A 226,905-nucleotide genomic window follows, 5' to 3' on the forward strand; every position below is an offset into this window, starting at 1 on the left:
CCATCGGCCCGTGGATCGTGACCTCCGATGCCCTCGATCCGAAACAGCAATTCACGCTCACCACCCGCGTCAATGGCGAGGTGCGCCAGCACGACACGACCGAACGCCTGATGTTCCCGTTCGACTACCTGCTGGCCTATCTCTCGACTTTCGCCACGCTGAAGCCCGGCGACATGATCGTCACCGGCACGCCGACGGGTGCCGGCGTCCGCTTCGACCCGCCGAAATGGCTGGCACCGGGCGATATCGTCGAGGTCGAGGTGCCGGGCATCGGCACACTCGCCAACGGCGTCGCCGACGAAGCCTGATCAAGCCCTTTGCCTTTTTCTCCGGAGACAGCCCGATGCTGACCGAAGCCCAGATCGCCGACGCCGCACGCCGCCTCGAGGAAGCCGAGCGGACGACGAAGCAGATCCCGCAGCTCAGCCTGCAATATCCCGGCATGACCATCGACGACGCCTATGCTGTCCAGAGCGCCTGGATCAAGCTGAAGGTGGCGGGCGGCCGCACGATCAAGGGCCACAAGATCGGCCTGACCTCGAAGGCCATGCAGAACGCCGTCAACATCAACGAGCCGGATTTCGGCGTCCTGCTCGACGACATGTTCTTCCGCGATGGCGGCGACATTCCGAGCGACAAGTTCGTCCAGCTGCGCGCCGAGGCGGAGCTCGCCTTCGTCCTGAAGAGCCGGCTCTCCGGCCCGGACTGCACGATCTTCGACGTGCTCAACGCCACCGACTACGTGATCCCGGCGATCGAGATTCTCGATGCCCGCATCCAGCGTGTCGACCCCGCCACCAAGGCCACCCGCAAGGTGCTCGACACGATCGCCGACAATGCCGCCAATTGCGGGATCATCATCGGCGGACGTCCGTTCCGGCCGATGGATGCCGACATGCGCTGGATCTCGGTCATCTGCTCGAAGAACGGCCAGGTCGAGGAGACCGGTGTCGCGGCCGGCGTCCTCAACAATCCCGCCAACGGCATCGTCTGGCTCGCCAACAAGCTCAGCCAGCATGGCGTGGCGCTGGAGCCTGGCCAGGTCATCCTGTCCGGATCGTTCATCCGGCCGGTCGATTGCGCCAAGGGCGATACCGTCACCTGCGATTACGGGCCCTACGGCACCGTCTCGTGCCATTTCGCGTGATCGGAACCGCACAATGACCAAGCGCCAGAGCATCTATGTCGAGGGGTTCGGCCACAAGAACCCGATCCCCGCCGCGTGCCGTCTCGGGCAATTCGTGACGTCCGGCATCGTCTTCGGGCTGGACCCGGCCACCGGCACGCCGGCGCCGACGCTCGAGGAGCAATGTGCCCTGATGTTCCGGCACATCCGCACCATCATGGAGGCCGCCGGCGGCTCCACCGACGACATCATCAAGCTGACAGTCTGGATGGTCGACCGCACCCAGCGTCCGGCCGTCAACAAGGAATGGCTGGAGATGTTCCCCGACCCCGCGACCCGCCCCGCGCGCCAGACCATGATGGCGGAACTCGACGGCGGCAAGCTCGTCCAGTGCGACTTCATGGCGGTCATCGGCGCATGAGCGGACCGACCGTCGATATCGAACCGAAGGATCTCGGCGCCGAGGCCTGCTACCGGCTGCTGACCGGCCTCGTCGTCCCCCGGCCGATCGCCTGGGTGACAACGCTGTCTGCGGACGGCGTCGTCAATCTCGCCCCGTTCAGCCACTTCACCTTCGTCTCGCCGAAGCCGCCCATGCTGGCGATCAGCGTCGGACAGAAGGCGGGCGTCTACAAGGACACTGCCCGCAACATCATGGCGTCGGAGGAATTCGTCGTGCACATCGCCGACCGTCCTCTGATTGAGGCGGTTCACGAGAGCGCGGTCGAATATCCGCCCGATGTCAGTGAGGTCGAGGTCCTGGGGTTGGAGACGGTCCCGAGCAGCCATGTCAGGACACCCCGGCTGACGGTGGCCCCGGTCGCGATGGAATGCCGCCTGCGCCATTGCATCGAGTTCGGCGAAACCCGCTCGCGGCTGCTGGTTGGCGAGGTCCTGGTCTTCCACCTGCGCGATGGCCTGATGGTCGATGGCAAGGTCGACACCCGCGCGCTGGATCCGATCTGCCGCATCGCCGGTCCGAACTACGCGACGCTCGGCGACATCGTGACGATGAACGCTATCCACCAGACCTCCAAATCCTGACCGAAGCGACATCAGCGAGATAGCAAGATGGCCACCTACCTGCCCTTCGATCCGGCCCCCCGCTCGCCGGTCCATCCGCTGCCGGCCGGTGCCTGCGACAGCCAGTTCCACGTGCTGGGCCCGCGCGAGCGCTATCCGGTCCGCGAAGGCGCGGTCTACGAGATGCCGACGGCGACCGTCGAGACCGCGATGAAGCTGCACAAGACGCTGGGCGTCACGCGCGGCGTGATCGTGCAGCCCACCACCTATGGCGCCGACCACACGGTCACGTTGGACGGCCTCGCCTTCGCCGGCCCCAATTATCGGGGCTGCGCCAATGCCGCCGTCTTCACCGAGCGCGACGACGCCTATCTGGCCAAGCTCGATGCAGCCGGCATCAAGGGCGCGCGCTTCACCCGCCAAGGTCTCGGCATCGCCTTCACTGAGGCCGAGTTCGACCGCATCATCGCGCGTGTTCGCGAACTCGGCTGGTACATCAAGGTCCAGCCGGAGATCGATGGCATCATTGGCAATATCGCCCAGTTCGAACGCCTGGACGTGCCGCTGGTGATCGACCATATGGGCCGGCCCGACCCGACAGGCGGAGCATCGGAGCCCAGCCTTGCCAAGACGCTGGAACTCCTCAAGCGCGGCAATGTCTGGGTCATGCTGTCGCTGACCGAGAAGATCTCGAAGGCCGGCCCGCCCTGGGCCGACGTCATCCCGGTGGCCCGCGCGCTGATCGAGGCCGCCCCCGACCGCGTGATCTGGGGCAGCGACTGGCCACACCCGGTCTCCGTCAAGCAGCCGCCGAACGAGGGCGCCCTGCTCGATTTCATCCATGCCGCCACCGCCGACGACGCGGAGCGCAAGGCCATCCTGGTCGACAATCCGGCCCGGCTGTTCGGCTTCTGATCCCCCCAAAACAACAAGAACGGCCCGAAAGCGGCCTTCACAGGAGAGCCCCATGAAGAAGATCATCCTGGCGCTGGCGGCAGCCTTGGCCACAGCCCTGTCGATCCCGGCCGAAGCCCAGACCTGGCCGAACCGCGCCGTTCGCCTCGTCGTGCCCTATGCCGCAGGCGGCAATGTCGATGTCGCCGCCCGCATTCTCGCGGAAAAGCTCCAGCAGGAGCTGGGCCAGCCCTTCATCGTCGAGAACAAGCCCGGCGCCGGCGGCCTGCTCGGCAGCGAGATGGTCGCTCGCGCCGAACCCGACGGTTACACGCTGCTGATCGGCGCCAACGGTCCTATCCTGTTCGCCCCGGAAATGGGGGCGCGCCGGGCCTATGAATGGCGGCGCGACTTCATCGCCGTCACCACCGTGACGCTGACGCCGCTCGTGCTGCAGGTCCATCCCGGCGTCCAGGCGCAGACCCTGAAGGACTTCTTCGAGCTCGCCCGCCGAAGCCAGCCGCCGCTCACCATGGCCTCGCCCGGCCCCGGCACGACCAACCACCTGATGAGCGAACTGATCCAGTCCAAGCTCGGCATCAAGTGGGTGACCGTGCAATATCGCGGCAATGCCCCCGCCACCAACGATCTGATCGGCGGCCATGTGCAGTTCAATCTCGATCAGGTCTCGGTCGCGCTGCCCTTCATCCGCGACGGCAAGTCACGCGCGCTGGCCATTACCGGCCCGGCGCGGCTGGCCGATCTGCCGAATGTGCCGACCTTCACCGAACTCGGCTTCCCGGAGATCGACGGCCAGACCTTCACCGGCCTGATGGCGCCGGCCAACACGCCGGAACCGGTCATTGCCCGGCTGCATGCGGCGACGATCAAGGTGCTGGAAGACCCGGCAGTGAAGGCGCGGTTCGCAAGCCTTGGCGCGCTCTCGGCACCGATCTCGCGCGAGGCGTTCCGCGCCTATCTCGAGCGCGAGGACCAGACCTGGATCCCGATCATCCGGGCGCTTGGCATCAAGTCGGAATAAGCCGGCAATCCATAGCCGGCTTCAGGGCTCAGCTGTTGCCGGCCACGACCACGAGGCGGCGAACCTCACCCCTCAGGAAGGCCTGAAGGAAGCGGTTGTAGTCCTTGAAGGAAATGCAGCCGTTGGAATCGCCATTCGGGCCCAGCATGTAGGTGTGGGCCAGCAGGCCCGCGCGGCCATGAATGGCGCCGCTGCCGCCCACCGGATTGAGCCGGATCGCCCGCACGCCGTGGAACAGGGCTTCGCGCTCGGTCAGGGTGTAGGTATGCGGCGGGGTGGCGCCATGCATCCGAACGTGGACGTGGCGCGGATCGTCCCGCTTCGGTCCGAGGCCCGAATGAGCCTCCAGCCGCTCGCCATTGGGCAGGTAGACCGTGCGCGCGCTGATGTCATAGATCGCGGTGCCCGGCTGCGGTACCGGCACGGCCATGGTCGGGCCGCCGATACGCATGCGCGGCGGGCCTTCGGTGAGGTCCTCCCGCGCCGATGCGTAGCCGAGCGCGGCGGCGGGCGTGGACGGCTGCGGTGCGCCGAACAGCCGCTCGAGGAAGTTGCGGCCGTCCGTGGGGGCGGGCTGGGTCGCGGCAATCTGCGACCGGCTGGGTGTCCGACGCGCGGCAATTTCCGGCCGCTCGGAGGCCGGCGGGGCCACCAGCAGAGATGGACGCGGCAGCGGAACGGGTGCGGTCAGGGCGAGTTCGCGCCGCGGCGCGGGCATCAGCAGCGGCGACTCGACGGACTCATCCTCGGGTACGGCCGCCTCGGAGGGCAGGCTGGCCACGGCTCCCGGGGGCGAGGGCAGAGGCGCCTCGACCGGCCCCAGGACGATGGTGGTGGCGGGCGGCGGAGAGGCCGGCTGGAACGCGGCCGACATCGGCTGGCTTTGCCCGAGCGGACGCGGGGCCATCCCAAGCGAGAAGCCGGGGTCCATCAGCGGATCGTGACGGCGCGACGGTGTTGCGGCGACCTGCAAGGGAGCTTGAACGTCGATCGCAGCAACGGACGTGGTCAGCGCGCGGTCGTTGCCGAGCAGCATCACATCGGCAAGCGGGACCATGCCCGTCGTGACGAGCAGAAGCGCGACCCAGGGAAGGCGTACCCTGTGCCTGCGGATGAACAGCGATAGAGCAGATCCGCGCGGCAGACGGGTCGTGTAACGCATACGCCAAACTCTCGGGATACTCTGGTACTCCTCCCCTGCCGGCCCAAGCCGGCACCTGCTCCGCCAGTCCCGCCGAAACGGACCGCGAGACAACGCGATGCAGAAACCATCTGCAGCACGGGGAAGCCCTCACGTCATTGAGGTCCAATAAGGCGCTTTTCTGGTTAATTGGCGGTGAACTCGGAGCGCACTTTTTTCACCATGCGGTCCTCAGCCGCCCATGGCCGCATCCGGAGGCCGGCACCGCCGCGCAGGTCTGATGCCGGCGACCAGCGTGTCCTTACGTCAGCCTATAGCATCCGTAACGTCAGCATGGCGAGCGCTGACATCTTCTCAAAACGCGCCGGAAACTCCTTATGTTTCATCGGTTGCAAAATGAGTATCAGCAATCATGAGTCACGGCCAGCTTTTCGAGCTGCACAAAAACTCAACCATTGCGCTCATAAACAAGGCAACCCACAAGAATTAATCCGGCAAACAACAATCTTGCGGCAAAATTACTGAAGATTAGGAGAGAATTTACTTCCGTCATCAAATTCTCCCTCCGAACGGCGGCCTCAGCGACGGCCGCGGCGATGCGATGGCGAGACCACTGGACATGATGACATTCCGTATTGGCACCAAGCTCATGGCCATCTCGGCGCTGGGCGTATTCCTTGTGGCTGGCCTCATCGTTAACCAGCGCATCAGCAACAGCACCGTCGACCGGCTGCAGAGCGCCAGCGACCGACAGCAGGCCATTGCCATGGCTGCCATGGAGATCAACACCAGCGTCCGGCGCTCCCAGGTCGCCGTGCGTGATATCCGCCTGAGCCGGAATGCCGACGAGCTGAACAATGCCGTCCAGGCGCTGGAACCGATCGTCGCCGCGACCAAGGCGCAGATCGCCACCACCATCCGCAATGCGGCGGGGCTCGACAGCGAGCGCGCCATGACCGAGGTCGGCAAGCTCTATCAGACCTACAGCGCCGGTATCAGTGACCTCGTCACCCAGCAGAAGGCCAACCTCGCCGAACTGGTCCAGCGCAATGAGGCGACGGCCGTCTGGCAGAAGGCCTATGCCGCTCTCCTGATTTCTCCGGCCTTCACCGGCATGCCTGACAGTGCCGAGGCCGAGATCGACCTGCGTGCCGCCAACGCGGCCTTTGACGCGGCCCGCGCCGCCTCATGGCGCTTCATTGCCACGGGAGAAGTCCAGCAGCAGATGGCGGTGACCCGCTCCACGCTGCTCATTGTCGCCTCCGCGCGGGAGGCCGCCAACCGCTCCACCGCCAAGCCGGTGCAGGACGCCATCGAGGTTCTCATTGGCGCCGCCGAGAAATTCATTGGCCACACGGCACTGGCGACCAAGCTGGAGGACGCCAAGAACAAGCTCATCCGCGAGCAGGTGACGCCGGCCGGCATAGCCGCCGCCGAACTGATCGCCAAGACGGTCCAGACGCTCAGTCAGGCGGCGGCGCTTGCCAAGCAGGAGGCGGAAGCGGAAGCCGCCCAGGCCGCCACTATCAGCCTCGGCCTCGGCCTGTTCGTCGTGCTCGTCCTAATCGGCTCCACGGTCTATTCGATGGTCGGCGTCATCCGCCCGATCAACACCATGACCGGCGCGATGGCGACACTCGCGAGCGGCGATACCTCGGTGGACATCCCCGGTGTCGGTCGCTCCGATGAAATCGGTCGCATGGCGTCTGCCGTCCAGGTGTTCAAGGACAATGCGCTGGCCAAGGTGGCGCTGGAGCACGAGCAGGAAGTCGCCAAGCTGCGCGCGGAAGCCGACAAGACCGCCATGATGAACGCCACCGCCGACAGCTTCGAGCAGGCCGTGGGCGGCATCGTCGCGGCGGTCTCTGCCTCCGCCATCCAGCTGCAATCGGCAGCGCAGACCATGTCGGCCGCCGCGGAGGAAACCTCCAACCAGTCGACCGTCGTGGCCAATGCCTCGGAGGAAGCCTCGACCAATGTTCAGTCGGTCTCGGCTGCGACCGACCAGCTGACCGGCTCGGTCGAGGAAATCAGCCGCCAGGTCGCCAATTCCGCCCGCATCGCCGCAGAGGCCGAGGCAAGCGCCACGGCCACCACCGCCAAGGTGGAGCGCCTCGCCCATGCCGCCACCAAGATCGGCGCCATCGTCGAGCTGATCAGCAACATTGCCGGCCAGACCAATCTGCTGGCCCTCAACGCCACCATCGAGGCAGCGCGGGCCGGCGAGGCCGGCAAGGGCTTCGCCGTCGTCGCCTCGGAGGTGAAGAACCTCGCCGAACAGACCGGCAAGGCTACCAGCGAGATCAGCGCCCAGATCAACGAGATCCAGGCGTCCACCAGCGATTCGGCAACCGCTATCAGCGAGATCACCGGCATCATCCAGAAGCTGAACGGCATTGCATCCGGCATCGCCTCAGCGGTGGAGGAGCAGGGCGCGGCCACCCGCGAGATCGCCCGCAACGTGCAGCAGGCGGCTCAGGGGACGCAGGAAGTGTCGGCGAATATCGCAGGCGTCACCCGCGCGGCCGAGGAATCGAGCGCCGCCTCCGCGCAGGTTCTGGGGGCTGCCGGCGGCCTCTCCCAGCAGAGCGACGTTCTGCGCGCCGAGGTCGACCGGTTCTTGGCCGGCATCCGCGCCGCCTGAGGCGACACGGCCAGACGATCAGCTGCGCGCCGGCGGGACAATCCTGCCGGCGACCGCGCGCACCTTGCGCGGCGCTGCCATCCAGATCGCGATGGCCGACATCACGCTGAGCGCCATCCCGATCACGAAGGCCATCTGGTAATTGCCATGGATGTCGTGGAGCAGGCCGGTCACCCACGGACCTGCAGCACCTCCGGCCAGAGCGCCGAACATGACCGTGCCGAAGATCGTGCCGAAATGCCGGCCCTGGAAGATCTCGGCGACGACGGCGCCCATGATCGAGGTGAAGCCGTAGCCAAGAAAGCCCTGCACGGCGATCATCAGATAGAGCAGCGGGAAACTCGGCGTCGACTGCAGCAGCATGAGCACGCCATAGCAGATCGCGAAGCCCAGCCCTGACGCGGTCCACACCCACTCGCGGCCAATCCGGTCGGAGAGATGGCCGAGCGCGATCTGGCCGGGAATGCCAAACAGACTGACGAAGCCAAGGGCCCAGGCCGCGGCGCTGGAATTGAAGCCGATCTCCACCAGATACTTGGTCTGGTGAATCTGCACGGCATACCAGACATAGAGCCCGCAGAAATAGCCGAGCACGATCCACCAGAATCGGGCGGTGCGCAGCGCCCGGCCAAGCGTCCAGTCGGTCGCCGCCCAGGCGGCATCGACGATGTTGCTGGGTGCCGCGACCGAATTGGCTGTCGGCGCCGCGTCTCCGTCAGGCTGCAGGCCGAGATCCTGCGGCCGCTTGCGCAGCAAGAGGTTGAGCGGCGCCAGCACGATGATGACCAGGAGCCCCATGGCGAAACTTGCGGTCCGCCAGCCCGCCTGGTCGATGGCGGTCTGGACAGCCGGCAACAGCGTGATCGAACCGATGCCAACGCCTGCAAAGGCCAGCCCCACCGCCAGGCCCCGGCGGCGGACGAACCAGTTGGGCAGGAACAGCGACTGGCCGGAATAGCCGAGACAGACGCTGCCGCTGCCAACCAGCAGGCCGATCGTGGCATAGAGGTGCCAGGGCTGGGATGTCAGCGGCGCGAGCAGCAGGCCCGCCCCCATCAGCACGACGCCGAGCTCCATGACCGTGCGCGGACCCGTGCGATCCATCAGCTTGCCCATCAGCGGACTGAGGATCGCCGAGATCAGGAACCCGAACGAGAAGGCGCCTGCGGTGACGCCACGATCCCAGCCGAACTCGTCGATGATGGGCGAGAACAGCAGCGAGAACGAGGTGCGCGCATTCACCCCGATGCCCATGGTCACGAAGGTGACGGCGACGATGACCCAGCCGTAATAGAAAGGCAGGCGGCGCATGGCATGTCCTGGTGCTGGGGCGGCGGGACCGGACCCGCACTCTATGCGCATCGGCAGGGCGAAGCCTACGCCATCCCGACCGGCCAATCGGAGGAGATCAGGCGCACGGCGCCATTGGTCTCGTCCGAACCCAGTTCACGCCGCATCAATTTCCGGCTAATCAGGCAATCCACAACACGCGAACCGGGGTTACCCGGTCGTCTTCCGGGAGGATTGCATGATGAAGAAGTGGCTCATGGGGCTGGGTCTTGCCGCAGCGCTCGTAGCGCCTGCCAGCGCCCAGCAGACGGTCAAGCTGATCGACGTCGCCGAACTGTCGGGCGCGGGCGCGACCGCCGGCACCAACTGGCGCAATGGCATCGATCTCGCCGTCCAGCACATCAATGCCCGCGGTGGCATTCTGGGCCGGCAGATCCAGATCACCCATTACGACAGCCAGACCAATCCGGGCGCCACACGCGCGGCCGTCCAGCGCGCCATCGACGAGGACACCTATGCCGTGCTCGGCCCGGTCTTCTCCGGCCCGATCGGCGCCTCGATGCAGATCGCGCAGCGCGCCGAGATCGCCCAGTTCGTCGGTGGCGAGGCGGCCAATCTCACCCGCCAGGGCAATCAGTTCCTGTTCCGCACCTCGCTGAGCCAGGCAGCGGCCATGCCGAAGATCGCGGCCTATCTGAAGGACACCGTGAAGGCGACCAAGATCGCGGTCATCTTCGTCAACAACGATTTCGGCAAGGGCGGCCGCGACGCGATCATCCCGGAACTCACCAGCCGCGGCATGCAGGTGGTGGCCGATGTCTCGACCGAGCAGGGCCAGACCGATTTCGCCGCCGACGCGATCCGCATCCGCAACTCCGGCGCGGATGCCGTCTTCGTCTATCTCAACGAGGACGAGAGCGCCCGCTTCCTGCGCGCCGCCCGCCAGCAGGGCATCACCGCGCCGCTGGTCGGCGAGACCACGCTGCTCGGCCAGAAGGTGATCGAGCTCGCCGGCGATGCCGCCAACGGCGCGCGCGGCCATGTCGGTCTCTCCATCGATGCGCCGGTGCCGGCCTTCCAGGAATTCGGCCGCCAGTTCCGCGAGCGCTTCGGCTCGACGCCCGACCATAACGGCCTTAAGGGCTATATGGCCGTGTTCATGATCAAATGGGCGACCGAGAAGATGGGCCGCTTCGACAAGAAGGGCGTGGCCGAGACCCTGCGCGGCGCAACCATCACACCGGCCATGGAGCCCGGCATCCTGATCACCACCCGCATCGAGCCGAACGGCGACATCGACCGCGAGAGCTTCCTCGGCGAGGTGATCAATGGCCGCCAGGTGATCAACGTCACCCTGCCGATGATCAACCCGACCGCCCGTCCCGGCGGCTGAGGCCTCGAACGGCGCGCCCGCCACGCTCGGCGCGCCGCTTCGCTCTCCCAATAGCGATCCACCGCCCTGCCACCGGCTGGGCGGTCAAGACAGGGGCTGCCCCCGGCCATGGCCGAACTGATTCAAATCCTGATCGCCGGACTGGCGACCGGCGCCATCTACGCGCTGGCCGCCATCGGTTTCACGCTGGTCTGGCAGACCTCGCAGACGATCAATTTCGCCCAAGGCGAATTCGTCATGCTGCCGGCAATCTTCGTGCTGGTCGGCACCATGACCTTCGGCCTGCCGCTCTGGCTTGCGCTGATCATCGGCACGGCCATGTTCGTCCTGCTGTTCGGCTTCGGCTTCAAGCGGCTGCTGGTTGATCAGATGATCTCCCAGGGTGTCCTTCCGCTCGCCTTCGCCACCATGGCGCTGTCGATCCTGATGAAGGAAGGCGCCAAGGACTTCTTCTCCGCTGAGGCCCAGGTCTTCCCGACACTGGCGCCCGCCGGCAATCTCGATCTGCTCGGCACGGCGGTGTCCTGGCAGAATGTCGTGGTGATCGGCGTCGCCTTCGCAGCCATCGGCCTGCTCCAGTTTTTCGTCAATCACACGCGCACCGGCCGGCAGATGCAGGCGACCGCCCAGAACCCCTATGTCGCGCAGTTGCTCGGCATCCCGGTCGACCGCATGATCCTCTACACGTTCCTGATCAATGCCGGCCTTGCCGCCATGGCGAGCTTCCTCGTCTCGCCGATCTATCTCGCCAAGTTCTCCAACGGCGACGTCATCGGCCTCTCCGCCTTCATCGCGGCCATCGTTGGCGGCTTCAACCAGGTGCGCGGTGCGCTCTGGGGCGGGCTGCTGGTCGGCATGGTCGATGCGCTCGCCGCCTCCTATGTCTCCACCAGCTACCGGTCCGCCGTACCGCTGGTCCTGCTGGTGGCAATCATCCTGTTCAGGCCCGAAGGCCTGTTCGGCTCCAAGGAAGAGCGGCGGGTATGAGCGCGCTCGACACCCCGGATAAGGCACCGTCCCGGCTCGGCGGCCTCATCGCGGCCACCGACTGGTCCCTGGTCACGCTCGTCGTCGGTGCCATCGTGCTCTGGTTCGTGCCGGTCAATATGGGCCGCTACGGCACCTATGTGCTCTCGCTCTGGCTGGTCATGGCGGTCGCCGCCATGGGGCTCAATCTCATCCTCGGCTATGCCGGACTGAAGGCACTCTGCCAGGCCGCTTTTCTTGGGATCGGCGCCTATGCCACCGCCCTCCTCACCAAGGCGGGCGTGCCCTGGGTCGCCGCCTTCGGCCTGTCCGGCCTCCTCTGCTTCGTCGTCGGCATCCTCATCGGCTTTCCGGCCCTGCGCGTCCGCGCGCATTATCTGGGCTTCGTCACGCTCGCCTTCGCCACTGTCGTCTGGCTGGTCATGCGCAACGAGCAATGGCTGACCGGCGGCACGTTCGGCCTGTCCAACATTCCCCGCCCCGCTATCCTCGGCTGGAAGACCGATGGCGCGCTCGCCTTCCACCGCTTCGTTGTCGGCGTCACGCTGATCCTGGCGCTCGGCCTCTGGTGGCTGGTCAAAAGCCCCTGGGGCCGCGCCTTTCTGGCCTTGCGCGAAAACCCGGTGCGGGCGGCGAGCCTCGGCGTCGATACCCGCCTCTATACGCTGATGGCCTTTGCCATCGGCTCGGCCTATGGCGGCTTTGCCGGCGCCCTCTATGCGCCGCTGGTCGAGTTCATCGACCCCTCGCCCTTCTCGCTCGGCGCCTCGTTCTTCCTCGTGCTGATGGTCATCTGCGGCGGCGCCGGCTTCATGATGGGCCCCTTCGTCGGGGCCCTGCTGGCGGTGGCCCTGCCCGAATGGCTGCGCTTCACCGGCGGGCTCTACCTGCTGATCTTCGCCGCGACCGTTCTCGTCCTGCTCATCCTCTGTCCCGGCGGCATCCTCGGCCTCGGCGAAAAGGCGATCGCCTGGATGCGGAGGCGCTTATGAGCCCGGTCCTCAAGGTCTCCAATCTCACGCGCCATTTCGGCGGCATCACCGCCGTCTCGGACGTCTCCTTCGAGGTCCATGCCGGCGAGATCCTGGGGCTCATCGGCCCCAACGGGTCGGGCAAGTCGACCCTGTTCAACTGCATCCTCGGCCAGATCCCGCCAAGCGAGGGCGAGGTTGCGCTCGACGGCCAGTCCATCACCGGCCTGCGGCCATCGGCGCTCAACCGGCGTGGCGTCAGCCGCACCTTCCAGCTCCTGCAGGTCTTTCCTGACCTGACCGTGCGCGAGAACCTGATCCTCGCGGGCCAGGAACATGTCGGCTCCATGCTGACCCGGTTGATCGGCCCGCGCGATGCCGGCCTCGGCGCCAAGGCCGACCAGATGATCGGCTTCTTCCGTCTCGGCCATCTGTCGGGCGAGAAGGCCGGCCGCCTCAGCTATGGCCAGCAGAAGCTGCTCGACGCCGCCATGGCCCTGATGGCGGGCCCACGCCTCGTTCTGCTCGACGAGCCGGCGGGCGGCGTCAATCCGACCATGCTGGAAGGCCTGAAGGAGCGGCTCGCCGCCTATAACCGCGAGGTCGGCACCACCTTCGTGGTCATCGAACACAATATGGAATTCGTCATGAGCCTGTGCACCCGCGTGCTGGTGCTGGCCGAAGGCCGGATCATCGCCGAGGGCACGCCGCAAGAGGTGCGGAGCAACCAGCGCGTCATCGACGCCTATCTCGGAGGCTGAGCCATGAGCGACACTCGCACGGCGCCCATCCTCACGCTCGACAATGTGGTCGGCGGCTATGGCGCCATCACCATCCTCAATGGCACCAGCTTCGCGGTCCGACCCGGCACGATCACAACGGTGATCGGCCCGAATGGCGCCGGCAAGTCCACCGTGTTCAAGGCGATCTTCGGCCTTCTGAAGCTCTCCTCCGGCCGCATCCATTTCGACGGCGCCGAGATCACTCGGCATCCGCCGCGCGATCTGATCGCGCGTGGCATCGTCTATGTGCCGCAGGGCCGCAACGTCTTCGCCGAACTCTCGGTGCGCCACAATCTGGAGCTTGGCGCCGTCGCCATTCCCGGCGTCACCGATCTCGGCCAGCGGATCGAAGCGGCGATGGACCGCTTCCCCATGCTGCGCACCAAGGCCGATGCCCAGGCCTCCACACTCTCCGGCGGTCAGCAGAAGATCCTGGAGGTCGCCCGCGGCCTGCTGCTCGAGCCGAAGCTGATGCTGATCGACGAACCCTCGATCGGCCTTTCGCCGCTCATGGTGCAGGAGGTGTTCGCCATTCTGAAGGACCTGCGGGCCAAGGGCGTCACCATCCTGCTGATCGAACAGAACGCCAAGGCGGCGCTGTCGATCTCCGACGAGGCCATCGTGCTGGAACAAGGCCAGACCCGGATGCACGACACAGCTGCCGCGATCCTCGCCGACCCACGCGTCGGCCAGCTCTTCCTCGGCGGCGCCCTGACACCGGCCGCCTGACCTCAGCTCTCGCCAAGGCGTGCGATATCATCGGTGATCTGGCGGACAAGCTGGCGCGCCGGCGCATTCAGCGGGCGACCTGTCGCGGTGAGCAGCCCGATGCCCACCTTGTTGATCGCCTCCGAGGCAAATGGCCGCCAGACCAACTCGCCGCGCTCGATCTCCTCCAGGAAGCCGAGTCTTGTGAAGAAGGCGATGCCCATGCCGAGGCGGATCGCCCGCTTCAGCATCTGGATCGAATTCGACGTGATGCGCGGCACCGAGTGCGCGCGGAACGCCGAGAAGTCCGGGTCGATATCGGCCGAGCGCGGCAAGGGCCCGGCCTGCGCCAGGAACGGATAGGCCCGCGCCTCCTCGAAACTGACGATCCGCTTGCCGGCGAGCGGATGGTCCACCGGCATGATGACGCCGAGCGGCGCCGGGATCTCCGCCAGCAGCTGGACGCTCCGCACCATCTGGCCAACGAAGGTGAAGCCGATATCGGCGCGGCCATCGGCGAGTTGCTCCGGCACCTCGCTCGGCTGCACGGCCAAAACCGTCAGCGTCACCGCCGGAAAGTCGGCGCGGAACCGGTCGATCACGCGCGGCAGGAAATCGACCAGCAGCGAATCCACCGCCACGATCGTCACGTGGCCGGACTTTGCCTCGCGGAGATCGTCGATCTCGGCGCGCACGCGATCATAGTCGTGGAAGGTCGTGGTGACATGGCGGAGCAGCAAGTCGCCCGCTGCCGTCAGCCGCATGCCGCCGGGCAGCCGGTCGAACAGCGGCGTGCCGAATTCGCTCTCGAGCTTCAGGATCTGGCGGTTGAGCGCGCTCGCCGCAACATTGAGATGCCCGGCCGCCTTGCGGATCGAGCCGAGCCGGGCCGTCTCGCGGAAATAGGCAAGGGCAGCCGCATGCATCGGCTCTAGCCGGCCCTGGCGGGCCAGGCCGCGACGACCGGATGGTCGACCGCGCGGGTGGTCTTGGCGTCGGCACCGCGAGGCGAGCCGAGACCGGTCACCTCAGGGCCGAAATAGGCGCGATTGACCTCGACCCACATGGTCAGTTCCTCCGGCAGGCGGTCGTCGGCGTGAATGGCTGCCACCGGGCAGACCGTCTCGCAGAGACCACAATCGATGCACTCGTCCGGATGGATGTAGAGCGTGCGGCCACCCTCGTAAATGCAGTCGACCGGGCAAGCGTCGAGACAGCCCCGGTCCTTCACGTCGATGCAGGCATCGGTGATGACGAAGGGCATGGGCTCAGCGACCCTTCCAGACAGGCTTCCGCTTCTCCACGAAGGCCTGGACGCCCTCGCGCGAATCCTCGGAATTCAGCGCCTCCACCAGCGCCGGCAGACGCTGCGCCTGGGCTTCCGCCGCGGTCAGATGGGCGGTGCGCCGGACCACCTGCTTGATGGCGCGCACCGACAGCGGCGCGCAGGCGAGGATTTCGGCGAGCCAGCGATCGACCGCCGCATCGAGCTCGGCCATCGGCACGACCTCGTTGACGAGCCCGAAGGCGAGCGCTTCCGGCGCCTTGATCCGCCGCCCCGTGAGCAGCATGCCCATGGCGGCGCGATGCGGAATCTGCCGCTGCAAGAGCGTCATGCCACCATCGAGCGGCAGGCGCCCGACGCGCGCCTCCGGCAGGCCGAAGGTCGCGTGATCAGCCGCCACGATCAGGTCGCAGCCGAGCACCATCTCAAAGCCACCGCCGACCGCATGGCCGTTGACGCGAGCAATCACCGGCACGTCCAGCGTCTCGCGCAGCGCGATGCCGCCGAACCCGCCCGGACGCGGCATGGCCCAGTATTCAAGGCCGGACGCACCGCTGCCGCCCTTCATGTCGGCGCCGGTGGAAAAGGCGCGCTCGCCCGATCCCGTCAGCACCACGGCGCGGATCGCACGGTCGCGCTCGATCGTGCCCCAGATCGCCTGCAATTCCTGCTCGGCCCCCTGGTCGATGGCGTTCATCACCTCGGGCCGATCAATCGTGACCCAGGCGACGTGATCCTTCGTCTCGAAGCGGATCGCCATCACTCGGCCGCGCGCATGGTGGAAGCGGCGACTTCGGCGCGCACCGCGTCCGTATCCCGACCAAGCGACGGCGGCGCGACGCGGATCGAGACCGGCGCATCCGACATGTGGATCGGCGAGCCGACCACCCGGATGCGCTCGATGTCGCCATCGGCCTCGATGATCATCTCGTTGATCGCCGTCTGCTCGTCGGCCAGCGCCTCGGCAAGCGAGCGCACCGGCGCGCAGAGCAGGTCCTGCTCCTCGAGCCGTCCGAGCCAATAGGCTGTGGTGTTGGAGGCGAAGCGGGCGCGGAAAATGTCCTGCAGCGCCTTCTTGTTCGTCACCTGGTCGGCGAAGGTGGCGAAGCGCGGATCCTTGCCGAGATGGTCGATCTCCAGCGCCTTCGAGATGTCGCCAAGCGGATCGGCCTTGAAGGCCCCGACCATCACTAGCGCGCCATCCGAGGTCGGGAACACGCCAGACAGCGGCATGGCGCCCCAGTTCACCTCACGCCCGCGCATCAGCTGGGCGGCGGCTTCCTGTGTCTGGGCGGCGAGCATGGAATCGAGCAGCGAGACGGCGATCCGCTGGCCGCGGCCGGTCTTCTGACGCTGCAGGATTGCCAGCAGCACGCCCTGGACGAGATGCATGCCGGCGGAATAGTCGGCAAAGGTGGTGGCGTGGACGGCCAGTGGCTGGTCGTCGTTGGAGCGGCGATGCATGACGCCGCTCATCGCCTGGGCCAGCACGTCCTGCCCGCCCTTGTGGGCATAGGGGCCTTCAAGGCCATAGCCGGTGCCGACCGCGTAGATCAGCTTCGGATTGACCTTTGCGAGGTCCTCATAGCCGAAGCCGAGACGCTCCATCACGCCGGCACGGAAATTGTTGACCACCACGTCGGAGCGGCGCGCGAGATCCAGCACGAAGTCGCGGTCCTCGGTCTTGCGCAGGTCGAGCACGATCGACCGCTTGTTGCGGTTGAGCGAGCAGAAGACCGGCCCGAGCAGGCCCGCCGGATCGTTCGGGAAGGCGGTGCGCGACAGGTCGCCGGTGCCCGGCTTCTCGATCTTGATGACGTCGGCGCCGTAATCGGCGAGCATCTGGGTCGCCACCGGCCCCATCATCACCTGGGTGAAGTCGATGACCTTGATGCCGGCGAGCGGCAGGGTGTCGGGGGCGCTCATGCGGCCTTCTCCATGATTTTCGCATTGGCTGAGGGAATGTCGCCGGGATCGCCACCCTGGGCGCGCACCCGTGCGCAGATCGCCGCCGGCTGGACCTGGCGGGGCTGGATGTTCGAAGCAACCGCAAGTGCCGCCGCGACGCCGGCCGACTGGCCCATCGACATGCAGGGCGGAATCTCGCGCGACTGCTTCTGCGCCGCTTCGGTCGCAGCATAGTGACGGCCGGCCACCACCATGCCGTCAATGCCCTTGGGCAGCATGGCGCGATAGGGCGTGTAATAGTCGCGGCCGCGCGCCACCGTATCGGCGAAATGGACCCGGTCCATCACGTCGTCCTTGGTCACGACATAGTCGCCCTCGAGCAGCCGCGTCTGGCGAACGCCGAGCTGCGGCGCGACATCCACCACGAAGCACGAACCGAAGCCCGGCATGTTGGCGCGGACGAAATCGACCAGCGCATAGATGCGCTTGCGGCCCTCGAAATCGGCTTTGGTGATGTCTTCCACCGACAGGCCGTCGAGGCCGGTCATATGCGGGCAATTGCACCAGACGATGCCCGGCAGCGGCGTCTTCAGCCACCAGAGATCCCACGAGCCGCCCATCAGGCGCTTCGCCTGCCGGTCGATCTTGGCATAGGTCTCCGGGTCCTCATGGCGGAAGCGCTCGGCTTCTTCCGTATCCACGCCGCCGAGGCGGAACACCGTGGTGAGAATGTAGGACCCGTGGACGAAGCCGGCGCCGGCGGCGGAGGCGACATCGAGATCGCCGGTCGCGTCGATCACCACATCGCCCATGATCGCCTGGCGGCCGGCCTTGGTCTCGCAGATCACGCCCTTGATGCGGTTGCCGTCCATGACGGCACGCGAGAACCACGAGTGCAGTCGCACATCGACGCCGGCCTCCGCGATCATGTCATTGGAGATGCGCTTCCAGCCATCGGGATCGAAGGCGGCGGCCATGACGATCGGCGCGGGCTTGGTCTGCGCACGGAAATCGAAGGCGCCCCATCGGCCCCATTTGCGCAGAAGTTCCCAGCTCTGGCCGCGCTCTTCCGGCGGCGGGAACACGCAGGCGCCGACCTTGGCCATCCGGTCGATCATCTCGGTGCAGATGCCGGTCGTGGTGACCTCATCACCGTTGTGCATGTCGTCGAGCACCAGCACCATGCCGCCGGCGGCAAGACCGCCGAGATAGGGATAGCGCTCGATCAGCGTGACGGAGGCGCCTTCGCGCCGCGCAGCGATGGCCGCCGAGAAGCCGGCGGGGCCACCGCCCACAACCACCACGTCGGAGCGGGCAACAATTGTCGCCTCGCCGGGAGAGTCGGTGATCCGTTCGGAAGTCATGTCCGCGCTCATGATCGTCTCCGGGGAAAGTCAGTGAGAATTGGCAGGCTGCCAGCGCACGACGAAGCGCTCGACGGTGAGGATCGCCACGAAGAACAGCACCGAGAAGGCCGAACCGACCAGGACGGTGGCGTAGAGCATGGCGGAATCGAAATTGTAGGTGGACTGGATGATCAGGGCGCCGATGCCGGTGGTGGAGCCGATCCACTCGCCGACGATGGCGCCGATGACCGCTGTCGAGGCCGCGATCTTCAGGGCCGAGAACAGATAGGGCAGCGAGTTGCGCAGGCGGAGCTTGAAGAACACCTCGCTCTTCGAGGCCGAGAGCACCCGCATGAGCTCCATCGCCTGCGGGTTCACTGCCTCAAGGCCGCGCACCATGTTCACCAGCGTCGGGAAGAAGCAGATCAGCGCCGCGATCGCGATCTTCGGCTCCATGCCATTGCCGAGCAGCAGGACCAGGATCGGCGCCTTGGCGACCACCGGGATCGTGTTGATCAGCACGACGACGGGGAAGAAGGCTTCCTCCATCGACTTGGAGTGGACGAACAGGGTCGCGAGCAGGATCGCCGCGATGTTGCCGATCAGGAAGCCCGAGAAGGCTTCGATGGCGGTCGGCAGCAGATTGATCAGCAGGATGTCGAGTTTGGTCCAGAGCGTCATCAGCACCAGCTGCGGTGACGGCGCGACGAAGACCGGTACCTTGAAGAACCAGACGACGAATGCCCAGAGCCCGAGCGCCGCGACAATGCCGGCGGCCGGCAGCAGGCGGCGGCGCCAGAGGAGAAGCGTCTGCGCGTCGCGATAGGCCTTTTCAGCGGCGGCAACGCCTTGATCGATGCCGAGGTCGACGGCGGTCATTGTCCCCTCCCGAGCGCATCGCGCAGCTTGCTGGCCGCGGCCACGAATTCCGGTGTCTCGCGAATACGCAGATCGCGGTCGCGCGGCATGTCGACATGGGTCATCGAGGCGACGCGGCCGGGATTGGCGGCCAGCACCAGCACCTGTTCGCCGAGATAGAGCGCCTCGTAGACCGAGTGGGTGACGAACAGGATGGTGGTCGCCGTCTCCTGCCAGATGCGGCGCAACTCCTCGTTCAACCGATCGCGGGTGATCTCGTCCAGCGCACCGAACGGCTCGTCCATCAGGAGCAGCTTCGGCCCGCCGAGCAGGGCGCGGGCGATCGACACGCGCTGGCGCATGCCGCCGGAGAGTTCATGCGGGAAACTGCCCTCCCAACCCTCGAGACCGACGAGCTTCAGAAGCTCGCGCGGCGTCGGCGAATTGGCCGGCAGCGCGCGCCTGCCGCCGACTTCAAGGGGCAGCTCAACATTCTCCAGCGCCGTGCGCCAGGGCAGCAGCGCTGCGTCCTGGAACACGAAGCCGAAATTGCGCTGCCTTCGCGCCTCTTCCGGGCTCATGCCGAAGACCGAGACATCACCGCTTGATGGCTGAACGAGATCGGCCACCACCCGGAGCAGGGTCGACTTGCCGCAGCCGGACGGTCCGAGGAGGCTGAGGAAACCGCCGGCCGCCACGTCGAACGACACGTTCTCCAGCGCCGTCACCGTCCGGCGATCGGTGACGAAGCGAACAGTGACGTTCTGGCAGGCGACAGCGTGCGACGGCGCGCGCATCATCCGGACCTTTCCGGTGCGAGGACGAAATCAGTCAGGCGATAAGGCGATCAGCCGATCTTCACCCGGCCATCAGCCGTGGCCTTGAGGATGTCGAAGGTGACGACTTCTTCAAGCTTGGGCGTCTTGCGCGAGAACTGGCCCAGCTGGGAATAGAGATCGATCTGGTCCTGCCAGACCTTCGGGTCCATGGCGCCCCAGCCACCCGTCTTGGTGCTGTCGGAAAAGGCATATTGCAGCATCACATCGAGGGCGACGCGCTCGTCGGCCTTGTTGAGGTTGGGGAATTCCTTGACCAGCATGTCGGTCGCGGCATCGCGGTTGGCATGGGCATAGGCCCAGCCCTTCGAGGTCGCGCGCAGGAACTTGGCGAGCTGGTCCGACTTCTTCTGGATCGTGTCGACGGTCGCGTAATAGGGCAGCGCATAGAGCTTGACGCCGGCATCCCACAGCCGAAGGTCGACCCGGTCCGGCCCCAGAACCTTGAGCGCGGTCGTGTTGGTGAGCCAGCCGGTGACGACATCGACCTGGCCGGTCAGCAGCGGCGCCATGTCGGCGCCGATCGGGATGATGGTCACGTCCTTCTCGGGGATGTTGTTCTTGGCGAGCAGGGCGCGCAGCAGGATGACGCCGGTGGCCTGGATGCCGACCTTCTTGCCGACCAGATCGGAAGCCTTGGCGACCGGGTTCTTCTTCAGCGAGAAGAATGTGTAGGGGTGCACCTGCGCGCCGGTGGCGAAGCAGCGGATCGGCAGGTCCTGCGAGGCGGCCAGCATCAGCGACGGACTGGACGACACCTGGCCAACCTCGAACCGGCCAGAGGCCACCACCGCCACGCCGTCAATGTTCGGGCCACCGGCCTGGAACCGGAGCTCGATACCCTCGGCATCGTAATAGCCGAGCTGCTTGGCGCAGACCTCGCCGATCTGGTTGCCCGAGAGCAGCCAGCCAAGCTGCAGATTGATGACCGGCTTGCCCTGGGCATTGGCATCGACGCCGACAAGAGCGGTCGCCGCGGTGGTGGCTGCCAAGAATGTCCTGCGATCCATCGTCATAGTCGCCCCCTGCGCTGTGGCGTGATGGCCGTTGCCGGCTCGATGGACAGACAGGAAATCACAGGTGCCCTTTGCCACAAAGCGCAAAGAATCGCTCCACCTGTCCTAAATTTGCGCACACTCGGAGAAGGATTGACGCTCCGCGCCGGACGGTGCTCCGTAGCCGCGGGGAGGCATCGCCATGGCACTGGTACTGACACACGCAACTGTCGCGACCGTCGACGGCCAGGACCGGGTGCTCCACGATCACGACATCCGCATCGCGGGCGACAGCATCACGGCGATGGGGGCCGGCGGCACACTGGCCGAGCCGGGCGACACCGTGATCGACTGCGCCGACGGCCTCGTCATGCCGGGCTTCGTCAACACCCATACCCATGCCACCCTCGGCCTGTTCCGCGGCCTTGCCGACGACAAGCCGCGCGCCTTCTGGCCAGAGGGCGGCTACCGGGTGGACGGACAGGATCGTTTCACCCGCGCCGACTATGAGCGCTCCCTCAGCGAGGCCTGTTCGGAATTTCTGCTCAACGGCGTCACCACCATTGCCGACCGCGTTGCAGACATGGACCTCTTCGCGCCCATCATCGAGGCGAGCGGGCTGCGCGCCAGCGTCGGCTCGACCCTGGTCGACGTATCGGGACCCGCCAACTGGGGCCCGACCGAGCGATTGATCGAGCGCTACGGCACCGATCCCGCCCGCTCGCGGCTCACCGCCGGCATCGCGCCTCATGCGCTCGACACCTGTTCGGATGCCCTGCTGAAGGAATGCGCTACCCGCGCCCGCCACATCGGCGCCAGGATCTATCTCCACGTCGCCCAATGCGAGGCCGAGGTGGCGGCCGTGCGCCGTCGCGGCCATGCCGGCGCGCTTGCCTGCCTGCGCTGCGCCGGCCTCACCGGTCCCGACGTGATCGCCGCCCACGCGATCTATCTCGACGAGAGCGAGCACGAGGGCTGGTGTGCCGATGGCACCGCCATCTGCCATTGCCCGGCGAGCAATCTGAAGATCGAGGCCCGCACCATCCCGCTCGCCCGTTTCGTCGACCGCGTGCCGGTCGGGCTCGGCACCGACTGGACTGCCTCCAACAACAGCATGGACATGTTCTGGGAGATGCGGCTCGCCGCCCTCGTCGCCAAGATGAAGGCCGACGACCCGGAAGTGCTGCCGGCAAAGCGCATGCTGCGGCTGGCCACGATCGATGGCGCCCGCGTCATGGGCATCGATCACATCACCGGATCGGTGGAGGTCGGAAAACGCGCGGATCTCGTGGTCCTCGATCTCACCCAGCGCGAGATGCAGCCGCTGCACGACCCCGTCTCGAACATCGTCTATTCCGCGACGCCGCGCAGCGTTCGCGATGTACTCGTCGACGGGGCGATCCGCGTGCGGAACGGCCGGCTGACGGCCGCCTGATCCTTCGCACCCGGCACCGACTGGATCAAAGACAAGGACGCGCCTGTCGCGTCTAGTCAGGCTCCGTTTGGCACTCAGACAGGACCGGCATCCTGCCGATGCGGCGCCGCAAGGAGCAAGACCATGGCAAGCGACACGATCGCGGGGGGTGAGCCTCGCCGCCTCGTCCGCCGGCTGACGCTGACCCATTCCGTGCTCTATGGGCTGGGCGTCACCATCGGCGCTGGCATCTATGTGCTGGTGGGCGTTGCCGCCGGCCGCAGCGGCATGCATGCGCCGCTCGCCTTCGTGGCGGCTGCCCTGATGATGAGCTTCAGCGCGGCGACCTTTGCCGAACTCGCCACCCGCATGCCGGTCAGCGCCAGCGAGGCGGCCTATGTGAAGGCGGCCTTCAACCGCGAAGGCCTGAGCCTTGCCATGGGCCTCCTGGTGGTCGTCACCGCCACGATCTCGGCCGCCACCATCACCGTTGGCAGCGCCGGCTATATCGGCGTCTTCATCGGACTGCCGCCGGGCTGGATCATCACGTTCACCGTGCTGGCCATGGCGGGCGTCGCCTGCCTCGCAACCGTCCATTCGGTGTCCTTCGCCGGCATCATGACGGTGGTCGAGGTCGGCGGCCTCGTGCTGATCATCGCAGCAGGCCTCGGTCAGGGTGCCGAGATCGTGACGCGGCTGCCCGAAATGTGGCCGGCGCCCGGTGAAGCCGGCGCCTGGAGCGGCATCGCCGGTACCGCCCTGATCGCCGTCTTCGCCTTCATCGGCTTCGAGCACCTGGTCAATGTCGCCGAGGAGATCAAGGATCCGCAGCGCACCCTGCCCCGCGCCCTGTTCCTGACCCTTGGCCTGACCGCCCTGCTCTACGTCCTCGTGACTTGGGTGGCGGTGACCGCTGTGCCCCCCGCCGAGCTTGCCCGTTCAGCAGCGCCGCTGGCCCTGGTCTTCGAGCGGCTGACCGGCATGCCGCTGGTCACGATGAGCGCGATTGCGGTGGTCGCCACGCTCAATGGCGTGATCGTCCACATGATCATGATCGCCCGCGTGCTCTATGGCCTCGCCGACCAGGGAAGCCTGCCGCGCGGCCTCGCCGTGCTCAATCCGCTGACCAACACCCCGCTTTTGGCAACCGCGCTCGGGGCCGCAGCCATCCTCTTCCTGGCGCTCGCCGTGCGGCTCGAAGGCTTGGCCAATCTCACGTCCCAGTGCACGCTGGTCATCTTCGCAGCCGTGAATCTCTCGCTGCTGGCGATCAAGTGGCGCGAGGACGCGCCGCCGCCCGGCATCTTCCAATGCCCGGCCTGGGTGCCGGTGGCGGGCTTCGTTGCCAGCCTGCTCCTGCTCGGCATCGACCTCGTCCTCCGCTGATTGCGCAGCAAGGCCCGCCGGCTTTGACTTTGCTGGCAACCGGCGGCATCCAGTGCCGGCGCTGCCGCAATCGGCGCGCTGTCTGGACCCCGCCATGCCCCATTCCGCTGTTCTCACCCTCTCCTGCCCCGACCGCCCCGGGATCGTCGCGGCCGTCTCCGGCCACCTGTTCCAGGCCGGCTACAACATCCTGGACGCCAACCAGTTCGATGACACCGAAAGCGGCCGCTTTTTCATGCGGGTGGTGTTTTCTCCCGTTGAGGGCAGCCCGCCGGTCGAGGCGCTGCGCATCGGCTTCGCGCCCATCGCGGAGCGCTACGCCATGACCTTCGCCATCCGCCCGCGCGCGGAGCGCCAGCGCGTCATGCTGCTGGTCTCGAAATTCGACCATTGCCTGGCCGACCTGCTCTATCGCTGGCGGATCGGCGAACTGCCGATGGACCTTGCCGGCATCATCTCGAACCATCCGCGCGAGACCTTCGCCCACCACGATTTCGGCGACGTGCCGTTCCACCATGTCCAGATCACCCGCGAGACCAAGCTGGAAAAGGAAGAGGAACTCTGGCGGATCATCGAGGGCGCCCGCACCGATGTCGTGGTGCTCGCCCGCTACATGCAGGTGCTGTCCGACAGTCTCGCGGCGAGGTTGTCCGGGCGCTGCATCAACATCCACCACTCGTTCCTGCCGGGCTTCAAGGGCGCCAAGCCCTATCACCAGGCCCATGAGCGCGGCGTCAAGCTGATCGGAGCGACAGCGCACTACGTTACCGCCGATCTGGACGAGGGACCGATCATCGAACAGGACGTCGAGCGCATCAGCCACCACGACACGCCCGACGATCTGGTGCGCAAGGGCCGCGACATCGAGCGCCGCGTTCTGGCGCGCGCGCTGGCTTTTCACCTCGACGGACGGGTGCTCGTCAACGGCTCGCGCACCGTCGTCTTCCGCGATTGAGAGCGGCCCCACAAATACTTCGCCACCTATCTAATTGTGGTATCGAGTTTCGATAGTCGAACCCTTCTGCGATCTTTGTGAATACAATTGACGCGTGTGTCAGAGTCGCCTCTTCTATGGGAAACGAGTGTTCGCACTCACATCCGTATTGAGGGACTACGATGGCACGGGGAGAGAAATTCGCGGTCGATCACTATGCGCTCGACCTGATCGACGACTGGCGAAAGATCAAGGAACCCACCACGGTGTTCAAGGATCTGACACGCGTCATGTCGGATTTCGGCTTCTCGTCGGTCATCGTCACCGGCCTGCCCGTTCCGCACGAGAGCCTTGAGCCGATGGTACTGGCTCACCATTGGCCGGAGGGCTGGTGGGAGCGCTACCACCAGCAGAACTATATCGACATCGACCCGACGGTCGCCCGCGTGCGGTCCAGCGAGGACGCCTTCCGCTGGGGCTCGACGCGCAGCCCCCTCCTCAAGCCGAAGCAGGTGCGGGTGCTGGACGAGGCTTCGGAATTCGGCCTGGGCGACGGTTTTTGCGTGCCGATCCCACTTCTGAACGGCTTTGAGGCCGTCGTGAGCTTCGGTTGTGACAAATACATGCTCACCGAGCGCGAGGAAGCGGCCCTCCAGGTGATCGGCATTTCCGCCTATCACGCCATCCGCAGGCGGCGTAACCCAACCCCTGAAAGCGAGGGGCGCAGCATCCTCAGCAAGCGAGAGGTGGAGTGCGTGAAGTGGACGGCGGCGGGCAAGAGCGCCTGGGAAATCGGTGAGATTCTCAACCTGACGGAATATACGGTGAACACGTATCTGCACACCGCACAGCGCAAGATGAATGCCCGCGGCAAGGCCTATCTTGTCGCTCAGTGCCTGCGCGCCGGTATTATCCATTAGACAATTTTGTTCCGTCAATATCAAAGAGTTGAGATATTGATCGCGGCCGTCACCAATCGAATGCTGTCCCCGCAGGTTGTAACAACCTGCCGGGAGGGGACATGCAATTTCTGGTCATAGACGGCAAGGATACGGGCCGGCACTCACAACTTCTGGACGCAGCCTTCGTGCTCAGGCACCAGGTTTTCGTCGAGGAAAACGGCTGGGATACGCTCGCCAAGCCGGACGGGCGCGAGCGTGACCAATTCGACAACGAGCACGCGCTCCATCTCTTGATGATGGAGGGCAGCGAGATCGCGGTCTATTCGCGCCTCCTGCCCACCGAGCATCCCCACCTCTTGTCGGACGTCTATCCGCACCTCGCCACCCGTGGCGTGCCTCGCGGTCCCGACATCTACGAGTGGACGCGCATGTGCGTCTCCAGGCCTTGGCGCGGCGACGGCCGCTGGTCGTTCGGCGCCGGCGAGATGGTGCGCGCAGTCGTCGAGTTCTGCCTCGACAGCGGCATCACCGCGACCACCTGGGAGGGCCATCCGGTCTGGCTGTCACGTTTCACCGAGCTCGGCTTCGACGTGCGCCCGCTGGGCCTGCCGCAACGCTACGACCACGGGCCCGTCCTGCCCGCCATCATGGACATGACCTCGACAGTACTCGACGGCCTGATCGACCGGGGTATCCCCCAGGTCGACCGTGCGAACCGGCTGGCCGCGTGAAGGAGATGACGATGCACGGACTGAAGCTCTACCCCCAGGACGGGACCGACGACTATCTGGCGACGATGATCGTGCAGATGGAGCAGATGGCGCGGAAGGCCGACTACCGCTTCCTGTCCTATCTGCTCAGCCTGGCGGCCCAGGAGGCCATCAACATCACCGAGGGGACCCGGCCCATGGAGACCGAGCCGGAGATGGGAGGGGTCGAGATGCTCGACATCCTCGAGCGGATGCTGGCCCTCTCCAAGCAGCCGAAGGCCCGGGCCAATTCAGGGCGCCACAACGCCATGATCGGCAAGGCCAACGATCTCCTGTTCGGCTATCAGAAGCGGCTGGCCACCCAGATGGCACGGCGCCGCCCCAGCGACGGCGCGCGCGGCAGCGCCAATGGTGCAGGCGGCGGCAGCTGATGACACGTTGCGCCAGGCGGCCCCGATCTGGGGTCGCCGGCGATCAGCGGCCCATGATCAGCTTCGGCAGCCAGGTGGTGAGCGGCGGCCAGAGCGTGATCGCCACCAGCACCGCCAGCAAGGGCGCGAGCCACGGCACGATTGCCCGCGACATCGCCTCGAACGTGATGTTGGCGACCTTCGCGGTGACGAACAGCACCACGCCGACCGGTGGCGTGATCGTGCCGATCATCAGATTGAGCACGAAGATCAGTCCGAACTGTACGGGATCGATGCCGAACTGGGCTGCCGCCGGCACCAGGATCGGGATCAGGATCAGCATGGCGGCCATGGCCTCCATGAAGCAGCCGACGATCAGCAAGAGCACGTTCACCGCCAGCAGAAACACCAGCGGATTGCCGGCGAGATCGACGATCATCGGCCCGACCGTCTGGGGAATGCGCGAGATCGACAGGCACCACGCAAACGCCGATGCCGTCATCACCAGCGCCAGCACCACGCCGGTCGTCTCCACCGTCTGGACGATCAGGTCCGGCAGGTCTCGGAGCGCGAAATCGCGATAGACGAACAGGCCGAGGATCAGCGCATAGACGGTCGCGACCCCTGCCGCCTCGGTCGGTGTGAAGATGCCGGCGGTCATGCCGCCGAACAGGATCACCGGCGTCATCAGCGCCCAATGTGCCCGCTTGTAGGCAAGCCAGAGGTCCTTCAGGCCCGGGAACGGATGGCGCGGCAGATTCCGCCGACGAGCCAAGGCCGTCACCATCGCCATCAGCGCGCCGGCCATCAACAGGCCCGGAATGACGCCGGCGAGGAACAGGCCGCCGATCGAGACATCGGCAGAGACGCCATAGATGACCATCGGCAGCGAGGGCGGGATGATCGGCCCGATCGTGGCCGAGGCCGCAGTGATCGCCGCCGCGGTCTCGGGATCATAGCCCTCGTCGCGCATCGCCTTGATCTCGAGCGTGCCGACGCCGCCGGCATCCGCCACCGCCGAGCCCGACATGCCCGCGAAGATCACGCTGGCCAGGATATTGGCGTGGCAGAGTCCGCCGCGCAGCCAGCCGACACAAGCTGTCGCGAAGCCGAAGATTCGGTCAGTGACGCCGGCCGAATTCATGATGTTGCCCATCAGGATGAACAGCGGCGCGGCCAGCAGCGGGAAGGAATTGGCCGCCTGCGCGATGCGCTGCGGCACGATGCCCGCCGGGATCCCCGTCAGCCAGACGAAGGCGAAGGCGGCAAGCCCCATCGAGGCGAACAGGGGCACGCCAAGCAGAAGGGCCACGAACCAGACGCCGATGATCTCGGCCATGATGAGGGTCATAGCGGCTGGGTCCCGGGCTCTGGGTCGGCGGCGATACGCCCCTGGCAGGCGAGCGCGATCTCGATCAGCGCCTGAATGATGAGGGTCGCGGCCGCGATCGGGATCGGCACATAGAGCAGTCCGGCCGACAAAGGCAGCGTCACCCAGTCGACGTCCCAGTTGCGGCCGATCAGCGCCACGCCGTAGCGCAGCATGGCCAGCGCGAAGACGATCATCGCGACCTGGATGAGGATCTCCCATCCAAGCCGAAGCCTGCGTGGCAGGCGGTTGATGAACACGTCGATGCGGATGTGGCTGCGCCGCCTGGAGGCGATGATCAGCCCCAGAAAGCCGGTCCAGACGAGCAGATATTGCGCCAGCTCCTCCGACCAGATCACCGGGCGGTTGAACAGGCGCGACACCACGCCCGCCACCACCGCGCCGAGCAGCCCCATGACCAGGATCACCGCGGCAATGCGGATCAGTCGCTCGGAAAGCGCATGCAACATGGTCAGGTTTCCTTAGGCCCCCGGCGCGCCGCTCAGAGCGCCTTGAGCGTATCGAAGGCGCCCTTGCCCCAGCGCTCCTCGAACTTCGCCGGCACGGTGGCGAGCACGGGCTTGCGCCAGGCCTCCACATCGGGCTGGACGACCGTCATTCCCGCAGTCTTCAGCGTCGCGACGAGACCCGCCTCCTGCGCCAGCAATTCCTTGTCCTGCCAGGCGGCGGCCTCGTCCAACGCGCCCTGCAGCAGGGTGCGGTCGGCGGCCGGCAGGCCCTTCCAGAAGGCGTCATTGACGATCATCATGCGCGGCGTCAGCACGTGCTCGGTCAGGATCAGGAACTTCTGCACCTCGTAGAGCTTGGCACTCTGGATCGTCGGCAGCGGATTCTCCTGCCCGTCCACGGCGCCCTGGCTGAGCGACAGATAGAGTTCCGGGAAGGCGATCGGTGTCGGCCGGGCACCCCAGGCTTCCGCCATGGCGCGGAAAACGTCCACCGGCGGCACGCGCAGCTTGAAGCCAACCATGTCGCCGGGACCGTTGATCGGCTTCGAGCCCGAGGTCAGGTGCCGCTTGCCGTAATAGGTGACGTTGAGCATGCGCATGCCGCGCTTGGCGGCGAGCTCGTCGTTCATCCGCGTGAAGATCGGCGAGGTCGCGACCTTGGCGAGATGGGCGGCGTCGCGCCACAGATAGGGCGCCTCGACCAGGGTGAGTTGCGGCAGGAAGGCGCCGAGCGCGCCCGCGCCATCGGTGGTGAACTGCAGCGCGCCGGCGGCCACCGCTTCCATCATGTCCTTGCCCGAGCCGAGCTGGCCATTGGCAAAGGTCTGGATGTCGATGCGTCCGCCCGACTTCTCCTTCACCGCCTTGGCGGCGCGCTCGACCATCTGCACCTGCGGATGGCTGGCGGCGAGCAATTCGCCCCAGCGGATGACGGTCGCCTGTGCGCGCAGCACGGTGGGGCTGGCCAGTGTCACACCGGCGATGGCTGCGCCCTGCATCAGGTGGCGCCTGGTGATGGTGATCGTCATGTCGTCCTCCCTTGTGATCGGCGGTTTGCCCGCCTCATTGTTCGATGTCGAGCGCCCTCGTGCGCGACTGGTTGATGTGAAAGCTCATGGCTTCGACCGCCGCCGCCTCGTCGCGCCGCTCCAGCGCCGCGATGACCGCAAGATGATCGCGCATGACGGGGATGACCAGCTCGGAATAGAGACTGGTTTCGTTCCGCCGGATCAGCTTGATCTTGATCCAGTTGACCCGGTAGGCGTTCGAGATGATCTCATTGCCGAGATGGTCGACGATCGTCTCGTGCAGCAGCCGGTCGGTCGCCTCGGCATCGGCAATCAGGGTCTGGGATTCGCCGGCTTCCGCCCGCCGGATGATGTCCTCATGCGCCGCCCTGAGCTGGGCGATGGTCTCGTCGCTCGCGGCCCTCACGAACAGCGCGGTCGCCTGCGTCTCCAGGAACAGCCGGAACTGATAGGCATTGCGGATCAGCGTCAGGTCGACATGGGCGACCTGCATGCCGCGCTGCGGCACGGTGGTGATCAGCCCTTCGGCCTCCAGCCGCGGGATCAACTCGCGGATGGCGCCGAGCGGCATGCCGGTGATCTCCGTCAGCTCGCGCTGCGACACAAACTGGCCCGGCTTGATCTCGCGCGACAGCAGCCGCTCGGTGAAGCTCTCATAGGCCCTGTCGCGCGCTTTCGACGGGTTGGTGGACATCAGCCGGCCTTGGCCGACTGGATTGTGCCAAGCGCTGCCGCCAGAGCCTTGGCCTCTTTCGCCCCCAACGCTGCGAGCGGCGCGCGCATGACGCTCCAGCCTGCATCGCCGGTGCGCGCGGCGATCATCGCCTTGATGGCCGACATGAAGGAATAGGCGAGCAGGGCATCGACCATGGCGATGACGCGCGGATCCTCGCGGCCCTCGATCGCCAGCGGACGGAGAATGTCGGGCGCGATATTGGCCATGCCGCAAATGCTTCCCGAGCCACCCATGCGCACCGCGCGGGCAAGCTGCCGCTCATCGCCGACCAGGATCTGCATGTCCTTCAGCTCGGTCAACCGGCGCTCGGTATCCTCCCACTTGCCGTTGGAATCCTTCACCCCGATCACCGCGCCGGGAAAGGCCGCGGCCAGCCGCTTCACCAGCCCGATCGAGATGTCGACCCGGGTCATGCCGGGGATATGGTAGAGGATCACGTCGCGCAGCTGGGCACCGAGCCGCGTGAACAGGTCGGAGAAGAAGGCGAACAGCCCGTCATCGCCGACGCCAGCGAAATAATAGGGTGGCGCCAGCAGGATCGCCCGGCAATCCGCGTCATAGGCTGCCCGCATCTGGGCGAGCAGGTCCTCCAGCGCCGAGGCCGATGCGCCCGCGATCACCTGTTTGCGCATGTCGAAACCGTTGGCGGCGAGGGCCCCGAACACCCGGTTGCGCTCGGACACTCCGATGGACGCGCCCTCACCCGTCGTGCCGAACACGGTGATGCCGTCGCAGCCATTGGCGAGCACCCATTTGGCATGGGCGACGAGCCGGACGAGATCGATCTCACCGCCTTTGCCGAACGGCGTCGAGAGCGCGCAGTTCAGTCCGATCCGGTCCTTCGTCGCAGCTGTCTTGGCCATGCTGTTTCCTCCTGATTTTTGTCGAGACTTGCATCGCCGGACGAGCTGCGTCAAGACTAACATGTTAGTCGCGAATGCTCGAAACCAGGGAACCAGGAAAGCATGATGTCCGTGGCGCGGATGAGGACAGGCCCGATGACCGGCCGGAAGGCCCTGGAGTCATGACACTCGCCAAGCGCCCGCTTGGCCGCACCGGCCTTGCCGTCTCCGTACTCGGCTTCGGGGGAGCGCCGCTCGGCGATCTCTATGCACGGCTGAGCGAGACGATAGCCATCCAGGCCGTCGAGAGCGCTCTGCGCGCTGGCGTGACCCTCATCGACACATCGCCGCTCTATGGCCACGGCCTGTCCGAGCACCGGATCGGCGCAGCCCTCCGCCGGGTGCCCCCGCAACCGATCCTGCTGTCCACCAAGGTCGGCCGCGTCATGGATCCCTTCGCGCCACGCGGTGACGGATCCGGCTATCTCGGCGGCCTGCCCCACGGCGCACGCTTCGACTATTCGCGAGACGGCGCGCTTCGCTCCCTTGAGCAATCGCTGCTGCGTCTCGGCACCGACCATGTCGACATCGCGCTAATCCACGATGTCGACGCCTGGACCCATGGCGAGGCCGAGGCCGACCGGCGCTTCGGCGAGGCGATGGACGGCGCCTATCGCGCGCTCGACGATCTGCGTGGACAGGGCGTCGTCAAGGCGATCGGCGTCGGCATCAACGATGCCGACATGTGCGTGCGCTTCGCCGAGGCCGGCGACTTCGACACCATGCTGCTGGCCGGCCGCTATTCCCTGCTGGAACAGCCGGCGCTCGCCCGCTTCCTGCCGCTGGCGCTCGAGAAAGGCATCGGCGTGATGCTCGGCGGCGTGTTCAATTCCGGCATTCTCGCCACCGGTGCCGTGCCGGGCGCCAAGTACAATTATCGCGGCGCGCCGCCGGAGATCATGATGCGGGTCGCAGCCATCGATGCGGTGTGCCGGCGCCATGGCGTGCCGTTGATGCGCGCGGCGCTGCATTTCGCGCTAGGCCATCCGGCGGTCGCGAGCCTGGTCCTGGGCGCGGTCCGCCCGCTGGAGGTCGAGCAGCAGGTGGCGGCTCTGACGTCGCCGGTACCCACAGCTCTGTGGGACGACCTTCGGCACGAGGGCCTTATCGCGCCCGACGTGCCGACGCCGGGACAGGCTCCATGAGGCAAGCCCCATGAGGATCGACGCCCATCAGCATGTCTGGACGCTCGCCCGCGGCGACTATGGCTGGCTGACCCCGGCGCTCGGCGCGATCCATCGCGACTTCGGGCCCGCCGACCTGAAGCCCCTTCTGGATGCCGCCCGCATCGACCGCACGATCCTGGTCCAGGCCGCCCCGACGCTCGCCGAGACCGAATTCATGCTGGGTGTCGCGGCCGCGACACCCTTCGTCGCTGGCGTCGTCGGCTGGGTCGACATGGAGAGCGCCGACGCATCGGCCAGGATCGCGCGCCTTGCCCGCAATCCGCTGCTGGTTGGCCTCCGCCCGATGATCCACGACATCGCCGATCCCGACTGGATGCTCAGCGCAAGCCTCGCCCCGGCCATCGCGGCGATGCAGCGCCATGACCTCGTCTTCGATGCGCTGGTCCGTCCGGTCCACCTCTCGCGGCTGCTGACCTTCGCCGACCGGCACCCGGGCCTCTCCATCGTCATCGACCACGGTGCCAAGCCCGACATTGCCGGCCGGACCCTCGATCCCTGGCGCGCCGACATGGCGGCAATGGCGGCACGGCCGAATGTGGCGTGCAAGCTCTCCGGTCTCGTCACCGAAGCCGGCATCGATTGGACGGACGACGACCTCCGACCGGTCGTCAGCCATCTCATTGCCTGTTTCGGTGCCTCCCGGCTGATCTTCGGATCCGACTGGCCGGTGGTGACCCTGGCTGCCCCTTATCAGCGCTGGATCAACACCGCCGAGGTCCTGACCGGCCACCTCAACGCGGACGAGCGCGCCGCAATCTTCGGCGGCACGGCCGAGCGAATCTATCTCTCCAGACCTGGAAGGCTCTGACATGCTGAAAGGGATCGATCCCGTCCTGTCGCCCGACCTGCTGCACCTGCTGGCTTCCATGGGCCATGGCGACGACCTCGCCCTCGTCGATGGCAACCACCCGGCGGAGACCATCGCGCGGGCGACCGCCAGCGGCCGGCTGGTGCGTCTGCCGGGCCTCACGATGGAGCGGGCGGCGCGGGCGATCCTGTCGGTGCTGCCGATCGACGATTTTGTCGGAGATCCGGTCCGGCGCATGGAGGTTGTCGGCGATGCCGCCGCGATCCCCGAGGTGCAGAAGCTGGTGCAGACTGAGATCGACACTGCCGCCGGCAAGGCACAGCCGCTCATCGGAATCGAGCGCCACGCCTTCTATGCCGCCGCGCGCCAGGCCTTCGGCGTGGTGCAGGTGGGCGATATCAGGCCCTATGGCTGCTTTCTGATCCGCAAGGGTGTGATCGCGGGGTGAGGAGACGCAAGCGCTCGTCCCCGCCGATCCATCCACCCTCACATCGCCCTGTTGAAATGCGCGCCCTTTCACCTCTCCCCGACGGGGAGAGGTCGGACGCTGAAAGCGGCCGGGTGAGGGGGCGAGCTGTCGTCGGTGAGATCGACGACCCCTCACCCGCCCTCGGCTGCGCCTCGGTCGACCTCTCCCCCACGGGGAGAGGTGAAGATGCGCCAGGCCACAGGCTTGGGCAGAAGGCACTGGCACCAGCCAGCTCCCCCTCACATCCCCCTTATATTGACAAACAGCTAATAGAGCGAGGTCTGCCGCCAGGGGCGAGAGCAGCCGGTCCGGCGCGCACCCTTCACCTCTCCCCGACGGGGAGAGGTCGATCGCTGAAAGCGGCCGGGTGAGGGGGCGAGCTGTCATCGGTGAGATCGAAGACCCCTCACCCGATCCTCGCTTGGCTCGGATCGACCTCTCCCCCACGGGGAGAGGTGAAGATGCGCCAGGCCACAGGCTTGGGCAGAAGGCACTGGCACCAGCCAGCTCCCCCTCACATCCCCCTGATATTGACGAACAGCGAATAGAGCGACGTCTGCCCGCAGATATAGAGGCGGTTCCGCTTCGGCCCGCCGAAGCAGAGATTGCCGACGATCTCGCCGATATGGATCGTCATCCCCAACGTCCCGTCCGGCGCATAGGCGTTCACGCCGAGTCCGGCCGAGGTCCAGACATTGCCGGCCACATCCACCCTCAAGCCGTCGAAATAGCCGTTCTCGCAGGTCGCAAACAGCCGCCCTGCCCCCACCGAGCGCCGGTCGGCCGCCACCGGATAGACCGTGATCGTCACCGGCAGACCCGGCTGATGCGACTGGCCGGTATCCACCACATAGAGCAGGCTCTCGTCGGGCGAGAAGGCGAGCCCGTTCGGCTTGACCCGGTCGGTGATGACGGCGTCCACCGCGCCCGTCGCCGGGTCGATCCGGTAGACGTTGGAGGCGCCAATCTCGCTTTGCGCCGCATCGCCCTCGTAATCGCCGTCAATCCCATAGGTCGGATCGGTGAACCAGATCGCGCCGTCGCTCGCCACCACCACATCATTCGGCGAATTCAGCCGCCGGCCCTGCCAGTGGGAGGCCAACACGGTGCGAGAGCCGTCATGCTCGATGCGCGACACGCAGCGGCCGCGATGCTCGCAGGCGACAAGCCGCCCCTCGCGGTCGACACTATGGCCGTTCTGGTTGTTGCAGGGCTGCATGAACACCGAGACCGAGCCATCGGTCTCGTCGAACCGCATCAGCCGATCGTTCGGGATGTCCGACCAGACGAGGTAGCGCCCGGCAGGAAAATAGGCAGGACCCTCGGCCCAGCGGCAGCCGGTCCACAGCTTTTCGATCCTGGCATGGCCGATCCGGATCGATGCGAAACGCGGGTCGTGGACGACGATGTCGGACATGGGGCTGGCCTCCATAGATCCCACCACCTTGTGATCCGGCGGCTTGCTGATTGGGGCCACAGCCTTGCATGCCATCCCGCCCCGGTCGAGATTGGCGGGTCAGCAGACCCGAGCCAGAAAGCCTGTCCATGCGCCGCGAGATCATCGAAGTCCCCGTCATTTCCGAGGCGATCCGCCGGCTCGGCGCGCCGACCTCAGCCCTCGTGCGCGCCGGCGACATGCTCTACACCTGCGGCATGCCGCCGGTGGACCTCGTGACCGGCGACATCATCCAAGGAGACATCGAGAAGCAAACCGAGGCTGCCATCGACGCGCTGGACGCGACGCTGCGCTTTGCCGGTTCCTCGCTCGAGCAGGTGGTCAAGACGATCGTCTTCGTCACCGATCCCGCCCTGCTCGCCGGAATGAACGCCGTTTATCGCCGGCGCTTCGCGGCCGGCTTTCCCGCCCGGACCAGCGCGGTCATCAACCCCTGGCCCGCCCCGTTCGACATCGAGATCGAATGCGTCGCGGTGATCGGCTGAGGCCTGCGCCGGAAAGAGAACGCCTCTTCTTCGGCGGCACTCGCCTGTGGAACTTTTCCGCGCTAGGGTCCCGCGATCTTGGCACAAAGCCGCTCACCGCGGCGCCGGATGACAGGCCATCAGACAAGGCCTGGTGCCGGCAAACGATGACATGAGGAGCCTCTCCATGAGCCTGACCCATTTCCGCAATTTCCGGCTTCTCGACCCCGCCATTTCCGACGAGCTGGTCGACGGCTACGAGCTGCTGGTCGAGGGCGACCGGATCAAGGAGCTCTCCGACAAGCCGATCAAGGCGCGCGAGGCGCGCACCATCAATTGCGGCAAGCGCACGCTGATGCCGGGCCTGATCGACTGCCACGTCCATGTCATCGCCACTCAGGTCAATATCGGCCAGAACGCCCTGACCCCCGACGCGCTGATTGCCTATCGCTCGGCCCGCATCATGAAGGGCATGCTCGACCGCGGCTTCACCACCGTGCGCGATCTCGGCGGCGCCACCTACCCGCTGGTCCAGGCCCAGCAGGAAGGCCTGATCGAGGCGCCCCGTCTGATCATCCCCGGCAAGGCCCTGTCGCAGACCGGCGGCCATGGCGACTCGCGCTCGCGCTATGACAACCGCGATCCCGCCACCTGGACCCAGACGCTCGGCTCGCTCGGCCGCATCGCCGATGGCGTCGATGCCGTGCGCATCGCCTGCCGCGAAGAGATCAAGCGCGGCGCCCACTTCATCAAGATCATGGCCAATGGCGGCGTCGCCTCGCCGAATGATCCGATCCACTTCCTCGGCTATTCCCGCGAGGAGATCCTGGCCTCCGTCGAGGAAGCCCAGAATGCCGGCACCTATGTCGCCGCCCATCTCTATACCGACGAGGCGATCCGCCGCGCGGTCGAATGCGGCGTCCACTCGCTCGAGCACTGCAACCTGATCACATCGAAGACCGCCAAGTTCGCCGCCGAGAACAAGGCGATCGCCTGCCCGACGCTGGTGACCTACGAATATCTCGGCGTCGAGGGCCCTGCCCTCGGCCTCGATCCGATCTCGGTCTCCAAGGTCGATACCGTCCGTCTTGCCGGCATGAAGTCGCTGGAGATCATGCACAAGGCCAAGCTGACCATGGCCTTCGGCTCGGATCTGCTCGGCGAGATGCACCGCCACCAGTCGGAAGAGTTCGTCATCCGCGGCCGTGTCCTGCCGGCCATCGAGGTCATCCGCTCAACCTCGATGCACGCTGCCAAATTGCTGCGCAAGGAAGGCGAGCTCGGCACGGTCCGCGCCGGCGCCTATGCCGATATCGTGCTGGTTGACGGCAATCCGCTGAAGGATCTGGCCCTCCTCACCCAGCAGGGCGCCAATCTGGCCCTGATCATGCAAGGCGGCCGCGTCCACAAGGACGCGCTCAACTGAGGGCGCCAAGAGGCAGACGACACAAGGGATCAGGGGCGTCATGAGTTTGGACAGCCGGACGATGGGACGCGTGGCGCTGAACGGCGTCGCGTCGCTGACGCTCGGCTTCATCCTGCTGCCCTTGATCTTCGTCACCTGGCTTGCCTTCTTCGCCCAGGAAATCCCGTCCTTCCCGCCGGAAGGCTATTCACTGAAATGGTTCGGCGAGATTGCCGGCAACCGCAACTTCACCACCGGCTTCTTCACCAGCCTGCAGGTGGGCGTGGCTGCAACCCTCCTTGGCCTCGCGCTCGGCGTGCCCGCCAGCCTCATGCTGGCGCGCCGCTCGTTCAAGGGGTCGGGCGCGCTCAACCAATTGCTGCTGCTGCCGCTGGTGGTGCCCGGCGTCGTCATGGGCACCTCGATCTATGTCTTCCAGATCGAGGCCGAGATCGCCACCGAGCTTCCGATCCTCGGCTCCATCGGCGGCCTCGTCGCCGGCCATACGCTGGTCGTCATCCCCTGGGTCATCCGCCTCGTCACAGCGAGCCTTGACGGCCTTGACCGCTCGGCAGAGGAGGCAGCCCAGAGCCTCGGCGCCGACCAGCTCACCACCTTCTTCCGCGTGACCCTGCCGTCGATCCGCCCCGGCGTGGTGGCCGCCGCCCTGTTCGGCTTCGTCATGTCCTTCGGCAATCTGGAAATGAGCCTGTTCCTGGTCGGACCTGGCCGCATCACCCTGCCGATTGCCATCCTCCAATATCTCGAATGGAAGATCGATCCGACGGTTGCCGCCGTCTCGGTCCTCCAGATCCTGCTCATCGGTACGGCCATGCTGATCACCGATCGCTACGTCAAACTGTCCCGGGTTGTCTGATTCATGGCCTCCATCAATCTCGATCGGCTGACCAAGCGCTACGGCGACAATGCCGTGGTGAAGTCCGTCTCGCTCGACATTGCCGACGGGGAGTTCCTCGTCCTGCTCGGGCCCTCCGGCTGCGGCAAGACCACGACGCTGCGCATGATCGCCGGCTTCATCCCGCCGAGCGACGGCGCCATCCGCATCGGCGAGCGCGAGGTGACGCAATTGCCGCCGTGGAAGCGCAATTGCGGGCTGGTGTTCCAGAACTACGCGCTCTTTCCCCATCTCACCGTCGCCGAGAACGTCGCCTTCGGCCTGGAAATGCGCAAGGTCGACAAGGCCGAGATGGGCCCGCGCGTCGCCGAGGCGCTGCGCCTCGTCCGTCTCGACGGCTATGGCGAACGCTATCCGCGCCAGCTCTCCGGCGGCCAGCAGCAGCGCGTGGCACTCGCCCGTGCTCTCGTCATCCGCCCCGACGTGCTGCTGCTCGACGAGCCCCTGTCCAATCTCGACGCCAAGCTGCGCCTTGAGGTGCGCCTCGAAATCCGCGCCCTGCAGCAGCAACTCGGCCTCACCACAGTCATGGTCACCCATGACCAGGAGGAGGCCCTCACCATGGCCGACCGCCTGGTTGTGATGTCGGATGGCGAGGTGCGCCAGGTCGGCAGCCAGGCCGATCTCTACGAACGGCCGCATGACCGCTTCGTCGCTGATTTCGTCGGACGCTCCACCATGATCGAGGGCGAGGTCACCGGCCCCGGCCAGTTCCGCTCGGAAGGCGGCATCGCGCTTCATTGCCAGGACGGCCTGCCGCCGGGGCCGGCCACGCTGGCGCTCCGGCCCGAGCGGCTGAGTCTTGGAGCCGACTCAACATCCCACGAAAACCACGTGACAGGCACCGTGACCTTCGTGTCCTATCTCGGCGCCATGCTCGACGTGCATGTCCGCCTGAACGACCGCGACCATGTCGTGGTGCAGATCGCCAACCGCCGGGACGCCACCGTGCCGGCTGTCGGCGACCAGGTTTCGGTCGGCTGGCCGGGTGAGGCCGGCCAGACCTTCAGTCGCATGGCCGTCTGATCGGCCCTGATAATCTCGAAAACGAGGGGAGACTTCACATGACGAAGCACATCGACCGGCGCACCGCGCTGAAGGGCATGGGCCTTGCCGCCGCAAGCGGCGCTCTGGCCTCCGTCTCAACCCGCCGGGCGGACGCCCAGGCCGCCGGCCGCGTCGTGGTCGGCACCTGGGGCGGCGACTATGGCCGCCTGCTCGCCAAGAATGTCGAGGAGCCCTTCCTCAAGCCCAAGGGCTTCGAGGTCATCCAGGACCAGGCTTCCGACGCGCCGCGCCGCGCCAAGATGGTCGCCGAGCGCCGGCTGCCGCGTGGCACCACCGACATCCAAGGCCTGTCGGCGGCCCAGATGTTCGAGATGAACGAGGCCGGCCTTGCCGAGCCGATCGATTATTCCAAGCTGAAGAACGCCGCCAACATCCTGCCGATCGCCAAGTACCCCTTCGGCATTGGCCACATCATTTCCGGCAAGGTCGTCGTCTACAATCCGAAGACCATCACCCCGGCACCGACCGCCTACAAGGACGCCTTCGATCCGAAATACGGCAACAAGCTCGGCTTCATCGACATCCAGTATCAGTATGTGATGCTGGCGGCCGGCCTCGCCGCGGCCGGTGACATGACGCAGATCGAGAAGGGCAAGGAACTGCTGATGGCCGCCAAGCGCGGCGGCGCCCGCATCTACCCGACCAACGAGGCCTTTGCCCAGGCGCTCAAGACCGACGAGATCGCCATCGGCCTGATGTGGAAGGCCCGCGCCGTGCAGTGGCAGAATGCCGGCATATCCGTCGATTCCATCGCGCCGTCGGAAGGCATCATGGCCTATGTCTCGGGCTTCATGATCCCGAAGAACGCCCCCAACAAGGCCGGCTCCTACGCCTATATGGACGCCATGCTGGAAAAGGGTGCGCAGGAGAACTTCGCGATCGACATGGGCTATGCGCCCACCGTCAGCAACGCGACCGTTGCTCCCGACCTGATGAAGCGCATCGGCTTCACCGACGAGGAGAACAAGCGGATGAAGGATCTCGACTACGGCTTCCTCGCCAAGAACGACGCCGCCATGAAGGAGTGGTGGGACAAGGTCTTCAAGGCCTGATCGCCGCCATGGCTGCAGCCACGGAACGTCCGGTCGGAGAGCCCGGAAATCTCACCGCCGCGGGGCTACTCCTCCCCGCGGCGATCTTTGTCGCGATCGGCCTCCTTGTGCCGATCGCGATCCTGTTCCGCTACAGCCTGAATGCCTTCGTGCCGGGCCGGCTGATGGTCGATGCCCTGACCATCGAGAGCTACGTCAAGTTCTTCACCGACCCGTTCTACCTCGCCGTCCTCTGGCGCACGATCCGCGTCGCCGTGGTCTCGACGCTGGTCTGCCTGCTGTTCGGCTTTCCGCTGGCCTATGTGCTGGCGCGCACCCAGTCGCGCTTCAAGAACCTGATGATCATGGCGGTAGTCCTGCCGCTGTTCGTCGGCAATGCGGTCCGCGCCGCCGGCTGGATGGTGGCCTTCGGCTCCAAGGGCTTCGTCAATGCCTCGCTCATGGGCATGGGCGTGATCTCGGTGCCCCTTGAGATCATGTATACCGAGACCGCCGTGATGATCGGCATCATCGCGGTCAACCTGCCCTTCATGGTGCTGACGCTGCAGAGCGTCATCGAGGGCATCAACCGCAATGTCGAAGAGGCCGCCTTCTCGCTTGGCGCCCCGCCGCTCACCATGACCGGCCGCGTGCTGTTGCCGCTCGCCATGCCCGGCATCCTCGCCGGCTCGATCCTCACCTTCATCCTGGCGATGAACGCCTATGCGACGCCGGTCCTGCTCGGCGGGCCGAAGTTCCAGACCATGGGGCCGCTGGTCTTCTCCACCTTCGCCCAGCAGAACAACTGGCCGTTCGGCGGCGCAGTCTCGTTCATCCTGATGACCGCGACGATCATCCTGACGGTGACATCGACGCTGATGTTGAAGAAGCGGTATGGGTGAGGGGAAAGAGGGCTCCCGCTCGCGTGGTGCGGTCCCCCCTATCCTCGCCTTCGCGCCCAATCCCGTTCCTGATCCTGAGGCCAAGTCCCTCCGCTCCTCATCCTGAGGTGCGAGCCCTTGGGCGAGCCTCGAAGGACCTCTTTCCTGCCGACTGAAAGCCGATCCTTCGAGGCTCGTTTCACTCGCACCTCAGGATGAGGAACGGAGGGATTGCGAGGGAGACTGGCGCACACGCCGCGCGCAGACACCCCAACCCTCCCCTCCAGAGGGGAGGGAGTTGCGCGCGCAATCGGCACGGACACGACACAGGTTGAGATGCAGCGCAAGACCGATACCAACAGGCAGCGCGATAGGGCAGGCGGCGCAATGTGCCCCCTCCCCTCATCGAGGGGAGGGTTGGGGTGGGGTGACAGGCCCTCTCTCCTCGTGCTCCTACCGCGCGAACAGCCGGAACGACCGCGGTCTCAGTCTCAGACGATCGCCAACCGCAACGGGCCTGTCCTGCTCCAGCGTGATGTCGATCCGAGGCAGATCGTCCGCCAGTGCGATCTCCACTCGTCGCCCGGCTCCGGTGCGCCGCACGGCCACCACCTGCGCCTCCAGCGCGGGCTCTGCCCCATCCGCCACCTGGAAATCGCCCGGCCGGACGAACCAGTCGGCCGCGCCCCGGATCAGGACCTCCGGCGCGTCCAGCGTCTGGCCGCCCACAATCACGCCATCCTCGCCCACCTCCACCGGAATGCGCACTGCCTCGCCGATGAAGCTCGCGACGAAGGCAGTGGCGGGGTGGTCGTAGATCTCGTCGGGCGTGCCGACCTGCTCGATCCGCCCCTTGTTGAGGATCGCCACACGGTCGGCGAGTTCCAGCGCCTCGTCCTGGTCATGGGTGACGAACAGCGTGGTATGGCCGGTGCGATCGTGAATTTCGCGGAGCCAGCGCCTCAGATCGCGCCGGACCTGGGCATCCAGCGCACCGAACGGCTCGTCCAGCAGCAGGACGCGCGGATCGACGGCCAGCGCGCGGGCGAGCGCCACACGCTGCCGCTGGCCACCGGACAGCTGGCCGGGAAAGCGCCGGCCAAGACCGGTCAATTGCACGAGATCGATGAGATTGGACACGCGCTCGCGGATCTCGGCCGTGCTTGGCCGCGACGCGCGCGGGCGGACCTTCAGCCCATAGGCAATGTTGTCGGCCACCCGCATGTGGCGGAACAGGGCGTAGTGCTGGAACACGAAGCCGACGCGCCGCTCCTGCACCGACAATTCGGTCGCGTCCTGGGCGTCGAACAGCACACGGCCGGAGCTGATCGGCTCGAGCCCCGCGACCACGCGCAGCAGCGTCGTCTTGCCGGAGCCGGACGGACCGAGCAGGGCGAGAAGCTCGCCTGGCCGCACGTCGAGATCGATCCCGTCGAGCGCCGGCGCGCCGCCGTTGAAGCTCTTGGTCAGCCCCTCGACATGGATCGCAACCGCTTCGCCCGCCTCAATGCCGGCGCGCGCCTGCGAGAGCATCGCCGTATCGCCATTCGAGGATCGATTTGGCCAGAAGCGTGACAAGGGCGAGACCTGCGAGAAGCGATGCGACGGCGAAGGCGGCAACGAAATTATACTCATTGTAGAGAATCTCCACGTGCAGCGGCATGGTGTTGGTCAGGCCCCTGATATGGCCGGAGACCACAGAGACTGCGCCGAACTCGCCCATGGCGCGGGCGTTGCAGAGCAGGACGCCATAGAGCAGCGCCCATTTGACGTTGGGCAGCGTCACCGTGAAGAAGGTGCGAAGCCCCGAGGCGCCGAGCGTCAGCGCCGCCTCCTCTTCCGCCGTGCCCTGCTCCTCCATCAGCGGGATCAGCTCCCGCGCGATGAAGGGGAAGGTGACGAAGATCGTCGCCAGCACGATGCCGGGAATGGCGAAGATGATCTTGAACTCGTTCGCCGACAGCCATGGGCCGAACAGGCCCTGCGCGCCGAACAGCAGGACATAGACGAGACCCGAGACCACCGGCGAGACCGAGAACGGCAGGTCGATCAGCGTCACCAGCAGGCTCTTGCCCGGAAACTCGAACTTCGCCACCGCCCAGGCTGCGGCAACGCCGAACACCAGATTGGCCGGCACCGCGATGGCGGCAATCGTCAGCGTCAGCCAGATCGCCGACAGCGTGTCCTCGTCGGCGAAGGCCGCGAAGAACGCGTCCGGGCCGCGCCGGAACGCCTCGACGAACACCGAGACCAGCGGCAGCACGATGAAGAGAGCGATGAAGACGGTGGCGAGCCCGATCAGCGCGATACGAGCCGGCAGTGCCTCCATCGTCGCGGATCGCGTTGTGCGGGGTTCAGCCATGACCAAACCTCCGCCGGCTCCAGGCCTGGATCAGGTTGATGGTCAGCAGCGACAGGAACGAGATCGCCAGCATGATCGTGGCGATCGCGGTCGCGCCGGCATAGTTGAACTCCTCGAGCTGCACGATGATCAGCAGCGGCGCGATTTCCGAGAGGAACGGCATGTTCCCGGCGATGAAGATCACCGAGCCGTATTCGCCCACCGCCCGGCCGAAGGCGAGCGCGAAGCCGGTCATCACCGCCGGCACCAGCGCCGGCAGGACCACCCGCAACAAGGTCTGCATGCGACTGGCGCCGAGCGTCGCCGAGGCCTCCTCGATCTCCCGGTCGAGATCGGCCAGCACCGGCTGCACGGTGCGCACCACGAAGGGCAGGCCGATGAAGGTCAGCGCGATGAAGATGCCGAGCGGCGTGTAGGCAACCTTGATGTCGGCCAGCGCGAACCAGGAGCCGATCCAGCCATTCGGCGCGTAGAGCGCGGCAAGCGCGATACCGGCAACCGCGGTCGGCAGCGCGAAGGGCAGGTCGACCAGCGCGTCGAGCGCCGTGCGGCCGGGGAAGCGGTAGCGCGTCAGCACCCAGGCCGTGATCAGACCGAAAACCGCGTTCACCGCCGCCGCCGCGAAGGAGATATAAAAGCTGGTCTTCAGCGCCGCCAGCACCCGGGGCGTGGTCGCGACATGCCAGATGCCCGAGAGCCCCAGTCCGCTCGCCCGCCAGACCAGCACCGAAAGCGGGATCAGCACGATCAGGGAGAGATAGGCGATCGTGAAGCCGAAGGTGATGCCGAAACCCGGCAAGGCGCTTGGACGCGCGATGCCGAAGGATCGGGATCCAAGCGCAATTGCACTCATCGCGACGGCGCGCCGGAGGGCCGGTAGATCTGGTCGAAGCTCGCGCCATCGGCGAAATGATCGGCATGGGCCTTGGCCCAGCCGCCGAAGGCGTTGTCGATGGTCACGAGCCGGATCTGGGGAAAGCGCGCGATGTCGGCGGGGGCCGCGTGCTGCGGCGCGACCGGGCGATAGAAGTGCTTCGCGATGATCGCCTGCGCCGCCGGCGTGTAGAGGAATTCGAGATAGGCCTGCGCCACGGCGCGGGTGCCGCGGCGATCGACGACATGGTCGACCAGCGAGACCGGCGGCTCGGCGAGGATCGAGAGGCTCGGATTGACGATGTCGAACTTGTCGGTACCGAATTCGGCCAGCGCCAGATAGGCCTCGTTCTCCCAGGCCAGCAGCACGTCGCCGAGGCCACGCTGGACGAAGGTGGTGGTCGAGCCGCGCGCGCCGGTGTCGAGCACAGGCACATTCTTGAACAGCGCCTCGACGAAGCGCCTGGCGGCGGCCTCGTCGCCACCGGTGCGGTCGCGCTCATAGGCCCAGGCGGCGAGATAGTTCCAGCGCGCGCCGCCCGAGGTCTTGGGGTTCGGCGTGATGACCGAAATGCCGGGACGGATCAGATCATTCCAGTCGCGGATGCCCTTCGGATTGCCCTTGCGCACCAGGAACACGATGGTCGAGGTGTAGGGCGAGGCATTGTTGGGCAAGCGGGACTGCCAGTTGTCCGGCAGCCGCTTCGATTCACGCGCGATGGCATCGATGTCGCCAGCCAGCGCCAGCGTCACCACATCGGCCTCCAGGCCATCGATCACCGAACGCGCCTGCCGGCCGGACCCGCCATGCGACACCCGGACCGTCACGCGCTGGCGGTGGGTTGCCAGCCATTCCCTGGCGAAAGCCTCGTTGATCGCACGATAGAGTTCGCGGGTCGGGTCGTAGGAGACGTTGACCAAGGTCACGGGCGGCGGCGTCTGCGCCCGCCCATAGACGGTGGTTGCCAGCACCAGGCCGAAGGCCAGGGCCAATGCCGACAGATCGCGCAAGTGAACCGAACGGGAACCGATCCGCATATCGATCTCCTTCATGCCAGGGGATTATGTGGGCCGGAACGACCCGGCGTCGAGCCCCGAGCAGGCGCGAAGCTGCAGTGCGGATCAACCCCTGGAGAAAAATAAGATCGCGGCCTCCCCGCAGAACGCCTCAGAGAGATAAATTGTTCCCCATACCCGGACCAAACGGGCCAAAAATCGGATGTGGACGCCGAGGACTCGGTCTGCGGCAGGAGGACCGGCCTGTCCTGTGTGAGCACAGGCGCAGGCCGGTCGCCGTCCTCAATGGGAGAAGAAGGTCGGCAGCGTCATGCTCTTCATGATGGTGCGCGTCGTGCCGCCCAGCACCATTTCGCGCAGCTTGGAATGGCCGTAGCCGCCCATCACCAGCAGATCCGCGCCGCTGTCGGAGGCATGGGAGAGGATGGTGTTGGCGATATCCATGGTGGTGACCAGTTTCTGCAGCTCGACATTGATGCCATGGCGGGCCAGATGCCGGGCGATGTTGAAGCCTGGCAGCTCGACCCCGGTGTCGCCGGCCCGCTGGACGCTGATGAGCTCCACCTTCTCGGCCTTGCTCAGAAGCGGCATGGCGTCGCCCAGAGCCCGTGCAGAAGCCCGCCCGCCATCCCAGGCGACCAGCACCTTGCCGAGCACCGGACGCGCCCGCTGGATATAGGGCACCATCAGGATGGGACGGCCCGAGCCGAACAGCACCGCCTCGGCGAAGCGGTTGCCACTGGCCATGCTGTCGGGATCGGCCTGTTCCACCACCATCAGGTCGAAATGGCCGGCGAGCCGGGCAAGCTCGCCCTCGGGATTGAGCGAACCGGCAATCGCCAGCGTCTCGGCCGGCACACCGGCGAGCTTCGCCGCGGCTTCGAAATCGGCGAGATGCTGCGCGGCCAGATCGCGGGCGCGCCCATCGGCCGCCTCGATCACGTCCTTGGGCAGGCCAAGACCGGCATAGCGGGCGAGATTGGGTTCGGCGACCATGAACGCGCCAGTGGCGCTGGCACCGGCCGCCGCCGCAAGCGCCAGGCCATAGGGGCCGGCTGCCTTGGTTTCGGCATCGATGAGAACAAGAATGTCGCGCAGTGCCACGTTGGTCTCCTTGGTGTTCGGTCCCGGCTCTCCGCAGGTCTCGCCGGGCTCGGGCTGCCCGTCCGGCGCGCAGGACCCATGTCCTGTGCAGCGCTTGGGCAAGTCCCTCCCGGCGGCCGTGATGACGACGCCGTGCGCCGGACTAAACGCGCGTTTTGCGTGAAGACCATTGATCCTGCGCAAGGTGAGACAGGTGAAACGGGCGCCGAGTACAAACATCGTCGATCCACGCCGATGGAGCCTGCAATGAGTGCCATGGAATCATCGCGCACCGACCTGGCCAAGACATCGCCCGGCACACCGGCCACAGGTGAACCGCCTTCCTGGATGCGCAGCCATTGGGGGCTTCTGCTGGCGGCCGCAGCCCTGATCATCGTGCTTCTGCTGCCGACACCGGCGGGCCTGTCGGTGGCCGGCCATCGCATGCTGGCGATCCTCGCCTTTTCGGTCGTCATCTGGATGACGGAGGCGCTCGACTATGCCGTGTCGGCCGTGGTCATCGCAGCGCTCATGGCCTTCCTGCTGGGCTTGTCGCCCAATCCGGCCAATCCACGGGTCCTGATGGGCACCAGTGCCGGCCTTGGCCTGGCCTTTTCAGGCTTTGCCAATACCGCGCTGGCGCTGGTCGCCTCGGCCCTGTTCATCGCCGCCGCCATGACGATCACCGGCCTCGACCGGCGGATCGCGCTGGTCATCCTGGCGCGCGTCGGCGCGGAAACCCGTCATGTCGTCGTCGGAGCCATCCTGGTCGGCATCGTCATGGCCTTTCTGGTGCCCTCCACCACGGCGCGCGTCGCCTGCCTGGTGCCGATCATGCTCGGCATCATCTCCGCCTTCGGCGTCAACAGGAAGGGCGCCTTTGCCGGCATGCTGATGATCACCACCGTCCAGACCGCATCGATCTGGAATGTCGGAATCAAGACGGCGGCGGCACAGAACATGGTCGCCATCGGCTTCATCGAGCGCACCCTGCAGGCCAGCATCACCTGGCTCGAATGGTTCATCGCGGCGGCGCCCTTCGCCATGCTGATGACCATCGCGCTCTACTTTGTCATGACCCGGATGATGCCGCCGGAAGTGCGCGACATTCCTGGCGGCCGCGAGGCGATCGCCAAGTCGCTTGCGGAACTCGGCCCGATGACATTTGCCGAGAAGAAGCTCATGGCGCTGTCGCTGACGCTACTCGGCTTCTGGTCCACCGAGGGTGTCCTGCACCGGTTCGACACCTCGTCCACCACCATTGCCGCTGTCGCCCTGATGTTCCTGCCGGGCATCGGCATCATGACCTGGAAGGACGCCCAGCCCCGGATCCCGTGGGGCACGATCGTGCTGTTCGGCATCGGCATCAGCCTGGGCACGGCCCTGCTGCAGACCAAGGCCGCCGTCTGGCTGGCCGAGATCGTGGTGGCCCAGTTCGGGCTGCAACAGGCCACCGCCCTGTTCATTCTGGGCGTGATGAGCCTGTTCCTCGTCATCATCCATCTCGGCTTCGCCAGCGCCACCGCGCTCGCCTCCGCCATGATCCCGATCGTCATCGCCGTGCTGCAGCATGTGGCGACGCCCGGCATGAACATTGTCGGCATGACCATGCTGCTGCAATTCGTGGTGAGCTTCGGCTTCATCCTGGTGGTGAACGCGCCGCAGAACATGGTCGCCTATGGCACCGAGACGTTCGAGGCCCGCGATTTCGTGCGCACAGGCCTCGTGCTCACCTTGATCGCCTGCGCACTGGTCATGCTGCTTGGCGCCACCTACTGGCACTGGCTGGGCTACACCTGAGGCAGGGGAAGCGGCCGCTTACTCTGCGGCGGGCCGCGCCGCCTGGACGAGATCGACCGGGCCGTTGGGATCGCCCGGCGCGGTCTCGCAGCCGAGATCGGGCGAGGCGACGATGCGCCGCCCGCGGAAGTCGAGCCGCGTGACGAACAGGCCGCGCTCCTCGCAATAGGCGATCAGCCGGCGAGCGCGGCTCGGCGAATGGCTGCCATAGATCCGCGCGATCGTGGCATCCGACGGACAGGGCGCGCCGGCAAGGGCTGCCTGCGCGATCACCAGGAACACGCCCTGGATGTCGTCCGGCAAGGTCGCCGAGAGATCGAGTGCCTGCTGCCAGACATCGCTGCCCGCCGTCGTCATGTCGACACCCGCGCGCGCCACGGCGAAGCGGCGGCGGAAGGCGGCAAGCGTCAGCGGCTCACCCGGCACCCGGCGGATGCGGCAGCGCACCAGAAAATCCTGATAGAGCACGGCGACCGACCGGAAGGCGGCGTCGGGATCGGCCAGGATCTCGCGCATCACCTCGTCGATCATCTGCGCGTGCTCGGCCTCCGCGATCAGCGGCAGCAGAGGCTCGGCCGGCTGCGGCGGTTCGGGGCGATGCTGGGCAAGTTGGGCCAGGATATCGGCCGTGGAGGTCGGCGGCGGCGGTGGCGGCCGGCGCACCATGATCGGCTGACGCGCTTCCTCCGGGCTGGGGGTGAAGATCAGGTCGCGGGCATCGTCCGGCGCGTCGGGCAGCGGCGTCAGCTTCGGACTGGTCGAGCGGGCATTGGTCTCCACGGCGCCAATGGTCACCGGCAGCGGCCGGCGCGACATGGCGGGGCCCAGCGCCACGAAATGGCCGCGGGCGAGATCGCGGAACATTTCCGACTGCCGCCGGTCCATGCCGAGAAGGTCTGCGGCGCGCGCCATGTCGATATCGAGGAAGGTGCGGCCCATCAGGAAGTTCGAGGCTTCCGCGGCGACATTCTTGGCGAGCTTGGCAAGGCGCTGGGTGGCTATGACGCCGGCAAGGCCGCGCTTGCGGCCGCGGCACATCAGGTTGGTCATCGCGCCGAGCGAGAGCTTGCGCGCCTCGTCGGAGACCTCGCCGGCAACGGCCGGGGCAAAGAGCTGCGCCTCGTCCACCACGACGAGCACCGGATACCAATGGTCGCGCTCGGCATCGAACAGACCGCCGAGGAAGGCCGCCGCGCAGCGCATCTGCTGCTCGACATCGAGGCCTTCGAGATTGAGCACGACGGAGACGCGATGCTGGCGGATGCGCGCGGCGATGCGGGTGAGTTCGGCCTCGGTGCGCTCGGCATCGACGACGACATGACCGTATTTCTCGGCCAGCGTGACGAAATCGCCCTCGGGATCAATGACGCATTGCTGCACCCAGGGGGCGCTCTGCTCCAGCAGGCGGCGCAGCAGGTGGGACTTGCCGGAGCCAGAATTGCCCTGGACCAGCAGGCGGGTGGCCAGAAGCTCCTCGAGATCGAGCATGGCCGCTTTCCCGCCGGATTGCGTCCCCATGTCGATATCGACCTTCATTCCGACTCAGTGCCTCTCCGGTTTCAGCCGCCCTTCCTAGCATCCCGGATGCGCCCGTCACCATGTGGCGCACCGCATAACCCACAGGCGGGGGATGGGCGCGGATCAGGCCCCGTCGTGGTAGCCGACTTTGCGCAGCGCGCGCGTGCCGTCCTTCGCGACGTCACCCCCGGCGAGCCCGAAGGGCGAGGGAAGGGGGTCCAGGAGCCCCACAGCGGACTTTGACGCCCCTGGATCCCCTTCCCTCGGCGCCTTGCGCCTCGCCGTGGATGACGTTGGAGCGAGACGGCGGGATCGCGACAATGGCCAAGCCTCGAAGGACCAGGAATCCCTACCGGATGCCGGCCCGCATGAAGCTCTGCACGAATTGGCGCTGGAACAGGAGGAACCCGAGCAGCAGCGGCGCAGACGTCATCAGCGTCGCCGCGCAGATGATCGACCAGTCGATGCCCTGGTCGGTCGAGGAGAAGACTTGCAGCCCCACCGTCAGCGGCCGCGATTCCACCGAATTGGTGACGATCAGCGGCCAGAGGAAATTGTTCCAGTGATAGCTGACCGAGACCAGCGCATAGGCGACATAGACGGGACGCCCGAGCGGCACATAGACCCGCCAGAGCACCTGCAACGGGCTTGCGCCCTCGACCTTCGCGGCATCGTCCAGCTCCTTCGGCACGGTCTTGAAGGTCTGGCGCAACAGGAAGATGCCGAAGGCGGAGGCAACATAGGGCAGGCCGATCGCCGGAATCGTGTCGAGAATGCCGAGCCGGCCCATGGTCTTGTAGTTCTCGACGATCAGCACGTCGGGCATGATCATCAACTGGGCCAGCACCACCGCGAAGGCGAGCGTCGCGCCGGGAAACTCGTAGCGGGCGAAGGCATAGGCAGCCAGCGTGCAGAGCACGATCTGGGCGACCAGGATGCCGGTGACCAGCACGAAGGTGTTGAGGAAATAGCGCGCGAAAGGCGCCGCCTCCCAGGCCCGGGCGAAATTGTCCAGCGTCAGCGGCGCGAACAGCGAGAAGCGCGTGGCGAACTCGGATGGATGAAACGCCGTCCAGGTCGCATAGACCAGCGGCGCGATCCACAGCACGGCCAGAAGCCAGGCGCCGGCGGTCTCGATCACGCGGGCCGTGCCGCGGGGCGCGTAGACATCGCTCATTAAAGCTGGCTCATCGATAGTGGATCCGCCGTTCGAGCACGCCGTACTGGATGATCGCGATCAGCCCGAGGGTGGCGAGCAGCACCACGGTGAGCGCCGCTGCATAGCCGGTGTCCCAGAACGAAAAGCCCACCTGATAGATGTAGTAGAGCAGCAGGAGGGTCGCATTGTCCGGCCCGCCCTTGGTCAGCACCACGATATGGTCGATGGTGCGGAAGGCACCGATAACAGCATTGACCAGCACGAACAGCGTGGTCGGCATCAAGAGCGGAAACTGCACGCGCCGGAAATAGGTCCAGCGCGACGCGCCCTCCAAAGCGGCTGCCTCGGCGAGCGTCGGCGAGATCGTCTGCAGCGCCGCCAGATAGAAGATCATGAAGAAGCCGGCTTCCTTCCACACCGCCACCAGAGTGACGGCGGCGAGCGCGGTATCCTTCGACCCCAGCCAGTTCGGCGACTGCACGCCGAAGACACCCAGCACCTGGGCCAGCAGGCCATATTGCGGCGTGTAGAAGAACAGCCAGATATTGGCGACCGCGATCATCGGCAGCACGGTCGGCGTGAAATAGGCCATGCGCACCAGCGTGCGCCCGGCAATCCGGTCATTGACCCAGATCGCCATCAGGAGCGCCAGCGCGATCGACACCGGGATCGTGCCGAGCGCGAACCAGAGATTGTTCCACACCGCCTGCCAGAACACGGGATCGGCGGTCATCTGCTCGAAATTCTCAAAGCCCACCATCCGCGAGGGGCGGCGCGGGCGCGGCGTCGAATAGAAGCTGTCGATGATCGTGGCGACCGCCGGCCAATGGGTGAACAGCGCCAGCAGGGCGAGCGACGGCCCCAGCATCAGCCAGGCATGGATCCAGGAGCGGTCGAAGCGGCGGGTCATGGGAAAGTCCCGACTAGGACGGAGGCGATCCTCGCAGCCGACGCGCGCGCGGCTGCGACCTCAAGCACCGACGTCACCCCCGGCGAGATGCCGGAGGCATCGAGGGAAGGGGGTCCAGGAGTCCAGGGCGTTGACATCATGGCCCCTGGATCCCCTTCCCTCGCCCTTCGGGCTCGCCGGGGATGACGATGGAGTACGCGGCCGGCAGACGACACGAGCCCCAAGCCCACGCCGACTGCCCATCTGCTCGCCCCCACCATCCCCGACGCCCCCATTCCCGTCAGCCGTCAGCGCCGATACGGACGCAGGATGCGCTCGGCTTCCGCCTGCGAATCCTTCATCGCCGCTTCCGGCGTCTTGCCGCCGGTCAGCGCCGCCTGCAGGCCGTCGTTCAGCGCCTTGGTGACGCGCTGGTTCTCATGGGTCGAGAGCTCGGCCACCGCGAATTTCAGCTGGTCACGGGCAACCGCCGCCGCCGGGAAGCCGGCCACATAGTCCTTCATCGCCGGGGTTTCCCAGGCATCGCCACGCACCGCCACATAGCCGGTGTCGATGCCCCACTTGGCGGCCCGCTCCGGCGTGGTGATCCACTGGATGAACTTGAAGGCGGCTTCCTGCTCGGCCTTGGACGACTTCTTCGAGAGATAGAAATTGCCGCCGCCCGTCGGGCTGCCCGCACGCTTGCCGGCCGGCAGCATGCCGACGCCGAACGGGAACTTGGCATTGGTGCGCACATTGGTGAGGTTGCCGGTGGTGGTCCACATCATCGCGCATTTCCGCTCGAAGAAGTCGCGCGGCGTGGTGCCCCATTCGACGATCCCGGTCGGATGCACCTTGTGCTTGCGCGACAGGTCCACCCAGTACTGCAGCGCCTCGACGACGGCGGGCGCGTCATAGGCGGTCTTGTTGCCTTCCGGGTTCATCAGGATGGCACCGGCCTGGGTGGTCAGGCCCTGGAACAGCCAGTAGGGGAAGCCCGAGGACGGGATCTGGATGCCCCATTGCGTGGTGTTGGCGCCGTCGCGCTTGGTCAGCTTCTCGGCGAAGGCGATCTGCTCCGCCCAGGTCGTCGGGGGCTTCTCCGGATCGAGGCCGGCTTCCTTGAACAGCTCCTTGTTCCAGTAGAGCACGACGGTCGAGCGCTGGAACGGAATGCCCCAGGTCTTGCCCTCGGTCTGGCTGTTTTCCATGAAGCTCGGGAAGAAGCTGGCAAGCCACTTCTTGTCGGCATCGGTGCGGATGAAATCGTCGAAGGGCACGATCGCCTCTTCGTCGATGAGGGTGAACATGTCGGTCGACAAGAGAACCGAGGTCACCGGCGGCGTGCCGCTCTTGTGGGCGGTCAGCGCCTTGACGATCGTTTCCTGATAGGTGCCCGAATAGATCGGCTTGATCGAGATGGAGGGATTCTCCTTCTCGAAATCGGCGGCGAAGCTGTCGATCAGCTTGGTGATCGGGCCGCCGACGGCGACCGGATAGAAGAACGACACTTCCGTCTTGCCCTGGGCAAGCGCGGGGGCTGCCAGCGGCAGCGTCAGAGCGGCGGCGCCGGTCTTCAGGATCGTGCGGCGATCGATTGCATGGGTCATGGTCAGTCCCTCCCGCTTCGGATTGATTGTCTCGGTCATTGGATGCGGCGTCCCGTCTCGCTGTCGAAATGGTGGACGGCCGATGCATCGAAGGCGAGCCTCACGGTCTCGCCGGCCCCGGCCGTGAACTTGCCGGGAATGCGGGCGACGATCGCATGATCGCCGATGCGCGCTTCCAGAAGGCAGTCGGCGCCGAGGTATTCCACCGCTGTGACACTTGCGTGAATGCCGTCATCAGACAGTCGCACAGCTTCCGGACGGACGCCGAGCGAGACTTTAGCCAGCTCCAGGCCGCGCGATCCATAATGCGCAGCCGCCTCGCCCAGAGCCGTAACCGGCAGGACGTTCATGGGCGGCGTGCCGACGAAGCGGGCGGTGAAGATGGTCGCCGGGCGATCGTAGAGTTCCTCCGGCGTGCCATATTGCTCGATCCGGCCAGCATTCATCAGCACGATGCGGTCGGCCATGGTCATGGCCTCCACCTGGTCGTGGGTCACATAGATCAGCGTCAGCCCGAGCCGGCGCTGCAGCGCGCGGATCTCGCGGCGCATCTCGAGGCGGAGCTGCGCGTCGAGGTTCGACAGCGGTTCGTCCATCAGGCAGACCGGCGTCTCGGCGACAATGGCGCGGCCCAGCGCAACGCGCTGCTGCTGGCCACCCGAGAGCTGCGAGGGCTTGCGATCGAGATAGGGGCCAAGGCCGAGGATCTCGACAGCCCGCTCCAGGCGGCGGGCCCGCTCCTGCTTCTCGACGCCGCGCACCTCCAGCCCGAACACGATGTTCTGCCTGACCGACAGATGGGGAAACAGCGCATAGCTCTGGAACACCATGGAGATGCCGCGCTCGGCGGGGGCAGCGCCCGTCACGTCGCGCCCGCCGATGCGGATGACACCGCCGGTCGAGGTCTCGAGGCCCGCGATCAGCCTGAGCGTCGTCGACTTGCCGCAGCCGGAGGGTCCGAGGAGAGCCACGAAATCGCCGGCGCCGGCCGTGAAGGAGACGTCATTGACGGCCGCGGCCTGCTCGCCGAAGGCCTTGGTGACGTGAGACAGTTCGACCTCGGCCACGATATCCTCAAAGCGCGCATGCGGCAGGTTGGGCGCAGACCCTAAGGGCGAAGTGTGACAAGCGGCACTCCGGTAATGCCCTTATGCACAAGGAAGGTGGCGGGGGCGGGAGTGAGGATTGGGCTCTGACCCGTTGTCAGGCGGCAAGGATCATCTGGCTGGGATGGCCCCTCACCCTTGCCCTCTCCCCGCAGGCGGGGAGAGGGAATGTCTCCGCTCAAGCTCCCAATTCCTGCTCAGGCGCGGAGCGTCATATGCGCGCTTGATATTCCGATAGAGCGCGCCGGCTGAGACAGCGCACACGGATTCCCTCTCCCCGCCTGCGGGGAGAGGGTTAGGGTGAGGGGCCAGAACGGCCAGAACCGCCAGAACGCCGGCCACGTTCACGCGGCAGCAACACTGTCCCTCCCCCTCGCCCACGATTTGGGCTGGCGTCCTCGCCCCCCATGCGCTATTCCCCGCGGCCCTCCCGAGCCTCCAAGGTCCAGCCCTTGTCCCGCCCCGTTCCCCCCGTGTCGATCGGCATCGATTTCGGCACCTCGAACACCGTCGTGGCGCTCGCGGCCGATGACGGCCGCGCCGAAGCCATCACCTTCCACCACAACGGGCAGGACCTGAAGGGCTTCGTCACGGCGCTCTGCTATTGGCAGGATCGCGTGGCCGGCAAGATCCGCTCGCGCGTCGATGGCGGCCCCTGGGCCATGGACCAGTTGATGGAAGGCGGCACCGCCCACCGCTTCATCCAGTCGTTCAAGACCTTCGCGGCCAGCGCCAGCTTCCAGGAAACCCGCATCTTCGGCCAGCGCTACGGCTTCGAGGACCTGCTGGTCTCCTTCATCCAGACGCTGACCCGCCACGCCGGTGGCGCGCTCGATTTCGCCGGCGCCCGCGTGCAGATCGGCCGCCCGGTTCACTTTGCCGGCTCAAATCCCGATGATGCGCTCGCGATGCAGCGCTACCGCACCGCCTTCGGCAAGCTGGGCCTGGACCAGGCCTCCTATGTCTATGAGCCGGTGGGCGCCGCCTTCTTCTATGCCCGCGAACTGACCCATGACGCGACCGTGCTGGTGGCCGATTTCGGCGGCGGCACCAGCGATTTCTCGGTCATGCGCTTCGAGCGCCGCGGCGGCCGGCTGCATGCCGAGCCGCTGGCCCATTCCGGCATCGGCATTGCCGGCGATGCCTTCGACTACCGGATCGTCGATCATGTCGTCTCGCCGGTGCTCGGCAAGGGCTCGGACTACCAGTCGCTCGGCAAGCGGCTGACCATCCCCAACCGCTATTATGCCAATCTCGCCAAATGGCATCAGCTCGCCATGATGAAGTCGAACGGCGATCTCGCCGGTCTGCGCGACCTCGAGAAGGTGGCGATCGAGCCGGCCATGCTGGCGAAATTCATCGACATCATCGACTACGATCTGGGTCTCGCGCTCTACCGCGCGGTGTCGGAAGCGAAGGTCGCGCTGTCGTCGGCGGATGCCACCGACTTCCGCTTCGCCGCCGAGGGCGTGGAGATTGCCGGGCGGATCACCCGCAAGGATTTCGAAAGCTGGATCGCTCCCGACGTCGAACGGATCGCCACGACCATCGACGAGGCGCTGGCCAAGGCCGGCGTCGGCGACCGCGACATCGAGCAGGTCTTCCTCACCGGCGGAACCTCCTTCGTGCCGGCGATCCGCAATCTGTTCACCAGCCGCTTCGACGAGACCAAACTCACCAACACCGACCAGTTCGAATCCATCGCCTATGGCCTGGCCCTGATCGGCCGGGAGGCCGAGGCGGCGCGCTGGGCGGCGTGACACGGCCTGATCGAGATCATGGCGCTGGCCTCCTGCACCATGACAGAATGGTCTTACCCTTTGTATTCGGAGGCAGGACCATGGCTCTGAGACACGATATCGAAAGCCTGCGGGCCGAGGTCGAGGCGCTGCGCCGTGAGACGGCAGCCGTCCGCGCGCCGGCAGACGCCGCACCCGCTCCAGCGCCCCCGCCTGCCACCGATGAGGGCGACATCGCCTCGGTCATGCAGAAACTGCTGAGCCAGTTCGGCGAAACGGTTGAGACCGTGGGCAGCGAGATCGAGGATCACCCCCAGGCCTCGGTCGCCGCCGCCTTCGGCCTCGGCATCGTCGTCGGCATGCTGATCGCGCGCTAGAGGTGAGACCCATGACCCTCGTTCCCCGCTCCGCCAAGCTCTACCTGAAGATCGCCACGCTGCGCCGCCAGATCATCGCCCGGGATATCGCCCGGCGCGTGCTGTTCGGCGGGATCGCACTCGGCTCGGCGCTGATCGGCCTCGCACTGCTGTCGGTCGCGCTCTATCTCTGGCTCGAGACCCTGATCGGCCAGATCGGCGCGGTCCTCGTGCTGGCGGGCCTGCATGGGCTGGTAGCCCTGGTCCTCGCGATCATCGCCACACGGCAGGCGGATTCACCTGAGATGATCGCGCTGTCGGAAGCGGAGGAAGCGGCCTTCGACACCATGTCGCATGAGGCTTCCGGCCTGACCGACCTGCCCGGCAGCGTCGCGCGGCTGATGGGTGGCGGGCAGGGAAATTTTGGCCTGGCACTGTCCGCCGCGACCGCCTTGATGGGCATTGTCCAGAAAATGCGTTCAAAACCAACGGCTTGAGCGACAGGCCCACTAGGAGCGACAGCTCGCTCCTGTTCCAGGACCGCTCCGCCTAGCTGACCGTCTGGCTGGCCAGGTCCTTGGGCGCCTTGGTGAGGACCTCTGGGCGCTTGCCGACCACCACCGTGTCGTCGTGGCGGAAGCCGCCGAGACCCCATTCGTAGAGGCCCGGCTCGGCCGAGTAGACCTCGTTCGCCTCCAGTGGCCGGGTGTTGAACGCCATGTCCTCGGGGAACTCGTGGCCAAGCGTGCCCATGCCATGGCCGGTGCGGTGGAGGATGAGGTCAGCCACACCCTCGCTCTCCAGTACCGCCTGCGCTGCCGCATCGATGCCGCAGACGGGCTCGCCGGTGATGGCGGCCGCGCAGGCCGCCTCGTTGGCGGCGCGCGAGGCCTCGTAGAGCTTGACCTGGCGGGGCGAGGGCTTGCCGCAGAACCAGGTCCGCTCGTTCTCCACCACCAGCCCGTTGACCCTGGGGATGACGATGTTGACCAGTCCGTGGCCGGTCTCGATCCGCGCGCCCGACGAGCGGCCATCACCATGGGGGGCCGCGCTCGCCGGTCCCGACAGGGTCCAGCAGCGCAGGATCTCGAGGGCTTCGCCGGGGAAGCGCCTGGCCGATTCCTCGGCCATCAGAGCGGCCATGGCCATGTCGAGCTCCTGCACCAGGCGACCCGGCCGGATGTTCTCGCGGTAGCGGTCCTGCACCCAGTCGGTCAGCCCGGCGATCTCGCGCATCAGCTGGATCTCGTCTTCATGCTTGACCCAGCGCAGCCGCCGGCACTCGGCGGTCGCTGCCTCGATCTTCAGATGTGGCAAGAGACCCGCCACCTTGCCGAAGGCGCCGCCGCCGGCATCGACGCCGATGCGGGAGCGCCCGAGGCCGCGGGCCTTCAAGAGCCCGGCGACCAGATCGGCCCATTGGGTGGCAAGCGGCAGGCGCGCGCCGATCCGCGGATGCTCGGCATAGAAGCTGGCATCGGTGACCCACAGCCGCTGGCCCTCGGCGGTGAACCGCCAGTGGTTGGTGGAGAGCTCATTGAGCACCGCGAAGGGCTCGCCATTGCGCGGCACGACGCAGACGATCGGCCGCTCCCAGGGCTGCACATCGGTCTGGAAGTTGGTGACGAACTGGAAGAAGTCGCCGGTGGTGAAGGCCAGCGCGTCATAGCCCTCGCGATCCATCAGATCGCGCATCAGGCCATAGCGATAGTCGCGGACCGGGGCGCCAAGGAAGGCCATGACCGTCAATCTCCATGAGCGCGGTCCAGGCCGGCCCGCGGGCGTCCAACCTGTCGCCGCAGGACCGCCGAGACAAGCGCCCGGCGGACGCCCCAGCCCTGCTGCTCAGGCAATGCGAGCTCGGACGAAGTCGAGCATCGTGCCGCCGGTTTGAGACAGCGCCATCTGCCCGAGCCTGGCCGACCATAGCCGCTCGGACCCGTAGCGCAGCCGGCCCTGCCGCAGCCGCTCGACGAACAGGTGCAGGTTGAGTTCCTGCGTCATGCCGATGGCGCCATGCACAGCATGGGCGATGCCGGCGGCCTGCGCCGCGGCCTCACCGATCCGGATCTTGGCGGTGGCGATGCGCGCGAGATCGGCCGATCCCGTGATATCCGCGTCCTCGGGGAAGGCGAGGTCGGCCGCCGCGCGGGCGGCATGCACCAGTTCGGTCATGACGGCGAGCTGCTGCTGCACCGCCTGGAACTTGCCGATCGGCCGGCCGAACTGGCTGCGGTCATTTGCATAGGTCAGCGTCATGGCGAAGATGGTCTCGATCGCGCCGGCCATCTCGGCGGCCTCAAGCCGCGCACCGATGGTCATCAGGTCGACACCGGCAAGCAGGGGTGCCTCGGCCACCGCATCTGCGCGCCACGCCATCCGGTGGAAGGTGCCCTCCCCGCTGGCTGACGCGGTCGCGTGGACTGAGTGCAGCAACCTGAAACGATCTCCGTCGGCGACCAGCACGGCGTCGGCGAAGGCACCGCCCGGCACGTCGGCGCTGAGTACGGCATCAGAGCGCACCGAGCCCGATGCGATGGCGATCGGCCCCTCGGGGCAGTTGATGCCGGCACGCACGGCCAGCGCCCGCGCCACGATGGTGGCACCCACCGGCAGCGGCACGGCATGGCGCCCGGCTTCCAGCAGGATCGGGAGCACGGCCGGCAGGCTGAGCCCGGCACCGCCCTGGTCTTCCGGCACCAGGGCATCGAGGAAGCCGGATTGCTGGATGTCGGCCCAGAGCGCGGATGCGGAGCCATGATCCGTCAGCCGACGGATGACCTCGGGCGATGCTGCCTCGGCGAACAGCCGGGCGGCGGAGGAGGCGATCAGGTCATCCATCTCATGCTCCTCAGCGCAGGCCGATGCCGCGGGCGATCATGCCGCGCAGGATCTCGCGAGTTCCGCCCCTCAGCGAGAACGACGGCGCCATGCGGCTGGTATAGGCGAGGGTCTTCAGAAGCTCCGGCGAAGCCGCGCTGGTCCCGTCCGGATCGCTCGCCAGCGCATTGGCGACAGCCACCGGGATCATCTGCTCGAACTCAGTGCCGAGATCCTTGACGAGGGCCGCCTCCACCACCGGGCTCTCCCCCAGCTGAAGCTGTGCCGTGACGGCGAGCGACAGCGCCCTGAGCGTGGCGAGATGGGCGACAAGTCGCCCGACCAGCACCGCATCGTCGGTCGACACGGTCGCGCGGGAGCGCAGGAGGTCGATCCACAGATCGACCAGCACCATGCTCGACAGGATGCGCTCGGGTCCGCTCCGCTCGAAGGCAAGCTCGGCATTGACCTGTTCCCAGCCGGCGCCTTCCTGGCCGATCAGCGCGTCGGCGCCAAGCTGGACATTATCGAAGGACACCTCGGCGAAGTGCTCGTCGCCTGAGAGGTCGCGGATCGGCCGGATCTGCACGCCCGGCAGGCTGAGGTCGATGATCACTTGCGACAGGCCCTTGTGCCGGTCCTCCGGCACGCCCGAGGTGCGCACCAGCGCGATCATGTACTGGCAGTGCGGCGCGTTGCTGGTCCAGATCTTCCGGCCATTCAGCACGAAGCCGCCGCCATCCGTGGCCTGCGCGCGGGTGCGCACGCTGGCCAGGTCCGAGCCCGAGTTCGGCTCGCTCATGCCGATGCAGAAGAAGATGTCGCCGCGACAGATCGGCGGCAGGTAGAACTGGCGCTGCGCCTCGGTGCCATAGCGCAGGATCAGCGGGCCGGACTGGCGGTCGGTGATCCAGTGCGCCGCGACCGGCGCACCGGCGGCGAGCAGTTCCTCGACCACCACGAAGCGGGCGAAATGGCTGCGCTCGGCGCCGCCATAGCGCTTCGGGATCGAGAAACCGAGCCAGCCCTGGCGGCCCATGGCGCGGCTGAAGGCGGCATCATGGCCCATCCACGAGCGTGCGCGGCGATGCGCCGGCATGGGCATGACATGCTCGGCGATGAAGGCCTTGACCTCCGCGCGCAGGGCCTCGTCTTCCGGCGGAATGGCGGCAGGCGGCAGGGGGGCGAGCATGGTCACTCGATCCGCACACCGCTCGCCTTGACCACCTCGGCCCAGCGCACGATCTCGTCGCGCACGTAAGTGCCATAGGCGGCGGGCGTCGAACCCAGCGGCTCCGCGCCCTGCACGGCGAGCTTGGCCTTGACGGCCGGGTCCGCGAGGGCGGCCAGCGCCGCCGCATTGAGCTTGGCGACGAGGTCGGCCGGGGTGCGGGCCGGCACCATGATGCCCTGCCAGGCACCGATGTCCTTCGAGTCGATCCCGGCCTCGGTCAGCGACGGGACATTGGGCAATACCGGCGTCCGCCGCGTGCCCAGGATCGCCAGCGCACGCAGATGGCCGCTGGTGATGAGCGGGTGCGCCGAGTTGACCGTATCGGCGATGAACTGCACATGGCCACCGGCCAGCGCGTTGAGCGCCGGCGCACTGCCGCGGAACGGCACATGCACCGCCTCGATGCCCTGCGACTTGAGGAACAGGGCTGCCCCCAGATGGGTGACATTGCCGGCCCCCGCCGAGCCGTAGTTCAGCTTGCCCGGATTGGCCTTGGCATAGGCGACGAACTCGGCAACCGTCTGGGCCGGAACCGAGGGATGCACCGCCAGAACCAGCGGCACGACGGCGGTGAGGCAGACCGGCTCCAGGTCGCTGACCACGTCATAGTTCAGTCGGGCATAGAGCGACGGGCTGAGCGCGATGGCGGACGTGTTGTAGAGCACCGTGTAACCGTCCGGATCGGCCTTGGCCGCGCCTTCGGACGCAATGTTGCCATTGGCACCGGGACGGTTGTCGATGACGAAGGCCTGGCCCAGCAGCTCGCCCATCTTCTCGGCCAGCACGCGCGCGACCAGATCGGTCGGGCCGCCCGGCGGGAAGGGCACGAGAAGGCGGATCGGCCGCGACGGATAGGCCTGCGCCCGTGCCGGGACACCCGTGGCGATCAGGCCAAGGGCGGCGGCGGTCAGGCTGCGGCGTGAGATGGTGGCGGTCATCGTGGCCTCCCCGGCGCTCAGGCCGGACGGCCGGCGAGCAGCCGGCGGGCCGTATAGGTCATCACCACCTCGCCGCGCTGGTTCGACACGCTCATGGTCGAGTCCACCACAGCGCGGCCGCTCTTCGACGTCGGCCGGATGCCGGTGACCTCGACCGTCGCCCAGATCGTGTCGCCGACCTTGACCGGGCCATGGATCTTCTGGGTGAGCTCAAGCATGGCAAGGCCCGTGCCCTGGATCATCGACTGCAGGATGAACCCCTCGATCAGCGCATAGGTCAGCGCCGCCGGGACCAGACGGCCCTTCACGGCGGCATGCTCGTATTCGGCATCGATGAAGATCGCTTCGGTCATGCCCGTGACCGAGATGAAGTTGACGAGATCGGTCTCTGTGACGGTCCGCCGGAACGTCTTGAAGGTCTGGCCGACATGAATGTCCTGCCAGTAGAAGCCATGGCCAAGCGTCGGCAGGGCGTCGGTCGCGGAAGCGGTCGTCATGGGAATGTCCTTGTCTCGGTCCCTCTCGCCGCTGGCCTCCCTCGGCCTGCACGAAAGGCACGCGCTTTCATCTGGTGAAAGCGCCTTTCACTGGAGCGAGAGAGAACCACCGCCTAAGGCGCAGCGTCAAGGCGACCCGACCGGGCCGTTGGACAGAGCCTAGCGGCGAAAGCGCAGGTCGAGCCCCTGGGCGATCCAGGCGGCCTCGATCGCATCCATGTCGGCGGCGCCGGACGGATTGGCGCGGCTCGGCGCCCAGCCACGTCTCGCGGGCCAGCTGCCTTGCCAGATCGCCAGAAGGCGACGGAGTTCGGCGAGCGGATCGGCATGGTCATCGACCCGGATGTTGAGGTCCGGAAAGTCCTCGGTCGTGGTCACCAGCATGGCGGCGGACTGACGGCCGCGCTTGTCGCCTCCTGCCGCCTGACCGGCATCGAGCGCCGCCATCATCCGCACCGGCAGGTCGAGCGTGGCGCCTGCGGCATAGGTCGCGAAGGTCGTCTCGACCACCGGCGCGCCGGCCAGCATGTTCCCGGCGACCGAGACATGCGGCCCGGTCATCTCGCCGCACCATTCCACGCAATTGCGGCCGGTCCACACAGCCGTTCGGCCCTTTGCGTCCACCGCATGAACCTGGCGCAGATGACGCCCTTCGTCAGGGTCCAGGGCTTTGGCGATGGCATCTGCCGGCGCCATGCCGGCCTCCAACCCGTCGAGGATGGCAGGCCCCAGATAGCGGTTGGTCATCGACTGAGTGGAGACCGCCCCCACGCCCGAGCGGACGAAGGGACAGCTCGCCCCGACCGCGAAGGCGCAGGTGGTAACGGCGACGCCAAAGGCGCCGCTCGCCGGATCATGGGCGACGATCGACCAGGTCACGCCGGCTCACTTCTTCTCGAGGTTCCACAGCGCCAGATTGCCGGCTGCCAGCAGGCCGGTGATCGAGGTGCGATAGGCGGTCGGCTGGAGATACTGACCCAGCTGGATATGGGTCGGATACTCGGCGACCCGCCGCTGAACGGCCTCTGCGATGGCGCGCTGTTTCGCAGCATCGGTCTCGCGGGCGAAGGCATCACGCAGGCGCTCGATCTCGGCATCGCAGGGCCAGCCGAAACCCGCCTTGTCGCAGCTCGCATTCAGGAAGCTGGTGGAGGCGGGATCGAGCACGTCGATCGAGCCCCAGGACGTGAGGAAGGCGCTCCAGCCACCGGCAGTCGGCGCGTCGCGCCGCGTGCGACGGGCGACCAGCGTCTGCCAGTCCATGGCTTGCAGATCGACCTTGAGGCCGGCCCGCTCCATGATCGCCTTGGCGACGGGCGCGAGGTTGGAGAGCGACGGATTGTCGGTCGACTGCATGAGCACCACCGGCGATCCGTCATAGCCGGCCTGCTGGATCAGCGCACGGGCACGGGCAATGTTGCCCTCAAGGCGGTCGGTGAAGCCCGCATCCATGGCGAGCGGCGAACCGCAGGGAAACAGCGACTTGCACAACACGTAGTAGGCGGGATCACCGATCGTCGACTTGACGAAGTCCTCCTGATTGAAGGCAATCGCCACTGCCTGACGGATCAGCGGATTGTCGAAGGGCTTGTGCAGGACGTTGAACCGGAAGGCATATTGCCGGCCCATCGGCGCCAGCACCTTGAGCGCGATGTTGGAATCGGCCTTGAGCAGCGGCAGGAGATCGTGGGGCGGCGCCTCGATCAGGTCGATCTCGCCGCGCAACAGGGCGCTCACCTGCGTCTGCGCATCGGGGATCCAGATCCACTCGACACGATCGACCTTGACGACCTTGCCGCCGGCCGAGCCTGACGGCGGCTCGGCACGCGGCCGGTAGCGCGGATTGCGCAGATAGACGGCCCGCTCGCCGGGCTTCCACAGATCGCGTGCGAAGATGAACGGACCCGACCCGATGGAATCGGTGATCTGGGTATTCGGATCGGTCTCGGCGACCCGCTTCGGCATGATGAAGAGGATATTCGCCGACGGCTTGCCGAGCGACGACAGCACGAGGCCATAGGGCTCCTTCAGCTTCAGCACGAAGGTCTTGGGACCCGTTGCGGTCAGCTCGGCGGTGACGGCCAGCAGCTTCTGCCCCATGCCGTCACGGGCGCCCCAGCGGCGGATCGAGGCGACGCAGTCCTCGGCCGTCACCGGTTGGCCGTCGTGGAACTCCAGCCCATCGCGCAGCGTGAAGGTCCAGGTGAGCTTGTCCTCGCTGACGGTCCAGGTGTCGACCATCTGCGGTTTCACCTCGAGCTTCTCGTCGACCGCGAACAGCGTGTCGTAGACCATGAAGCCGTGATGGGTGCTGATCAGCGCGGTCGTCCAGATCGGATCGAGAATGCGCAGGTCGGAATGCATGGCCGTACGCAGAACCGTCTCGGCGCGGACAGGCGCGACAGCACCAAATCCCGCCATGACCGCAACGACCGCAGCAATGCGGCCGAGCCGCCCGAACCTGTCCGACCAGCCCATCGTCAACCCTCCACCCATCGCATCAAGTGGCGATTAGGTGATGGGAATGCCCATGCGTCAATCCCGCGCGTGAGCGCCCCCGCCCCCCGCCATGCACATGGGCTAATAGCCGCGGGCGCGATCGACCAGACCCGGAAGGTCCTCGCCAGCCCTGTGGCGACGGATCGTGTCGAGCACGAAGTCGACGGCCGTCGAGGGATGGGTGAAGGCCGCGATATGCGGCGTCAGCAGGATGCGCGGATCGGCCCAGAACGGGTGGTCCGGCCGCGGCGGCTCCGGCTCCATCACGTCGAGCATGGCCGCCTGGAGCTGGCCGCTGTCGAGGGCCGAGATCAGGTCGGCATCGACCAGATGACCGCCCCGGCCGACATTGAGCAGCATGGCGCCGCGGGGCAACTGCGCAAAGAGCTTGGCATTCAGCACGCCGCGCGTGCTGTCCGTCAGCGGCAGGAGGCAGACGAGAATGTCGCAGCCAGCAAGGAAAGCCGGTAGCTCTGCGTCGCCAGCGTAGGTCGTGACGCCCGGAAGGACGCGCGGCGAGCGGTTCCAGCCGGAGAGCTGGAAGGTGAAATGGCGGAGCCGGTCGAGCACGGCCTGGCCGAGTTGCCCGAGGCCGAGCACGCCGACGCGCCGCTCGGCCGTTGGCCGCTGCGACAGGATCTCCCATCTGGCCTGGCGCTGCTGGCCGACATAGCCGATCAGGTCACGATGCAGACCGAGCACCGCCATGGTGACGTACTCGACCATGCCTTCGGCAATGCCCGGCTCGAGCATCCGCACGAGCGGGATGTGATCAGGCACGATCGACAGGTCGAACTGGTCGACGCCGGCGCCGACCGAGAACACCAGTTCCAGGTTCGGCATGGTGGTCGCAAGATCCGGCGGAGGCTCCCAGACCGCGAGATAGCGCACGTCGGCGGGATCGAACGGCTCACCCCACAGATGGAACGGAATGGCCGGTGCGCGCTTGCCAAAATGGACGGCCCATTCGCGGCCGCGCGCGACATTGCCCTTGTAGACGAAGGTCATCGTTCTGCCCCGCTCAGAGCGTTTCGGCCATCTTGATCGGGCGGCCGTCGACCAGCCGCTCATGCTCGTAGAAGGTGGGATCCATGAACGGCGTATCGCCGCGCACCAGCTCCGCTGCCAACCGGCCGGAGCCCGGCCCGATGCCGAAGCCATGGCCGGAAAATCCGGTCGCGATGAAGAAGCCCGGCAGCGACTTGACGCCGGAGATCACCGGGATCGTGTCGGGGGACGTATCGATCGCCCCGCCCCAGGCCTCGGCAATGCCAATGCCGCTGAGCCCCGGATTGGCCGCGACGAACTTGGCCAGCGCCTCGTTGACCAGGCTCATGTCGGGAGCGGGATCGAGGACACGCGTCTTCTCGAACGGCGAGACCTCGTCGAACGACCAGTTGGTGCCGCGCAGCAATTGCTCGATGAACGACATGCCGATGCGGATCTTCAGGCCTTCGCGGCGCTTGCGGTAGGTCGGCAGGAAGGCGAAGGCATAGCGCAACAGATCGGGCGTGATGTCGACCGTGCCTCGCTGGCGCAGCGCCACCGTGAAAGAGCCATCGAGACGCCGGCGCACGCAATAGTTCGGTGTGCCGACCGCCCCGAACTCCGAGATCTCGGGAGCCGGCGTGGTGCGGCAGGCGGTGGCCTTGACGATGCCTTGCGGCATGTCGACGCCATGGCGACGGCAGAACAGCGACGACCAGGCGCCGCCCGCCAGCACCACGGCATTGGTGCGGATGCGGCCCTTCTCGGTGACCACAGCACTGACGCGGCCGGCGGATGTCTCCATGCCACGCGCGGCGCAGCCCTGATGGATCGTCGCCCCCAGCCTGCGCGCGCCACCGGCCAGCGCCGGCACGGCCATGGACGGCTCGGCGCGTCCGTCGCTTGGGGTCAGCAGTCCCGCGATATAGCCCTCGGTATTCCCGGGAACCTTCTCGGCGACCTCGGCCTGCGAGAGAACGGTCGTGTGGATCTGGCTCTCGCGGGCCATGTCCGCCCACTTCTCCCAGCGCTGGACCTCGGCCGGGTCCTTGGTGAGAAACAGGACGCCGGTGCGGCGGAAGCCGGCATCGGCCCCGCTCTCGGTCTGCATCTCCTCCCACAGGCGAAGCGATTCCCGCGCCAGCGGAAGCTCCTCGCGCGCCCTGCCCTGCTGCCGGCACCAGCCCCAGTTGCGGCTCGACTGCTCCGCGCCGACATGGCCCTTCTCGATCAGGGCAACCGAACTGCCCTTCTTGGCAAGCTGGTAGGCGGTCGACACGCCGATGATGCCGCCGCCGATCACCACGACGTCAGCGGCTTCGGGAAGGCGCTCATCGCTGTCGATGCGATTGAGGGGCGGTGACATCGGATGCTCCTAGGCGAACGGGTCGAACGGGCGGGGAAACAGGACGGACGTGACCGGGCGCTGCTGACGGATGGCCGGAGCGGACGGCATTGTCACTTGATGTCCATGCGAGGATCCAGCGCATCACGCAGGCCGTCGCCCATGAAGTTGAAGCTGGTCACGGCCAGCGTGATGGCGAGACCTGGAATGATGGCGAGCCATGGCGCGCTGGTCAGATAGATCTGCGCGTTGTTCAGCATGTTGCCCCAGCTCGCCGCTGGCGGCTGGATGCCGTAGCCGAGGTAACTGACATAGGATTCGAGCAGGATCGCCTTGGCGACGTTGAGTGTCGCGGCCACCACGATCGGCGCCATGGCGTTGGGCACCAGCTCGCGAAACATGATGCGAAGATCCGATGATCCGAAGGCCTTGGCGGCGACCGCGAAGTCGCGCTCGCGCAGCGACCGGATCTGCGCCTCCACGATGCGGGCCACGTTCATCCAGGCGGTCGCGGCAATAAGCAGGGTCGTCGACAGGATGCCGGGCTCGACCAGGGCGGCGAGCGCCAAGAGCAGGAAGATCGCCGGGAAGCACAAGACTGCATCGACGAAGCGCATCAGGAGTGCGCCCAGCCAGCCGCCATAGAATCCGGCAATCGTGCCGACGAGAATGCCGATAGCCATGGCGATCGCCATGGCGACGATACCGATGGACAAGGAGATCCGACCACCCATCATGAGCCGGGCCAGGATGTCGCGGCCGAGCTCGTCGGTCCCGAGCACGTGGGCGCCCGAGAAGGGCGGCGCGAAACGCTGCATGATGTCGATATGGGTATCGTCGAATGGCAGCAGGAACGGCCCGAACACCGAACCCAGCAGAAGGACTACGATGGTCGCAAGCCCGCCCATGGCGAGGCGATGCCGCCGGAACCGACGCCAGGCCGCGTGTCCATGCCCGGGCGGCGGGACGGCATCGGCGGTGATGGGAACGCCAGTGCTCATGATCAGCCGACCCGGATGCGCGGATCGACCGCGGCATAGAGCATGTCGGCAAGGAACGAGCCGATCAGCACCATGACGGCCGAGAACATCAGAATGCCCATCACGACGGGATAGTCGCGATAGCCGATGGAATCGAGGAACAGCCGGCCCATTCCGGGCCAGGTGAAGACCGTCTCCGCCACCAGCGCACCGCCCAGCAGCGTCGGGAATTGCAGGCCGGCCACCGTGATCATCGGGAGGAGCGCATTGCGCAGAGCGTGCACGCTCAGCACCCGCCAAGCGGGCAATCCCTTGGCGTTTGCCGTCCGGATATAGTCCTGACTGATCACGTCGAGCATGGACGAGCGCATGAAGCGCGCCCAGATGGCGGTCTCGACCAATGCCAGGACGATGGCCGGCGCGATCAGATGGTGGAGAAGATCGAGCAGCGAGCCGTCGCCGACGGTATGCCGGTTGCCGGCCGGCAGCCAGCCGAGTTCCACCGAGAAGATGTAGATCGCGACGAGGCCGAACCAGAAGGTCGGGATGGAGAGCGCGATCATCGCGCCGACGGTCGCCAGCGTATCGAACAGGGAATAGCGCCGGATGGCGCCGAGAATGCCGATCCAGCAGCCGAGGATGATGGCGATCAGGGTGGCGGTCGCCATCAGCTCGAAAGTGGCCCCGAGGTGCGACCCGATGATCTTCAGCACCGGCTCGCCGTCGCGGAACGAGGTTCCCCAGTCGCCTGACAGCATGCGCCAGAGCCAGTCGAGATACTGGACTGGCAGGGGCCGGTCGAGACCCAGCTGATGGGCAATGCGATCGAGATCCTCCTGGCTCATCTGCGACGACAGGGCAAACTGCGAGAGCGGCCCCCCTGGCGCCAGATGCAGGATCGCGAAGCCGAGCATCGACACAAGCAGCAGCAGGATTGCTGCCTGGATCAGCCGCTCGAACGCATAGCGCGCCATGTCAGACTGCCCCTCGCCCGGCGAACCTCACGCCCAGAACCACTCGCGCACGTTCCAGAGATTGGACGAGGCGTTGATATTGGGCTGGAAGCCCTGCAGACCGTCCTTGATGCCTTCCGACAGAGCGGCCTGGAACAGCGGCAGGATGGCAAGATCGTTGCGGATGATCTTCTGCAGCTCGCCATAGGTGGCCTTGCGCGACGGCTGATCGAACTGGCGGGCGCCCTGGGTCAGCAGGCGATCCGCCTCGGGGTTCTGGTACTGGTAGGTGTTGAAGCCGCGGCCGCCCTTGGCGGGGATCGAGCCCGAGCCGAAGCGCGGTGTCACGTCCGGGTCGCTGCCCAGCATGAAGTTCACGCCGACGATCACCGAGTTGAACTTGGACTGCTGCCAATACTCGCCCCAGATGACGGCAGCCGGCATGTTCTGGATGCGCATGGTTGCGCCGATGGCGCGCCAGTCCTGGATCAGCAATTGCTGGCTCTGCTCGCGCACCGCATTGCCCGATGTGGTCGAGTTGGTGAATTCGAGCTTCACGCCGCCCTTTTCGCGCACACCACCGGCACCGCGCGCCCAACCGGCCGCGTCGAGCAGGGTATTGGCCTTGGCCGGATCGTAGCTGTGGGTCGGCAGGCCCGACTGATAGGCCCATCCCTGCTGCGGCACGAAGCTCTCGGTCGGCGTCGGCAGGCCATAGTTCAGCGCATCGATCAGCGCCTTCTTGTTGATGGCCATGTAGAGCGCCTCGCGCACCGCCTTGTCGGCGAGCGGACCGAATTCGAGGTTCGGCGCGATATGCTCGACCGAGGCGGTCGACGACACCACGACCTTGCGGCCGCGCAGCGCCTGCGCCTCCTTGACGAAATTCGGCAGGATGCCCTGGATGCCCGTGTAGTCGACCTGGCCGGTGCGGAACTGCGTGTAGAGAACCGTCAGGTCCGGAATGTACTTGTAGACCAGCCGCTCCAGATAGGGGCCTTTGCCGTGATAGGCGGTATGGGCATTGAGCAGGATGTGGTCGCCGGCGACCCGCGAGCCCCAGCGGAACGGACCGGTCCCGACCGGCGCATTGTTGAACGGCGAGGTGTTGGGGTCGGTCGCCTTCTCCAGGATGTGCTTCGGCACCATGAAGGTCAGCGCCAGGATCGACAGATAGGGCGAATAGGCGCTCTCCATCCGCCAGTGGATCTCGTCGGGCGCGACGACCTTGATGTCCTTGACCAGGCTGTGGCCGACACGGTTGCGGACCCGGAAATTCGGCGTGTTGATGAGGTCGAGGCTGAACTTCACATCCTCGGCGGTGAAGGCGGTGCCGTCGTGCCATTTGGCGTTCGGACGGAGCTTCACCTTCCAGGTCAGCCCATCGGCAGACAGGCCGCCATTCTCGATCGAGGGCACCTCGCGGGCGAGGTCCGGCACGAAATTGCCCTGCGGATCGATGTACCAGAGCGGGCTGAACAGGGCCCACCAGACGCCCTGGTCCACCTCGATGCCCGGCATCAGGGGATGGAACACGGTCGGCTCCTGCGACAGCGCCGCGATGACCTGGCCGCGCGGCTTGTCAGGCGGGTTCGCCGCACGCGCCGCCTGCGCGAATGCGGACACCGGCACCATCACGCCGGCCGCTGCGGCCGCGCTGAACACCATCACGCTGCGGCGGTTGGGATTGCCGATATTCGAGCTGTCAGCCATCGTGTTGTCTCCACCGATCCGCAAGTTGCACCAAGTCTGCCCCGGACCGCGCATGGCGCATTCCGGGCGGCTTTGGGCTGCAAGGATTTTCAGCTGTCATGAATTCTACGGTTGGAAGTTCAACACGGCTGAAATACACTGTCAATGCCGCGGTCGACATCCCACGTCTGGCTGGGGGTTGATATTCTCAGAACGCAGCCGACAAGACTGGCACCGCCGCGCGGTCGCCCCGACTGGGAGAATGGCATGACGGCCCGCAGCGCCCGCCAGCGCGACACCATCAAGGCGGACGAGCCCTCGGAAGTCGGCAGCGATCAGCGCCTCGGCGAAACGGTGCGCCTGCTGCGCCAGCGCGCCGGTCTGTCGATCCAGGAGGTTGCCAAGCGCACCGGGCTATCGACCGGCATGATCAGCCAGCTTGAACGCGCGCTGGCGACGCCGTCGGTGCGCACGCTCCGCCAGCTGAGCATCGCGCTGGATGTCCCGATCTCCTATTTCTTCGAGGAGCACGCCCAGCCGGACCCAAAGAGCTACATCGTCCGCAAGGCCAGCCGGCGACTGTTGCGGCTGACTGCCAGCGGCGTGGTCAAGGAAGCGCTGACGCCGAACGGCAACGGCGAGATGGAGCTCTATGAGCTGACCCTCAATCCCGGCGGCTCATCGGGCACCGACTTCCTCAAGCACACCGGCGAAAAGGCCGGCTATGTGCTGGCCGGGAGCCTCAGGCTCTGGCTCGACCACGAGGCGCATATCCTCGAAACCGGCGACAGCTTCCGGTTCCCGAGCCTCGTGCCGCACATGTTCGACAATCCGACCCAACAGGTGGCCCGCGTCATCTGGGTGACGACGCTGACGCCTCAGGTTTGAGCGTCACGCCGGATCGATTGCTACGATCTCGACATCCTGGCCGGCAACCGGCGCCGTGTCGCCAACCACCTTGCCCATCAGCGCGCGGGCAACCGGCGAGACATGGGACACGCTGCCCGATGACGGGTTGGCCTCGTCCTCTCCGACGATGCGGAACGTCTGCCGCCGGCCGTCATCGCGGTCGAACGTGACGCGCGATCCGAACTGCACCTTGCCCGATCCCACCGGCAGAGGCATCAGCTGGGCGCTGGCCCGGCGCGCGAGGTAATAGCGGAGATCGCGCTCGGCGCGGGCAAGAGCGACATTGTAGGCGCGCACCTCGCCACTCGCTTGCGCCGCATCACTCTCGGCTCGCGCCTTGGCGACCGCTTCGTCGAGAAGCGCCAGCCCTGCCTCCGTCACGAGGTTCGGATGCGGCGAGATGGCCCGCTCCGGCAGGTCCGGCTCGGTCCCGTCGCGGTCGCTTTCCTTGGTGAATGCAACGCTCATGCGGCTCTCCTGCACGCGGGTCGGACAAAGGCGAGCCGCCCACCCTATAGCGGCGCGCCCGTCGCGAACAGCCGGACGATCCTCGGCCCCGTGGGACCCTTGCCATTGCGCCGCCCCGAGACATCGGTGACGTTTCTGGCCCCGACCTTGCCTGCACGATGCCACATGCCTCCGGAGTTGCCTGATGTCTGCTGCGCCTTCCGCCTTGCCGCCCCTCTTCACCTATCCCCTCGATCCCCTGAACGAGCGCGAGATCAAGCGGGCAACCGACATCCTGATGGCCGAGAAGGGCCTGCCGGCCACCACGCGCTTCGCCGATTTCCGGCTCGATGAACCGGCAAAGGCCGACGTGCTCGCCTGGACGCCCGGCGCGAAGGTGGCGCGGCGTGCCTTCATCATCACCGTCGATACCCGCAGCGGCGACATCCACGAGGCCGTCGTCGACATCACCGCCAAGCGGGTCGTGAGCTTCGCGAAGCGGGAGGCCCGCAGCGCGCCCTACGGTCAGCCACCCATCATCATCGAGGAGTTCTTCAAGACCGGCGCCATCGTCAAGGCCGACCCCGGCTGGCGCCACGCCATGACGCGCCGCGGACTGACCGACGACGAGATCGAGCTGGTGCAGATCGATCCCTTCTCGGCCGGCTATTTCGCGCGCGAGGTGGAGACCGGACGCCGCCTGGTCAGCGCGGTCTCCTATTACCGCGCTGACATCAAGGACAATGGCTATGCCTCGCCGATCGAGGGCGTCGTCGCTCTCGTCGATCTGATCGAGGAGCGGGTCGTCCAATTGGTCGACGACGAGGAGATCATCCCCATCCCGAAGAAGAAGCGGAACTACAACCGCGAGTCGCTCGGCACGCCGCGCCAGGACGTGCGCCCGCTCGACATCGTGCAGAAAGAGGGGCCGAGCTTTTCCGTCGACGGCTGGAAGGTTGATTGGCAGAACTGGTCGTTCCGCCTCGGCTTCACGCCGCGCGAGGGCCTGGTCCTGCACCAGCTCTCCTACCGTGACGGCGGTCGCGACCGGCCGATCATCTACCGGGCCAGCGTCACCGAAATGGTCGTGCCCTATGCCGACCCGACCACCAACCATTTCTGGAAAAGCGCCTTCGATGCCGGCGAGTATGGCCTCGGCAAGCTGGCCAATGCGCTGGAACTCGGCTGCGACTGCCTCGGTCTGATCCGCTATTTCGACATTCCCGCGGCTGACGATCTCGGCCAGCCCATGGTGATGAAGAACGCCATCTGCATGCACGAGGAGGATTACGGCATCCTCTGGAAGCACTACGAATTCCGCAATGACACCTACGAGGTCCGGCGCTCCCGGCGGCTGGTGATCTCGTTCTTCGCCACCGTCGGCAATTACGATTACGGCTTCTACTGGTACCTTTACCAGGACGGCACCATCCAGCTGGAGGCCAAGCTCACCGGTATCATCCAGACAGCGGCCGTCGCGCCCGGCAAGTCCTATCCCTGGGGCGGCATGGTCGATGAGGGCCTCGGCGGCCCGACCCACCAGCACTTCTTCAACGTCCGCATGCACATGATGGTCGACGGCGAGAAGAACACGGTCACCGAGCACGAGTTCCACCCGCGGCCCTGGGGCACCGACAACCCCCACGGCAATGTCTTCGACACGACCTCGCGGGTTCTCGCCCGCGAGCGCGATGCGGCCAGAGAGGCTGATGGGCGCACAGGCCGGTACTGGAAGATCAGCAATCCCAACGCCCGGAACAGCGTCGGCAATCCACCGGGCTACAAGCTGATCGTCCAGCCGAGCCCGCTCATGCTGGCGCAGGAGGGATCCTATGTGAGGCAGCGCGGCGGCTTCGCCACCAAACATGTCTGGGTGACGCACTATGATCCCGCCGAGCGCTATGCCAGCGGCGACTATCCCAACCAGCATGCCGGCGGGGACGGGCTCCCACGCTATGTCGCGCAGAACCGCCCGATCGAGAACGAGGACATCGTGGTCTGGCACTCCTTCGGCCACACCCACGTCTGCAAGCCCGAGGATTTCCCGATCATGCCGGTGGAATATGCGGGCTTCATGCTGAAGCCCAACGGCTTCTTCGCGGGCAACCCGGCGATGGATCTGCCGCCCGATCGCAACGGGGCGAGCATCGACGGTCGCGACGGTTCCTGCTGCGCCTGAGCGTCAGGACAGGGGCCGCCGCATCTGGCGGCGGCCGCCAGCCGCTTAGAGCGGCTTCTTCAGCCACTTGCTGATGACGCCGACAATACCTTCGCGGAACACCAGCACGCAGACGACGAAGATGATGCCCTGGACGATGGTGACCCAGGCGCCAAGCGAGGCGAGGAAGTTCTGCATCGAGATGATCACGGCGGCGCCGATGATCGGCCCGAACACGGTTCCCATGCCGCCGACCAGCGTCATCAGTACGACCTCGCCGGACATCGACCAGTGCACATCGGTCAAGGATGCCAGCTGGACGGCGATCGCCTTGGTGGCGCCCGCAAGACCCGCGAGCGAGGCTGACAGGACGAAGACCAGGAGCTTGTACTGGCTGGCCCGGTAGCCGAGCGAAATGGCGCGGGGCTCGTTGTCGCGAATGGCCTTCAGTACCTGCCCAAATGGCGAGTGGATGACCCGGTAGATCAGCAGAATGCCACCGATGAAGATCGTCGCGACGAGATAATAGACCGCGAGATCGGAGCCGAGCGGAATGATGCCGAACAGGGCGTTGCGCGGTACCGCCTGGATGCCGTCCTCGCCGCCGGTGAACTTCGGTGTCTGCAGCGAGAAGAAGAAGACCATCTGCGCAAGGGCCAGCGTGATCATCGCGAAATAGATGCCCTGCCGACGGATTGCCAGGGCGCCGAAGGCAAGTCCGAGAACGGCCGCCGACGCGGTGCCGAGCAGGATGGACAGTTCGGGGGGCAGGCCCCAGGCCTTGGCCGTATAGGCCGAGACGTAGCTCGCGAGCCCGAAATAGGCGGCATGGCCGAAGGACAGGAGCCCGCCATAGCCGAGCATCAGGTTGAAGGCGCAGGCAAACAGCGCGAAGCACAGCACCTTCATCAGGAAGAACGGGTAGCCGATCACCGGAATGAACGGCAGCACGGCCAGAACGGCAATGAGCCCCAGGAACACCGCCCGGTGGAAGGCGCCGGTGGAAGCCGGTGCCTCGTGAAGCTTGACGCCGCCCGCGGCTGAGATCTCGGCCATCAGACAGTCCTCCCGAACAGGCCGGCCGGCTTAACCAGCAGCACGATCGCCATGATGATGAAAATGACGGTGGCGGAAGCCTCGGGATAGAAGACCTTGGTCAGGCCCTCGATGATGCCGAGGCCGAAGCCGGTGACGATCGCGCCCATGATCGATCCCATGCCACCGATCACCACGACCGCGAACACCACGATGATGAGATTGGAGCCCATGGTCGGATTGACCGAGTAGATCGGGGCGGCCAGCACGCCGGCAAAGGCGGCGAGACCCACGCCGAAGCCGTAGGTGACCGTGATCAGGAGCGGCACGTTGACGCCGAAGGCCTGGGTCAGGGTCGGATTCTCGGTCGCGGCGCGCAGATAGGCGCCAAGCCGCGTCTTTTCGATGACGAACCAGGTTGCAAGGCAAACGACCAGCGAGGCCACCACCACCCAGGCGCGGTAATTGGGCAGGAACATGAAGCCGAGATTCTGGCCGCCGCGCAGGGCGTCCGGGATCTGGTAGGGCAGGCCCGACGATCCGAACTCGTTGCGAAACAGACCCTCGATGATCAGGGCGATGCCGAAGGTCAGCAGCAGGCCATAGAGATGGTCGAGCTGGTAAAGCCTTGCGAGGAACAGCCGCTCGATGATGACGCCGGTCACACCGGCGATCACGGGCGCGAGGATCAGGGCCCACCAATAGCCGATCCCCAGCCAGTTGAGCAGGATCCACGCGATGAAGGCTCCCATCATGTACTGGGCGCCATGGGTGAAATTGATGATGTTGAGCAGCCCGAAGATGACAGCCAGGCCCAGACTGAGAATGGCGTAAAACGAGCCATTGATCAGCCCGAGCAGCAATTGCCCGAACAGGGCCTGTGGCGGAATGCCGAGTAGCTCGAACATGACGTCTTAATCCTGCAGGAAAAAGCGGGACGCCCCTCGTCGAGGCGTCCCGCGGACTATCGGATCAGGCGCGGACGAGCGAGCAGCCGCCGGCATTCATCGGACGGAAGGCCTCTTCCGCCGACAGCGTGGCGATCTGCTTGTAATAGTCCCACGGCCCCTTCGATTCCGAAGGCTTCTTCACCTCGAACAGGAAGACCGGATGCATCTTGCGGCCGTCCTGGCGGATCGTGCCCTTGCCGAACAGCGGATCGTCGGTGCCATTGCCCTTCATCCAGGCCATGTTGCCCGCGGCATCCTTCGACTTGGTCGCAGCCGCAGCCTTCAGATAGTGCAGCACGCTGGAATAGACGCCAGCCTGCACCATGGTGGGCATGAAGCCGTTCCGCTGGGCGGCGAAGCGGCGCGAGAACGCCCGCGTGCCGTCATTGAGATCCCAGTAGAACGATTCCGTCAGGATCAGGCCCTGGGCCGTCTGCAGGCCGAGCGCATGCACGTCGGTTGCGAAGACCAGCAGGCCAGCGAGCTTCTGGCCGCCGGACGTGATGCCGAACTCGGCGGCCTGCTTGATCGAGTTGATCGTGTCGCCGCCGGCATTGGCGAGACCGATCACCTTGGCCTTGGACGCCTGGGCCTGCAGCAGGAACGACGAGAAGTCCGTGCCCGGGAACGGCGTGCGCACTGCGCCGAGAACTCGCCCGCCGGCCTTCTGCACCACCGCCGTCGTGTCGCGCTCGAGCGCATGACCGAAGGCATAGTCGGCAGTCAGGAAGAACCAGGTGTCGCCGCCAGCCTTCACCATGGCGCCGCCAGTTCCCTGGGCGAGCGCATAGGTGTCGTAGGTCCAGTGGACGGTGTTGGGCGAGCACTGCGCACCCGTGAGGTCCGACGTTGCGGCGCCCGAGTTCAGGAAGACGCGGTTCTTCTCGCGGGTGATCTGGTTGACGGCGAGCGCCACCGACGACGTGGGCACGTCGGCGATCACGTCGACAGCGTCGTTGTCATACCACTGGCGCGCGATATTGGCGCCGACATCGGGCTTGTTCTGGTGGTCGGCCGAGACGACCTGGACATTCAGGCCCTTGGCGGCGGCGCCGAAATCCTCGACCGCCATGCGTGCGGCAAGGGCCGAGCCCTCGCCGGTCAGGTCGGCATAGAGGCCGGAACGGTCGTTAAGCACGCCGATCTTGAGGGAGAGGGGCTGCTGGGCACGCGCCATTGAACTGGCGGTGAAGGCTGTTGCTGCGGCGCCGGCCATCAGGTGGCGGCGGTTCATTCGGAAAGTGGACATGGCGTTGTTCCTCCAATGGGTCCGGGTGTGCGGATTTTCTTGTTTTTGCGAGCTCAGACGCCCAGATGGGCGTGCAGCTTGTCGATGTTCTTGTCGAGATCTTCATTGCGGAGCATGTCGACGACGCGCCCCTGCTCGACGAGGTAGTGCCGGTCGGCGACAGTTTGCGCGAACCGGAAATTCTGCTCGACCAGAATGATCGTGAAGCCTTCGCGCTTCAACCGCGCGATGGTCCGGCCGATCTGCTCGATGATGACGGGGGCAAGGCCCTCGGTCGGCTCGTCGAGCAGCAGGAACTTGGCGCCCGTACGCAGGATGCGCCCGATCGCCAGCATCTGCTGCTCGCCGCCGGAGAGCTTGGTGCCCTGGCTGGTCAGCCGCTCCTTGATGTTCGGGAACAGCTCGAAGATCTGCTCGACGCTCATGCCGCCGGGCCTGACCTGCGGCGGCAGCAGCAGGTTCTCCTCGACCGACAGGGTCGCGAAGATGCCACGCTCCTCGGGCACGTAGCCGATGCCCATCTTGGCGATCACCCGCGACGACTTGGAGATCGTCTCCTCGCCCTCGAAGCGGATCGACCCCTGGCGCTTCGACATGATGCCGATGATCGATTTCAGGGTGGTTGTCTTGCCCGCGCCATTGCGGCCGAGCAGCGTCACCACCTCGCCCGGCGCGACATCGAGGTTGATGCCGTGAAGGACATGGGACTCGCCATACCACGCATGAAGATCGCGAATGGCGAGCATCGGCTCGGCAGTGCCGGCCTTGGTGTCGAGAATGGCGGCCTCAGCCATGACCCACGCCTCCGATATAGGCTTCGACCACGCGCGGGTCCTTTGAGACGGTGGCATAGTCGCCCTCGGCCAGAATCTTGCCGCGCGCCAGCACCGTGATCCGGTCCGATAGCGCCGCCACGACTGACAGATTGTGCTCCACCATCAGGATCGTGCGATTGGCCGAAACCGTGCGGATCAGGTCGGCGACGCGATCGACATCCTCATGGCCCATGCCGGCCATCGGCTCATCGAGCAGCAGCATTTCCGGATCGAGCGCCAGCGTCGTGGCAATCTCCAGCGCGCGCTTGCGCCCGTAGGACAGTTCGACAGCCTCGATCCTGGCGAAGTCGGCAAGCCCGACTGCCTCGACAAGGCGCAATGCTTCGCCGTTGAGAGCTTCAAGGGTGCGCTGCGATGTCCAGAAATCGAATGAGCCGCCGCGCTTGCGCTGAAGCGCGATGCGGACATTTTCCATCACGCTCAAGTGCGGGAAGACTGCTGAAATCTGGAAGGAGCGCACCAGTCCGAGCCGGGCAATATCCGCCGGCTTCAGCGCCGTGATGTCGCGGCCATTATAGATGATGCGTCCCTGCGACGGTGACAGGAACTTGGTCAGCAGGTTGAAGCAGGTCGTCTTGCCGGCACCGTTCGGACCGATCAGGGCATGGATGCTGCCACGTCGCACGCTCAGGTTCACGTCGCTGACCGCCGTGAACCCGCCAAAGTCCTTTCTCAGGCCATCTGTCGCCAGAATGACGTCGTCGGTCGTTCCCACCATGTTTATTTCTTTGTTGATGAATTGACCCCATTGGCGCATGGCAGCCCTGCCTAGTCAACGGCAAAATATGAGCCATTCGTCATGTTTGACGCACAAGGATTTTGCTGTTCCCACCCCCAAAAGGGAACGGAATTTGCTCGCTGCGTCGGCTAAGGGTCCGGAAAGGGCAGGAAATCATGACGGTATCGATCATTCGCGCCCGGACGCTTGTCACCGGGGTCGCCGACCGCTTCACCTGCGACACAATCGACGATGGAGCCCTGATCCAGGAAGACGGGGTCATCACCGAGGTCGGAACCTATGCGGCACTCAGCGCCCGCCATCCCACCTTGCCGGTGGTGGGTAGCGGCAATGAGGTGGTCGTTCCGGGCTTCGTCAATGCCCATCACCATGTCGGCCTGACCCCCGTCCAGCTCGGTTCGCCGGACATGCCGCTGGAGCTCTGGTTCATCACCCGGTTGGTGATCCGCAACCTCGATCTCTATCTCGATACGCTCTATTCCGCCTTCGAGATGGTCGCCTCCGGCGTCACGACCGTCCAGCACATCCAGAGTTCGCTGCCCGGCACCGCGACCGAGATCGAGGCGCGCATCGACCAGGTCATCCGCGCCTATGACGATATCGGCATGCGGGTGTCCTACTGCTACGGCGTTCGCGACCAGAACCGCCTCGTCTACCAGGCCGATGAGGATTTCGTCGCGAGCCTGCCAGCGGAACTCCAGGATCCGATGAAGCGCTTCTTCGGGCGCTTCAAGGCGGGTCTTGATGATCTCATGGGCCTGTTCGAGAGCCTGCACGCCCGCCACAACCACAAACGGCGCGTGAGAATCCAGCTGGCGCCAGCCAATCTGCACTGGTGCTCCGACCGAGCCTTGGGGCTGCTCGCTGACGCCTCGGCGAAGCACGATGTGCCCATGCACATGCATCTGGTCGAAACGGCCTACCAGAAGGAATATGCCCGCCGGCTGAGCGGTTCGACGGCGCTTGCCCATATCGAACGGTTCGGGCTGGTGAACGAGCGGCTGACCATCGGCCACGGGGTCTGGCTGAACGAGCCCGACATCGAGCGTCTCGCTGAAGCGGGCTCCTGCATCTGCCACAATTGTTCGTCGAATTTCCGCCTGCGCTCGGGCGTCGCACCACTCAACCGGTTCGAGGCCGCCGGTATTCCGACCGCCCTCGGCATCGACGAGGCCGGCCTCAACGATGACCGCGACATGCTGCAGGAAATGCGGCTCGCGCTGCGCGCCCATCGGGTCCCCGGTCTCGTCGAGGCCGACGTGCCGACCATCCCGCAGATCCTGCGCATGGCGACCTCAGGCGGGGCCCGCACGACGCCCTATGGCGACGCGATCGGCCGCCTGGAGGCGGGCAAAGCCGCCGACCTGTCCATGCACGACTGGAACGGCTTCGCCTGGCCCTATCTCGACCCGGAAACGCCGGTCATCGATGCCCTCGTCCAGCGCGGCAAGGCCCAGGGCGTGAAGACAGTGATGTGCGACGGCGAGGTGGTCTATGCCGAGGGCCGGTTCACGCGCGTCGATCGCGACAGTGCCTTGAAGGCGCTGCATGACGACCTTGCCAAGGCGCTGTCCCACGACGAGATGGAGCGGCGGCACCTGTCGAAGGCGCTGCTGCCCCATGTTCGCCGCTTCTATGCCGACTATATCGATCCGGCCCGCCACGACCCGTTCTATCGGCCGAGCTCGCGGGCCTGATCGACGTTCCTCAGGTCCGCTTCAAGCCCCACGGATAGGGTGCCGACCCCGGCAGCATGCCGGTCAACGTCTTGCGATAGGCGGTCTTGAGCGTGAACTGGCCGAGCGGCACAGTCGCCACATCCTCCAGCGCCAGGCGGCCAAGCTCGACCGCCGCCTTCTTCTGGCCGGCCTCGTCGGGCGCGAACAGCCATTCGTCGGCAAGTGCCTCGGCCTTGGCGCTCTCATACCAGCCGAACCAGCCGCGGGCTCCCTGCCCGCGGACCAGGAGCGACAGGGCTGGATTTCCCCAGCCGGGCGCCGGGCCAGTCGTGTGGAAAATGCTCCAGCCTCCCTTGTCCACGGGTTCGCGGCTGCCGCGACGCTGGATGACCGTGCCCCAGTCGGTCTCGGCAAGATCGATATTCATGCCGATCTTGCCGAGGATGTCGGCGGAGACCTGGCCGAGCGGTCCGATATCGGGGAAATCCGTCGGGTTGATGATGACGACCTTCTCGCCCGCGTAGCCAGACGCCTTGAGCGCCTCCTTGGCCTTGGCGATGCTCTGCGGCATCAGGTCTTCCTGCTCGCCGCTGTAATAGGGCGTGCCGTGCGGCCAGAGGCTGCGGCAAACTTTCCAGGCGGTCGGGTCGTCGCCCTGCGACGCGCGCATATAGTCTTCCTGCGCGACGGCCATGCGGACGGCCTGGCGCACCTTCACATTGTTGAATGGCGCCTGCAGATGATTGAGCCGCATGATGGCGATGCGGCCTGATGAGTCCGTCACTTCGCGGACGATGTCGCGATTGCGCGCGAGCAGCGGCTGGAGATCGGCCGGCGGGCGCTCCCACCAGTCCATCTCGCCGCGCATGATGGCGCTCGCAGCCGTCGCGGGATCAGGCATGATGTGCCACTCGATCCGCTGGAAATTCGCGACCTTTGCGCCGGCGCCACGGCTCGGCGCATCGCTGCGCGGAACATAGCCGTCGAATTTCTCATAGACCACGCGGCTTCCGGAATTGAACTCCGGGGCAACGAACTTGTAGGGGCCGGAGCCCACCACTTCGCTCACCTGGCGGGTCGCCTCGGTCTGGGCGAGCCGCTCCGGCATGATGAAGGCCGGCGTATCGGCCTTGCCGAGTGCTTCCAGCAGCAGGGTGAAGGGCCGTGTCAGCTTCACCTCGAAGGTCCGGTCGTCGATCGCCTGCCAGCTCTCGGTGACCTTGCCGACCAGCTGGCCGAAGGGATCGCGCTGCGACCAGCGCTTGATGCTGGCGATGCAATCGGCGGAGCGGACCGGCGAGCCGTCGTGGAATTTCAGGCCCTCGCGCAGCTTGAAGCGCCAGCGCTTGCCCCCATCGAGCACCTCGTGGCCCTCGGCCATCTGCGGCTGCGGCTTGAAATTCATGTCGACCGCATAGAGCGTGTCGAAGACGTAATAGCCGTGATTGTTGGTGACCGTCGCGGTCGTCCAGATCGGATCAAGCGACGACAGGTTGGCCTGCGGGATGAAGCGCAGGGTCGAAGCGCGCCAGTCCTGGCCGAGTGCCGGCGCGGCAATCAGCGAGACGGCGGCGCCCTTCAATAGAGTGCGGCGATGCATGGAATGAGTCTCCTTGGTCAGGAATGTGACAGCGCGGGGGACAATCAGTCAAAGCCCAGGAAGCCCGGACTGTCGCGAAGCGGGCGCGCCGCCGCAAGAGCGGCAATGTCCGGAACCGGCCGCGCCGTGCGCGGATCGCCGGCGAGCAGGGCTTCCAGCGCCGCCGCCACCGCCAGCACCTTGGCGTCGCCGCCGCGCGGGCCGACGATCTGCAGGCCGAACGGCATGCCGTTGCGATCCAAGCCGACCGGGATCGAGATCGCGGGATGCCCGACATTGGTCACCGCATAGGCCATGGCGAGCCAATGGAAATAGGTGCGGGTCGCCTTGCCGTCGATCTCGGCCGGGAACAGTTCCGACCACGGCCTCGGGCTCAGCGTCACCGCGGGTGTCAGAATGACGTCGTAGGTGCCGAAGAACCGCTGCCAGTTGTTGTAGATGACCGTCTGTTGCTTCAGAGCGCGGGTGGCATCGAGCGCGGAATAGCGCAGCCCCTCTTCCACATTCGCCCGCACATTGGGGCCGACCTTCTCCGGCGTGTCGCGGACGCGCTCGTACATCCCCGCCATGAACGACATGGAGCGGAGCACCTCGAAGGTCTCGTCCGCCCCTTCGCAACCCGGCGTCGCCTGATCAGCCCGGGCGAAGACGTGGGAGAACAGCCCGCATTTGTCGGCAAATACCTCGCGGATGTGCTTCTCCGTCGGCGCGAAGCCGAAATCCGGTGTCATCGCAACCTTGAGACTGGCGAGGTCGCAGGTGCCCGGCACAGCGAAATCCTCGGGGCGGCGCACCGTCTTGCCGTGGATCGTCGTTGCCAGCGGATCGCAGGCATCGTCGGACACCATGGTGGACAGGAGCAGGCAGAGATCGGGAACGTTGCGGGCCATGGGGCCGAGCACGCTCAAGGGATTCCAGCCGAGCGGCCGCTTGTCCGACGGCACCAGTCCAGGCGATGGACGGAAGCCGACAATGCCGTTGAAGGCTGCGGGGTTGCGCAGCGATCCGCCGGTATCCGAACCGGTGGCAATCGGCACCATACCGGTCGCCAGAACCACGCCTGACCCACCCGACGAGCCTGCTGCGGACCTGCTGGGATCGAACGGATTGCCGGTCGCGCCATAGACGGCATTGCGGGTATTGGCGCCCGCGCCCCATTCCGGCGTGTTGGTCTTGCCGAGCACGATGGCGCCGGCGGCGCGCGTCATGGCGACGATCAGCTGATCCTTGTCCGGAACATGATCGGCAAAAAGCTGACTGCCATAGGTGGTCCGCAGCCCCGCGACATTCTCCAGGTCCTTCACGCCGATGGGCAGCCCGTGGAGGGGGCCGAGCGCATCGCCGCGCATGGTCGCGGCATCGGCGGCCTTGGCGCTCGCTCGCGCACGCTCGAAGTCGCGAGCGACCATGGCATTCACCGCATGGTCGACCGCCTCGACCCGACCGATGCAGCTCTCCATCAGCTCCGAGGCGGAGAGCTTTTTGGCACCGATCAGCGCGCGCGCATCACGCGCAGAGAGGTCGCATGCGTCCATGTCCAACTCCAGATGTCCGGTCACCCCGGAATGGTCGGGACATTAGGCACGAAACGCCCTGACGAAAACCCGCGATGGACTGTATTTCGGTGCCGGGACAGGAAAGGCTGCCCTGCGCCCGAAGCCTCAGCGCGACAGGCGAAGCTGGTTCAGCACGATGGCGATGTTGTCGAACGCCGCGATCAACGCGGAAGAGCTTGTTGCATCGAAGTAATTCGCCGCACTGCTCGCGCAATTCTGCAACATGGTCTTTGCAGTGGTATCGGTGACCGCAAAGGCAATGGTGAACACCTCGATACCCTGGCTCTTGGCATAGGTGCAGATCGCCGCCGTGTCCGCGTTGGATTGTCCGAGTTGCGACTGCTGATTGGTTGCGGAGCCATTGAAGGCGACGTGACGCCCTGTCGACTGATCCATACGCAAGGTATTCGCCCCATCCGTCATCAGCACCAGCGCCTTGCGCGGGCGACGGTTGGCAGGGTCATAAGCCCGGCCCTCGGCAAACGGCTCGGTCGGAGAGAGCGTGTTGACGCCCCAGATCAAGCCACCGGGAATATAGGTCGCCGGCTTGTACGATCCCACATTGATGACCAGGTTGTTGATGGCCGTCAGCAGGGAAGCCTTGTTGGACGTGAGCGTCAGGATCGGGTTGAGGCAGTTCTGGCTGGTGGCCAGGAAGCCCGGATAGGGAACGCTCGGGGAGGCATCGCTGCGCCAGAGATTGGCGGAGGTGCGCGATCCCACGCAGCCGTACCATTTGTAGTTCGTTGTCGATCCACCGCTGCACACCTCATAGGGCGCCACCGTGGTGGTGGTGCAGACCTGTGTTGCCGGCGTGCAGATATTCGGCGTGCAGTCATAGGTGGAGGTCACGCCATCGGTCACCGAGGTGCAAGTCTTGGGAGTGCCGCGCACGCAGGTCCGGGGCTCGCATGTGGTGCGCGTCGTCTGGGTTGTGCATGTCCTGGGCGTCGTCGTGGAATAGTCGGCGGGCACCGAGAGCCATGACATGTTGCGATTGGCAACACCGACATTGACGTAATCCGCGAACGGCACCAGGGCGATCTTCACGTCTGCCCGGCTGTCGCGCATCAAGGTGTTGACCAGATTGGTCGCGGCCGTCTTGAGCGCCTGGATCTTGGTTTGACCGCTCCCTGCGGTTTCCGACATCGACCAGGTGTTGTCGAGGACGAGGGCGAGTTCCACCGCACCGCTCACTTCGCGGAGTGCCGATGAATTGACGACGAAACTCAAGGAACTGTAGCCAGCCAGCACAAGGAACGAGGTCTGGACGGTTCCCCCGCCCTTGATGCTGACTTCGCCGGTCGTCGCATCGAAGGTGAAGGTCTGGATATCCAGCGACTTGGTGACATTGGTCGACGTGTTGGCTTGCAGATATTTGGCTGCGAGCGCCTTGAGCTGGACGGGGTCGGTCACCCCGGATCGGGCTGCCACGAGTGCGGCTGAATCAAGCGCCGCCTGAGCGGCAGCCTGCGCCTTGGAAACCTGCGCGAAATCAACCGCAACCCCGATCAGCAGCATGATCGGCGCAATGGCGACCGCAAAGATCATCGCGATCGCACCCCTGCGGTCCATATGGAAACGGTGCAGCAGATTTCCAAACAGGCTACGCATCGCTGGACTCCCTCGGCACTCGAACCGCGCGCCCCGCACCTTGTGTGGGAACGATCCCATTCAGGTCGGTCATGAGGCCGCGGCAAACTCGCTCATCGCTGTTGGCAGCCATAGGCCTGAAAGTTTGAGGATTGATTGCGCATGACCAGGCGTAAGCGCTGATGGAGATTAGAGTTAATGCAAATTCAAGCGAGCCAATCGGTAAACATTTCGTCAATGCAGGCAAAAATTGAAGGATAATTTTGGTTAACGGCTTCCATTGATGCGTAAAAAGCCACAACGAAGACCGAACTCGCCGATATAAATCTATAAGCTTCAAAAATTGGACAAGACCAGGCGGCGGATTGCCGCCTGGAATCAAAACATGTATTGACTGTTATTATCAGTGAATTTCCGGCTCCTTGATTTTCGCCGTCCCCTCCAGGAAGTCGAAGTCGCAGCCCTGGTCGGCCTGTCGGATATGCGCCGCCGACATCTTGCCGTAACCGCGCGGATAGTCGCGGTCGGGCGGCGTCCAGGCGGCGATCCGCTCGGCAATCTGCGCATCGGTCAGGTTCACCGAGATCGAGCGCTTCTCGACATCCACCGTGATCAGGTCTCCGGTCTTGAGCGCTGCGAACGGACCGCGGACATAGCTCTCAGGCGCCACATGCAGCACGCATGCGCCATAGCTTGTGCCCGACATACGCGCATCGGAGACGCGGAGCATGTCGCGGACACCCTGCTTCAGGAGCTTCTTCGGGATGGGCAGCATGCCCCATTCCGGCATGCCGGGCCCGCCGACCGGGCCGGAATTCTTGAGCACCATCACATGGTCGGGCGTGACATCGAGATTCTCGTCGTTCACCGCCGCGCTCATCTCGTCATAGGTCTCGAAGACCAGAGCCGGGCCTGTATGCTTCAGGAGCCGCGGCTCGGCGGCCGATGGCTTGATGACGCAGCCGCCGGGGGCAAGGTTGCCCTTCAGCACGGCAAGACCGTTTTCGCTCGACACCGGCCGGTCCAACGGCCGGATCACGTCGTCGTTGTAGACCTGGGCGAGCCCGATCGTGTGGCTGAGCGGCTTGCCGGAGACGGTCATGGCGTCGGTGTGCAGCTTGCTCTCCAACTGCTTCAAAAGCGCCGGCAGGCCGCCCGCATAGAAGAAGTCCTCCATCAGGAAAGCGCCCGACGGCCTCAGATTGGCGATCACCGGCACCTTGTGGGAGAATTCGTCGAAATCAGCCGGCGTCAGCGGCACGCCCGCGCGTCCCGCCATCGCGATCAGATGGATGATCGCATTGGTCGATCCGGCCACGGCCATATGGACGATCAGCGCATTCTCGAAGCTCTTGCGGGTCAGGATCTTGTCCGGCGTCAGGTCGTCCCAGACCATGTCGACGATCCGCTTGCCCGACATCGCGGCCATCCGCGGATGGGCGGAATCGGCCGCCGGAATGGCGGAGGCACCGGGCAGCGTCAGGCCGAGCACTTCGGCATGGCTCATCATGGTGGCGGCAGTACCCATCACCATGCAGGTGCCATAGCTGCGGGCGATGCCGTTCTCCATGTCCTTCCACTGGCCCTCGGTGATGTTGCCAGCTTCCTTCTCGGCCCAGTATTTCCAGACATCCGCGCCGGAGCCCAGCACCTTGCCGGCCCAGTTACCGCGCAGCATCGGGCCTGCCGGCACGAAGATGAACGGCAGGCCGGCGCTGGTCGCGCCCATCACCATGGCGGGGGTCGACTTGTCGCAGCCGCCGAGCAGCACGACGCCGTCGAGCGGGTGCGAGCGGATCGATTCCTCCGTCTCCATGGCCAGGAAGTTGCGATAGAGCATGGTCGTCGGCTTCTGGTACTGCTCCGACACCGACATGACGGGGATCTCGACCGGGAACCCGCCTGCGGCCCACACGCCGCGCTTCACCGCATCAGCGCGGTCGCGCAGATGGGTGTGGCAGGGATTCACGTCCGACCAGGTGTTGATGATGCCGATGACCGGCTTGCCCATGAACTCCTCGTGGGCATAGCCCATCTGGAGCGTGCGCGAGCGATGGCCGAACGAGCGAATGTCGGTGGTGCCGAACCAGCGAAAGCTGCGCAGGTCTTCGGGCTTCTTCCGGGTGGACATGATGGCGTTTCCCTATGCGATCGCTTGTTCTGGTTATTCGGCGGCGGCGGCTGACAGCACGCCCCAATTGGTCATGACCCGCCTGAGCTCAGCGCGTTCGGCGGCGTTGAGCGCCGGCAGGCCGGGCAGCCGGACCGGACCGACCTGGATACCGAGCAATTCCATCGACTCCTTGACCACGGTCACATTGGAGCCATTGCCATATTTGGCGCGCATGGTCTCAAAAGGTGCGATCTCGCTGACCAGCGCACGCGCCTTGGCGAAGGCCCCGCTTTCCAGGGCTTGCCAGATGGCGAGCGAGCGCTCCGGCACGACATTGACGAGACCCGAGGTGAAGCCGCGGGCGCCCAGTGCATAGAAGGGCGCCGCCCAGCCCTCGGCGAGGCCGCAGACCCAGACAGCCGACGTGCCCTCGGTCGCGCGCACGCATTCGGAAAACAGCATCATGTTGGTCGAGGCGAACTTGACGCCGGCGACATTGGGATGGGTCGCGACCCGTGTCAGGTCGGCGACGCCGATGGCATCGGAACGGATATAGGCGACCACCGGCACGGTCATCGCCTCGGCAATGGCGATGATGTAGTCGGCCTGCGAGGCAGGCGCCGCGAAGGGATCGAGCGGATGATGCACCATCACCGCGTCGCAGCCCGCCTTCGCCGCGAGCTTGCCCGTTTCCACGGCCTCCTTCAGCGACCGGCCGATGCCCGCCGTCACCAGCGTCTTGCCGGCCACCGCCTCGGCGGCCACAGCATGGGTCTTGACGATCTCGGCCGTCGTCATCGGATAGAACTCGCCGGTATTGCCGGCAGACACGATGTTGTGGATGCCGCCATCGGCGATCCGCTTCACGATCTTCGCCATGGTCGGCCAATGGGCCTCGCCATTTGCGTCCCACGGCGTCACATGAACTCCGGAAATGCCCCCGAGGGCCGCCTTCACCTTATCGATCGCCATAATCGAGTTCCTCCAGGCTTTCGCCGAATGCCAGTTGAACGTGTTCGCGCGCCGAGCGCAGGATGTGCCGCTTCATCCGCGCTTCCGCGAGCGCGGAGTCGCGCGCGGCCAGCGCGTCGAAAATGCCCTTGTGCTCGACGAAGCCGGCATCGCGTTGGCCCGGCTCGCCGAGCAGGGCGAGACGCTGGGCGTGATCGTACATGCGCTGTCCATCGAGCCGCCGCTCCAGATAGCGGCAGCCGGAAATCCGGTGGATCGCACCGTGATAGGCCTCGTTCAGCCGAACGATCTCCTCGAGCGCGCCATGCTCGGTGGCCTCCGCCATGGCATCGATCAGCGCCGACAATTCGGCAATTGTCGCCGGCGTCATCCGCTTGGCCGCGATATGGGCCATGACGCTTTCCAGCGCCGCGCGGCCGAGCGCCATCTCGAAGGCCTGCCGACCCGAGAATTCGACGAAGACACCACGCCGCGCTTCCGTGCGAACCAGGCCTTCGCTCTCCAGCATCCGGATCGCGTCCTTCACCGGTGTGGTCGAGACGCCGAGCATCTCGGCCACCTGGCGCTCGTTGATCCGCTCTCCGCTCTTGAACCGCCCGGCGACGATCGACCGCCGGAGACGCTCGTGCACGTGCTCGCGCAAGCTCTTCAAGAGGCTCGGATCGACGCGATCGATATCGGGCATCAGGGACATGAGGGTTCCGGCGACAGGACGAATTGCCCGGCTGGGCAAGGTCTCGATCTCGGCCCGACTCACCACAGAATGCAAGGGCCTGCAATCTGAAATTTCAGATTTCAAATCTGAAATGCTATGCTAAGGAAACCGCAACGACCGACCACGGTCCGGCGCCACGGGCGCGACAGACGAGCGGAGGACTTCCATGATGAGACTGACAAGGCGCGGAATCCTCGCAGGCGCAGCGAGCCTCGTGGCAAGCCCGGCGGTACGTGCCCAGGCCGGCTATCCCGACCGGCTGGTGACCATCGTCGTGCCATTCGCGGCGGGCGGAACCACCGACCTGCTGGGCCGCGTGGTGGCCGAGCGACTGGCGAGCCGCACCGGCGGAACCTTCATCGTCGAGAACAAGGCAGGCGCCGGCGGCAATCTCGGAGTGGCCGCGGTCGCGCGTGCACCGGCCGACGGTTACACCCTCACCATGGGCACCGTCTCCACCCACGCCATCAACCCCAGCGTCTACCGCAAGATGCCCTATGACCACGTCAAGGACTTCACGCCCCTGTCGCTGATCGCCTCGGTGCCCAATCTGCTGATGGTCAATGTCGGCCTGCCGGTGCGGACAGTTGCCGAACTGATCACGCTTCTGAAGCGCGAGCCGGGCAAATACTCGTTCGCGTCATCCGGCGCGGGAACATCGACCCACATGGCCGGCGAATTGTTCAAGCTCAACACCGGCACCGACATCATCCATGTGCCCTATCGCTCGAGCGGTCAGGTCACCCAGGACCTGCTGGCCGGACAGGTCCACATGACATTCGACAACATCACGGTCGCCTGGCCGCATGTGGAGGCCGGACGCATCCGCGCGCTCGCCACGGCCACGCCGGAGCGCCTGCCCTTCGCGCCCGACCTTCCGGCACTCTCCGAGTTCATTCCAGGTTTCGCCGCGACCTCCTGGCATGGTCTCTTCGCGCCGGCCGCAACCCCACCCGCCATCGTCGAGCGCATCTCGACCGAGGTTCAGGCGCTCCTGCGCGAGCCCGATGTGGTCGAGAAGCTGAAGAAGGTGGGCGTGACGCCAGTCGGCTCGACGCGCACCGAATTTGCGAGCCATATCGCCGCCGAGACCGCACGCTGGAAAGAAGTCGCGACCCGCGCCGGCGTCCATATCGATTGATCGAGGAGCACGAGATGACCACAGAGGCCCTGACGCCCGAGAACCGCGAGAAGCTGAAGCGCGTCTCGACCGCAACCCTCACCACCGCCCTGTTCAAGCGCGGCTTCCGCAACCAGTTTATCCAGGACGTGCGACCGGTGAACCCCGCCGCGCCGCGCATGGTCGGCGAAGCCTACACACTGCGCTACATTCCAGCGCGCGAGGATCTCGACCATCTCGGCGTGTTCGAGGATTGGGAACATCCGCAGCGCAAGGCCGTCGAGGAATGCCCGCCCGGCCATGTCATGGTGATCGACAGCCGCAAGGACCCGCGGGCAGCCTCGGCCGGCGGCATCCTGATTTCCCGCCTGCACCAGCGGGGCGTTGCCGGCATCGTCACCGATGGCGGCTTTCGCGACAGCCCTGACATCGCGGGGATGAGCTTTCCGGTCTATCACAACCGCCCCAGCGCCCCGACCAACCTGATCCGCCACCACGCCGCCGACATCAACCTGCCGATCGGCTGCGGCGATGTGCCGGTTTTCCCAGGCGACATCGTGGTGGGCGATGGCGAAGGCGTGGTGATCATACCGGCCAAGCTCGCCAACGAAGTGGCCGCTGAGGCCTATGAGCAGACGGCCTACGAGGATTTCGTCGAGGAGAAGGTGCGCGAGGGCCGAAAGATCTTCGGGCTCTATCCGGCCAATGCCGCGACCAAGGAAGAGTTCAAGGCCTGGCGCGCGTCCTGGAAATAGCGCTCAGCCTCGCCTGAAACGACAAGGGCCGCGCCTCCCTCGGGAGACGCGGCCCTTTTTCATGCAGCGCGCAGCCTTACTGCTGCGGCTGGGTGGGAGCTGGGGCCTGGCCCTGCTGCTGTTGCTGCTGCTGGGCCAGCAGATCGGTGATCCGGCGCGCCGTGACGCGACGGTTCTCGACCGAGGCGCCTGCCGTCTGCACCCGCGGATATTGCGAGCCATAGCCCTGCGTCGTCAGGTTCTCCGGCGGAATGTTGAAGTTCCGCGTCAAGACCTCGGCGACAGCCTGCGCACGCCGATCCGACAACGACATGTTGTCGGTGTCGTTGCCGACCGCGTCGGTATGTCCCTCGATCAGGAACACCTCGTTCGGATTGGCCTGGATCGCCTGCCCCATCGCCTGGGCGAGGGTTGCGAGACGACGCGACTGTTCCGGCGAGATCTCCCATGAGCCCGTGGCGAAGTTGATCGTGTTGACGTCGACCGAGCGCGTGTAGGCGCGCAACGACGGACTGCGACGAACTTCATCCAGGGTGTAGCGGCGCGGGATACGCGCCACCGGCGGGGCCGACAGGGCCTCGTAGATGCCACGCTCGTCGGATTCGTCGGCGTCGACGATATAGGTCTTCTGCGGCATCTCCATCTGGGGCGGCGGCAGGATGACCACTTCGGAATAGGCCGACGGCGGACCGCGGAACGAGTTGTCGATCAGGATCACCTCGCGGCCATCCGGATAGCGGCGCACGCGCCGAACCAACTGGCCGTACTGATCGGTGACCGTGATGACCCGCACGCCGCCGGGGCGATCATAGAAGGTCATCACCTCGTCGCCGCGACGCTCCGAACGCATCGGCCCGCCAAGATCGCGGAACCGGGCATTCTCGTCATAGCGGATATAGGCGCCGTTATCGTCGCGCACGATGGTGCGACCCGGCTCCTGGATGACCATGACGCCATCGCGGCTGAACTCCTGCCGACGCTGGCGCACGTCGTCGTAGCGCCTGAGACCATCCGCCGCGATGAACCCGCCGACCAGACCTGCCGCGCCGCCAATGGCGATCGCAGCTGCCGGGCTGATCCGCGGACCCGTGCGCGGGGGAGGAGCGGGCGGCATGCCACCTGGAGGCCCTGCGAAGCCGGGCTGGCCCGGCTGGAATCCAGGTTGCCCCGGCTGGGCCTGGAAGCCCGGCTGGCCTGGGATCGGAGGCTGCCCCTGACCGGGCGGACGTTGGCCGAACTGGCCAGGCTGGCTCGGCTGGCCAGGCTGACCCGGCTGTGCCTGGAAGCCCGGCTGGCCTGGGATCGGCGGCTGCCCCTGACCGGGCGGACGTTGGCCGAACTGGCCAGGCTGGCCCGGCTGACCCGGGATCGGGGGCTGACCCGCCTGACCCGGAATGTTCGGCTGGCCTGGAACGATGCCCGGACGACCCGGAATCGGCGGCTGCCCGGCTTGACCAGGAATCGGCGGCTGGCCGGCCTGTCCCGGAATGTTCGGCTGGCCTGGAACGATGCCCGGACGGCCCGGAATCGGTGGCTGCCCGGCCTGACCGGGGATCGGCGGCTGCCCGGCCTGTCCCGGAATGTTCGGCTGGCCCGGAACGATGCCCGGACGGCCCGGGATCGGCGGCTGTCCAGCCTGACCCGGAACATTGGGCTGGCCGGGAATCGGCGGTTGGCCGGCCTGACCAGGAATATTCTGCTGGCCGGGGACACCCGCCGGCCGGCCGATCTGGCCGGGAGCACCGGGCGTACCCGGCGGCAGGTTCGGCTGACCGACATTCGGCTGGCGCTGGATCTGCCCCGGCTGACCCGGAATCGGCGGAACCGACCCTTGCGGGACACCACCGGGCTGGCCAGGCTGGCCCACCACCGGGCGACCGCCGCCGGGCGGGATCGGAGGTTGACCCGGCGTGTTCGGCTGACCGAAAGCCGGACGACCTCCCTGGCCACCCTGGGCTGGATTAGGCTGGCCCTGCTGCGGCGGATTGCCCGGGGCGACCGGACGCGGAGCGCCCTGCTGCTGTCCGAACGCGCCGGGCGGCGGAGACTGTCGGCCCGGTGTGCCCTGCTGCTGGCCGAAGGCACCAGGCGGCGGAGCCTGACGGATCGGCGCAACCTGCTGGACAGGCGGAGCCTGGCGGGTCGGTGCGACCTGCTGCACGGACGGAGCCTGACGGATCGGTGCAACCTGCTGGACGCTCGGCGGCCGCGGCTGCTGCACCGGCGGCGCCTGGCGCTGCGGGAACGCCTGCTGCGGTGGCATCTGTCGTTGAAACGGCTGTCCGCCCCCCTGAGGCTGGCGCGGCTGCACGAAGCCTGAACCTGCCGGAGCCCGCGGCGGGATCGGCTGCGCGATCGGTGCCTGCCGCTGCGGCGGCGGGGCCTGACGCTGCGGCTGGCTCATCATCGGCGGCGGAGCCTGGCGCTGAGGTGCCTGTTGCGGCGGGGCCTGGCGCTGCGGCGCGGCCTGCTGGGGTGCAGCCGGACGTTGCTGACCCTGCGGGGGACGCTGGCCGGGCCGTGGATTGTTGGGATCGAACGCCTGCGCGAGAACGATGGGCTCGGCCAGCGTCTGGGCATGGCCCAGGCCGGGTGCTCCGGCAAGCAGGACGGGCAAGATGGTACCGGCAAGCAAGAAATCGCGGGTTTTCGTCATGGCCTCAACCTTCTGCGCCGACGCCGCACCGAGGGGTACACGTCGCGACATGGCGTCGATCACGAGGCACAATATGGACCGAATGACGACGCGCGCGGGTAAAGGTTGTGACACGCCGGAGAATTCGACGCCATATGGATGAACGGCCGTACAGGAACGGACCGGCGCATGGCCGGTCCTTTTCTGTGGGTACGGAACCTTGCCGCGTCTAGATAGTTGCTGACACCCCACGCTCCACTTCGGGTGGGGTCGGAGCCGGCTTGGCCGCCACCATGCTCTCGGAGCGCGAGCACGCATAGAGCAGACCGGCGACAATCGCATAGGCAAGCGCGACCGACGGCGTCCGGGCAAACCCGACCGCCTCCCCATGCATGAAGCCGAAGAAGGTCAGCACTGCTCCCGCACCCGCGAAGGCCGCGGCATTGACGAATTTCCGCTCGACGATGAACACGCCGATCGCGCCGAGGACCAGTCCGGTGATGATCGCGCCGCCCGCCATGATCTCCAGGCCATGATAGAGCACGCCGACCTGGCCGAGCTTGTCGAGGCCGACCTGCGCGGCGCTGGTTCCGGCGGCGCCCAACGACCCGTCGATCAGGACCTTGGCCCAGGCGGCCAGATGTGGCGTCAGTGCCAGCACGACGGCGGGCGCATGGCTCTGCGGCGTGGTCTGGAAGGCCTGCGCGCCGATCAGCATGCCGATATAGAGCAGGATCGGCGAGATCGCGACGACAGGCACAAGCGCCGTCAGCAGCGCGATGATGCCGAACCAGGCCATCACCAGCACGCTCGCCCCGGTCAGGGCTGAATAGCCGATCCGCCCGCCCATCGCCTTCCAGCCGGGGTGGCCGATATAGACCGCGTTGATGAAGGGGTTGCCCATCAGGCAGCCGATCATCGAGACGACGCCGTCGGCGGACAGAACCTGCGTGGTCGGGAAATGGTCGCCTGCCGCTTCCGCGCTCTCCACATTGTCCATCGCCTCGACGAGGTCATAGATGCCGAAGGGAATGGCGGTGACCAGGATGATGCCGAGGAACTGGAAGCCGGAGAACGTGTGTCCTATGGCCGGAATCGGCAAGGAGAAGCCGAAGCTTGAGAAGGCCTGTGCGAGCTTGTCGAAGCCGACGCCGCCCATCGGATAGCCGATGATGGTCGAGCCCCAGGCGATCAGCATGCCGACCGCGATCGCGATGAGGCCAGCCGGGATGCCGCGCGGATAGCGCACGCCGCCGAACCACGAAACCATGATGATCGCGAAACAGGTGAGCCCGATCACCGGCGTCATGAACATTTCCATGGCGGGGCGCATGGAGATGAAGGCGATGGACACGCCGGCGAGTGTGCCGAGCAGGGCCGCGCGCGGTGTCACCTTGCGGATATAGGGGGCGATGAAGCCGCCGAGCATCAGGATGATCGACTGGATGAACACCCAGGCGAGGCCTGCCTCCCAGCCCTTCACGGGATCGCCGGTGGAGAGCGAGATCGGCAGCATGATCACGAAGGTGACGATGAACATGTGCGGCACGCTCACCCCGGATGGTAGCGCGCAGACATCGCTGCGACCGGTCTTCTGGGCGAGACGATAGGCGAGCCACGCATAGTAGAAAGTGGACAAGGCCATCATCAGGCCGAGCGCCGGCAGGATCCGGCCGAATACCAGCGCGTCAGGCATCTTCAGCACAAACCGCAGCAGGCCGGTCAGAACCAGCATGTTGACCAGAATATTGGTGCCGAAGCCGAAGAAGGCGTTCCAGTCGCCGGGCGTCCAGAGTGCCGGCTTCGATGCGGTATCGACGGATGCCATGGAACTCTCCTGCGTGTCAGGGTTGGGGTCTGGTTCAGGCGGCTGGGGGAAGCGTCTCGATGAGGCTGGCTGTGGTGGTGACGAAGCCGAAAATCCCGCCCTGGGCAGCGATCATCTTCAGGCCGACCTCGTGGAACTCGTCGAAATAGGAGGCACAGCCATCGCCGGGCACGAGGCAGCGGAAGCCCCGGTCATTGGCTTCGCGCACGGTCGTGTGGACGCAGACCTCGGTGGTGACGCCGCAGACGACCAGTGTCTCGACCCGCCGGTTGCGCAGGATCAGTTCGAGATCGGTCTCGTAGAAGGCGCCCTTGCCCGGCTTGTCGATGACGGGCTCGCCGGCAGCCGGCACGAGGGCTGGAACGATGTCATGGCCCGGCTCGCCGCGCACCAGGATGCGGCCCATCGGGCCCGGCGCGCCGATCCGCATGGCGGGATCGCCGCGTTCCACCTTGTAGGGCGGTGCGTCGGCGAGATCAGGGCGATGGCCTTCACGGGTGTGGATCACGAGGACGCCATTGGCGCGGGCGGCCTTGAGCAGCGCGGCAATCGGACCGACCGCGCGGCCAAGCTTGGAGACATCATTGCCGAGCGCCGCACCGAAACCGCCGGGCTCCAGGAAGTCGCGCTGCATGTCGATGACGATGACCGCCGTGCGGTCCCAGTCGATGACGACCGGTGCTGGATCGGCTGAAATGCGGGCTTCGCGCATGACGGACCTCGGGGCTGTCCTGTCGCAGCAAGGACCAGGCCAATCCGAAGCACGTTCAAATCACAGCGAAATCTTGGCTTGTCAGTCGATGAAGGGGTAAATTTGCGGCATTATGACGCGATTGTATGCAACATATTCCGCTAGGACGGATCGACGAAGCGGGGCGCACGTTTGGCAAGATTGGCCGCGACCGCTTCCATCTGGTTGGGGCTGCCGATCAGGGCCTGCTGCTCGCGGGATTCATCGAGCAGCCCCTCCTCCGCCCCCACCTCCACGGCACGGTTGAGCAGGCGCTTGGAAGCTCGCATCGCCGTCGGGCTCTTGCCTGCGATGTCGCGAGCGAGAACGAGAGCAGCGCCCCGCGCATCCGCCTCGACGCGGGTGACGAAGCCGAGCCGCTGGGCCTCCTCCGCACCGAAGACGCGCCCAGTATAGGTCAGCTCGCGCACCACATCCTCGCGGGCGAGATGCCGCATCAATTGAGTGCCCGCCAGATCCGGCACCAGGCCCCACTTGATCTCCATCACCGAGAAGCGCGCATCGGGCGCAGCGATCCGGATATCGGCGCCGAGCGCGATCTGGAAGCCGCCGCCATAGGCGACCCCGTGGACTGCTGCGATCACCGGCACCGGCAGTGCGCGCCAGGTCCAGGCGGTCTGCTGTGGCCGGTTGGCGATGCCATGGGTGCGCGGCACGAGATCGCCGACCCCCGCGGCCTGCCCGCCCGGCGCCATCATCGCCTGGAAACTCTCGAAATCGAGCCCTGCACAGAAGGCTTTGCCCTCGCCGGACAGGACCACGGCCCTCAGGCCAGCCATCGTGGCGAGCTGCTCGCCAGCCTCGATCAGCGCGTCGAACATCGCGCCATCCAGCGCATTCATCTTGGCGGCGCGGATCATGCGGACATCGGCGACGCCGTCGGCAATATCGATCGCAATCCGGTCCTTGATCATCATGGCCAGCGCCCTGTCCGCGTCAGTTGAAGGTTCGCTCTCCATCCTAAGCAGGTCGGGGATTGTGTCGACACCGCGCCGCCACCGCCATTCGGACGGGACCGGTCCATGTGCCGGCTTCAACAATCCACGCGCATCTCTCATTTGCCTCGGCAGCCGCGCTCGCGCACGGTTGCGTCAAAAGCGGCGCGGACGCGCCGAAAGGGCATTGAGGAGACGACCATGACCATCGCACGAACCCGAAAAGTGGCGCTTGCCCTCGCGTTGGCCGCAGGCATGGCGCTTACAGTGGCGCCGGTCGCGGCCCAGACATTCCCGCAGCGGCCGGTACAGGTCATTGTGCCTTTTGCGGCCGGAGGCGCGGTGGATGTCGTTGCCCGCTCGCTGGCAGACGTTCTGTTCCGGACCTGGGGCCAGCAACCCGTGATCGACAATCGGCCAGGCGCGGGCGGCATCGTCGCCTCCCAGGCCCTGGTGCGCGCGGCTGCGGATGGCCACACGATCATGGTGGTCGCCAATGGCCATCCGCTGAACCAGTTTTTCTATCCGAGCCTGCCCTACGACACCTATCGCGACTTCACGCCCATTACCCAGATCGCCAGTTCGCCACTGGTGATTTCGGTTGCGAAGAACCAGACCGCAGCGACCCTTGCTGCGCTCGTCGAGACCGGACAGGGCAAGCCCGGTGGCGTCAATTACGGCGTCTCCGGCTTCGGGACGTCCGCTCATCTCGCCGGTGTGCTGATCGGCGCCGTGATGAAGCGCGACATGACACCGATCCCGCATCGCTCCGGAACGCAGGCGCTGCAATCGGTGATCACCGGCGACCTGCCCATGTCGATCAATCCCCTGCTTGAGGCTCTGCCGCAGGTGCGCGCCGGTAATGTCCGCGCGATCGCCGTGACGACGGCCACTCGATCACCGCTGCTGCCGGATGTTGCAACCGCCGTCGAACAGGGCCTGCCCGGCTTCGACACCGGCGTGTGGTGGGGCATCGTCGCACCGGCAGGTCTCCCTGCGCCGATCCTGGAGAAGCTCTCGCGCGACATCGCCGCGGCCATCGCATCGCCGGACCTGCGGCAACGCCTCGACATGCTGGGCGCGACAGCCGTTGCGTCGAGCCCCCAGGACTTCCAGGCCTTCATCCGCGCCGAAGCGGACAAGTGGGGCCCGGTGATCCGCGCCGCCAATGTCAAATTGGAGTGATCGACAGAACATCGCCTCGCAAAATCTTCAACCATTGATAACGTGCCGCAACGGAAACCCTAGGGAGGTAGACATGTTGAACAATTCTCGCCGCGACGTCCTCGCTCTCGGAACGGCCGCCGCCGCTGCCGCCCTGCTGGCGCCAGGCGAGGTCGCGGCCCAGGCCCCGGCAGCGGCCCCCTCGCGCCAGGCTCCCGCCTTCTACCGGTTCAAGGTGGGCGACGCCGAAGTCACCGTGCTCAATGACGGTTTCGTCCCCCGCAAGGCCGAAGGCTGGGTTTCCAACGTCCCGCTGGCCCAGGTCGAGGCCGCGCTTGAGGCGGCCTTCATTCCGAAGGACGACATCCGCAACATCTATAACGTCACCGTGGTCAAGATCGGCTCACGCCAGGTGGTCTTTGACGCCGGCTTTGCCGACAACGGCCAGCCGACCACTGGCCAATTGGCCGCCAACATGGCCGCCGCCGGCATCGACCCCAATCAGATCGACGCCGTCATCTGCACCCACTTCCATCCGGACCACATCCACGGTGTGCGCCAGAAGGGTGGCGCGCTCGCCTTCCCCAAGGCCGAGATCATGGTGCCCGAGCCGGAATGGGCCTTCTGGACCGACGAGAACCGCATCGCCTCGGTGCCCGAAGGTCGACGCGCCAATTTCGGCATCGTCAACCGGGTCTTCTCGCCATCGCGCGCCGACATCAAGCGATTCGCATGGGGCGCCGAGGTCATCCCCGGTGTCACCGCGATCGCGACGCCGGGGCACACGCCGGGCCACACGTCCTTCGTCATCGCCTCGGGCAATGCCAAGGTGCTGGTGCAGGGCGACGTCTCCGGCCCACCGGTGCTCTTCGTGCGCAACCCGCACTGGCACTCTTCGTTCGACGCCGATCCTCAGGTCGCCGAGGCCACCCGCCGCAAGCTCTATGACATGGCGGCCAGCGAGCGCATGCCGATCATCGGCTATCACGCGCCGTTCCCGGGTCTTGGCTATGTCGCCAAGGACGGCAACGGCTATCGCTACGAACAGGCCCAGTGGCGCTCCACCGTCTGAGCGCTACTGCTCGATCCTGATCCCGGCATCGCGGACGACGGTCGCCCAGCGGGCGATCTCGGCCGCGATATGGGCCCGGAATTCCTCCGGCGACGTCGGCCACACCTCCGCGCCCTCCTGGTTCAGCCGCTCGGCCAGTTCGGGCGCGGCCAGAGCCTTGCGGATCTCGGCATTCAGCGTCTCCACCACATCGACCGGCGTGCCGGCCGGCGCGACGATTCCGTACCATTGCGAGGCGTCGAAGCCGGGCAGCGCGGCCTCAGCCACTGTCGGCAACTCGGGGGCAGCCGCAATCCGGCGCTTCCCCGAGACGGCCAGTCCCCTCAGGCGCCCGGCCTGAGCGAGCGGCAGCACCACCGGCGCGCCTGTCATCGTCAACTGAATGCGAGCCCCCAGGAGATCGGTCACTGCCGGCCCCGTGCCGCGATAGGGCACATGCTGCATGGTGACGCCCGCCGAGAGGCAGAAAGCGGCCATGGCAATATGCGCCGCGCTGCCGATGCCGCCCGTGCCATAGCTCAGCCGGTCGGGATTGGCCCTGGCATGGGCGATCAACTCCGGCACGGAGTTCGCCGGCAAGGATGGATGCACAACCAGCACATTATGGACGGCGGCCACCAGGCTGATCGGCGCAAAGCTCTTGACGGGATCATAGGGCAGCCGCGGATAGATCGACGGGTTCACGGCCAGCGTGCCGATATGGCCCATCAGAAGGGTCTGTCCGTTCGGCCGGGCGCGTGCCACGAGATCGCTGGCGATCGCACCACCCGCTCCGGGCCGGCTCTCGATGACGAAGCCAACGCCCAGCGCCTCCGTCAGCTTCTGCCCGAGCAGCCGCGCAAGAATGTCGGTCGATCCTCCGGGCGTGAACGGCACCACCAGCGTCACCGGTCCTGACGGTGCCCAGCGAGCGCGCGCGATCGACGGCATGGCCATGGCAGCAAAGCCGGCCGTCGTCGTCGTCAAGAAGGAGCGGCGCGTCATGGTCCCCCCGCAGGCCATTTTCATTGCCAGCAAAACAATGGCAGATTTGCTCATCAATCAAATTGAATCTATGGCGTTATTCATCAGTTTGATGCACCGGGCTCCGCGCCTGGCCGCCGGAGATACGCGCAATGCGGATCGACTTCCTCGGGCTCGAAGCCTTCGTTGCCATTGCCGAGCGCGGCAGCTTCAACCGCGCGGCCGCTTTCCTCAACCTGTCGCAGACGGCGCTGTCGCACCGGATGAAGAAGCTCGAGGACGACCTCGGCGTGAAGCTTCTGACGCGCACCACGCGCCAGGTCTCGCTGACGCCCGCAGGCCTCGAATTGCTGCCGCGAGCGCAGACGGTGATGGCGGATCTTTCGGCCTCCTTCACGGCCCTCAGGGATCGCGGCCGCGAGAAGCAGGAGCGCGTGGCGGTCGCCTGCCTGCCCACCATCGCGGTCGCCTACATGCCGCGCGTCCTGGCCGCCTTCCGGCAACGCCACCCGCTTGTCGGCGTGCGCGTCTTCGACAATTCCGCAACCGAGATCGCCGAACATGTCCAGGCGGGACGCGCCGAGTTCGGGCTGACCATCGTTGCCTCCAACCGCTGGGACCTCGAGATCAAGCCGCTGCTCAAGGAGCCCTTTGTGCTGGTCTGCCCGACCGGCCATCCGCTCGCCCGCCAGGACGGTGCGAACTGGGCCGAGCTCGAAGGCGTGCCGCTGGTGCGTATCGCCCCGCAGACCGGCAATCGCGCGCTGATCGACGATGCGCTGGGGTCACGGCGGGAAGCCCTCGACTGGCGCTATGAGGTGCAGCATGTGGCGACCGCTGTGGCTCTGGTGCGGGCGGGCGTCGCGCTGACCGTCGTGCCGCGCCTGGCGCTGGGCGTGGTCGACAATGCGGGCCTTGCCGCCGTCTCGCTGAAGAACCCCGGCATCACCCGGACCCTCGGCATCATCTCCAAGCATGGCATCCCGCCCTCGCCGGCGGCGGCCACACTGCTCGACCTGATCATCAGCCATCTGAAGGATGAGAACAGGGCGCAGCCTGCCACTTGAACCTGATGGGACAATAGCCACAAAACTCTCATTTGCTTCATCGATCGCCCTTGGGCATGACCCGCGAGAGGGTGGCGCAGGAGACCGTCCATGACCAACACAGTGTCGCTTGCCCTGATCGGTTTCGGCGAAGTGGGCCAATTGTTCTCCCGCCAATGGCTGGCGCGCGGTGATACCCGCATCGCGGCCTATGACATTCTGTTCGACGATCCAGCCCGCGCCGAAACCCACCGCTCAATCGCCGCCGGCATCGGCGCGACACCCGCCGCCACTGCCGCTCTGGCCTGCGCCGGCGCCGAGATCGTGGTCTCCGCCGTCACCGCCTCTTCGGCCCTGCACGTCGCGGAAACAGCCGCCGCCTTCCTGAAGCCCGGCCAGATCTTCTTCGACGTCAATTCCGCCTCGCCGAACACCAAGCGCAATGCCGCCAAGGCCGTTCAGGCCGCCGGCGCCCATTATGTCGAGGGCGCCGTCATGGCACCCGTCGGCCCCTATGGCATCAAGGTGCCGATCCTCGCCGGTGGCCCCGAGGCGGAGCGGGTCGCGGGCATCCTGAACGGCATCGGCATGGACGTGACGGCGGTCGCGACCGAACACGGTCGGGCCTCGGCGATGAAGCTCTGCCGCTCCATCATGATCAAGGGGCTGGAGGCGCTGATCGTCGAGAGCGCCGCCTCGGCCAAGGCTTGGGATGTCGAGAAGGAAGTCTTCGGCAGCCTCGCCGAGACATTCCCCTCCATCGACTGGCCGGCGCTCGCCGAAAACATGGCCGAGCGCGTGGCGAGACATGGCCTGCGCCGCGCCGCCGAAATGCGCGAAGCCGCCGACATGGTCGCCGATCTCGGGATCGATCCCTCGCTCTGCCGCGCCGTGGCTGATGCCCAGCAGCGCGGCGCCAAGCCAAAATGACCGAAGCCATGACCCAGCCCCAGCCGACCATCCTCGCGCCCGATCCGAACACCCGGACGCCCGCATTCAAACTGCCGCCCAAGACCTGCGACAGCCATTGCCACATCTTCGGTCCGCACGCGCTCTACCCCTATGCGCCTGGCCGTTCCTACACGCCGCACGACGCCCCGCTCGCCGATTTCATCGCGTTGCAGGCCAAGTTGGGCATCGACCGCGCTGTCATCGTCAATGCGACCTGCCACGGCCGTGACAACCGCCCGGTGACCGACGCCATCGCCCAGAGCGGCGGGCGCTATCTCGGTATTGCCAATGTCGACGAGAACTTCACCGACAAGGAGTTGGAAACCCTCGCGGAGCAAGGCATCCGCGGCTGCCGGCTGAATTTCGTGCGCCGGCTCGGCAATGTGCCGGAACTCGCCGTGTTCCATCGGCTGGTGGATCGCATCAAGCCGCTCGGCTGGCATGTCGACCTCTATTTCGAGGCCCAGGACGTCCCGGAATTCGTGAGCATGTTGCGCGCACTGCCGATCCCCTATTGCATCGACCATATGGGCGGTGTCCGCGCTGGCCCCACCCACGACGCAGCGTCGTTCGCAGCCCTTGTCGATCTCCTGAAGACCGATGAGAAGTGCTGGATGAAGGTGACCGGGCCTGAGCGCATCACCGCCTCCGGGCCGCCCTATGATGACGTGGTCAGCTTCGGCCGCACGCTGATCGAGGCGGCGCCGGACCGCGTCATCTGGGGCACCGACTGGCCACATCCCAACGTCAAGGCCATGCCGAACGATGGCGATCTCGTCGATATCGTCCCGCGCTACACTGACGATGCGGCTCTGCTTCAGGGCCTGTTCGTCGACAATCCCGCCAGGCTCTACCGCTTCGCATGACCGGCGCGGCCAGCGCCCAACGACAAGCTGAAGATCGTCAGGAGATGTCCATGATCCGCCTTACCCGCCGCCACCTCATTGGCTCCATCGCCGCCTCGACGCTTGCTGCCCCGGCACTCGCGCAGTCGGGATTCCCCAACCGCGCCATGAAGATCGTCGTGCCCTTCGGGGCCGGCGGCATTGCCGACATCACCACGCGCATCGCCGGCGAGAAGCTGACGGCGCTGACCGGCCAGGTCCTGACCGTCATCAACCAGCCCGGGCCCGGCGGCATGGCGGCGGCCCGCGCCGCCCTCGGTGCGGAGAGCGACGGCTACACGCTGGCGCTGCTCACCAACGGCACGGCAGTGTCGGCGGCGCTCTACACCAATCTCCAGTTCAACCCGGTCGAGGATTTCCTGCCGGTCTCGACGCTGGGCCTGTTCGACTTCGTGCTTGTGACGGCCGGCAATGGGCCCCGCAAGTCGCTCCAGGAGGTCCTTGCCTATGCCAAGGCCAATCCCGGCAAGCTGAATGTCGGCACCATCCTGTTCGGCTCGACCCAGCATCTCTCGGCAACCCTGTTCAAGTCGCTGACTGGCCTCGACTTCACCCATGTGCCCTATCGCGGCACGCCGGACCTGATGAACGGCGCCATGCGTGGCGATGTCGATATCGCCATCGACAGCTATGCCTCGTTCGGCAGCAACATTAGCGCTGGCCAGTTGATGCCGCTGGCGGTCTCGGGCGCCAGGCGCTCAGCCTCGCTGCCGAATGTCCCGACCGTCGCCGAGAGCGGCATCCCCGGCTACGACGTCACCTCGTGGAACGCGGTCTTCGCGCCGAAGGGCACGCCGGCCGAGATCGTCACCCTGCTCAATGCCAAGCTGCGCGAAGCCGTGGCCGATCCCGCCGTGAAGACCCGTTTCGCGGAGCTCGGCATTGAGGCAGCGGGATCGACGCCGGCCGAACTCGGAGACAAGCTGAAGAGCGACATCGCCAAGTGGAACGCGGTGATCGACAAGGCCGGCGTGCAGCGGCAGACGTTCCGCTGAAGGCGAGAGTGGGCGGCAACCGGACACGTATAGTGCTTCGCCGGTCCACCCTTACCTCATCCTGAGGTGCGAGCGCAGCGAGCCTCGAAGGACCTTCTGTCTGAGCGCAATGCTGGCGACCGATCGCGTCAGTTCATTGATCCTTCGAGGCTCAGCCGCAAGCGGCTGAGCACCTCAGGATGAGGAATGGAGAGGTTGGCGCTCGAAAGCGCGCTGCCCCTTTCAGTCCTTCAGGTCTTCCAGGCTGTCGACATAGCGCAGGCCGGCCTTCGCCAGCGGCTCGCGCATCTTGTAGAGGTCCAGCCCGAGTTCGCCGCCAGCGAGGCGTTTGCGCTTGTCGTCCTCGTTGGCCACGCGCGCATCGGCGACATCGGCGACCTTGGCCGCAAGCGCTCGCGGCACCACCACCACGCCGTCATCGTCGGCGACGATCACGTCGCCCGGATTGACTGCCGCGCCGGCGCAGACCACCGGCACGTTCACTGAACCGATGGTCGCCTTGACCGTGCCCTTGGCCGAGATCGCCTTGGACCAGACGGGAAAGCCCATCTCCTCGAGCGTCGCGACATCGCGTACACCGGCATCGATCACCAGCGCCCTGACGCCGCGCGCCATCAGCGAGGTGGCCAATAGGTCGCCGAACATGCCGTCGGTGGTATCGCTGGTGAAGCCCACCACCAGCACGTCGCCAGCCTGGCATTGCTCGGCGGCGACATGGATCATCCAGTTGTCGCCCGGCTGGCCGAGAATGGTCACGGCACTTCCCGCGACCGACGCGCCTTTCCAGATCGGACGCAAATAGGGCTTCATGAGCCCATAGCGGCCCATCGCCTCGTGCACGGTCGAGGTGCCGGCCGCCTGCAGCCGGGCGATGACCGAGGGCTCCGCGCGCTCGATCTTGCGAACGACGACGCCGATCACGCCAGCTCCTCCAGAGCCTGCGGGAAGAGGCGCTGATAGGCCTCGCCATAGGTCATCGGCTTTCCGGTATTGCGGCCGCCCTGCACGCCGCGGTTCAGCGCCACGCGGGTGTAATATTCCCAGAGATGCTTCTGGGCAGCGAGGATCTCGAAGGCCTGGCGCTTCACCTCCCAGACCTCATCGATGTTGAGGATCGTGTTCGGCTTGAAATTGCACTGTTCGGGCTGGTGCGGCTCGAACAGGAAGACCGGCGGCGCCGAATAGGCCCGCGTCGGGTCCGGCTTGTGGCCGGCCGACTGGGCGACGATGCGCGCCTCCTGGGCGAGATGGGCCGCCACCGGATGATCGAAATTGTAGGGGTCTTCCAGCGCGTGGGTGAGCACGAAGGACGGCTTCTCCTCGCGGTAGATGTCGATGAGACGATCGAGGATCGCCTCCGTCGGGCGCAGCGGATAGTCTCCCGCATCGAAGAACTCGATCTCGGCTCCCAAGAGCTTGGCCGCGGCCTCCGCTTCCGCACGACGACCGGCCTTCACCTCTTCCATCGAGACGCCCGCCTTCTTCCAGGCAAACTGGCTTTCGCCGCGCTCGCCATAGCTGAGGCAGGCGATCTTCATCCGGTAGCCCTTCTTCGCGTGCAGGGCGATGGCGCCACCGGCACGCCAGACGAAATCACCGGGATGGGCGGTGACGACAAGACCGCTCTTGGTCGACATGGGAACTTTTCCTCTGGGATCGGGTGAGACGGCTATTCGGCCGCCTCGCGGGACAAGACGGCGCGCTCACCGAGCACGGCCTCGGACACGAAAACGGTACCGTCAAACAGCGCGCGCGCCGTGCGGAGCAGACCGGCCCGTTCAACGACGGGGGCGGCCTCCGTGCCGCCAACGGTGAGGCGCACGGTGAACTCGCCGGTCGGATGCTCGACCGAGACGAGCTTCTCGGGTCCCGCAGGCAGGGTCGAAACCCTGTGCGCCGGCGAGCCGGGCAGAACGCAGGCGGTCGCAACCGACACGGCCGCGAAGACGCCGATGGCGGCGTGGCATTCATGCGGAATGAACGAGCGCGTCGAGACATGGCCGCCCTCGCGCGGCGGCGAGACCAGGCAGATCTTCGGCACGTTCTTGTTGGCGGCATCGGCAATGTTCATCAGCGGGCTCGCGGCGAGCCGGACTTCCTCCAGCCGCGCCTTCAACTCCACATCCTTGTTGAGCTCAGCATGGGGCTCATAGCCGGTGCGGCCGACACTCTCGGCGGTGAGCACGATCACCGGCATGCCGTTGTCGATCAGCGTCACGTCGACGCCCGCCACATGGTCCACCGCGTTGCCGGTCGGCAGCAGCGAGCCACAGACCGAGCCTGCCGCATCCAGAAAATCGATCGGGATCGGCGCCGATGTGCCGGGCACGCCGTCGATCCGCGCGGTCCCGTCATAATTCACCCGGCCTCCGGGGGTCTCGACCAAGAGCTCGGCGATCGTGCCGGTATTGACGGTACGCACCTTCACCCGCGTGACCGAATCAGTTGCCTTGATCAGCCCGCGCTCGATGGCGAAGGGTCCGATGCCGGCCAGGATGTTCCCGCAATTCTGGTTCATGTCGACGCGCGGCTTGTCGACAAGCACCTGCGCGAACAGGAAGTCGATCTCGGCTCCATCATCCGGCGAGCGCGAGACGATCGCCACTTTCGAGGTCAGCGGATGCGCGCCACCCACGCCGTCGATCTGGCGGGGATCCGGCGAGCCCATGACTGCCAGCAGCAGCGCGTCGCGCTGTGCCGGATCGGACGGAAGGTCCGACGCCAGGAAATAGGCGCCCTTGGACGTGCCGCCGCGCATCAGCATGCATCGGATGGCGGTCTGCATGAACCTCTTCCCAAGGCTTCGTGACGATAGGGAACGGCACCATGATGGCGCGGCCACGATGAAGCAAATGATCTGTTTTGCGTCATTGCTGAACCGATGCCAGCAATGGCTGAGGGGCCGGCGCGCCAAATTGCCCCTCGCCTCGCGCGCGACAATTGCCTAGCGTCCCGCCAGCATCGGTCATCACCCGGTGCGCAAGCATCGGGACATGTTGCCATGACGAAGACGGCCACCCTGTTCGCCCTCATCGCGGCCTTGGCCGCTGGCTCCGCGACGGCCCAGCCGGCGGCACCGCGCGAACCGCTCGGGATCGCGCTGGAAGGCTATGCCTATCCGTTCCCGGTCGCCTTCCTGCCCCTCACCATGGAGGGACGCCCGGTCCGCATGGCCTATATGGACGTGGCGCCCACAGGCGCCCCCAATGGCCAGACCGTGCTGCTGATGCATGGGCGCAATTTTCCGGCCGCCTATTGGGAACCAACCATCCGCGCCCTCCTCGCCGAGGGCTACCGGGTGGTGGCACCCGACCAGATCCATTTCGGCAAGTCGTCCAAGCCCGACGACCTGCCGGTCAATTTCGACGTCATGGCGCAGCATACCGCCGCCCTGCTCGATCATCTGAACATTGCCGACGTCGCCGTCGTCGCCCATTCGATGGGTGGGATGGCTGGCACGCGCTTCACCCGCTCCTATCCCGCCCGTGTCCGTCGCCTGGCTCTCTATGCCCCGGTCGGGCTCGAGGACTACCGCCAATATCTGACGGTCGCGCCGCCGCGCGAGCGCCTGTTCGAGGCCGAGATGGCGCTCACCGCCGAGCAATATTTCAACCAGCTGATGGCGACCTATTCGCCGCAGCTGACCCGCGAGCAGTTCTGGCCCTTCATCGAATTGCGCCAGCGCATGAGCGGTTCGGCGGAATATCCCCGCTGGGTGCGCAGCTATGTCGCGAGCTTCTACGCCATGTGGGGCCAGCCGGTGGTCCACGAATTCCACCTGATCCGCCAGCCAACCCTGATCATGGTGGGTGACCGCGACCGCACCGCCACAGGCCGCGCAATGGTGGCGCCCGAACTGCGCGAGCGCATGGGCCTGTTCGTCGAACGCGGACGCGAGGTGGCGGCGCGCATGCCGAATGCCCGCCTCGTGGTGTTCGAGGGGCACGGCCACATGATCCACATGGAAACGCCGGAGCGGTTCAACCGGACGCTGATCGACTTCCTGAAGGCGCAGTAGTCAGCACCGGTCCTTCCCGCGTTCAGCGCTGATCTGCCGTTCGCCTCGCACCATTGCCACGGTGCGGGACCAGTGGGACGCTGCCCTCAAGCCGCCGGCCATTGAGATCAGGCGGCACAAGGGACGACACAGGGAAGGATCACGTCATGCGCAAGCTTTCGCGCCGCTCGTTCATGCATGCCACCGCCGGATCGGCCCTCGCCCTAAGCGGCGGCATGGCCCATGGCGCCATGGGCCCCAACGACAAGTTCGACCTTGTCATCAAGGGCGGCGAAGTCATCGATCCGAGCCAGCAATTGCGCGGCAAGCGCGATATCGGCATCCGCTGGGGCATCGTCGAGGCCATCGAGGCGGACATTCCCGCCGCCCGCACCAGCCGCATGATCGATGCCTCGGGCAAGCTGGTGACGCCCGGTCTCGTCGACCTGCACGCCCATGTCTTTCCCTATGGCTCGGCCATCGGCATTCCGGCCGACGAGCTGGTGCCGCACCAGTGCACCACCACCGTGGTTTCGGCGGGCGATGCCGGCGCCAACAACATCGCGGCGCTGCGCCGGTTCATCGTCGCGCAGACCCGCACCCGCATCCACGCCTTCATTCACATCGCCAATATGGGGCTGTCGGCCTTTCCCGTCCCCGAGCTCTACAACATCGACTTCGCCCAGGTTGATGCCTGCGCCATGGCGGTCGCCGAGAACCCAGACTTCGTACTCGGCGTGAAGGTGCGCATGTCCGAGAATGTCATCGCCAAGCACGGGCTGGAACCTCTGAAGCGCGGCATTCTCGCCTGCGAGCGCTCCGGCCGCCCGGCCAAGATGATGGTCCATATCGGCGGGGTCGAGACGCCCTCGCTGATGTCCGACATTCTCAACCTGCTGCGGCCCGGCGACGTTCTCACCCACGCCTATTCCGGCGCGCCCAATCTCGCAGGCGCCTTCACCAACATCGTCCAGGACGGCAAGATCCTGCCGGCGGCGCTGGAGGCCAAGAAGCGCGGCGTCGTCTTCGATGTCGGCCATGGCGGCGGCTCGTTCGACTTCAGGGTCTGCGAGGCGGCGATCCAGCAGGGCTGCGCCCCCGATGTCATCTCGTCCGACATCCATGTCTGGTCCGGCAACACGCCGGGCATGCCGTTCCTGCCCTGGGTCATGAGCAAGTTCCTCACCCTGGGCTTCACGCTGGAACAGGTCATCGCCATGGCAACGACTGCGCCAATGAAGTCGATCGACCCGGCCTCGAAGGCCGGCACGCTGAAGGTCGGCGCACCGGGAGACGTGGCCATCATGGAACTGGTGCAGGGGCCGGTGAATTTCGTCGACACCCGCAACAACACGCGCACCGGTCAGGCCTATCTGAAGCCGCTCCAGACGGTAATCAACGGCGTGCCGTTCGGCCGGCCCTACCAGCCGCCCTTCTCCATGCGGTGAGCTCAGCGGGAGAGGGCTTCAAGCCCCTCGCGCAGCTGCCGCTTGATCACCTTGCCATTGGCATTGCGCGGCAATGGCTCGGTCTGCACCGTGACGGTCTCCGGCACCTTGTAGTCGGAGAGCGCGGAGAGGCAGCGCGCCTTCAGGTCGGCGGCCGTCGGGCCGCCCTCCTCGCGGGTCACGACGATGGCGTGCACCCGTTCGCCGAGCACCGGGCAGGGCCGGGCGATCACGGCGCATTCGATCACGCCATCGACACCAGCCAGCACAGTCTCGACCTCGGCGGTGAACACCTTGTAGCCGCCGCGATTGATCATGTCCTTCTTGCGGTCGAACACCCGCACGAAGCCCTCTGCATCGATCGATCCGATGTCGCCGGAATGCCAGTAGCCCCCGGTGAAGCTCTCGGTGGTCGCGGCGGGATTGGCCCAATAGCCCTTCACCACAGAGCCGGAGCGGATCCAGATCTCGCCGGTCTCGCCCGGAGCGACCTCGCGCCCGGCATCGTCCACCACCATCACGTCGCAGCCCGGCGCGGGAACGCCGACGCTGTCGCCATGGCTGGCGGTGAAACGTGGCGGCATGACTGTGGTTGGCGAGGTCGTCTCGGTCGCGCCATAGGCATTGACCAGCATCAGGCCGGGCAGCTTCGCCGCGAGCTTTTCAATGGTGGGCGGCGGCATGGGCGCGCCGCCATAGCCGCCGATCCTCAGCGACGAGAGATCATGGGCGTCGAAATCGGGCTCCAGCAGACAGAGATTGTACATGGCGGGCACCGCCACCGTCATGGTGATGCGCTCGCGCGCGACCAGCGCCAGGAACTCCGAGGCCTTGAACGCCGGCATGATCACCAGCGTGCCGGCAACGCGGATCATCGCCGCGATATTGGCAATGAGGCCGGTGACATGGCTGAGTGGCACCGGCGCGATCGACCGGTCGGCAGCGGTCAGTCGCATGCAGTGCTCGTAGACCATGGCCGAGTGGACCACGTTGAGATGGGCGATCATGGCGCCCTTCGGCCGGCCTGTCGTACCGGAGGTGTAGAGGATGAAGGCGGTGTCCTCTTCGGCAATTGCGGCGGCCCGAACATCCGGATGGCCTGCGCCGCCGGCGACGAAATCCGCAAAGCTGTGACCATCGCCGACAGCAACGGCGGTGACGCCGTCGAGAGGTGGCAGGCGCGAGGCAAGCTCCGCCTCGTGAAACAGCAGCTTCGCGCCGCAATCGCCGAGGATATGGGCGATCTCCGGCGTCTGCAGCCGGATGCCCATGGGCACCATGATCGCGCCGATCCGGCCACAGGCCACCAGGATGACAACGAATTCGATCCGATTGCCGACAAGGACGGCAACGCGATCGCCGCTCGCAATGCCCCGAGCCGCAAGCGCGCGCGCCACGGCTTCGCCACGCTCGACAAGGGAGCGATAGGTCAGGCGTTCGTCACCACAGACAACCGCCTCTCCGTCGGGATTGCGGGCCAGCGCCTCGGCAATCATCCCATGAACGCTTGTCGGCCGCTCCGCGAAGCAGGCGATCACGCGGTCGCCGAAATGCGCCTCGCGCCGAAGCACTGCCGGCGGTCCTTCCAGCCATTCCAAGGGTCTGCTCCCTGTCCTGTGCGCGGCCTCTTGCGGGCCGCCTGGGCCGATCTTCGGTGAATGGCGGGACCGGTCAATGCCGCCCTTCGATCAGGTGCCCTGTCACCTTGGCATCGGTGCCCTCACGACGCGCCATCTGGCCTATCCGGCATTGCCGCCCTAATCCTTGTGCGAACTTTGGAGCGAGGACCTGCATGACGATCCTGATCACCGGCGGCACCGGCTTTGTCGGCGCGGCGATTTCAGACCAGCTCGCCCGCGGCGGCCGCAAGACCGTTGTCTTTGCCGCCCACCCCGCGCCCTCTGGCTACCTGCCTGAGAACGTCGAAACAGTGATTGGCGACGTGACCGATGCAAAGGCTGTCGCGTCCGTCATCAGCGAGCGCGGCATCAGCAAGATCATCCATGCAGCCGCCATGACGGCCGGCCCCGAACAGGAGCGCGATCTCGCCGAGCGGGTTGTCGCGGTCAATGTCGCGGGGACCGCCGCTGTCCTGCGCGCGGCGGCGGAGGCTGGCATCAAGCGGGTCGTTTTGTCGTCGTCGGGCAGCGTCTATCCACTCGCCGGTGCCAAGGGCGAGCGCTTCCAGGCCGACCGCGACCTGCCCGCCCCGGCAAACCTCTATGGCATCACCAAGCTCTCGTCCGAACTGGTCGCCCAGCGGCTGGCCGCGGTCTATGGCCTGACAGTGCCCATCATCCGGCTTGCCGGCGTCTATGGTCCGTTCGAGCGCGCGACCGGTGTCCGCGAAATCCTGTCGGCTCAGGCGCAGGTCGTGGCGCTGGCGCAGGCGGGAACACCGGTGCGCCTGTCGCGCGCGGGCTTCGGCGGCTGGCTGCAATCGCGCGATGCGGCAGCCGCCATCATCACGCTACTCGATGCCGATTTCGTCGCCCAGCCGCCGGTCTTCGACCTTGGCGGCCCCGAGATCTTCTCGCTTCTCGCCTTCTGCGAGGCGATCGCGCCGGCCTTCCCCGGCTGGAGTTTCGGCCTGGACGAAGCGGCGGCGAATGTCCGCTACCAACTGCCCGCCGACCGTCCGGCCAGCGATTTCGAGCGCCTAGAGGCGGCGACCGGCTTCCGCCCCCGCCATGGCCTCGCGAGCGGTGCCACCGACTATCTCAACTGGCTCAAGAGAAAGCCCTGATTCTGGCCCTTGAGGCATCCAGACAATGGCCCCAGCCTCAACCCCTGCGGCTGGGTGACGGGTCATGCGCCAGCGCTATTTGACCCGTCCACCCACGGCGACCTAGCCTTCGGCTGGAAGCGAGGACGGCAATGACCGCAGGCGAACATCGCTGGTTGAACCAGCACAAATTGGGCGAGCGCCTGCCGAAGGCAGTGGGCGGCGAAGGCATCTATGTCATCGACGAAACCGGCCGCCGGTTTATCGACGGATCCTCGGGGCCCGCTCTGTTCGCGCTCGGCCACGGCCACCGCGAGGTGATCGAGGCGATCAAGGCGCAATATGACAAGCTCGCCTTCGGCTATTCCTCGAACTTCACCTCCGACCCGATCGATCAGCTCTCCGAGACGATCCTCGACCAGGCGGGAGGCGGTTTCTCGCGGGTGAGCTTCATCTCCGGTGGCTCGGAAGCGACCGAAACCGCGATGAAGATCGCGCTGCAATATCATGTCGCGCGCGGCCATTCGGGCCGGACCCATTTCTTCGCCCGCCGCCAGTCCTGGCACGGCTACACCTTCGGCGCGCTGTCGCTCTCCGGCCATCCGGCCCGCCGCAAACCCTATGCGGGCGCCCTGATGGACGTGACGCATCTGTCGCCGGCCAATGATTACCGCCCGGCGGGTGGCGTGGCGAAGGACAAGCTCGCCGACCATCTCGCGGCTGAATTCGAGCGCGAGATCCATCGCGTCGGCGCCGAGCGGATCGCCGCCTTCTTCTTCGAGCCCGTCGTCGGTGCAGCCGGCGGCGCCGTGCCGGCGCCGCAAGGCTATGCGCAGAAAATGCGCGAGATCTGCACCCGCTACGGCATCCTGATGGTGGCCGACGAGGTGATGTGCGGCGTCGGGCGCTGCGGCACCTGGCGCACCCTCGCCCATGACGGCGTGGAAGCCGACATCATGTATACCGCCAAGGGGCTGGCGGGTGGCTATGCGCCGCTCGGCGCCGTGCTGATGCAGGAAGGCATCTATCGCACGATTGCCGACACGTTCGGCACGGTGGCCAGCGTCCACACCTATTCCGGCCACACCGCCGCCTGCGCCGCTGGCCTTGCCGTGCAGAAGGTGATCATCCGCGACAATCTCGTCGAGAAATGCCGCACCGACGGCGATTATCTGATGGGTGCGCTGCACGAGGCCTTCGGGCAGAACCCGCATGTCGGCGATATTCGCGGCCGGGGCTTCTTCGTCGCGCTGGAATTCGTCCGCGACCGCGACACCAAGGCGCCCTTCGATGCCGCTCTCGGTCTGCAGGCCAAGGTCAAGAAACAGAGCTTCGACCGCGGTCTCCTCTGCTACCCCTCGCCCGGTACGGTCGACGGCTACAGCGGCGACCATGTGATCCTCGCCCCGCCCTACATCACCACCCGCTCCGAGATCGACGCCATGGTGGCGCTGCTCAAGGATGCGGTCGACGCCGCCATTACCGAGACAGGTCAATGACGATGAGGCTCAAGGACAAGGTCGCGATCATCACCGGCGGCGGCTCGGGCATCGGACGGGCGGCGGCGCTGCTGTTCGCCGCCGAGGGTGCGAAGCTCTGTCTGGTCGACCGCGATGAAGCCGGAGTCAACGAAACCGCCGCCGCCATTGTGGCAAAGGGCGGCGTGGCCATCACGCGGGTCTCCGATGTCGGCGAGGTCGGATCGGCCGATCGCGATGCTGCTGCAGCGCTTGACCAGTTCGGCCGCATCGACGCGCTCTATTGCGGGGCTGGCTTCTCGGTCGGCGGCACGGTGCTCACCACCAAGCCGGAAGACTGGGAAGCGGTGTTCCGCGCCAATGTCGGCGGAACCTGGCTCTGGGCCCGCGCGGTAGCACCCGCCATGAAGGCCCAGGGCGGCGGCTCGATCGTCACGACGGCCTCGCAGCTGGCACTGGCCGGCGGCAGCGGCAATGTCGCCTATATCGCCGCCAAGGGCGCGATCCTCAGTCTCACCCGCACCATGGCGGTGGATTTCGCGCCTGACCGCATCCGCGTCAACGCGGTCGTGCCCGGCGCGATCGACACGCCGATGCTGCAGCGCAGCTTCCGACGGAAGGCCGATCCCGAAGCCGCCAAACAGGCCTCGATCAGCCGGCATCCACTCGGTCGGCTGGGGCGCCCGGAGGAGGTCGCGGAGGCGATCCTGTTCCTGGCGAGCGATGCCGCAAGCTTCACGACCGGCACCACGCTCGCCGTCGATGGCGGCTGGCTTGCGGGATGATCATGCCCAAAGGCGATGCAACTGCCTCCGTCGGCATCAGTGTTTGTCCCGAGGGCGCATTGTATACGGCTTGTGTGCAGACCTGTTGCAGGGAATGTACCTGATGGTATGCCCCTTGCTACCGATCTACGAATTCTCACTGGGTCCAGGCGGCAGTGCCGGACGGTACGCAACAATGGAGTTGGCGTCATGAAGATCTCGCGTCGGGACGTGCTTGCAGGATCGGCAACGATCGCCACCGCATCCTCCCTCTCATGGTCCGCCTCGGCCCAGACGCGCGCGGAGACGCTGCGCTACGTCACCGGCGCAGCCGTCAACACGCTCGACCCGACCATGCCCGGTGCAACGCGCGAAGCCTTCGGCGTCAGCGTCAACGTCTATGACCGCCTCGTCTCGTTCGGCCGCAAGAAGCGTGGCGACAACTGGGTCTTCGACATTGACAATATCCGCGGCGAGATCGCCGAGCGTGTCGTCACCAGCGCCGATGGCATGACCTTCACCTTCCACCTGCGCAAGAACGCCAAGTTCCATGACGGCACCCCGGTCACCGCCGAGGACGTGAAGTGGTCGCTGGATCGCGCCGTGTCCGCCAAGTCGCTGGCCGCGGCCCAGGTTGGCACCGGTTCCTGGACCAAGCCGGAGCAGTTCAAGATCATCGACCAGCACACGGTCGAGGCCAAGGTCGACAAGCCGGACCGCCTGGCGCTGCCCAATCTCTGCACGCTCTACGCCGTCATCTTCAATTCGGCGCTGGTGAAGAAGAACGCCACCGCCGCCGATCCGTGGGGCCAGGAATGGACCAAGAACAACACGGCCGGTTCGGGCGCCTACACGGTCGAGAATTTCAAGGCCGGCGAGCAGGTCATCCTGCGCCGCAATGACGCCTGGGTTGGTGGTGTCGATGGCAAGCCGGCGCCGTTCCGCCGCATCATCTGCCAGACCATTCCGGAGGCGGCCACCCGCGCCAGCCTGATCGAGAAGGGCGATGCCGATCTCTCGATCGACCTGCAGCCGAGCGACATCGACACGCTGGTCCAGCGCGGCCGCGTCAAGGCGATCTCGACGCCCCAGTTCAACGCCTTCACGATGATCGCGTTCAACACCAAGATGGCCCCCTTCGACAACAAGAAGGTCCGCCAGGCGATCGCCGCCGCCCTGCCCTATGACTCGATCTTCAAGGCCGCTCTCTTCGAGCGTGGCGCCAAGCTCTATGGCGGCACCTGGTCGGGCACGCCGACCGATGCGTCCTTCCCGCAGCCCATGCCCTACAAGCAGGATGTCGCGAAGGCCAAGGCCCTGCTCGCAGAGGCCGGCTACCCGAATGGCTTCGAGACGTTCTTCGCCTTCAACCTGGGCGCGGCCGCCTTTGCCGAGCCGATCGCCGCCCTGGTCAAGGAGGCGCTCGCCGCCATCAACATCAAGGTCGATATCCAGAAGCTGCCGGACGCGCAGATCTCCACCATGGTGACGGAGCGCAAACTGCCCTTCTTCGTCGAGACCTCGATCGCCTGGCTGCCCTCCACCGACTATTTCTTCCGCACGTTCCTCTATGGACCGCAGCGCTGGAACTATTCGGGCTGGAACGACAGCCGCATCAACGAGATCGCGGAGAAGGCCCGGTTCGAGACCGACAAGGCCAAGTATGACGCGGCCTGCAAGGAGATGATCGCGATCATGGCCGAGGAGACGCCGATCGTCATGCTCTGGCAGCCGAACCAGGATGCGGTCATGCCGAAGAACATCGACGGCTATACCTACGGCTACCACCGCCAGGTCGATTTCCGCGACGTCAAGCGCAGCTGACAGGCCGGGATTGATGAGCATTGCATCCGCCATTGCACGGCGCGCGGGACGACGAGCCATCTCGTCGCTCCCGGCGCTGTTCGGCGTTGTCGTCTTCACCTTCCTGCTGATGCGGGTGCTGCCGGGTGATCCGGCCATCTTCTTCGCCTCCGGCCCCAATGCCGGCCAGGCGGAGATCCAGATGATCCGCGAGCAGATGGGTCTCGACAAACCCATCCCGCAGCAATTGCTGCTCTATCTGCGCGATATCGGTACCGGCAATCTCGGCCGGTCCATGACGACCGGGCAGACGGTGATGGCCGATCTCGTCAACAGGCTGCCGGCCTCGCTGGAACTGACGTTCACGGCGCTGCTGCTGGCCCTGTCGCTCGCCCTGCCGCTTGGCATCCTGGCGGCGCTCAAGCCGAACTCGCTGGTCGACCACGGCGTCAGGTTTCTCTGCAGCCTCGGCGTCTGCGTGCCGACCTTCGTCTCCGGCCTTCTGCTGATCTACGCCTTCTATTACATCCTCGGCATCGCCCCCGATCCCACCGGCCGCATCGACGTCTTCGCCAGCCAGCCGCCCAGATTGACCGGGTTCCTGCTGATCGATTCCGCCCTCGCCGGCGACTGGGACGCCTGGTACTCGGCGGCCAGCCAACTGGTGCTGCCTGCCTCCACCATGGCGCTCTTCGTGCTGGCCCCGCTTGCCCGCATGACGCGCGCCTCGATGCTCGCCGTGCTGACCAGCGATTTCGTGCGCACCGGCGAGGCCCTCGGCCTGTCGCGCAAGCGCGTCGTGCTGGTCTATGCGCTGCGCAATGCGCTGCTCCCCGTGCTCACCATCATGGGCATCGTCTTTTCCACCATGCTCGGCGCCAATGTGCTGGTCGAGAAGGTGTTCTCCTGGCCGGGCGTCGCCTCCTATGCGCTCGATGCCCTGCTCTCCTCCGACTATGCCCCCGTCCAGGGCTTCGTGCTGCTCATGGCCACCATCTTCGTCATGGTGAATTTGACCATTGACGTGCTCTACGGCCTGGCGGACCCGAGGATAACAATCGAATGATCGCCGCCCTTCGCCATACCGGCTGGATCCTGCGCGGCAATCCCGTGACCATGGTGGCCAGCATCGGAGCAGCGCTCCTGGTGCTGATCGCCATTCTCGGTCCCTGGATCGTGCCGTTCGATCCGACCGCGTCCGATGTGCCGAATTCCCTGCAGGGTCCGAGCGCCCGCCACTGGTTCGGCACCGACCAGCTCGGCCGCGACGTGTTCTCGCGGGTCGTCGTCTCGACCAGGCTCGACCTTGCCATCGCCGCCTCCGCCGTCACGCTGTCGTTTGCAATCGGCGCCATGGTCGGCGCCTTCTGCGGCTATATTGGCGGCGGGCTCGACCGCTGGGTCGGCCGCTTCGTCGATGTGCTGATGGCCTTCCCGCTCTTCGTGCTGGCCATGGCCATGGTGGCGGCGCTCGGCAACCGGGTGGAGAACATCGTCTACGCCACCGCCATCATCAATCTGCCGTTCTACATCCGCTTTGCCCGGGCGGAAGTGAACGTGCGCCGCAGCTCCGGCTGGGTGGAGGCCGCCCGCGCCTCCGGCAACAGCCATGTGCGCGTCGTGCTGCTGTTCCTCCTGCCCAACGTCCTGCCGGCCATGGCCGTGCAGATCTCGCTCAATCTCGGCTGGTCGATCCTCAATGCCGCCGGCCTCTCGTTCATCGGCCTCGGCGTCAAGCCGCCGACGCCTGAATGGGGCATCATGGTCGCCGAGGGCGCCCGCTTCATCACCACCGGCAAATGGTGGCTGGTGGTCTTCCCCGGCTCCGCCCTGATGGTGGCGGTGCTATGCTTCAACCTCTTGGGCGACGGACTGCGCGACATCCTCGATCCCCGGATGCGCACATGACAACGCCCCTGCTCGACATCCGCGACCTCCAGGTCGCGTTCTCGACCCGTCGCGGCATTGTCGAAGCGATCCGCGGCGTGTCGCTGTCGCTTGACGTGGGCGAGACGCTCGGCATCGTCGGCGAAAGCGGCTCCGGCAAATCGGTCACCGCCTATTCGGTCATGCAGCTGCTCGATCGTGCCGGACGGGTCACCGGCGGCAAGATCACCTTCCGCGGCCAGGATATCACCTACGCCTCGCGCTCCGTGCTGCAGCCACTGCGCGGCGCGGCCATGTCGATGATCTTCCAGAATCCGCGGGCGGCGCTGAACCCCATCCGCCCGGTCGGACTTCAGATCGCCGACGTGCTGCGCGCCCATGGCGATATCTCGGCCAAGGAAGCACGCGAGAAGGCCCTGGCCTTGCTCGAGGCCGTGCTGATCCGCGATCCCGTCGCCAGGCTCGACGCCTATCCGCACGAGCTCTCGGGCGGCATGTGCCAGCGCGTCATGGTCGCCATGGCGATCGCCTGCGAGCCGAGCCTCTTGATCGCCGACGAGCCGACCACCGGCCTCGACGTGACCACCCAGAAGACCGTCATGGACCTGCTCGCCGAGATCACCGAGCGGCGCGGCATGGCGATGATCCTGATCACCCATGACCTCGGCCTGGCCTCGCAATATTGCCGCCGCGTCGCGGTAATGGAGAAGGGCCTTCTGGTCGAGGAAGCCCCGCCCGAGAAGCTGTTCGGCGCACCGCAGCACGCCTATACCAAGCGGCTGGTCGCGGCCTCGCCCACCAAGACCTCCACGGTCGAAAGCCTTGTGCTGGAGAGTGACGAGGTTGTGGCCGTGCGCCCAGTCCAGCCTGTTACCGTCCGTTCGGGAGCGCCGATTCTCGAGGTCAAGAACCTCGTCAAGGAGTTCAGCGGCGACTTCCGCGCCGTCGATGACGTGTCCTTCACGCTCGGCCAGGGCGAGAGCCTCGGCCTCGTCGGCGAGAGCGGCTCGGGCAAGAGCACGATTTCCCGCCTCATCTGCCGCCTGCTCGACACCACAGCCGGCACGATCCGCTTCGACGGCGAGGATATCGGCTCGGTCCCGGCGGGACAGTTCCACCGCTCGCGATTCCGCAAGGACATCCAGATCGTCTTCCAGGACCACGGCGACAGCCTCAACCCACGCTTCTCGACCTTCGACAGCATTGCCGATCCGCTGCGCCTGCTGCTCGGCATGGTGGATGGGGCCGATCTCCGCGCCAAGGTCGCGGACTGCGCGACCCGCGTCGGCCTGCCGCTGGAATTCCTCGACCGCTTCCCACACCAGCTCTCCGGTGGCCAGAAGGCGCGTGTCGGCATTGCCCGCGCCATCGCCGCCAATCCGCGCCTGCTCGTGCTGGACGAACCGACAGCCGCGCTCGACGTCTCGGTCCAGGCGGTTATCCTGCACCTGCTGGACAAACTTCGCCGCGAGACAGGCCTGTCCTATCTGTTCGTCAGTCACGACCTCAACGTCGTGCGCATGATGTGCGAGCGCACCATCGTGCTGCAGAAGGGCAAGATCGTCGAGGAAGGCCCGAGCGCAGCCCTGTTCGAGAAGCCGAAATCGGCCTATGCCGCCGAGCTCCTGGCGGCGATCCCGCATTTCGATCCGACCGGCGCCAATATGCGGCAACCCGCCCAGGTCCTGTCGGCCTGAGCCGGACTGAGCACCGATGCGCCGCTTTCCGCCCGAACGGATCGTCTGCCTGACAGAGGAGACGGTCGAGACGCTCTATCTCCTCGGCGAGCAGGACCGGATCGTCGGCGTCTCCGGCTATGCGGTGCGCCCGCCGCGCGTCCGGCGGGAAAAGCCGCGCGTCTCGGCCTTCATCTCGGCCGATGTTCCGAAGATTCTGGCGCTCGAGCCTGATCTCGTCCTCTGCTTTTCCGATCTCCAGGCAACCATCGCCGCAGAGCTCGGCAAGGCCGGTGTCGCGGTCCACCTCTTCAACCAGCGCACCCTTGCTGGCATCCTCGCAATGATCCGCATGGTCGGTGCAATGGTCGGCGCAGGCGAGAAGGCCGACGCGCTGGCACGCTCATACGAGGAACGCCTCGCGACGATCGCCATCGCGCGTTCCACGGGGCCAAAGCCGATCGTCTATTTCGAGGAATGGGACGATCCGCTGATCACCGGCATCGCCTGGGTCGGCGAACTGATCGAGATCGCAGGCGGCACGGATGCCTTCGCCGACCTCCGCCACGAACAGGCGGCGAAGGACCGGATCGTCACCCCGGATCAGGTTCTTGCCCGCAAGCCCGACCTGATCCTGGCATCCTGGTGCGGCAAGAAGGTCCGCCCCGAGCGCATCGCCGCGCGGCCCGGCTGGCACGCCATGCCGGCCGTCGCCAAGGACCGCATCGTCGAGATCAAGTCACCGCTCATCCTGCAGCCGGGCCCGGCGGCGCTCACCGACGGGCTCGACGCGATCATCGCGGCGATGGACGCGGTCTAGACGGCCTCAGGCCGCCGAGACCAGCTGGCCGTACTCGGCCACCTTGCTCAGATGATGGTCGGCATCGCCGAACAGCGTGTCGATCATGGTCAGCCGCTTGAAATAATGACCGCCCTTGTACTCCATCGTCATGGCAATGCCGCCATGGAGCTGGACCGCCTGCTGGCCGATGAACTTCGCCGACCGGCCGATCTGCACCTTGGCGGCCGAGGCCATGGCCTGCCGCTCAGCGACATCCTCGGTCTCGGACGTCATGGCAGCCAGCATGGCCATGGAGCGTGCCTGCTCGAGCGCCACGAACATCTCGGCGGCGCGGTGCTGCAGCGCCTGGAACGAGCCGATATTGATGCCGAACTGCTTGCGCTGCTTCAGGTAGTCGACGGTCAGGTTGTGCAGCTCTTCCATCGCGCCGAGCGCTTCGGCCGACAGGGCCGCGATCGCCTCGTCCGCCACGCGCTCGACCACGGCGAGACCGCCGGCCGGATCGCCGATCACAGCCTCCGGGCCGACGCGCACGCCGGTAAGTGTGATCTCGGCGACATGGGTGCCGTCCTGGGTCGCGGTGTCGCGACGGGTGACGCCCGGTGCATCGCCCGGAACCAGGAACAGGCCGATGCCGGCCTTGTCGCGGCGCGCGCCTGAGGTGCGGGCCGTCACGATGATCTTGTCGGCGGTGGCGCCATTGACCACCACGGACTTCTCGCCGTCGAGCACCCAGGACGATCCGTCCTTCTTCGCCGTCGTCTGGACATCGAACAGGTCATAGCGCGAGAAGCGCTCGGTGGTGGCGAGCGCCAGCGTCAGTGAGCCCTCGGCGATCGCCGGGATAAGAGCCGCCTTCTGCTCAGCCGATCCGGCATGGCGCAGCACGCCGCCGCCGAGGATGACGGTCGCCAGATAGGGCTCGAGCACCAGCGCCTTGCCGAACTGCTCCATGACCAGCATGGTTTCGACCGCGCCGCCGCCAAAGCCGCCATCGGCTTCCGAGAAGGGCAGGCCAAGCAGGCCGAGTTCGGCGAATTTGCCCCAGACCTCCTTGCTGAAACCGCCGGCCTGGGCCGCGAAGCGCTTGCGGCTGTCGAAATCATAGGTGTCGGTCAGGAAGCTCGCGATCGAGTCCTTGAGGAGCTGCTGTTCTTCGGTCAGGTCGAAATCCATGGGGATACCTGCTGGGTCTTTCAGAGAGGCCGGATGGTGCTCTGCTTTGCGGCGTCGTCCTTCGAGGCTCGCTTCGCTCGCACCTCAGGATGAGGGATGGGAAGTACTGTGCCTATGCTCGACGGGATGATCCCGCCCCTCCTGAGGCGGGCTCCCTCCACACCTCATCCTGAGGTGCGAGCGCGAGCGAGCCTCGAAGGATCGTTGCCAGGAACCAGGTCCCGGCAACGATCGGAGCACTCAAAGCCCCAGCACCGCCTTGGCGATGATGTTCTTCTGGATCTCGTTCGAGCCACCGTAGATCGACACCTTGCGGACGTTGAAATAGGTCGGCGCGATGGTCTGCGCCCATTCCGGTCCGATCGGCGGATGGTTCGAGCCATGATCGTCCTCCGGCGCATAGGGCGCCGAATGCGGGCCGATCACTTCCATCAGCAGTTCGGTCGTTGCCTGCTGCAGCTCGGACCCCTTGATCTTGAGAACCGACGACGCCGGATCCGGCTTGCCCTTCTCGCGCTTGGCCTCACCGGCGATCACGCGCAGCTGCGTGATCTCCAGCGCCTTCAGCTCGATCTCGACCGCCGCGATCTTCTCGCGGAACCGGATGTCCTCGATCATGGGCTTACCGCCGCGCTGCTCCACCGCCGCCATTTCCTTGATCTTGCGGATGCGCTGCTTCGAGATGCCGACACGGGCAATGCCGGTGCGCTCGTTGCCGAGCAGGAACTTGGCATAGTCCCAGCCCTTGTTTTCCTGGCCCACCAGGTTCTCGACCGGCACCTTCACGTCGTCGAAGAACACCTCGTTGACCTCATGGCCGCCGTCGATCGTCTGGATCGGCTTGACCGTGATGCCCGGCGTCTTCATGTCGACCAGAATGAACGAAATGCCCTCCTGCTTCTTCACGGTCGCATCGGTCCGCGCGAGCACGAAGATCCAGTCGGCATGCTGGCCGAGCGTCGTCCAGGTCTTCTGGCCGTTGATGATGTAGTGGTCGCCCACCCGCTCCGCCTTCGTCTTGAGGCCCGCGAGATCGGAACCGGCGCCAGGCTCCGAGAAGCCCTGGCACCACCAGTCGTCGAGATTGGCGATGCGTGGCAGGAACTGCTTCTTCTGCGCCTCGTTGCCGAACGTGTAGATGACCGGCCCGACCATACTCGTACCGAAGGCGAGCGGCGGCGGCGACGGCGCCATCATCATCTCCTCGAGGAAGATGTACTGCTTCACCGCATTCCAGCCGGTTCCGCCATAGGTGACCGGCCAGTGCGCCACGCCCCAGCCCTTGGCATTCAGCGCGCGCTGCCAGAACACGATCTCGTCGCGGTTCGGATGGTGGCCCGCAGCGAGCTTGTCGCGCAGCGTCTGCGGCAGGGTCTTGTCGATGAAGGCGCGAACCTCCTTGCGGAAGGCAAGTTCGTCGTCGGTGAACTTCAGTTCCATGCATCGTCCTCCCATGGACATAGGGCCGGTGCCACCGGGGTTGGCTGCTGCAGAGATCAGCAACATACCGATGGGAATGTTCTTAGGAGCGCATTCAATCCGCATGCGCGGCCGGTGGCAACAGAAACGTCGCCGCATCCACCATCGCCCGATGGGCCGAGGCTGTGGCGCATGGCAGGCCGCATCGGAATTGCCGGTGCCCGGCGCCAGCGTCCGTGCCAGATTGCGCGTCCTGAATTGTCCTCACCTCCCCGGAACGTTCCCATGACCTTCGATTTCACCGGCAAGTCCGTCATCGTCGCCGGCGGCAGCCGCGGCATCGGCCGCTCCATCGCCCTCGGTTTTGCCCAGGCCGGCGCCCATGTCTCGATCTGCGCGCGCGGCGCGGCCGGACTGGAAGCCACCGCAGCCGAACTGAAGGCCTTCGGGCACAAGGTGCACTTCGCGCCCTGCAATCTCGGCAGCGCCACTGATATCGCCGCCTATATCCCCGCCGCGGCGGCGGCTCTCGGCGGCATCGACGTTCTCGTCAACAATGCCTCCGGCTTCGGCATGGGCGATAGCGACGAAGGTTGGGACGCCGGCACCAGCGTCGACGTGATGGCGACTGTGCGCGCCAGCCGCGCGGCGCTGCCCTGGCTCGAAAAGGCCAAGGGCGCCTCGATCGTCAACATTTCCTCGATCTCCGGCCTGCGCCCATCGCTGCGCACGCCCGCTTATGGCGCCGTCAAGGCCGCCGTCATCCACTACACGACGTCCCAGGCCGCGGCCCTGTCGAAGAAGGGCATCCGCGTCAACTGCGTCGCGCCCGGCTCGATCGAGTTCCCCGGTGGCACCTGGGAAGCCCGCAAGACCGCCGATCCCGCGCTCTACAACCGGGTTCTCAGCGCGATCCCGTTCGACCGTCTCGGCGCGCCCGAAGAAATCGCCAATGTCGTCATGTTCCTGGCATCGCCGCTGGCGAGCTGGGTAACGGCCCAGACCATCGCCGTCGACGGCGGCCAGTTGCTCGGCGTCTGAAAGCCCAACTCCACGCCTATGTGACTTTTCCAGTAACCGTGTCCGGGTTAGAAGACGCTCTGGCTGACCGGCGTCTTCCCCCCTCAAGACGCGGCTGCCGGACGGAGTCTGTGGTGGCGTTCAATCGTGCCGTGAAATGGCTGGGGCTGGCTGTCATCGTGCTGGCGCTCGGCGCCTGCAACAGCGTCTCGTCCCGGGCGCCATTCTCGCCGGACCAGGTGAACAGGGCGGGCATCGAGGGCTTTCGCGACATCCGCCTCTGGGCGGATGCGCCGGCCAGCGTCTTTCGCGGCGAAATCGCCGAGCAAGAGCGCCAGGAGCGCGCAGCCGCCGGCGGGCGTCCGAGGGACCGCATTTTCCATGTGCTGGCGCTGTCAGGCGGCGCCGATGACGGCGCCTATGGCGCGGGCTTTCTTGCCGGCTGGACCGCTCGCGGCGATCGCCCGCAATTCGACCTGGTGAGCGGCGTCTCGACCGGCGCGCTCATCGCCCCGCTCGCCTTCCTCGGCCCCTCCCGCGACCAGGACCTCAAGCGGGCCTATACCGAGATTGACGCATCGCAGGTCTTTGAGTTCCGCGGCCTCGCCGGCCTGCTCGGCGACGGGCTCGCATCCACCGCCCCGCTGCGCAAGATGGTGGCGGGCTATATCGACGAGCGGCTGCTGGCCGAGGTCGCGGCCGAACACCGCAAGGGCCGGCGGCTGATCGCCATCACGACCAATCTGGACGCCCAGCGCCCGGTGCTCTGGAATCTCGGCGCCATCGCCGCATCAGGCGACCCACGCGCGCTCAACCTGTTCCGCGACGTGGTCATCGCCTCGGCCTCCGTGCCCGGCGTCTTCGAGCCGGTCCTGCTGGAAGCAGTCGTCGATGGCCAGCGCATCCGCGAGATGCATGTCGATGGCGGCACCATGGCCAATACCTTCGCCATGCCCTGGACGATGTATAACGGCCGCCTCGGCCGCGAGGGTCGCCGCCTGCAACTGAACGTCATCGCCAACGGACGCGTCGATCCGGAATTCCAGATGGTGCCGGAATCGACCCTGCGCATCGGCGCCCGCGCCATGCAGACACTGATGAAGGCCCACAATCAGGCAACGCTGCGCGAAATCCGTCGCCTCGCCGATTCCAATGGCGGCCAGTTCCAGCTCACCTCGATCGAACGCGACTTCACCGTGCCCTACGATAAGCCGTTCCAGCGGCCCTACATGAACGCGCTCTATGCCTATGGGTTTGAGCGCGGGCGGCTGGGCAATGCATGGCGGAGCTCCGTGCAGAACTGGTAAGGCATTGAAACGCAAGAGTTATACTATTTTTGCGAAAATAGTATAACTAGTCATTGGCGGATCGACTAGCCCGCGTTATACTATTTTCGCGAAAATAGTATAATGGCGTCAATGGAACCCATCGACCTGACATATCGAACAATGGTGTCCGAGCTCGCCCAGCGCAGCTTGGATGACGCCTTCGCGTCGGACTTCTCGATTGTCGGCCGGTTCGTCGCGGTGCCCGTCAAGGGTCGAAGATTCTGGTATTTTGACGAGCCGCAGGGTGGGCCTGTTCAGAAGCGCCGCTATGTCGGCCCCGCCGACGACCCTGAGATCGCGAGCCGCGTCGAGACCTTCAAGCATCTGAAGAGTGATGCCCGCGCCCGGCGGAAACTCGTCTCCACGCTGGTCCGTGAAGCCTATCTGCCACAGCCGGACCAGATGACCGGCGCGATCGTCCAGGCACTGGCCGATGCCGGGCTGTTCCGCCTACGCGGCGTCCTGGTCGGAACCACCGCCTTCCAGTGCTATTCGGCCCTGCTCGGATTGCGCCTGCCCGAAGCCGCCATGCAAACAGGCGATACCGATTTCGCCCAGTTTCATTCCATCTCGGCGGCGATCGACGACAGCCTGCCGCCCATGCTCGAAGTGCTTCGCACCGTCGATGTGACCTTTCGCGAGGTGCCGCACCAGATGGATGGCCGAAGCACCACAGCCTATGTGGCCCGATCGGGCTTCAAGGTGGAGTTTCTGACGCCAAACACCGGCTCCGACGACCATGAGGGCAAGCCCGCCGCCATGCCAGCGCTCGGCGGCGCCTCCGCGGTGCCTCTGCGGTTCCTGGACTTCCTGATCCTCGAGCCCGTCAGGGCCATCCTGCTCCACAGGTTCGGCGTCCCTCTGCTCGTGCCCGCCCCGGAACGCTATGCCGTTCACAAGATGATCGTGGCGGCGAGACGCCGTGCCGCCGGCGATGCCACGGCCAAGAGCCACAAGGACCTGCGCCAGGCGGCGATCCTGTTCGAGGCCATGGCCGAAGTGCGACGTCACGCCGATCTTGCCATCGCCTGGTCGGAAGCATGGAGCCGGGGCACTGCCTGGTCGGATGCCCTCAGGCAGAGCCTGATGGCCTATGACGCCCGGACGCGCGATCTGATCCGCGACACGCTGGCCTCCGGATTCGAGGCGCTTGGCGAACCCTTCGGGCCCTACGCTTCGGCCTTTCCGACCCTCGCCTCGCTGTAACCCCCGAAACGCATGAGGGGCCCGAAGGCCCCTCACCGATCGTCGGTCTTTGGCTCGCCGGCTCAGGCCAGCGTGTAGGCCGTCTTCACCGTCGTGTAGAACTCGCGGGCATAAGAACCCTGCTCGCGCGGGCCATAGCTCGAGCCCTTCCGGCCGCCGAACGGCACGTGATAGTCGACGCCCGCCGTCGGCAGGTTGACCATCACCATGCCGGCTTCCGAGTTCCGCTTGAAGTGGGTAGCGTGCTTCAGCGAGGTCGTCGCGATGCCGGCCGACAGGCCGAACTCAGTGTCGTTGGCGACAGCCAGCGCTTCCTCGTAATCCTTGACGCGCAGAACCGCGGCCACCGGTCCGAAGATCTCCTCGCGGGCGATCCGCATGGAATTGGTCACGCCAGTGAACAAGGCCGGCTGCAGGTAGAAGCCAGGATTTTCGCGGTTCAGCCGCTCGCCGCCCCAATGGAGCGTGGCGCCCTCGTCGCGGCCGATACCGATATATTTCTCGTCCTGGCCAAGCTGGCTCTCGTCCACCACCGGGCCGATATGGGTGCCGGCCTTCATGGCGTCGTCGACCACCAGGCCCTTCAGCCGCTCGGTCAGCGCCGCGACGAACTTGTCGTGGATGCCGTCGGTGACGATGAGGCGCGAGGAGGCCGTGCAGCGCTGGCCGGTCGAGAAGAAGGCGCCGTTGGCGGCGCACTCGACGGCGGTTGCGATATCGGCATCGTCCAGCACGACGAACGGGTTCTTGCCGCCCATCTCGAGCTGCACCTTCTTCATCGGGATCGAGGCAACAGCTGCCGCTGCCACGCGGCGACCGGTCTGGACCGACCCGGTGAACGAGATCGCGGCGACATCCGGATGCTCCAGCATCGCCTGGCCGACCACCGAGCCGCGGCCCATGACGATGTTGAGCACGCCCTTCGGCAGGCCCGCGCGGTTCAGGATGTCGACCAGCGCCCAGGCCGAGCCCGGCACGAGATCAGCCGGCTTGATGACGACCGTGTTGCCATAGGCCAGCGCCGGCGCAAGCTTCCAGGCGGGAATCGCAATCGGGAAGTTCCAGGGCGTGATCAGACCGACAACACCCACGGCCTCGCGGGTGATCTCGATGCCGACGCCGGGACGGATCGAATTGACCAGCTCCCCGTTGAGGCGCAGCGCCTCGGCGGCGAAGAACGACAGGATCTGGCCGGCGCGGGTCGCCTCGCCAATGCCCTCGGCGAGCGTCTTACCTTCTTCGCGCGACAGGAGCGCGCCGAGCTCGTCCTTGCGGGCGATGACCTCGTTGGAAGCCTTCATCAGCACGTCATAGCGCAATTGCGGGTTCGAGCGGCTCCAGGCCGGGAACGCGGCCTTGGCGGCGGCAACGGCGGCCTCAAGATCGGCCTTCGACCCCTGCGCATATTCGCCGACCACTTCCTTGGTGTTCGACGGATTGATGTTGGGCGACGCCTTCTCGGCTGCGACGAACTCGCCGGCGATGAAGTTGCGGAACACGGTGGTCATGGTCATTGCCTCCTGGCCGCTGATCGATCGCGGCGCGCATGCCCGGGTATGGGGTCCCGGTTTCGGGGGCGCATCTAGACACAATCGCCCCCGCGGTGCCAGACCGGCCCGCGCGCATGGCTGGTCAACGGCGGGACCTCGCGGCTAGCCGCCTTCGCGCCCCAGGGCTTCGAAACGCGCGATCAACTGGTCCACATCGTCAGCGCTCAGGCCGCCGACGCCGCCGATCAGCGTGTCACCGATCGGATTGATGCCGATGAACTTCAGGATGTTGCGCTTCAGGCTCTTCAGACTGTGGGCCCCATAGAACCAGCGATAGGCAACGCCCGGCATGCCCATGGTCACCACCACATGGGCCGAGCGGCCGGCCATCAGCTTCTCGGGAAAGCCCTTGTCGCGATAGCGGAAGGCAAAGCCCGGCCGCACGACCTGTTCGAAGAAACCCTTCAGCACCGCCGGCATGTCGCCGAGCCAAAGCGGGTAGATGATGACCCAGTGAGAGGCCCAGCGCAGATCGTCCTGAACCGCCACAACCGCGGGGGACGGATTTCCCTTCTCGAAATCGGCCTGCGTGCGCAACATCGGCAGGTCGAGGCGCGCCACCTCGATCCGCCGGGCCTCGCGTCCGCTGGCCAGAGCCCCCGCCGCATAGGCGTCCGCCAGCCGATGGCAGAGATGGTCGCCGGCCGGGTCCGGGTGACCCTGGATGATCGCGATCCGCCGGATCACGTAACCTGATCCGAGCGCTCGGCCGCGGCCGTGACCGCGCTCTGGATCACCTCCTGCAGGTGCTGAGCCTCGTCGGCATAGACGCCCATCGTCTCGGCCGCGAAGCGCATCTCGCCATCGACATAGTCGCCGGGCGAACTGACCTTGGCCCAGGAACGGAGCCGCTCGGCATTGGCCTTCAGCCGCTCGGCAGCGAAATCATGCAGTTCGGAACTGACCGCAGCAGCCACCGCGATCATGGTGGCGAAGGACTGGGCGGCATTGACGGTCGAGGTATCGATGGGATTGTTCGCGGGCATGGGAATGCTCCTCTTCTGAACTTTCCTGATTCATGCCCGACAGCGCGCCGTTCGTCGCTGCGCCAGATCAAGCGCCGGCGGCCGGTCGACCCCACGGATCCCGGGGCCTAGGATCGCGCGACCGAATCCCGCCGTCCGTGAGCCGCCATGCCCGACACTTCCCGCCCGAATGCCGCCCAGGTCGCCTCGCCTTCCTACCGGCTGCCGGCGCTCGACCAGGACTTCCTGCTGGACGATGCCCAGCGCGGCGTGCGCTTCCTGCTGGAATATGAGAAGGCCGAACAGACCCTGAGGCGCTGGGGCGTGCGCTCCACCATCGTGGTGTTCGGCAGTGCGCGCGTCCGCGACAATGGCAACCCGCAACACGCCGCCTGGTATGCTGCGGCGCGCGAGTTCGGCCGTCTGGCTTCCGTCAACGGTGGCGCACTCACCATCGACCGCGGCATCCGCGAGAACGTCATCGCGACAGGCGGCGGCCCCGGCCTGATGGAGGCCGCCAACCGCGGCGCGACCGATGCCGGAGCGCCCTCGATCGGCTTCAACATCCGCCTGCCGCACGAGCAGGAGCCTAACGCCTATTCGACGCCGGAACTGACCTTCCAGTTCCACTATTTCGCCATGCGCAAGATGCATCTGGCCATGCGGGCCAATGCGCTGGTGGTGTTTCCCGGCGGCTTCGGCACTTTCGACGAGCTGTTCGAGATCGTGACCCTGCGCCAGACCGGCAAGACCCCGCACATCCCGATCCTGCTGTTCGACGAGCGCTACTGGCGCTCGGTGATCCATTTCGAGGCGCTGGTGGAGGCGGGCATGATCGCTGCCGCCGACCTCGACCTCATAACCTTCGTCGACACGCCGGAAGCGGCCTGGAACGCGATCGCCGCAGCGTCCCCACCGGCGAGGTTGCCGGCAACCGCGTGATCACTCGAAGAGATCGGAATAGGTGATCTCGACGCCGGCAACCGCCCGCAGGATCTCGTTGAGGTGATGGCTCATCGCGGCCACCGCCCTCTCCGCATCGCCCGCCTCCACGGCGTCGACGATCGCAATGTGCTGGTCGACCACAACTTCGCTGCGGCCCGGACTATGCAGGGTCAGCGCGCAGACCCGGTCCATATGCGCCTTCTGCATCTCGACCGCCGCCCAGGCGGCGCTGCAGCCGGCGCCATCGGCCAGCGCGATGTGGAACATGTTGTCCAGGTGCAGGAAGCCTTCCTTGTCGTTCCGGTCGACCGCCAGCATCTGCTCGTCGATCAGCTTGCGCATGCGATCCAGATAATGCCGGTCGAAATGCTCGCAGGCCCGCCGGACGATCGCCAGTTCGATCGCCTCGCGGATGAAGCGGGCATCCAGCATCCGCCGCACCGACAGTTTCACCACCACGGTGCCGCGCTGCGGCTGCACATCGACGAGACCTGCGCGCATGAGCGCGATGAAGGCCTCGCGTACCGGCTGGCGCGACACCTGGAAGCGCTCGGCGATCTCCGCTTCAGACAGGCGCTCTCCCGGCTTGATCGACAAGTCGATGATCCGCCCGCGCAGCTCCCGTTCGATCCGCGCGGCGGCACTCTCCTGGGAGCGGGCGGGCGCGAGCGTCGGTAAAACCAGATCCATCATCCTGTCCGGGCTTGAACTTCCATACCAGTGTATACTAGTCTCACCGCAGAACGGAAGGCCCGCCGGTGGCGGGACCGTTTCGAGACGTTCCCCATGCTCCAGAAGGGAACGATTGGAAAGAGAGGAACCCCATGCTGACACGCCGCACCCTCGTGGCCACCGCCGGCGCACTCGTCGCCACCCCTGCCCTCACCGGCCGCGCCTTCGCGCAGACGGTTACGCTTCGCTCCACCGATATCCATCCCGACGGCTATCCCACCATCGATGCCGTCAAGTTCATGGGCCAGCTGATCGAGCAGCGGACCTCGGGCCGCGTCAAGATCAATGTCTTCCACTCTGCCCAGCTTGGCCAGGAGAAGGACACGATCGAGCAGACACGCTTCGGCGTCATCGACATGAACCGCATCAACATGGCGCCGTTCAACAACCTGATCGCCTCGACGAATGTGCCCTCGCTGCCCTTCGTGTTCCGTTCGGTGGCCCATATGCGCAAGGTGATGGATGGCGCCATCGGCGACGGCATCCTGAACGACTTCGCGCCCCACGGCCTCGTCGGCCTTGCCTTCTACGATTCCGGCTCGCGCTCGTTCTACAATTCCAAGCGCGCGATCAACACGCCGGCCGACATGCGCGGCATGAAGATCCGCGTCCAGCAGTCCGACATGTTCGTGGCCCTCGTCCAGGCGCTCGGCGCCAATGCCACCCCCATGCCGTTCGGCGAGGTCTATACCAGCCTCCAGACCGGCGTCATCGACGGCGCCGAGAACAACTGGCCGAGCTATGAATCGACACGGCATTTCGAGGTGTCGAAGTTCTATTCCCTCACCGAGCATTCGCTGAGCCCGGAAGTCCTCGTCATGTCGAAGCGCTCTTTCGACAAGCTGGCCGCCGGCGATCGCGACATCGTCAAGGCTGCCGCCAAGGAATCGGTCGCCAAGATGCGCGAGCTCTGGGACGCCCGCGAGAAGGCATCCGAAGCCAAGGTCCGCGCCGGTGGCGCCCAGATCAACACTGTCGAGAAGCAGCCCTTCATCGATGCGATGAAGCCGGTCTACGACCGTTTCGTCACCGATGCGAAGATGAAGGAACTCGTCGCCCGCATCCAGGCGACGACCTGACGCCCGCGATCTAACAGACGCCGCCTGCCGCAATCCCGGCAGGCGGTGGTCCTCCATCCGAAGAACGGTCCATGGCCCCCATTCTCGCCTTCGTCAGCGCGATATCCTCGCGGCTGAGCCTCCTTGCCTTGCTGATTTCAGGTTGCGGACTGGTCGCCATGACCGTGCTGGTCGCCTGGAGCATTTTCGGGCGCTACATCCTCAACGACACACCGACGTGGACCGAGCCGGCCGTCCTCCTGCTGATGAGCTGGTTCATCCTGCTGGGTTCGGCGGTCGGTGTGCGCGAGCGTAGCCATATCGGCTTCGAGATCGGCTTGGCGGCCTCGCCGCCGCCGCTGCGCTTCCTCCTGAAACTGATCACCGAGGTGCTGGTCTTCTGCTTCGGCCTGGCCATGGCCGGCTATGGCGCCCAGCTTGCCATTGGCACCTGGGGGGCGCTCACCCCGATGATCGGCATCAGCCAGGGCTGGGACTATGTGCCGATCTCGGCTGGCGGCGGATTGATCGCCCTTTTCTCGATCGAACGGCTGCTGCTCCTCTGCCTAAAGGGCGACGACCTGCCGGCCGACGCCCACCCGGCCGTGAGCGAGGTCTGAACCGATGGAACTTGCAATCCTGTTCGGCGTCTTCGCCCTGCTGCTCCTGATCGGCACGCCGATCGCCTTCTGCCTCGGCATCGCCTCGCTCGCCACCGTCCTCTACATGGACGTGCCGCCGGTCGTGGTGTTCCAGCAGATGAATTCCGGCATGAACGCCTTCGCCATGATGGCGATCCCGTTCTTCATCTATTCCGGCGACCTGATGATCCGCGGCGGCATTGCCGAGCGGCTGATTTCCTTTGCGGCCTCGCTCGTCGGCCACCTGCGCGGCGGCCTCGGGCAGGTGAATGTGGTGACGGCCACGCTGTTCGGCGGCATTTCCGGCTCGGCGGTCGCCGACGCCTCGGCCGTCGGCGGCATCATGATCCCGCAGATGGTCAAGCGCGGTTATGACGCCGACTATGCGGTCAACGTCACGGCCAATGCGGCGATCATCGCGCTCCTGATCCCGCCGTCCCACAACATGATCATCTATTCGCTGGCGGCCGGCGGCAACCTCTCCATCGCCGACCTGTTCACCGCCGGCATCGTGCCGGGGCTGATGCTGGCCGGCGCCCTGATGATCGCCGCCTATGTCGTGGCGCGCCGCCGCGGCTATCCGGCCGAGCCCTTCCCCGGCCTGCTGATGGTCGCGCGCACGCTGGTGGTCGCCATTCCCGGCATCCTCCTGATCGCGATCATCTTCGGCGGTGTCCGCTCGGGCGTGTTCACGGCAACCGAGAGCTCCTGCGTCGCAGTCGTCTATGCCCTGCTCGTCACCGTCCTGATCTACCGCCAGCTCGCCTGGCAGGATTTCGTCGAGGCCACCCTCGGCGCGGTGCGCACCACCGCCATGGTGCTGCTGGTGATCGGCACGGCGGGCGCCTTCGGCTGGCTGATGGCCTTCCTCCAGGTGCCGGCGCAGACAGTCGCCTTCATGAAGACGATCACCGACGATCCCATCATGATGCTGCTCCTGATCAACGTCATCCTGCTGGTGCTCGGCACCTTCATGGACATGGCGCCGATGATCATCATCTGCACGCCGATCCTCCTGCCCGTGGTCAAGGCCTTCGGCATCGACCCGATCCATTTCGGCGTGATCCTGATCCTCAATGCCGGCATCGGCCTCAACACGCCGCCGGTCGGGTCGGTGCAGTTCGTTGCCTGCGCCATCGGCAAGGTCTCCATCGGCGACAGCATGAAGACGATCTGGCCGTTCTACGGCGCCTCGATCGCCGTCCTCCTGCTCGTCACCTACGTGCCGGCCTTCTCGCTCTGGCTGCCCAAACTCTTCCACTGACATTCATCAGCATCGGACATCCCAAGATGACCATCGACATCCGCCAGGCCATCCATCCCGCCGATATGGTCGGCTACGACACCGAGGTGCTGCGCGAGAACTTCCTGATCGAGGAGGTCTTCGTGCCCGGCGAGATCGCCCTGACCTATTGGCACACCGACCGCCTCGTCATCGGCGGCGCGACCCCGACCTCGGCACCGCTCAAGCTCGAGACCGACAAGGCCATCGGCCAGAAGACGTTTCTGGCCCGGCGCGAACTCGGCATCTGCAATGTCGGCGGCCCGGGCAAGGTCACCTGCGACGGCAAGACCTTCCAGGTGAACCTGCGCGACATGCTCTATGTCGGCATGGGCACCGTGGACGTGACCTTCGCCAGCGACGACGCCGCCAACCCTGCGAAGTTCTATCTGCTCTCGACGCCCGCCCACGCCACGCACCCGACCGTTCTGGTCCGCGAGGCCGACGCTAATGCACTGGAGCTCGGCACCCAGGAACAGGCCAATACCCGCACGCTCCGCCAGTACATCATCCCGGGGCGGGTGGATTCCTGCCAGCTGGTCATGGGCCTCACCACGCTGAAGCCCGGCAATATCTGGAACACCATGCCGGCCCATGTTCACGACCGGCGCTGCGAGGCCTATCTCTATTTCGGCCTGCCGGACGATGCCCGCGTGTTCCACATGATGGGCGAGCCGCAGGAGACCCGCCATCTCGTCGTCGCCAACGAACAGGCGATCCTGTCGCCGGGCTGGTCGATCCATTCCGGCGTCGGCACCAAGGCCTATTCCTTCATCTGGGCCATGGGCGGCGACAACCAGGACTTCACCGACATGGACATGGTCGCCATGGGCGACCTGCGCTGAGGCTGTCCCACATGAGCGCAAACTTCTCGCTGGCCGGCCGCACCGCGCTGGTCACTGGCGCCAATACCGGCCTTGGCCAGGCGATCGCCATCGCTCTGGCCGAGGCCGGCGCGTCCATCGTCGCCGTCGGCCGCTCGCCGATGGATGAGACGGCTGCCGCCATCACGGGGCTGGGGCGATCCTGTCTCAGCCTCAAGGCCGATCTTGGCGACATCGCCGTGCTCGAGCCGCTGGTCGCCGAGGCCAGTGCAAAGGCGGGGGCCATCGACATTCTCGTCAACAATGCCGGCATCATCCGCCGCGCCGATGCGCTCGAGTTCACCGAGAAGGACTGGGACGACGTCATGGACGTCAACCTGAAGTCGGTGTTCTTCCTGTCTCAGGCGGTCGCCAAGCGCATGGTTGCCGACGAACGCAAGGGACGCATCATCAACATCGCCTCGCTGCTGTCGTTCCAGGGCGGCATCCGCATCCCGTCCTACACGGCCTCGAAGAGCGGGCTTGCGGGCCTGACCAGGCTGCTCGCCTGCGAATGGGCGGCGAAGGGCATCAACGTCAACGCCATCGCGCCGGGCTATTTCGTCACCAACAACACCGCGGCCCTGCGCGCCGATCCGGCCCGCTCGGAAGCAATCCTCGCCCGCATCCCGGCGGGACATTGGGGCGACCCCAAGGAGATCGGCGGCGCAGCCGTGTTCCTCGCCTCCGATGCCGCAAGCTATGTCCATGGCACCGTGCTCACCGTCGATGGCGGCTGGCTCGCACGCTGACAGTCAAGGAGCCGACCATGCCCAAGGGCAGCCCCATCTATCTCCACGATGCCGACGTCGCCTGGACCGATCTCGGCGGCGGCGTGAAGCGCAAGATCCTCTGCTACGACGAGAGCGTCATGCTGGTGCGCGTGGTCTTCGAGACCGGCGGCGTTGGCGCGGCGCATCAGCATCCGCACATCCAGTGCACGCTGGTGGCGTCCGGCAAGTTCGAGATGACCATCGGCGGCGACAAGCGGGTTCTCTCGGCCGGCGACAGCTTCATCGTGCCGACCAATGTGGTCCACTCCGCGCTCTGCCTGGAGGCCGGCGAGCTGGTCGACACCTTCGCTCCGATGCGCGCCGATTTCGTCTAGGCCATCGAACAAAAACGATCCCGCCGGTCACCCCACCCCAACCCTCCCCTCGATGAGGGGAGGGAGAAGGAAGCGCGCCCCACTCCCTCCCACCGACTTCGGGGGGAGGGTTGGGGTGGGGGGGACAAGCGGCGCTCATCCATCCAATCGGACGATCAAAGGCACAACAGCACGCCCTCAACTCCCCTCCCCCCGCCCGCTCCCGCCACATCAGCCATCCCACCGGACGATTGGACATGCTCCCGCCGCATCGGCCAAGCTAATGGGCTGTCCAGCGGAGGCAGCATGCAGGCATTGTTCATCGGTCAGACCTATATCGACGTGACCATCCTCGCCGATCGCATCCCGACCGGCGATGACAAGGAGGTGGCGCGCGACTATGCGGTTTCGTTCGGCGGCAACGCGGTGACCGCCGCCTTCTGCTGCGCCAGGCTCGGCATCGAGCCGGATCTCCTGACATCGCTGGCGCAGGACTGGCTCGGCCGCATGTTCTCCGACATGGCGGCGCGCTACCACGTTACTATCCATCCCCGGCCGGTGAAGCGCTCGTCGCTGTCCTTCGTCATGCCGAACAATGGCAAGCGCGCGATCCTGCGCGCCCGCGACGACGCCTATCTGCACCCCTTCCCCACCCTCAACCTCGCGGGATGCCGCGCCCTGCATCTCGACGGCCACCAGGCCGATGCGGCCATCGCCTATGCCAGGCAATGCCGCGAAGCCGGCATCCTCACCTCGCTCGACGGTGGCGGCCTGCGCTCCAACACCCACGACCTCCTCGGCTTCATCGACGTCGCGGTCGTCTCGGAGCGGCTCTGCGAACAGATGGAGCTCTCGGCCTCCGCCATGCTCCAGTACCTGAAGGGGCGCGGCTGCAAGATCTCGGGCGTCACGCTCGGCGAGAAGGGCATGCTCTGGCTCGACGAGACCGGCACCGAGCGCACCATGCCCGCGCTGGCCGTGCCGACTGCCCGGGTCGTCGACACCAACGGCGCCGGCGACATCTTCCACGGCGCCTATCTCCATTCCTACCTGACCAATCCGCAAGCGCCCTGGGAGCAGCATTTCCTCAATGCCCGCGGCGCCTCAGCCCATGCGATCCAGCATCTCGGCAACGAGGCGAAACTGCCGACGGTTGCCGATATCGCGGCCGCCCGCGCCGAATTCGGCGGCTAGCAGCCGGCCCGCTTTTTCAATCTGCAAGGCCCCTGCGCGGCGACCAATGGTCGCGCAAGGGTTGATTGAGGGGCTCCGGGTGGCCAATTTGGTCTGACCGCCTCCCCCGAACGAGAATTTGAGCCCGCATGCCCCAGAGCCGAACGCCGAACGCCGTGACCGCCCCCATTGTCGCGGTCATCGTCGCGGTCGTCTCAACCCTGTTCGGCAAGTCCATCGGGGCGATGCCGGGCGGCATGATCATCTGGCCGGCCATCGAGTTCTTCGTGCTGGGCACTGCGGTCTTTGCCGCCATCCACCATGCCGACGTGATCGCCCATCGCACCGGCGAGCCCTACGGCACGCTGGTTCTGACCGTGGCGGTCACGGTGATCGAGGTGGCGCTGATCGTCTCCATCATGGTGGCCGGCGACGGCAGTCCGACGCTTGCCCGCGACACGGTCTTCGCCGTGCTCATGGTGGTGTGCAACGGCCTGGTCGGCCTCTGCATCATCGTCGGCGGCATCAAATATGGCGAGCAGGGTTTCCGTCTGCCGGGCGCCAATGCCTATCTCGTCGTGCTGATGCCGCTTGCGACATTGACTCTGATCCTGCCGAATTCGACCACCAGCGTCCCCGGCCCCTATTACAACGTCACGCAGCTCGCCTTCGTCACGCTGGCGACCCTCGTGCTTTATGGCGTGTTCCTCTATGTCCAGACGGTTCGCCACCGCGACTATTTCCTGTCCGATCCCGGCAAGGCCGTCGACCATGACGGCTCGCCGCCGAGCAATCGCGACCTGACGATCAGCGTCGTCCTGCTGATCGCCGCCCTTGTCGGCGTGGTGCTGCTCGCCAAGCATGTCGCCGAGACGGTGAAGATCGGCGTCACCATGGTTGGCGCGCCGATTGGCGCCATCGGTCTGCTGGTCGCCATTCTCGTGCTGATGCCGGAAAGCCTCGCGGCCATGCGGGCGGCGCGCAACAACCAGCTGCAGAAGAGCCTCAACCTCGCGCTGGGCTCCTCGCTCGCGACCATCGGCATGACCATTCCGGCGGTTGCCGTCGTCTCGGTGGTGCTGGCGACGCCGCTCGGCCTCGGCCTCGACAACCGCGACCTCGTCCTGCTGATCCTCACCTTCGGCGTCAGCCTTGTCACATTCGGCGGCGGAAGGACCAACATCCTTCCGGGCTTCGTGCACCTGGTCCTGTTCGCGACCTATGTCTTCCTGATCTTCTCGCCGTGAGCCCGGATCACTCGGCGGGCATGGGCAGCGCGGCGGGAACGCTCGCCGCAGGCGCCGCCTTGGCCGCCGGCCTCACCCGGAACCAGACCGCATAGAGCGCCGGCAGGAACAGGATGGTGAGCAGGGTCGCTGCGAACAGGCCACCCGCGATGGTGATCGCCATCGGGCCCCAGAACAGCGAGCGCGCCAGCGGCAGCATGGCGAGGATCGCGGCAAGCGCGGTCAGCACCACCGGACGCGAACGATGGACCGTCGCCTCGATGATCGCGTCGTAGAGCGACAGTCCCTCTGCCTCGTTCTCGTCGATCTGCTGCACGAGGATCACCGTGTTGCGCATGATCATGCCGGCCAGCGCGATGAGGCCGAGCAGCGCCACGAAGCCGAACGGGGCATTGGTGAGGTTGAGCGCAAGCGACGCACCCACCAGCCCGAGTGGCGCGGTGGAGAAGACCAGCAGCAGCCGCGAGAAGGACTGCAGCTGGATCATCAGCACCGTCAGCATGGCGAGCGCCATGACCGGGAACAGCGCCGCGAGCGAGGCGTTGGCCTTGGCCGATTCCTCGACCGCGCCGCCGACATCGATGCGCATGCCGGGTGCGAGCGAGGCCTTCAGTTCCTTCAGCGCGGCTTCCACCTGGCCCGACACGACCGCCGGCTGGACGCCATCGACCACGTCGGCGCGCACCGTGATGTTCAGCTCGCGATTGCGCCGCCAGAGGATCGGATCCTCCTGATCGAACTCGATCCGCGCCACCTGCGCCAAAGGCACCGGCACGCCACCGCGGGCAATGATGGTGAGATCGCCGATGCGGCCGAGATCGACGCGCTCGGCAGGAACCGCGCGGGCCACGATATCGACCTTCTCGGTGCGGTCGCGCACGGTGGTCACCGTCACGCCGGTCAGCAGCGTCTGCAGCGTTTGGGCGACGTCCTGAACGTTGAGGCCAAGCGCACGGGCGCGGTCCTGATCGACGACGAGGCGCACCGAGGGCGATTGCTCGTTCCAGTCGAGATGGGCATCACGCGTCGAGGGGTTGGCGCGCATGATCTCGCGCACCTTCACCGCCATCTCGCGCACCGCCTGGGGTTCGGTGCCGGTGACGCGGAACTGCACGGGGAAGCCGACCGGCGGACCGAAATTGAACCGGTCGACGCGCACCCGCGCTTCCGACAGCGCGCCCTCGGCGATCACCTTCTCAAGCCGGGCCTTCACCCGCTCGCGGGCTTCCAGGCTCTTCGTCATGATGACGATCTGGGAGAAGGACTCGTCCGGAAGCTGTGGGTTGAGGCCCAGCCAGAAGCGCGGCGAACCCTGCCCGACATAGGTCGTGTAGGTGCGGATGTCGCCATCGCCCTTGAGCAGCGTCTCGGCGCGCTTGGCGGTCTCCAGCGAGGCGGTGATCGACGAGCCCTGCGGCATGCGCATTTCGAGAAACAGTTCGAGGCGGCCCGAGATCGGGAAGAACTGCTGCTGCACGCGGCCGAAGCCGACGACGGAGGCGGCGAAAATGCCGATCGTCGCGAGCACCACCACGAACTTGTGGTCGACCGACCAGCGGACCACGCGGCGCAGCATCCGATAGGTCGGCGTGGCGTAGAGCGCGTGCGGGTCGGAATGATCGGGCTTGGGCGGGATCGGCTTGCCGCGCTTCTCGGCGCGCTTCACCGCGCGCTGGTACTTGCGCTCGGCCAGCGCGTGGAAGTCGGGCAGCAGGACCGAGCCGAGATAGGGCGTGAACAGCACGGCCACGAACCACGAGACGACCAGGGCCAGACCCACCACCCAGAAGATCGAGCCGGCATATTCGCCGGTGGAGGAATTGGCGAGACCGACGGGGAGGAAGCCGATGGCGGTGACCAGCGTGCCGGTGAGCATCGGGAAGGCCGTCGAGGTCCACGCAAAGGCGGCCGCCGAGACGCGATCCCAGCCCTGCTCCATTTTCACCACCATCATCTCGACCGCGATGATCGCGTCATCGACCAGCAGGCCGAGCGCGATGATCAGGGCGCCGAGCGAGATGCGGTGCAGGTCGATGCCCGCCGCGTACATGACCGTGAACACCACCGCGAGAACCAGCGGCACCGACAAAGCCACGATGATGCCGGTGCGCAGGCCAAGCGACAGGAACGAGACGAGCAGCACGATGGCCAGCGCCTCGACGAACGAGGTCTTGAATTCGGAAACCGCCTCGCGAACCACGTGCGGCTGATCGGCGATCTGCCCGAGCTCGATACCGACCGGCAATTCGGCACGGAACTCCTCGCGAGCCTTGTCCAGGTCGTCGCCGAGCGTCGTGATGTTCGCGCCCTTCTGCATGACCACGCCGACCAGCAGGGCCTGCTGGCCTTCCTGGCGGATCAGATAGGTCGGCGGATCGACGAAGCCGCGGGTGATGGTGGCGATGTCGCCGAGCCGGAAGATGCGGCCATTGACGTCGACGGGAATGGCGGCGACCGCCGCCACGCCGTCCAGCGCACCGGTGACCCTGAGCGGCACGCGGGCCGCCCCCGTATCGATGGTACCGGCCGGCACGACAGCGTTCTGCTTCTGCAGGCTGTCGAAGATCGTCGTGACGGTCACCCCGAGCGTTGCGAGCTTGGCATGGCTGAACTCGACGAAGATGCGCTCGTCCTGCGCGCCGTAGAGATTGACCTTGGTGACATTCGGCACGCGGAGCAACCGGCTCTTCAACCGTTCCGCGATGCGCTTGATGTCGGCATAGGTCGCGCCTTCGCCGGTCAGCGTGTAGAGCACCGCATCGACATCGCCGAACTCGTCATTGACCGCCGGGCCGATGAGGCCGCTCGGCAGGTCGGCTTTCAGATCGTCCAGCTTCTTGCGCACCTGATAGAACAGCTGCGGCACCTCGCGCGGCGGCGTCTGGTCGCGGAACGTCACCTGGATCGCGGTGAAGCCGGGCTTGGTATAGGTCTGTGCCTTGTCGAAATAGGGCAGTTCCTGCAGCTTCTTCTCGATGCGTTCGGACACCTGATCCTGCATCTCGCGGGCCGTCGCCCCCGGCCAGGCGACCGTGATCGTCACCACCTTGATGGTGAAGGACGGATCCTCCGCCTGCCCGAGCCGCAGGTAGGAAATGACGCCGCTCGCGATCACCACGAGAATGGCGAACAAGACCAGCGAGCGGTGGGTCACCGCCCAGTGGGACCAGTTGCCCTTGGTCAGATTGGCATCATGGCTGTCGTGGGCGGCGGACATGGCAGATCGCTCCGCGGAGGAGAAGAGGACAGAATGCGGATGAGACGCCGGAGCGCCGGGACTGGCTGACCTTTGGCGGTCAGCGGCTGTCGACGATGCGCACGCGCTGGCTGGCGTCGAGCTTGTGGACACCGAGGGCGACCACCTTGTCGCCATCCTCGACACCGCCGGCGATGATCACCTCGCGCCCGTCATAGCCCGCGACGGTTACCGGCTTGAGCGTCAGCTGGCCGGTCGCCGCGTCGACCACGAAGACCGAGGGTCCGCGGCCTTCCGCATAGAGCGCGGAGATAGGGAGGCGAGCCACGCGGGCGGACGCGGGCTCGCCGACCGTGACAGTCGCCGTCATACCAATGACGACGCCATCATCGGCGTCTTTGATCGTGAACCGGGCCTGGAAGGTCCGGGTGGCCGTATCGGCCGAAGCTGCGAATTCGCGCAAGACCGCGTCATAGCGCTTGGTCTGGTTCGACCAGAGCGACACCGAGGCCTGGCCGGTACGTACCCGCTCCAGGAAGGTCTCCGGAATGGCCACCACGGCCTCGCGATCGCTGGCCAGCGCCAGCCGCACCACCGGCGTGCCGGCGGCAACCACCTGGCCGGGCTCGGCCATGGTGGCGGTCACGATGCCATCGGCATCCGAGACGAGTGATGTATAGGCCAGCTGGTTGATCGCCAGCTCAAGCGCGCGCCTCGCCTTGTCGACGCGGCCGCGGGCATCGGCGGTCTTGGCCAACTGCTGGTCCAGGGTCGCCTGCGTTGCCCAGCCGGCGCTGCGCAGATCGATGGTGCGCTTGTCCTGGGCTTCGCTGGTGGTCAGGTTGACCATTGCGGCGGCGAGCTCCGCATCGGCCTGCTGCTTCTGCAATTGCAGATCGACCGTATCCAGCCGGGCCAGCGTCTGGCCGCGCGTCACGCGCTGCCCCTGCTGGACGAGGCGTTCGGCGACCTTGCCGGTCACCCGGAAGCCGAGGTCGCTCTCCACTCTCGGCCGGACCGTACCGACAAAGCTGCGGTCAACCGTCTGCGGGGCGAACTTGATCGTCTCGACCACCACGGCGCGCGGCTGGGTGGTGGCGGCCGCCGGAGTGTCGGTCTTGGCATTGCTGTCATTGCAGGCGGCGAGCGCCAGGCTCAGGAGCGAAACGGCGATCAGGGAACGGGTCTGGCCGATCATGGGGGACCTCAGGCTTTCAGAGCGCGGATGGCGAAGCGGCTCAGCCGCTCGGTCTGCTGGTCAAGATCGAAATCAAAGGCGCAATGAGCGATCAGCGTCGGATGGAAGACGCTCACATGGCACTGCTTGAACGAGAGCGCGGCTTCCATCGGATCCTGGACGGCGAATTCACCAGCCACCATTCCCTCACGGATAACCTCGGCGAACATGGCGACAGTCGTCTCCAGATGCGCCTTCACGACGTGCCAGTTCTCGGTCATCGCAGCTTCCACCATGTCGTGGAGGCGCTTCTCGTCGAACATCTGGCTCTTGTTGAACTGGTGGATGGTGCGCGCCATCTTCGCCAGGCGCTCCGACGCGCTGGTCTTCTCGGCGGCAACCTGACGCAGCAACTGATGGCACTGCTCCAACAGGCGGCGCGCGATCTCCTCGCAGATCGCCGCCTTGGTCGGGAAGAAGCGGTAGATATTGGCCGAGCTCATGCTCAGCGCCGACGCGATGTCGGCCACCGCCGTCTTGGCATAGCCCACGCGACGGAAATGCTCGTCGGCAACCACAAGGATGCGCTCGCGGGTTTCATCGGCGGAGAGGCGGGGGCGAACCGTCATGATGCCTGTTGAGTGACGACTGATGATTTTTGGAATTTATCAGATGTCAGGACAAAGGCAAGCCCCGCCGCTTCGCTGGAGCCCGGATCGGTTAACAAATGCGTGTGGTCACGCCGCCCGGCTGTGACGCCACATCCACGTGACGAGAAGTTGCCATCGCCTTCCCGCTTGGCCTCGCCGTGGCGCCAGTGCTAGGGTTCCCCAACGGCAGAGCAAGGCTCAAGGGAGGCAGGCATGCGGTGGATGGCATTGGCCGGTCTGGCACTCGCCCTGCTCGTGGCAGCCGGCGGCGAGACTGAGGCCCAGACATCCTGCGCGGGCTGGAACGCCACCTGCCAGGCCCGATGCCGCGATGCCGGCAATCCCGAATGCGCCAATTACTGCACTCGCCAGGTCACCGCCTGCCGCCGAACCGGGTGCTGGACAGAGGGTCAGCGCTTCGGCGGCCGTCAGCACTGCAATCTCAGCCGGTAGGCCTTCAGCGTTCAGTCGGCTTTCCTGGCCGAAGAGCGCAACCGCCCGACGATGCCGGTGGGAAAGAAGTAGACGCTGAGGATGAACAGCACGCCGAGCAGCAGCAACCAACGATCCGGATGCAGCAGCTTCGGCAGAAGCGGTATGCCTTCGGTCGCGGCGGCAGCCGTTCCCATCAGCTTCTGCAGATAGTTCTGCGCCACGACGAACAGCGTTGCGCCGACGATCGCGCCATACATCGTGCCCATGCCGCCGATCACCACCATCAGCAGGATGTTGAGCATGATGGCGAAGGAAAGCGTGGTGTCCGGCCCCGTATAGCGCACCCACAAGGCACTCATCGCGCCCGCCAGCACCGCCATGGCGGCGGCGAGGCAATTGGCGACGGTGCGGTAATAGACGACGCGGTAGCCCAGCGCCTCGGCGCGCATGTCGTTCTCGCGGATCGCCTGCAGCACGCGCCCGAAGGGTGAATTGACCACCCGGAGCGCGGTCAGGAACAGCACGATCGCCGCGACGAAGACGAGATAATAGGCGAGCACCCGTCCCGTGATGTCGAGGCCGAGGATCGGACCGGAGAACGGCCGGTAACCCGGCCGCAGCACCTCGGGCACGCGGAACGAGCGGCCATCCTCGCCGCCGGTATATTCCGAGAACTGGGTGGCCATGATCAGGAAGGCCGAGGCCACCGCCAGCGTGATCATCGCGTAGAAGATCGCCCGCACGCGCAGCGACAGAAGACCGATCAGGAAGGCCAGCACCACGCCGATCACCAGCGCCAGGGCAAGCCCGATGCCGACCGCGCCCCAGGTCGGATTCATGCCGTAGAGCGCGAGACCGACGCCGTAGCCGCCGATGCCGAAGAACATGGTGTGGGCGAACGAGACGATGCCGGTATAGCCGAGCAAGAGGTCATAGCTCGCCACCAGCACGATGAAGATGCAGATCGTCGCCGCCGTGTTGATGGCGGCAGCGCCCGGAAACAGGAACGGCGCGAAGGCGAGGCCCAGCACGATGGCCACCAGGATGCCCGTCAGCACCCGGCTCTTCGGATAGTCGCCTGAGAGGATGAAACCGAGCATCGCTTACCTCTTGGCCACGGGATAAAGGCCCTGCGGCCGCCACATCAGGATCGCGACCATCAGCAGGATGTTGGAGGCGAGCGCGATCTTCGGCGCCAGAAACGCTGTGTAGTTCGCCATCATCGCCACCAGCACCGCGCCGAGGAAACAGCCGCCGACCGAGCCGAGCCCCCCGATGATGATGACGATGAACACCAGAACCATGATGTCGCCGCCGATCGCCGCCGTCAGCGTCTCGCGGTAGAGAGCCCACAGCACGCCGCCAAGGCCTGCCAGCGCCGAACCCGCCACGAACACGCCGACGAACAGGCGCCGGATGCGGTAGCCGAGCGCCTCGACCATTTCCGAATTCTCGACGCCGGCGCGGATCAGGAGGCCGATCTTGGTGCGGTTCAGCACCAGCGTCATGCTGACGAAGACGACGAGCCCGACGGCGACCGCCAGCAGGCGGAATTTCTCCAGCGCGAAATCACCGAACACGATGGCGCCGCGCAGCCCCGCAGGCAGCGGCATCGACTTCTGGTCACCGCCCCAGATCACGTGGATCAGCTGCTCGGCGACGATCAGGCCACCCATGGTGATCAGGATCTGCTTCAGATGCTGGCCATAGACCGGCATGATGATGACGCGCTCGAAGGCCCAGCCGAGGAGGCCCGTGCCGACCATGGCCACCGCCACGGCAAGCCCCAGCGCGGCGAGGTTCCAGGCCAGCGAATCCACCTGCATCCACCCCGACAGCAGCGCCAGCACGCTCATCGCGATATAGGCGCCGACCGCGATGAAGGCGCCATGGCCGAAATTCAGCACGTCCATCAGGCCGAAGACGAGAGTGAGGCCGGAGGCGATGACGAAGATCATCATGCCCATGGCAAGCGCCGCCACCGTCAGCGTCAACCAGGTCGTCGGATTGCCGACCAGCGGCAGGGCCGCCGCCGCCAGGATGATCGGCAGCAGAATCGGCCAATAATCGGATTTCAGATGCGGCAGGGCTTCGGTGGAGGGAGCCGGCGCGGGAACATCGGTCATTGCACGAACCCTTCAGAATGCCGGCCACGAATGGTCCCGAAACCGCACGCTGTCACGATCTTACCTCTCCCCGACGGGGAGAGGTCGGCGCCGACAGGCGACGGGAGAGGGGGCGAGTTCCCAAACGGAGAGCACACGGCCCCTCTCCCGGATGCTGACGCATCCGACCTCTCCCCGTCGGGGAGAGGTGAAAACAGGTCGCGCCACTCGAAGCTCATCACACCCTCACTGATGCGCATCGAGCGACAGGCCGAGAAGCCGCGTCTGCAGCGCCTCGTCGCGCGCAAGCTCGGCCATCGGACCCCGATGCACGATGCGGCCGTCATCCATCACCGCGACATCGTCGCCGAGGCTCGCGGCAAAGCGGAAATTCTGCTCCACCAGCAGGATCGTCGTCTCGCGCTTCAGCTCGGCAAAGGCTGTGATCATCGCCTCGATGATGGCCGGCGCGATACCCTTGGTCGGTTCGTCGATCAGGATGAGACGGCGCGGCTCAACGATCGCGCGGGCAATCGCCAGCATCTGCTTCTGCCCGCCGGAGAGCACGCCCGCCGGAAACTGCCAGAACTTCTTGAGCGCCGGGAACAGCTTGAAGATCCAGTCGAGCCGGGCCTGGTCGAGCGGGCCGGAGCGGGCAGCGAGGATCATGTTCTCGCGCACGGTCAGATCGGCGAACACCGCCATGGTCTCCGGCACATAGGCGATGCCGGATTGCGCGATGTCGGGGGTGGGCGTGCCGCCGATCGACCGCCCGTCAAAGGTGACGGTGCCGGCAGACGGCGCCCAGAGCCCCATGATGGTGCGCAGCGTGGTGGTCTTGCCCGCGCCATTGCGACCGAGCAGCACGGTCATGCCGCCCCGCTTCAGGCTGAGGTCGACGCCCTGCAGGATATGGTACTGGCCGATATGAGTGTGGACGCCGGAGAGCGTCAGCAGCGGCTCAGTAGTCGGCATCTCAGACATGGGCTGCTCCTGCGGCCGGAGCCTTGGGCGCCTGGCCGAGATAGGCCTCCTGCACCACGGCGGAGGCGATCACCTCGGCCGGCTCGCCATCCGCCACCAGCTTTCCGTTGTGCAGCACGATGATCCGGTCGGCGAGGGAGCGGACCACATCCATCTTGTGCTCCACCAGCAGGATCGTCTTGTCACCACGCGCCTTGAGGCGATGGATGAGATCGAGGATGACCGGCACCTCGTCCACCGACATGCCCGCCGTCGGCTCGTCGAACATGAAGACCTCTGGCTCCATCGCCATCATGATGGCGACTTCCAGCTTGCGCTTGTCGCCATGCGGCAGGGCGGCGGCCATCGTGTCGCGGACCGCCCCGAGATTGACCTCGTCGAGATAGGCCTGCGCCTGGTCGATCCAGTCGGCATGGCTCGACCAGCGGGTGAACAGGCTGGCGGCCTGGCGCTGGCGGGCCTGCACGGCGAGCCGCACATTCTCGATGACCGAGAGATTGGGAAACAGGCTGGTGATCTGGAAGGCCCGGCCGATGCCGCGTGCCGTGCGGCCGGCGGCGCCAAGGCCGGTGACATCCTGGCCACCCAGCAGAACCGTGCCGGAGGTGGCGGTGAGCTGGCCGGACATCAGGTTGAAATAGGTGGTCTTGCCGGCACCGTTCGGGCCGACGATTGCCGTCAGCGTGCCGGAATGGAAGGCGCAGCTGACCGCGTCGACAGCCACATGCCCGCCGAAGCGGATCGTCAGGTCGCGCGTTTCCAGGACGGGTTCGGGCATGGTCGCTTGGGCCTGCGGAAGGGCTGGAAAAGGCTCCGGCCCGGAGCGGCAAGGCACTCCGGGCCGTGAGACAGGCGTAATGGTCAGTTGGTGCGGCGCGCGGTGATCGGCAGCGGCATTTCGGCAGCCGGGATGGTACGCACCAGGTCCAGCATGTCGTTGTCGCGGCCGTTCGGACGGATGCGGAAGTGATACATGTCCTGCAGCGCCTGATGGTCCTCGCGGCGGAAGGTCATCGGACCCTTCGGCGTCTGGAAGGTCAGGCCCTCAAGAGCCGTGATCAGCTTCTCGGTGTCCGGCGATCCAGCCTTCTCGAGACCGGCGACGACAGCAGCGGCAGCGGCAAAGCCACCGGCCACGAAGAAGTCCGGCGGCGCGTTGTAGCGCTTCTGGTACTCGGCCTTCAGCCAGTCATTGAGCGGATTCTGCGGGAAGCCGTAATAGTAATAGATGCCGCCCTCGGTGCCCGCGAAGGCCTTCCAGGCGTTCATCGCCGGCAGGATGTTGCCGCCGGGTGCGAGTGCGATGTTGAAGCGCTCGGGACGCATGTCGACGAACTTCGCCATCGGATGGGCGCCGGCCCAGATGAAGCCGATCACCCGCTTGCCGGGCCGGTCGCGCAGCGCGCCGAACAGGCGCTCGGCGAAGGGCGAGAAGTCGGCGGTGTTGCCGGCGGCATATTCCTCGGCGACGATCTTGGCGCGCGGACGGATGGCGGCAAGCGCTGCCTTGTAGGCGGCAACACCGTCGCGGCCGAAGGCCGTGTCGAGGCCGAGCATGCCGATGAACACATCCTCGTTCTCAGGCACCGAGGCGGCAGCGGCGAGCGCGTCCTGATAGGACGAGCGACCCGTGCGGAAGATGTAGCGGTTCCAGCGCTCGCCGGTGATCGAATCGGCCACCGCCGGCTCGACGATCAGGATGCGCTTGTGCTCTTCCGCCACCGGCAGCATGGCGAGCGCCACCGGCGAACCGGTCGTGCCGACCGCGATATCGGCCTTGTCGTCGCCATAGCATTCTTCGAGCAGCGCCTTGCCGCGATCGGGACGCAGCTGGTCGTCCTTGACGATGACGGAGAGGCGCATGTTGCCCACCTGCATCGTGCCGCGGGTGAGGAATTCCAGCCCCATCATGAAGCCGTTCTCGGTCTGCTTGGCATAGGCCTCGAGCGGTCCGGTGCGGCCCGCGATGAGGCAGATCTTGACGTCGCGGGTCTGGGCCTGGGCTTCGCCGATCGGGCCGACGAGGGCGGCTGAGGCGAGCGCAAACGCCGCGGCAGCGGCTTTCATCATCTGCATAGGATCCTCCCTGATCCGAATGTTAAACTGACACTTGAGTCATGTTTCATGTGACGCTAACCTCAGGTCCAATTCTCGTCAAGCGCCCCGACACTTCCACGGCGCCATGACGCAATCAAAACGAAGCTTCTGGGAAACGCGCTGGCCGGTCATGACATCGATCCATCCTCAGGGCCCATTGCCGGCGCCCAAGACCAAACGCGGCGAACGCACCCGCCAGAAGATTCTCGACGCCGCCGAGCGCGAGATCGGCGCCAAGGGGTTTGCCGAGGCATCGATTGCCGCCATCACCGCCGAGGCCGATGTCGCCCAGGGCACATTCTACCTCTATTTCCGCACCAAGGAGGATGTGCTGCGCGAGCTCGTCCTGCGCATGGGCCGCAGGCTGCGCCGTCACCTCACCATGGCGGTGACCGGCGCCACCAGCCGGATGGAGGCCGAGCGCCACGGCCTGCACGCGTTCCTCGCCTTCGTGCGCGACAATCCCAATCTCTACCGTGTCGTCGCGGAATCGCAGTTCGTCGACGCGACCGTCCACAAGGCCTATTACGACGCCTTCGCGGCCAATTACCGCGAGGCGCTGGAGGCTGCCGAGGCCGAGGGCGAGATCACCAAGGGCGATGCCGAGGTGCGCGCCTGGGCGCTGATGGGCGTCGCCGACATGGTGGGACGCCGCTACGCACTCTACGACCCCAAGGCCTCGCTGCACGATGCGGCGGAGGCGGCTTACGACTTCATCGCCAATGGATTGATGGAGCGCCGCCATGGCTGAGCCGCTGGTTCTCACCTCGGTTGAGGGCGCAACTGCGACCCTCATCCTCAACCGCCCGGCCCGCCACAACAGCCTGGTGCCCGAGCTGCTCGAGGAGCTGTCGGAAGCGATCGACAGCCTCGATACCCACGCCCTCTCCTGCCTGGTCCTGGCCGCCAATGGCCGCAGCTTCTCCACCGGCGGCGATGTCGCGGGCTTCGCCGATCTGCCGCGTGGACAGCGCCGCATCTATGCCGACCGGCTGGTTGGCCTGCTGAACACCGTCATCCTGCAGCTGATCGACTGCCCCGTGCCGGTGATCGCCCGCGTGCAGGGACCGGTTACCGGCGGCTCCTGCGCGCTGGTCTTCGCTTCCGATCTGGTCGCCTTCGGCCCGCGCGCCTTCGTCCAGTCCTATTATGTCGATGTCGGCTTCGCCCCCGATGGCGGCTGGACGGCGCTGCTGCCCGAGCGGATCGGCGTGACCCGCGCTTCCGCGATCCAGATGCTCAACCGGCGCATCGGCGCCGACGAGGCCCTGGCGCTCGGGCTCGCCACGCGGCTGGTGGCCGAGGCCGATCTCGACGCCACTATCGCCGACTGGACAACGACGCTTGCGGGCAAGGTGCGCGGATCGCTGGTCGCCACCCGCGCCCTGCTGACACCTCCGGCCCGTCGCCTGGTTCTCGCCGACGCGCTGGAGCGCGAGCGCCAGCGCTTCCTGAGCCTCATCGAGACCGACGAGACCGAGGCCGGCATGGCCCGCTTCCTCGGGAGAGCCGCATGAAGACCATTCCCGACCTCTGCCGCCGCCGCGCCGAGCTGACGCCTGACAAGACCGCCTTCGCCGAGATCGCCACGGGCCGGCGCTTCACCTTTGCCGAGATCGACGCCCATGTCGGGCAAGCCGCGGCGCTGTTTGCCAGCCTCGGCCTTGGCGAGGGCGACCGCATCGCCGTGCTCTGCCACAACCGGGCGGCCTTTTTCGAGATCCTGTTCGCCTGCGCCCGGGCCAAGATCATCCTGGTGCCGCTCAACTGGCGCCAGACGCCGGCCGAGCTTGCCCCCATCCTGGCCGATTGCCGGCCCAAACTGCTGATCGCCGACGAGCCGACATGGGAGCTCGCCGAGCGCCTCGCCTCGCCCGCCCTGACGCTGATGTCTTTTGCCGACTACGAGACACGGCGCGATGCCACGCCCACGCCCAGCGGTCCGGTCGAGCCCTGGGACACCGATCGCGTCTGGTACCTGCTCTACACCTCGGGCACGACCGGCGCGCCGAAAGCCGTCATTCAGACGCCCGGCATGGCGCTCGCCAATGCGGTGAACATCCAGCAGGGCACCGGCATGGGCCCGGACGACCAGACGCTGAACTTCCTGCCGCTGTTCCACACCGCCGGCATCAATCTCCATGCCTTGCCGCTGTTCATCCAGGGCGGACTGTCGCACATCATCCCGAAATTCGAGCCCGACATCGTGCTCTACCTGATCGCGGCCGGGAACCTCACCCTGTTCTTCGGCGTGCCGGCCATCTATCAGGCGATCAGCCTGCACCCCCGCTTCGCCACCACCGATTTCTCATCGGTCCGCTCCTTCGGCTGCGGCGGCGCGCCGCTCTCCGAAAGCCTGATCCGCGCCTTCCTCGATCGCGGCGTCATGGTCTGCAACGGCATGGGCATGACCGAAACGGGCCCCACCGTCTTCTTCATGGACCAGGCCCATGCGCTTCAAAAGATCGGCTCGGTCGGCAAGCCGCAGATCCTCGCCGAGGTGCGCTTGGTCGATATCCACGACCGCGACGTTCCACGTGGCGAGCGCGGCGAACTCCTGTTCCGCGGACCCGGCATCACGCCCGGCTATTTCAACAATCCCGCAGCCACCGAAAAGGCCTTCGCGCCCGGTGGCTGGCTGCGCTCCGGCGATGTCGGCCGGCAGGACGAGGACGGCTATTTCTACCTCGTCGACCGGATCAAGGACATGTTCATTTCCGGCGGCGAGAACGTCTATCCCGCCGAAGTCGAGATCGTGCTGCACGCCCATCCGGCCGTGCTGGAGGCCGCCGTCCTCGGCGTGCCGGATGCCAAATGGGGCGAGGTCGGCCATGCGGTGATCGTGCTGCGGCCGGGCATGACCAGCGACGTCGAGACGCTGAAGGCCCATGCGCGCGCCCATCTCGCCGCCTACAAGGTGCCGAAACACGTGACGCTGGTGGAGGACTTCCCGCGCACTGCCGCCGGCAAGATCCAGAAGCACGTGCTGCGCGCCATCGTGGCCGGGGGAACCCTGCCATGATCGCCACCGGCCCGCTGTTTCGCCAGACCATGAGCCTGAGCCAGGCCGATTTCGACCTGTTCGCCCGGGTCAGCGGCGACGACAACCCGATCCATGTCGATCCGGACTTTTCCGCCCGCACCCGCTTCGGCCGCACCGTCTCCCACGGCATGCTGCTCTATTCCAGGCTCTGGGGCCTGGTCGGCCAGCACATCCCCGGTGGACGCCAGCTCACCCAGTCGCTGATGTTCCCGGCGCCGACCTTCGCCGGCGAACCTGTCATCTGCGAAGCGAGTGTTGACGCCATCACCGACGGGATCGCGAGCCTGACGCTCACCATCACCCGTGCCCGCGACGGCGAGACGGTCTGCGCCGCCGCCGCCACCTGGCAGACCGGGAGCGCATCATGAAGGTCGGGGACCGCGCCTCCCGCTCGCGCAGCTACACCGCGGCCGATATCGCCGATTTCGCCCGGCTTGCCGGTGCCGCGCCATCTCATATCACGGCGATCCCCGAGCCGCTGATCGGCGCCCTGTTCTCCTATCTGCTGGGCGTCGAATTGCCGGGCCCCGGCACCAATTACCTCAAACAGGAGATCGCCTTCCACGCCGCGGCCCGCCTCGATGAGGAGGTGACCGCGACCGTCGAAATCACCCGGCTGCGCCCCGACAAGCATCTCTGCGACCTCGCAACCACGCTCACCGGCGCCGATGGCCGGCTGATCGCCTCGGGCCGCGCCCTCGTCCTGATCAAGGACGTCGCCAAGCCGGTCGAGGCCTGATCATGGCGCGCCCGTCCGCCATCGATATCGGCCAGGGCCGGCCGCTGGTCTTCCTGCATGGCTGGTCCATGGATGGCAGCCTGTTTGCCGGCCAGCATGCCCTGAGCCGGCAAGGCCTTCGGGTGATCATCCCGGACCTCCGCGGCCACGAACCGGGCGCAACGCGCGAGGAAACGATCACCATCGCCGACCTCGCCGATGATGTCGCTGCCCTGCTGGCGGAAAAGCAGCTCGACCGCGCCGTGCTGATCGGCTGGTCGATGGGCGCGACAGTCATGTTCGACCATGCCCGTCGCCACGGCACGGCGGGACTGGCCGGTCTCGTCTCGATCGACATGACCGCCATGGTGCCGAATGCGCCGGATTGGCAGCTCGGCCTGTCGAACGGCCAGACGCTCGCCGAGACATTGGCCGCAGCCGAGCGCATGGGTCCCAACTGGACGGCCTATGCGCCAAAGATCGCCGAAGCCCTGTTCGCGCCGGGCCACGATCTGGCAAGCGAGGCGTATCGCCACGCCGCCCGCATCTGCGCCGCCAAGGACGGCGCCACCATGGCCGGCCTCTGGCGCTCGCTGGTCAGCGCCGACCACCGCGCGACAGTCGCGAGCCTGGCCGTGCCGATCCTCTCCATCGCGGGGGCCGAGAGCCGGCTCTACCGCCCCGATGTCGGCCGCTGGATCGCCGACCACGCGCCACATGGCCGGTCCATCGCCATTCCGAAGGCCGGTCACGCGCCGCATGTCGAGCAGGCAGAGGCCTTCAACGCAGCGCTGATGGGGTTTGCTGCGAGGCTTTAGCGACGCTCGTCGCAGCGCCAACTTACCGCGCACACAATCGTCACCCCCGGCGAGCGAAGCGAGGGAAGGGGGTCCAGGAGCCGCTTGCCGCACACTCTCCCCCATGGCGTCGCCGGATCGACGTTGTTGCAGGTTCGGATCTGTTTGGCCCCTGGATCCCCTTCCCTCGGCCTTTGGCCTCGCCGGGGATGACGATCCTGCTGGAGTGGCGGGTGCGCGCTCAAGCGCGTACTACCCTGATCATCACCCCATCCCCCGTCCGGCCCACGACCTGTCATGCCGGCTGCCCTCTTCCCCGTTCGGCCCTCCACACCCTAGTGTGGCGGCCCAGCAGGAAACCAGCCAAGGCGAACCAGCCGACCATGCCGCGCCCCCGTCCCTCTACCGCCCTCGACCATCTGCGCGTCCTCGACCTGACGCGGGTGCGCGCCGGCCCCACCTGCTGCCGCGTGCTCGCCGATTTCGGCGCCGACGTCATCAAGATCGAGGCGCCGCCCGGCGTCGATCCGAACGAGGCCATGTCCGGCAGCCGCCACGGCTCGGACATGCAGAACCTGCACCGCAACAAGCGATCGCTGGCGCTCAACCTCAAGACCGATGAGGGCCGCAAGGTCTTCCTCAAACTGGTCGAGACCGCCGATATCGTTGTCGAGAACTACCGGCCCGACGTGAAGGACCGCCTGGGCATCGGCTACGAGACGCTGAAGGCGATCAATCCGCGCATCATCCTGGCTTCCGTCTCCGGCTTCGGCCAGGACGGCCCCTATCGCACCCGCGCCGGCTTCGACCAGATCGCGCAGGGCATGGGCGGACTGATGGGCATTACCGGCTTTCCCGGCCAGGGGCCGATGCGCGCCGGCATCGCGGTCGCCGATTCCGCCGCCGGCATCTATGCCGCGACCGGCATTCTCGTCGCGCTGGCCGAGCGCGAGAAATCCGGCGAGGGCCAGTGGATACAGACCTCGCTGCTGCAGGCCATGATCGCCATGTGCGACTTCCAGGCGGCGAGCTTCACAGTCGATGGCAAGGTGCCGCCGCAGAACGGCAACGACCACCCGAACTCCACCCCGATGGGCGTGCTCCCCGCCAGCGACGGCTTCATCAATATCGGCGTCGGTGGCGAGGGCCAGTGGAAGGCCTTCTGCAAGGCGATCGACCGCGAGGACCTCACCGCCCATCCCGACTATGCCAATGCCAACCAGCGCTATGCCAACCGCCCCGCCCTAATGGCGTTGATCGGCGATCTGACCAAGACCCAACCTTGCGCCTTCTGGCTCGACAAATTCGAGGCCCAGGGCGTGCCGGCCGGCCCGATCTACGCGATGGACCAGGTGTTCGACGATCCGCAGGTCCAGCACCTCGGCATGGCCGCCCCCGTGCACCATCCCGTGCGCGGCGAGATCCGCCTGATCGCCCAGCCGCTGGTCATGTCGCGCACATCGCCCGCCATTGAAACACCGACGCCGGAATCCGGCGAGCATACCGACGAAATCCTCCGCGAGGCCGGCTTTCCCGAGACCGAGATCGCCCGCCTCCGCTCAGCCAGCATCATCTGAACCAAGGACATGACCCCAGTGACCAATCCCTCCATCCGCTACGAGGCCGCAAACGGCATCGCCCGCCTGATCATCGACCAGCCGGCCAAGATGAACGCCATGACCTTCGACATGTGGTCGAGCGTTCCGGGCCTGGTGAAAAAGGCCGAGGACGACCGTTCGGTGCGCGCCATCGTCGTCGAGGGTGCCGGCGAAAAGGCCTTCTGCGCCGGCGCCGACATCTCCCAGTTCGGTGCCAAGCGCACCGGCGAGGAGGCCGTGCGCGCCTATGACATTGCGGTGGCGAATGGCATGGCGGCGATCCACGATGCGGCAAAGCCCACCATCGCTGTCATCCGCGGCATCTGCTTCGGCGGCGGCTGCGCCCTGGCGCTCACCTGCGACCTGCGGTTCGCCACCTCGGATTCGCGCTTCCGCGTGCCGGCCGCGCGTCTTGGGCTCGGCTATGGGTTCTCGTCCGTCCGCATGATGATCAAGAAGCTGGGCGTTGGCGCGGTTGCCGACATCCTCATCTCCGCCCGCATCCTCGATGCCAGCGACGGCGAACGCTCCGGCGTCATTCATCGTGCCTGGCCGCGCGAGACCTTCGACAAGGAAGTGACCGCCTATCTCGAGACGGTCGCCGCCAATGCGCCGCTGACGCTCGCCGCCATCAAGCGCTCGCTGGTCGAATTGTCGAAGCCCGAAGCCGAGCAGGATGCCGCCGCCGTCGACGCGCTGATCGCCAAGTGCTTCGGCAGCGCCGACTACAAGGAAGGCCAGAAGGCGTTTCTCGAAAAGCGCCTGCCGGTGTTCAAGGGCGAGTGAGCGCGCTGCCCGAGAGGGCGCTTGAGTTCACACTCGCCGTCATGCCCGGGCTTGTCCCGGGCATCCACGCCTTCAACAGGCAGTCGCACGGAACCATAAGTCGTGGATGCCCGCCACAAGGGCGAGCATGACGCATTGGCTAGAGCCCGCACAAGGGCAACGGCTCGGAGGACCACCCCATGGACCTGAAATTGAACGGCAAGCGCGTCCTCGTCACCGGTGCCTCCAAGGGCATCGGCCTCGCCTGCGCCGAGGTCTTCGCCGCCGAGGGCGCCGAGATCGTTATGGTCGCCCGCGATGCGGCCCGGCTGGAGGCGGCAGCAGCCGGCGTCCGCGCCAAGCAACAGGGTCCGATCACCACCATCGCAGTGGACCTGTCGAAGGGCCCCGAGCGTGAGCGGCTGTGGTCGGAGGCCGGCGCCATCGACATCCTCGTCAACAATGCCGGCGCCATCCCCGGCGGCGGCCTGCTCGATCTCTCCATGGACACCTGGGAGGACGCCTGGTCGCTCAAGGTGATGGGCTATATCCACCTGACCAAGCTGGCGCTTGGCGCCATGAAGGACCGCGGCACCGGCATCATCGTCAATGTCATCGGCATGGCCGGCCGCAGCCCACGCTATGGCTATGTCTGCGGCGCCACCGGCAATGCCGCATTGATGGCCTTCACGGGCGCCATCGGCGGCAAATCGCAGGAATGGGGCGTCCGCGTCTTCGGCATCAACCCCGCAGCCACCCGCACCGACCGCATCATGTCGCTGTCGAAGCAACGCGCCCAGGCCGCCTTTGGCGACGAGAGCCGCTGGGAAGAGATGCTGACCGACCTGCCGCTCGGCCGCCTCATCGAGCCGGTGGAGATCGCCAATGCGGCGGCATTCCTCGCCTCGCCCGCCTGCGGCTATGTCTCGGGCGCGATCCTCGACGTCGATGGCGGCGGCGCCTTCAAGGGCTGACGCGAACGTGACGACAATTCCCCTGCAAGCCGCACTCGGCTTGTCTGGTCTGGCATACAGATTGCGTCTAACGTGCCGTCCCTGACGGGGCGCTCAACGCTGGATTGCACCAAACGCCAGGCCTCCTATCATCGAAGCCTTCCCAACTCCCGAAAGCCAGTCCCTGTGAGCGCTCCCCGTTTCACCACCCGCCCCGAGATCGACGGCACATTCGGTGTCGTCACGACCACCCATTGGATCGCCTCTGCCGTCGGAATGGGCATTCTGGAGCGCGGCGGCAATGCCTTCGACGCCGGCTGCGCCGCGGCCTTCACCCTGCAGATCGTCGAGCCGCACCTGAACGGCCCCGGCGGCGACGTGCCGGTCATCCTCTATGACGCGAAGACCGAGAAGCCCGAGGTCATCTGCGGCCAGGGCCCGGCGCCCGCCGGCGCGACAATCGAACACTATCGCTCGCTCGGCCTCGATCTGGTCCCCGGCACCGGCCTGCTCGCCACCTGCATTCCCGGCGCCTTCGACACCTGGATGGTGATGCTGCGCGACTACGGCACGATGCGGGTGCGCGACGTGCTGGAAGCCGCCATCGGCTATGCCCGCAATGGCTATCCGCTGGTCGAGCGCATCCCTGCCACCATCCGCACCGTCGAACAGCTGTTCCGTGAGCACTGGACCTCGTCCGCCGCGGTCTATCTGCCCGGCGGGAAGGTGCCCGAGCCCGGCGATCTCTTCACCAACGTCAAGCTCGCCGAGACCTATGAGCGCGTGCTGCGCGAATGCGAGGGCGGTTCGCGCGAGGAGGAGATCGAGCGCGCCCGCAAGGTCTGGAGCCAGGGCTTCGTCGCCGAGGCGATCGACACGTACTGCCGCACCCAGGACGTGTTCGACGTCACCGGAACCCACCATCGCGGCGTGCTGACCGGCCAGGACATGGCAACCTGGCAAGCCACGATCGAAGCGCCGATCCACTACGATTACGGTCGCTACCGTGTCTTCAAGCCGTCGACCTGGAGCCAGGGGCTCGCCTGCCTGCAGCAGCTCTCGCTGCTCAAGGGCTTCGACCTCGACAAGCTCGACGTCACCGGTCCCGACTTCGTCCACCTCATCGTGGAAGCCGCCAAGCTCGCCTTCGCCGACCGCGAGAGCTTCTATGGCGATCCCACCTTCGTCGACGTGCCGATCGAGACGCTGCTGTCGGATGGCTACAATGCCGAACGTCGCCGGCTGATCACCGACACGGCCTCGATGGAACTCCGCCCCGGCTCCATTGCCGGCAAGGGTGGCAAGGTCGATGCCCGCATCTCCTCCGGCAAGCGCGTGGCGGTCGGCGCGACCGGCGCCGGCGAGCCCACCGTCGGCGATATCGAGACCTTTCCGAGCGGCAATACCCGCGGCGACACCGTCCATTTCGACATCATCGACCGCTGGGGCAACATGGTGTCGTCGACGCCGTCCGGTGGCTGGCTGCAATCCTCGCCCATCATCCCCGAGCTCGGCTTCTGCCTCGGCTCCCGCGCCCAGATGTTCTGGCTCGACGAGAGCCATCCGGCAGCTCTCGTTCCCGGCAAGCGGCCGCGCTCGACCCTCACCCCGACGCTGGCCTATCGCGACGGCGCGCCCTATCTCGCCTGGGGTTCGCCCGGCGGCGACCAGCAGGACCAGTGGATTCCGCAGATGTTCCTGCGCCATGTCCATGCCGGCATGAACCTGCAGGAATCGATCGACGCACCGGCCTGGCACACCGAGCATTTCCCCGGCTCGTTCTGGCCGCGCACGTCCCGTCCGGGCGTCGTCGTGCTGGAGAGCCGGTTCCCCGAGGCGACGATCGCGGAGCTCAAGCGCCGCGGCCATCAGGTCGAAGTCGGCGGCCCCTGGTCGGAAGGCCGGCTCACCGGCGCCCGCAAGGAGGGCAACCGCCTGAAGGCGGCCGCCAATCCGCGCGGCATGCAGGGCTATGCGATCGGACGATGAGGCACGCTGAACCATGACCTGGTCGATCATCGCCAAGGACCATCAGACCGGCGCCATCGGCATCGCGGTGGCGACCCGCTTCTTCGCGGTGGGCGCTCTCGTGCCCCATATCGATCCGGCCGGCGGGGCGGTTGCGACCCAGGCGCTGATGAACCCGACCTATGGCCCGCGCGGATTGCGCCTGCTGCGCGAAGGCGTGCCGGCTCAGGACGTCGTCCGCCTGCTCACTGAATCCGATGGCGGTGAAAGCCAGCGCCAGCTGCACATCATGGATCGTTCCGGCAGCTTCGCCGCCCATACCGGCACCGATTGCGTCGACTGGTGCGGTCATGCCGTCCATGTCGGCTTCTCGGTCGCCGGCAACATGCTGGCGGGACCGCAGGTGATCGACGAGACCGCCCGGGCCTTCCAGCAACACGGTACCCTGCCCTTCGCCCGCCGCCTGATCACGGCCCTGAAGGCGGGCGAGGCCGCCGGTGGCGACAAGCGCGGCAAGCAATCGGCGGCGCTCCTCATCCACGAGACCGAAGAATACCCGGCCCTGTCGCTGCGCGTCGACGACCATGCCGATCCGCTGGTCGAACTGACCCGCCTCGAACAGGTCTCCCGCGAGCGCTTCGTTCATTTCGCGCAGTTCTTCGCCACCAAAGACGACCCGACCGGCACGGTCGACCGTACCATCATCAATGCCGCCATCCAGGCGGCCTTGGCCAAGGAGCAGAGCGCGTGAGCGAAGCTCTTGCCATCATCCGTCCGGCCTCGACGACACTCCGCACGTCACCCTCGGCGAGCCCGAAGGGCGAGGGAAGGGGGTCCAGGGGCCAGACGGCAGGGTCGGCGAGATTCGCGGCCGTGAGGTCGCGCCATCCGCTCCTGAACCCCCTTCCCTCACTTCGCTCGCCGGGGGTGACGTCCGTTTTCCAAGGCCGGGTCACCGGCACCTTCGACGCACACGCATGACCCGCAATCTCACCAGAAGCGCACAGCGCCGCCAAGCTCAGAGGATGACACGGATGACCAAGCTGAAACTCTGGACCGCCGCCCTGATCGCGGCCGGAACCGTCTTCGCGGCGACGCCGCCCGTCCACGCCCAGCAATCGGTGCTGCGCATCGGCCTGGCCGAAGATCCCGACGTGCTGGATCCGACGCGCGGCCGCACCTATGTCGGCCGAATTGTCTTCGCCTCCATTTGCGACAAGCTGTTCGACATCGACGACAAGCTCGCCATCGTGCCGCAGCTGGCGCTGTCCCACGAGACCTCGGCCGACGGCCTCACCGTCACCATCAAGCTCAGGCCCAACGTCAAGTTCCATGACGGCGAGGTGATGGATGCCGAAGCGGTCAAGTTCTCGCTCGAGCGCCACCTGACCATGCAGGGCTCGTTCCGCCGTCCGGAGCTCTCGGCCATCGACAAGGTCGAGGTGGTCGATCCGCTCACCGTGCGCCTCGTCCTGAAGCAGCCCTTCTCGCCGCTCCTGTCCCAGCTCACCGACCGCGCCGGCATGATGGTCAGCCCCAAGGCCGCGCGCGAACTCGGCGAGCGCTTCGGCTCGGCTCCGGTCTGCGCCGGCCCCTATCGCTTCGTCGAGCGCATCCAGCAGGACCGCATCGTCGTCGAGCGCTTTGCCGACTACTGGAACAAGGACCAGGTCACCATCAACCGGATCGAGTACCGGCCGATCGCCGACGCCACCGTGCGCCTGGCCAATCTGCGCTCCGGCCAGCTCGACATGATCGAGCGCGCGCTGTCCACCGACATCCCGCAGATCCAGGCCAATCCGCAGCTGCGCCTGACCACCTCCATCGACCTCGGCTATCAGGGCATCACGCTCAACACCGCCAAGTCCGATGCCGCCAAGACCGCCTTCGGCCAGGACCCGCGCGTCATCCAGGCCTTCTCGCTCGCCATCGACCGGCAGGCGATCAACCAGGTGGTGTTCAACGGTTCCGCCATGCCGGGCAACCAGTGGGTCAATCCGACCAACCCCTTCTACCAGACCCGCTTCCCCGTCCCGCAGCGCGACGTTGCCAAGGCCCGCCAGTTGCTCCAGGCGGCCGGCGTGCGCACGCCCGTCGTGGTCGACTTCATGGTGCCGAACAATCCGGAAGTGAGGCAGGTGGCCGAAGTGCTCCAGGCGATGACGGCGGAAGCCGGCTTCGAATTGAAGATCCGCGTCACCGAGTTCGCGACGTCGCTGCAGGAGGCCGAACAGGGCCGCTACCAGGCCTATATGCTGAACTGGTCGGGCCGCACCGATCCGGACGGCAATGCCTTCTCGTTCCATGCCTGCCGCCAGCCGCTGAACTATGCCGGCTATTGCAACGCGACTGTCGATGCCCTGTTGGCGGAAGCCCGCACCAAGACCAGCCTCGCCGACCGCAAGGCGATCTACGAGAAGGTCACCGAGATCCTGCAGGCCGAGGGCGGCATCGTCTATCTCTACCATCGCCCTGTGGTCATCGCGCACACCGCGCGCCTCGAGGGTTTCCGGCCGATGCCGGACGGCCTCGCGCGGGTGGTCGGCCTGAAGTTCCGCGGCAATTGACGGATCTCACATGCTGACGCTCATCGGCAAACGGCTCCTTCAGCTCATCCCGACCATCTTCTTCGTGTCGGTGCTGATCTTCCTCCTGCAGCAATTGCTGCCGGGGGACCCGGCCCTCGTGATGGCCGGCGAGGAGAAGGACCCGGAGGTCATCGAGCAGATCCGCCGGCGCTACCGGCTCGACCAGCCCCTGCCGGTCCAGTATCTCGCCTGGATCGGCGGCGTGCTACGCGGCGATCTCGGCGAGAGCATGCGGCTCAGCGAGCCGGTGGCCACTCTGGTTCTGCAGAAGCTGCCGGTCACGCTGCAGCTGGCTGTCATGGCCATGCTGTTCACGCTGGTCATCGGCATTCCCGCCGGCATCATCTCGGCGGTGAAGAAGGACACCGTGTGGGACTATGCGGTGAACGTCTTCGCGCTCTGGGGCATCTCGACGCCGAACTTCTGGCTCGGCATCATGATGATCTTCCTGTTCTCCGTGCAGCTCGGCTGGCTGCCGGCGTCCGGCTATGTCTCGCCCTTCGAGGACTTCCGGGCATCCCTTGCCGCCACCATCATGCCGGCCTTCGTCCTGGGCAATTCCTTCGCCGGCGTCATCATGCGCCACACCCGCGCCGCCATGCTTCAGGCGCTGGAAAGCGACTATGTCCGCACCGCCCGCGCCAAGGGCCTGCTGGAAAGCCGCGTGGTGCTGCGACACGCCATGCGCAACGCGCTGACCCCGATCATCACGCTCGGCGCGCTGGAATTCGGCACGCTCCTGTCGGGCGCGGTGCTGACCGAACAGATCTTCTCGATCCCCGGTTTCGGCAAGCTGATCGTCGATGCCGTGTTCAACCGCGACTATGCCGTGGTGCAGGGCGTCGTGCTGGTGACGGCCACCACCTACATGCTGCTGAACCTGCTGGCCGATATCGGCTACATCTTCGCCAATCCCCGGCTGAGGCAATAGGATGACCGCTCTGGAGGTTGCAGCACCCGTCGCGGCACGCGCGATCGACAGCCCGGCGCGGAGAGCCTGGCGCCGGCTCAAGGTCCGCAAGGGCGCCATGGTGGCGCTCGCCGTGCTTGTGGCGATCGTCCTCATCGCGCTGTTCGCCCCGCTGATCTCGCCGCATGACCCAACCCAGCAGAGCTGGCGGGCCGTGCGGCAGGCGCCGTCATGGGCCCACTGGTTCGGCACCGACGAGGTCGGCCGCGACATCCTCGCCCGCATCATCTTCGGCGCGCGCGCCTCCATGGCGGCGGGTCTCGTATCGGTCGCCATCGCCATCATGGCCGGTGTGCCGCTTGGCCTTGCCGCGGGCTATCTCGGCGGCTGGACCGATGCGCTGATCTCGCGCCTGACCGATGCCATGCTCGCCTGCCCGTTCCTGATCCTCGCCATTGCGCTGGCGGCCTTTCTCGGCCCATCGCTGCAGAACGCCATGATCGCCATCGGCATCACGGCCACGCCGGTATTCGTGCGGCTGACGCGCGGCCAGGTGCTGACCGTCAAGAACGAGGACTATGTCGAGGCGGCGCGCGCGGTCGGCAACCGCAAATGGCGGATCGTCGTCTACCACATCCTGCCCAATGTCATGCCGCAGCTGCTGGTTCAGGCCACACTGACGGTGGCGACCGCCATCATCGCCGAGGCCTCGCTGTCGTTCCTCGGGCTCGGCCAGCAGCCACCCGCGCCGTCCTGGGGCTCGATGCTCAACTCGGCGCAGCGCTTCCTGACCCAGGCGCCCTGGATGGCCATCTTCCCCGGCCTTGCCATCTTCGTCACCGTGCTGAGCTTCAACCTGCTCGGCGACGGCCTGCGCGACGCCCTCGACCCAAGGTCCAAATAGCGCTTGGCGGCCAGACAGCCTAGAGAGTGGGCATGACGGCACCCGGTTCGCTCACTCCCCTCGATCACGCGCTGGCGCACCTGCTGGACGGCCTCGCACCCGTTCGGCCGGTGCGCATGCCAGTCCGCGACGCCATCGGCCTGGTCGCGGCGGAGACGGTGCTGGCGCCAGGCGCCGTGCCGGCCGGCGCTGTGGCGCTGCGCGACGGCATTGCCGTGACCTCCTCCGACCTCGTCGGCGCCTCGGCCTATGCGCCGGCCCTGCTGATGACGGCGCCCGCATTGGTCGGGATAGGCGATCCCCTGCCCGCCGGATGCGACGCCGTTCTGCCGGCGGATGCCGCGAGCTCTCAAGGGTCCTTCGTCGAGATCGGCCAGGCCGCCTATCCCGGAGAGGGCGCGGCGCTGGCCGGCAGCGATCTCGGCGCCGGGACGGCGATCATCCGGCCGGGCGAGACGGTGACCGCGACTGTGGCACTGGCCCTGGCTGTGGCAGGCGTCAGCGAGATCGCTGTACACAGACCCGTCGTCCGGTTGCCCGGCGGGCCCTTGTCTCCGGCGCTCGACTGGCTGGCGGACTGGCTCATCGGCCTCGGCTGCGCGGTAGAGGAGGACAGGCAGAGCGAGACCTCGCTCCGGCTCCCGAACGTCTCCGGCGGCGCGGAACGGAAACCCGCGGACATGCTGGATTCCGGCGCGCCGCCGCGGAGCGACATCTCGCTCCTGTTCCACATCCCCTCCGGCTCCACACCGCTTGCGCGGGGGCTGGCGCTGAAGCCGGGCGACAGCGCCGAAACCGGCGTTTCAGCGTCAAATCAGCCGATTATCACCCTGCCACCGCGGTTCGACGGCATTGTGGCGGTGGCCCATGCCCTCGTCCTGCCGCTCGTCGCCCGTCTCACCGCGCGCCGCGTCCATCGGGTCACCCGCCCCCTCACTACCAAGGTCACCTCCACCGTCGGGGTCACGGATGTCGCATTGCTGCGCTCGGCCGATCGGGGCTATGACCCCCTTGGTGCCGGCCGCATCGCGCTGTCAGCCCTGCTCGCGGCCGATGCCATCGCGCTCATCCCGCCGGACAGCGAGGGCGCGGCGGCGGGCACGCCGATCGACGCCATCCCCCTCACCCGTCCCCTGATCACCCAATGACCGAACGCCCGAGCCTCGACCAGGACCAGTTCCTCACCGTGCTATCGCGCGAGGAGGCGGTCGCACGCTTCGTGGCGGCCCTACAACCGAAGCCGCTTGGGCTTGAAATCGCAGCGCTTTCCGATCTGGTCGGCCGCGTTCTTGGCCGCGATATCGCAGCGCCTGTCGACACCCCACCCTTCGACCGCTCGGTGGTCGACGGCTTCGCGGTCTCGGCCGCCGATGTGGCGCAGGCCTCCGAGGCAGCCCCGGTGATGCTCGCCCTGAACGGCGAGACCATTGCCTGCGGCACCCTGCCAAGGCTGGCGCTCGCCGCTGGAACCGCGACCCCGATCGCGACCGGCGGCCCGATCCCGCGCGGCGCCGATGCCGTCGTGATGGTCGAGCACACCAACCTGGCCGCCGATGGCCGTCTGGTGGTCAGCCGGGCCGTCGCGCCCGGCCAGAACATCGCCTTCGCCGGATCCGACATCGCCCGCGGCGAGACGCTGCTGCGCGCTGGGACCGTCATCGGCGCCCGCGAGATCGGCATGCTCGCGGCGGTGGGCCTCGCGGAAGTCGAGGTCTGGCGGAAGCCCCACGTCGCCGTCATCTCAACAGGCGACGAGTTGGTGGCCCCCGGCCAGCCGCTGCGCCCCGCCGCGATCTACGATTCCAACGGCCCGATCGTCGCCGCGGCGCTGCAGGAAAACGGCTGCGATCCCATACGCTTCGGCGCCATTGCCGATGATGCCGCGCTGCTTGAAGCGACCATGCGCGAGGCCCACGCGACCTGCGATGCGGTCATCCTGTCGGGCGGCACGTCGAAGGGCGCGGGCGATCTCACCTACCGGATCGTCGGCAGTCTCGGCGCCCCCGGCATCGTCGCCCATGGCGTGGCACTGAAACCCGGCAAGCCGCTCTGCCTCGCGGTCTGCGAGGGCAAACCGGTAGTGATCCTGCCTGGCTTCCCGACCTCGGCCATGTTCACCTTCCACGACATCGTGGCGCCGGTCCTGCGGACGCTCGCCGGCCATCCCGAGCGCGCCGAGGTGACGCTGACCGCCCGTGTCCCGGTCCGGGTCCCCTCCGACCTCGGCCGCACCGAGTTCGTCATGGTGGCGCTGGCGGAAACCGCATCGGGGCGGGTCGCCTATCCGATCGGCAAGGGCTCGGGCTCGGTGACCGCCTTCAGCCAGGCCGATGGTTTCGTCACCATCGACGCCCTGTCGGAAGCCATGCCGGCCGATACCGAAGCGGAGGTGACCCTGTTCACCCCGCATCTCACCGTGCCCGATCTGGTCATCATGGGCAGCCATTGCGTCGGGCTGGACGCGGTGATCGCAAGGCTTGGCGCCCATAGCCTGACGGCCCGTTCGCTGTCGCTCGGCAGCCTTGGCGGACTGGCGGCGCTCCGCCGTGGCGAATGCGATCTTGCGCCCATCCACGTGCTCGATCCCGCCACCGGCACCTACAACCGCCCGCTTCTGTCCCCCGGCATGGACCTGATCCCCGGCTGGCGCCGCATGCAGGGCCTTGTCCATCGGCTCGACGACCGCAGGTTCGCCGGAGCGGTCGATGTCCCTACAGCCGTCGCGACAGCCCTTGCCGATCCCGCCTGCCTGATGGTCAATCGCAACCAGGGCGCCGGGACACGCATCCTGATCGACCAGCTGCTGGCCGGCGCCAAACCGCCCGGCTATTGGAACCAGCCACGCTCCCACAACGCGGTCGCGGCTGCTGTCGCTCAAGGCCGGGCCGACTGGGGCATCGCCATCAAGCCGGTGGCCGACGCCAATGGCCTGGGCTTTCTCCCGCTCGGACCTGAACACTACGACTTCGCCGTCTCGGCGGCTCCGCGTGCACCGGCTGCCATCGATGCCTTCCGCAAGGCCATTGCCGAGGCCGCTGACGCGCTCAAGGCCCTTGGCTTCATTCCCGCCAGCGAGGCACCGTGACCCAGCCCCTGCTCGACCTCGACGGCCATACCGACGTGCCCAATGACCGCGTCGCGGCCATCGTCACCTATCTCCAGGTGCTGGAGAAGCCCTTGGCAGGCCCGCGATCCGACGCGGTGCGGCTCGTGCCGGTGCCAAAGCCCGATCTCGGCTGGTATCGCGATCTCTATCGCGCCATAGGCGGCGACTGGTTGTGGACATCAAGGCTCCGTCTGTCCGACGACGCCCTGGCGGCCATCCTCCACCATCCCGACGTGGCGGTGTTCTCAGGCGAGGGCGCCGCTGGCAGCGTGGGCATTGTCGAACTCGATTTCCGCGTTCCCGGCGAGGCCGAGATCGTGTTCTTCGGGCTGCGCCCCGAGGCAACCGGCAAGAGCCTCGGCGCAGCCATGATGGCCCGTGCGGTGGACGAAGCCTGGCGCCCGGGCATTGGCCGCGTCTGGCTGCACACCTGCACGCTGGATCATCCGGCTGCGGTCAAGTTCTACCAGCGCCAGGGCTTCCGGCCCTACAAGCGGGCGATCGAGATCTTCCCCGACCCCCGGCTGACCGGCATCTTCCCGCGCAGCGCGGCGGCTCATGTGCCGGTGATCGGCAGCTAGTCGCCAAAGCTGACTGGCACCGGCGTCCAGATGACGTCCTCGATGTGGCGCGCTCCAGAAGCGAGCATGACCAGCCGCTCGAAGCCGAGCGCGATGCCCGCTGTCGGCGGCATGAGGGAGAGCGCCGCCAGCAGCTCCTCGTCGATCGGATAGGCCTCGCCATAGATCCTGAGCTTCTCGGCCATCTCGGCCTCAAACCGGCGGCGCTGCTCGGCAGGATCCGTCAGTTCGCCGAAGCCGTTGGCGAGCTCCACGCCGCAAGCATAGAGCTCGAAGCGCTCCGCCACCCGGGGATCGCTGGCTTTCGGCCGGGCGAGCGCTGCCTCCGATACCGGATAGTCGCAGAGGATGGTCGGCCGACCGAAGCCGAGCCTGGGCTCGACGCGCTCGACCAGCACCTTGGAGAAGATGTCGGCCCAGCCATCGTCCTCGGCCACCCGGATGCCTGCTGCCATGGCCTGCGCGGCAAGGCCCACGCGATCGGTCGTGCCGTCGGCGTCAACCGTCGCCAGAAGGTCGATGCCGGCCTCGCGGGCAAAGGCCTCGGCAAGCGTCACCCGCTCGGGCTCGAGCGCCGGATCGGCGGTCGCACCCTTCCACGACAGAAGCCGCGAACCTGCGGCCTCGCAGGCCACCCGCATCAGGTCGACGCAATCCGCCATCAGCTGCTCGTAGCTCGCACCCACCCGGTACCACTCGACCATGGTGAATTCCGGATGGTGCAGCGGCCCGCGCTCGCGGTTCCTGAACACGCGGGCGAAATCGACGATCCTGGTCTCGCCGGCCGCGATCAGCTTCTTGGCGGCGAATTCCGGCGACGTGTGTAGATAGAGCGGGGCACGGCGCCCGTCGATCGTCAGGGCCTGGGTCTCGAAGGCATGGAGATGCGCCTCATTGCCCGGTGAGACCTGCAGAATGCCGGCCTCCACCTCGGTAAAGCCTTGTGCGTCGAACCAGCCGCCAAGGGCGCGTTTGACCCGCCCACGGGCCGCGAGGAACGGCTTGCGGTCGGCATGGCGCTCGGGCGTCCACCAGGGTGAGGGAAGATCAGGCATCGGAACCGGTTCGGGGTGGCGTTTTGGCGAAACTTCGTCTATGCGACGGCGCAACAGAAGACGAGGGGGTGACACGCCTCCGCATTCCAAGGACGACATCCGTGCCGAAGGTCATCGCCTCTTCCGTCCGCAAGGGCAACATCCTCGAAGTCGACGGCAGGCTCTACCTGATCGTCACCGCCCAGAACATCCATCCGGGCAAGGGCACCCCGGTGACCCAGGTCGACATGCGCCGCCTGTCCGATGGCGTGAAGGTGTCCGAGCGCTGGCGCACCACCGAGATGGTCGAGCTTGCCTATGTCGAGGACCGTCCGCACACCTATCTCTACTCGGATGCCGACGGCAACCACTTCATGAACAAGGAAAACTACGACCAGATCGCCGTTCCCGACGACATTCTGGGCGATGCCAAGCCCTATCTCCAGAGCGAGATGGAAGTGAAGCTGTCGGTCTACGAGGGCAATGCCGTCGGCATCGAGCTTCCCGCCCGCGTGACGCTCGAAGTGGTGGAAACCGAGCCGGTGACCAAGGGCCAGACCGCGTCCTCGTCCTACAAGCCGGCGATCCTGTCGAACGGCGTGCGCACGCTGGTGCCCCCGCATATCGGCGTTGGCACCCGCATCGTCGTGCTGACCGAGGACGGTTCCTATTCCGAGCGCGCCAAGGACTGACCCGTAACGACTAAGGGCGCCTTACGGCGCCCTTGCTATGGTTTCAAAGGGATGGCCTCGGCCATCCCTTTTCGTTTAGGGCAAGCCTATTCGGCCGCCTGGCCGCGTGACCGGGTCTCGGCCTCCTCGACCGCCTGTTCCGCGGCATCGAGCGTCTTCAAGGCTTCGGGATGCGGCATCGAGATGATGTTGTAGCCGGAATCGACATAGTGGATCTCGCCGGTGACGCCGGTGGAAAGGTCCGACAGGAGATAGAGTGCCGAACCGCCGATCTCGTCGATCGACACGGTGCGCCGCAGCGGCGCATGGCGCTTCTGGAAGTTGAACATCAGGCGAGCATCGGAAATACCGGCGCCGGCGAGGGTCCGCACCGGGCCCGGCGACAGCGCATTGACGCGAATGCCGAGCGGCCCGTAATCGGCGGCCAAATAGCGCACGCTCGCCTCCAGCGCGGCCTTGGCGAGGCCCATGACATTGTAGTTCGGCATGACGCGGGTGGAACCGCCATAGGTCAGCGTGACCAGCGAGCCGCCCGGCTTCATCATGGCCGCGGCCCGCTTGGCGATCTCGGTGAACGAGAAGCAGGAGATCACCATGGTGCGCGAGAAGTTCTCGCGCGTCGTGTCGGAATAGCGGCCCTTGAGCTCATTCTTGTCGGAAAAGCCGATGGCATGGACGACGAAATCAAGTCCGCCCCAGGCCTCCTCCAGCTTGGCGAAGGTCGCATCGACGGTCGCGAGATCCTCGACATCGCAGGGCAGCACCAAGGACGAGCCGACGCTGTCAGCCAAGGGCCTGACACGCCTGCCGAGCGCATCGCCCTGGTAGGTAAAGGCGAGTTCCGCGCCATGGGCGGCGAGCGTCCGCGCAATGCCCCAGGCGATCGAATGGTCGTTGGCAACGCCCATGATCAGGCCACGGCGGCCCTTCATCAATCCAGTCACGCGCGTGCTCCTCGCTTGGGGGCCGGACCCGCCGCCATTGTCGACGATCCGGAGTTGGGGATGCGCAAAACGGTCTGTCCACATGGCGCTGCGCTGTCGGTGAGGGATGGTCCGGCTGGTGCCAGAACTCTACGACCGCGCGGTGACAAGGCCCGCATCACAAATGGCGACCAAAGATGAAAGCAATGCCGCGCCTCAGGCGTCGACATGCTTCAGCACGATGGTGGCGTTGGTACCGCCGAAGCCAAACGAGTTCGACAGCACGCAGCCAAGCTGGGCATTGTCGATGCGCTTGCGCACGATCGGCATGTCGGCGACCTCGGGGTCGAGTTCCTCGATATGGGCGCTCTCGCAGATGAAGCTGTTGTTCATCATCAAGAGCGAATAGATCGCCTCCTGGACGCCGGTAGCGCCCAGCGAATGGCCGGTGAGAGACTTGGTCGCCGAGATCGGCGGGCTCTTGTCGGCGCCGCCGAACACTTCGCGGATCGCCTCGATCTCCTTGAGATCGCCGACCGGCGTCGAGGTGCCATGGGGGTTGATGTAGTCGACCTTGGGGCCGACGCCCTGAAGCGCCATCTTCATGCAGCGCACCGCGCCCTCGCCCGACGGGGCAACCATGTCGTAGCCGTCCGAGGTCGCGCCATAGCCGGCGATCTCGGCATAAATCTTGGCGCCGCGCGCCTTGGCATGCTCGTATTCCTCGAGAACCAGCACGCCCGCGCCGCCAGCAATGACGAAGCCGTCACGGTTGGCGTCATAGGCCCGAGAGGCCGTCGAGGGACGCTCGTTGAACTTCGACGACATGGCGCCCATCGCGTCGAACAGCACGGACAATGTCCAGTCCAGCTCCTCGCAGCCGCCGGCAAACACCATGTCCTGCTTGCCCCACTGGATCAGTTCGGCCGCATTGCCGATGCAATGGTTGGAGGTCGCGCAGGCCGACGAGATCGAATAGTTCACGCCCTTGATCTTGAACCAGGTGGCAAGCGTCGCGGAGGCTGTCGATGACATTGCCTTCGGCACAGCGAACGGGCCGACGCGCTTGGAATTGCCGGATTCCTTGGCCTTCTCGTAGGCATCGATCAGCGCGCGGGTGGACGGACCGCCCGAGCCCATGACAATGCCGGTGCGGTCGTTGGAAATGTCGGCTTCCTCGAGGCCGGCGTCGAGGATCGCCTGGTCCATGGCGACATGGTTCCAGGCAGTGCCGCCGCCGTGGAAGCGCATGGCGCGGCGGTCGAGCATTGTCGTCGGATCGAGCGTCGGGACGCCCGAGACACGGCTGCGGAACCCATGCTCCACGAAGGACGGATCCAGCGCGATGCCGCTCTTGGCCTCGCGCAGCGATGCCAGGACCTCGTTGGAATTGTTGCCGATGGACGAGACGATGCCCATCCCGGTGACGACGACGCGGCGCATGAGCGGCCTCTTTCGTTGGCTATTCTGGGGATTCGCCGGCTGATAGAGCAGGCGAATCAGACGATCACGAGGCGGCGCCGAACAGGCCGACGCGCATGTCCTTCACATCATATATGCGCTTGCCGTCGGCCTCCAACCAGCCATCGGCGATTCCAAGCACCAGCTTGGACTTGAAGATGCGCTTGAAATCGACGCCATAGACCACCTTCTTGGTGGTCGGCAGAACCATTTCCGAGAACTTCACTTCGCCGACGCCCAGCGCACGGCCCCGGCCGGGAAGCCCGAGCCAGCCAAGGTGAAAGCCCGTGAGCTGCCACAGTGCATCAAGGCCGAGACAGCCCGGCATGACCGGATCGCCCTTGAAATGACAGGCGAAAAACCAGAGATCGGGCTTCACGTCGAGCTCGGCCACGACATGGCCCTTGCCATTGGCGCCACCGGTTTCGCCGATCGAGGTGATGCGATCGAACATCAGCATGGGCGGCAGGGGAAGCTGCGCATTGCCGGGTCCGAACATTTCACCCCGTCCGCAGGAGAGAAGCTCTTCGTATGTGAAGCTCGACTTGCGTTCGCTCATCTCTGTGGTCATCCGCCCCTTGGCCGTGTTCCCGGGGAATGGCCCGGGCCGCTGCGGGCGCCTCTCTAACACAGGGGGTCGGGTCGGGCAAAAGGGCGCCTGTGAATTCCCTTGTCCATCCGACGGAGCCCGCCCCGCCAGCCGCCGGTTTCGTTCACCCTCATTGGCGGGCGTCTTCGCGAATGACTTGCAGGACGGTGCGGGACTTCGTAAAATGCCGCCAATGAGCATTCGGACCCTGATCGATCGCACGCATGTCGCTCTGGCCCCCGTGGCCGAGGGCAAGCTGTCGACCCATGACCGCGTCAGTCTTCTCCAGAAGACCGGCTGCCCGATCCATGACGTGCGCAGCATGCTGCGCGAGGTGGGCCTCAGGCCGACCCGCCAGCGTATGGCGCTCGGCTGGATCCTGTTCGCCAAGGGCGACCGCCACGTCACCGCGGAAATGCTGTTTGACGAAGCGGCCAAGGCACGCGTGCCGGTGTCGCTCGCGACCGTCTACAACACACTGCACCAGTTCACCGAGGCTGGCCTCCTGCGCGAGATCGCGGTCGACGGTTCGAAGGCCTATTTCGACACCAATCTCTCCGACCATCACCACTTCATCGTGGAAGGCGAGACGACCGTGTTCGACATCCCCGGCTCCAACGTCGCCGTGGACCGCCTGCCGGCAACGCCGGACGGCTATGAAATCGCCCGCGTCGACGTGGTGGTGAGGCTCCGCCGCAAGGCCTGAGCCCGCCTAGACACTTCCCGAGCCGTCAAACCATTTCCGGGCATCTCCGGCCGTTTGCTCATCCGGTGCGCAAGGACGGCCGAACAACCCAAGGACCGCGCAGGCGATATGCCGGAACGCGACCGATGCTCCGAGCGCGAATAGCATGCCGATTGGAACGACGAGCACTGTGACAGCGGCATCCCGTCCGTCCAAATAGGCCGCGATGCCGCATGCACCACCGAACAGGACGATGAAGGCCAGGCCGGCGCGCGCCGCATGGATCCCCCTGACAGGTCCAGGGCCAGCTGCCGCAGTCTCCGATCTGGTATCCTTCAAGTGGCCATCCCGCTCACGGCTTCCAATTGCGCAGCGTCAACGAATTCACGACGACCGAGACAGATGACATGGCCATGGCAGCGCCGGCAATGGCTGGTGACAAGAGCCCAAAGGCCGCGAGCGGCACCCCAACCACATTGTAGACGAAGGCCCAGAACAGGTTCTGGCGGATCTTGGCGACTGTGCGCCGGGCTATGTCGATCGCTCCGGGCACCAGGATCGGGTTCGATCGCATCAGTGCCACCGAGGCCGTCTCGATCGCGGCATCGGTGCCGCCCCCCATCGCGATGCCGACATGCGCCGCGGCGAGCGCCGGAGCATCATTGATGCCGTCACCCACCATCGCCGCCTTGGCCCCCGAGGCGACAAGCTCGCGCACCACCTGAACCTTGCCTTCAGGCCGCACGCCGAACCTCACCTCACCGGAAGATAGCCCCAGTTCGGCCGCCACCCGGAGTGCCGGGCCCTCGGCGTCGCCGGTCACCATCATCACGCGGATGTCGCGCGCCCTAAGCGCGTCAATGGCTGCCTTGGCCTGCGGGTGAACCGCATCGGCCAGGGCGATCAATCCAGCCAGCTTGCCATCAGCCGCGACCGCCGTGACGGTCGCGCCGCCAAGGCCGAGGTCCGCTGCCGTCCTGCTCAATGGCCCGAAGTCGACGCCGCGGCTGGCGAGATAGGCCGGCTTGCCAGCGATCACCGACCTGCCATCGACTTTCCCCTCGACGCCTTCGCCGATCACCGCCCGGAAGCCCTCGACATCGCCAAGGGCGGCGCCCTCCGCGATAGCCGCCGCACGGATGGCCTTGCCGAGTGGATGTTCACTCGGTCCCTGCACCGTTCCGGCAAGGGCAAGCAGGCTTGCCCGGGTAAACCCCTCCGCCGGGACGACCTCAGCAACCACCGGCTTGCCGAGCGTCAGGGTGCCGGTCTTGTCGAGCACGACGACATCCACCTGGGCCACACGCTCCAGCGCCTCGATATCCTTGACCAGGATGCCAGCGCGCGCCGCAGCGCCCGTTCCGGCCACCAGCGCCGCGGGTGTCGCAAGCCCGAGCGCGCAGGGGCAGGCAATGACCAGAACCGACACCGCCGCGATCAGAGCGGTTTCCACATCGTGGCCGGCAATCAGCCATCCGGCAAAAGCGACCGCGGCGATCGCGATGATGACAGGCACGAAGACAGCCGAGATGCGGTCCACCAGCCGCTGCACCGGTGCCTTGCCGGTCTGCGCGGCCTCCACCATGCGGGTGATGCGCGCAAGCGTCGTGTCCTCGCCAATGGCGGTCGCCGCGATCACGACCAGCCCGCCGCCATTCAGCGCGCCGGTCACCACGCCATCGCCGACATGTTTGGCAACAGGTACGCTCTCGCCGGTGATCAAGCTCTCATCGGCTTCCGTCTCGCCCTCCGTGATTGTCCCGTCCACGGGAAAACGCTCGCCGGGACGGATCTCGACGAGATCGCCGGAGCGCACCTCCTCGATTGGCGCATCAGCTGTCGCTCCATGGCGGCGCAGCCGCGCGGTCTGCGGGCGCAAGGCGATCAGCGCGCGGACCGCCTCGGTCGTGCCGCGCCGGGCGCGGGTCTCCAGCACCTTGCCGAACAGCACCAGCGTGATGACGGCGGCGGCCCCCTCGAAATAGAGGTGGCCATGGGCGTGCTCGCCATGGCGCAGGATCATGTACAGCGAGAAGAAGAAGGCGGCGCTGGTGCCGAGCGCTACCAGCACGTCCATGGTGGCGCCGCCAGTGCGGATCGCCTTCCAGGCCCCGCGATAGAAGCGCCAGCCGGCAATGAACTGAACCGGAGCGGCGAGCGCGAACTCGGTCCAGGGCGCCGGGTGCCATGGGAAGCCAAACGGCTTAAGCAGCATGGGCAGCATGAGCGGCAGCGTCAGCAGCGCCGAGCCGATGAACAGGACAAGCGTCTGGCGGTCCTCGGCGCGCCGCTCAGCGGCCCGTTCTTCCTCGGCAAGCCGCCTCTCGCTGGCCGTGCCCCGGCGCGGGTTCGCGCTATAGCCCGCGAGGTCGACCGCATCGATAACGGCCTGATCTGCGACACCGGGCGCCATGACCACGTCAGCGCGCTCAAGCGGCAGGTTGACCGAGACCGATGCGATGCCCGGCAATCGGCCGACGACGGTCTCGATCCGGCTGGCGCAAGCGGCGCAGGTCATGCCGCCGACATCGAACGTGACCGTGCGAAGCGGAGACTTGGGATCGGCATGGTTTGTTTGCGCGTTCATGGGGCCACACCTCGACCCACTAGATGAGCATCGCCATGATCTCGCGCAATCGTCGCGCCCGACGGCTCAGTCATCCGCCGTGAGCAGGGCGGCGCCAACCGTCAGCACAGTCGTGGCGACCAGGAAACCAAGGCCTTTGGCCAGAGCATCGGCCAGGACGGGCGGCCAGACACCAACCCTTGGGGCAAGCTGAAAGCCGAGCACGGCGGCCACGGTACCGGCCGCGATCATGAGGGAAATCACACCGAAGGCCGTCGGCGCCTGCCGGTGCAGCCGCAGCAACGACGTGTCGAGCGAGATTGATGCCTTCGGTCCGGATGCCGCCAGTGCCATGGCAGCCGCCAGCAAGATCAGGCTGACGCAGACAGCGGTCGCCGTCCCAATCAGGCGCAACGCGGTCCATGGCCAGCTATCACCCGCCGCCGACTCGACCACCAGCAACATCAGATCGATCACCCCGACAGCGGCAAGCGCCACGACCATCATCAGAGCCAGCAGCACCATGGTTTCGCGCACGATGCGCGGGGCGGCTGCCAGATGATTGCGCAAGGGGACAGCCTCGCGCGCTGCCTTCAGATCCCGGCGGCCAACCGCCACATGGGTGCCGAGCAGCACGCCGATCAGCAGGAGCGCCACGACCACCGCAAAGACCGGCAACTTCCACAGGAACGGCGCGCGCAAACGCCCGGCCAGTTCCGCCGCGACGCCCGCTGTCAGTGCATAGGGGCCGGCATGAAAGGCCACCCGCCAACCGGCATCGACGAGCAGCGCCAGATAGCGCCGCACAAAGGTGCCGGAAGGCGAGAGAGGGGTCACTGACACCCGCCGATTATCGCCGATACACGCCTGTCAGGAAAGCGCTCAGAACGTGACCTGGATCAGGAAGGGCCCCTTCCGGCTGACGGCTGCCGCGAACACATCGGCGAAGGCCTCGGCCGTCTCGACCTTGCGCGCCTCGATGCCCATACCGCCGGCGAGCTGAACCCAGTCGATGTCGGGATCGGCGAGCGACAGCATGTCATGCGCTTTCCGGCCCGGGTTCTTCGCGCCGACATTGGCGAGTTCGCCCTTCAGGATGGCATAGGCGCTGTTCGCCCAAATGCACACGACAACGTCCAGGCGCTCGCGTGCCATGGTCCAGAGCGCCTGCACGGAATACATGCCTGAGCCATCCGCCTGCAGGGCGACCACCTTGCGATCGGGGCAGGCAACGGCAGCACCAACCGCCAGCGGCAGGCCATCGCCGATAGCGCCACCGGTCAGCGACAGCCAGTCGTGCTGGGGCGCGCCGTGGGTGTCCTTGAAGAAATTGCGGCCAGTGGTCACCGACTCGTCGGTGACGATGCAGTTCTCCGGCAGCAGATGGCCGATGACCTTGGCGATCGCATCGGTATTGAGCGGACCCGACGGGCGCGCCGGACGCGATGCCGCAGACAGCACAGGCATTGTCTTGTCGGCGCCGAGACGCTCGGCAAGACGCGCCAGCGCATCTTCCTGGTCTTCGGAAAAGGCTGCGAGTTCCACGACCTCGGCATTCTCCGGGTAAAGCAGCGACGGCTTGTTCGGATAGGCGAAGAAGGCGACCGGAGCCTTGGCGCCAACCAGAATGACGTGGGTGATGCCAGCCGTCGCCGCCAGCGCAGCATCGACCGGATAGGGCAGACGCTCGATGGCGTATCGGCCGGCGCCGCGCTCGATGCGGCCATTGGAGGTCTCGGCAAGGACCTTCGCGCCAGTCTTGGCGGCGATACGCGCCGCGTGCTCGGTCGCCTGGGCGCGCACCGCCCGGGTGCCAAGCAGGATCAACGGCCTGCCGCCGGCTTCGATCGCCTTGGCGGCCGCTTCGATCGCTGCGTCCGAGACCTTTTCCGGCGCGATTGCAGACGGCACGGCAACAGGCCCCGAACCATCGTTCCAGGCAGTGTCGGCCGGCAGGATCAGTGTGGCGATCTGGCCGGGATGCTGACGGGCTGCGACGATCGCGTCAGCGCCATCCTGCGCGACGACCTTGGACGAAGCAGAGGTGCGCACCCATTTCGACATTGTACCGGCAATGCCCTCGATATCGGAAGTCAGCGGCGCGTCGTGGTGGATGTGATAGGTCGCATGCTCGCCGACGATGTTGACCACACCGGTGCGCGCCCGCTTGAGATTGTGCAGATTGGCTAGACCATTGGCGAGGCCGGGCCCCAGATGCAGCAGCGTCGAGGCCGGGCTGTCCTTCATCCGGAAATAGGCGTCGGCCGCGCCGGTGGCCACCGTCTCGTGCAGGCACAGCACGCAACGCATGCCGTCGACGCGGTCGAGGGCCGCGACGAAGTGCATCTCCGACGTGCCGGGATTGGTGAAGCTGACAGTGACGTCACCGGCAACGAGGGTGCGCACGAGGCTTTCGGCCCCGTTCATAGGCGTGGTCATGGTCTCTCCGGGAATGCGGGCTTATTTCATGGGTGAGAAGGCGGTGGGAACCAGGATGCGGTTCTCCATCTTCAGAAGGAACGGCGTGGCGGCATCAAGGTAATCGCCCCATCCAGCGGCGGTCGCCAGCTTGGCGCGGCGCTGCTCGCGGTCGGCCATGCTCTCATAGCGCCACATATGGACCACCTGGTTGAGTTCGCCGATCTCGGTGACGAAGAAGCCGATGGGGTCGCCGAGGATCGGCCACTGGATCGGCTTGGCAAGGCGCTGATAGACCTCGAGGAAGTTCTTCGCCTTGCCGGGCAGGCAGGTATAGGTGCGCTCGTCGATGACCATGGGGTTGTCCTCCGGGTGGGCTTGTTGGTGTCAGACGCCGCGCAGGCCGATGCGATGGCCGCCATCGACGGTGATGGTCGTCCCGGTCATGAAGCTCCCGGCCTCCGACAGCAACAACAGCAGCGCTCCGTCGAGGTCGTGCTCCTGGCCGAACCGGCCGACCGGAATATCGCGGGCCATCTCGCGGCCGCGGCCCTCGGTCAGATAGTCGCGGTTGATGTCAGTTATGACGTAACCCGGCGCTATGGCGTTGACGCGGATGCCCTTGAACGCCCACTCGATGGCCAGCGCCTGGGTCATCTGCACGACCGCCGCCTTCGAGACCGCGTAGGATGCATTGCCCTTGGAAACCCCGTAGCCGAGGATCGACGCGATATTGACGATCGAGCCCGGCTTGCCGGCAGCCAGCAGGCGCTTAGCCGCCTCGCGGGCCGTGTAGAAGACGCCATCCAGGTTGGTCGCCATGGTGCGGCGCCAGTCCTCGTCGCTCGTCTCGACGGCGCGGCCGGGAACCGCGATACCGGCATTGGCCACCACGGCATCGACCGTGCCGAAGGCCTTCTCCGCGGCATCGAAAGCCCGTGCGATCGAGCCTGAGTCCGTCACATCGCCCGACACGGCGATCGCACGTCCCCCACCCTTGACGATGTCGGCTGCAACGCTCTCGACCTTGTCGGCCCGGCGGGCAACGGCGACCACTGCGGCGCCATGTTCGGCGAGCGCCATGCAGAACCGTGCGCCGAGACCGGTGCCGGCACCGGTCACCAGCGCGACGCGGCCGCTCATGTCGAGAATGTCCCTGGCCGCCATCAAGCCTGTTCCCCTTGTTGGTGGGCACAGTTGCAAGAGCGCGGGCGCACGCGCAAGCCATGACCGCGCCGATCAGCGATGCACTACGGTGCGATGCGGTGGCGGGCAGGTGAATATGACAGTGCCACTTGACGTCGCGCAGCGTTGGCCGCATGACCCGCTGACGCCCGGATCAAGCTCCTGAGGCGGCATGATTGAAGTCCCCAGAGGCCCGATGACTCTGCCGATTTTCGACCGTCGCGATGCCCTCAAGGTCCTGGCTGCTGCCGGTATCGGTTGGCCGTCATTGGCGCAGGCCCAGGCGCCTGCAACACAGCCGCCGGCTCAAACACCCCAGCCTCCGGCCAGGTTCACCTACGAGGACGTCGTCCGCCGCGCGCGTGAACTTTCGGGCCTGCCCTATGACGGCGCGCAGCCGCAATTGCCGCCAGCGCTCACCGCGATGAATTTTGACCAATATCGCGACATGCGGTTCCGTCCGGACCGTGCCCTGATTTCCCAGGGCGGCGGATCCTTCCGCATGCAGATGTTCCATCTGGGCTTCATCTACCGCGATCCCGTGGTTGTGAATGTCATCCGCGACGGCATCCCGACCCCGGTCCCCTATGCGGCCGCCCTGTTCGACTATGGCCGCAACCGGTTCGAGCGCCCCCTGCCCGTCGACCTCGGCTTTGCCGGGTTCCGGATCCATCATCCGCTCAACGATCCTCGCGTCTATGACGAACTGATCTCGTTCCTCGGCGCGAGCTATTTCCGCTTCTTGGGACGTGGCCAGAAATACGGCCTGTCGGCGCGTGGCATCGCGATCAACACCGCGGGCCCCGGGCAAGAGGAATTTCCGCGCTTCCGCGAGTTCTGGGTCGAGACACCGACGGCGGAAGCCCAGGCCTGCACTATCTTCGCCCTCCTGGACGGTGAAAGCCTGACCGGCGCCTATCGCTTCATGATATTCCCCGCGCAAGAGAGCGTCATCGACGTTCACTGTACCCTGTTTCCGCGCCGCGCCATCCCCAAGCTCGGCGTCGCGCCACTCACATCCATGTTCTTCTACGCAGAGAACGATCGCAGGACGTCCGACGATTATCGGCCGGAACTGCACGATTCTGATGGCTTGCTGATCCATTCTGAGACCGGCGAATGGATCTGGCGCCCCCTGCGCAATCCCAAACAGGTCGAGACATCCCAGTTCGCCGACCGCAACGTGCGGGGTTTCGGGCTGATGCAGCGCGACCGGGTGTTCGAGCACTATCAGGATCTGGACCTCAATTACGAGATGCGTCCGAGCTACTGGGTTGAGCCCCGCGAGGGCTTCGGCGACGGCCGCGTCGAACTGGTCGAGATCCAGACCGGCGACGAGACCAACGACAACATCGTCGCCTACTGGGTGCCGAACCGTGCGGTCGAGCAGGGTCAGACACTGACTTTCGCCTACCGCATCGTCTCGACCACCAATGAGGCGCGGCTCCATCCCGGCGGCTATGCGCTGAACACCTACCGCACGCGCCCTGTGGCACTGGGCTCAGGCGAACCTGTGCCGCCCAACGCCGCTCGTTTCATCATCGATTTCGTCGGTGGCGACCTCGAGTACTATCTGCCGCAGCCGGATGCGGTTCAGGTTGTGCCGACCGCGTCGAACGCCCGCATCACCCGCACCTTCCTGGTCCCGAATACCCAGACACGCGGTTTCCGCGCCGGCATCGACGTGATCGGAGATGCCGGGCAGACGGTCGATCTCAGGGTATTCCTGCGCACAGGGTCGAAAGCCCTGACAGAGACCTGGACCTTCCCGTGGAAGGTGGAGTGACCGCGCCGACCGGCGGAGCAGTCCCTAGGCCGCGCGATCCTGCGGTCCCCGGCGAAGCGTCTGGACGAACTCCCTGACCTCGTCCTCCAGCAGGCGGGCCTGTTCCGATAGGGCAGTCGAGGCCAGCCGGGTCGTTGCCGCAAGTTGTTCTGCATCCGCCGCATGATGGGCGACGGCCCCAATGCTGTCGTTGATGTTACGGATGCCGCCGAAGGCATGCTCGATATTGACCCCGATCCCGTCGGTCGCTCTGGTCTGCATCTCGACCGAGGCCGCCACATGCCGCGTGATCTCATCGACCTCGGCGATGATGCGCGAGACCTCCGAGATCGCCTCGACCGCCGCGCGGGCGGCACCTTGCACGTCGCCGATCTGGGTAGAAATCTGCTGGGTCGCAGCGGCAGTCTGGCCCGCCAGCGACTTCACCTCCTGGGCGACCACCGCAAACCCCTTGCCCGCCTCCCCTGCGCGCGCCGCTTCGATTGTGGCATTCAACGCGAGAAGGTTGGTCTGTGCCGCAATGCTGGTGATGAGCTCGACCACCTGGCCGATGCGCTCGCCCGCCGCGTTCATCTCGCCGATGGTCAGGCTCGCCTCCGAAGCCCGCTCGACGGCCTGGCGGGTGATCTCTGCGGACCGGCCGACCTCCTTGCCGACCTCGTGGGCTGATCCCGTCAACTGCATGGTCGCCTCGGCAACGAGTTGCATGTTGTCTGTCGCCTCGTGCGAGGCTGTGGCGACATTAGCCGCGCGTTGATTGATCTCGCCCGATCCGATGCTGAGCCGGCCGGCTGTTTCGCCCATCTCGCTCGATGCGGCGGAGACCCTGCCGACGATGGAGCTGATCGTCGCCTCGAAATGGCCGGTCTCCACCGCGAAGCCGCCAACCCTCTGCTGAATGTCGACCATGGCGGTGTTGATGTTGCGCGCTGCCTGCAGCAAGGCGCCATGGAGGCCTTCCTCGCGGATATGGCGGAAATACTTTTTGGCGCGCACCGCGCCCATTGCGGCCGCTGATTCGCGGACATAGGCATCGCAGCGATCAATCATGCGATTGGCGCTCCATAGCAGGGCACCGACCTCGCCGCGTTCCTGGATGCCGAGAATGCGCGCCTCGAAGTCGCCGCGCGCGACCGCGTTGAAGACGCGCGTCGCATCACACGCTACGCGGCGCGTTCTCCAAAGCCAGAACATGGCGAGCAGGCTCGATCCGAATGCCAGCACCATGGCGCCCCCCATGACGAGGGTCCATTCCAGAAGTGCTGCGGCGAGGGAGATGCCCAAGCCTGCGGAGGCGACCATGGAAGCCGCGATCGCCTTAGAGAGCGAGGACAAGTTCATCATAGCCAATCTTCTGGGAGACGACGAAATCTGAGAGAATCCGGCTGCTGGCTGCAAGCGCCTCCTTGCCATTGCGATGCTCGGCCTCGACGCGGCAAAGCTCGGCATAGACAGGCGCAATGGCGTCGATCGCGGCGCGCTTGGGCACCCGGCGATTGGAATGATAGCTGACCAGCGTGCCGGCCGCGTCATAGGAAGGGGTCACATGGGCGAAGACCCAGTAATGGTCACCTGACCGCGCCATGTTCTTCACATAGGCGAAAATCTCTTCACCCTTGGCGAGCGTGTCCCACAGCAGCTTGAAGACTGCGCGCGGCATGTCGGGATGGCGGATGATGCTGTGCGGCTGCCCCAGCAATTCACGCTCGCTGAACCCGGCGATGGCGATGAACACATCGTTCGCATAAGTGATCCGCCCCTTGAGGTCGGTCTTCGAGACGATGATGTCGGCCGGGTCGAAGAAAACCTCGCGCCCCGTCGGCCTGATGGCGTGAGCCATGGGCTGAACTCCAGTTCCCGGGGGTAAAATCGAGTAAGCAGCAAGATCGTAAACAGGCCGTTAGCGGACATTCGGTTGTCCGCATATCCTGCTGATGGCATTGATGATTTACGCGGGGTCAGCGAGATGGATCGGCCACACGACCCACCTGTTTCAGCTGGAGCGGTTGTCGTTGTCGCGGCGCACAACCCATCTCTGATAGATCTGACCCCCCACCAGGGCTGCAACGACCAGGATGATGTAAGACCGTGTGAGACTGCTCTGCCAGGCCCCGAGCAATGTGGAATCGGAAGGTGCGGGTAGCGCGCCCACAAGCGGCTGGCGCGCCGCTTCCTCCAGCATCCGGTAGAACCCCAGCGCAGCAGCCGCAGGCAGCGCGACGACGGCCGCGACAAGAAGGCCGCGCACCTTCTGCGCCCAGGCAGAGCGGCGCAGGGTGATCCAGAGGCCGAGACAGCCATGGATCCAACCCGGCGCGAGCAACGCGAGTTGCCAACCCTCGTTGCCCGAAGCCGCAAGGTTCGAGACTGTGCGGCCATAGCTCTGCGGAACGTCGAACAGCGTCAAGGTCAGCCGCGTCGCGACCACGTGGCCGATCAACAGCAAGGGGAGCGAGAAGCCTGACGCAATCCGCAGGATCTCGATGACCGGAAGCCGCCAATGGCGACGCAGGAACACGGTGCGCAGCGCCAGCGCGACGTGGATGACGGCCGCGCCATAGAGCAGCACGGTTCCAGGCCGGCTATGCCAGAGACGCATCGCCAGGCGCAGCCCTGCCTCGGCGTGATCGAGCGAGATCGCGCCGAGGGCATGGTTCACAAGATGCGACAGGATATAGGCGAACAGCACCACGCCTGAGCCAAGCCTCAGGCGGCGGATCGCCTGGTCGCTCACGCCAGGCAAGCCTCGAAGCCGGCCTTGATCTTGTCCACCGGCAATTCGCGGCCGATGAAGACCAGCTTGGATTCGCGCTTCTCCTCGTCCTTCCACGCACGCTGATGATCACCATCGAGGATCATGTGGACCCCCTGGAACACGAAGCGGTCGGGATCGTCCTTGAACGCGACGATGCCCTTGCAGCGCAGGATCTTCGGTCCCTCGACCTGTGTCAGGTCCTGGATCCACGGGAAGAACTTGTCGGGATCGAGCGCTTTATCGGAGCGCAGCGCCACCGACTGCATGTCCTCGTCGTGATAGTGCTTCAGGCCATGGCTCGGGTGATCACAATCGGGGCCGGTGTGATCATGGTCGTGATGATGATCATGATCGTGATGGTGGTGATCGTGGTCGTGCCCATGATGATGGTGGTCATGACCGTGATGATCATGGTCGTGCTCGTCGCGCACGAGGAAAGCCGGCTCGATCTCCAGGATGCGCTCGAGGTCGAACGCGCCCCTGCCCAGCACGGCATCCAGCGGGATAGCGCAACGCTGCGTCCGATGCAGCACGGCATAGGGATTGATGGCACGAATGCGGGCTTCCACCTCGCGCAGCTGGGCCGGCGTTACCAGATCGGTCTTGTTGAGCAGGATCACGTCGGCGAAGGCGATCTGGTTCTTGGCCTCCGGCGCGTCTTTCAGGCGGTCGATCAGCCATTTGGCGTCGGCCACTGTCACGACAGCATCGAGGAACGACTTTGCGCCCACTTCCTCGTCGACGAAAAAGGTCTGCGCCACCGGGGCCGGATCGGCGAGGCCGGTCGTCTCGACGATGATCGCGTCGAACTTGCCCTTGCGGCGCATGAGCCCTTCGATGATGCGGATGAGGTCGCCGCGCACGGTGCAGCAGATGCACCCGTTGTTCATCTCGAACACTTCCTCGTCGGCGCCGACCACTAGGTCATTGTCGATGCCGATCTCGCCGAACTCGTTGACGATGACGGCGAAGCGCTTGCCGTGGTTCTCCGACAGAATCCTGTTCAGGAGCGTCGTCTTGCCGGCGCCGAGATAGCCAGTGAGCACGGTGACGGGAATCTTGTCGAGCGTTTGCTTGGCGGGCGATGTGGTGGCGGTCGCTTGGGTCATGAAGGGTCCATCAGCCGAACGGGTCGTGGCTCATATAGGGTGGAATGCGCCGGGCGAAACAGCCCGTCAACTCTGTGTGAGCGCGCCAACGATCTGGCGCGCGTTGTGGCGCATCATCGCGAGATAGTCAGGCGCCGGTCCGCCAGCAGGCGACAGGGCGTCTGAGAACAATTGCCCGCCAACCTTGGCGCCGGTCTCGGCCGCAATCCGCTGCATGGCGCGGGGGTCAGTGATGTTCTCCAGGAACAGGGCCGTGATCCGCCCCTGTTTGATCTGGCGAATGACATTCGCGATGTCGCGCGCCGATGGCTCGGAATCGCTGGCGACACCGCGCAGCGCCACCAACTCTATTCCATAGGCCTTGGAAAAATACTGGAAGGCGTCGTGGTTGGTGAGAATCCGGCGGCGCTCGGCAGGTACCAGCGCAATCATGGTGCGAATCTCGACGTCGAGCGCAGCAATGGCCGTCAGGTATTCTGCCGCATTGTTCTCAAACGCTGCCTTGCCATCGGGATCGGCCGCGATGAGAGCATCCCGGATATTGGTGACATAGATCCGCGCATTGGCGACATTCTGCCAGGCGTGCGGATCGGACGCCGCCGCTCCGTGGGAATGGCCGTGGCTGTGGCCGTCGCCTTCCACGGCCTTGAGCGCCGCAATGCCGGTCGTCGCGGTGACGACTTTCGCCCTCGTGCCAGAGGAGCGGATCAGCCGGCTGATCCAGCCCTCGAAGCCAAGGCCGTTGACGACGACCAACTTCGCACCGCTGAGCGCCCGGGCATCGGCCGGTGTCGGGGCATAGGAATGGGCATCACCGTCGGGGCCGACCAGGCTCGTCACATCGACGCGATCGCCTCCGATGCGGCGGACGAAATCAGCGAGGATCGAGAATGTGGCAACCACCGGCACCTTGACCGGCGCCTGCGCCATGACCGGCGCGCGCAGGCCGAGAGCGGGCAATGCCAATGCGGTGGACAGGAAAGCGCGGCGCGAAACCATGGCAAACTCCTCAGGCTTGATCACGCCTCCCGGTGGCGCGCCGGCCAATAGGTCGGCACCAGTCCACCACGCGGCCCGAAGACGAGCGAGAGGACATAGATCACCCCGGCCATCAGAACGATGGAAGGCCCGGAAGGCGTCGCCATGTTATAAGATAACACTAAGCCCGTATAGCCGGACACCATGCCGATCAGCACAGCGCAGCCGACCAGAGATGTCAGATCGCGCGCCCAGAATTTGGCCGCAATCGCTGGAAGCATCATGAGGCCGACCGCCAGCAATGTCCCGAGCGCATGGAAGCCCGCGACCAGGTTGAGCACGACGAGCCCGAGAAACACGAAATGCGCAGGCGCGCCGGAACGGCTGACCGAGCGCAGGAAGCCCGGATCGACGCAGTCCAGCACCAGCGGCCGCCAGAACAGGGCAAGTGCCGCAAGCGTGACCGTGGTGATGGCGCCAAGCAGGATCAGCGTGGGATCGTCGAGCGCCAGGACCGTTCCAAACAGCACGCGGAACAGATCGACATTTGAGCCGCGCATGGAGACGATGATCACGCCAAGTGCCAGCGAAATCAGATAGAAAGCCGCAAGCGAGGCGTCCTCCTTCAAGGCCGTGAAGCGCGCGATCAGGCCCGACCCCAGCGCGACGATGAAGCCGGCGAGAATGCCGCCAACGGTCAGCGGCAGCAGGGCCAGTCCGAACATCAGATAGCCAACGGCCGCGCCCGGCAGGATGGCGTGGGCCATCGCATCGCCCATCAGCGACATCCGCCGGAGCATCAGGAACACACCGATCGGCGCCCCGCCAAGCGACAGCACGATGGCACCAACAAGCGCGCGCCGCATGAATTCGAACTCGACGAACGGGCCGATCAACGCGTCATACATGGGGATGAAGAGCCTTTCGCCGGCTTCGTGCGGAACGTCAGGCGGCCGCGCAGATGGCGGCGTGGTCGTCGAAAGCCTCGGTCATCCGTCGCGCGGCGAGCAGGTTCTCGGGCGTCAGGACATCGGAAGTCGCTCCCCAGGCGACAACGCGCCTTGCCAGCAGCAGCGACTGGGGGAAGGCCTGTCTGACCGTCTCAAGGTCATGAAGGATAGCGACCACGGTCCGCTTCTCGGTATTCCAGCGCCGCACCAGGTCGAGCAGGTCCGCAGTCGTCTTGGCATCGATCGCCGTGAACGGTTCGTCGAGCAGGATGATGCTGGCATCCTGCACCAGCAGGCGGGCGAACAGCATGCGTTGCACCTGGCCACCCGACAAGGTGCCGATGGCGCGGGCCTCAAAACCGGTCAGGCCAACGGCAGCAAGCGCATGTTCCACGGCATGGCGATCCGCCTTCGACAGGCCGCCAAACAGGCCCGTCCGGCGCCACAGACCCATAGCAACCAGTTCGAACACGGTGATCGGAAAGCTCTTGTCGATCTCGGCCGCTTGCGGGAGATAGGCGACACCGCCCCGCGTGCCGCGCGCAATCTCGATGCCGCCCGATAACGGATTGAGTGCGCCCGCCATGCCCTTCATCAGCGTCGACTTGCCGGCGCCATTCGGGCCAACGATCGCCAGCATGGCACCCGCCTCGATCGCACCATCGAGGTGATGCACCGCCGGATGGCGATCATAGCCGAGCGTCAGATTGGTCAGCCGCACCGCCGGGGCGTTGGGCTTGTCGGTTCCGGCAGGGGCACGAGCGAAAAGAGCGGTCACGATCGGCAATCCGTTCAGCTGGTAGCCCAGAAGATCAGGCCCCAGAGGCCCGCGATCAGTGCAACCGCAACGCCCCCGCGCGCCGGCATCGACATCAGGAGTGCGGATGCCGGGTGCACAACCTCATGGGCATGAGAATGTGAGTGATCGTGGGCGTGATCGTGCATGACAAGGCCTGACGTCGGGATGTGAAGTTATACAATAACATCGGCAATGTCGAGGCAGCCGGCCGAGCGCTCCACGTCCCATCAACGCAAAAAGCGCCACTCCTCGGAGAGTGGCGCTTTTTTGAGGGCATTTGACCAGGATTACTGGCGGTATTGCTGGATTCGGGTGGTGCGCAGGCCAGCGAGGCCATGGCGGTCGATGGAATGCTGCCAGTTGAGGAACTCCTCGACCGTCAGCGTATAGCGCTTGCAGGCCTCTTCCAGGCTCAGGAGCCCACCGCGCACAGCGGCGACAACTTCGGCCTTTCGCCTGATCACCCAGCGATGGGTATCCGGCGGCGGGAGGTCGGCGATCGTCAGCGGACTCCCGTCCGGGCCGATCACATATTTCACCCTCGGACGCATGGGCTCGGTCATAGGTACTCTCACACAACGCACGCGACAGAACACGTCACAGAGGGAGAGTAGCGCCGGGGGGTTAAATTTGGCCTAAATGATGTCAGACGAGTCTGAGATGGATTTTCGGAGACTTCGCACGGCTTTGAACACACCAGCGCCGCGCTGGCTCGGCACGCGATCAAGGGTGCGCCCGGCTGTGCCACGATAGACTAGACGCTGATGCCGGTGATGTTGGCAATCGGCACGGCCTCGCCGCCGACCGTGACTGTCGTGGTGCCCGAAGACGAGTCGACTGCAGTCACGGAACCGCTGTTGTTGACCGCGACCAGCGAACCCGAGCTGTTGACCAGCTCCAGCGAATAGACACCCGCATTCGTGGGCGCTCCGTCGGAGCGAACACCGTTCCACGTATAGCTGCTGGTGTTGCCGGCCTGGATGGTGGCCTTGGCCTCCTGGACCAGGACGCCGCTCGAATCGCGAACTCGAAGCGTATATTCGCCGGCCGCCGGGGTCTTGAACGTCCAGGTGGCGCCGGCAGAGGTCGCGTTCTGCAGGCTCGAATTGTAGGTGACCGTGCGCCCGAGATAGCCGAGCGCGGTTGTCGTCTGGCTACCGGCCTGGGCCGCCAGCAATTTGTCCAGCTTGCTGTTGGTCGAAAGCTGCTGCTCGACCTGAGAATATTGCACCAGCTGCTGGGTGAACGCGTTGGCGTCCATCGGTGCCGTCGGATCCTGATTGCGCAACTGTGCCGTGAGCATGGTCAGGAACGTGTTGAAGTTCGTCGACAGCTGGACCGATGCACTGGACGTGCTCGAGGTCGTGCTGGCGGCACTGGTGACCGAAGCGATCGTCATGTCTCAACTCCTCAAATGCGAATGTCGACGCCGCCGCGAGCGGCCGCGAGACGCGCGTAGATCACTGCACTGGATTGGATGGGGTTCGGCTGGTCGGCCTCGCCGCTGGATGCCCGCTGGCCAGACCCATGACTGTCGCCGCTCTGGTCGCGCGCCGAACCCTGGTTCGACTGGTCCTTGAGCGAGAATTCCATCGAACTGTCCGCGGTGTTCACGCCAGCCTGGCCGAGAGCGCGTTCGAGGTTGCGCTGGTCGCGCTGGAGCAATTCCAGCGTCTCCTGCTTCTCGACGACAATCTTGGACTTCACCCGGCCCTCACGATCGAGCGTCATGGTGACATCGATGCGGCCGAGCTCGGGCGGATCGAGCTTGAGGTCGAAGCGGGTGGATCCGGCGGACGCACGCGCGGCAATCGTCACGGCGAGCGTATTGATCGGCACGGTGGACGCGCTGGCGGCCGTCTGAACCGCGACACGCTGAGCGACCTCTCCGGCAAACGACAACGGACCCGCTGTGTGTTGGGGAACCGGCGTACTCGTTGACGGCGTCGCGGCGGCATCCGCCTGGTTGCCATGAGCGGGCGCGGCATGGGTTGCCGCCTGCTCGGTGGTGGCATTCGCCGCGGGACCGGAGGCCTGTTGAGAGGTCTCGGTCTTTTCCGATTTCGCGGCGGCCTGGCTGGCCTTCGTTGCATCCACCTGGGGCTCGGCTTGGCCGGCAGCCTTGTCTGATGGCGTGGTCGAAGCTGCTGGCGTCGCGCTGGCCGGCGCGGGCGCTTCCGTCTTCGGCTTGGCCGCCTTTGGTTCTGGCTGGCCTTCCGCGCTGGCGGCAGCGAGCCCGAGGGCTGTGGCAGGAATGGCAGCGTCCCCCTCGGCCGTGGCAGGGGCGGCAACGGCGGGGCCAGGAGCGGCCGCATCGATCGCCGGAGCAGCCTCACCCTCTGCCGTGGCTTCAGCCGGCGCCCCTGTCAGGGTCGGGGCTGCAACGGTTGGAGGCTGCTGTTGGACTGGCTGCTGGGCAACCACGACCGCATCGACGGGCGGCTCGGTGACGGCCTTGGCATCCTCGGCCACCTCCGCCTTCTCGGGCATAGTATTGTCGTCCGCACCGGAGGCAGCAGTCTTGGGCTGCGTGGATGCCGGTTGATCCGTGTCAGCAGGTTTGTCGGTTGCGGCTGCAGGCACAGCTCCGGAGGCGACCTCGGCAATCTCGGGCTTGGCGACGGATCTGCGCGCCGTGGCCCGTGTGGCTCGATCCGCGCGATTGTCGGACGTCTCGTCGTCCTGCGCGGCAAGAGCGTCGGCAAACGAGGACGATCCCTGGTCGGCACGGGCCGCCTGACGCGCTGCCCGCATATGCGGATCGTTGCGCGTACTCGATGCTGAGGCCGACCCACTCTGTGACGTTGCCACCACGACGCATATCTCCCGACAGGCAAATGCACTCAACTCCCGATCAGCAAGTGCCAGGCCAGTCGCCACGTCGGAGAAACATCAGCGAATTCAAGGGGCACTATGGGAGGCAGTCGATCTCGGTCAGGAAATCCGTGCCGGGTCCGGCAAGATTTGCCGGGCTGCCCGCGACCCGCTAGACCTTGGGTGACCAAGAAACGTCCAAGGGCTGACACAATGCTTCTCGGCTGCATCGCCGACGATTTCACCGGAGCGAGCGACCTCGCCAACACGCTGGCAAAGGGTGGCATGGCCACCATGCAATTCGTTGGCGTGCCTCAGACGAAGGCGCCTGCCGAATGCGAGGCCGGCGTTGTCGCGCTGAAGAGCCGCACCGTGGCGCCGGCCGATGCCGTCGCCCAGTCGCTTGCCGCCTGCGAGTGGCTCTTGGCCCAGGGGGCGAAGCAGATCCTCTTCAAGTACTGCTCGACCTTCGATTCCACCAAGGAGGGCAATATCGGCCCGGTGGCAGACGCGCTCATCAAACGCCTGGGCGCCGATGTCGCCGTCGTCTGCCCGGTCTTTCCGGCGACGGGACGGACGCTGTTCAACGGCCATCTCTTCGTCAACGGGCGGCTCCTGAACGAGAGCGGGATGCAGAACCATCCCCTGACCCCGATGACCGATCCGGATATCCGCCGTTGGCTCGGCTACCAGACGAAGACCGAGGTTGGCCTCGTCCCCTTCGCCACGGTTCGCGCGGGCGCCGATGCCATCGGCAAGGCGCTGAGCGCCGAAGCCGCGGCGGGGCGCTGCCTCGCGGTCGTCGATGCGGTCGGTGACGAGGACCTCCACGCCATCGGCGCGGCCATCTCCGGGGCGAAGCTCATCACCGGCGGCTCGGGCATCGCATTGGGGTTGCCCGAGAACTTCCGCCGCCAAGGCCTGCTATCGGGTCGCGGCACCAGCTTCACACAGGCGAAGGGCGCCGCCGCGGTCCTGTCCGGTTCCTGCTCGGTCCAGTCGCGGGCTCAGGTGAAGGCCTACACGGCGAAGCACCCGGGCCTAGTGGTCATGCCGGACGACGTCATCTCCGGCGCGATGACGCCGCAGATCGCCTTCGATCATGTCATTGGCCGGATCGCACTGGCCCCCATGGTCTATTCCTCAGCCGACCCCGACGACGTTCGCGCCGCGCAGGAGCGCCACGGCAAGGAGGAAGTGGCGGAGGCGATCGAGGGCTTCTTTGGCGAACTCGCCATCATGCTGGCGGATGCCGGCGTGTCCCGGCTGGTGGTCGGCGGTGGCGAGACCTCTGGTGCTGTTGTCACTGCGCTCGAGGTCGATCGCTTCCATATCGGCCCTGAGATCGATCCAGGCGTGCCGGCACTTGCCGCCCAAGGGCCACGCCCGGTTCGGCTCGCCTTGAAGAGCGGCAACTTCGGTGCCCTCGACTTCTACGACAAGGCGCTGGCCGCCCTCGGTGCGCCATGAGCCCGGAAGAGAGCGCAGCCCGTGAAGGCCTCGTCCGCTGGGGACGGTCCATGTTCGAGCGCGGCCTGACGCCAGGCTCGTCGGGCAATCTGAGCGTCCGCCTTGCCGACGGTTACCTCTTCACGCCGACCAATTCCTGCCTCGGTTTTCTGGATTCCGAACGCCTGTCGAAACTGGACGGCAACGGCAAGCACATCTCCGGCGATCCGCCGACCAAGGAACTGCCGCTCCACTTCGCCTTCTACGAGACACGCCCGAGCGCGCGCGCGGTGGTCCATCTCCACTCGACCTATGCGACCGCGCTGTCCTGCCTGGCCGATGTCGATCCGAATGACGCGATCCCGCCGATCACGCCCTATGTCGTGATGCGCGTCGGGAAGGTACCCATTGTCCCCTATACCCGGCCGGGCTCCGCCGATGTCGCGCCGCTGATCCGCGCCAAGGCCGGCGACCATCCGGCTATCCTGCTGGGCAATCACGGGCCGGTCGTCGCGGGAACCAGCCTGGAAGCAGCCGTCTTCGCCACCGAGGAACTGGAGGAGACGGCGAAGCTGGTCCTGCTCACCCGAGGCATGGCCATCCGTCATCTGGCGGCGACAGAGATCGCCGACCTCGAAGCAACCTTCATGCTGCGCGGCTGAAGCCGAACACGACCCCAAGAGGAAACGCCCATGCCCCGCTTCTCCGCCAATCTCGGCTTCCTGTGGACCGACCGGCCGCTGCTCGACCAGATCGCCGCAGCCGCCAAGGCGGGCTTCAAGGCCGTCGAGATGCATTGGCCCTACGACACGGATCCGAAGGCGGTGCGCGACGCCTGCGCGCGTCACGGCGTGGCCATGCTGGGGATCAACACGGTCCGCGGCGATGTCTCCAAGGGCGAGAACGGCCTTGGCGCCCTGCCCGGCCGCGAGGCCGAGTTCCAGGCCGCCATCGACCAGTCGATCGCCTGGGCGATCGCTGCCGGCGGCACCTCGATCCATGCCATGCCGGGCGTGGTGAAGCCGATCGACATGCCAGCCGCCACCGGCACCTTCGTCGAGAACCTGTCGATCGCCGCCGACAAGGCCGGAGCCCACGGTCTCACGTTGCTGCTTGAGCCGCTCAACCCGCGGGCCATGCCCAACTACTTCTACTCGACCCTCAGGGGCGCAGGCGACATCATCGCGCGCATTGGCAAGCCCAACATCAAGATCATGTTCGACGTCTTCCATGTCGGCGTATCCGAGGGCGACGTGCTGACCAAGCTGGAATACTGGATGCCGCATATCGGGCATATCCAGTTCGCCGCCGTGCCGAGCCGCGCCGAGCCCGACGAGGGCGAGATCGACTTCCGCGCGATCTTCAAGGCCATCGATCGGCTGGGCTGGAAGGGCTGGGTCGGCGCCGAGTACAAGCCACGCGCCGGCACTGACGAGGGCCTCGGCTGGGTGAAGACGCTGGGCGTGACGCTCTAGGCGCGCGCCAGCGCCTCGGCGAAGGCGTGGCTGTCGGGATAGACCTCGAAGGCCGCGACCTTGCCATCCTCGAAGCGGAAGATGTTGGCCGCCCGGACGCGCAGGTCTTCGCCGCTCGCCCTGACGCGCCAATGGCCTGAGAGCACGATCGCGACGCCACCTTCGCCCGCGATCGTCTGCACGGTCTCGATCGAGACGATCTCCAGATGTTCGGCCACCCGCTTGAAGAAGGTGATGACCTTCGCCCGGCCTTCCCAGACGCCGGCCCAGGGCACGAGACCAACCGGCCCGTTCCAGCGGACAATCACATCGTCGGTGGTGACGGCGGCAAGGGCGCCAGCATCGCCGGCCTTCAGCGCGGCATACCAGCGGTCAAGGATCATCTGGCTCATTGTGCTGTCATGCCGCCGGTTCGCGCTCAGCGCAAGACGCGGATGATGCGGGTCAGGTCCAGCAATGTCACAAGGGCCGAGGCGACATAGGTGAGCGCCGCAGCCCTCAGCACGGATTTCGCCGCAGGCAGGTCAGCCGGCGGCAGATATCCACCCTGGTCGAGGATTGGCAGAGCCTTGCCGAAGCTCGCGTCGAACTCCACCGGAAGCGTGATGAGATGCATCACCAGCCGCGAAGCGAGCAGCGCCAAAGCCACCACGATCTGCAGGATCACCAGGGGCAGCGAATGGACGAAGGTGAGAACCAGAGGCACGGTTGCCAGCAGCACACCGGCTGCGATCTCGAAGGTCCGTGCGCCACTCGCCATGCTGATCCGGGTCATCAATAGCTTGTCGCCATCGCGGTGTTGGATCGCGTGGCCGACTTCATGGGCCGCCACCGCGACCGCCGTCACTGAGCGCCCGTCGTGGATATCGGGCGAGAGCCGCACCACCTTGTCGATCGGGTCGTAATGATCGCCCCGGTCGGTGACTTCGACGGCGACGCCGGATAGCCCGGCGCGCTCCAGAAGATGGGTCGCGAGTTCGCCACCGGTGCCGGGGAAATCGCTGCGGTCGGCCGCATGCCGCGCCATCTGGGACCTGACCCAGAATTGCGGACCGAAGATCAAAGCGGCGAGGGCGATGGCGCCAAGGGCAATTAGAAAGGGCATGACCTATAGGTCGTCATGACGAGCCCTCGTGTTCAAGGGCTTTGTCGCTGCGGCCGAACGCCCCGCCTCACGCCAGCCAGCGCTTGCGCCGCTTGTAGCTCTTCACGTCCCGGAAGCTCTTCTTGTTGCCCTCGGCGATGCCAAGATAGAATTCCTTCACGTCCTCGTTCTCGCGCAGCGCACTGGCCTCGCCGTCCATGACGATGCGGCCGGTCTCCATGATGTAGCCGAAGGTGGCATAGCGCAGCGCCATCGCCGTGTTCTGCTCTGCGACCAGGAACGACACACCCTGGCTGGCATTGAGTTTCTGGACGATCTCGAAGATCTCGTCGACCACCTGAGGCGCCAGCCCCATGGATGGCTCGTCGAGCAGGATCATCTTCGGCCGGCTCATCATGGCGCGACCAACCGCGCACATCTGCTGCTCGCCGCCTGAGGTATAGCCGGCCATCGAGCCGCGCCGCTGCTTCAGCCGCGGAAACAGCTCATAGATCATCTCCAGGTCCTGCCGGATCGCCGCCTTGCCGTCACGCCGGGTGAAGGCGCCGGTCATCAGGTTTTCCTCGATCGACAGATGCCCGAAACAGTGCCGGCCCTCCATCACCTGGATGCAGCCGCGCCGCACCAGATCACTCGGCGACATATGGTCGACCTGCTCGCCGTCGAACAGGATCGACCCCTTGGTCACCTCGCCGCGCTCGGCATGCAGCAGGTTGGAGATCGCCTTCAGCGTCGTGGTCTTGCCGGCGCCGTTGGCGCCGAGAATGGCAACGATGCCGCCACGCGGCACGGTCAGCGACACCCCCTTCAGCACGAGGATGACGTGGTCATAGACGACCTCGATATTGTTGACCGACAGGATCGTGTCGGTCGCAGGCTCTGCGGCTGTCGCGGTCGCGCTCATGGGAAGGCCCGGTCCGTTCGGGAGAATGGGGGAGCCACGGCGGTCCGCGGCTCCCGATCGTGTCAGACGCTTACGAGCGCTGGTCGCAGGCTTCCGTGCGCTGCGGCCAACCGGCATTCGACTGCGCGTATTGCTTGGCGGCCTCGTCAATCAGCGGCCTGACAACCTCGCGGATCGGGGCGATCCAGTCGGTGTCGCGGACATAGCGCTGGCCGTCCCAGCGGGCGACGAACACGTTGTTGCCGCCGCTGTGGTCGGCGCAGGTGAGCCGCATCGGGGCGGCGAAGCCCTCCATGCCGATCTCCTTCAGCCGAGCCTCGGTGAGGTTCAGCGTCTCGAAGCCACGGCGCACATCCTCAGGCGTCACCACCTTGCGGCCGGTGATCGTCTGGGCGTTGCGGATCGCCTCCACCATCAGCATCGAATTGTAGACGCCGCGATTGTAGAGGTTCTCACCGATCCGGTCGCGCGAGGCGACCCGCGACAGGTTGCGATCCGCCACGAACTTCAGGATGTCCTGGATCACCGGGAAGTTGGTGCCGGCCTGATGGAAGCTCAGCGTGCGATAGCCGGTCGCCTGGGCGCCGCCCGCGCGGGCATCGTCATCGCCACCAGCCCACCAGACGCCGACGAAGCGATCCATCGGGAAGTTGTTGCGCACCGCCTCACGCACAGCGGTCGGGTTCATCGCGCCCCAGCCCTGATTGTAGAGATAGTCCGGCCGGTCGCGACGGATGTTGAGCCAGACCGAGCCCTGGTTCTGCATGTCGGCCGCAGCCACCGGATAGAGCTTCAGGTTGAAGCCATAGCGCTGGGCCAGTGCCTGCAGGGCCGGGATCGGCTCCTTGCCATAGGGCGCATCGAGATGGATCAGACCGAGCGTCTTGCCGCGCAGCTTCTCAAAGCCACCTTCGCGCTGGGCCATGTAGGAGACCATGACGGCCGCGCCGTCCCAATAGGTGACCGGCGGATTGAAAATCCACGGGAAGCGGTTGCCGTCCGCCGCAGCGGAGAGCCCATAGGCCATGGACAGCATCGGGATCTTGTCGACCGCGGCGCGCGGAATGAGCTGCAGCGTGATGCCGGTGGAATAGGGGTTCACGACGACCGGATTGCGGGTACGGATCGAGTCGTAGCACTCGACGCCCTTCTTGGTGTCGTAGCCGGTCTCGCATTCCTCGATCTGGATCTTGACGCCGTTGATGCCGCCGTCGCGCTGGTTGATCAGTTCGAGATAGTCGCGCATGCCATCGGCAATCGGCACGCCGGACGAGGCGAAGGAACCGGTGCGATAGGTCAGCAGCGGGATGAAGATGCTCTCCTGCGCCTGCACGGGCTGAGGGGCAACCGAGGCTAGGCCCGCCGCGAGCGCGGTGGCGGCCAGGGTCCACTTGAAGCGTGTCATGGATAGTCCTCCTTGGGGCGCGCCGGGCGGAGGCTCCGCCCGTCTTGTTCCGTCTCTGTCATGCCCGCCTTGACGGCGGATCTCGTTCTGGGGTCGGACCACTTCAATAGGGGAAGGGCCAGACCCTGAGCTTCTGCTTGGTGATCTGCCACAACCGCGCGAGCCCATGTGGCTCGACGATGAGGAAGAAGATGATGAGCCCGCCGACCACCATGTAGGTCAGATGTTCGGCGAGAGCTCCGGTGAGCGGGATGCCGATCGCCGGCACGCCGAACTTCAGGATGGTCGGCAGGGTCGAGATGAAAAAGGCGCCGAAGAACGAGCCGATCATCGAGCCAAGGCCGCCGATGATCACCATGAACAGCACGAGGAAGCTCTGGTTAACGTTGAAGGCGTCGTTCGCTTCACCGCCGCCATACCAGAGGAACATCATGCAGGCGCCGGCGACGCCGCAATAGAAGGACGACACGGCGAAGGCGAGCAGCTTGGTCGGCAACAGCCTGATGCCCATCAGCTCGGCGGCAATGTCCATGTCGCGCACCGCCATCCACGAGCGGCCGATGCGGCCGTGGACAAGGTTGGATCCGAGCCAGGCGAGGCCGACGACGATGGTCAGCAGGACCAGATAGCGCACTTCGGGCGAGGCCTTCGCCCCGGTGATGATCAAGCCGAACAGGCGCCGCTCCGGCACCTCGATCGCGCCAGAGGCGTTGTAGTTGTAGAGCCAGGGAATGCGGACGAAGCACCATTGCAGGAAGAACTGCGCGGCAAGCGTCGCCACTGCCAGGTAGAAGCCCTTGATCCTCAGGCTCGGGACGCCAAACACCACACCGATGGCCGCCGAGAAGAAGCCAGAGACCAGGATCCAGACGATGATGTTCACATCCGGGAAGATGGTCGTCAGCTTGTAGCAGGCATAGGCGCCGACCCCCATGAAGGCGCCGGTGCCGAGCGAGATCAGCCCGGTATAGCCGGTGAGGATGTTGAGCCCGATGGCCGCCAGCGAGAACACCAGGAACGGCACCATCACCGACTGGATCAGGAAGTCCGACCCGAGCAGCGGCACGGCGAGATAGGCCAATGCCAGGATCACGGCGATGCCGATCCGGTCCTGCAACAGCGGGAACACCGCCATGTCGGCCTTGTAGGTCGTCTTGAACTGGCCGGCTTCGCGATAGAACACGGTCGCCCTCTCCTCAAATCCGCTCGATGATCTTGTCGCCGAACAGGCCCTGCGGCCGGAACATCAGGAAGGTCAGCGCGATCACATAGGCAAACCAGCTCTCGATGCCGTTGCCGAACAACGGCCCCCAGTAGAACTCGCCGATCTTCTCGCCGATGCCGATAATCAGGCCGCCGACAATGGCGCCGGGCACCGAAGTGAAACCGCCGAGAATGAGAACGGGAAGCGCCTTCAGCGCGATCGTCTGCAGGCCGAACGACACGTCCGACCGCGCGCCCCACATGATGCCGGTGATGAGGGCCACGATCCCTGCGGTGAACCAGACGATGATCCAGATCTGGTTCAGCGAGATGCCGACCGACAGGGCCGCCTTGTGGCTGTCGGCCACCGCCCTGAGCGCCCGGCCGATGCGGGTGTACTGGAAGAACAGCGCCAGAGCCGCGATCATCACGATGGCGATGACAGCCGCCGCGATGTCGAGCTTCTGCAGCGAGACGCGCCCGCCCAGCATGTCGATATCGATGACGCCTTTCGGCAATCCGAGTTGATCCGCGATCATCACCTTGGGCGAGCCGCCGAAGATCGTCTCGCCGAAGCCGATCAGGAAGTAGGTGAGCCCGAAGGTGGCCATGAACAGGATGATGTCGGGCTGGTTGACCAGCGGCCGGAGCACGATCCGCTCGACAGCCACCGCCAGCGCGAACATCACGCCGAGCGCCACAGCGACCGCCAGATAGGCGGCGATCATGCCGGTGAAGCCGAAGCTCGCAAACTTCTCGTAGACGCCAACCAGGGTCAGGCCGGCGAAGACCACCATGATCCCCTGCGCGAAGTTGAACACGCCCGAGGCCTTGAAGATCAGCACGAAGCCGAGTGCGATCAGGGCGTAGAGCACACCGCCGACAAAGCCCTCCCACAGTGTCTGCACGAACAGATCCGGCAGATCGACCATGTCGACGAAGGGCTTGATCAGGGCGCCGTGGAGAATGGACCCCGACGGCATCAGTCCGCCCGCATAGGCGCCAGCAACGGCCGCCAGCACGAGCGCGGCAATGCCGCCGCCGATCACGGATGTCGGCAGGGACCGGCCGGACTGGGAGAGCGTTGCATCGGTCATCCCGGCCTCCTCAATGCGCCACGCCGAGATAGGCGTCGATGACCCGCTGGTCGCTCTTCACCTGGTCGGGCGTGCCATCGGCGATCTTGCGGCCATATTCCAGCACGACGACCCGGTCGGAGAGATCCATCACCACGCCCATGTCATGCTCGATCAGCGCGATCGTCGTGCCGTACTGGTTGGAGACATCGAGGATGAAGCGGCACATGTCCTCCTTCTCCTCGAGGTTCATGCCCGCCATCGGCTCGTCGAGCAGCAGGACTTCCGGCTGCATGGCGAGCGCCCGGCCAAGCTCGACCCGCTTCTGCAGGCCATAGGGCAGCTTGCCCACCGGCACCTTGCGGATGTGCTGGATCTCCAGGAAATCGATGATCTCCTCGACGAACTTGCGGTGCTCGATCTCCTCGTCCATCGCGGGACCATGGCGCAGCAGCTGCCAGAACAGGCCCTTGTTCATCTTGAGCGTGCGACCGGCCATGATGTTGTCGAGCGTCGACATGCCCTTGAACAGCGCGACGTTCTGGAACGTCCGCGCAATCCCCCCGGCCGCCGCCTCATAAGGCCGCATCTTCGGGCGCGTCAGGCCCTTGAAGGTGATGCGCCCATCGGTGGGATGATAGAAGCCGTTGATGCAGTTGAGCATCGAAGTCTTGCCGGCGCCGTTCGGCCCGATGATGGCTCGGATCTCGCCGCGCCGGATGTCGAACGACACATCCGTCAGCGCCTTCACGCCGCCGAAGGCCAGCGAGACATTCTCGACTGCCAGGATCACCTCACCGGCTGCGATATCGGTTGGCGACGGCCCCCTCATTCCGCGGCCTCCTTCAAGATGTCAGCCGAGACCGCGTGCGGCTCCAGATCGATGATCGCGACATTGCCCTCGATCATGCCCTTGCGGCCGTCCTCGAAGGTCATCTCGGTGCGGATATGGGCGCGCGTCTCGCCGGCATAGAGCGCGTCGATCAGCGGCTGGTAGCGCTCGGCAATGAAGCTGCGACGCACCTTCTGTGTGCGCGTCAGTTCGCCATCGTCGGCGTCGAGTTCCTTGTGCAGCACGAGGAAGCGCCGGATCTGCGACCTTGCCATCAAGGGCTCGGTGGCGAGCGATGCGTTCACCTCGTCCACATGGGCCTTCAGCATGCGGATCACATCCGGGTGGCCGGCCAGTTCCTGATAGGAGCCATAGGAGACATTGTTGCGCTCGGCCCATGATCCGACAGCGGTCAGGTCGATGTTGAGGAAGCAGGTGACGAAGTCGCGGTCCTGCCCGAAGGCCACGGCCTCCTTGATGTTCGGATAGAATTTCAGCTTGTTCTCGAGATATTTCGGCGCGAACAACGCGCCGGTCTTGAGCTTGCCGACGTCCTTGGCCCGGTCGATGATCTTGAGGTGCCCGGTCTTCGGATCGAAGAAGCCGGCGTCACCCGAGCGCACCCAGCCGTCCGCCGTCTTGGTCTCGGCGGTCTTCTCGGGATCCTTGAAATAGCCCTGGAACACGCCCGGCGAGCGATAGAGCACCTCGCCATTGTCATCGATCTTGATCTCGACGCCGATATTCGGCTTGCCGACCGTATCGGCATGGATCTCGCCGTCGGGCTGAGCCGTGATGTAGACGCTCGCTTCCGTCTGCCCGTAGAGCTGCTTCAGGTTGATGCCCAGCGAGCGGAAGAACTTGAAGATCTCCGGCCCGATCGCCTCGCCAGCCGTGTAGCCGACGCGGATATTGGTCAGGCCGAACCGGTTCTTCAGCGGTCCGTAGACCAGCACGTTGCCCAGCGCATATTGCAGCCGGGCCAGCGGTGGCACCGGCTCGCCGTTGAGGATCTTCTCGCCCCAGAGCTTGGCGACCCCCAGGAAGTAATGGAACATCCGCCGCTTCAGCGGGCTCGCATCCTCCATGCGCACCATGGTCTGGGTCAGCATGGTCTCGTAGACGCGGGGCGGCGCGAAGGCATAGGAGGTGCCGACCTCGCGACGATCCTCGACCACCGTCTCGGCGCTCTCCGGACAATTGACGCAGAAGCCGGACACATAGGACTGGCCGTAGGAGAAGATGTTGTCGCCGACCCAGGCGAGCGGCAGATAGGCGATGACCTCCTCATGCTCGTCGAGACCGTCGAACAGCGAGCCGTTGCGCGCCGAGACGATGATGTTGTCGTTGGACAGCATCACGCCCTTCGGGCGGCCGGTCGTGCCGGACGTGTAGAGCATGATGGCAAGGTCGGTCCCCTTGCCCTTGGCAATGGCCGCATCGAGTGCTGCCACCTTGGCCGGATCCGCCGATGCCGCGCGCCCCATCGCCTGGATATCGGCGAAGGAATGCATGTGGGCATGGTCGTAGTCGCGCAGGCCCCGCGCCTCGTCATAGACGATGTGGGCGAGATCGGGCAGCCGCTCCGCAATCGACAGGATCTTGTCGACCTGTTCCTGATCCTCGACGATCGCCATCGTGGCCTCGGCGTGGTTCAACACATAGGCCATCTCGTCGGCGACTGAATCCGAATAGACCGGCACCGGGACGCCGCCCCAGGACTGGATCGCCGCCATCGACCAGTAGAGCCGCGGGCGATTGGCGCCGATGATCGCGACCTTGGCGCCGCGCGTCAGGCCGAGCTCACCGAGCCCCAGCGCGAAGGCGCGCACTTCCTCGGCGACCTCTGCCCAGGTCCATGCGTGCCAGATGCCGAGATCCTTGTGCCGCATGGCCGGACGCGCGGCGAAGCGCACGGCATTGCGGGCAAGCAGTTTCGGAAACGTATCATCGACGCCTGTGACGGCGTTGTCGTCGGCGTGGTTGGCCACGGCCGGCGTCCTCCCTGTTCGTCCTGCCGGCTCGATCGAAACCGCGCCGCATTCCCCTGTGCGACCCGGTTTGCCCAGGTTCGCTGCGGCTATCGTGCCGCATTCGGCCTCGTCGAGGCTCGCGGCGGAGTGTTCATCGCGAAGGCATCGAAATCAAGGGGACGAACGGACGAGACGGCCTAGTTCCAAGGTCGCATGACGGGCACACAGTGGTTCGAGGCCGATTTCCTTCAAGAACCGGCCCGCCCGCATGCTATGCAGGGACCATGGACGGGCCGATCTCACAAGCGCAGGCGCTCGAGCAGACACTCGATCAGATGCCGCTAGCAGCCGGCGAAACGGCGCGCTTCTTCGCGGCTGGCCGGTTTGACGGGCTGGAGTGCCTGCGGGCAACCTTCGTTTCCCACGCCTACACACCGCACACCCACGACACCTATGTGATCGGCAACATCGATGCCGGCTGCGAGGCCTGGAACACGCGAGGGCGGCGCCACTATGCCGGCCCGGGCGACCTCGTCTTCAACCATCCGCTCGATGTCCATGACGGCGAGCCGCTGGACCGCCGCGGCTATTCCTACCGCATGACCTATCCCTCCCTCGACTTCGTCCGCCTGGTTGCCGGCGCGGTCTCCGGCCGCATCGTCGACGAGACACCGTTCTTCCCAGAGCCGGTCGTTCATGATCCCGAGGGCTCCCGCCTGTTCGCCGCAGCCCATGCGGCGATCGAAGCCAATGTCGACGGCCTGGCCGGCGAGGAACTGCTCCTGCGCGCCTATGGCCGCGCGCTTGTGCTTCACGCCCGCATCGATCCGATCCCGTTCGGCCGCGAAGCAGGCCCGGTCGCGCGCGTCCGTGCCCTGATCGACGAGCACTTCGCCGAGGATCTGCGTCTCGACCGGCTGGCCGCCCATGCCGGGCTCTCCACCCACCACCTGATTCGTGCCTTCCGCCGCGAGATCGGGCTGACGCCCCATGCCTATGTGGTCGACGTCCGCGTCAGGCGGGCGCAGGACAGGCTGCGGCGCGGCGAGGCTCCGGCAGCCGTTGCCGGCGAGGTCGGCTTTGCCGATCAGGCGCATCTCTCCCGCGCCTTCAAGGCCCGCATCGGCGTGGCTCCCGGCGCCTATCGGCGCGCCATGGTGGCCTGAGATCGGCTGGGATGCCGATTTCGTTCAAGCGCCGCGCCTTGAGCTCTGCGATACCGGCGCCATGACCTCGTCTCCCCCCTCCCCCGCTGCCGAGTTTCGCGAGGGCATCGTCGAACTCGCGCCCGCGATGATCGCCGCCGCCCCGATCGCGCTGCTCTATGGCGCCATCGCCACCACCAAGGGCCTGTCGCCGCTGGAGGTGGCGCTGTCCTCGGCACTGATCTTCGCCGGAGGGGCGCAGCTTGCCGCTATCGAACTGTGGACCCAGCCCGTGCCGATCGCGGCGCTGGTCCTCTCCACCTTCCTGATCAATGCGCGCTACATCCTGATGAGCGCGTCACTGGCCCCGAAGGTCGCCCATCTGCCCCTCGCCGGCCGCCTTCTCGGCTTCCATGTGCTCGCCGACGAGAACTGGGCGCTCGCCGAACGCCGCGCCGCGTTGAAGCCCATCAGTGCGGCCTACTTCTTCGGCATGGGCGCGGTGTTCTGGGCCAACTGGATCATTGCCAGCTATCTCGGCACAGTGCTGGGGCCGCTGCTCGGGGATCCCCGCCGCTTTGGCGCCGACTTCGCCTTCACCGCAATCTTCATCGGCCTGGTCGCGGGCTTCGTCACCGAGGCGCGCGCGGCCCTGGTGGTCGTGGTCAGCGCGGGCGTCGCGACGCTCGCCTTCCTCGCCTTTGGCTCGCCCTGGCATGTGCTGGCCGGCGCGCTGGCCGGCATGGCCATCGCCTTCCTGACCCATCGCGACGAGGCGACCGCATGAGCCTCGATCCGATCACGCTCGCCGCCATCCTCGGCATGGCCCTGGTGACCTATGGATGCCGGCTCGCCGGCATCCTGCTGGCCGGGCGCTTCCAGCCGAGGGGCCGGACCAAGGCCGCCTTCGACGCCATTCCGCCGGCCGTCCTCACTGCCGTCATCGCGCCGACCCTGCTCGCCACGGGATGGCCGGAGACGGTTGCGGGAGCCATCACCATCGCTGCCGCCATGCGACTGCCGCTGCTTGGCACCATCGGCATCGGTGTCGCCTCGGTCGTGATCCTCAGGGCGCTTGCCGGCGGCTGATCGCGGCGGGAATGGACCGTTCACGAGCCGCCTCCGCCACCCAGCCGAGGATCTGGTCGTGCAGGGCGCGGTCCTTGTCGATGTTCAGATGGTTGAGGCGGCGGTTGTCGCGCAGGTCCTCGTTGGAGAACCGCCCGGTGAAGCCGGGCGAGACGCGCAGCGGCACCGCCCAGCCATTGTTCGACTGGAACAGGTTGACCAGCCGGCGGGTGCCGCCTGTCACCTCCAGCCGCGACACCGGATCGAAGGCCACGACGAGGGCCAGGGGTGGCAGGCCTTCTCGGCCGACCTGGTTGGCGATGCGCACGGCCGCATCGGCGCCAAGGGAATGGCCGATGACCACGATCCGCTCGTTCGGATCGATCCGCAGCCGCTGCACGATCTCGGCCTGCAAGCCCTGCCAGTTGGCGACCCCGAAGGTGCGGGCCTGATAGCCCCGATGCCTGAGCTTGCTGCCAAGGCTGTCGATGCCGAACGAGAAGACATCGAACAGGCCGCGCATCAGGTAGACCCGGACCGGGGCCATGGCGACGGGCGCGCGCGCCTGCTGGACGGACCGCGAGACGCTGCGCGCGGGGCCTGTCGACATCTCGACGGCAGCGGCGCCGTTGATGGCGCCGAAGCCGGTCACGACAGCAAGGCAGATGGCGGCGATGCGGGCCATGCACGAGTCCTCAGGTCAGGGTGCGACCTGTCTGAACCCTGGCCACTGAACGCGGGATGAACCCTAGGCGCGCCGCCCGAGGCCCAGCGCGATCGCAAGCCCCGATACAACCACCAGCACGCCGCCGGTGATGCTGAACAGGTCCGGCCATTCGCCGAAGGCGACGATCCCGACGACCAGGGCAAAGGCCGTCTTGGTGTAGTTGAACGGCCCCGCATCGGCGACGCTTGCCAGCCTGAACGCCAGGATCACCGCGGCCTGGCCCCAGGCGAGCAGCAGCCCGGCAATGGCCAGCATGCCGATCTGGGTCGCGGTCATCGGCACGAGGCCGCGCACCAGCGCGAAGGTGCCAGCCGCGATCATCACCACCGCAACCGTCGACAGGGTCACCGCGCTCGACGAGACGGTCGCAGGCATCTGGCGCGCCGTGAGATCGCGGAAGGCGAAGAGAATCGCCGTGATGATGGCAAGCCCGATCGCCGGATCGAACCCGCCGGAGAACGGCTTGGCGATCAGGACGACGCCAAGGAAGCCGAGCACCACCAGCAGCCATTGCACCGGCGCGATCTTCTCCTTGAGGAAGATCGCCGCCGCCGGCAGCAGCACCAGCGGCACCGATTGCGAGATCGCCGTGGCATCGCCGATGGGGATCCGCGCGAAGGCCATGATCAGGCAGACGATGGCGAGCGTCTCGGCCAGCGACCGCACCGTGACCAACGGATGCATCAGACCGGCAAAGGCACCGGCGGGCCGCGCGATGGCGAGATAGGCCAGCACACCCAGCGTCGCGAAGACCCCGCGCACGCCCATGATCTGCGCCACCGGCAGGTCGCTCGCCACCGCCTTCACGAAGGCGTCGTTGATCGAGAACAGCGCCATGGCGAGCGTCATCGACGCCATGCCGAGGCGGGCCTGGCGCCGGGCGGGATCGCTCACGCGACGCCTGCGCGCAACAGATCGTGGACGTGCAGGATGCCGACGGGGCGGCCATCCTCGACCGCGAAGAGCGTGGTGATCTTGGTGCGGTTGACGAGGTCCAGCGCCTCGCTCGCCAGCTGCTCGGGCCGCGCGGTCTTGGGCGCCCGGGTCATCACATCCTCGACGGCCATGGCCAGCAGATCGGAGGTCATGTGGCGGCGGAGGTCGCCGTCGGTGACGATGCCGGCGAGCCGTCCCTCGGCATCCACCACGCCGCAGCAGCCGAAGCCCTTGGCCGACATCTCGAGGATCACGCTGGCCATCGGCGTGCCCACCGGCTGCAGCGGCATGGCGGCATCCTTGTGCATGACATCACGCACCTGGGCGAGCAGCGCGCCGAGCTTGCCGCCGGGATGGAAGGTACGGAAGTCGGCGGCTGTGAAGCCGCGCTCCTCGAGCAGCGCCACCGCCAGCGCATCGCCGATGGCGAGCTGCATCAGCGTGGAGGTGGTCGGCGCCAGGCCGTTGGGGCAGGCCTCCTCGGCCTTCGGCAGGTCGAGCACCACGTCGGCAGCCTTGCCGAGGGCTGAGTCGGCAGCCGAGGTGATCGCCACCAGACCGACGCCGAAGCGCCGCGAGAAGGCGACGAGATCGCGCAGTTCGGCCGTCTCGCCCGACCAGGACAGCGCCAGGATCGCGTCTTCGGGGGTAACCATGCCGAGGTCGCCGTGGCTGGCTTCGCCCGGATGGACGAAGAAGGCCGGCGTGCCGGTGGAAGCCAGCGTTGCCGCGATCTTGCGCCCGACATGGCCGGACTTGCCCATGCCGGTGACGATGACACGGCCCTTGGCCTGGGCGAGCAGGCGCACGGCCGCGACGAAGGCGGGCCCAAGCCCATTGGCCAGCGCTGCCTGCAGCGCCACGAGGCCCGCGGTCTCGACAGCGAGCGTGTTCAGGGCCGAGCCGAGGATCGGATGGGGATCGGTGGGAATGGCAGTGGGTCCGGGCTGGTGGGGATGGGCGCCGCTCTACCACGCCCGCGCAGCCCTGTCGCGTCCGGGCAGCCATCCGCAGGGCTGCGGGCTGGCCCGATCCGGAGCCGTCGTGGAACAGGAGAGAGGCCTCTGTCCGACACGAAACCCCAGGCCGCGTATGGGTTTCGAAGACCGACTGTCGGTCCGGACGGAAGCATATCGGCAAAAAATGGAATGCCTAAGCCGGTCCGGAACGACCACATCATGATGCGAGACCAATACGCCATTCCCATGGCAAGGGTACTCGCCCACGCCGCACTCGCCACCGGCGCGCGCTTCACCTCTCCCCGTGGGGGAGAGGTCGGCGCCTGAAAGGCGACGGGTGAGGGGGCGAGCTGTCACGGCTGAGAGCACGAGACCCCTCACCCGCCCTCGGCTTCGCCTCGGTCGACCTCTCCCCCACGGGGAGAGGTGAAGGTTTGCGCCGGCTCCAACCATCGCGCTTCGATCCAGCGAGACCCGTGCCGCATTCCCGGCCCCATCAACACAACATTAACCACGGCTCTTTACTTCTTGTTGAGGAAGTCTGCCGGGAAGGGTCTTCGTTGGGTCGCGCCGTCTCCCGCCTCACGGCTGTGAGCACTCTCGCGCTCGTCCTCGTCTGGGCGGGCCCGACGGCGCACGCCCAGTTCCAGCGGCAGAACCAGCCCGCGCCCGGCGCGCAGCCCGCCGACGACAACCGCCGCGACCAGGGCTGGCAGGGCCTCGGTCCAATCGAGCGCTCGGAGCAACCGGGCCAGCCGCAGAACGATGCCGAGGCCGCTGGCCTCAGGGGCACCGGCGAGGCGCCGGCCACCGAACCCAATGCCTCGCGCACGGTCGGCGCCCAGCGCGACCGCCTGCGCGCTCAGTCGCGGCGCGCGCCCTGGCAGGAACAGCCCCGGCAAGCGGCACCGCTCACCCCCAATGCCGGTGTCGCAGCCCCCGCCGCTGTGACGCCGCCGGCCCGCCAGCTGTCCTCGCGGCCGGCTCCGATGGCCAACCGCCGCACTGGCCGCCTGCCCCGCCCGACAGGCGCTGCGCCCGCCTCGACGACCCAGCGCCTCGCCACACCGGCGAGCCGGGCGCCGCGCACGGGGGCACAGCTTTCAATCTCCCGCGAGGACCAGCGCGCCCTGCAGGCGGGCACGCGCGGCATTGCCACGCCCAACCAGCCGCCACGCCCGGCCGACGTGCCGATCGTCACCGACCGCGTGCAGCCCATCAACGGCCGCGTGCTCCCCAATGCCAATCCGCTCGGCCGCAACACGGTCATCGACCCGCGCACCGGCGAGGTCATTTCCTATGACCGCCGGCCGCAGCCGGAGACCGACGCCTTCACGCCCATCGGGCTCAGGCTCGGCTCCTTCGTGGTCACGCCGGTGCTCGACAGCGTGCTCGGCTATGATTCCAATTCGAGGCGCGTCAGCACGGCGATCCAGGGCTCGGCCTATAACCAGACCTATGGCGAGGTCAGTGCCAAGTCCGACTGGTCGCGCCACGAACTGACCGCCCGCATCCGCGGCACCTACTCGGCCTATTTCTCGACGCCGGATGTCAACCGCCCGGAACTCGCCATGGTCGCCAATGGCCGGATCGACGTGACCCGCGACACGCGCATCGAGACCGAGGCTCGCTACAATCTGACGGCCCAGTCGCCCGGCTCGTCCAACCTGCCCTCCGCCGCGGGCACATCGCTCAGCGGGCTGCCGCTGGTGCGCCAATATGGCGGCACGGTCGGCGTGGTGCAGGACATCAACCGCCTGCAGCTGACACTGCGCGGCACCCTCGACCGCTACACCTATGACGATGCCGTCACCCAGAACGGCACGGTGATCCAGCAGGGCGAGCGCAATTACAACGCCTATGGCGGCCGCCTCCGAGCCTCCTATGAACTGACCCCCGGCATGCGCCCCTTTGTCGAGGCGGGCGTCGAGCGCCGGGTGTTCGACACACTGCTCGCCACCTCCGGCTATCTCCAGGGCTCGACGGCGCAGACCTTCCGCGTCGGCTCCACCTTCGAGCTGACACGGCTCGTCACCGGCGAGATCTCGGCCGGCTATCTGGTGCGCCGCGACGTCGATCCGACGCTCCGCGAAATCCGCATGCCGGTCTTCGATGCCGCGCTGACCTGGACGCCGACCGGCCTGACCACCGTGCGCTTCGTGGCGAAATCCACCGTCGACGAGAGCTTCACCACCGGCGCCGCCGGCATCCAGCGGCGCGATGTCTCGGTGGAGCTGGAACATGCGTTCCGGCGCTGGCTGATCGGCACGGCCAAGCTCGCCTATGGCAATGATCTCTATGCCGGCACGACCCGGCAGGACCAGCGGCTCGTTGCATCGCTGGGCGTCGTCTACAAGGCCAACCGCATGCTGCAGATCCGCGGCGAGGTCCGGCGCGAGCAGCTGTTCTCCAACACGTCGGGCTCGGGCTACAGCGCCAATGTCTTCCTGCTCGGCCTGCGCCTGATGCGTTGACGGCGGCGGCGACCTCGGTCAGCCTCGCAAACACGCTTTCAGGGAGACCGTCATGCTGGCTTTGCGCCCCAATTGCGAATGCTGCGACCGCGACCTGCCGCCGGAGAGCCGGGACGCGATGATCTGCACGTTCGAGTGCACGTTCTGCCGGGATTGCGCCGAGACGCGTTTCGAAGGTGCGTGCCCGAACTGCGGCGGCGAACTGGTGCGCCGGCCGATCCGCCCGGCGGCCAAGCTTGAGCGCTTCCCGGCCTCGACCGAGCGCAAGGTGAAGACCCACGCCGCCTGCGCGGGGTGAGGCCCTCCGCTGCCGGTAGGGCGCGAGCCTCTCTCACCGCCGGGCTCGATCTTCCTACCCGACACCGACGGCAGCCCCCGGCAAGCGAAGCGAGGGAAGGGGGGCCAGGAGCCACGGGCCCGGGCCTTACCATCTACCATCCATCGCCGGGTCTATAGCCTATGGCAGGATTCGCCTCTTGGCCCCTGGATCCCCTTCCCTCCCTCGGCTTCGCCTCGGTCGCCGGGGATGACGATCGTGGCGGCGGGAAGGTTGTGCGGTCAGGGTTGGGGCCGATCCTTTAGGAGCAGACCACCCCGTCGCCTCACCGGATGATGCTGGGCGTCGCGGGTGTCATAGGGTTCAACGGACCGACACGCGCCATTGTCGGCCCCGGCCCGATCAGTGCGCCGAGCACCGACAGGACCGCGATCAGCACGATCAGCGCCTGGCAGATCCGCTTCATGTTGGCCGGCATCGTGATCATCTCGATCACGTAGAACAGGATGATGCAGGCGACCGCGAGCTGGGCCGCATAGATGATCAGGGGGATGACGGCCAAGGGGTTCTCCGGAACGTTGCGAGGCGCGCGCGTGACATCACAGCGCGCGCCCGGCTTAACGTCCGAAGCGGCGGAGGGTTCCGCCCGCTTCAGCCCTTTGCGAAACTCAGCCCTTGGCGAACCTTAGCCCTTGGCAATCTTGGCGAGTTCGGCGGCCAGCGCCGCCGAGAGATCCGGCCGGCGCATCGCATAGGCGATATTGGCGGTGAGGAAGCCGATCTTGGTGCCGGTATCGTGGATCTCGCCGTTGAAGGTGAAGCCGAAGAATTGCTGGCGCTCCTTCAGCTTCAGCATGCCGTCGGTCAGCTGGATCTCGCCGCCGGCGCCACGCTCCTGCGTCTCGAGGATCTTGAAGATCTCCGGCTGCAGGATGTAGCGCCCGGAAATCGCGATGTTCGACGGCGCCGTGCCCTTCGGCGGCTTCTCCACCATCTCGCCGATCTCGTAGGCCCCGCCGGCGGCGGCCTTGCCCTTGCCGATGATGCCGTATTGATGGGTCTCGCTGTCGGGCACCTCATAGCCGGCAATGTAATTGCCGCCGGTCGAATTATACGCCTCGATCATCTCGCCGATGCAGCCCTTGGCGCCGGCCTTGGCGAGATGCAGCATGTCGGGCAGCAGCAGGGCGAAGGGCTCGTCGCCGATGATGTCGCGCGCGCACCACACCGCATGACCGAGGCCTAGCGGCTCCTGCTGGCGGGTGAAGGAGGTCGCGCCCGCATCGGGAAGGTCGCGCTTCAGCTCGTCGAGCATGGCGGTCTTGCCGCGCAGCGCCAGCGTGGAGTCGAGTTCGTAGGACTTGTCGAAATGATCCTCGATCACCTGCTTGTTGCGGCCGGTGACGAAGACGAAATGCTCGATCCCCGCCTCGCGGGCCTCGTCCACCACATGCTGGATCACCGGACGGTCAACCACCGTCAGCATTTCCTTCGGAATGGCCTTGGTGGCGGGAAGGAAACGCGTGCCGAGACCGGCAACTGGGAAGACGGCCTTGCGAATACGACGGACCATGGAAGACGAACCTCACCAGGAAGGAGCGAATATGTTGCGTTTCTTACGGCATCAATTCTGAACGCTCGGTGAGCGTTTCCGTTTCACCGCTGGATTGCCGCAGGGGCTGCGGCCGGCGGGTCGGGGCGGAAGGCGTTGAACACCATGTCGGGAGCCGATGTGTTGTGGCGCGAAGGCACGAGGCGCCCGGCCCAGAGATCGGTCGCCTCCGCCCGCTTGAACCCCATGACCGGCTCCTCGCGCCAGCCGGCCGCATCCTTCTCACGCACGGCGATGCGGGCGACATCGGCATTGAACTCGGTGACATACATCGAGCGCAACGCCGCGAAGGGGCCAGTGGTGATCGGCCGTGCGAAGGTGACATCGAGGCCGAGCAATTCCTGATTGAGCGTGGATAGGCGCACCGTCGCCGAATTGCCGTCGGGATAGGTGAGCGTGAAGGTCTTGGTCTCGGGATCGAAGGCGATCTGGCTGATCTTGACGATGGGACGGCCCTCGACCACCACCGGGCCGATCAGGAAGGACGAGCCATAGGCCGTCCAGCGCAGGTTGGATGGCGGCAGCGGCCGGGCGCGCCAATAGCCGTCCTGCGGATAGACGACGAGCACCTCCTCGGCGCGGTCCTGGAAGCGGTACCAGATCTGGATCAGGTGGAGATTGCGCTCGGTGCGCTCGCCCACTTTCACCACAGTATCCGACGAGCGCCAGAAGCCCTGTTCGCGATAGCCGATGACCTGCCACTCCACCGTCTCGTAGAGCGTGATGCGCTGCGGCATGGGCTGGGCCAGTGCCTCGGCCTTCATCGGGCAGGCCGTCCAGTCGGGCGCGAAACGGTCGATGGAGAGCGCGCCGATATAGGCGGGGTGAGCCGCCTCGATGCGGAACGCGCGGACGGCGCCATTCGCCATGTTCAGCGTGATGTTGTCCTTCTCCGCGCAGAGCACCGGCTCGGAGGCATTGGTGATCTGGACCGGCAGGCCGTCGAGCGATGCCGCGCCGACAGCCGTTGTCCACAGCACGGCGGCGAGGGTGGCGAACAGGCGCATGGTCTCAGGCCTTTTGCAGGAACGCGTAGACATCGCCGGAATTGGCGTCGTGCGGCAGAGCCATCAGATGGTCGGCCATCTCGGTCGCCGATACCAGCCGACCGAAGGTCAGGGTTTGGCTCTCACCGAGCGCCACATCGAAGCCATAGGTCCCGAGCGCCGCCAGGCGATCGAGACAGGCCAGCGCCACGTCGCGCTGGATGGTGGTGAACTCGAAGGACAAGGCCGGCAGCGCCTGCGACAGCCCCGCAAGCACATCGGCCTCGAAGCCCTCGACATCGATCTTCACGAAGGCCGGCCGGCCGTGATCGGCGATGAGGCGATCAAGGGTGAGGCAGGGCACGACGATCTCGCGGTCCCAGACCTGTTCGCGCCATCCGTCGGCATCGGCGGCCGAGGCGACGAAATCGGCGGAAGCCGTGGTCACGGTGGGATTGGCACTGTTGACCCTGAGCGTGACCGAGCCCTCTGCGGGGCCGCAGGCGGCCTCGATCAGCGTCACGCCATCATCGTCCGCGAAGATCTGCCGGATCACGCCGGCCGGTCCGGGCTGCGGCTCCAGCGCCACCACTCTTGCACCCAGTCTGCGGAAGCTCGCGACCCGGTCGCCGACATGGCTGCCGATATCGAAGGCGAGGTCGCCGGGCTTGAGGATCGTGCCATAGAGCCGGTCCATCGCGGCATTCTTGGCGCCGTCGCCATGATAGGTCACGACCGAGCGGGCAACCGCCACCATCTCGGCAATCCGCTGCTCGGTGGTCATGGCCTCAGGCTCCTGTCCGTGCAGCGGCGATCTCGTCCGGCGTCTCGAACTCTTCCGGAATGCCGCAGAGCCGGTTGCGCACGAACATCTGCCCGAGCTTCGGCGAGGCGGTGATGACCGCGAACGGGATCGCCACGAGGAAGCCGAGCGTCAGCGGCAGCGACCACCAGGCCGCCGCCGGTGCGCCGAGCCACAACAGGCCGACCACCGCGAAGCCGAAGGCCATCTGCGGCCAGAACGCCGCCCAGGCCTCGTCCCAGGTGAGCGCCATGGCGTCGCGCTGCTGGCCGCCCCAGGTCACCGACTTGCCGAAGGCGAGACCCACCATGAACACGGTGATGCGGAACGAGGTGAGCGCGCCGACGAGGAACGAGAAAAAGAGCTCGATGGCTGCGGCGAGCAGGAATTTCGCCCGCCCGCCATAGCGCGCGGCGGCGCCCTCCGTGATCAGGATATCGGTGAAGCCCGCGATCTTCGGCATCAGATACATGGCGAAGAAGGCGAGATAGGTGGCAATGCCGAGGCCGACGGGGAAGGTCGCCCGCGTCGGCTCGTGCCAGACGAGGAACGGCGACAGCGCGATCATCAGCGTCCAGGCGGGCACGCCGACAAACATCAGGATCGCCCAGATCAGCTGGAACCGGCTCATGGGGAAGAGCTCGGGCTGATCCAGGAGCTTCACATATTGCATGTTGCCCTGGCACCAGCGGACGTCACGGCGCGAGAATTCCAGGATGGTCGGCGGGTTCTCCTCCCAGGAGCCGCCCTCCTCGGGCAGCACGCGCACCTCGTAGCCTGCGCGGCGCATGAAGGTCGCTTCCACCTGGTCATGCGACAGCACATGCCCACCGAAGGGCGGCGGGCCTTCGAGCAGCGGCAGCGCGCAATGGTCGACGAAGGGCTTGATGCGCACCAGCGCATTGTGGCCCCAGAACGGGCCGCACTCGCCGACCCACCAGGCCTGCCCCATCGTGTAGGAGCGCATGCCCTGGCGCATGCCGAACTGGAACATGCGGGCAAAGGCCGAGTTCGACGGCATGCCGACGACCAGGCTCTGCAGGATGCCGATCTTTGGATAGGCCTGCATCATGCGCACATGCCGGACGATGGTCCGGCCCGCCATCAGGCTGTCGGCATCGAGCGGCAGCATCAGCTCGTAGCGCGAGCCCCAGCGGTCGCAGAACTCGCGGACATTGCCGGCCTTGAAGCCCGCATTGTCGGTGCGCCGGCGATAGACCACACGGCCAGGCCCCGCCTCGTTGGAGAAGGCCTCGGCGAGGTTCTCCTCCTCGATCGCGACATCCGCATCATTGGTGTCGGAGAGGATGAAATAGTCGAAGCGGTCGCCCTGGCCAGTCGCATCCAGGCTCTGCTTCATCACCTTGAGGCGATGCAGCGCGCGTGCCGGATCCTCGTTGCGCAGCGTCATGAACACGGCGGTGCGGATGGTGATCGGCGTGTCCGTCTCGCCGGCTTCGGCGAAGGGCGCCACCTGCTTGAACCCGTCATCGACGCCGTGCAGCAACCAGAGACCGATCAGCGCGTTCCAGAAGCCCAGCACCGTCCAGGGCGTGGCGACCGCAAAGGCGGTCGCCAGCACCATATCGACGAGCGTCCAGCCGCCGGCCGACAGGATCGACCAGGCGGCATAATTGAGCAGGAACCAGGTGGCGACATTGAGCACCACGACGATGATCCGCCGGTTGCGCAACTCCGCCATGGACTGGAGACCCGCCGGCGTCGTAGAGCCTTGGCCCGACGCCCAGTCGGCGCCGGCTGCGGGTCCCTTGGTCTCGACCGGGGTCTGATCGTTCATCGAGAAGCCTCCGTCGCCCTCTCGGGGCGGCGTACAGGAGAAATGACATGGCCCTGGCCGCCCGCGCGCTCTGGTACGCATCGCGCCGCCACGTGGAGCTGCGAGACGAACTCTTGAGCGAGCGCACCGGATCCGAGGCGCTGATATCCATGCTCTATAGCGGTGTCAGCCGCGGGACGGAACGCCTCGTATTCGACGGACTTGTCGCAGCACCGGAGCGCGACCGCATGCGCTGCCCGCTCCAGGCCGGCGAATTCCCCTTCCCCGTGAAGTACGGCTATTGCGCCGTCGGCACGGTCGAGGCCGGCCCCGAGGCCATGGTCGGCAAAACCGTGTTCACCCTCGCCCCCCATCAGGATCGTCAGATCGTGCCAACCGACCGCCTGTCGGTCGTGGCTATACCGGACGGCATTCCGGCGAAACGCGCCATTCTCGCCGCCAATATGGAAACCGCCCTCAACGCGGTCTGGGATTCCGGCGCAGGGCCCGGCGACCGCATCGTGGTGGTCGGCGGCGGCGTGCTGGGCCTGCTCGTCACCTTCATCGTCTCCCAGATCCCCGGCACCGATGTCACGCTGGTCGATCTCGATCAGAGCCGGAAGACCTATGCCGACCTGTTCGGCGTGCGCTTCCAGAAGCCGCTCGACGGCCCCGGCGATGTCGATGTCGCCTTCCACGCCTCCGCGACCTCGGCGGGTCTCGCCTGCGCGCTCGCCTGCTGCGGCGACGAGGCGACCGTGGTCGAGCTGTCGTGGTTCGGCGACCAGGACCCCTCCGTGCCGCTCGGCGCCGGCTTCCATGCCAAGCGCCTGAAGCTCATCTCCTCGCAGGTCGGCATGGTCGCCACATCCAGGCGGCCCCGCTGGTCGTATCAGCGCAGGCTGGAGAAGGCCGTGGCGCTGCTCGCCGACGACCGCCTCGACCAACTGATCACCGAGGAGGTCGCTTTCGCCGACCTTCCCGCAGCCCTGCCGCGTATTCTCGCTCCCGGTGCGCCGGGCCTGATGACCGCCATCAGCTACTGAAAGGCTCGTCCCATGTTCTCAGTCGAAGTCCGCGACCGCATCATGATCGCCCATTCGCTGCCCGACCCGTTCTTTGGGCCGGCCCAGGGCAAGCACGGCGCGAGCTTCGTCGTCGATGTCGCCTTCTACCGCGAGACACTCACCCCGCAGAATGTCGTGGTCGATATCGGGGCTGCGCTCGACGTTCTCTCGAAGACGCTGAAGCCGCTGGCCTATCAGGACCTCGACACCCTGCCGCAGTTCAAGGGCCAGCTCACCACCACCGAATTCCTCTGCAAATATGTCTTTGACGCCGTCGCTGCCGCCGCCAAGTCGGGCGCGCTCGGCGTGGATGGCCAGGGCCTCGCGAAGATTCGCGTCACCCTCCACGAACACGATCTCGCCCGCGCGACCTATGAGGGATCGGTTGCGTGATCGAGGCGGTCTTCGCCATTCCCGGTGACATCGCGACGCCGACCGGCGGCTATCGCTATGACCGCGAGGTGCTGGCGCGCGCGCCGGCCCATGGCGTGACCTTCCGGCATCTGCAATTGCCAGGCTCGTTCCCGTTTCCGGGCAAGCCGGACCTTCTGGCAACGGCGGCGGCCCTGACCGCGCTTCCGGCGGAGACCGTGCTGGTGGTCGATGGGCTGGCCTTCGGCGCCTGCCCTGAAAGCATCTGCGCCTCGCTCAAATGCCGGATCATTGCCCTGGTCCATCATCCGCTGGCCGATGAGACCGGTCTCACGCCAGACCAGGCGGCCGCCTTCGTCGCGAGCGAGAAGGCTGCGCTTCACCACGCCGCGGCGGTGATCGTCACCTCTCCCGCGACCCGCCGCAGCCTGATCCAGACCTATTCCGTGCCGGCCGACCATATCCGCGTCGCGGAGCCTGGCACCGAGCGCGCAGAACGGGCAACCGGATCGGGGGGCGCCGAACCGGTGATCCTGGCGGTTGGCGCGGTGTCCCAACGCAAGGGCTATGACGTGCTGGCCGAAGCGCTGGCCGAACTCCGCAACCTCTCCTGGCGCGCTGTCATCGCGGGCGCGACCGACCGCGCCCCGGAGGCCTATGCCGCGGCGCGGGCAGTGATCGACCGTCACGGGCTTGGCGACCGGATCCGTTTCGCCGGCTCAGTGAGTGATGCCGAGCTCGCCGGGCTCTATCGGCAAGCCGATCTCTTCGTCATGCCCTCGCTCTACGAGGGCTATGGCATGGTGCTGGCGGAAGCCATGGCGCGCGGCCTGGCGATCGTCACCACCACCGGAGGCGCGGCTGCCGAGACCGTGCCCGACGGCGCGGCGCTCAAGGTTCCGCCCGGCGATGCGCCGGCGCTCGCCATGGCGATCCGCCGCGCGCTGGGCGATGGCGAACTCCGGCGCGAATTGCGTCACGCATCATGGACATCTGGCCAGGCCTTGCCGGCCTGGGACGACACCGCGCGGATCGTTGCCGGCGTCGTCCGCGACGTGGCGGCGCGCGGATCGCATCGGGGAGCCGAGACATGAGCTTTTCACCGGAATGGCTGGCACTGCGCGAGCCCGCCGACCACGCGGCCCGCTCTCGCGACCTCAAGGCGAGTGTCGCCCGGCACTTTGCCGGCCGCGCCACCATCGACGTCGTCGATCTCGGCTGCGGCGCCGGCTCCAATCTGCGCGGCACCTTCGACGCCCTGCCTGACATCCAGCGCTGGCGGCTGGTCGACTACGATCCTAATCTGCTCGCCGCTGCGCGGCAGCGCCTTGCCGCCTGGGCCGACGATGTCAGCAATGACGGCGAGGTCCTGGCGCTGCGCAAGGGCGCCAAGGCGATCTCGATCCGGTTCGTGCAGGCGGACCTCAACCGCGACCTCGACCGGGTGCTGGAGCCCGCGACCGACCTCGTCACCGCCGCCGCCCTGTTCGATCTCGTCTCGGTCGACTGGATCGCCGGTTTCGTCGCCGACCTCGCCCGTCGCCGTCTGCCGCTCTACACCGTGCTGACCTATGACGGCACGGAGCGCTGGCAGCCGCCCCATCCGGTCGATGATCAGATGCTCGCCGCCTTCCACGCCCATCAGGGTACCGACAAGGGCTTCGGCCCGGCAGCAGGACCCAGGGCCACCGCCGCCATGGCGGAGGCTTTCGCCAGGGCGGGCTACCGTGTCGAACGCGCGCCGAGCCCCTGGCTCCTCGGCCCTGACTTTGCCCAGCTGGCCCGTGAACTGGTCACCGGCTTTGCCGGCGCGGTCGGCGAAACCGGGAATGTGCCGGGCGCCGATATCGCCGCCTGGCTGACCGCCCGGCAGGCCGGCGTCACCTGCGAAGTCGGCCACGAAGACCTGTTCGTCCTGCCCGCCTGACGCCGCCTCTGCCCATTCTCGCGGCGCGGTCGTCCATTGTGCACTGCAGCAAGAAGAGTCGATTTTTCAGCACCTTACGCAATCTCCTTGCGTGGACGCAGTTTAGAATGAAATCGACTTAGCCTTTTGATCATGACAGCATTTGCCGATGCGGAGGCGCCTGAAGGCTGCTTCCCGACGCGCAGGAGGCCGTTGATGGCGAAGGTTGTTCCCCCGACTGATGTCCCGCCGCACGCATCCGACCTTCCCAACAGCCTGAACTTCGATGAGGTGACCCTCAGCGACAAGTTCGACCTGACCAAGAAGCGCATCTTCGTCACGGGCACGCAGGCCCTCGTCCGCCTCACCCTCATGCAGAAGGAGCGCGACCGCCTCGCCGGCCTCAACACCGGCGGCTTCGTCTCCGGTTATCGCGGCTCGCCGCTCGGCGGCCTCGACCAGCAGTTCTACAAGGCCCAGCGCGAGCTGGTGGCCAACGACATCATCTTCACCGCCGGCCTCAACGAGGACCTTGCCGCGACCGCTGTCTGGGGCACCCAGCAGGCCGAGATGCGAGGCGAAGGCAAGTATGACGGCGTTTTCGGCGTTTGGTACGGCAAGGGTCCAGGCGTCGACCGCTCCGGTGACGTGTTCCGCCACGCCAATCTCGCAGGCTCCTCGCCGAACGGCGGCGTGCTCTGCCTGATGGGCGATGACCACACCGCCGAAAGCTCTACTGTCGCGCATCAGTCGGAGTTCCACTTCGTCGACGTGATGATGCCGATCCTCAATCCAGCCGGCGCGCAGGAAATCCTCGATTACGGGCTCTATGGCTGGGCGCTGTCGCGCTATTCCGGCAATTGGGTCGCGCTGAAATGCATGAAGGACACGGTGGAATCCACCGGCGTCATCGACGGCTCGATCGACCGCGTGAAGGTGGTGATCCCCACCGAGGACGAGTTCCAGATGCCGCCCGGCGGCCTGTCGATCCGCCCGAGCGACGACCGCCACGAGCAGGAGCTTCGGCTCCACATGTACAAGCGCGGCGCGGCTCTCGCCTTCATCAAGGCGAACAAGATCAACCGCATCATCACTGCGGGCGGGCGCAAGCCGAAGATCGGCATCATCACCACGGGCAAGAGCTATCTCGACGTCCGCCAGGCCTGGGATGAACTCGGCCTCGACGAGGTGAAGGCCAACGATCTCGGCATCCGCCTGTTCAAGATCGGCTGCACCTGGCCGCTCGATCCCGGCGAACTCAGAGACTTCGTCCACGGCCTCGACCTCTGCATCGTGGTGGAGGAGAAGCGCTCGCTGATAGAGGTCCAGGTCCGCGAGGAGCTTTACGGCAATGCCGAACAGCCCGTCGTCATCGGCAAGAAGGACGAGGAGGGCAATTGGCTGTTCCCGGTCCACGGCGCGCTCGACCCGAACGACGTCGCCATCTGCATCGGCGAGCGCATCCTGAAACATGTCGGCCCGGTCGACGAGATCGCGGCCAATGTCATCAGGCTGAAGGCGGCGCAGGAATCGCTCAAGACCACCCCGATGATCTCGACCCGAGTGCCCTATTTCTGCTCGGGCTGCCCGCACAACACGTCCACCGTCGTGCCGGAGGGCATGCGCGCCTATGCCGGCATCGGCTGCCATTACATGGCGTTGTGGATGGACCGGTCGACCGAGGGCCACACCCAGATGGGTGGCGAGGGCGCCAACTGGGTCGGCGAGGCGCCGTTCTCCAAGCGCGGCCATGTGTTCCAGAACCTTGGCGACGGCACCTACAACCATTCGGGCCATCTGGCGATCCGCTTCGCCGTCGCCTCCAAGGTCAACATCACCTACAAGATCCTGTTCAACGACGCCGTCGCCATGACCGGCGGCCAGCGCCATGAGGGCGGGCTGACCGTCGACATGATCGCCGCCCAGGTGCGCGCCGAGGGCGTCGAGCGCATCGCCATCGTCTCCGACGAGCCGGAGAAATATGCCGGCCTCGGCATTTCATTTCCGACCGGCACCAGCTTCGACCATCGCGACGACCTCGACGCCATCCAGCGCGAACTGGCCGCCATTCCCGGCACGACCGTGCTGATCTACGACCAGACCTGCGCCGCCGAGAAGCGCCGCCGCCGCAAGCGCGGCACCTTCCCCGACCCGGTCAAGCGGGCGATCATCAACGAGGCCGTCTGCGAGGGCTGCGGCGATTGCGGCGTTCAGTCGAACTGCGTGTCGATCCAGCCGGTCGAGACCGAGTTCGGTCGCAAGCGCACCATCGACCAGTCGTCCTGCAACAAGGACTTCTCCTGCGTGAAGGGCTTCTGCCCGAGCTTCGTCACCGTCCATGGCGCCCAGCCGAAGAAGGGCCAGGCGCTGGCGGCAACCGCCGATATTTCCAGCCTGCCAGAGCCGCTCATTCCCTCGATCGCGCACACCTACAACGTGCTGATCGCCGGCATTGGCGGCACCGGCATCGTCACCGTCGGCGCCATCCTCGGCATGGCCTGCCATCTGGAAAAGAAGGGTGTCGGCCTGATCGACATGGCAGGCCTCGCGCAGAAGGGCGGCGAGGTGTTCTCCCACATGCGGATCGCCCGCTCCCCGGAGGAGATCCACTCCATCCGCGTCCATGCTGGATCGGCCGACCTCGTGCTCTCCGGCGACATCGTGATCGCCGGCGGCAAGAAGGCGCTGGCCTCGATGAAGCCGGACACCAAGGTGGTGGTGAACACCAACGAGATGCTGCCCGGCCAATTCACCCGCGATGCCAATTTCTCGCTGCCCTCGGAGCGGCTGAAGCGGGCGATCATCTCGCATTCAAGCCGCGAGACGACCCATCTCGTCGATGCCCAACGGCTTGCGACCGCGCTGATGGGCAATTCGATCGCCACCAACCTGTTCCTCGTCGGCTATGCCTACCAGATCGGCGCGCTGCCGCTGACCGGTGCCGCCATCGAGCGGGCGATCGAACTCAACGGCGAAGCGGTGAAGATGAACATCACCGCCTTCCGCTGGGGCCGGATCTGCGCCCATGACCGCGCCGCGGTCGAAGCGCTGGTAGCCCCGGTCACCGCACCGACCGGCATCGAGAAGCTCTCCGGCTCGCTCGACGAGATCATCGCCCGCCGGGTGAAGGATCTGACGGCCTATCAGAACAGGGCCTATGCCGACCGCTATGCGGGCCTTGTCGCCAAGGTGCAGCAGGCGGAGGCCGACAAGGCGCCGGGCAAGCAGGGGCTGACCGAAGCCGTCGCCCGCTATCTCTACAAGCTGATGGCCTACAAGGACGAATACGAGGTCGCCCGGCTCTACACCGACGGCGCGTTCCTGAAGCAGGTGGCGAAGAGCTTCGACGGCAATGACCTGCGCTTCGAGTTCCACCTGGCGCCGCCGATCCTCGCCAAAATCGACCCCAATACCGGCCTGCCCCGCAAGATGAGCTTCGGCCCCTGGCTGATGTCCGGCCTCAAGGTTCTGGCCAAGTTGAAGGGCCTGCGCGGCACCGCGTTCGACGTCTTCGGCTATTCGCACGAGCGGAAAACCGAGCGGCAGCTGATCGCCGATTACGAGACGCTGATCGCCGAGATCGTCGCCAAGCTCTCGCCCGACAACCACGCTCTCGCCGTGGGCCTCGCCTCGATCCCCGAGAAGATCCGCGGCTATGGCCACGTCAAGGTGCGCCACCTCGACGTCGCCAAGAAGGAAGAGGCGGCCCTGCTCGCCGATTTCCGGTCGGGTCCGAAGCCGGCCGTCAAGCTAGCGGCAGAGTGAGGGGCTGATTGAAGCGTCGGCGGGAACGGAAGGAGCCGTCATGACCGGGCTTGTCCCGGTCATCCACGTCTTCGATGTCCGCCCGCACGATGCCGGAAGACGTGGATGCCCGCCACAAGGGCGGGCATGACGACATTCAGAGCGAGCGCTTCAAGCTGGCGCCACCACCCGTCAGCCACACGCAAGCGCGGCAATATCCGCCTCGCCGACCTCCGCCAGCGGCTTGGCGATCTTCAAGGCCTCGGTCAGGCAGCCGACCCGCATCACCAGCACCACCGTCTCCGTGCCGGGGCAGGCCGGGTCGGCGCAGACGATCTCACTGAGGCTGAGACCGTCATCCTCGCCAAGCCCCAGCACGGCACGAATGCGGCTGTTGAGGCTCGCGATCAGCGCCTGCCGCGCCGGATCGGCGCGGGGGCGCGTGAGGAACCCCATCATTCCGCTCAGGCCGCTTCCGACGCAACGGTCCAGGCCGGGAAAGGATCGGCGAGCCCCGCATAATCGGCCGGATTGAACTTGGTCGCCGAGGCGCGCCCGAGCAGGCACTGGTCGAGCTCCGCCCGCATGGCCGCCTCATCCATCCCGATGCCGATGAACACCAGCTCCTGCCGCCGGTCGCCATAGACCGGATGCCAGTGGCGCTTCAGCATCTCGCGCCATTCCTCCGATTGCGGCCAGCGCGCCTTGGGCACCGCGATCCACCAGAAGCCCATGGCCGAGGTGCGGCACACGGCGCCGGCAATCGACAGTTCCCCGCACCAATTGGGACGATTGGCCAGCCAGAAATGGCCCTTGGCGCGCACGAGGCCTTGCCAGCTCCGCTTCAGGAAGGCGTCGAATTTCACCGGATCGAACGGCCGGGCGGCCCGGTAGACGAAGGAGGAAATGCCATATTCCTCCGTCTCCGGCACATGGTCCTTGAAGCCATAGAGTTCCTTGGCCCAGAGCGGATGGCTTTCGGCCTTCTCGTGGTCGAACAGGCCGGTATTCAGCACCAGATCCAGCGGCACGCGGCCGAAATCCGCCTCGACGATCCGCGCATCGGGATTGAGCGCCCGGATGATCTGCGTCACGAGCAGGCGCTGGGCAGGCGCGACATCCGAGACCTTGTTGAGCACCACCACGTCGGCAAACTCGATCTGGTCGGTGAGGAGATCGACCAGCGTGCGTTCGTCGCCCTCGCCCGCTGTTTCGCCACGGTCGGCCAGAAAATCCTGGCTGCCGAAATCCCGGATCAGATTGATCGCATCGACCACCGTCACCATCGTGTCGAGCCGGGCGATGTCCTCCAGCGCCTCGCCCTCCTCCGAGCGGAACGAGAAGGTGGCGGCGATCGGCAGCGGCTCGGCAATGCCGGTGCCCTCGATCAGCAGATAATCGTACTTGCCGCTCTCGGCGAGGCGGCGCACCTCCACCAGGAGATCGTCGCGCAGCGTGCAGCAGATGCAGCCATTGGTCATCTCGACCAGCTTCTCGTCGGTGCGCGACAGGTCCGCGCCGCCGGCCCGGATCAGGTCGGCATCGATGTTCACCTCGGACATGTCGTTGACGATGACCGCCACCCGCCGCCCCTCGCGGTTGTTCAGCACATGGTTGAGCAGGGTCGTCTTGCCGGCGCCGAGAAAGCCGGAGAGGACGGTAACGGGAAGACGAGCGTCGGACGACGAGGGCATGGGCACTCTCTCAATGAATGTTATACTATAACATATCAGAAGAGAGACGCGGCTTGCAACCCGGTGGTGCACCTGAACCCACAGCGACGGTGACCTGCTCGCCAGCAGGTTGTCGGCGCACGATCCCTCGTCGATAAGGGAGGCGAGAGCGGTCAAACCGCCGATCATGCCATCCGGATGCCACGCCAATGACCAGCACCGCCTTCACGCCCGCAACCGATGCCGCCGGATGGGAAACGATCGCCCCGGAGGCCGCGGGCTTTGATGCCGCCGGCCTGAAGGCGGCCGCCGAGTTCTCCACCGCCAGCGAGAGCCCCTGGCCGATGAGCCTCTATTATCCCGACGGCCGCTATGTCGGCATTGTCGAGTGGAATGAGACCGGCCCCTGGAGCGAGATCGTCGGCCCGGTCATGCCGCGCGGCAAGCCGGCGGGCGTGCTCTTGAAGGGCGGCCGCATCGTCGCCGAATGGGGCGAGACGACGCGCGCCGACATGACCTTCTCGATCGCCAAGAGCTATCTGGCGATCCTCGCCGGCCTCGCCATCGACGACGGTCTGTTCAAGGTCGATGACCGGGTCGGCGCTTCCGTCGATGGCCCGTTCTTCGAAAGCGCACACAATGCCCAGATCACCTGGCGCCACCTGCTGCAGGGGTCCAGCGAATGGCAGGGCACGATCTTCGAGAAATCCGACCAGGTCGACCACAACCGACAGCTGGGCGCCGGCGCCGACAACAGCCGCAAGGGCCATCTGCGCGAGCTGAAGACGCCCGGCACCTTCTACGAATATAACGATGTGCGCGTGAATGTGCTCTCCTACGCGCTGATGCGCCGCTTTGGCCGCGCCCTGCCCGAGGTGCTGAAGGAGCGGATCATGGATCCGATCGGCGCCTCGCAGGATTGGCGCTGGCACGGCTACCGCAATTCCTTCGTCGAGATGGACGGCCGGCAGGTGCAGTCGGTTCCCGGCGGCGGCCATTGGGGCGGCGGCCTGTTCATCTCGGCGCGCGACCATGCCCGTGTCGGCCTGCTGGTCGCGCGGCAGGGCGCCTGGGGCGGCCGCCAGCTGATCTCGCAAGGCTACATCGCCGACATGCTCACGCCATCGCCGACCAATGGGGATTACGGCTATCTCTGGTGGTTGAACATCGGCCAGAAGCGCTATCGCAACGCCCCCGCCACCAGCGCCTTCGCGCTGGGTGCAGGCACCAATCTCATCTGGGTCAACCCGGAACAGGACATGGTCGCGGCCCTGCGCTGGATGAACCAGACGACGTTCGACGCCTTCTTCGCTCACGTGCAGGCGGCGATGCGCTGAACGGCGTTGCTGACAGCAACCATCTTGATCCCGCCGGGATTTGCGCACACATAGATACAAGTGACTTTCGTGCCGCACGAGGAACGACCCATGGCCGCAGCCGAGCGCCCGATCAACTGGACCAATGTCGCCAATGTCGTTGGCGCGACCGCCATCGTCACGACCGAAGCCGTCGGCGCCATGGGCACAACCGGCTGGGCTGTGTCGAGCCTCCTGAAGCTCGGCGATCAGGCAGTGATCGTGGCGACGATTGCCGGCTGCGCCATCGGCGCCGTCGCGGCCTTCTACTTCTTCCGCTCGGCCCAGCGCGCCGAGCCGTTCCGCTGAGACGCCCGCCTCAGGCTTAGTCCTTCCGCATATACTGGACCTTCCGGTCCTCCATCTCCTTCACATGGGTGCGCTGAAATCCCCGGCGCGCATACCACTCGATGCGCTGGGTCAGCTTGAAGTTGGTGTAGAGCGTCACATGGGGCGCGCCGAGATCGCGCAGCCGGCGCTCGGCGAGCCCCAGGATCGCATCACCATAGCGCTTGCCCTGATGGCGGGGATGCACCGCCAGCGACACGATCAGCGGATCATCCGCCATCTCGACCACGACGCAGGCCGCGAGCCCATCGGCGTCTTCCGACAGCCAGATCTCTTCCGTCTTGATCGATTGCGCATAGTCCACCATGCGCGGAAACGATGCATTGCCGGTCAGGACCTCGTTCGGCAGATAGGCCGCTTCCTTCAGCGCCAGGATCGCCGGCACATCGGCCAGCGTCGCCCGCCGGAAGGCGAGCGGCCCCTCGCTCTCGATCAGCCGGTTCATCAGCCCGAGGCTGACCTTCTGGCGTCCATCGGCATCGAAATTCGACGGATCGAGCCAGCGGGTGAAGGCAAGCTTGCGCTGCGGCCATTCGCTGTCGAGCATCGAGAACCAGGCCGTGTCGCGGCTGTGACCCTTGACGATCATGTGCTGGCGGAACAGCCCCTCATAGGAAAAGCCGAAGCGCTCGGCCGCGCGTTTCGACGGGCCGTTGAGGGCGTTGCACTTCCACTCGTAGCGCCGGTAACCGAGCGTCTCGAACACATGCCGGGCGATCAGATATTGCGCTTCGGTCGCGAGCGGCGTGCGCTGCAGGGCCGGCGTGTAGAGAATGTAGCCAACCTCGATCGTCTTGTGGGCCGGGTCGATGCGCATCAGCGACAGCCAGCCGACGGCCCGGTCTTGCCTGTCGGCGACCGCCCAGAACACCCGCTCCGCCGTGACCGCTGCGATCTTCCGGACCTCGTCCGCGAACCCCGCCTTGTCGGCAAAGGGCCCAAGCGGCAGATAGGCCCATTGGCTGTCCTTCTCCGCCCCGTGCGACAGGGCATAGAGGCCCTCGATGTCGCGCGCCGGATCGATCGGCCGGAGCCGTCCATAGCGGCCTTCGATGACGCAGTGGTCGGGCTTGAGGGCTGGCGTCGTATCGACAGCGGCCCCGACGGCGAATGCACTCACGATGCCGCTCCATGATCGCGGAAGAAGGTGTTGAGGGCGGCGAAGGGCTCGGCCTCGCCGAGGCTGTGGAACGTGCCGGGACCGGCGACCTCGCGGGCGGCCTTCAGGAACCCGCCCCAGGCAGCCCGCGCGAAGGCCGAGCCGACACTGATCCGCCGGACGCCAAGTTCCGCCGCATCGGCGACCGAAAGCCCGATCGGCCCGGCAATGATCAGGTTGACCGGTTTCGGCGCGACCGCCTGCACCACTTCGGCGATCTGCTCTTTCGTCTTCAGCCCCGGCGCATAGAGCACGTCGGCGCCCGCTTCCGCGAAGGCGACGAGCCGCTTCAGCGCGATCGCGCGGGCATCCGGCACGCCGAGGAGATGGGCTTCGCAGCGCGCCGTCACCATCACGCCGGAGCCTTTGAGCGCGGCGACCGTTGCCTTCACCCGCTCCACCGCCAGATCGAAATCGTAGAGTGGCTTGGCGGGATCGCCGGCATTGTCCTCGATGGAGAGGCCGGCAACGCCGGTCTCGGCGCAGAGATGAGCATTCTTCGCCACCGTCTCCGGGTCATGGGCATAGCCGGATTCGAAATCGGCATTCACCGGCAGGTCGGTGGCGCGGACGATCTCGGCAATATGGGCCAGCGCCATATCCCGCGGCACGGCCCATTCGGCGTCCGGCAACCCGCGCGAGAAGGACAGGCCCGACGAGGTCGTGGCCAGCGCCTTGAAGCCGAGATGCTTCAGCATCAGCGCGGTGCCGATGTCCCAGGGGTTGGGTATGACGAAACAGCCGCGCTCATGCAGGGCGCGGAATGTTGCGCGGGTCGCCTGGACCTTGGCCGGATCGAGATCAGTCATGGCGCCCTCCCGTGAGATTGGAGTGGCAGATTTTCCGAGTGGCGGCGGGCGCGCAAGCCAATCCTTCTGATGCGCCGGATCGCGGCTGCGAATGGGCGGGTGCGAAGCCTCACCGCTTCTCACCGTCACGCACCGCCCCGATTGTCACGCACGTCACCCCCGGCGAGGCCGAAGGCCGAGGGAAGGGGGTCCAGGAATCGCTGGTCCTGACCTCGCAACCCGCGGATGGTTCGCGCCGCGGGGCCCCTGGATCCCCTTCCCTCGCTCGCTGACACTTCGCTCGCCGGGGATGACGGATGTGCGCGTGGAGCGGCGACTAGGGGGAAACGGCCTGGGCGCGAAGAAGCCCTCACCCCTTGCCGAAGATCGCCTTCACATCGGCCTCGCCCAGCA

The 226,905-nt window shown here is 66.3% G+C and carries 215 protein-coding genes (2 of these 215 cut by a window edge); 102 read left to right on the plus strand and 113 right to left on the minus strand.

Features of this window, described 5'->3' with window-relative positions; translation table 11 throughout:
• The 6 genes in view from E8L99_RS01205 to E8L99_RS01230 are tightly spaced (at most 52 nt apart) and all read left to right on the plus strand, a layout consistent with a single transcriptional unit that may run on beyond the window.
• A protein-coding gene (locus E8L99_RS01205) for a fumarylacetoacetate hydrolase family protein (protein ID WP_137097838.1) crosses the window boundary here: on the plus strand, positions 1-308 show its final stretch. Its footprint begins 550 nt before the window's first position; only the last 308 of its 858 coding nucleotides appear in the window; the start codon falls outside the window, past its left edge; its stop codon occupies positions 306-308.
• Positions 309-343: 35 nt separating this feature from the next.
• A complete protein-coding gene (hpaH, locus tag E8L99_RS01210) occupies positions 344-1,147 on the plus strand; it encodes a 2-oxo-hept-4-ene-1,7-dioate hydratase (protein ID WP_137097839.1) in 804 nt (267 codons plus the stop codon).
• 13 nt (positions 1,148-1,160) lie between these two features.
• Entirely contained in the window at positions 1,161-1,547 is a 387-nt protein-coding gene (locus tag E8L99_RS01215; RefSeq protein WP_137097840.1) for a RidA family protein, read from the plus strand.
• On the plus strand, positions 1,544-2,170 hold the full coding sequence (locus E8L99_RS01220; RefSeq protein ID WP_137097841.1) for a flavin reductase family protein: 627 nt from the start codon (positions 1,544-1,546) through the stop codon (positions 2,168-2,170). The genes E8L99_RS01215 and E8L99_RS01220 overlap by 4 nt, the downstream gene beginning before the upstream one ends.
• 27 nt (positions 2,171-2,197) lie before the next feature.
• Entirely contained in the window at positions 2,198-3,064 is an 867-nt protein-coding gene (locus tag E8L99_RS01225; protein ID WP_137097842.1) for an amidohydrolase family protein, read from the plus strand.
• Between the two features lie 52 nt (positions 3,065-3,116).
• Positions 3,117-4,085, plus strand: a complete 969-nt coding sequence (locus tag E8L99_RS01230; RefSeq protein WP_137097843.1) for a Bug family tripartite tricarboxylate transporter substrate binding protein — start codon at positions 3,117-3,119, stop codon at positions 4,083-4,085.
• A gap of 28 nt (positions 4,086-4,113) precedes the next feature.
• Here E8L99_RS01230 and E8L99_RS01235 read toward each other — a convergent pair whose 3' ends face one another.
• On the minus strand, positions 4,114-5,247 hold the full coding sequence (locus E8L99_RS01235) for a tlde1 domain-containing protein (RefSeq protein ID WP_252511223.1): 1,134 nt from the start codon (positions 5,245-5,247) through the stop codon (positions 4,114-4,116).
• A gap of 598 nt (positions 5,248-5,845) precedes the next feature.
• Between E8L99_RS01235 and E8L99_RS01240 the strand changes: the two genes are divergently transcribed.
• Complete coding sequence (locus tag E8L99_RS01240) at positions 5,846-7,870, plus strand: methyl-accepting chemotaxis protein (RefSeq protein ID WP_168201519.1); 2,025 nt, start codon at positions 5,846-5,848, stop codon at positions 7,868-7,870.
• An 18-nt stretch (positions 7,871-7,888) separates the two neighbouring features.
• Here the strand turns inward: E8L99_RS01240 and E8L99_RS01245 are convergent, their stop codons facing one another.
• Positions 7,889-9,181: an MFS transporter gene (locus tag E8L99_RS01245; protein WP_137097845.1), complete on the minus strand. Its 1,293-nt coding sequence runs from the start codon at positions 9,179-9,181 to the stop codon at positions 7,889-7,891.
• 220 nt (positions 9,182-9,401) lie between these two features.
• Between E8L99_RS01245 and E8L99_RS01250 the strand changes: the two genes are divergently transcribed.
• The 5 genes from E8L99_RS01250 (at position 9,402) to E8L99_RS01270 (ending at position 14,022) form a co-directional block, all read left to right on the plus strand.
• Complete coding sequence (locus E8L99_RS01250; protein ID WP_137101892.1) at positions 9,402-10,553, plus strand: ABC transporter substrate-binding protein; 1,152 nt, start codon at positions 9,402-9,404, stop codon at positions 10,551-10,553.
• Between the two features lie 108 nt (positions 10,554-10,661).
• A complete protein-coding gene (locus tag E8L99_RS01255; protein WP_137097846.1) occupies positions 10,662-11,540 on the plus strand; it encodes a branched-chain amino acid ABC transporter permease in 879 nt (292 codons plus the stop codon).
• Positions 11,537-12,532: a branched-chain amino acid ABC transporter permease gene (locus E8L99_RS01260; protein ID WP_137097847.1), complete on the plus strand. Its 996-nt coding sequence runs from the start codon at positions 11,537-11,539 to the stop codon at positions 12,530-12,532. The genes E8L99_RS01255 and E8L99_RS01260 overlap by 4 nt, the downstream gene beginning before the upstream one ends.
• Positions 12,529-13,272, plus strand: a complete 744-nt coding sequence (locus E8L99_RS01265) for an ABC transporter ATP-binding protein (protein ID WP_137097848.1) — start codon at positions 12,529-12,531, stop codon at positions 13,270-13,272. The genes E8L99_RS01260 and E8L99_RS01265 overlap by 4 nt, the downstream gene beginning before the upstream one ends.
• A 3-nt stretch (positions 13,273-13,275) precedes the next feature.
• Positions 13,276-14,022 carry an ABC transporter ATP-binding protein gene (locus E8L99_RS01270; RefSeq protein WP_137097849.1) on the plus strand — a complete coding sequence of 249 codons (747 nt, stop codon included), beginning with the start codon at positions 13,276-13,278 and terminating at the stop codon, positions 14,020-14,022.
• A 2-nt stretch (positions 14,023-14,024) separates the two neighbouring features.
• Here the strand turns inward: E8L99_RS01270 and E8L99_RS01275 are convergent, their stop codons facing one another.
• From E8L99_RS01275 to E8L99_RS01310, 8 genes are read right to left on the minus strand one after another with little or no spacing between them, the layout of a single operon-like run.
• Positions 14,025-14,927 carry a LysR family transcriptional regulator gene (locus tag E8L99_RS01275; RefSeq protein ID WP_137097850.1) on the minus strand — a complete coding sequence of 301 codons (903 nt, stop codon included), beginning with the start codon at positions 14,925-14,927 and terminating at the stop codon, positions 14,025-14,027.
• Between the two features lie 5 nt (positions 14,928-14,932).
• Complete coding sequence (gene fdxA / locus E8L99_RS01280) at positions 14,933-15,265, minus strand: ferredoxin (RefSeq protein ID WP_137097851.1); 333 nt, start codon at positions 15,263-15,265, stop codon at positions 14,933-14,935.
• Between the two features lie 4 nt (positions 15,266-15,269).
• Complete coding sequence (locus E8L99_RS01285) at positions 15,270-16,046, minus strand: enoyl-CoA hydratase-related protein (RefSeq protein ID WP_137097852.1); 777 nt, start codon at positions 16,044-16,046, stop codon at positions 15,270-15,272.
• A complete protein-coding gene (locus tag E8L99_RS01290; RefSeq protein WP_137097853.1) occupies positions 16,046-17,212 on the minus strand; it encodes a CaiB/BaiF CoA transferase family protein in 1,167 nt (388 codons plus the stop codon). The genes E8L99_RS01285 and E8L99_RS01290 overlap by 1 nt, the downstream gene beginning before the upstream one ends.
• The gene (locus E8L99_RS01295; RefSeq protein WP_252511225.1) at positions 17,209-18,570 is read right to left on the minus strand and encodes an FAD-dependent oxidoreductase; all 1,362 of its coding nucleotides are present in this window, start codon (positions 18,568-18,570) and stop codon (positions 17,209-17,211) included. The genes E8L99_RS01290 and E8L99_RS01295 overlap by 4 nt, the downstream gene beginning before the upstream one ends.
• Before the next feature lie 18 nt (positions 18,571-18,588).
• Positions 18,589-19,419, minus strand: a complete 831-nt coding sequence (locus E8L99_RS01300) for an ABC transporter permease (protein WP_137097854.1) — start codon at positions 19,417-19,419, stop codon at positions 18,589-18,591.
• Complete coding sequence (locus E8L99_RS01305; RefSeq protein ID WP_137097855.1) at positions 19,416-20,198, minus strand: ABC transporter ATP-binding protein; 783 nt, start codon at positions 20,196-20,198, stop codon at positions 19,416-19,418. The genes E8L99_RS01300 and E8L99_RS01305 overlap by 4 nt, the downstream gene beginning before the upstream one ends.
• Positions 20,199-20,245: 47 nt before the next feature.
• Entirely contained in the window at positions 20,246-21,226 is a 981-nt protein-coding gene (locus E8L99_RS01310) for an ABC transporter substrate-binding protein (RefSeq protein ID WP_215907039.1), read from the minus strand.
• Between the two features lie 205 nt (positions 21,227-21,431).
• On the opposite strand from E8L99_RS01310, the gene E8L99_RS01315 reads away from it, so the two are divergent.
• The 6 genes from E8L99_RS01315 to E8L99_RS01340 all read left to right on the plus strand — a co-directional run bounded on the left by E8L99_RS01315 (position 21,432) and on the right by E8L99_RS01340 (position 27,006).
• Positions 21,432-22,664, plus strand: a complete 1,233-nt coding sequence (locus E8L99_RS01315) for an amidohydrolase family protein (protein WP_137097857.1) — start codon at positions 21,432-21,434, stop codon at positions 22,662-22,664.
• Positions 22,665-22,787: 123 nt separating this feature from the next.
• Entirely contained in the window at positions 22,788-24,029 is a 1,242-nt protein-coding gene (locus E8L99_RS01320) for an APC family permease (RefSeq protein WP_137097858.1), read from the plus strand.
• 94 nt (positions 24,030-24,123) lie between these two features.
• Positions 24,124-24,984: a formyltetrahydrofolate deformylase gene (purU, locus tag E8L99_RS01325; RefSeq protein ID WP_137097859.1), complete on the plus strand. Its 861-nt coding sequence runs from the start codon at positions 24,124-24,126 to the stop codon at positions 24,982-24,984.
• A 161-nt stretch (positions 24,985-25,145) separates the two neighbouring features.
• Entirely contained in the window at positions 25,146-25,883 is a 738-nt protein-coding gene (locus E8L99_RS01330) for a helix-turn-helix transcriptional regulator (protein ID WP_137097860.1), read from the plus strand.
• A gap of 101 nt (positions 25,884-25,984) precedes the next feature.
• Entirely contained in the window at positions 25,985-26,596 is a 612-nt protein-coding gene (locus E8L99_RS01335) for an acyl-homoserine-lactone synthase (RefSeq protein ID WP_137097861.1), read from the plus strand.
• An 11-nt stretch (positions 26,597-26,607) separates the two neighbouring features.
• Positions 26,608-27,006, plus strand: a complete 399-nt coding sequence (locus tag E8L99_RS01340; protein WP_137097862.1) for a hypothetical protein — start codon at positions 26,608-26,610, stop codon at positions 27,004-27,006.
• Positions 27,007-27,049: 43 nt separating this feature from the next.
• Here the strand turns inward: E8L99_RS01340 and E8L99_RS01345 are convergent, their stop codons facing one another.
• Genes E8L99_RS01345 through E8L99_RS01365 form a run of 5 tightly spaced genes read right to left on the minus strand, consistent with a single transcriptional unit; the run spans position 27,050 to position 31,451 of the window.
• Entirely contained in the window at positions 27,050-28,336 is a 1,287-nt protein-coding gene (locus E8L99_RS01345; protein ID WP_137097863.1) for a TRAP transporter large permease, read from the minus strand.
• Positions 28,333-28,824, minus strand: coding sequence for a TRAP transporter small permease (locus E8L99_RS01350; protein ID WP_137097864.1), 492 nt, complete (start codon positions 28,822-28,824; stop codon positions 28,333-28,335). The genes E8L99_RS01345 and E8L99_RS01350 overlap by 4 nt, the downstream gene beginning before the upstream one ends.
• A 32-nt stretch (positions 28,825-28,856) precedes the next feature.
• Complete coding sequence (locus E8L99_RS01355) at positions 28,857-29,852, minus strand: sialic acid TRAP transporter substrate-binding protein SiaP (RefSeq protein ID WP_137097865.1); 996 nt, start codon at positions 29,850-29,852, stop codon at positions 28,857-28,859.
• Positions 29,853-29,886: 34 nt separating this feature from the next.
• Positions 29,887-30,549 (minus strand): GntR family transcriptional regulator, encoded by a 663-nt coding sequence (locus tag E8L99_RS01360; RefSeq protein WP_391527508.1) that lies wholly within the window; start codon positions 30,547-30,549, stop codon positions 29,887-29,889.
• Positions 30,546-31,451, minus strand: coding sequence for a dihydrodipicolinate synthase family protein (locus tag E8L99_RS01365; RefSeq protein WP_137097867.1), 906 nt, complete (start codon positions 31,449-31,451; stop codon positions 30,546-30,548). Before E8L99_RS01365 ends, E8L99_RS01360 begins: the two co-directional genes overlap by 4 nt.
• A gap of 161 nt (positions 31,452-31,612) precedes the next feature.
• Here E8L99_RS01365 and E8L99_RS01370 point away from each other — a divergent pair, with 161 nt between their 5' ends.
• Genes E8L99_RS01370 through E8L99_RS01380 form a run of 3 tightly spaced genes read left to right on the plus strand, consistent with a single transcriptional unit; the run spans position 31,613 to position 33,933 of the window.
• Complete coding sequence (locus tag E8L99_RS01370) at positions 31,613-32,635, plus strand: aldo/keto reductase (protein ID WP_137097868.1); 1,023 nt, start codon at positions 31,613-31,615, stop codon at positions 32,633-32,635.
• A gap of 10 nt (positions 32,636-32,645) precedes the next feature.
• Positions 32,646-33,485, plus strand: a complete 840-nt coding sequence (locus E8L99_RS01375) for an amidohydrolase family protein (protein WP_137097869.1) — start codon at positions 32,646-32,648, stop codon at positions 33,483-33,485.
• Position 33,486: 1 nt separating this feature from the next.
• The gene (locus E8L99_RS01380) at positions 33,487-33,933 is read left to right on the plus strand and encodes an RbsD/FucU family protein (RefSeq protein WP_137097870.1); all 447 of its coding nucleotides are present in this window, start codon (positions 33,487-33,489) and stop codon (positions 33,931-33,933) included.
• 535 nt (positions 33,934-34,468) lie between these two features.
• On the opposite strand, the gene E8L99_RS01385 is transcribed toward E8L99_RS01380, so the two are convergent.
• Complete coding sequence (locus tag E8L99_RS01385) at positions 34,469-35,371, minus strand: SMP-30/gluconolactonase/LRE family protein (protein ID WP_137097871.1); 903 nt, start codon at positions 35,369-35,371, stop codon at positions 34,469-34,471.
• A gap of 128 nt (positions 35,372-35,499) precedes the next feature.
• Here E8L99_RS01385 and E8L99_RS01390 point away from each other — a divergent pair, with 128 nt between their 5' ends.
• From E8L99_RS01390 to E8L99_RS01415, 6 genes are all read left to right on the plus strand, one after another.
• Entirely contained in the window at positions 35,500-35,895 is a 396-nt protein-coding gene (locus tag E8L99_RS01390; protein ID WP_137097872.1) for a RidA family protein, read from the plus strand.
• Positions 35,896-36,061: 166 nt separating this feature from the next.
• The gene (locus tag E8L99_RS01395) at positions 36,062-37,300 is read left to right on the plus strand and encodes a metal-dependent hydrolase family protein (RefSeq protein ID WP_137097873.1); all 1,239 of its coding nucleotides are present in this window, start codon (positions 36,062-36,064) and stop codon (positions 37,298-37,300) included.
• A 40-nt stretch (positions 37,301-37,340) separates the two neighbouring features.
• On the plus strand, positions 37,341-38,156 hold the full coding sequence (locus E8L99_RS01400) for an ABC transporter permease (RefSeq protein WP_252511226.1): 816 nt from the start codon (positions 37,341-37,343) through the stop codon (positions 38,154-38,156).
• A gap of 3 nt (positions 38,157-38,159) precedes the next feature.
• Positions 38,160-39,221 (plus strand): ABC transporter ATP-binding protein, encoded by a 1,062-nt coding sequence (locus E8L99_RS01405; protein ID WP_137097874.1) that lies wholly within the window; start codon positions 38,160-38,162, stop codon positions 39,219-39,221.
• Positions 39,222-39,259: 38 nt separating this feature from the next.
• On the plus strand, positions 39,260-40,315 hold the full coding sequence (locus tag E8L99_RS01410; RefSeq protein WP_137097875.1) for an extracellular solute-binding protein: 1,056 nt from the start codon (positions 39,260-39,262) through the stop codon (positions 40,313-40,315).
• Positions 40,316-40,323: 8 nt separating this feature from the next.
• Positions 40,324-41,196 carry an ABC transporter permease gene (locus E8L99_RS01415; protein WP_137097876.1) on the plus strand — a complete coding sequence of 291 codons (873 nt, stop codon included), beginning with the start codon at positions 40,324-40,326 and terminating at the stop codon, positions 41,194-41,196.
• Positions 41,197-41,628: 432 nt separating this feature from the next.
• Here the strand turns inward: E8L99_RS01415 and E8L99_RS01420 are convergent, their stop codons facing one another.
• The 5 genes from E8L99_RS01420 to E8L99_RS01440 all read right to left on the minus strand — a co-directional run bounded on the left by E8L99_RS01420 (position 41,629) and on the right by E8L99_RS01440 (position 46,531).
• A complete protein-coding gene (locus tag E8L99_RS01420; protein ID WP_137097877.1) occupies positions 41,629-42,708 on the minus strand; it encodes a sulfate/molybdate ABC transporter ATP-binding protein in 1,080 nt (359 codons plus the stop codon).
• The gene (gene cysW / locus E8L99_RS01425; RefSeq protein WP_137097878.1) at positions 42,680-43,537 is read right to left on the minus strand and encodes a sulfate ABC transporter permease subunit CysW; all 858 of its coding nucleotides are present in this window, start codon (positions 43,535-43,537) and stop codon (positions 42,680-42,682) included. The genes E8L99_RS01420 and cysW overlap by 29 nt, the downstream gene beginning before the upstream one ends.
• On the minus strand, positions 43,530-44,390 hold the full coding sequence (cysT, locus tag E8L99_RS01430) for a sulfate ABC transporter permease subunit CysT (RefSeq protein WP_137097879.1): 861 nt from the start codon (positions 44,388-44,390) through the stop codon (positions 43,530-43,532). The genes cysW and cysT overlap by 8 nt, the downstream gene beginning before the upstream one ends.
• On the minus strand, positions 44,387-45,448 hold the full coding sequence (locus E8L99_RS01435) for a sulfate ABC transporter substrate-binding protein (RefSeq protein WP_137097880.1): 1,062 nt from the start codon (positions 45,446-45,448) through the stop codon (positions 44,387-44,389). The genes cysT and E8L99_RS01435 overlap by 4 nt, the downstream gene beginning before the upstream one ends.
• 261 nt (positions 45,449-45,709) lie before the next feature.
• Positions 45,710-46,531: a universal stress protein gene (locus E8L99_RS01440; RefSeq protein WP_168201520.1), complete on the minus strand. Its 822-nt coding sequence runs from the start codon at positions 46,529-46,531 to the stop codon at positions 45,710-45,712.
• A gap of 246 nt (positions 46,532-46,777) precedes the next feature.
• Between E8L99_RS01440 and E8L99_RS01445 the strand changes: the two genes are divergently transcribed.
• Positions 46,778-48,310 (plus strand): DASS family sodium-coupled anion symporter, encoded by a 1,533-nt coding sequence (locus E8L99_RS01445; protein WP_252511227.1) that lies wholly within the window; start codon positions 46,778-46,780, stop codon positions 48,308-48,310.
• 18 nt (positions 48,311-48,328) lie between these two features.
• On the opposite strand, the gene E8L99_RS01450 is transcribed toward E8L99_RS01445, so the two are convergent.
• The 5 genes from E8L99_RS01450 to E8L99_RS01470 form a co-directional block, all read right to left on the minus strand.
• On the minus strand, positions 48,329-49,846 hold the full coding sequence (locus E8L99_RS01450; protein WP_137097882.1) for an ATP-binding protein: 1,518 nt from the start codon (positions 49,844-49,846) through the stop codon (positions 48,329-48,331).
• 331 nt (positions 49,847-50,177) lie between these two features.
• Entirely contained in the window at positions 50,178-51,005 is an 828-nt protein-coding gene (locus tag E8L99_RS01455; RefSeq protein WP_137097883.1) for a carbohydrate ABC transporter permease, read from the minus strand.
• Between the two features lie 10 nt (positions 51,006-51,015).
• Entirely contained in the window at positions 51,016-51,897 is an 882-nt protein-coding gene (locus tag E8L99_RS01460) for a carbohydrate ABC transporter permease (protein ID WP_137097884.1), read from the minus strand.
• Between the two features lie 287 nt (positions 51,898-52,184).
• Entirely contained in the window at positions 52,185-53,486 is a 1,302-nt protein-coding gene (locus tag E8L99_RS01465) for an ABC transporter substrate-binding protein (protein WP_137097885.1), read from the minus strand.
• A gap of 35 nt (positions 53,487-53,521) precedes the next feature.
• Complete coding sequence (locus E8L99_RS01470) at positions 53,522-54,553, minus strand: ABC transporter ATP-binding protein (RefSeq protein WP_137097886.1); 1,032 nt, start codon at positions 54,551-54,553, stop codon at positions 53,522-53,524.
• A 491-nt stretch (positions 54,554-55,044) separates the two neighbouring features.
• Here E8L99_RS01470 and E8L99_RS01475 point away from each other — a divergent pair, with 491 nt between their 5' ends.
• From E8L99_RS01475 to E8L99_RS01485, 3 genes are all read left to right on the plus strand, one after another.
• On the plus strand, positions 55,045-56,352 hold the full coding sequence (locus E8L99_RS01475; RefSeq protein WP_137097887.1) for an Hsp70 family protein: 1,308 nt from the start codon (positions 55,045-55,047) through the stop codon (positions 56,350-56,352).
• A gap of 80 nt (positions 56,353-56,432) precedes the next feature.
• Positions 56,433-56,708, plus strand: a complete 276-nt coding sequence (locus tag E8L99_RS01480; RefSeq protein WP_137097888.1) for a DUF883 C-terminal domain-containing protein — start codon at positions 56,433-56,435, stop codon at positions 56,706-56,708.
• Positions 56,709-56,719: 11 nt separating this feature from the next.
• Positions 56,720-57,184, plus strand: coding sequence for a hypothetical protein (locus E8L99_RS01485; RefSeq protein WP_137097889.1), 465 nt, complete (start codon positions 56,720-56,722; stop codon positions 57,182-57,184).
• Positions 57,185-57,236: 52 nt separating this feature from the next.
• On the opposite strand, the gene E8L99_RS01490 is transcribed toward E8L99_RS01485, so the two are convergent.
• The 12 genes from E8L99_RS01490 to E8L99_RS01545 form a co-directional block, all read right to left on the minus strand.
• The gene (locus tag E8L99_RS01490; protein WP_137097890.1) at positions 57,237-58,427 is read right to left on the minus strand and encodes a M24 family metallopeptidase; all 1,191 of its coding nucleotides are present in this window, start codon (positions 58,425-58,427) and stop codon (positions 57,237-57,239) included.
• Between the two features lie 105 nt (positions 58,428-58,532).
• Positions 58,533-59,528: an acyl-CoA dehydrogenase family protein gene (locus E8L99_RS01495; protein WP_137097891.1), complete on the minus strand. Its 996-nt coding sequence runs from the start codon at positions 59,526-59,528 to the stop codon at positions 58,533-58,535.
• Between the two features lie 10 nt (positions 59,529-59,538).
• On the minus strand, positions 59,539-60,699 hold the full coding sequence (locus E8L99_RS01500; RefSeq protein ID WP_137097892.1) for an acyl-CoA dehydrogenase family protein: 1,161 nt from the start codon (positions 60,697-60,699) through the stop codon (positions 59,539-59,541).
• A gap of 2 nt (positions 60,700-60,701) precedes the next feature.
• Positions 60,702-61,679: a Bug family tripartite tricarboxylate transporter substrate binding protein gene (locus E8L99_RS01505; RefSeq protein ID WP_137097893.1), complete on the minus strand. Its 978-nt coding sequence runs from the start codon at positions 61,677-61,679 to the stop codon at positions 60,702-60,704.
• 17 nt (positions 61,680-61,696) lie between these two features.
• A complete protein-coding gene (locus tag E8L99_RS01510; protein ID WP_137097894.1) occupies positions 61,697-62,176 on the minus strand; it encodes a MaoC family dehydratase in 480 nt (159 codons plus the stop codon).
• 159 nt (positions 62,177-62,335) lie between these two features.
• On the minus strand, positions 62,336-63,055 hold the full coding sequence (locus E8L99_RS01515) for a DUF1028 domain-containing protein (protein WP_137097895.1): 720 nt from the start codon (positions 63,053-63,055) through the stop codon (positions 62,336-62,338).
• 6 nt (positions 63,056-63,061) lie between these two features.
• Entirely contained in the window at positions 63,062-64,654 is a 1,593-nt protein-coding gene (locus E8L99_RS01520) for an ABC transporter substrate-binding protein (protein WP_252511228.1), read from the minus strand.
• A gap of 102 nt (positions 64,655-64,756) precedes the next feature.
• On the minus strand, positions 64,757-65,683 hold the full coding sequence (locus E8L99_RS01525; protein ID WP_137097896.1) for a 2-hydroxyacid dehydrogenase: 927 nt from the start codon (positions 65,681-65,683) through the stop codon (positions 64,757-64,759).
• Between the two features lie 13 nt (positions 65,684-65,696).
• On the minus strand, positions 65,697-67,028 hold the full coding sequence (locus E8L99_RS01530; protein ID WP_137097897.1) for an NAD(P)/FAD-dependent oxidoreductase: 1,332 nt from the start codon (positions 67,026-67,028) through the stop codon (positions 65,697-65,699).
• 92 nt (positions 67,029-67,120) lie between these two features.
• Positions 67,121-68,008, minus strand: coding sequence for an ABC transporter permease (locus tag E8L99_RS01535; RefSeq protein ID WP_137097898.1), 888 nt, complete (start codon positions 68,006-68,008; stop codon positions 67,121-67,123).
• Between the two features lie 2 nt (positions 68,009-68,010).
• The gene (locus tag E8L99_RS01540) at positions 68,011-68,961 is read right to left on the minus strand and encodes an ABC transporter permease (protein WP_137097899.1); all 951 of its coding nucleotides are present in this window, start codon (positions 68,959-68,961) and stop codon (positions 68,011-68,013) included.
• Positions 68,962-68,988: 27 nt separating this feature from the next.
• Positions 68,989-70,653: a peptide ABC transporter substrate-binding protein gene (locus tag E8L99_RS01545; protein ID WP_137097900.1), complete on the minus strand. Its 1,665-nt coding sequence runs from the start codon at positions 70,651-70,653 to the stop codon at positions 68,989-68,991.
• 246 nt (positions 70,654-70,899) lie between these two features.
• Between E8L99_RS01545 and E8L99_RS01550 the strand changes: the two genes are divergently transcribed.
• On the plus strand, positions 70,900-71,520 hold the full coding sequence (locus E8L99_RS01550) for a helix-turn-helix domain-containing protein (RefSeq protein WP_137097901.1): 621 nt from the start codon (positions 70,900-70,902) through the stop codon (positions 71,518-71,520).
• Between the two features lie 3 nt (positions 71,521-71,523).
• On the opposite strand, the gene greA is transcribed toward E8L99_RS01550, so the two are convergent.
• Positions 71,524-72,009: a transcription elongation factor GreA gene (gene greA, locus E8L99_RS01555; RefSeq protein ID WP_137097902.1), complete on the minus strand. Its 486-nt coding sequence runs from the start codon at positions 72,007-72,009 to the stop codon at positions 71,524-71,526.
• 184 nt (positions 72,010-72,193) lie between these two features.
• Here greA and E8L99_RS01560 point away from each other — a divergent pair, with 184 nt between their 5' ends.
• On the plus strand, positions 72,194-74,167 hold the full coding sequence (locus E8L99_RS01560) for a primary-amine oxidase (protein WP_137097903.1): 1,974 nt from the start codon (positions 72,194-72,196) through the stop codon (positions 74,165-74,167).
• Positions 74,168-74,212: 45 nt separating this feature from the next.
• On the opposite strand, the gene E8L99_RS01565 is transcribed toward E8L99_RS01560, so the two are convergent.
• From E8L99_RS01565 to E8L99_RS01585, 5 genes are all read right to left on the minus strand, one after another.
• Positions 74,213-75,202, minus strand: coding sequence for a branched-chain amino acid ABC transporter permease (locus E8L99_RS01565; RefSeq protein ID WP_137097904.1), 990 nt, complete (start codon positions 75,200-75,202; stop codon positions 74,213-74,215).
• Positions 75,202-76,089: a branched-chain amino acid ABC transporter permease gene (locus E8L99_RS01570; protein WP_137097905.1), complete on the minus strand. Its 888-nt coding sequence runs from the start codon at positions 76,087-76,089 to the stop codon at positions 75,202-75,204. The genes E8L99_RS01565 and E8L99_RS01570 overlap by 1 nt, the downstream gene beginning before the upstream one ends.
• 64 nt (positions 76,090-76,153) lie before the next feature.
• Positions 76,154-77,380: an ABC transporter substrate-binding protein gene (locus tag E8L99_RS01575; RefSeq protein WP_391527464.1), complete on the minus strand. Its 1,227-nt coding sequence runs from the start codon at positions 77,378-77,380 to the stop codon at positions 76,154-76,156.
• Between the two features lie 53 nt (positions 77,381-77,433).
• On the minus strand, positions 77,434-78,174 hold the full coding sequence (locus tag E8L99_RS01580; RefSeq protein WP_137097906.1) for an ABC transporter ATP-binding protein: 741 nt from the start codon (positions 78,172-78,174) through the stop codon (positions 77,434-77,436).
• Positions 78,167-78,973 carry an ABC transporter ATP-binding protein gene (locus E8L99_RS01585; RefSeq protein ID WP_391527465.1) on the minus strand — a complete coding sequence of 269 codons (807 nt, stop codon included), beginning with the start codon at positions 78,971-78,973 and terminating at the stop codon, positions 78,167-78,169. The genes E8L99_RS01580 and E8L99_RS01585 overlap by 8 nt, the downstream gene beginning before the upstream one ends.
• Before the next feature lie 137 nt (positions 78,974-79,110).
• On the opposite strand from E8L99_RS01585, the gene E8L99_RS01590 reads away from it, so the two are divergent.
• Positions 79,111-80,652 carry an amidohydrolase family protein gene (locus E8L99_RS01590; RefSeq protein ID WP_137097907.1) on the plus strand — a complete coding sequence of 514 codons (1,542 nt, stop codon included), beginning with the start codon at positions 79,111-79,113 and terminating at the stop codon, positions 80,650-80,652.
• Between the two features lie 10 nt (positions 80,653-80,662).
• On the opposite strand, the gene E8L99_RS01595 is transcribed toward E8L99_RS01590, so the two are convergent.
• The 6 genes from E8L99_RS01595 to E8L99_RS01620 form a co-directional block, all read right to left on the minus strand.
• On the minus strand, positions 80,663-82,234 hold the full coding sequence (locus tag E8L99_RS01595) for an ABC transporter substrate-binding protein (RefSeq protein ID WP_137097908.1): 1,572 nt from the start codon (positions 82,232-82,234) through the stop codon (positions 80,663-80,665).
• Positions 82,235-82,278: 44 nt separating this feature from the next.
• Positions 82,279-83,769 carry an amidase gene (locus tag E8L99_RS01600; RefSeq protein WP_137097909.1) on the minus strand — a complete coding sequence of 497 codons (1,491 nt, stop codon included), beginning with the start codon at positions 83,767-83,769 and terminating at the stop codon, positions 82,279-82,281.
• 126 nt (positions 83,770-83,895) lie between these two features.
• Positions 83,896-85,404 carry a pilus assembly protein TadG-related protein gene (locus E8L99_RS01605; RefSeq protein ID WP_168201521.1) on the minus strand — a complete coding sequence of 503 codons (1,509 nt, stop codon included), beginning with the start codon at positions 85,402-85,404 and terminating at the stop codon, positions 83,896-83,898.
• Positions 85,405-85,786: 382 nt separating this feature from the next.
• Positions 85,787-87,514 (minus strand): L-arabinonate dehydratase, encoded by a 1,728-nt coding sequence (gene araD, locus E8L99_RS01610; RefSeq protein ID WP_137097911.1) that lies wholly within the window; start codon positions 87,512-87,514, stop codon positions 85,787-85,789.
• Positions 87,515-87,547: 33 nt separating this feature from the next.
• Positions 87,548-88,468, minus strand: coding sequence for a dihydrodipicolinate synthase family protein (locus tag E8L99_RS01615; protein ID WP_210421789.1), 921 nt, complete (start codon positions 88,466-88,468; stop codon positions 87,548-87,550).
• Positions 88,455-89,162 (minus strand): GntR family transcriptional regulator, encoded by a 708-nt coding sequence (locus E8L99_RS01620; RefSeq protein ID WP_252511229.1) that lies wholly within the window; start codon positions 89,160-89,162, stop codon positions 88,455-88,457. The genes E8L99_RS01615 and E8L99_RS01620 overlap by 14 nt, the downstream gene beginning before the upstream one ends.
• Positions 89,163-89,349: 187 nt before the next feature.
• Between E8L99_RS01620 and E8L99_RS01625 the strand changes: the two genes are divergently transcribed.
• Entirely contained in the window at positions 89,350-90,324 is a 975-nt protein-coding gene (locus tag E8L99_RS01625; protein ID WP_252511230.1) for a Bug family tripartite tricarboxylate transporter substrate binding protein, read from the plus strand.
• A 14-nt stretch (positions 90,325-90,338) separates the two neighbouring features.
• Entirely contained in the window at positions 90,339-91,058 is a 720-nt protein-coding gene (locus E8L99_RS01630; protein ID WP_137097912.1) for a ribonuclease activity regulator RraA, read from the plus strand.
• Between the two features lie 76 nt (positions 91,059-91,134).
• Here E8L99_RS01630 and E8L99_RS01635 read toward each other — a convergent pair whose 3' ends face one another.
• Positions 91,135-92,172 (minus strand): OmpA family protein, encoded by a 1,038-nt coding sequence (locus E8L99_RS01635; RefSeq protein WP_137097913.1) that lies wholly within the window; start codon positions 92,170-92,172, stop codon positions 91,135-91,137.
• A gap of 48 nt (positions 92,173-92,220) precedes the next feature.
• Here E8L99_RS01635 and E8L99_RS01640 point away from each other — a divergent pair, with 48 nt between their 5' ends.
• Complete coding sequence (locus E8L99_RS01640; protein WP_137097914.1) at positions 92,221-93,378, plus strand: hypothetical protein; 1,158 nt, start codon at positions 92,221-92,223, stop codon at positions 93,376-93,378.
• 117 nt (positions 93,379-93,495) lie between these two features.
• On the plus strand, positions 93,496-93,816 hold the full coding sequence (locus tag E8L99_RS01645) for a hypothetical protein (protein ID WP_137097915.1): 321 nt from the start codon (positions 93,496-93,498) through the stop codon (positions 93,814-93,816).
• Between the two features lie 106 nt (positions 93,817-93,922).
• On the opposite strand, the gene E8L99_RS01650 is transcribed toward E8L99_RS01645, so the two are convergent.
• The 3 genes from E8L99_RS01650 to E8L99_RS01660 all read right to left on the minus strand — a co-directional run bounded on the left by E8L99_RS01650 (position 93,923) and on the right by E8L99_RS01660 (position 97,183).
• Entirely contained in the window at positions 93,923-95,521 is a 1,599-nt protein-coding gene (locus tag E8L99_RS01650; protein ID WP_137097916.1) for a regulator, read from the minus strand.
• A gap of 34 nt (positions 95,522-95,555) precedes the next feature.
• Entirely contained in the window at positions 95,556-96,233 is a 678-nt protein-coding gene (locus E8L99_RS01655) for a cysteine hydrolase family protein (RefSeq protein ID WP_137097917.1), read from the minus strand.
• Positions 96,234-96,373: 140 nt separating this feature from the next.
• Positions 96,374-97,183, minus strand: a complete 810-nt coding sequence (locus tag E8L99_RS01660; protein ID WP_137101902.1) for a crotonase/enoyl-CoA hydratase family protein — start codon at positions 97,181-97,183, stop codon at positions 96,374-96,376.
• 225 nt (positions 97,184-97,408) lie between these two features.
• Between E8L99_RS01660 and E8L99_RS01665 the strand changes: the two genes are divergently transcribed.
• Both E8L99_RS01665 and E8L99_RS01670 read left to right on the plus strand, forming a co-directional pair.
• A complete protein-coding gene (locus E8L99_RS01665; RefSeq protein WP_137097918.1) occupies positions 97,409-98,392 on the plus strand; it encodes a Bug family tripartite tricarboxylate transporter substrate binding protein in 984 nt (327 codons plus the stop codon).
• 73 nt (positions 98,393-98,465) lie between these two features.
• Positions 98,466-99,443: an MBL fold metallo-hydrolase gene (locus E8L99_RS01670; RefSeq protein ID WP_252511231.1), complete on the plus strand. Its 978-nt coding sequence runs from the start codon at positions 98,466-98,468 to the stop codon at positions 99,441-99,443.
• Between the two features lie 3 nt (positions 99,444-99,446).
• Here E8L99_RS01670 and E8L99_RS01675 read toward each other — a convergent pair whose 3' ends face one another.
• The gene (locus tag E8L99_RS01675; RefSeq protein ID WP_137097919.1) at positions 99,447-100,427 is read right to left on the minus strand and encodes a Bug family tripartite tricarboxylate transporter substrate binding protein; all 981 of its coding nucleotides are present in this window, start codon (positions 100,425-100,427) and stop codon (positions 99,447-99,449) included.
• Positions 100,428-100,558: 131 nt separating this feature from the next.
• Between E8L99_RS01675 and E8L99_RS01680 the strand changes: the two genes are divergently transcribed.
• The 4 genes from E8L99_RS01680 (at position 100,559) to E8L99_RS01695 (ending at position 104,303) form a co-directional block, all read left to right on the plus strand.
• Complete coding sequence (locus E8L99_RS01680; protein WP_137097920.1) at positions 100,559-101,473, plus strand: LysR family transcriptional regulator; 915 nt, start codon at positions 100,559-100,561, stop codon at positions 101,471-101,473.
• A gap of 90 nt (positions 101,474-101,563) precedes the next feature.
• Complete coding sequence (locus E8L99_RS01685; RefSeq protein WP_137097921.1) at positions 101,564-102,382, plus strand: NAD(P)-dependent oxidoreductase; 819 nt, start codon at positions 101,564-101,566, stop codon at positions 102,380-102,382.
• An 8-nt stretch (positions 102,383-102,390) separates the two neighbouring features.
• Positions 102,391-103,269 (plus strand): amidohydrolase family protein, encoded by an 879-nt coding sequence (locus tag E8L99_RS01690; RefSeq protein WP_137097922.1) that lies wholly within the window; start codon positions 102,391-102,393, stop codon positions 103,267-103,269.
• A gap of 50 nt (positions 103,270-103,319) precedes the next feature.
• Entirely contained in the window at positions 103,320-104,303 is a 984-nt protein-coding gene (locus E8L99_RS01695; RefSeq protein ID WP_168201522.1) for a Bug family tripartite tricarboxylate transporter substrate binding protein, read from the plus strand.
• A gap of 222 nt (positions 104,304-104,525) precedes the next feature.
• Here the strand turns inward: E8L99_RS01695 and E8L99_RS01700 are convergent, their stop codons facing one another.
• From E8L99_RS01700 to E8L99_RS01710, 3 genes are read right to left on the minus strand one after another with little or no spacing between them, the layout of a single operon-like run.
• On the minus strand, positions 104,526-105,224 hold the full coding sequence (locus E8L99_RS01700; protein WP_137097924.1) for a 4-carboxy-4-hydroxy-2-oxoadipate aldolase/oxaloacetate decarboxylase: 699 nt from the start codon (positions 105,222-105,224) through the stop codon (positions 104,526-104,528).
• Positions 105,221-105,940, minus strand: a complete 720-nt coding sequence (locus tag E8L99_RS01705) for a PIG-L deacetylase family protein (RefSeq protein WP_137097925.1) — start codon at positions 105,938-105,940, stop codon at positions 105,221-105,223. Before E8L99_RS01705 ends, E8L99_RS01700 begins: the two co-directional genes overlap by 4 nt.
• Before the next feature lie 32 nt (positions 105,941-105,972).
• On the minus strand, positions 105,973-107,088 hold the full coding sequence (locus E8L99_RS01710; protein ID WP_137097926.1) for a 4-oxalomesaconate tautomerase: 1,116 nt from the start codon (positions 107,086-107,088) through the stop codon (positions 105,973-105,975).
• 216 nt (positions 107,089-107,304) lie between these two features.
• On the opposite strand from E8L99_RS01710, the gene E8L99_RS01715 reads away from it, so the two are divergent.
• Positions 107,305-108,321 (plus strand): alpha/beta fold hydrolase, encoded by a 1,017-nt coding sequence (locus E8L99_RS01715; protein WP_137097927.1) that lies wholly within the window; start codon positions 107,305-107,307, stop codon positions 108,319-108,321.
• Positions 108,322-108,467: 146 nt separating this feature from the next.
• Positions 108,468-109,748, plus strand: coding sequence for an amidohydrolase/deacetylase family metallohydrolase (locus tag E8L99_RS01720; protein WP_137097928.1), 1,281 nt, complete (start codon positions 108,468-108,470; stop codon positions 109,746-109,748).
• A gap of 2 nt (positions 109,749-109,750) precedes the next feature.
• Here E8L99_RS01720 and E8L99_RS01725 read toward each other — a convergent pair whose 3' ends face one another.
• The gene (locus tag E8L99_RS01725; RefSeq protein WP_252511232.1) at positions 109,751-111,346 is read right to left on the minus strand and encodes a class I adenylate-forming enzyme family protein; all 1,596 of its coding nucleotides are present in this window, start codon (positions 111,344-111,346) and stop codon (positions 109,751-109,753) included.
• Between the two features lie 194 nt (positions 111,347-111,540).
• Between E8L99_RS01725 and E8L99_RS01730 the strand changes: the two genes are divergently transcribed.
• From E8L99_RS01730 to E8L99_RS01765, 8 genes are all read left to right on the plus strand, one after another.
• Complete coding sequence (locus tag E8L99_RS01730; RefSeq protein WP_137097929.1) at positions 111,541-112,494, plus strand: NAD-dependent epimerase/dehydratase family protein; 954 nt, start codon at positions 111,541-111,543, stop codon at positions 112,492-112,494.
• Positions 112,495-112,625: 131 nt separating this feature from the next.
• The gene (locus tag E8L99_RS01735) at positions 112,626-113,972 is read left to right on the plus strand and encodes an aspartate aminotransferase family protein (RefSeq protein WP_137097930.1); all 1,347 of its coding nucleotides are present in this window, start codon (positions 112,626-112,628) and stop codon (positions 113,970-113,972) included.
• A 2-nt stretch (positions 113,973-113,974) separates the two neighbouring features.
• A complete protein-coding gene (locus tag E8L99_RS01740; protein WP_137101905.1) occupies positions 113,975-114,736 on the plus strand; it encodes an SDR family oxidoreductase in 762 nt (253 codons plus the stop codon).
• Positions 114,737-114,925: 189 nt separating this feature from the next.
• Positions 114,926-116,539: an ABC transporter substrate-binding protein gene (locus E8L99_RS01745; RefSeq protein ID WP_137097931.1), complete on the plus strand. Its 1,614-nt coding sequence runs from the start codon at positions 114,926-114,928 to the stop codon at positions 116,537-116,539.
• A 13-nt stretch (positions 116,540-116,552) separates the two neighbouring features.
• Entirely contained in the window at positions 116,553-117,584 is a 1,032-nt protein-coding gene (locus tag E8L99_RS01750) for an ABC transporter permease (protein WP_137097932.1), read from the plus strand.
• Entirely contained in the window at positions 117,581-118,426 is an 846-nt protein-coding gene (locus E8L99_RS01755; protein ID WP_137097933.1) for an ABC transporter permease, read from the plus strand. Before E8L99_RS01750 ends, E8L99_RS01755 begins: the two co-directional genes overlap by 4 nt.
• Positions 118,423-120,102, plus strand: coding sequence for a nickel ABC transporter ATP-binding protein NikE (nikE, locus tag E8L99_RS01760; RefSeq protein WP_137097934.1), 1,680 nt, complete (start codon positions 118,423-118,425; stop codon positions 120,100-120,102). The genes E8L99_RS01755 and nikE overlap by 4 nt, the downstream gene beginning before the upstream one ends.
• Positions 120,103-120,118: 16 nt before the next feature.
• Positions 120,119-120,901 (plus strand): cobalamin-binding protein, encoded by a 783-nt coding sequence (locus E8L99_RS01765; protein WP_137097935.1) that lies wholly within the window; start codon positions 120,119-120,121, stop codon positions 120,899-120,901.
• A gap of 6 nt (positions 120,902-120,907) precedes the next feature.
• Here the strand turns inward: E8L99_RS01765 and E8L99_RS01770 are convergent, their stop codons facing one another.
• Together E8L99_RS01770 and pimC are read right to left on the minus strand one after the other, a co-directional pair.
• On the minus strand, positions 120,908-122,059 hold the full coding sequence (locus tag E8L99_RS01770; RefSeq protein WP_137097936.1) for an acyl-CoA dehydrogenase family protein: 1,152 nt from the start codon (positions 122,057-122,059) through the stop codon (positions 120,908-120,910).
• A gap of 240 nt (positions 122,060-122,299) precedes the next feature.
• Positions 122,300-123,499, minus strand: coding sequence for a pimeloyl-CoA dehydrogenase large subunit (gene pimC / locus E8L99_RS01775; protein ID WP_137097937.1), 1,200 nt, complete (start codon positions 123,497-123,499; stop codon positions 122,300-122,302).
• A 264-nt stretch (positions 123,500-123,763) separates the two neighbouring features.
• Here pimC and E8L99_RS01780 point away from each other — a divergent pair, with 264 nt between their 5' ends.
• The 3 genes from E8L99_RS01780 to E8L99_RS01790 all read left to right on the plus strand — a co-directional run bounded on the left by E8L99_RS01780 (position 123,764) and on the right by E8L99_RS01790 (position 127,032).
• Positions 123,764-124,519 carry an SDR family NAD(P)-dependent oxidoreductase gene (locus E8L99_RS01780; protein ID WP_137097938.1) on the plus strand — a complete coding sequence of 252 codons (756 nt, stop codon included), beginning with the start codon at positions 123,764-123,766 and terminating at the stop codon, positions 124,517-124,519.
• Positions 124,520-124,632: 113 nt separating this feature from the next.
• Positions 124,633-125,805: a patatin-like phospholipase family protein gene (locus E8L99_RS01785; RefSeq protein ID WP_168201523.1), complete on the plus strand. Its 1,173-nt coding sequence runs from the start codon at positions 124,633-124,635 to the stop codon at positions 125,803-125,805.
• 111 nt (positions 125,806-125,916) lie between these two features.
• A complete protein-coding gene (locus E8L99_RS01790; protein ID WP_391527466.1) occupies positions 125,917-127,032 on the plus strand; it encodes a nucleotidyltransferase family protein in 1,116 nt (371 codons plus the stop codon).
• Between the two features lie 62 nt (positions 127,033-127,094).
• Here the strand turns inward: E8L99_RS01790 and E8L99_RS01795 are convergent, their stop codons facing one another.
• From E8L99_RS01795 to E8L99_RS01805, 3 genes are all read right to left on the minus strand, one after another.
• Positions 127,095-128,540 (minus strand): aldehyde dehydrogenase family protein, encoded by a 1,446-nt coding sequence (locus E8L99_RS01795; protein WP_137097941.1) that lies wholly within the window; start codon positions 128,538-128,540, stop codon positions 127,095-127,097.
• Between the two features lie 144 nt (positions 128,541-128,684).
• Positions 128,685-129,269, minus strand: a complete 585-nt coding sequence (locus E8L99_RS01800; protein WP_137097942.1) for an NAD(P)H-dependent oxidoreductase — start codon at positions 129,267-129,269, stop codon at positions 128,685-128,687.
• On the minus strand, positions 129,266-129,568 hold the full coding sequence (locus E8L99_RS01805; RefSeq protein ID WP_137097943.1) for a phasin family protein: 303 nt from the start codon (positions 129,566-129,568) through the stop codon (positions 129,266-129,268). Before E8L99_RS01805 ends, E8L99_RS01800 begins: the two co-directional genes overlap by 4 nt.
• Before the next feature lie 147 nt (positions 129,569-129,715).
• On the opposite strand from E8L99_RS01805, the gene E8L99_RS01810 reads away from it, so the two are divergent.
• Positions 129,716-130,489: an LOG family protein gene (locus tag E8L99_RS01810; protein ID WP_137097944.1), complete on the plus strand. Its 774-nt coding sequence runs from the start codon at positions 129,716-129,718 to the stop codon at positions 130,487-130,489.
• Here the strand turns inward: E8L99_RS01810 and E8L99_RS01815 are convergent, their stop codons facing one another.
• A complete protein-coding gene (locus E8L99_RS01815; RefSeq protein WP_137097945.1) occupies positions 130,490-131,182 on the minus strand; it encodes a GntR family transcriptional regulator in 693 nt (230 codons plus the stop codon). It abuts the gene before it with no gap.
• Positions 131,183-131,316: 134 nt separating this feature from the next.
• On the opposite strand from E8L99_RS01815, the gene E8L99_RS01820 reads away from it, so the two are divergent.
• The 8 genes from E8L99_RS01820 to E8L99_RS01855 all read left to right on the plus strand — a co-directional run bounded on the left by E8L99_RS01820 (position 131,317) and on the right by E8L99_RS01855 (position 138,575).
• A complete protein-coding gene (locus tag E8L99_RS01820; RefSeq protein WP_137097946.1) occupies positions 131,317-132,303 on the plus strand; it encodes a TRAP transporter substrate-binding protein in 987 nt (328 codons plus the stop codon).
• A 71-nt stretch (positions 132,304-132,374) separates the two neighbouring features.
• A complete protein-coding gene (locus E8L99_RS01825; RefSeq protein WP_137097947.1) occupies positions 132,375-132,902 on the plus strand; it encodes a TRAP transporter small permease in 528 nt (175 codons plus the stop codon).
• A 4-nt stretch (positions 132,903-132,906) separates the two neighbouring features.
• On the plus strand, positions 132,907-134,187 hold the full coding sequence (locus tag E8L99_RS01830; protein ID WP_137097948.1) for a TRAP transporter large permease: 1,281 nt from the start codon (positions 132,907-132,909) through the stop codon (positions 134,185-134,187).
• 26 nt (positions 134,188-134,213) lie between these two features.
• Positions 134,214-135,050 carry a 5-dehydro-4-deoxy-D-glucuronate isomerase gene (kduI, locus tag E8L99_RS01835; RefSeq protein WP_137097949.1) on the plus strand — a complete coding sequence of 279 codons (837 nt, stop codon included), beginning with the start codon at positions 134,214-134,216 and terminating at the stop codon, positions 135,048-135,050.
• Between the two features lie 11 nt (positions 135,051-135,061).
• Positions 135,062-135,820, plus strand: coding sequence for a 2-dehydro-3-deoxy-D-gluconate 5-dehydrogenase KduD (kduD, locus tag E8L99_RS01840; protein WP_137097950.1), 759 nt, complete (start codon positions 135,062-135,064; stop codon positions 135,818-135,820).
• A 17-nt stretch (positions 135,821-135,837) separates the two neighbouring features.
• Positions 135,838-136,176: a cupin domain-containing protein gene (locus E8L99_RS01845; protein ID WP_137097951.1), complete on the plus strand. Its 339-nt coding sequence runs from the start codon at positions 135,838-135,840 to the stop codon at positions 136,174-136,176.
• A 285-nt stretch (positions 136,177-136,461) separates the two neighbouring features.
• Entirely contained in the window at positions 136,462-137,349 is an 888-nt protein-coding gene (locus E8L99_RS01850) for a sugar kinase (protein WP_137097952.1), read from the plus strand.
• A gap of 128 nt (positions 137,350-137,477) precedes the next feature.
• A complete protein-coding gene (locus tag E8L99_RS01855; protein ID WP_137097953.1) occupies positions 137,478-138,575 on the plus strand; it encodes a calcium:proton antiporter in 1,098 nt (365 codons plus the stop codon).
• A 7-nt stretch (positions 138,576-138,582) separates the two neighbouring features.
• Here E8L99_RS01855 and E8L99_RS01860 read toward each other — a convergent pair whose 3' ends face one another.
• From E8L99_RS01860 to E8L99_RS01870, 3 genes are all read right to left on the minus strand, one after another.
• Positions 138,583-141,759: an efflux RND transporter permease subunit gene (locus E8L99_RS01860; protein ID WP_137101906.1), complete on the minus strand. Its 3,177-nt coding sequence runs from the start codon at positions 141,757-141,759 to the stop codon at positions 138,583-138,585.
• 112 nt (positions 141,760-141,871) lie between these two features.
• Positions 141,872-142,969 carry an efflux RND transporter periplasmic adaptor subunit gene (locus tag E8L99_RS01865; RefSeq protein ID WP_137097954.1) on the minus strand — a complete coding sequence of 366 codons (1,098 nt, stop codon included), beginning with the start codon at positions 142,967-142,969 and terminating at the stop codon, positions 141,872-141,874.
• 8 nt (positions 142,970-142,977) lie between these two features.
• On the minus strand, positions 142,978-143,577 hold the full coding sequence (locus tag E8L99_RS01870) for a TetR family transcriptional regulator (RefSeq protein WP_137097955.1): 600 nt from the start codon (positions 143,575-143,577) through the stop codon (positions 142,978-142,980).
• Between the two features lie 234 nt (positions 143,578-143,811).
• Here E8L99_RS01870 and E8L99_RS01875 point away from each other — a divergent pair, with 234 nt between their 5' ends.
• Complete coding sequence (locus E8L99_RS01875) at positions 143,812-144,051, plus strand: hypothetical protein (RefSeq protein WP_137097956.1); 240 nt, start codon at positions 143,812-143,814, stop codon at positions 144,049-144,051.
• 11 nt (positions 144,052-144,062) lie between these two features.
• Here the strand turns inward: E8L99_RS01875 and E8L99_RS01880 are convergent, their stop codons facing one another.
• From E8L99_RS01880 to E8L99_RS01900, 5 genes are all read right to left on the minus strand, one after another.
• Entirely contained in the window at positions 144,063-145,133 is a 1,071-nt protein-coding gene (locus E8L99_RS01880; RefSeq protein WP_137097957.1) for a branched-chain amino acid ABC transporter permease, read from the minus strand.
• A gap of 3 nt (positions 145,134-145,136) precedes the next feature.
• Positions 145,137-146,159 carry a branched-chain amino acid ABC transporter permease gene (locus tag E8L99_RS01885; protein ID WP_137097958.1) on the minus strand — a complete coding sequence of 341 codons (1,023 nt, stop codon included), beginning with the start codon at positions 146,157-146,159 and terminating at the stop codon, positions 145,137-145,139.
• A gap of 225 nt (positions 146,160-146,384) precedes the next feature.
• Positions 146,385-147,113, minus strand: coding sequence for an ABC transporter ATP-binding protein (locus tag E8L99_RS01890; RefSeq protein WP_215907041.1), 729 nt, complete (start codon positions 147,111-147,113; stop codon positions 146,385-146,387).
• 1 nt (position 147,114) lies between these two features.
• Complete coding sequence (locus E8L99_RS01895) at positions 147,115-147,900, minus strand: ABC transporter ATP-binding protein (RefSeq protein ID WP_137097960.1); 786 nt, start codon at positions 147,898-147,900, stop codon at positions 147,115-147,117.
• 83 nt (positions 147,901-147,983) lie between these two features.
• Entirely contained in the window at positions 147,984-149,192 is a 1,209-nt protein-coding gene (locus E8L99_RS01900) for a substrate-binding domain-containing protein (protein ID WP_391527467.1), read from the minus strand.
• A 157-nt stretch (positions 149,193-149,349) separates the two neighbouring features.
• On the opposite strand from E8L99_RS01900, the gene E8L99_RS01905 reads away from it, so the two are divergent.
• The 17 genes from E8L99_RS01905 (at position 149,350) to E8L99_RS01985 (ending at position 167,150) form a co-directional block, all read left to right on the plus strand.
• The gene (locus E8L99_RS01905) at positions 149,350-149,970 is read left to right on the plus strand and encodes a TetR/AcrR family transcriptional regulator (RefSeq protein WP_137097962.1); all 621 of its coding nucleotides are present in this window, start codon (positions 149,350-149,352) and stop codon (positions 149,968-149,970) included.
• A complete protein-coding gene (locus E8L99_RS01910) occupies positions 149,963-150,736 on the plus strand; it encodes an enoyl-CoA hydratase/isomerase family protein (protein WP_137097963.1) in 774 nt (257 codons plus the stop codon). Before E8L99_RS01905 ends, E8L99_RS01910 begins: the two co-directional genes overlap by 8 nt.
• Positions 150,733-152,241, plus strand: coding sequence for an acyl-CoA synthetase (locus E8L99_RS01915; protein WP_137097964.1), 1,509 nt, complete (start codon positions 150,733-150,735; stop codon positions 152,239-152,241). Before E8L99_RS01910 ends, E8L99_RS01915 begins: the two co-directional genes overlap by 4 nt.
• A complete protein-coding gene (locus E8L99_RS01920) occupies positions 152,238-152,630 on the plus strand; it encodes a MaoC family dehydratase (RefSeq protein ID WP_137097965.1) in 393 nt (130 codons plus the stop codon). Before E8L99_RS01915 ends, E8L99_RS01920 begins: the two co-directional genes overlap by 4 nt.
• Positions 152,627-153,001, plus strand: coding sequence for a hotdog family protein (locus E8L99_RS01925; protein ID WP_137097966.1), 375 nt, complete (start codon positions 152,627-152,629; stop codon positions 152,999-153,001). Before E8L99_RS01920 ends, E8L99_RS01925 begins: the two co-directional genes overlap by 4 nt.
• A gap of 2 nt (positions 153,002-153,003) precedes the next feature.
• On the plus strand, positions 153,004-153,798 hold the full coding sequence (locus E8L99_RS01930) for an alpha/beta fold hydrolase (RefSeq protein WP_137097967.1): 795 nt from the start codon (positions 153,004-153,006) through the stop codon (positions 153,796-153,798).
• A 362-nt stretch (positions 153,799-154,160) separates the two neighbouring features.
• The gene (locus E8L99_RS01935; protein WP_137097968.1) at positions 154,161-155,354 is read left to right on the plus strand and encodes a CaiB/BaiF CoA transferase family protein; all 1,194 of its coding nucleotides are present in this window, start codon (positions 154,161-154,163) and stop codon (positions 155,352-155,354) included.
• A 9-nt stretch (positions 155,355-155,363) separates the two neighbouring features.
• Positions 155,364-156,161, plus strand: coding sequence for an enoyl-CoA hydratase (locus E8L99_RS01940; RefSeq protein ID WP_215907042.1), 798 nt, complete (start codon positions 155,364-155,366; stop codon positions 156,159-156,161).
• A gap of 179 nt (positions 156,162-156,340) precedes the next feature.
• Positions 156,341-157,114 carry a short-chain dehydrogenase/reductase gene (locus E8L99_RS01945; RefSeq protein ID WP_137097969.1) on the plus strand — a complete coding sequence of 258 codons (774 nt, stop codon included), beginning with the start codon at positions 156,341-156,343 and terminating at the stop codon, positions 157,112-157,114.
• Positions 157,115-157,279: 165 nt separating this feature from the next.
• Positions 157,280-159,082, plus strand: a complete 1,803-nt coding sequence (locus E8L99_RS01950; protein WP_252511235.1) for a gamma-glutamyltransferase family protein — start codon at positions 157,280-157,282, stop codon at positions 159,080-159,082.
• Between the two features lie 13 nt (positions 159,083-159,095).
• Positions 159,096-159,812 (plus strand): DUF1028 domain-containing protein, encoded by a 717-nt coding sequence (locus E8L99_RS01955; RefSeq protein ID WP_137097970.1) that lies wholly within the window; start codon positions 159,096-159,098, stop codon positions 159,810-159,812.
• Between the two features lie 283 nt (positions 159,813-160,095).
• Complete coding sequence (locus E8L99_RS01960) at positions 160,096-161,628, plus strand: ABC transporter substrate-binding protein (RefSeq protein ID WP_137097971.1); 1,533 nt, start codon at positions 160,096-160,098, stop codon at positions 161,626-161,628.
• Positions 161,629-161,638: 10 nt separating this feature from the next.
• Complete coding sequence (locus tag E8L99_RS01965) at positions 161,639-162,580, plus strand: ABC transporter permease (RefSeq protein WP_137097972.1); 942 nt, start codon at positions 161,639-161,641, stop codon at positions 162,578-162,580.
• A 1-nt stretch (position 162,581) separates the two neighbouring features.
• Positions 162,582-163,463 carry a nickel transporter permease gene (nikC, locus tag E8L99_RS01970; RefSeq protein WP_137097973.1) on the plus strand — a complete coding sequence of 294 codons (882 nt, stop codon included), beginning with the start codon at positions 162,582-162,584 and terminating at the stop codon, positions 163,461-163,463.
• Between the two features lie 32 nt (positions 163,464-163,495).
• The gene (locus E8L99_RS01975; RefSeq protein ID WP_137097974.1) at positions 163,496-164,611 is read left to right on the plus strand and encodes a hypothetical protein; all 1,116 of its coding nucleotides are present in this window, start codon (positions 163,496-163,498) and stop codon (positions 164,609-164,611) included.
• Positions 164,608-166,548: a molybdopterin biosynthesis protein gene (locus tag E8L99_RS01980; RefSeq protein ID WP_137097975.1), complete on the plus strand. Its 1,941-nt coding sequence runs from the start codon at positions 164,608-164,610 to the stop codon at positions 166,546-166,548. Before E8L99_RS01975 ends, E8L99_RS01980 begins: the two co-directional genes overlap by 4 nt.
• A complete protein-coding gene (locus tag E8L99_RS01985; protein WP_137097976.1) occupies positions 166,545-167,150 on the plus strand; it encodes a GNAT family N-acetyltransferase in 606 nt (201 codons plus the stop codon). Before E8L99_RS01980 ends, E8L99_RS01985 begins: the two co-directional genes overlap by 4 nt.
• Here the strand turns inward: E8L99_RS01985 and epmA are convergent.
• Positions 167,147-168,205 carry an EF-P lysine aminoacylase EpmA gene (gene epmA, locus E8L99_RS01990; protein WP_137097977.1) on the minus strand — a complete coding sequence of 353 codons (1,059 nt, stop codon included), beginning with the start codon at positions 168,203-168,205 and terminating at the stop codon, positions 167,147-167,149. The two genes, E8L99_RS01985 and epmA, sit on opposite strands and share 4 nt — an antisense overlap.
• Before the next feature lie 101 nt (positions 168,206-168,306).
• On the opposite strand from epmA, the gene efp reads away from it, so the two are divergent.
• Positions 168,307-168,876, plus strand: a complete 570-nt coding sequence (gene efp / locus E8L99_RS01995; protein ID WP_137097978.1) for an elongation factor P — start codon at positions 168,307-168,309, stop codon at positions 168,874-168,876.
• Positions 168,877-168,962: 86 nt separating this feature from the next.
• Here efp and fabI read toward each other — a convergent pair whose 3' ends face one another.
• The 3 genes from fabI to fabA all read right to left on the minus strand — a co-directional run bounded on the left by fabI (position 168,963) and on the right by fabA (position 171,819).
• Positions 168,963-169,808 carry an enoyl-ACP reductase FabI gene (gene fabI, locus E8L99_RS02000; protein WP_137101909.1) on the minus strand — a complete coding sequence of 282 codons (846 nt, stop codon included), beginning with the start codon at positions 169,806-169,808 and terminating at the stop codon, positions 168,963-168,965.
• A gap of 207 nt (positions 169,809-170,015) precedes the next feature.
• Positions 170,016-171,242 carry a beta-ketoacyl-ACP synthase I gene (gene fabB / locus E8L99_RS02005; protein ID WP_137097979.1) on the minus strand — a complete coding sequence of 409 codons (1,227 nt, stop codon included), beginning with the start codon at positions 171,240-171,242 and terminating at the stop codon, positions 170,016-170,018.
• Between the two features lie 64 nt (positions 171,243-171,306).
• On the minus strand, positions 171,307-171,819 hold the full coding sequence (gene fabA / locus E8L99_RS02010; RefSeq protein WP_137097980.1) for a 3-hydroxyacyl-[acyl-carrier-protein] dehydratase FabA: 513 nt from the start codon (positions 171,817-171,819) through the stop codon (positions 171,307-171,309).
• Between the two features lie 223 nt (positions 171,820-172,042).
• Between fabA and irrA the strand changes: the two genes are divergently transcribed.
• A complete protein-coding gene (gene irrA / locus E8L99_RS02015; protein ID WP_137097981.1) occupies positions 172,043-172,555 on the plus strand; it encodes an iron response transcriptional regulator IrrA in 513 nt (170 codons plus the stop codon).
• Positions 172,556-172,886: 331 nt separating this feature from the next.
• On the opposite strand, the gene E8L99_RS02020 is transcribed toward irrA, so the two are convergent.
• The 5 genes from E8L99_RS02020 to E8L99_RS02040 all read right to left on the minus strand — a co-directional run bounded on the left by E8L99_RS02020 (position 172,887) and on the right by E8L99_RS02040 (position 178,661).
• Positions 172,887-175,121, minus strand: coding sequence for a heavy metal translocating P-type ATPase (locus tag E8L99_RS02020; RefSeq protein WP_137097982.1), 2,235 nt, complete (start codon positions 175,119-175,121; stop codon positions 172,887-172,889).
• A gap of 66 nt (positions 175,122-175,187) precedes the next feature.
• A complete protein-coding gene (locus E8L99_RS02025) occupies positions 175,188-175,937 on the minus strand; it encodes a hypothetical protein (protein ID WP_137097983.1) in 750 nt (249 codons plus the stop codon).
• A gap of 45 nt (positions 175,938-175,982) precedes the next feature.
• Positions 175,983-177,527, minus strand: a complete 1,545-nt coding sequence (locus tag E8L99_RS02030; protein ID WP_137101910.1) for an acetolactate synthase large subunit — start codon at positions 177,525-177,527, stop codon at positions 175,983-175,985.
• A 33-nt stretch (positions 177,528-177,560) separates the two neighbouring features.
• The gene (locus E8L99_RS02035; protein WP_137097984.1) at positions 177,561-177,875 is read right to left on the minus strand and encodes an NIPSNAP family protein; all 315 of its coding nucleotides are present in this window, start codon (positions 177,873-177,875) and stop codon (positions 177,561-177,563) included.
• A 30-nt stretch (positions 177,876-177,905) separates the two neighbouring features.
• The gene (locus tag E8L99_RS02040) at positions 177,906-178,661 is read right to left on the minus strand and encodes an SDR family NAD(P)-dependent oxidoreductase (protein ID WP_215907043.1); all 756 of its coding nucleotides are present in this window, start codon (positions 178,659-178,661) and stop codon (positions 177,906-177,908) included.
• Between the two features lie 238 nt (positions 178,662-178,899).
• Between E8L99_RS02040 and E8L99_RS02045 the strand changes: the two genes are divergently transcribed.
• Positions 178,900-180,489 carry a glucan biosynthesis protein gene (locus E8L99_RS02045; RefSeq protein WP_137097986.1) on the plus strand — a complete coding sequence of 530 codons (1,590 nt, stop codon included), beginning with the start codon at positions 178,900-178,902 and terminating at the stop codon, positions 180,487-180,489.
• 24 nt (positions 180,490-180,513) lie between these two features.
• Here the strand turns inward: E8L99_RS02045 and E8L99_RS02050 are convergent, their stop codons facing one another.
• From E8L99_RS02050 to E8L99_RS02095, 10 genes are all read right to left on the minus strand, one after another.
• Complete coding sequence (locus E8L99_RS02050; protein ID WP_252511236.1) at positions 180,514-181,887, minus strand: methyl-accepting chemotaxis protein; 1,374 nt, start codon at positions 181,885-181,887, stop codon at positions 180,514-180,516.
• Positions 181,808-182,329: a PAS domain-containing protein gene (locus E8L99_RS02055; protein ID WP_137097987.1), complete on the minus strand. Its 522-nt coding sequence runs from the start codon at positions 182,327-182,329 to the stop codon at positions 181,808-181,810. The genes E8L99_RS02050 and E8L99_RS02055 overlap by 80 nt, the downstream gene beginning before the upstream one ends.
• Positions 182,330-182,482: 153 nt before the next feature.
• Positions 182,483-183,223: a hypothetical protein gene (locus tag E8L99_RS02060; protein WP_215907044.1), complete on the minus strand. Its 741-nt coding sequence runs from the start codon at positions 183,221-183,223 to the stop codon at positions 182,483-182,485.
• Positions 183,220-184,353 carry a CobW family GTP-binding protein gene (locus E8L99_RS02065; RefSeq protein ID WP_137097989.1) on the minus strand — a complete coding sequence of 378 codons (1,134 nt, stop codon included), beginning with the start codon at positions 184,351-184,353 and terminating at the stop codon, positions 183,220-183,222. Before E8L99_RS02065 ends, E8L99_RS02060 begins: the two co-directional genes overlap by 4 nt.
• Positions 184,354-184,419: 66 nt before the next feature.
• A complete protein-coding gene (locus tag E8L99_RS02070) occupies positions 184,420-185,352 on the minus strand; it encodes a metal ABC transporter substrate-binding protein (protein WP_137097990.1) in 933 nt (310 codons plus the stop codon).
• A 20-nt stretch (positions 185,353-185,372) separates the two neighbouring features.
• Positions 185,373-186,239 carry a zinc ABC transporter permease AztB gene (gene aztB, locus E8L99_RS02075; protein WP_137097991.1) on the minus strand — a complete coding sequence of 289 codons (867 nt, stop codon included), beginning with the start codon at positions 186,237-186,239 and terminating at the stop codon, positions 185,373-185,375.
• 37 nt (positions 186,240-186,276) lie between these two features.
• Positions 186,277-187,002, minus strand: coding sequence for a zinc ABC transporter ATP-binding protein AztA (gene aztA, locus E8L99_RS02080; protein WP_391527510.1), 726 nt, complete (start codon positions 187,000-187,002; stop codon positions 186,277-186,279).
• Positions 187,003-187,367: 365 nt separating this feature from the next.
• The gene (gene sciP / locus E8L99_RS02085) at positions 187,368-187,643 is read right to left on the minus strand and encodes a CtrA inhibitor SciP (protein ID WP_038301404.1); all 276 of its coding nucleotides are present in this window, start codon (positions 187,641-187,643) and stop codon (positions 187,368-187,370) included.
• A gap of 191 nt (positions 187,644-187,834) precedes the next feature.
• Positions 187,835-188,479 (minus strand): flagellar hook assembly protein FlgD, encoded by a 645-nt coding sequence (locus E8L99_RS02090; protein WP_137097992.1) that lies wholly within the window; start codon positions 188,477-188,479, stop codon positions 187,835-187,837.
• A gap of 11 nt (positions 188,480-188,490) precedes the next feature.
• The gene (locus E8L99_RS02095; protein ID WP_137097993.1) at positions 188,491-189,834 is read right to left on the minus strand and encodes a flagellar hook-length control protein FliK; all 1,344 of its coding nucleotides are present in this window, start codon (positions 189,832-189,834) and stop codon (positions 188,491-188,493) included.
• A gap of 273 nt (positions 189,835-190,107) precedes the next feature.
• Here E8L99_RS02095 and otnK point away from each other — a divergent pair, with 273 nt between their 5' ends.
• The 3 genes from otnK to E8L99_RS02110 are packed head-to-tail and all read left to right on the plus strand — an operon-like array spanning position 190,108 to position 192,818.
• Positions 190,108-191,364 carry a 3-oxo-tetronate kinase gene (gene otnK, locus E8L99_RS02100; RefSeq protein WP_137097994.1) on the plus strand — a complete coding sequence of 419 codons (1,257 nt, stop codon included), beginning with the start codon at positions 190,108-190,110 and terminating at the stop codon, positions 191,362-191,364.
• Positions 191,361-192,005, plus strand: a complete 645-nt coding sequence (gene otnC / locus E8L99_RS02105; protein ID WP_137097995.1) for a 3-oxo-tetronate 4-phosphate decarboxylase — start codon at positions 191,361-191,363, stop codon at positions 192,003-192,005. The genes otnK and otnC overlap by 4 nt, the downstream gene beginning before the upstream one ends.
• Positions 192,006-192,035: 30 nt before the next feature.
• A complete protein-coding gene (locus E8L99_RS02110; protein ID WP_137097996.1) occupies positions 192,036-192,818 on the plus strand; it encodes a hydroxypyruvate isomerase family protein in 783 nt (260 codons plus the stop codon).
• On the opposite strand, the gene E8L99_RS02115 is transcribed toward E8L99_RS02110, so the two are convergent.
• The 8 genes from E8L99_RS02115 to E8L99_RS02150 form a co-directional block, all read right to left on the minus strand.
• Positions 192,815-193,210 (minus strand): nuclear transport factor 2 family protein, encoded by a 396-nt coding sequence (locus E8L99_RS02115; protein WP_137097997.1) that lies wholly within the window; start codon positions 193,208-193,210, stop codon positions 192,815-192,817. The two genes, E8L99_RS02110 and E8L99_RS02115, sit on opposite strands and share 4 nt — an antisense overlap.
• A 26-nt stretch (positions 193,211-193,236) precedes the next feature.
• On the minus strand, positions 193,237-193,923 hold the full coding sequence (locus tag E8L99_RS02120; RefSeq protein ID WP_137097998.1) for a zinc metallopeptidase: 687 nt from the start codon (positions 193,921-193,923) through the stop codon (positions 193,237-193,239).
• Between the two features lie 67 nt (positions 193,924-193,990).
• A complete protein-coding gene (locus E8L99_RS02125; RefSeq protein ID WP_137097999.1) occupies positions 193,991-194,827 on the minus strand; it encodes an ABC transporter ATP-binding protein in 837 nt (278 codons plus the stop codon).
• A gap of 70 nt (positions 194,828-194,897) precedes the next feature.
• Positions 194,898-196,232, minus strand: coding sequence for an ABC transporter substrate-binding protein (locus E8L99_RS02130; RefSeq protein WP_137098000.1), 1,335 nt, complete (start codon positions 196,230-196,232; stop codon positions 194,898-194,900).
• 103 nt (positions 196,233-196,335) lie between these two features.
• Positions 196,336-197,415 carry a branched-chain amino acid ABC transporter permease gene (locus tag E8L99_RS02135; RefSeq protein ID WP_137098001.1) on the minus strand — a complete coding sequence of 360 codons (1,080 nt, stop codon included), beginning with the start codon at positions 197,413-197,415 and terminating at the stop codon, positions 196,336-196,338.
• A gap of 13 nt (positions 197,416-197,428) precedes the next feature.
• On the minus strand, positions 197,429-198,418 hold the full coding sequence (locus E8L99_RS02140; protein ID WP_210421807.1) for a branched-chain amino acid ABC transporter permease: 990 nt from the start codon (positions 198,416-198,418) through the stop codon (positions 197,429-197,431).
• A 124-nt stretch (positions 198,419-198,542) separates the two neighbouring features.
• Positions 198,543-199,343, minus strand: coding sequence for an ABC transporter ATP-binding protein (locus E8L99_RS02145; protein ID WP_137098002.1), 801 nt, complete (start codon positions 199,341-199,343; stop codon positions 198,543-198,545).
• Complete coding sequence (locus E8L99_RS02150; protein ID WP_256371372.1) at positions 199,340-201,334, minus strand: AMP-dependent synthetase/ligase; 1,995 nt, start codon at positions 201,332-201,334, stop codon at positions 199,340-199,342. Before E8L99_RS02150 ends, E8L99_RS02145 begins: the two co-directional genes overlap by 4 nt.
• Positions 201,335-201,600: 266 nt before the next feature.
• Here E8L99_RS02150 and E8L99_RS02155 point away from each other — a divergent pair, with 266 nt between their 5' ends.
• The 3 genes from E8L99_RS02155 to E8L99_RS02165 all read left to right on the plus strand — a co-directional run bounded on the left by E8L99_RS02155 (position 201,601) and on the right by E8L99_RS02165 (position 203,550).
• Positions 201,601-202,482 (plus strand): AraC family transcriptional regulator, encoded by an 882-nt coding sequence (locus E8L99_RS02155; RefSeq protein ID WP_137098003.1) that lies wholly within the window; start codon positions 201,601-201,603, stop codon positions 202,480-202,482.
• Positions 202,483-202,543: 61 nt separating this feature from the next.
• Entirely contained in the window at positions 202,544-203,248 is a 705-nt protein-coding gene (locus tag E8L99_RS02160; RefSeq protein WP_137098004.1) for an AzlC family ABC transporter permease, read from the plus strand.
• Complete coding sequence (locus tag E8L99_RS02165; RefSeq protein WP_137098005.1) at positions 203,245-203,550, plus strand: AzlD family protein; 306 nt, start codon at positions 203,245-203,247, stop codon at positions 203,548-203,550. Before E8L99_RS02160 ends, E8L99_RS02165 begins: the two co-directional genes overlap by 4 nt.
• Here the strand turns inward: E8L99_RS02165 and E8L99_RS02170 are convergent.
• From E8L99_RS02170 to E8L99_RS02180, 3 genes are all read right to left on the minus strand, one after another.
• Positions 203,528-204,214: a hypothetical protein gene (locus tag E8L99_RS02170; RefSeq protein WP_137098006.1), complete on the minus strand. Its 687-nt coding sequence runs from the start codon at positions 204,212-204,214 to the stop codon at positions 203,528-203,530. The two genes, E8L99_RS02165 and E8L99_RS02170, sit on opposite strands and share 23 nt — an antisense overlap.
• Before the next feature lie 63 nt (positions 204,215-204,277).
• Positions 204,278-205,150, minus strand: a complete 873-nt coding sequence (locus E8L99_RS02175; protein WP_137098007.1) for a DMT family transporter — start codon at positions 205,148-205,150, stop codon at positions 204,278-204,280.
• Positions 205,147-206,124, minus strand: coding sequence for a KpsF/GutQ family sugar-phosphate isomerase (locus E8L99_RS02180; protein WP_137098008.1), 978 nt, complete (start codon positions 206,122-206,124; stop codon positions 205,147-205,149). The genes E8L99_RS02175 and E8L99_RS02180 overlap by 4 nt, the downstream gene beginning before the upstream one ends.
• Before the next feature lie 617 nt (positions 206,125-206,741).
• Between E8L99_RS02180 and E8L99_RS02185 the strand changes: the two genes are divergently transcribed.
• Together E8L99_RS02185 and E8L99_RS02190 are read left to right on the plus strand one after the other, a co-directional pair.
• Entirely contained in the window at positions 206,742-208,625 is a 1,884-nt protein-coding gene (locus tag E8L99_RS02185; RefSeq protein ID WP_137098009.1) for an outer membrane beta-barrel protein, read from the plus strand.
• Positions 208,626-208,677: 52 nt separating this feature from the next.
• Positions 208,678-208,923, plus strand: coding sequence for a DUF1272 domain-containing protein (locus tag E8L99_RS02190; protein ID WP_137098010.1), 246 nt, complete (start codon positions 208,678-208,680; stop codon positions 208,921-208,923).
• Positions 208,924-209,227: 304 nt separating this feature from the next.
• Here the strand turns inward: E8L99_RS02190 and E8L99_RS02195 are convergent, their stop codons facing one another.
• The 5 genes from E8L99_RS02195 to mdoH all read right to left on the minus strand — a co-directional run bounded on the left by E8L99_RS02195 (position 209,228) and on the right by mdoH (position 214,100).
• Positions 209,228-209,464 (minus strand): hypothetical protein, encoded by a 237-nt coding sequence (locus E8L99_RS02195; protein WP_137098011.1) that lies wholly within the window; start codon positions 209,462-209,464, stop codon positions 209,228-209,230.
• Between the two features lie 123 nt (positions 209,465-209,587).
• A complete protein-coding gene (locus tag E8L99_RS02200; protein WP_137098012.1) occupies positions 209,588-210,475 on the minus strand; it encodes a UTP--glucose-1-phosphate uridylyltransferase in 888 nt (295 codons plus the stop codon).
• A gap of 83 nt (positions 210,476-210,558) precedes the next feature.
• Positions 210,559-211,521, minus strand: coding sequence for a hypothetical protein (locus E8L99_RS02205; protein ID WP_137098013.1), 963 nt, complete (start codon positions 211,519-211,521; stop codon positions 210,559-210,561).
• A gap of 4 nt (positions 211,522-211,525) precedes the next feature.
• Complete coding sequence (locus E8L99_RS02210) at positions 211,526-212,284, minus strand: FkbM family methyltransferase (protein ID WP_137098014.1); 759 nt, start codon at positions 212,282-212,284, stop codon at positions 211,526-211,528.
• A gap of 4 nt (positions 212,285-212,288) precedes the next feature.
• Positions 212,289-214,100: a glucans biosynthesis glucosyltransferase MdoH gene (gene mdoH, locus E8L99_RS02215; RefSeq protein ID WP_137098015.1), complete on the minus strand. Its 1,812-nt coding sequence runs from the start codon at positions 214,098-214,100 to the stop codon at positions 212,289-212,291.
• 47 nt (positions 214,101-214,147) lie between these two features.
• Here mdoH and E8L99_RS02220 point away from each other — a divergent pair, with 47 nt between their 5' ends.
• From E8L99_RS02220 to E8L99_RS02240, 5 genes are all read left to right on the plus strand, one after another.
• Positions 214,148-215,125 carry a zinc-dependent alcohol dehydrogenase gene (locus tag E8L99_RS02220; RefSeq protein ID WP_168201525.1) on the plus strand — a complete coding sequence of 326 codons (978 nt, stop codon included), beginning with the start codon at positions 214,148-214,150 and terminating at the stop codon, positions 215,123-215,125.
• A gap of 12 nt (positions 215,126-215,137) precedes the next feature.
• Entirely contained in the window at positions 215,138-215,539 is a 402-nt protein-coding gene (locus tag E8L99_RS02225; protein WP_137098016.1) for a 6-pyruvoyl trahydropterin synthase family protein, read from the plus strand.
• Positions 215,536-216,612, plus strand: a complete 1,077-nt coding sequence (locus E8L99_RS02230) for a glycosyltransferase family 4 protein (RefSeq protein WP_137098017.1) — start codon at positions 215,536-215,538, stop codon at positions 216,610-216,612. The genes E8L99_RS02225 and E8L99_RS02230 overlap by 4 nt, the downstream gene beginning before the upstream one ends.
• A complete protein-coding gene (locus E8L99_RS02235; RefSeq protein ID WP_137098018.1) occupies positions 216,609-217,445 on the plus strand; it encodes an SAM-dependent methyltransferase in 837 nt (278 codons plus the stop codon). The genes E8L99_RS02230 and E8L99_RS02235 overlap by 4 nt, the downstream gene beginning before the upstream one ends.
• A gap of 255 nt (positions 217,446-217,700) precedes the next feature.
• The gene (locus E8L99_RS02240; RefSeq protein ID WP_137101916.1) at positions 217,701-221,189 is read left to right on the plus strand and encodes an indolepyruvate ferredoxin oxidoreductase family protein; all 3,489 of its coding nucleotides are present in this window, start codon (positions 217,701-217,703) and stop codon (positions 221,187-221,189) included.
• 171 nt (positions 221,190-221,360) lie between these two features.
• Here E8L99_RS02240 and E8L99_RS02245 read toward each other — a convergent pair whose 3' ends face one another.
• Together E8L99_RS02245 and zigA are read right to left on the minus strand one after the other, a co-directional pair.
• Positions 221,361-221,627, minus strand: coding sequence for a hypothetical protein (locus E8L99_RS02245; protein WP_252511239.1), 267 nt, complete (start codon positions 221,625-221,627; stop codon positions 221,361-221,363).
• 5 nt (positions 221,628-221,632) lie between these two features.
• Positions 221,633-222,862 (minus strand): zinc metallochaperone GTPase ZigA, encoded by a 1,230-nt coding sequence (gene zigA / locus E8L99_RS02250; protein ID WP_137098019.1) that lies wholly within the window; start codon positions 222,860-222,862, stop codon positions 221,633-221,635.
• A 188-nt stretch (positions 222,863-223,050) separates the two neighbouring features.
• Between zigA and E8L99_RS02255 the strand changes: the two genes are divergently transcribed.
• Both E8L99_RS02255 and E8L99_RS02260 read left to right on the plus strand, forming a co-directional pair.
• On the plus strand, positions 223,051-224,178 hold the full coding sequence (locus tag E8L99_RS02255) for a serine hydrolase domain-containing protein (protein ID WP_137098020.1): 1,128 nt from the start codon (positions 223,051-223,053) through the stop codon (positions 224,176-224,178).
• A gap of 90 nt (positions 224,179-224,268) precedes the next feature.
• The gene (locus E8L99_RS02260) at positions 224,269-224,505 is read left to right on the plus strand and encodes a hypothetical protein (RefSeq protein WP_137098021.1); all 237 of its coding nucleotides are present in this window, start codon (positions 224,269-224,271) and stop codon (positions 224,503-224,505) included.
• A 16-nt stretch (positions 224,506-224,521) separates the two neighbouring features.
• Here E8L99_RS02260 and E8L99_RS02265 read toward each other — a convergent pair whose 3' ends face one another.
• From E8L99_RS02265 to E8L99_RS02275, 3 genes are all read right to left on the minus strand, one after another.
• On the minus strand, positions 224,522-225,664 hold the full coding sequence (locus E8L99_RS02265) for a GNAT family N-acetyltransferase (RefSeq protein WP_252511240.1): 1,143 nt from the start codon (positions 225,662-225,664) through the stop codon (positions 224,522-224,524).
• The gene (locus tag E8L99_RS02270) at positions 225,661-226,512 is read right to left on the minus strand and encodes an isocitrate lyase/PEP mutase family protein (protein WP_137098023.1); all 852 of its coding nucleotides are present in this window, start codon (positions 226,510-226,512) and stop codon (positions 225,661-225,663) included. Before E8L99_RS02270 ends, E8L99_RS02265 begins: the two co-directional genes overlap by 4 nt.
• 349 nt (positions 226,513-226,861) lie before the next feature.
• On the minus strand, positions 226,862-226,905 hold the 3' end of the coding sequence (locus E8L99_RS02275; protein WP_137098024.1) for a pseudouridine synthase. Its footprint extends 700 nt past the window's final position; only the last 44 of its 744 coding nucleotides appear in the window; its start codon lies off the right edge, out of view — the gene reads right to left on this strand; its stop codon occupies positions 226,862-226,864.

It is taken from the genome of Phreatobacter aquaticus (assembly GCF_005160265.1).
GTDB lineage: Bacteria > Pseudomonadota > Alphaproteobacteria > Rhizobiales > Phreatobacteraceae > Phreatobacter > Phreatobacter aquaticus.

Coding starts and splice junctions, on each gene's coding strand:
- hpaH (WP_137097839.1), top strand. CDS start 344: ATGCTGACCGAAGCCCAGATCGCCGACGCCGCACGCCGCCTCGAGGAA.
- E8L99_RS01215 (WP_137097840.1), top strand. CDS start 1,161: ATGACCAAGCGCCAGAGCATCTATGTCGAGGGGTTCGGCCACAAGAAC.
- E8L99_RS01220 (WP_137097841.1), top strand. CDS start 1,544: ATGAGCGGACCGACCGTCGATATCGAACCGAAGGATCTCGGCGCCGAG.
- E8L99_RS01225 (WP_137097842.1), top strand. CDS start 2,198: ATGGCCACCTACCTGCCCTTCGATCCGGCCCCCCGCTCGCCGGTCCAT.
- E8L99_RS01230 (WP_137097843.1), top strand. CDS start 3,117: ATGAAGAAGATCATCCTGGCGCTGGCGGCAGCCTTGGCCACAGCCCTG.
- E8L99_RS01235 (WP_252511223.1), bottom strand. CDS start 5,247: ATGCGTTACACGACCCGTCTGCCGCGCGGATCTGCTCTATCGCTGTTC.
- E8L99_RS01240 (WP_168201519.1), top strand. CDS start 5,846: ATGATGACATTCCGTATTGGCACCAAGCTCATGGCCATCTCGGCGCTG.
- E8L99_RS01245 (WP_137097845.1), bottom strand. CDS start 9,181: ATGCGCCGCCTGCCTTTCTATTACGGCTGGGTCATCGTCGCCGTCACC.
- E8L99_RS01250 (WP_137101892.1), top strand. CDS start 9,402: ATGAAGAAGTGGCTCATGGGGCTGGGTCTTGCCGCAGCGCTCGTAGCG.
- E8L99_RS01255 (WP_137097846.1), top strand. CDS start 10,662: ATGGCCGAACTGATTCAAATCCTGATCGCCGGACTGGCGACCGGCGCC.
- E8L99_RS01260 (WP_137097847.1), top strand. CDS start 11,537: ATGAGCGCGCTCGACACCCCGGATAAGGCACCGTCCCGGCTCGGCGGC.
- E8L99_RS01265 (WP_137097848.1), top strand. CDS start 12,529: ATGAGCCCGGTCCTCAAGGTCTCCAATCTCACGCGCCATTTCGGCGGC.
- E8L99_RS01270 (WP_137097849.1), top strand. CDS start 13,276: ATGAGCGACACTCGCACGGCGCCCATCCTCACGCTCGACAATGTGGTC.
- E8L99_RS01275 (WP_137097850.1), bottom strand. CDS start 14,927: ATGCATGCGGCTGCCCTTGCCTATTTCCGCGAGACGGCCCGGCTCGGC.
- fdxA (WP_137097851.1), bottom strand. CDS start 15,265: ATGCCCTTCGTCATCACCGATGCCTGCATCGACGTGAAGGACCGGGGC.
- E8L99_RS01285 (WP_137097852.1), bottom strand. CDS start 16,046: ATGGCGATCCGCTTCGAGACGAAGGATCACGTCGCCTGGGTCACGATT.
- E8L99_RS01290 (WP_137097853.1), bottom strand. CDS start 17,212: ATGAGCGCCCCCGACACCCTGCCGCTCGCCGGCATCAAGGTCATCGAC.
- E8L99_RS01295 (WP_252511225.1), bottom strand. CDS start 18,570: ATGAGCGCGGACATGACTTCCGAACGGATCACCGACTCTCCCGGCGAG.
- E8L99_RS01300 (WP_137097854.1), bottom strand. CDS start 19,419: ATGACCGCCGTCGACCTCGGCATCGATCAAGGCGTTGCCGCCGCTGAA.
- E8L99_RS01305 (WP_137097855.1), bottom strand. CDS start 20,198: ATGATGCGCGCGCCGTCGCACGCTGTCGCCTGCCAGAACGTCACTGTT.
- E8L99_RS01315 (WP_137097857.1), top strand. CDS start 21,432: ATGGCACTGGTACTGACACACGCAACTGTCGCGACCGTCGACGGCCAG.
- E8L99_RS01320 (WP_137097858.1), top strand. CDS start 22,788: ATGGCAAGCGACACGATCGCGGGGGGTGAGCCTCGCCGCCTCGTCCGC.
- purU (WP_137097859.1), top strand. CDS start 24,124: ATGCCCCATTCCGCTGTTCTCACCCTCTCCTGCCCCGACCGCCCCGGG.
- E8L99_RS01330 (WP_137097860.1), top strand. CDS start 25,146: ATGGCACGGGGAGAGAAATTCGCGGTCGATCACTATGCGCTCGACCTG.
- E8L99_RS01335 (WP_137097861.1), top strand. CDS start 25,985: ATGCAATTTCTGGTCATAGACGGCAAGGATACGGGCCGGCACTCACAA.
- E8L99_RS01340 (WP_137097862.1), top strand. CDS start 26,608: ATGCACGGACTGAAGCTCTACCCCCAGGACGGGACCGACGACTATCTG.
- E8L99_RS01345 (WP_137097863.1), bottom strand. CDS start 28,336: ATGACCCTCATCATGGCCGAGATCATCGGCGTCTGGTTCGTGGCCCTT.
- E8L99_RS01350 (WP_137097864.1), bottom strand. CDS start 28,824: ATGTTGCATGCGCTTTCCGAGCGACTGATCCGCATTGCCGCGGTGATC.
- E8L99_RS01355 (WP_137097865.1), bottom strand. CDS start 29,852: ATGACGATCACCATCACCAGGCGCCACCTGATGCAGGGCGCAGCCATC.
- E8L99_RS01365 (WP_137097867.1), bottom strand. CDS start 31,451: ATGGCCAAGACAGCTGCGACGAAGGACCGGATCGGACTGAACTGCGCG.
- E8L99_RS01370 (WP_137097868.1), top strand. CDS start 31,613: ATGACACTCGCCAAGCGCCCGCTTGGCCGCACCGGCCTTGCCGTCTCC.
- E8L99_RS01375 (WP_137097869.1), top strand. CDS start 32,646: ATGAGGATCGACGCCCATCAGCATGTCTGGACGCTCGCCCGCGGCGAC.
- E8L99_RS01380 (WP_137097870.1), top strand. CDS start 33,487: ATGCTGAAAGGGATCGATCCCGTCCTGTCGCCCGACCTGCTGCACCTG.
- E8L99_RS01385 (WP_137097871.1), bottom strand. CDS start 35,371: ATGTCCGACATCGTCGTCCACGACCCGCGTTTCGCATCGATCCGGATC.
- E8L99_RS01390 (WP_137097872.1), top strand. CDS start 35,500: ATGCGCCGCGAGATCATCGAAGTCCCCGTCATTTCCGAGGCGATCCGC.
- E8L99_RS01395 (WP_137097873.1), top strand. CDS start 36,062: ATGAGCCTGACCCATTTCCGCAATTTCCGGCTTCTCGACCCCGCCATT.
- E8L99_RS01400 (WP_252511226.1), top strand. CDS start 37,341: ATGAGTTTGGACAGCCGGACGATGGGACGCGTGGCGCTGAACGGCGTC.
- E8L99_RS01405 (WP_137097874.1), top strand. CDS start 38,160: ATGGCCTCCATCAATCTCGATCGGCTGACCAAGCGCTACGGCGACAAT.
- E8L99_RS01410 (WP_137097875.1), top strand. CDS start 39,260: ATGACGAAGCACATCGACCGGCGCACCGCGCTGAAGGGCATGGGCCTT.
- E8L99_RS01415 (WP_137097876.1), top strand. CDS start 40,324: ATGGCTGCAGCCACGGAACGTCCGGTCGGAGAGCCCGGAAATCTCACC.
- E8L99_RS01420 (WP_137097877.1), bottom strand. CDS start 42,708: ATGCTCTCGCAGGCGCGCGCCGGCATTGAGGCGGGCGAAGCGGTTGCG.
- cysW (WP_137097878.1), bottom strand. CDS start 43,537: ATGGCTGAACCCCGCACAACGCGATCCGCGACGATGGAGGCACTGCCG.
- cysT (WP_137097879.1), bottom strand. CDS start 44,390: ATGAGTGCAATTGCGCTTGGATCCCGATCCTTCGGCATCGCGCGTCCA.
- E8L99_RS01435 (WP_137097880.1), bottom strand. CDS start 45,448: ATGCGGATCGGTTCCCGTTCGGTTCACTTGCGCGATCTGTCGGCATTG.
- E8L99_RS01445 (WP_252511227.1), top strand. CDS start 46,778: ATGAGTGCCATGGAATCATCGCGCACCGACCTGGCCAAGACATCGCCC.
- E8L99_RS01450 (WP_137097882.1), bottom strand. CDS start 49,846: ATGAAGGTCGATATCGACATGGGGACGCAATCCGGCGGGAAAGCGGCC.
- E8L99_RS01455 (WP_137097883.1), bottom strand. CDS start 51,005: ATGAGCGATGTCTACGCGCCCCGCGGCACGGCCCGCGTGATCGAGACC.
- E8L99_RS01460 (WP_137097884.1), bottom strand. CDS start 51,897: ATGACCCGCCGCTTCGACCGCTCCTGGATCCATGCCTGGCTGATGCTG.
- E8L99_RS01465 (WP_137097885.1), bottom strand. CDS start 53,486: ATGACCCATGCAATCGATCGCCGCACGATCCTGAAGACCGGCGCCGCC.
- E8L99_RS01480 (WP_137097888.1), top strand. CDS start 56,433: ATGGCTCTGAGACACGATATCGAAAGCCTGCGGGCCGAGGTCGAGGCG.
- E8L99_RS01485 (WP_137097889.1), top strand. CDS start 56,720: ATGACCCTCGTTCCCCGCTCCGCCAAGCTCTACCTGAAGATCGCCACG.
- E8L99_RS01490 (WP_137097890.1), bottom strand. CDS start 58,427: ATGGCCTTCCTTGGCGCCCCGGTCCGCGACTATCGCTATGGCCTGATG.
- E8L99_RS01495 (WP_137097891.1), bottom strand. CDS start 59,528: ATGGATGACCTGATCGCCTCCTCCGCCGCCCGGCTGTTCGCCGAGGCA.
- E8L99_RS01500 (WP_137097892.1), bottom strand. CDS start 60,699: ATGCTCGCCCCCCTGCCGCCTGCCGCCATTCCGCCGGAAGACGAGGCC.
- E8L99_RS01505 (WP_137097893.1), bottom strand. CDS start 61,679: ATGACCGCCACCATCTCACGCCGCAGCCTGACCGCCGCCGCCCTTGGC.
- E8L99_RS01510 (WP_137097894.1), bottom strand. CDS start 62,176: ATGACGACCGCTTCCGCGACCGACGCCCTGCCGACGCTTGGCCATGGC.
- E8L99_RS01520 (WP_252511228.1), bottom strand. CDS start 64,654: ATGGGCTGGTCGGACAGGTTCGGGCGGCTCGGCCGCATTGCTGCGGTC.
- E8L99_RS01525 (WP_137097896.1), bottom strand. CDS start 65,683: ATGACCTTCGTCTACAAGGGCAATGTCGCGCGCGGCCGCGAATGGGCC.
- E8L99_RS01530 (WP_137097897.1), bottom strand. CDS start 67,028: ATGTCACCGCCCCTCAATCGCATCGACAGCGATGAGCGCCTTCCCGAA.
- E8L99_RS01535 (WP_137097898.1), bottom strand. CDS start 68,008: ATGAGCACTGGCGTTCCCATCACCGCCGATGCCGTCCCGCCGCCCGGG.
- E8L99_RS01540 (WP_137097899.1), bottom strand. CDS start 68,961: ATGGCGCGCTATGCGTTCGAGCGGCTGATCCAGGCAGCAATCCTGCTG.
- E8L99_RS01545 (WP_137097900.1), bottom strand. CDS start 70,653: ATGGCTGACAGCTCGAATATCGGCAATCCCAACCGCCGCAGCGTGATG.
- E8L99_RS01550 (WP_137097901.1), top strand. CDS start 70,900: ATGACGGCCCGCAGCGCCCGCCAGCGCGACACCATCAAGGCGGACGAG.
- greA (WP_137097902.1), bottom strand. CDS start 72,009: ATGAGCGTTGCATTCACCAAGGAAAGCGACCGCGACGGGACCGAGCCG.
- E8L99_RS01560 (WP_137097903.1), top strand. CDS start 72,194: ATGTCTGCTGCGCCTTCCGCCTTGCCGCCCCTCTTCACCTATCCCCTC.
- E8L99_RS01565 (WP_137097904.1), bottom strand. CDS start 75,202: ATGGCCGAGATCTCAGCCGCGGGCGGCGTCAAGCTTCACGAGGCACCG.
- E8L99_RS01570 (WP_137097905.1), bottom strand. CDS start 76,089: ATGTTCGAGCTACTCGGCATTCCGCCACAGGCCCTGTTCGGGCAATTG.
- E8L99_RS01575 (WP_391527464.1), bottom strand. CDS start 77,380: ATGTCCACTTTCCGAATGAACCGCCGCCACCTGATGGCCGGCGCCGCA.
- E8L99_RS01580 (WP_137097906.1), bottom strand. CDS start 78,174: ATGGCTGAGGCCGCCATTCTCGACACCAAGGCCGGCACTGCCGAGCCG.
- E8L99_RS01585 (WP_391527465.1), bottom strand. CDS start 78,973: ATGCGCCAATGGGGTCAATTCATCAACAAAGAAATAAACATGGTGGGA.
- E8L99_RS01590 (WP_137097907.1), top strand. CDS start 79,111: ATGACGGTATCGATCATTCGCGCCCGGACGCTTGTCACCGGGGTCGCC.
- E8L99_RS01595 (WP_137097908.1), bottom strand. CDS start 82,234: ATGCATCGCCGCACTCTATTGAAGGGCGCCGCCGTCTCGCTGATTGCC.
- E8L99_RS01600 (WP_137097909.1), bottom strand. CDS start 83,769: ATGGACGCATGCGACCTCTCTGCGCGTGATGCGCGCGCGCTGATCGGT.
- E8L99_RS01605 (WP_168201521.1), bottom strand. CDS start 85,404: ATGCGTAGCCTGTTTGGAAATCTGCTGCACCGTTTCCATATGGACCGC.
- araD (WP_137097911.1), bottom strand. CDS start 87,514: ATGTCCACCCGGAAGAAGCCCGAAGACCTGCGCAGCTTTCGCTGGTTC.
- E8L99_RS01615 (WP_210421789.1), bottom strand. CDS start 88,468: ATGGCGATCGATAAGGTGAAGGCGGCCCTCGGGGGCATTTCCGGAGTT.
- E8L99_RS01620 (WP_252511229.1), bottom strand. CDS start 89,162: ATGTCCCTGATGCCCGATATCGATCGCGTCGATCCGAGCCTCTTGAAG.
- E8L99_RS01625 (WP_252511230.1), top strand. CDS start 89,350: ATGATGAGACTGACAAGGCGCGGAATCCTCGCAGGCGCAGCGAGCCTC.
- E8L99_RS01630 (WP_137097912.1), top strand. CDS start 90,339: ATGACCACAGAGGCCCTGACGCCCGAGAACCGCGAGAAGCTGAAGCGC.
- E8L99_RS01635 (WP_137097913.1), bottom strand. CDS start 92,172: ATGCCGCCCGCTCCTCCCCCGCGCACGGGTCCGCGGATCAGCCCGGCA.
- E8L99_RS01650 (WP_137097916.1), bottom strand. CDS start 95,521: ATGGCATCCGTCGATACCGCATCGAAGCCGGCACTCTGGACGCCCGGC.
- E8L99_RS01655 (WP_137097917.1), bottom strand. CDS start 96,233: ATGCGCGAAGCCCGCATTTCAGCCGATCCAGCACCGGTCGTCATCGAC.
- E8L99_RS01665 (WP_137097918.1), top strand. CDS start 97,409: ATGACCATCGCACGAACCCGAAAAGTGGCGCTTGCCCTCGCGTTGGCC.
- E8L99_RS01670 (WP_252511231.1), top strand. CDS start 98,466: ATGTTGAACAATTCTCGCCGCGACGTCCTCGCTCTCGGAACGGCCGCC.
- E8L99_RS01675 (WP_137097919.1), bottom strand. CDS start 100,427: ATGACGCGCCGCTCCTTCTTGACGACGACGACGGCCGGCTTTGCTGCC.
- E8L99_RS01680 (WP_137097920.1), top strand. CDS start 100,559: ATGCGGATCGACTTCCTCGGGCTCGAAGCCTTCGTTGCCATTGCCGAG.
- E8L99_RS01685 (WP_137097921.1), top strand. CDS start 101,564: ATGACCAACACAGTGTCGCTTGCCCTGATCGGTTTCGGCGAAGTGGGC.
- E8L99_RS01690 (WP_137097922.1), top strand. CDS start 102,391: ATGACCCAGCCCCAGCCGACCATCCTCGCGCCCGATCCGAACACCCGG.
- E8L99_RS01695 (WP_168201522.1), top strand. CDS start 103,320: ATGATCCGCCTTACCCGCCGCCACCTCATTGGCTCCATCGCCGCCTCG.
- E8L99_RS01705 (WP_137097925.1), bottom strand. CDS start 105,940: ATGTCGACCAAGAGCGGTCTTGTCGTCACCGCCCATCCCGGTGATTTC.
- E8L99_RS01710 (WP_137097926.1), bottom strand. CDS start 107,088: ATGCAGACCGCCATCCGATGCATGCTGATGCGCGGCGGCACGTCCAAG.
- E8L99_RS01715 (WP_137097927.1), top strand. CDS start 107,305: ATGACGAAGACGGCCACCCTGTTCGCCCTCATCGCGGCCTTGGCCGCT.
- E8L99_RS01720 (WP_137097928.1), top strand. CDS start 108,468: ATGCGCAAGCTTTCGCGCCGCTCGTTCATGCATGCCACCGCCGGATCG.
- E8L99_RS01730 (WP_137097929.1), top strand. CDS start 111,541: ATGACGATCCTGATCACCGGCGGCACCGGCTTTGTCGGCGCGGCGATT.
- E8L99_RS01735 (WP_137097930.1), top strand. CDS start 112,626: ATGACCGCAGGCGAACATCGCTGGTTGAACCAGCACAAATTGGGCGAG.
- E8L99_RS01740 (WP_137101905.1), top strand. CDS start 113,975: ATGAGGCTCAAGGACAAGGTCGCGATCATCACCGGCGGCGGCTCGGGC.
- E8L99_RS01745 (WP_137097931.1), top strand. CDS start 114,926: ATGAAGATCTCGCGTCGGGACGTGCTTGCAGGATCGGCAACGATCGCC.
- E8L99_RS01750 (WP_137097932.1), top strand. CDS start 116,553: ATGAGCATTGCATCCGCCATTGCACGGCGCGCGGGACGACGAGCCATC.
- E8L99_RS01755 (WP_137097933.1), top strand. CDS start 117,581: ATGATCGCCGCCCTTCGCCATACCGGCTGGATCCTGCGCGGCAATCCC.
- nikE (WP_137097934.1), top strand. CDS start 118,423: ATGACAACGCCCCTGCTCGACATCCGCGACCTCCAGGTCGCGTTCTCG.
- E8L99_RS01765 (WP_137097935.1), top strand. CDS start 120,119: ATGCGCCGCTTTCCGCCCGAACGGATCGTCTGCCTGACAGAGGAGACG.
- E8L99_RS01770 (WP_137097936.1), bottom strand. CDS start 122,059: ATGGATTTCGACCTGACCGAAGAACAGCAGCTCCTCAAGGACTCGATC.
- pimC (WP_137097937.1), bottom strand. CDS start 123,499: ATGGAACTGAAGTTCACCGACGACGAACTTGCCTTCCGCAAGGAGGTT.
- E8L99_RS01780 (WP_137097938.1), top strand. CDS start 123,764: ATGACCTTCGATTTCACCGGCAAGTCCGTCATCGTCGCCGGCGGCAGC.
- E8L99_RS01790 (WP_391527466.1), top strand. CDS start 125,917: ATGGAACCCATCGACCTGACATATCGAACAATGGTGTCCGAGCTCGCC.
- E8L99_RS01795 (WP_137097941.1), bottom strand. CDS start 128,540: ATGACCACCGTGTTCCGCAACTTCATCGCCGGCGAGTTCGTCGCAGCC.
- E8L99_RS01805 (WP_137097943.1), bottom strand. CDS start 129,568: ATGCCCGCGAACAATCCCATCGATACCTCGACCGTCAATGCCGCCCAG.
- E8L99_RS01810 (WP_137097944.1), top strand. CDS start 129,716: ATGCCCGACACTTCCCGCCCGAATGCCGCCCAGGTCGCCTCGCCTTCC.
- E8L99_RS01815 (WP_137097945.1), bottom strand. CDS start 131,182: ATGGATCTGGTTTTACCGACGCTCGCGCCCGCCCGCTCCCAGGAGAGT.
- E8L99_RS01820 (WP_137097946.1), top strand. CDS start 131,317: ATGCTGACACGCCGCACCCTCGTGGCCACCGCCGGCGCACTCGTCGCC.
- E8L99_RS01825 (WP_137097947.1), top strand. CDS start 132,375: ATGGCCCCCATTCTCGCCTTCGTCAGCGCGATATCCTCGCGGCTGAGC.
- E8L99_RS01830 (WP_137097948.1), top strand. CDS start 132,907: ATGGAACTTGCAATCCTGTTCGGCGTCTTCGCCCTGCTGCTCCTGATC.
- kduI (WP_137097949.1), top strand. CDS start 134,214: ATGACCATCGACATCCGCCAGGCCATCCATCCCGCCGATATGGTCGGC.
- kduD (WP_137097950.1), top strand. CDS start 135,062: ATGAGCGCAAACTTCTCGCTGGCCGGCCGCACCGCGCTGGTCACTGGC.
- E8L99_RS01845 (WP_137097951.1), top strand. CDS start 135,838: ATGCCCAAGGGCAGCCCCATCTATCTCCACGATGCCGACGTCGCCTGG.
- E8L99_RS01850 (WP_137097952.1), top strand. CDS start 136,462: ATGCAGGCATTGTTCATCGGTCAGACCTATATCGACGTGACCATCCTC.
- E8L99_RS01855 (WP_137097953.1), top strand. CDS start 137,478: ATGCCCCAGAGCCGAACGCCGAACGCCGTGACCGCCCCCATTGTCGCG.
- E8L99_RS01865 (WP_137097954.1), bottom strand. CDS start 142,969: ATGATCGGCCAGACCCGTTCCCTGATCGCCGTTTCGCTCCTGAGCCTG.
- E8L99_RS01870 (WP_137097955.1), bottom strand. CDS start 143,577: ATGACGGTTCGCCCCCGCCTCTCCGCCGATGAAACCCGCGAGCGCATC.
- E8L99_RS01875 (WP_137097956.1), top strand. CDS start 143,812: ATGCGGTGGATGGCATTGGCCGGTCTGGCACTCGCCCTGCTCGTGGCA.
- E8L99_RS01880 (WP_137097957.1), bottom strand. CDS start 145,133: ATGCTCGGTTTCATCCTCTCAGGCGACTATCCGAAGAGCCGGGTGCTG.
- E8L99_RS01885 (WP_137097958.1), bottom strand. CDS start 146,159: ATGACCGATGTTCCCGCGCCGGCTCCCTCCACCGAAGCCCTGCCGCAT.
- E8L99_RS01890 (WP_215907041.1), bottom strand. CDS start 147,113: ATGCCGACTACTGAGCCGCTGCTGACGCTCTCCGGCGTCCACACTCAT.
- E8L99_RS01895 (WP_137097960.1), bottom strand. CDS start 147,900: ATGCCCGAACCCGTCCTGGAAACGCGCGACCTGACGATCCGCTTCGGC.
- E8L99_RS01900 (WP_391527467.1), bottom strand. CDS start 149,192: ATGATGAAAGCCGCTGCCGCGGCGTTTGCGCTCGCCTCAGCCGCCCTC.
- E8L99_RS01905 (WP_137097962.1), top strand. CDS start 149,350: ATGACATCGATCCATCCTCAGGGCCCATTGCCGGCGCCCAAGACCAAA.
- E8L99_RS01910 (WP_137097963.1), top strand. CDS start 149,963: ATGGCTGAGCCGCTGGTTCTCACCTCGGTTGAGGGCGCAACTGCGACC.
- E8L99_RS01915 (WP_137097964.1), top strand. CDS start 150,733: ATGAAGACCATTCCCGACCTCTGCCGCCGCCGCGCCGAGCTGACGCCT.
- E8L99_RS01920 (WP_137097965.1), top strand. CDS start 152,238: ATGATCGCCACCGGCCCGCTGTTTCGCCAGACCATGAGCCTGAGCCAG.
- E8L99_RS01925 (WP_137097966.1), top strand. CDS start 152,627: ATGAAGGTCGGGGACCGCGCCTCCCGCTCGCGCAGCTACACCGCGGCC.
- E8L99_RS01930 (WP_137097967.1), top strand. CDS start 153,004: ATGGCGCGCCCGTCCGCCATCGATATCGGCCAGGGCCGGCCGCTGGTC.
- E8L99_RS01935 (WP_137097968.1), top strand. CDS start 154,161: ATGCCGCGCCCCCGTCCCTCTACCGCCCTCGACCATCTGCGCGTCCTC.
- E8L99_RS01940 (WP_215907042.1), top strand. CDS start 155,364: ATGACCCCAGTGACCAATCCCTCCATCCGCTACGAGGCCGCAAACGGC.
- E8L99_RS01945 (WP_137097969.1), top strand. CDS start 156,341: ATGGACCTGAAATTGAACGGCAAGCGCGTCCTCGTCACCGGTGCCTCC.
- E8L99_RS01955 (WP_137097970.1), top strand. CDS start 159,096: ATGACCTGGTCGATCATCGCCAAGGACCATCAGACCGGCGCCATCGGC.
- E8L99_RS01960 (WP_137097971.1), top strand. CDS start 160,096: ATGACCAAGCTGAAACTCTGGACCGCCGCCCTGATCGCGGCCGGAACC.
- E8L99_RS01965 (WP_137097972.1), top strand. CDS start 161,639: ATGCTGACGCTCATCGGCAAACGGCTCCTTCAGCTCATCCCGACCATC.
- nikC (WP_137097973.1), top strand. CDS start 162,582: ATGACCGCTCTGGAGGTTGCAGCACCCGTCGCGGCACGCGCGATCGAC.
- E8L99_RS01975 (WP_137097974.1), top strand. CDS start 163,496: ATGACGGCACCCGGTTCGCTCACTCCCCTCGATCACGCGCTGGCGCAC.
- E8L99_RS01980 (WP_137097975.1), top strand. CDS start 164,608: ATGACCGAACGCCCGAGCCTCGACCAGGACCAGTTCCTCACCGTGCTA.
- epmA (WP_137097977.1), bottom strand. CDS start 168,205: ATGCCTGATCTTCCCTCACCCTGGTGGACGCCCGAGCGCCATGCCGAC.
- fabI (WP_137101909.1), bottom strand. CDS start 169,808: ATGAAGGGCCGCCGTGGCCTGATCATGGGCGTTGCCAACGACCATTCG.
- fabB (WP_137097979.1), bottom strand. CDS start 171,242: ATGCGCCGCGTCGTCGTCACCGGGATGGGCATCGTCTCGTCCATCGGC.
- fabA (WP_137097980.1), bottom strand. CDS start 171,819: ATGAGCGAACGCAAGTCGAGCTTCACATACGAAGAGCTTCTCTCCTGC.
- irrA (WP_137097981.1), top strand. CDS start 172,043: ATGAGCATTCGGACCCTGATCGATCGCACGCATGTCGCTCTGGCCCCC.
- E8L99_RS02020 (WP_137097982.1), bottom strand. CDS start 175,121: ATGAACGCGCAAACAAACCATGCCGATCCCAAGTCTCCGCTTCGCACG.
- E8L99_RS02030 (WP_137101910.1), bottom strand. CDS start 177,527: ATGAACGGGGCCGAAAGCCTCGTGCGCACCCTCGTTGCCGGTGACGTC.
- E8L99_RS02035 (WP_137097984.1), bottom strand. CDS start 177,875: ATGGTCATCGACGAGCGCACCTATACCTGCCTGCCCGGCAAGGCGAAG.
- E8L99_RS02040 (WP_215907043.1), bottom strand. CDS start 178,661: ATGAGCGGCCGCGTCGCGCTGGTGACCGGTGCCGGCACCGGTCTCGGC.
- E8L99_RS02045 (WP_137097986.1), top strand. CDS start 178,900: ATGACTCTGCCGATTTTCGACCGTCGCGATGCCCTCAAGGTCCTGGCT.
- E8L99_RS02055 (WP_137097987.1), bottom strand. CDS start 182,329: ATGGCTCACGCCATCAGGCCGACGGGGCGCGAGGTTTTCTTCGACCCG.
- E8L99_RS02065 (WP_137097989.1), bottom strand. CDS start 184,353: ATGACCCAAGCGACCGCCACCACATCGCCCGCCAAGCAAACGCTCGAC.
- E8L99_RS02070 (WP_137097990.1), bottom strand. CDS start 185,352: ATGGTTTCGCGCCGCGCTTTCCTGTCCACCGCATTGGCATTGCCCGCT.
- aztB (WP_137097991.1), bottom strand. CDS start 186,239: ATGTATGACGCGTTGATCGGCCCGTTCGTCGAGTTCGAATTCATGCGG.
- sciP (WP_038301404.1), bottom strand. CDS start 187,643: ATGACCGAGCCCATGCGTCCGAGGGTGAAATATGTGATCGGCCCGGAC.
- E8L99_RS02090 (WP_137097992.1), bottom strand. CDS start 188,479: ATGACGATCGCTTCGGTCACCAGTGCCGCCAGCACGACCTCGAGCACG.
- E8L99_RS02095 (WP_137097993.1), bottom strand. CDS start 189,834: ATGCGGGCAGCGCGTCAGGCGGCCCGTGCCGACCAGGGATCGTCCTCG.
- otnK (WP_137097994.1), top strand. CDS start 190,108: ATGCTTCTCGGCTGCATCGCCGACGATTTCACCGGAGCGAGCGACCTC.
- otnC (WP_137097995.1), top strand. CDS start 191,361: ATGAGCCCGGAAGAGAGCGCAGCCCGTGAAGGCCTCGTCCGCTGGGGA.
- E8L99_RS02110 (WP_137097996.1), top strand. CDS start 192,036: ATGCCCCGCTTCTCCGCCAATCTCGGCTTCCTGTGGACCGACCGGCCG.
- E8L99_RS02115 (WP_137097997.1), bottom strand. CDS start 193,210: ATGAGCCAGATGATCCTTGACCGCTGGTATGCCGCGCTGAAGGCCGGC.
- E8L99_RS02120 (WP_137097998.1), bottom strand. CDS start 193,923: ATGCCCTTTCTAATTGCCCTTGGCGCCATCGCCCTCGCCGCTTTGATC.
- E8L99_RS02125 (WP_137097999.1), bottom strand. CDS start 194,827: ATGAGCGCGACCGCGACAGCCGCAGAGCCTGCGACCGACACGATCCTG.
- E8L99_RS02130 (WP_137098000.1), bottom strand. CDS start 196,232: ATGACACGCTTCAAGTGGACCCTGGCCGCCACCGCGCTCGCGGCGGGC.
- E8L99_RS02140 (WP_210421807.1), bottom strand. CDS start 198,418: ATGCCGTCGGGGTCCATTCTCCACGGCGCCCTGATCAAGCCCTTCGTC.
- E8L99_RS02145 (WP_137098002.1), bottom strand. CDS start 199,343: ATGAGGGGGCCGTCGCCAACCGATATCGCAGCCGGTGAGGTGATCCTG.
- E8L99_RS02155 (WP_137098003.1), top strand. CDS start 201,601: ATGGACGGGCCGATCTCACAAGCGCAGGCGCTCGAGCAGACACTCGAT.
- E8L99_RS02160 (WP_137098004.1), top strand. CDS start 202,544: ATGACCTCGTCTCCCCCCTCCCCCGCTGCCGAGTTTCGCGAGGGCATC.
- E8L99_RS02165 (WP_137098005.1), top strand. CDS start 203,245: ATGAGCCTCGATCCGATCACGCTCGCCGCCATCCTCGGCATGGCCCTG.
- E8L99_RS02170 (WP_137098006.1), bottom strand. CDS start 204,214: ATGGCCCGCATCGCCGCCATCTGCCTTGCTGTCGTGACCGGCTTCGGC.
- E8L99_RS02190 (WP_137098010.1), top strand. CDS start 208,678: ATGCTGGCTTTGCGCCCCAATTGCGAATGCTGCGACCGCGACCTGCCG.
- E8L99_RS02200 (WP_137098012.1), bottom strand. CDS start 210,475: ATGGTCCGTCGTATTCGCAAGGCCGTCTTCCCAGTTGCCGGTCTCGGC.
- E8L99_RS02205 (WP_137098013.1), bottom strand. CDS start 211,521: ATGCGCCTGTTCGCCACCCTCGCCGCCGTGCTGTGGACAACGGCTGTC.
- E8L99_RS02210 (WP_137098014.1), bottom strand. CDS start 212,284: ATGACCACCGAGCAGCGGATTGCCGAGATGGTGGCGGTTGCCCGCTCG.
- mdoH (WP_137098015.1), bottom strand. CDS start 214,100: ATGAACGATCAGACCCCGGTCGAGACCAAGGGACCCGCAGCCGGCGCC.
- E8L99_RS02220 (WP_168201525.1), top strand. CDS start 214,148: ATGGCCCTGGCCGCCCGCGCGCTCTGGTACGCATCGCGCCGCCACGTG.
- E8L99_RS02225 (WP_137098016.1), top strand. CDS start 215,138: ATGTTCTCAGTCGAAGTCCGCGACCGCATCATGATCGCCCATTCGCTG.
- E8L99_RS02235 (WP_137098018.1), top strand. CDS start 216,609: ATGAGCTTTTCACCGGAATGGCTGGCACTGCGCGAGCCCGCCGACCAC.
- E8L99_RS02245 (WP_252511239.1), bottom strand. CDS start 221,627: ATGATGGGGTTCCTCACGCGCCCCCGCGCCGATCCGGCGCGGCAGGCG.
- zigA (WP_137098019.1), bottom strand. CDS start 222,862: ATGCCCTCGTCGTCCGACGCTCGTCTTCCCGTTACCGTCCTCTCCGGC.
- E8L99_RS02255 (WP_137098020.1), top strand. CDS start 223,051: ATGACCAGCACCGCCTTCACGCCCGCAACCGATGCCGCCGGATGGGAA.
- E8L99_RS02260 (WP_137098021.1), top strand. CDS start 224,269: ATGGCCGCAGCCGAGCGCCCGATCAACTGGACCAATGTCGCCAATGTC.
- E8L99_RS02270 (WP_137098023.1), bottom strand. CDS start 226,512: ATGACTGATCTCGATCCGGCCAAGGTCCAGGCGACCCGCGCAACATTC.